This window comes from Kitasatospora sp. NPDC001547 (assembly GCF_042894165.1).
Classification (GTDB): Bacteria; Actinomycetota; Actinomycetes; order Streptomycetales; family Streptomycetaceae; genus Kitasatospora.
Window position 1 is genome coordinate 1 of the sequence record NZ_JBIAVL010000011.1, and the last position, 227,928, is coordinate 227,928.

A 227,928-nucleotide genomic window follows, 5' to 3' on the forward strand; every position below is an offset into this window, starting at 1 on the left:
CCACCCCGAAGGGCTTCACCGTTCGACTTGCATGTGTTAAGCACGCCGCCAGCGTTCGTCCTGAGCCAGGATCAAACTCTCCGTGAATGTTTACCCGTAATCGGGTCGACACCCGCGTTGAGCGGCACGGCAACCACCGGAATAGGGCGGCCCCGCGCACTGCGTCCTCGCTAGTGTTTGTTTCAAAAGGAATCTCCAACCCCAGGAATCCTGAGGCCGGGGATGTCAACATATCTGGCGTTGACTTTTGGCACGCTGTTGAGTTCTCAAGGAACGGACGCTTCCTTCGAGCCGCCTTCCAGCAGGCCCTCCGGGCTTCGTTCTTTCGTGTTTCCAGCTTATCAGACGTTTTCCGCCCCGTTTTCCGGAGTTTCATTCATCGGATTCGCTTTCCGCTTTGCCGCCCCGGTCTCCCGCGGCGACTCCGGAACTGTACGGGGACGGGCCCGCCACATGCAAATCGTCCCGCCCTGCTGTCGCAGGGCGGGACGATCCGTTGTTCGAGCACCGTCAGGCGCGGCCCATCTCCTCGGCGATGGCCGCCGCGAAGGCGTCGATGTCGGCCTCCGTGGTGTCGAAGGCGCACATCCAGCGGACCTCGCCGGTGTGCTCGTTCCAGAAGTAGAAGCGGTAGCGCTTCTGCAGCCGCTCGCTCACCTCGCGCGGGAGGATCGCGAACACCGCGTTCGCCTGGACCGGGCGGACCACCTCGACGCCGTCGATCTTCCGGACCGCGGCCTCCAGGCGGCTGGCCATCGCGTTGGCGTGGCCGGCGTTGCGCAGGTACAGGTCACCGGAGAGCAGGGCCTCGAACTGCACCGAGACGAAGCGCATCTTCGAGGCGAGCTGCATCGAGGTCTTGCGCAGGTACTTGATGTTGCGCACCCGCTCGGGGTTGAGCACCACCACGACCTCGCCGAGCAGCAGGCCGTTCTTCGTCCCGCCGAAGGAGAGCACGTCCACGCCCACGTCGGTGGTGAAGGCGCGCAGCGGCTGGCCGAGCGAGGCGGCCGCGTTGGCCAGGCGGGAGCCGTCCACGTGGACGAGCATGCCCAGCTGGTGGGCGTGCTCGGTGATCGCGCGGATCTCGTCGACGGTGTAGAGGGTGCCGAGCTCGGTGCTCTGGGTGATGGAGACCGCGAGCGGCTGCGCGCGGTGCTCGTCGCCGAAGCCCCAGGCCTGCTGGTCGAGCAGCTCGGGGGTGAGCTTGCCGTCCGGGGTGGGGACGGTGAGCAGCTTGATGCCGCCCATCTTCTCCGGGGCGCCGCCCTCGTCCACGTGGATGTGGGCGGACTCGGCGCAGACCACCGCGCCCCAGCGCGGGAGCAGCGACTGGAGGGCGACCACGTTGGCGCCGGTGCCGTTGAAGACGGGGTAGGCCTCCGCCTTCTCGCCGAAGTGGCGGCGGAAGACGTCCTGGAGGTGGGCCGTGTAGTCGTCCTCGCCGTAGGCGATCTGGTGACCGCCGTTGGCGAGGGCTATCGCGGCGAGCACCTCCGGGTGCACACCGGCGTAGTTGTCGCTGGCGAAGCCGCGGACGGCGGGGTCGTGCCGCCGTACCGCGTCCGTACGGTTGGAGTCGGTCATCGGGCTGTCAGCCACAGGTGCTGTCCGTTCAGTTCCGCTGCGGGGCGGTCCCAGAGGGCCGCCAGGTGTCCGGCGAGGTCGGCCGTGTCGGTGAAGCCGGCGAACTTCGCCTCCGGCTTCTCGGCCCGCATTTCGGGGCTGACCAGCGCCTTGATGACCAGGATCGCAGCCGCCGCGGTGGGCTCGCCCTCGGGGTCGGTGGTCTCCTTCTTGAAGGAGTCGGCCATGGCGAGGGTCCAGGCCTCGGTGGCGGCCTTGGCGGCCGCGTACGCGGCGCCGCCGGCGGTGGGCTTGTGCGCGGCCGAGGCGGAGATCATCGCGTAGCGGCCGGCGGTGCTGCGGACCAGCGCGGGCTGGAAGGCCAGCGAGGTGTGCTGGAGGGTGCGCACGACGGTGTCGTGCAGGAAGTCCCAGTCGTCCAGCCGGGTGTCGAAGAAGGTCTTGCTGCCGCGCCAGCCGCCCACCAGGTGGAACAGGCCGTCGACGTGGCCGTGCTCGGACTCCAGGTGGTCGGCCCAGTCGTGGACCTCCTGCGGGTCGAGCAGGTCGATCACCTGGCCGCTGACCTTGGCGCCGCGGACGGCCACCCGGGTGGCGTCCAGGGCGGACTCCAGCCGCTGGGCGTCGATGTCGGCGCCGATCACGGTGGCGCCGTCGGCGGTGAGGCGGCGCAGGACGGCGCGGCCGGCCGGCCCGCTGGCTCCGGCGACGGCGATGACCTTGCCGGCCAGCGGGGCGTTGGTGGAGGTGGTCACGCTGCGGCTCCCTGGGCGGTGGTACCGGTGATGCCGGTGGTGGAGGCGATGACGCCGCTCAGCTTCTTGTTGAGGGCCTCGTAGAACATGCTCAGCGGGAACTCGTCCGGGAGCACGGCGTCGCACAGGGCCTTGTTGAGGGCCTTGCCGTCGGTGATGCCGAGCGGGAGGGCCTCGGGGCCCTTCGCCCAGGTCGAGGCGGGGTGCGGGGTGAGGTACCGGGAGACCAGCTCGTAGGCGGCGATCCAGTGGGCCGGCTTGGGCCGGTCGATGCCGTCGCGGTACAGCTTCTCGATCTCGCCGCAGAGCGCGTTGGTGACCTGCGGGGCGCGCTCCCAGTCGATGCTGAGGCGGTTGTCGCGCCAGCGCAGGGCGTCGTGCTTGTGCAGGTAGGCGAAGAGCAGCTGGCCGCCGAGGCCGTCGTAGTTGCGCACCCGGTCGCCGGAGACCGGGAAGCGGAACAGGCGGTCGAAGAGGATCGCGTACTGGACGTCGCGGGCGTGCGGGTTGCCCTCGGTCTCCAGCTTCACCGCCTCCTTGAAGGTGGTGAGGTCGCAGCGGAGCTCCTCCAGGCCGTACATCCAGAACGGGCTGCGCTGCTTGATCATGAAGGGGTCGAAGGGCAGGTCGCCGTGGCTGTGGGTGCGGTCGTGGACCAGGTCCCACAGGACGAAGGTCTCCTGCGCGCGCTGCTGGTCCTGGAGCAGGCCCTCGGCGTCGGCCGGGATCTCCAGGCCGAGCTGCTGGACGGCGCTGGTGGACACCGCGCGGAAGCGGGCGGCCTCGCGGTCGCAGAAGATGCCGCCCCAGGTGAAGCGCTCCGGCGCCTTGCGCACGGCGACCGTCTCGGGGAAGAGCACGGCGGAGTTGGTGTCGTAGCCGGCGGTGAAGTCCGTGAAGGTGATCGGCACGAACATCGGGTTGTCGAAGCGGGTGCGCTCCAGCTCGGCCAGCCAGTCGGGCCACACGACGCGCAGCAGGACGGCTTCCAGGTTGCGGTCCGGGTTGCCGTTCTGGGTGTACATCGGGAAGACGACGAGGTGCTCCAGGCCGTCCTCGCGCTGGTCGGCGGGCTGGAAGGCGAGCAGCGAGTCCAGGAAGTCGGGCTCGCGGTAGCCGGTGTCGGCCCACTTGGCGAGGTCCGCGTCGACGGCGGCCAGGTAGGCGGCGTCGTGCGGGAAGTTCGGTGCGAGCTCCTCGACGGCGGCGCGGACGGTGGCGACCAGCGGGTCGACCGTGTGCCGCTGGACGGCGGACAGGTCGATCGAGCCGTCCTTGGACTGGAGCGGGCGCAGCGTCTCGACGGCCTCCTTCAGGCGCAGCCAGGCCGGGTGGCCGGCGAGGGTCGAGACCGGGGCGTCGGCCGCCACAGCGAGCCTTGGCGAAAGATTCTGCATCGGGGACTCACTTCGACAGGAGTTATTTCAACGGGAACACCATAAGTACGAAAGGTTCTCCCGTTCAAGAGGGCAAGGACCGGCAAAGCTCCGGCGTACCGCCCCTCCGACGCCTAAACCTTCGGCGGGAGACGGGTTGTCCGACATGTGGACACTGATCTGGATGTTCTGGACAGATGCGCCGTCCTGATGCGAACCTCCCCGCATGCTCCCGGCGGTGATCACGGTGGCCGTACGCCACGACAGCCCGTTCCGGGTGCCCTCCCGTCGGCAGGTGCGCCGTCGCTGTCGCGCGCGCGGCCTCCGCTGCCGCTGTCGCCGCTGTTGTTGACCGGTCCGCCGCCGATCCGACTCGGGGGGCACCGCGGACGCGGCCCCGTACGCCGACCATGCCGCGTGTGTTCCGGCGCCGCCACCGGGGGGAAGTGACCCGCCGGGACGCGGGCCGCCCCTCGCGGCCTCCCGTACCCCTCCTTCTCGTTCCACCGTCCCGCCGGTCCTTCCCTGGAGCCCCGTCATGACCCTCCGCAAGCCGTCCGCCGTACTGCCCGTCGCCGCGCTGGTCGCCGCCGCGGCCGTGCTCACCGCCTGCGCGCCGCAGGACTCGACGTCCGACGCCGCCTCCGGCGCCCCGGGCGCGGCCGGGTCGGCGGCGGGCTGCGCGCCGGGGGCCCTGGCCACGCGCACCGCCGGCACGCTGACCGTCGGCACGGACAAGCCGGCGTACGACCCGTGGTTCTCCGAGGACAAGCCGGAGAACGGCAAGGGCTTCGAGTCCGCCGTGGCCTACGCCGTCGCCGAGAAGCTCGGCTACCCCAAGGAGAAGGTCGGCTGGGTGGTCGCGCCGTTCAACAAGGCGACCGCGCCGGGCGCCAAGGACTTCGACTTCGACATCAACCAGGTGTCCGTCAGCGACGAGCGCAAGCAGGCGGTGGACTTCTCCTCCGGCTACTACGACGTGCGCCAGACCGTCATCGCGCTGAAGAACTCCAAGGCGGCCGGCGCCAGGAGCATCGCCGACCTCAAGGGCACCAAGCTCGGTGCGCAGGTCGGCACCACGAGCCTGGACACCATCACCGGCACCATCAAGCCGACCACCCAGCCGGCCGTCTTCGACTCCAACGACCTGGCCAAGGCCGCGCTGAAGAACGGCCAGATCGAGGCCCTGGTGGTGGACCTGCCGACCGCCTTCTACATCACCGGCGCCGAGGTGCCGGAGGCCCAGGTGGTCGGCCAGTTCGAGGCGACGGCGAAGGCCGAGCAGTTCGGACTGGTGCTGGACAAGGGCTCCAAGCTGACCGGCTGCGTCTCGCAGGCGGTGGACGCGCTGCGCGCCGACGGCACGCTGGCGAAGCTGGAGAAGCAGTGGCTCTCCGACGCCGTCTCGGCACCGGTGCTGAAGTGAGCGCCGACCTGGGCCCCGAACTGAGCGGGGAGACGTCGCAGGGTGCGGGTCCGGTGGAGCTCGCCAAGGCTCCGGGTGACCGGAGCGGGACGCCGGGCGCGCGGACCGGGGGTCCTGGCACGGGTGCCGGGACGCCGGCACCGCGGTCCGGGGCGGCGGCTTCGCCGACCGGTGCGCCGGCGGCGGAGGACGACTACCGCCCGTCCGAGCGGCGGCTGGCGCACGAGGCCTACCGGCGGGCCCGGGCCCGGCGCTCGGCGCTGATCGCCACCGGGTCCACCCTGGCGACGGCCGCCGTGCTCCACCTGCTGGTCGTCAACTCCCCGGGCTGGGAGGTGACCCGACGGACCTTCTTCAACCTCGACTACGCCCGGCAGGCGCTGCCCGAGGTGCTGAAGGGGCTGCGGCTGAACCTGGAGCTGATGCTCGGCTGCGGGGCGCTGATCCTGGTGTTCGGACTGCTGCTGGCGGTGCTCCGGACGTTGCGCGGACCGGTCTTCCTGCCGGTGCGGCTGCTGGCCACCGCGTACGTGGACTTCTTCCTCGGGCTGCCGATGATCATCTGCCTGCTGGTGATGATCACCGGGGTGCCCGCGCTGCGGCTGACCGGGGTGACCACCGATCCGCTGCTGCTGGGCGGGGCGGCCCTGGTGCTGACGTACTCGGCGTACGTGTCGGAGGTGTTCCGCTCCGGCATCGAGTCGGTGCACCCGAGCCAGCGGGCCGCGGCCCGGTCGCTGGGCCTGACCAACGCGCAGGCGATGCGCTACGTGGTGCTGCCGCAGGCCGTCCGCCGGGTGGTGCCGCCGCTGCTCAACAACCTGGTGAGCCTCCAGAAGGACACCGGGCTGGTCTCGATCGGCGGCGCGATCGACGCGGTGTACGCGGCGAAGATCATCGCGGCCCGGTCCTTCAACTTCACGCCGTACCTGGTGGCGGGACTGGTGTTCATCGTGCTGACCATTCCACTGACCCGGTTCGCCGACTGGCTGACCACCCGGATGAACCGCCGCCAGCTCCAGGGAGGTGCGGTGTGACCTCGAACGAGGTGCTCCGGCTGGAGTCGGTGCGCAAGACCTTCAGCGGCCACGTGGTGCTGCGTGACGTGGACCTCGCCGTGGCCGAGCACTCGGTGACGGCGCTGATCGGGGCCTCCGGCTCCGGCAAGTCCACGCTGATGCGCTGCGTCAACCTGCTGGAGGGGATCGACGACGGGGCGATCTTCCTGGACGGCAAGGAGATCACCGATCCGCGCGCGGACGAGGACGCCGTGCGGCGCCGGATCGGCGTGGTGTTCCAGTCGTACAACCTGTTCCCGCATCTGACGGTGCTGGAGAACATCACGCTCGCGCCGCGCCGGGTGCACCGGGTCGCGCGGGGCGAGGCGGAGGCCCGGGCGCTGGAGCTGCTCGACCGGCTCGGGCTGGCGGCCAAGGCTAAGGAGTACCCGGACCGGCTCTCCGGCGGACAGCAGCAGCGGGTCGCCATCGTGCGCGCGCTGGCCACCGGGCCGCGGCTGCTGCTCCTGGACGAGATCACCGCGGCCCTCGACCCGGTGCTGGTCGGCGAGGTGCTGTCGGTGGTGCGGGACCTCAAGGAGCAGGGGATGACGATGGTCCTCTCCACGCACGAGATGGGGTTCGCCCGCGAGGTCGCCGACCAGGTCTGCTTCCTGGACGGCGGGGTGGTGCTCGAACAGGGGCCGCCGGAGCAGGTGTTCGGCGATCCGCAGGAGGAGCGGACCCGGCGGTTCCTCAGCCGGGTGGTCGCCTCCGGGCGGCTCCAGGGCTGAGCCCGGCCCTCCGCCGACGGCGGGCGGTGAGGCGCCCTCGGCCGGGCGTTCGGCCGGAGGGGTGCGGCCGGGTCCATGCGGCCGGGGCGGGCGGCCGGGTACATCCGGCCGAGGCGTGCGGACGGGGCTTTCGCGACGCCCGGCACCACTGTGCGCCCCTGTACGCGCCTGGCCGCGCCCGGCGGGGTGCGGTGATCGTGGAGCGGACGTCCGTCGCCGCGCGCGGGGGCGGCGAACAGACGACAACCGACGGATAACAGATGACAGCCGACAGATTTCATCATCTGTCAGCTGTCCGCTGTTCGTCGCCATCTGTCCGTCGTCGCCTGTTCGCCTCCCCGGCGCCCACCGCCCCGGGAGGCCGCCGTTGCAGCACGGACCCGTCCTGGTCAACTGGCTCCTCGCCCTCCTCGCCGCCGGCGCCGGCACCTCCTGCCTGGTCCGGCTGCGCCACTCCCCCTGCGCCCCGGGCGGCACGCACGGACCGCTCACCCGCGAGTCCGACGCCGCCGAGGCGCTGATGGGGCTGGGGATGGCCGCGATGGCCGTCACCGGAGCCGCCGTTCCGCCCACCGTCTGGGCCGCCCTGTTCGGCCTCCCCGCCGCCGGCTTCCTGCTCGCCGCCGCCCACGCCCCGGCCGGGCGGACCCACCGGCTGCACCACGCCGTCGGCGCGCTCGCCATGACGTACATGGCGGTCGCGATGGCGACCGCCTCCGGCCACCAGCACCACCGGGCCGCCGCCCTGGGCCTTCCGGCGCTGACCGGGGCGCTCCTCCTCTACTTCGGCGGGTACACCCTCTGGACCGGCAGCCGGCTGCTGCGCACCCCGGCGGGCCCCCTCGCGATCGGCACCGCCGGGCTGCCGCAGGCCTGCCGGCTCACCATGGGCATCGGCATGTTCGCCATGCTCCTGACCATGTGACGACCAGGGCCCCCCGCTCGGCACCCGCAAGGCGTTCGTCGGCACCCCAAGGCGCCTGCCCGGGCGTGGCGTTGGTCACTGGCCGGCCGAAAGCCGTTCCACCGCGCCTCGCCAGCACATAGGTTGGCAGGGAGCGCGTTGTCGCGTTCCGTGCGTACTCGGGGAGCCCATCGATGCCTGCCCTGATCGTCCTGCTGCTGCTCGGACTGCTGCTCTCGACCGTCGCGCCCCGGCTGCTGGCCCGGGCCCGCTGGGCGGAGCGCGAACCGGTGCTGGCGCTGCTGGTGTGGCAGTGCCTGGTGGTGGCCGTGCTGCTCTGCTGCGCGCTGGGGCTCCTCCTGGCGGCCTCCGCCGCCCTGCCGGAGCTGCGCGCGATGGTGTTCGCCGGCGCACCGCACGGCGTGGAGGCGGCGTACGGCCTCCAGGGCGCCGAGGGCTGGGGCCGGCTGTGCGCCGCGGTGCTGGCCGCGGGCGGGGTGCAGACGGTGCTGGCACTCACCCGGGAGGTCCGTACGGCCAAGGCACTGCGCAGTCGGCGCCACTCCCAACTGGCCAGCCGCGCCCCGGAGTTGCCGGGCACGATCGAGACGGCCCGGGCCCGCCGGGAGCGCCTGGTGGTGCTGGAGAACGTCCGCCCGGAGGCGTGGTCGCTGCCCGGACCGGACTCCCGGCTGGTGGTCACCACCGGCGCCCTCCAGCAGCTGACCGACCGGGAGCTGGCCGCCGTGCTGAGCCATGAGCGCGGCCACGTCCGGGCCCGGCACCACTGGCTCCAGCAGTTCGCCCAGGCGCTCGCCTCCGGCTTCCCCGGGGTCGGCGTGTTCAGCGCCTTCCGGGACCAGGTGGCGGAGCTGGTCGAACTGGCCGCCGACGACCGGGCCGCCCGTCGACACGGCCGGCACACCACCGCCCTCGCACTGGCCGAACTCAACCTGGACCGCGGGGTGTTCGGCTCCTGCCCGCCCGGCCTGGCGCAGTCGCCGAAGCGGGTGGACCGGCTGCTCGCGGGCCGTCCGCGGCTCTCCGTCCCGCACCGGCTGCGGCTCACCGTCGCGGCACTCGCCACGCCCGCCGTGGTCGTCCTGCTGGCCGCCGCACCGGGGCTGCGGACACTGTTCTGAGGCAGCCCCGCACCGCTGCGCTGAGGCAACCCAGCACCACCGCCGACCTGCTGACGGACCGTCAGCCCGAGGAGGATGGCCCGGCGACCGGGCCGAGACCGTCGCCGAGGGTCAGGTCCAGCACCTCGCGGTGGAGCGGCCTGGCCTGCTCGTAGCGCTCCCGGCCGGCCTCGGTGAGGGTGAGCAGGACGCCCCGCCGATCGCTCTCACACATCGCCCGGGTGACCAGTCCGGCCTTCTCCAGGCGGGCGATCAGCCGGGAGAGCGCGCTCTGGCTCAGGTGCACGGTGTGGGCCAGCTCGCTCACCCGCACCGCGTGCCCGCCGCCGCCGCACTCCTCGACGAGGCGCTCCAGCACCTCGAACTCGCTCATTCCCAGCCCGTACCGCTCGCCCAGCTCGCGGTCGAGCAGGCAGGCCGTGGCGGCATGCCGCGCCAGCAGCTCGCGCCACTGCGCGACGAGACCTGCCTCCGCCGGGGAGTCGAGTTCAGCCACGCCGCCACCCTAGCACGTGCATCAGCAATTATTGCGTTCACATCTAATTCACTTGCATTGGATGCACGTGCATGTACTGTCCTCCCCATGACCACCGCGACCGTCACGTCACCCGACGCCCCGTCAACCAGCGGGCCGCACTGGACTCCCCGCCTCTGGGGCACCCTGATCGTGCTCTGCGCCGCCATGTTCCTGGACGCCCTGGACGTCTCCATGGTGGGCGTCGCCCTTCCGTCCATCGGCTCCGACCTGCACCTGTCCACCTCCACCCTGCAGTGGGTGGTGTCCGGCTACGTGCTCGGCTACGGCGGCCTGCTGCTGCTCGGCGGACGCGCCGCCGACCTGCTCGGCCGCCGCCGGGTGTTCCTGGTGGCCCTGGGCGTCTTCGCCGCCGCCTCGCTGGTCGGCGGCCTGGTCGACGACGGCGGCCTGCTGATCGCGGCCCGCTTCCTCAAGGGCGTCAGCGCCGCCTTCACCGCCCCGGCCGGCCTGTCGATCATCACCACGACCTTCGCGGAGGGCCCGGCCCGCAACCGCGCGCTGTCCATCTACACCACCTGCGGCGCCAGCGGCTTCTCGCTCGGCCTGGTGCTCAGCGGCCTGCTCACCTCGGTCGGCTGGCGCTGGACCTTCCTGATGCCCGTCCCGGTCGCGCTGCTCGCCCTGGCCTTCGCCGTCCGGCTGCTCCCCCGCCCGGTCGAGGAGCCCGCCAAGGGCGGCTACGACGTGCTGGGCGCGATCACCGGCACCGCGACCGTGCTGCTGCTGGTCTTCACCGTCACCGAGGCCCAGGGCGCCGGCTGGCTGAGCCCGCGCACCCTCGGCTCGCTGCTCGTCGTCGCCGTGCTGGCCGCCGCCTTCGTACGGGTGGAGAGCCGTACCGCGCACCCGCTGGTCCGGCTCGGCATCTTCCGCAACGGCTCCGTCGCCCGGGCCAACGTGGTCGCCTTCGCGATGACCGGCGCGTACGGCGGGTTCCAGTTCGTGGTCACCCTCTACCTCCAGCACCTGCTCGGCTGGTCGGCCCTGGAGATGGCCCTCGGACTGCTCCCGGCCGCGGCCCTCATCGCCCTCTCGGCACCCTTCATGGGCCCGATCGTCGACCGCTTCGGCACCGGACGGCTGCTGCCGATCGGCCTGCTCTCACTGGTCGCCGCCTTCGCGCTGTTCCTGCGGCTGGACGAGCACAGCTCGTACCCGGGCCTGGTGCTGCCCTCGATGCTCCTGCTCGGCGTGGGCTTCGCGTTCGCCTTCCCGTCGGTGAACATCGCCGCCACCGACGGCGTGGCCGACGAGGAGCAGGGCCTGGCCTCGGGCCTGGTGAACACCGCCATCCAGGTCGGCACCGCGGTGGTGCTGGCCGGAGCGACCGCGATGATCACGGCCGGCAGCGCGGGCGGCGACAGCCCGCAGGCCCAGCTGGACGGCTACCGGCCGGCACTGCTGTTCGTCACGGTGGTCGCCCTGGTCGGCCTGGCGGTCGCGGCGGCGGGCGCCCTGGTGGACCGGCGCCGCAAGGCGACTCCCGCACCCGTACCGGACTACGACTACACGTCGGTCGGATCGGCCGCGGCCAGGACGGAGGTCCTGACCAAGCAGTGACCGCCGGGCCCGTCGGACGGCCGACCGCGCAGAGCGGGCCGCCGAAGGGCCGACCCCGGGCCGTCGGACCATGGCGCCGGCTCCACCAAACCCCCGTGTCGGTGGAGCCGGCCGTCTTCGTGGCGGCCGCCCGGGCCGCGCCCGTCGTCGGGGCGCGGTTCTCCGGTGCGGCTGTCGGCTCCACAAGTATATTGGCTCGGAGCCAACGAACGTTCGGAGCAGACACGATGGCACCCCGCGGGGATTCGGTCAATGAGGAGATGCGGCAACGCTCCCGTCGGCGCATCATGCGGGCCACCGTCGAACTGGTCGACCAGCGCGGTTACGCGGGAACCACGCTGACCGACATCGCCGAGCGGGCCGGGCTCGCCCGCGGGCTGCTCTCGTACTACTTCGACGGCAAACGGCTGCTGATGCAGTCCGCGACGCACCGGATGATGCACCAGGCGCTGGCCGGCGCGCTGGCGGAACTGGCACCCGGCTCCTCCCCCGACGCCCGGCTGGCCCGGGCGATCGACACCGTGCTCGGCCTTGCGCTGGACCACCCCCGGGTGATGCGCTCCCACCTGGCGCTGATCCTCGACCCGGACACCGGCGCCTTCGTCCAGGACCCGGAGCAGCAGCAGCTCGGCGCCATCCTCCAGGGACTGCTGCGGGACTGGGGCGCGCCCGACCCGGTCGCCGAGCACGCGGTGCTGCGCAGTGCGCTGATGGGCGGCTGCATCGGAGTGCTGCTGCCGGGTGCCGAGATCCCGCTGGCACCGATCCGGGCCGACCTCTTCCGCCGCTACGAACTGGCCTGGGAGCTGGGCCGCCCGCCGCACCCGACCCCGCCGGAACGCGAACGGCCGCCGGCCCGCGGCTGACGGCGGGTGGGCGGCCTGGCGGGCTGCTACCGGGGGCCTCGCGAGTGAGGGGGCTCACAGGCCCCGGGCGGCAGCGGCTCAGCGTTCCTTCAGGATCGAGGCGAGCAGGTCTATCGTGCGCTCCGGCGTGAGGCTGTCCACGCAGAGCCGCTCCATGACCTGGATGTAGGCGTCGACGTCGTCGCGCTTGTCCAGGTAGAGCGCGCTGGTGAGCTGCTCCAGGTAGACCACGTCCGCGAGGTCCTGCTCCGGGAAGCGCAGGATCGTGAACGCCCCGGACTCGCCCGCGTGGGCGCCGAACCGGAACGGCATCACCTGGATCACCACGTTGGCCTGCTCGGCGACGTCGATCAGGTACTGCACCTGACCGCGCATCACCTTGGGCCCGCCGACCGGCCGGCGCAGCGCCGCCTCGTCGATGACCGCCCACAGGCGCGGGCTGGCGCCCTCGGTCAGCAGCTTCTGGCGCCGCAGCCGGAGGCTGACCCGCCGCTCGACCTCCTCCTCGCTGATGACCGGCCGGCTTTGGCCGAAAACCGCCCGTGCGTACTCCTCGGACTGCAGCAGTCCGGGGATGAACTGCACCTCGTAGGTGCGGATCAGCTGGGCGGCCTCCTCCAGGCCGACGTAGGTCTGGAACCAGCCCGGCAGCACGTCGTTGAAGCTGTGCCACCAGCCGGACTTGTTGGCCTCGCGGACGAGTCCGAGCAGGGCTTCCCGCTCGATGCCGTCATCCACGCCGTACAGACTGAGCAGGTCGGCGACGTCGCGCTCCTTGAAGCTGACGCGGCCGAGCTCCATGCGGCTGATCTTGGACTCGGAGGCCCGGATCGCGTAGCCCGCGTCCTCGCGGGTGATGCCGCGCGCCTCGCGCAGGCGGCGAAGCTGCGAGCCGAGGAGGATCCGGCGGACCATCGAGCCGCCGCCCGGCTGAACTGTGGTCATGCGGTCGAAACCTCCACCTAGGGCAAACAGCGCACAGTCTGCCATCAGTTGAGCGCTCACGGTGCCGATACTGACGGATGTTCCTATCAGTTCCGCACTCCGTGCACCAGGATGCACGTGCATTCGGCGCTTGCATATGCCAATAGTGCGACTGCACGTGAATCGACTCTTGCATCTGCAGTGAGCGCACACCACCATGGTGCACGTGCACCTGCACATCCCTGGCAATCCCGCGGGCTCCGCGTCGACCCCACGCGCGACTCCGTGCACCGACCCGACGGCGTCCCCCGCGTCATCGGGCGTCCGAGTGCGCGGGCGCCTGGTCGAGGGGGCGGCCGAGCGGCCGAGCGAGTCGGAGGTGACCGGCATGACCCCGGCGGGTCCAGCCGTGTCCGCCCCCTTATGGGAGGAGCTCTTCATGAGCACCGGTACGGCTTTGGCGGTTGACCCCCATGTGGTCACCTGTACGCTCGCTCCTCGCTTCGAAGCCGTCAGAACCGCGCGCGACTTCGCTCGGAGCACGCTCCAGCGCTGGAACCTGACGGAGCTGTTCGACGACGTCGCACTGGTGGCCTCGGAACTCGTGACCAACGCCCTCCGGCACGCGGTCGGCGCACGGCCCGATCAACCGGGCGGCATCCAGGGCGAGTACGACTTTCCCGCACAGCCGACCGCGGGCGGCCGGCTTCCGATCCGAATAAGCCTGGTGCACCGCGCACCCCAGGTGGTCTGCGCGGTGAGCGATCCGAGCAGCACCGGACCGATCGCCCGGGAGGCCGACTTCGTCGCCGAGTCGGGTCGCGGACTGCACCTGGTGGAGTCGTTCAGCTGCTCCTGGGGCTGGCACCCGCTGGGCAGCGGCAAGGTGGTCTGGGCGATGTTCGAGGCGGAGAAGGTCGGCGGCTCCCCGCTGGACGGACACCCCGAACTCGGCGGCCGCTCACCGCTGGACGGCCCCGTCGACGTCGGCGGACGGCATCGGCGCTCGGCCTAGGAGGGGCTCCGCGTCCAGGACGGACGCCGCGCCCAGGACGAACCCCGCCCCCAGGACGGACCCCGCGCCGGACGGACCCTGCGCCGGACGGCGTGTGGCCGGTCGAGGAAGTCCCGGGAGGACCACATTCCGGGCCCTTCCGCCAGGCCCCGCCGCGGATCTCCGGCGCCACGGAGCCGCCGGCGGCTTCCGGGACGTGCTCGCCCGGTGGAGCGACATCCGGGACAGCGAAATCCGGGGCAGCGGTTTCGGGAACGACGATTCCCGGAGCGACGATTCCCGGAGCAGTGGCATCCGGAACAGGGAAAGACAAAGGCCGTCGTGGTGTCGGCACCCACGACGGCCCCCCGATGATGGAGCACGGCGGTCGGTCAGACCGCCAGGTGGTCGAACTCCCCGTCCTTCGCCCCCAGCAGCAGGGCCGCGATCTCGGCCCGGGTGTAGATGAGGGCCGGACCGTCCGGGAACCGCGAGTTGCGCATCGCCACGTCGCCGCCCGGCAGGGCCGCGAACTCGACGCAGTTGCCCTGGGAGTTGCTGTGCCGGCTCTTCTGCCAGACCACCCCCTGGAGATCGGCCGCGGCCATCCCGTTGTAGGTGTCGTACGAGCCGTGCGTGTCCTGCGAGTCGTGCATAGAAATCTCCCGAAGAGCTCCGGAGTTGTCGTCCAGCGCGGCGCCCCCGGCACCGTCGAAACGAACGGGCCGGCCCCGTACCGGTCCGGCACAACGCCTCACTTGACGCGATGATAGCTGCAGTGCACGTGCATCAGCACGGGACGTTGCAGGTGCACCAGGCCTTTTACCCGCATCCGCCAACTCTTCACGGGCCTTCTTCTGACGGTACGTAAACGGACATAGCCGATGATTCACCGGGCTCGTGATAACCGGCCGTGAGCACCCCCCCGCTGAATGTTGATCTTCGAACGCCGGGAGTCGCACCCTCGTGACCCTCCGTCAAACCATCCCCATGCTGTGAGACATCTCACGTGCCCCAGGTGCAACGGCCGCCCCCGCGGATCGCGTCGTGGCAACCACCCGCGGCCGCGCGGGGGTTGAGTGAAGAATGTCCGGATTGTAGGCAAAGCGCCCGGACCGGCGCCGGAGACGCACCCGGTCCGCGCGGGGTCCGCACCGCGACCGCGCGAATCCTGTCCGGCAGCCGACTGCAAGCCCGACGGGCGGATGTCCTACGATCTCCGGCATGAGCACCGCAGCCATTCCGGGCGCGCCACTGCCCGTCCGCACTCCAGGCTCCCGTGCGCGGGGGCGCCACCGTCGTCCCGAGCGCCCCGAGATCCCGGCCGGCGCCCCGGCCCTGGTGCTCGCCGTGCCCGCGACCGCCGGGCCCGAGTCCCGCTCGGTCGTCGAGGAACTGCTCTCGATCGTCCGCACCGAGCAGAACGGCGTGCAGACCGCGGTCGGCTACCTCCCCGGGAACGGCGCCGAGGTCGCGGGCAGCGAGGACCGCACGGTGGCCGAGCTGCTGGCCCTGGCCGCCGAGGCCGGGCTGCCGATGCCCGTCCTGGTGCCGCTGGTGCCCGGCCCGCACACCTTCCTGAGCGAGCTTCACGCGCTCGCCGCCGAGTACGGCGCCCCCGTCACCGACCCGCTGGGCCCGCACCCGCTGCTGGCCGAGGCCGTACACGTCCGGCTGTCCGAGGCCGGACTGGCCCGGGCCGACCGCGCCCGGCTGTTCGCCATCGCGACCGCCGCCGACGGCGTGGTGCTGACCACCGTCGGCGGCGAGGACGCGGCCGCCGCGGCCGGCATCACCGGTGTGCTGCTCGCCGCCCGACTGGCCGTGCCGGTCGTCGCCGCGGCGCTCGACGTGCCCGGCTCGGTGGCCGCGGCCGTCAACCACCTCAGGGACACCGGCTCGCAGCGCCCGGCGCTGGCCCCGCTGGTGATCGGCCCGGAGGCGGACTCCGAGCTGCTCGCCACCGCCGCCGAGGAGACCGGCTGCCCGTCGGCCGCGCCGCTGGGCGCCTACCCGTCGGTCGGCCAGCTGATCGCCTCCACCTACCTGGCCGCACTGCCCATGCCGTCCGCGGAGGACCTGGCGCGGGCCGAGGCGGAGGCCGCGGCCGCCGCCGAGGCCGAGGGGGCCCTGGAGGGCGTTCGCGGCGCCCACGCGGCCGCCGAGGGATCCCTCGGGCAGTAGTCGACACCGCGCGCCGGTTCGCGCGCGCAGAAGGGCCCGGAACGGTTCGCGTTCCGGGCCCTTCGCATCGGCCCCACTGCATTGCCCGCCGGCATCGACCCCCGCCCTGTCGGGCCCATGGGGATTGGCGCCTTCCATGGCTGGCCACGGCCGACCCGTCCCGTACGGGGAGTCGGACGGCAATGAAGTGGAATGTCCGTTCTGGCGTCATTTGAAGGGAAATAGGGAGCGCGGCCCCGGGCACGTGAATCGAGGCCGCTCCCCCACTCTCCGGAGCACACTGTTCCGCAATTCGACGCCCCGTCACGTCACTTCTGAGGCGAAGCCAGTTGTCGCTTTCCGCAACAGCATTGCTTGAAAACGATCATTTACGATCATGCTCGGCCGCAATTTTGGCAGTTCCCACTAAACCGTGATGTGCATCACAGGCATTTGCGGTTTGAACTTAAGTCTGATTAACGTGCTCCCCGTTCGTGACCACACGAACCCGGTTCATCCGCAACGCCGAGTCCTGCCGTCGGATGTCCTGGCAGCGCGAAAACGCACCACGGCAGGAGCGGGGGAACCACAGGTAAGTCGCCCCGGACCACTCTTCGGAACGGTCCAGGGCTAGGGGTGAAGCCGCGCTCACCGCGCGGCCGGGCAACTCCAGCCCGAATCCGACAGCTCACCTCGCAGGCGTGGGAGAGGACCGCGTCTTCATGCTGCCCACCAACGGCACCAGCCTGTCCAGCCGCACCCGCCGCGTGATCGCCGCCCTCGGCGTCGCGGGCGTCGGCCTCACCGTCCCCTGCCTCACCTCGGGCACCGCCTCCGCCGCCACCGTCGCCACCTGGGACAAGGTCGCCCAGTGCGAGAGCGGCGGCAACTGGAGCATCAACACCGGCAACGGCTTCTACGGCGGCCTCCAGTTCACCTCCAGCACCTGGTCCGCCTTCGGCGGCACCGCCTTCGCGGCGCGCGCCGACCTGGCCACCAAGGACCAGCAGATCGCCGTCGCCGAGAAGGTCCTGGCCTCGCAGGGCCCCGGCGCCTGGCCGGTCTGCTCCGTCAAGGCCGGCCTGACCAAGGGCGGCACCCCGGCCGCCGTCGACACCTCGGCGGGCTCCACCCCCGGCTCGACCACCGCCGCGCCGGCCCAGAGCGCCACTCCGGCCGCTCCGGCCGCGAAGCCCGCCGCCAAGCCCGCGCAGGCCCCGGCAGCCAAGCCCGCCGCGCCCGCTCAGGACGCTCAGACGGCCGGCGACTCCGCCGCCTCCGGCAGCCGCGGCGACTGGGCCCAGAAGCGCCAGCAGCAGGCCCAGGGCGGCGACTACACCGTGGTCGAGGGCGACTGGCTGTCCTCGATCGCCGACCGGCACAACGTGCAGGGCGGCTGGGAGCGGCTGTACGAGCTCAACCGCGGCACCCTGACCGACGGCCCGGACACCATCTACCCGGGCCAGCACCTGTCCTTCGACGGCTCGTCCGCCGACAAGTCCGGCGCGGACTTCACCTGGTTCGACCGCTCGCAGAAGTCCGGCCAGTCCGCGAACGGCGGCGCCGTGAACGCCCAGCCGACCGCGCAGTCCCAGGCCCCGGCCGCCAAGCCGGCCGCCAAGCCCGCTCCGCAGCCCCAGGCCCAGACGCCGGCTCCGGCTCCGGCCGCCACCGGCAGCATGGCCGCCGCGGTCTCCTTCGCCGAGTCGAAGGTCGGTCAGGCGTACGTCTACGGCGGCACCGGCAACGGCGGCTGGGACTGCTCCGGCCTGACCCAGGCCGCGCTGCGCGCCGCGGGCATCTCCGTCCCGCGCGTCGCCGCCGACCAGGCCGCCGCCAGCACCCACGTCTCGCTGGACAGCCTCCAGCCGGGCGACCTGCTGTTCTGGTCCAACAACGGCAAGGACTCCGGCGTCTACCACGTCGCGATCTACGTCGGCAACGGCAAGTACGTCGAGGCCGCCAACCCCAGCTCGGGCGTCCGCGAGCAGACCATCGCCAACTGGGCCCCGGACTTCGCCGGCCGGGTCTGAGGACGGCGAACGGCCGACAGCCGACGGACGACGGCTGACAGATTTCAGCTGACAGATAACAGATAACAGATAACAGATTTCATCATCTGTCAGCTGTCAGTCGAACGCTGACCACCCGCCACCCCCGGGGAGAGTCTGGTCGCTCTCCCCGGGGGTTCCGGCGTTCCCGGACGGGCCGGCCGCCCTGCTCCCGTTCCGCAGATCCGCCGTATTCCGTGGTGGACACCTCCTCGCAGCGGGCATGCTGCTGCTCTGCACCCGAGGAGGAGTCACATGGCCCAGGTCACCGTCACCCTCGACGCGAACCTCGCGATCGACGCGATGATGCTCTCCGGCACCAAGAACCCACAGGACGCCGTCGAGCTGATCCTGCGCGACTACCTGGCCCGCGGCCGCCGTACCGAGACCCGCACCGGCGAGGCCGCCGACGGACACCGGCTCACCGCCGACCGTCCGACCGGCCAAGAGGGCTGACCACCCGACGGCCGCCGGCAACCGGACCGCCCGCCCCCCGCCGGCCGACCGCCCCCGACCCCAGGGTGGCCGACCGCGCGCACGCCGAGGGGCCCCGGAGAGCAACCGCCCTCCGGGGCCCCTGCGTCGGCCGTGACGGCCGGGGCTCAGCGCGCGCAGGCCCCGGTGGACCCGCGCATCACCAGCTCCGGCTGGAACATGAACTCGCCGCGCTGGACGGCGTTCCCGCCGACCTCCTCCAGCAGCGCGTCCACCGCCGCCGTGGCCATCGCCTCGACCGGCTGCCGGATCGTGGTCAACGGCGGCTCGGTGAAGGCGATCAGCGGCGAGTCGTCGAAGCCGACCACCGACACGTCCTGCGGCACCGACAGCCCGCGCTGCCGCACCGCCCGGATCGCCCCGAGCGCCATCATGTCGCTCCCGCAGACGATCGCCGTGCAGCCCTTGTCGAGCAGCGCGCCGGCCGCCGCGTGCCCGCCCTCCACGCTGAACAGCGTGTGGTGGACGAGGTTCTCGGCCTCCTCCCGGGTGCGTCCGAGCACCTCGCACATCGCGGCCGTGAAGCCCTCGATCTTGCGCAGCACCGGCACGTACCGGCGCTGACCGACGGCCAGCCCGATCCGCTCGTGCCCGAGTTCCGCCAGGTGCTGGACCGCCATCCACATCGCGGAGCGGTCGTCCGGCGAGATGAACGGCGCGTCGATCTTCTCGCTGTAGCCGTTGATCAGCACGAACGGCACCCCGCGCCCGGCCAGCCGGGCGTAGCGGTCGTGGTCCGCGGTGGTGTCGGCGTGCAGCCCGGAGACGAAGACGATGCCCGCCACGCCCCGGTCGACCAGCATCTCCACCAGTTCGTCCTCGGTGGACCCGCCCGGGGTCTGGGTGCACAGCACCGGCGTGAAGCCGTGCCGGCTGAGCACCTGCTCGATCACCTGGGCCAGCGCCGGGAAGATCGGGTTGCTCAGCTCCGGCGTGATCAGACCGATCAGCCCGGCGCTGCGCTGGCGAAGGCGGGTCGGCCGCTCGTATCCGAGCACGTCGAGCGCCGCCAGCACGGTCTGCCGGGTGGCGGCGGAAACGTTCGCCTTGCCGTTGAGCACGCGGGAGACGGTGGCTTCGCTGACCCCCGCCTGCGCCGCGATGTCTGAGAGTCGCGCCGTAGTCACGGTCCCAGAGCCTATTCCAACCACGTCAGACCGCCCACCAGCCGGTGGTGTCCGGAGCGAGCACCGTCTCGCCGCCGTCCACCACGAGGTCGGTCGAGGCCAGCAGCAGCGTGCCCGGGGCGGCGATTCGCACCGGCTCGCCGGTGGTGTTCACGGTGCAGACGAAGGCGCCGCGGCGGAACGCCAGGGTGCCCTCGGGGCTGTCCAGCCACTCGACCCCGGTGCCGGCGCCGAGGTCGGGCTGCGCCCGGCGGACGGCCAGCGCGCTGCGGTAGAGCTCCAGGGTGGACGTCGGGTCGCCGGTCTGCGCCTCGACGCTGAGCCCGGCCCACTCGGCCGGCTGCGGCAGCCAGGACGGCCCGCCGGCCACCGGGCCGAAGCCGTACGGGGCCTCGGTGCCGGACCACGGGATCGGGACGCGGCAGCCGTCGCGGTAGCCGTCCTGGCCGGCCTGGCGGAAGAAGGACGGGTCCTGGCGGACCTCGTCCGGCAGGTCGGTGACGTCCGGCAGGCCGAGCTCCTCGCCCTGGTAGACGTACGCGGAGCCGGGCAGCGCGAGCATCAGCAGGGTGGCGGCGCGGGCGCGGCGCAGGCCGAGTTCGCGGTCGCCGGGGGTGCGGATCTGGGTGCCGAGGCCGGGCTCGTTGGCGAACCGGGTGGCGTGCCGGGTGACGTCGTGGTTGGACAGCACCCAGGTGGTGGGGGCGTCGACCGGGCGCATCGAGTCGAGCGAGAGGTCGATCACCTCGCGCAGCGCGGCGGCGTCCCAATCGGTGCCCAGGTACTGGAAGTTGAAGGCCTGGTGCAGCTCGTCGGGGCGGACGTAGTTGGCGGTGCGCTGGACGGTCGGGGTCCAGGCCTCGGCGACGCCGATCCGCTGCCCCGGGTACTCGTCGAGGATCTTGCGCCAGCTGCGGTAGATCTCGTGCACGCCGTCCTGGTCGAAGAACGGCATGACGTCGTTGCCGAGCAGCTTGAGCTGGTCGGCGCCGCCGAGGTCGGGCAGGCCGGGAGCCTTGACCAGGCCGTGGGCGACGTCGATGCGGAAGCCGTCCACGCCCATGTCGAGCCAGAACCGCAGGATCGAGCGGAACTCGTCGGCGACGGCCGGGCTCTCCCAGTTGAAGTCGGGCTGCTCCGGGGCGAACAGGTGCAGGTACCAGTCGCCGGGGGTGCCGTCCGGGTTCTCGGTGCGGGTCCAGGCCGGGCCGCCGAAGATGGACTCCCAGTCGTTGGGCGGCAGTTCGCCCTGCTCGCCCTTGCCGGGGCGGAAGTGGTAGCGCTCGCGCAGCGGGGAGCCGGGGCCCTCGCGCAGCGCGCGCTGGAACCACTCGTGCTGGTCCGAGGAGTGGTTGGGCACGAGGTCGACGATGATCCGCAGGCCCAGGTCGTGGGCGTCCCGGATGAGCGCGTCCGCGTCCAGCAGGGTGCCGAACATCGGGTCCACCGCGCGGTAGTCGGCGACGTCGTAGCCGGCGTCCGCCTGCGGCGAGGCGTAGAACGGCGAGAGCCAGACCGCGTCCACGCCGAGGTCGCGCAGGTAGGGCAGGCGGCTGCGGATGCCGGGCAGGTCGCCCATGCCGTCGCCGTTGGAGTCGGCGAAGCTGCGCGGGTACACCTGGTAGATGACCGCGTCCCGCCACCAGCCTCTGGACGCGCTGACGTTCGCCTCGTGAGCGGTGTCGGCGGCAGGCCGGGAGGTGTCGGCCAGGTTCTGGGTCATGGACGGTATCCCTTGGGGACTAGAGGAGAGCGGACGGCGCCGGGACGTGGAGGCGCGGGACGACGTGGTGGCGCGCTGCGGCGCGGCGGCGCGCTACGACTTGGAGGCACCGGCGGTCAGGCCGGTCACCAGGTGGCGCTGCACCAGGTAGAAGAAGGCCGCGGACGGGATCGCGATCAGCACGGCGGTCGCGGCCATCAGGTTCCACTGGGCGTCGTGCTCGCTGACGAAGGTCTGGAGTCCTACCGCCAGCGTGTACTTGTCGGAGCTGAGCATGAAGGTGGAGGCGAACGGCACCTCGGCCCAGTAGGTGAGGAAGGAGTAGAAGGCGGCCACCGCCAGGCCCGGGCGGGCGAGCGGCAGCACCAGCCGCCAGAAGGTGCCGAACGGGGAGAGCCCGTCGACCCGGCCGGCCTCGTCGATCTCCACCGGGATGGTGTCGAAGTAGCCCTTCAGCAGCCAGGCGCAGTACGGCACCGTGGTGGTCGAGTAGACCAGGATCAGGCCCACGTAGCTGTCCAGCAGGCCGAGTTCGGAGAGCATCGTGTACATCGGCACGATCAGCACCGCGATCGGGAACATCTGGGTGACCAGCAGCGACCACATCAGCGGCTTGTGCCCGGGGAACTTCATCCGGGAGACGGCGTAGCCGGTGGTGGCGGCGACCAGCACGCCGAACACGGTGGTGACGCCGGAGACCAGCAGGGCGTTGCCGAACCAGGTGAAGAAGTCGGTGTCGGACAGCACGTGCTGGTAGTTCGACAGCGTGAGCTTGTCGAGGATCTGCCCGGGGTGGAGGTAGTCGGTCTTGTCCGGGCCGAGCGAGACGAACAGGATCCACGCGACCGGGAACAGCGCGATCAGGCCGGCCAGGATCAGGGTGCCGTGGGACAGCGCCCGGGCCAGCGGGCTGCGCTCGCCGCGGCGGCGGACCCCGGCGGGCCGGGCGGCCGGGGCCGGCGCCGTCGCGCGGGCCGGGAGTTCGGTGGTGGTGCTCATCGGGGTTACCTGCCTTCGTGGGTCAACTGGGTCCGGGGCCTCAGCCGTTGGCCTGCTCGTTGCGGGCGAGCCAGCGCCGGTAGAAGGCGGTGAAGACGATCAGGATGGACAGCAGGATCACGCCGTAGGCGGCGGACTGCGCGTAGTCCCGGGGGATCTGGCCGAAGCCGAGCCGGTACGCCCAGGTGACCAGCAGCTGGGCGTCGGGGGCGCCGGAGCCGAACAGCAGGAAGATCACGTTGAACTGGTTGAACGTCCAGATCACGCCGAGCAGCACGACGGTGGAGGAGACGGAGCGCAGCCCGGGCAGGGTGACGTACCGGAAGCGCTGCCAGGCGGAGGCGCCGTCCATCTCGGCGGCCTCGTACAGCTCGGCCGGGATCGACTGGAGGCCGCCGAGCAGCGAGATCATCATGAACGGCACGCCGGCCCAGGTGTTCACCATGACCGCGGCCGCCTTCTGCGCCCACGGGTCGGTGAGCCAGCCCGGTTCGGGCAGGTGCAGGAGGGAGAGAGCGCTGTTGACGACGCCGCCGTCGGCGAGCATCAGGCGCCAGGAGAACACCGTGACGAAGGTCGGTACGGCCCAGGGCAGGATGAGCAGCATCCGGTAGGCGGCGCGGCCGCGGAGCTTCTGGTTGAGCAGCAGGGCGAGGCCGAGGCCGAGGGTGTAGTGCAGGAAGACGCAGACGGCCGTCCAGGCGATGGTCCAGACGAAGTGCGACCAGAAGCGGTCGTACGAGCCGGGGCCCCACAGGATGTCGGCGTAGTTGTGGAAGCCGACGAACTCGTAGCTCGCCGGGATCTCGTTGACGCCGATCTTGCGGGCCACGTTGAGGCTGTTGGCGTCGGTGAGGGTGAGCCAGAGGCCCTCGACGAGCGGGTAGATCACCAGCGCGCCGAGCACCAGCACGACCGGGGCGATCATCGCGTAGGCGTACCAGTGCTTGGTGTAGGAGCGCTTGACGCGTTCCAGCAGGCCCGGACGCTGCTCGCGCTCCCGGCTGCCCTTGCCGGTGGCGCCCTGCACGGCGACTGACATCGTTCACACCTTCTCGGGGGGAATTCTCGGGGGGAGCCGACGGCCCGGCCCACCGGGGCGACGGGTGACAGGCGGCGACGGGCAGCGCTGCGGCTGCTCGTCCGCCGTCATCCGTCGGTCGGCGGGCCGGGCACAGGGACTACTTGGCGAAGCCCGGCAGGAGCTTGGCGTAGTCGGTGGAGACGGTGTTCAGCGCGTCCTGGGTGCTCGCGCCCTGGACGGCCTTGCCCAGGTTGGTGCCGAGCGAGGCGAACAGCGAGCTGTACTCGGGCAGTTCGGGACGCGGCTTGGCGCTGCTCAGCACGGCCTGGAAGCCGGCGATGCCCGGGTCGGCCTTGACGTCGGCGGTGAAGGCGTCGGAGCGGGTGGGCAGGGTGGAGTTCTTCTGCGCGATGAACGCCTGGCTCTCGGCCGAGGTCATGAAGGCCGCGAACTTCTCGGCGGCGGCCTTGTGGGCCTTGTCCGCGCCGGCGTAGACCGAGATGTTGTGGCCGCCGGTGGGGGCGCCGCCCTTGCCGGCGGAGCCGCTCGGGACGGCCGCGATGCCGAGGTTGTTCTTGTCGGCGAAGGCGGAGCCCTTGTAGATGTTGGTGATCTCCCAGGGGCCCTGGATGATCGCCGCGACCTTGCCGCTGTTGAAGGCGTCCATCATGTGCGCGTAGGCGTCGGTGGTGACGTCGGCCTTGACGGTGCCGGGCGCGGTGAACATCGACTTGTAGGTCTCGACGGCCTTGACGGCCTCCGGCGAGGCGATGGTGATCTTCTTGCCGGCGGCGTCGACGGTGTCGGTGCCCTCGCCGAACAGGAACGGCATCGCGTAGTAGCCGTCCGCGGCCTTCAGCCAGAAGCCGTCCGCGCCGGCCTTCTCCTTGACGGCGGCGGCGTCGGCCTTCAGCTCGTCCCAGGTCTTCGGCGCCTCGGTGATGCCGGCCTTGGTGAACAGCTCCTTGTTGTAGAGCAGGCCGAGGGTGTCGGTCACCAGCGGCACGCCGTACAGCTTGCCCTCGTACTTGGCCTGCTGGATCAGGCTCGGCTGGAAGGCGGAGGTGTCGGCGACGGCCGGGGTGCCGTCCAGCGGCTCCAGGTAGCCGGCCTTGGCGAAGGCGGCGGTCCAGCCGACCTCGGAGCGGAACACGTCCGGAGCGCCCTTGGCCCCCATGGCGGTCTGGAGCTTGTTCTGCGCCTGGTCGAACGGCACGTTGACGAAGTCGACCTTGACGTTCGGGTTGGCGGCCTCGAACTTCTTGACGAGCTCCTGGTAGTTCGGCGCCTCGTTGGTGGCGTTCGAGGTGTCCCAGTACGTGAGGGTGACCGGCCCGTCGGCCTTGCCGTCGGAGCTGGAGCCGCTGCTGCTACAGGCAGCCATCGAGACCGCGAGGGCCACAACGAGGGCAGAGGCCGCGATGCCACGCCGCATGAGAACTCCTTGGGAGGGTGGGGGTGCCCGAGATGTTCGGAGGCAGGCGCATAATGGCTGCCTCGTGCCGACCGCACCGTTGCTGCCGTCGGGCTCGGGAAGGAAGTTAACAGCGGCGCAAGACGGACGGAAAGTCCTTGCAGAAAGTTTCTGCAAGAAACGGCGATCGTTACGCCCACGTGTCCTGGACGTTGCTGCACGGTAGTTGACAGCCATACCGATTGCCCCGGTTCGCCCGATTCACCACTCCACGAGCCGGCAGACGGAACCACCGTGCGTGGCCGAAAGCGGTCTGCAGCAGACTGGACGCATGCGAATCAGAGCCGTCACCAGGGACGAACTTCCACTGCTCGCCGAGCTGGAACGGGCCGCCGGCGCGCCCTTCGCCGAGATCGGCATGCCGGAGATCGCCGAGGACGAGCCCCCGGCCCCGGAGGAGCTGGCGCACTACCTGGAGCGGGGCGTCGCCCTGCTCGCCGAGGCCCCCGACGGGAGCGTCGCCGCCTACCTGCTGGCCGAGCCGGTGGACGGCGCGCTGCACATCGAGCAGGTCTCCGTGCACCCCGACCACGCCCGCCGGGGCATCGGCCGGGCGCTGATCGAGCACCTCGCCGACACCACCGACGCCCCCGCGCTCACCCTCACCACCTTCGCCGACGTCCCCTGGAACGCCCCCTACTACGCCCGCTGCGGCTTCCGCCCGCTGGCCGGGGACGAGCTCACCCCCGGCCTGCGCGAGATCCGCCGCAAGGAGGCCGAGCACGGTCTGGACCGCTGGCCCCGGCTCTGCATGCGCCGGGACCTGGTCAAGTTCTAGTTGCTCCCCAGCCGGAGCACCGTCGTCGAGCGGAACTCCTCCCCCGGACGCAGCTCCGTGCTGGGGAACGCCGGGTGGTGCGGGGAGTCCGGGAAGTGCTGGGTCTCCAGCGCGATCCCGGCGAACGGCCCGTACGGGACGCCGCTCGCGCCGGTGACCGCGCCCTGGAACTTGTTCGCCGTGTAGACCTGGATGCCCGGCTCGGTGGTCAGCACCTCCAGGGTGCGGCCGCTGACCGGGTCCTCCAGCAGCGCGGCCCGCGCCGGGCCGCCGTCCGCCGGCCGGGCCCGCAGCACCCAGTTGTGGTCGTAGCCGCCGGGCCCGGCCAGCTGGGGGTGCTCGTCGTGCACCGACTTGCCGATCGGGGTGGGCACCGTGAAGTCGAACGGCGTCCCGGCCACCGGCTCGGTCCGCCCGTACGGGATCTGCCGCTCGTCGGCCGGGGTGTACGCGTCGGCGTCCAGGGTGAGCAGGTGGCCGAGGACGTCGCCGCTGCCCTCACCCGCGAGGTTGAAGTACGCGTGGTTGGTCAGGTTGACGACGGTCGGCCTGCTGGTGACGGCGCGGTAGGTGATCACCAGCTCGCCGGAGGCGTCCAGGGTGTAGGTGACGGTGACGTCCAGCGCGCCCGGGAAGCCCTGGTCCCCGTCCGGGCTGTGCAGCGCCAGCCGTACCCCGCCGTCGACCGGCTCGGCCGTCCACATCCGGTGCGCGAAGCCGTCCGGGCCGCCGTGGATGGTCATGCCGCCGCCGGTCGGGGCGAGCTGGTGCTCCACGCCGTCGAGGGTGACCGACGAGCGGTCGATCCGGTTGGCGTACCGGCCCACCACCGTGCCGTAGTGCCGGGCCGGACCGAGGATCTCGGACAACCGGTCGGTGGCGAGCAGCAGTTGGGCGGAGCGGCCGGAGCGGTCCGGCGCGCTCAGGGTGTGCAGGGTCGCGCCGAGGGTGAGAACGCTCGCCTCGTACGGACCGGCCGTGAGCGTCCAGCGCTCGATCGCGGCACCGGCGCCCGAGGGCTCCAGGGGTTCGTGCCGCACGCTGGTGGCCTCGCTCGCCATTGGCCTGCTCCTCACTGGCGGCCGCGTCGCACCGCGGGCGCCCGGTTCCGGGTCCGTCGAGGGGGCGCCGCGGCGGCCCCGTGTTCGTCAGCCTAGCGACGGCAGTGGCAGCGGGGGCGCTTCTGCGAACCTGCGCGCCGCCCTCCGCCCCCGGTCGCCCTCCCCGACCGCCGACCGCCGACCGCCGGGCGGTCGTGGAGGGCGACCGGCGCACCGTCCTGCGCCCGGCACCTGACACCGCGCCCGGCGGCGACCGGCCCTTCAGTCCTCCGGGTCCTCCAGCGGGCCCGCGTCCCGCTGCTGCTGCGGCAGCCCGAGCGCCGAGGCCAGGCCGTCCGGCCCGCTGCCCGCCTTGCGGTAGACCGCCGCCAGTCGGCGGTTGACCAGGCCGATCGGCACCCCGAGCTCGTCGGCGATCCGCTGCGGCGGCACGCCCTGCACGGCCCGCTTGGCGACGTCCCACTCCGCGCTGCTGAGCGTGTCGATGGTCTCCCCGAAGTCGCGCAGTCCCAGCCGGTTGGGCCGCAGGCCGTAGTTGGCCAGCTCCCGCCGGGCCCGGTCGACCAGCCCCTCCGCGGAACAGTGCTGGGCCAGCTCGATGCCCTGGTACAGGTACTCCTGGGCGTCGTCCAGACGTCCGACCCGGCGCAGCGCGGCGCCGAGGTCGACCAGCGCGACGGCGTGCTCGTAGCCGGCCGGGGACTGCCCGAGGTACGCCACGGCGTCCTCCAGCAGTTCGACCGCCGCCTGGCCGTCCTCGATCCGGGCCTGCAGGCGCAGCGCGCTGCCGATCGCCGAGGCGGTGCCGAAGGCGCGGGCGTCCCGGACCGCCCGCTGGGCGTATTCGCGGGCGCGCTCGGGCTCGTCGCTCGCGATCGCGATGCCGAGGTGGCCGGCCCAGGGCGCCCAGACGGTGTTGTGCCAGCCCCGGGCCTCCAGCTGGGCGCCGGCCTCGGTGAGCGCGGCGGCCGCGCCCGCGTACTTCTCCTTGGCGACCAGCAGCTTGCCGTACAGCGAGGCCGCGTCCGGCAGCACCATGGCCGTCGAGTGGTACGGCGGGTGGAAGCCGAACTCGTTGGCCAGGTTCCAGGCCTCGTCGACCCGGCCGCGGGCGATCAGGGTGTCGACCAGGACGCCGATCGCGTCCCAGGCCAGCGGCAGCTTCTCCCCGATCCGCTCGGAGATGCGGTACGCCCGGCGCAGGAAGTCCTCGGCCTCGGCGAGCAGGCCGCGGCGGAACCGGGCCAGGCCCATCAGGAAGTAGGCGAAGCCCCGGTGGGCACCGCTCCAACCGGCGATCTCGAACTGGATGATGGCGTCCGCGGCCAGCCGTTCGGCCTGGGCGATGCGGTCGTTGTAGATGTACGTCAGGCCGAGCATCGAGGGCAGTTCGAAGCCCCAGGTGGTGTCGGTCCAGCCGAGGCCCTTGGGCAGTCGGCCGCCGTCCAGGACCTCGTCGGCGAGCGCGAGCGCGTCGGCGGAGGGCGCGCCGCGCAGGGTCAGGTCCCAGGCGCGCATGGCGAGCACGGCCCGGTCGGCGGCCTCCCGTCCGCGCAGGCTCCGGCACATCTCGCCGAGCCGGGCGGAGCGGCCGGGGCCGTCCTCCTCGGACTTGCGGAAGGCATGCCACATGAACGAGGCGGCCTGGAGCCGCTGGCGCCCGGCCGGGTCGGCGGTCTGCCGGGCCTCCTCCTCGCAGACCACGGCCGCCTGGCCCAGCTCGCCGCTGTGGGCGAGGACCTCGGAGAGCCGGAAGGTGGCGTCCACGCGCAGTTCGGGGCGCAGCGGCACCTCGTCGGGGTCGAGGGCCAGCTTGAGCTGGTTGACGGTGGCGACCGGGTCGGTGAGCAGTGCGGAGCAGCCGAGTTCGTACAGCACCTCGGCCTTGACCTCGTCGGCGGGCGGCTCGTTGAGCGCGCGGTGCAGACAGCGCTGGGCGGCTTCGGGGGCGCCGATCAGCTGGTGTTCGACGGCGGCGCGGCGCAGCTTCTTGACGATCCGGTCGTCGCCCTCGCCGGAGTGGGTCTCGACCAGGTGGCGGGAGGCGGCAAGCAGGCCGAGTCCGGCGTTCTCGATCTCGGCCGCCGCGATGCCGTGCATGCCGAGTCGGGTGGCGTCCGGCATGGTGTTGTAGATGGAGCTGGCGATCAGCGGGTGGACGAACTCCAGGTTCCCGTTGGGGGTCTGGGTCAGCACGCGCTGCTTGCGCAGCTGCTTGATGGAGTCGCGGGCGCCCTCGGTGCTCTGGGTGGAGATCCGGGTGGCGAGGTCGACCCGGATGTCGGTGCCCAGCATCGCGCAGGCCCAGGCGAACCGCAGGGTGCTGGCGCCGAGCCGGTCCAGCCAGCTCTTGAGGGTCATCCCGGTGGCGTCGACGGCGAGTTCGCGCAGTTGCCGGGAGTTCTCCTCGACCGGTTCGAGCTCCTGGTCGCGGACCTGGTCGAGCAGGGCGTTGGCCTCGAACGGGTTGCCGTTGACGACGTTCCAGAACTCGTAGCAGAAGGCGTCCTCGGCCTTGTCGCCGAGTTCGGCGCGGATCATGTCGGTGACGGAGCTGAGGGTGAGCCGGTTGAGTTCGTGCTTGCGGCCCTTGAGGTCCAGGACGTCCCGGCGGAACTCCTGGGTCTCGGTGGGCCAGTCGTTCTCGTCCTCGCGGAAGGCGAAGACGAGCAGGACGGGAAGTTCACTCGATCGGATGGCGAACTTGGTCAGCCAGGAGAGTGACTCCCCGTCCGCCCAGTGCAGGTCGTCGACGATCATCACCATCGGCGCGCGGCGGGGTGCGAGCTGGGTGATGACGTAGTCGAGGCCGTCGCGCACGCCCTGCGGATCGAGGCGGCGGGCGCCGGCCTTGGGCTGCTTGAGGCCCATGGCCGGTCCGACGACCTCCTCCCAGGTGCCCATGACCTGGCTGAACACCGCGGGCTGGAGGTCGCTCAGTACGGGCTGGAGCAGTTGGCGCAGGACGTGGTACGGCTCCTTGAACTGCCGTTCACCGCCTCGGGCGAAGAGCACGGTGGCGCCGTCGCGGAGCTTGGCGAGCCGCCGGACCTCGTGCAGCAGGCTGGTCTTGCCGATGCCGGGGCGGCCGGAGAAGGTGAGCAGGTCGCCGATCTCGGTGCCGCCGGCGGCGAAACCGCGGCAGAGCCGGTCCACGGCGGCCTCCACCGAGCGCAGTTCGGCGTCGCGGTCGCGCAGCCGGACCCGGGGCGCGGCGCCGTCGCCGTCGCGGACGGAACCAGAACCCGCCCGAATTGCGTTCTCCTGCTCGGTCACCGTCGCGCCTCCGCCTCGCCCACTCGCGTCACAGCTCCATCACTGCGTGGAGCCGAGGGTAGCGCCGCTCGGGCCTCCCCGTGGGGCATTCGTGCAGGCTGGGGCGGACGGTGAGGGTTTGGAGGGCCTGCCACGGGCAATTGCCCTATATCCCTAACGTCCGATCATTACATCAGATACCCTACGGCCTTCGAGGCGCAGATGATCTTGCGAAAACCACCGCCCCCGTTCGCGTCTCGCCGCGCCAACTCCCCCCACCGAAAGTGCTCGAACAAAAAGCGCCCCCACCCTCCGCTGCACCGGGAGTCCGATGTCTGACGACACCTCACTTCAGATTCCGTTCCCGCACCGCCGCAGTCCGCACGGACCGCGCGCCACCGCACTGCACAGGGACTGGCTGATCCGCCACCCGCTGCTGCCCGACGCCGACCACCCCGGCTACGCGCACTGGGAGGTGGTGGACCTCGCCGCGCTCGGCTACCCGGACGCCGGCCCGGACGAACTCGCCCTGGCCGCCGACCTGATGGGGTTCTACTTCCTCTTCGACGACCAGTTCGACGGCCCGCTCGGCCGCTGCCCCACCGAGGTCGCCCCGATCTGCGAACGCCTGATCGCCGTCCTGCACGGCGCCCGCCCCGACCAGGGATCCGCGGTCGAGACCGCGTTCGCCGACCTGTGGAACCGCAGCGTGCAGGGCATGCCGGCCCGCTGGCAGGCCCGCGCCGCCTACAACTGGGAGTACTACTTCGCCAGTCACCCGGCCGAGGCGGCCGGGCGGATCTCCACCCGGCCACCGGACCGGGACGGCTACCTGGAACTCCGCCGGGGCACCGCGGCGATGGAGACCATCTTCGACATGGTCGAACGCCTGGGCCAGTTCGAGGTCCCGGCCGCCGTGCTGCACCATCCGGTGCTGCGCCAACTCCGCCAGCTGGCCGCCGACATACCGTCACTCAGCAACGACGTGCGCTCCTACCCGCTGGAGGCACCGCGCGGGGACGTGAACAACCTGGTCATGATCGTCCAGCGGGAGCGGCGCTGCTCGGCCGAGGAGGCCTGCGCGGCGGTCATCGCCGAAGCCCAGCTGATGGTCGACCGCTGCGCCGAACTGCGCGACCGACTCCCGGACGTGCACCGCGAGTTGGGCCTCTCCCGGATCGAACGGACGATCGCCGAGCGGTACGCGGACGGGCTGCTCACCTGGCTGGCCGGCTACCTCAGCTGGGAAGCCCGCACCGGCCGGTACCACGCGGTCTGACCGGAGCGCGTCCGGAGCCGCGCGCCCGGGCGCGCGGTGGCGCGCCCCGAGAGTGTCGCCCCGGCCACGCGGCGGCGTGCGGCGGCACGCCGCGGGGACGCGGCCGGACCGCGCCCCGCAGTGATCCGGCCCGGCGCGCTCGCAGTGATCCGGCAGGCGCACCCGCGATGGCCGAACCGGGGCACCCGCGGCGGCCCCTCCGGTCGTCCGGTGGCGCGCCCCGGGAACGGCGGGAAAGGCACCCTCCGTACGGGGACGGCGTACGGACCGTAGCCGCATCCGGCGCCCGAGGGCTATCGTGCTCGGCGGCGGGCGCCCCCACGGGCGCCGGTCCGATTGCGTGTCCGACCCCTCCCGCCGGACCGCCCCCTGGCCGGGCGGTCCGGCGCGCCGCCCGTGGCCCCGGCCGTACCGGGTGGCGCCCGACGCAGCGAGGAGACACCGAGCATGACGGTCTACCAACCGCCCGGCACCCCCGGCAGCATCGTCGCCTACCGCTCCCGGTACGAGCACTGGATCGGCGGCGGATGGACGCCCCCGGTGCGCGGCGAGTACTTCGGCAACCCGACCCCGGTCACCGGCGAGGTGTTCACCGAGGTCGCCCGCGGCACCGCCGAGGACATCGAGGCCGCCCTGGACGCGGCCCACGCCGCCGCCCCCGCCTGGGGTCGCACCCCGGCCGCCGAGCGGGCGCAGGTCCTGCTGCGGATCGCCGACCGGATCGAGGCCAACCTGGAGCAACTGGCCGTCGCGGAGAGCTGGGAGAACGGCAAGCCGGTGCGCGAGACGCTCGCCGCCGACCTCCCGCTCGCCGTCGACCACCTGCGCTACTTCGCCGGTGCGCTGCGCGCCCAGGAGGGCGGCATCTCCCAGCTGGACGAGGACACCGTGGCGTACCACTTCCACGAGCCGCTGGGCGTGGTCGGCCAGATCATCCCGTGGAACTTCCCGATCCTGATGGCGGTCTGGAAGCTCGCCCCGGCGCTCGCGGCCGGCAACGCGGTGGTGCTCAAGCCCGCCGAACAGACCCCGGCCTCGGTGCTGCTGCTCGCCGAGCTGACCGCCGACCTGCTGCCGCCCGGCGTGGTCAACATCGTCACCGGCTTCGGCGAGGAGGCCGGCGCCCCGCTCGCCGCCAGCACCCGGGTCCGCAAGGTCTCCTTCACCGGCGAGACCACCACCGGCCGACTGATCGCCCGCGCGGCGGCGGACAACCTGATCCCGGTCACGCTGGAGCTCGGCGGCAAGAGCCCCAACCTCTTCTTCGCGGACGTCGCCGCCGCCTCGGACGCCTTCTACGACAAGGCCGTCGAGGGCTTCGCGATGTTCGCCCTCAACCAGGGCGAGGTCTGCACCTGCCCCAGCCGCGCGCTGATCGACTCCGCGGTCTACGAGCGGCTGCTCGCCGACGGCCTGGAGCGGGTGCGGGCGATGCGCCAGGGCGACCCGCTGGACACCGAGACCCAGGTCGGCGCCCAGGCCAGTGTCGAGCAGCTGAAGAAGATCCTCTCCTACTTCGAGATCGGCCGGGACGAGGGCGCCAAGGTCCTGGTGGGCGGCGAGCGGGCCGACCTCGGCGGTGCGCTGGCCGGCGGGTACTACGTGACGCCGACGGTCTTCGAGGGCGACAACTCGATGCGGGTCTTCCAGGAGGAGATCTTCGGCCCGGTCGTCTCGGTCACCCGCTTCGACGGCTTCGACCAGGCCGTCGCCCTCGCCAACGACACCCAGTACGGGCTCGGCGCGGGCGTCTGGACCCGCGACCTGAACACCGCCCACCGGGCCGGACGCGCCATCCAGGCGGGCCGGGTCTGGACCAACTGCTACCACGCCTACCCGGCCCACGCGGCCTTCGGCGGCTACAAGAACTCCGGCATCGGACGGGAGAACCACAAGTCGCTGCTGGAGCACTACCAGCAGACCAAGAACCTGCTGGTCAGCTACTCCCCCGACGCGGTCGGCTTCTTCTAGGCCCGGCTCCGGGCCGGACTCCCGGGGCAACTGCTCCGAGCCCGGTACCAGTCCCCGGCTCCGTGCGCTGGAAGCGGAGCGGGAGGCCCACCAGGACCTCCCGCTCCTCGCCACTCCCCGTGGCGGGCTCCGGGGCGATTCGCCTGTTCCGGGGATCAAAGCACATCAATGCGGCCAATTCCCCGACGCGCCGCCGACATGCCCGGACGGCCCGCGCGAAAGCCGTAGACAGGACTCCCCGACCCTCTCCTCAACCGGGAGCCCCGCGTGACCATCGCCCCCGCGAAACTCAGCGACCCGACCGTCCGCGCCTTCGTCACCGCGATCAACGCGGGCGACCGCGAGGCCTTCTTCGCGCTGCTCACCCCGGACGCGACCATGTCCGACGACGGGTCCGAGCGCGACCTGGCGGACTGGGTCGACCGGGAGATCTTCGGCCCGAACGGCCGGATCGCCGTCCAGACCGAGTCGAACGGCGGCCACGGGCTGGTCGCCGAGTTCACCAACGACACCTGGGGCACGATGCGCACCGCCTGGCGCTTCACCGTCGACGGCGGGAGGATCCGCCGCTTCGAGACCGGCCAGGCCTGAGCCGTTCGAGGCCGGCCAGGCCTCAGCCGTTCGAGACCGGCCGGGCCTCAGCCGTTCGGAACCGGCCGGGCCCGGGCTACCGGTCCAGCCCCAGGCACCCCCGCACCGCCCGAATCAGGTTCCGCGAACGGATGTCCCCGGTGACGCCCGGCTGCATGCCGTTGGTGACGTAGCCGAAGCCCAGCCCGAGGTCGGGGTCGGCGAAGCCCAGCGAACCGCCCCGGCCCGGGTGGCCGAAGCTCGCCGGGGAGGCCATCGGCGCGGTCGGGCCGTGCCGCCAGAAGCCCAGGCCGAAGGTGGAGTTGACGACCAGCACCCGGTCCGGCCCGCTCACCACCGGCCCGACCGCGCGCGCCAGCACCTCGGGGCCGAGGAGCGGCGACAGCAGCGCGCCGGAGCCGTCCGGGCGGTCGGCCGCACCGATCAGCGCCGCGTAGAACCGGGCCAGCGACCGGGCGGTGCCGATGCCGCCGGCGCCGGGGATCTCGGCGGCCTGCACCGCCGGGTCGTTGAGGTCCACGCCGGGGCGCACCGAGGCGAAGGACCGGGCGGTCAGCGAGGACGGGTCCTGGTAGGCGTCCCGGACGGCCTGCTTGGGCCGCAGCCGCAGTCCGCTCGGGCCGGTCCTGGCGGCCTCCGGGGCCGGCAGGTCGACCAGCTTGCCGACCCGGGGCGCGGCGCCGGCCGGCAGCCCGATCCACAGGTCCAGCCCGAGCGGCCGGGCGATCTCCTCGGCGAAGTACTGGCCTATCGTCCGGTCGCTCACCCGCCGCACCACCTCGCCGACCAACCAGCCGAAGGTGTACGGGTGGTAGCCGTGCGCGGTACCGGGTTCCCAGGCTGGAGCCTGGGCCGCGACGGCGGCCGCCGCACGCTCCCAGGTGAGCACGTCCTCCAGCCGCAGCGGCACGTCCAGCGCGGGCACCCCGGCCTGGTGCGAGAGCAGCCAGCTCACCGGCACCCGGCCCTTGCCGGCCGCCGCGAACTCCGGCCAGTAGGCCGCCGCCGGGGCGTCCAGGTCGAGCAGGCCGCGTTCGGCCAGCAGCAGCGCGGTGGCCGCGGTCAGGCCCTTGGTGACCGAGCGCAGCACCTGCGCGGTGTCCGCCGTCCACGGCACGGCGGGCGCCGGCCGGCCGCCGACCTCCGGCCGGGCGTCGCCGCCCCAGAGGTCGACCACCTTGCGGCCGCGCACGTACAGGGCGAAGGCCGCGCCGAGCTCGCCGTAGTCGGTGAAGTTCCGCGCGAAGGCCGCCCGCACGGGCTCGAACCCTTCGGCCGTCTCGCCCCAGATCTCCACCACTGCGCGCCGTCCTCGACCAGTTCCGCTACGTCTCGTGCCACTCGTGTTCGCCGTTGATCTTCTTCGATCGAATCCGTTCGAATCAAGCCCCGAAACCCTAACCTGTCCCCCATGACCAACCCTGCCGAGGAACTGCTGGACATCGTCGACGAGCACGACCGCGTGATCGGGACCGCCCTGCGCGGCGAGGTGTACCGGCGCGGACTCACCCACCGCTGCGTCTTCGTCCTGGTCCGCGACCCGTCCGGGCGGATCTTCGTCCACCGCCGCACCGACACCAAGCTGTTCGCGCCCGGCGCGTACGACATGTTCGTCGGCGGCGTGGTCGGCTCCGGCGAGACCTACCCCGACGCCGCCGTCCGCGAGGCCGAGGAGGAGCTCGGCGTCCACGGCATCGCCCCGCGTCCCCTGTTCAAGTTCCTCTTCGAGCAGGACCGGCTCTCCTGGTGGTGCGACCTGTACGAGGCCGAGTGGGACGGCCCGGTCTCCCCCCAGGAGTCCGAGGTCGCCTGGCACGCCTGGCTCACCCCCGCCGAACTCGCCGACCGGCTCACCCGCGACGCCTTCGTCCCCGACGGCGTCGAGGCCTACCGCCGCTACCTGGACTTCCGGTCCGCGTAGGGCCCGTCCCGCGGACCGCTCCCCGGGTCCGCGACCTCGGGCTTCGCGGCCCGCCGCGGCCCGGGCCACGGCGGGCCCCTGGCTCCACCGGAGGGCCCTCGACGAACTAGGGTGGCGCGCATGGCCTCCCGTACGCCGCCTTCGACGGCCGACCGCGCAGCACGGACCTCCGCATCCGCCCGGGCGGCGGGCGAGAAGCCGCGGCGGCGGCTGAGCGTGGACGAGCGGCGGGAGCAACTGATCGCCGTGGCGCTGGAGCTGTTCAGCCGGCGGCCGCCGGAGGAGGTGTCGATCGACGACATCGCCGCCGCCGCGGGAGCCTCCCGGCCGCTGGTGTACCACTACTTCCCCGGCAAGCAGGCGCTGTACGAGGAGTCGCTGCGGCGGGCCGGGCAGGAGCTGTCGGCCCGGTTCGAGGAGCCCCTGGTGGGGCCGCTCTCGGAGCGGCTGCACCGGGTGATGGGCCGCTACCTGGACTTCGTGCAGAGCCACGGGCCGGGCTTCGCCGCACTGCTGCGCGGCGGCTCGGTGGCGGCCAGCGCGGACACCACGGCGGTGATCGACGAGGTGCGCCGGGCCGCCCAGGAGCAGATCCTGACCCACCTGGCGATCCCCGCGCCGAGCATCGGGCTGCGGCTGACCGTCCGGGCCTGGATCGCCAACGCCGAGATCACCTCGCTGGAGTGGCTGGCGGACCGCTCGGTACCGCTGGAGGAGCTCCAGCTGCACCTCGTGCAGGAGTTCGTCGCGGCGCTCACCCTCACCGCCGCCCGTGAGCCGGCCCTCGCCGGCGAACTGGCCTCCTTCCTGGCCGACGAGCACCCGGACGGCCCGACCGGACGCCTGGTGCGGGACCTCGCGGGGCTGTTCGCCGTACCGGGGATCGTCGAGGCGGTCACCGTGCTCGCCGCCGGCGGCCCTGACGACGGGGCCACGCAGGCCGCCGGGGCCGCGCAGGCCGCCGGGGCCGCGCAGGCCGCCGAGGCTGCCGGGGCCGCCGCCGAGTGACCGGCGCGGTCGACGGGACGGTCGACGGGCGGTCGTCCGAGCGCCGCCGAAGTCACCGCCGCGGCAGGCGTCCGAGTGATCATCGGGTGATCCTGCGGTTCGGTGAGGACGGTGGCCTCTGATAGGAATGAGCCGGGATCTGACGGCACGCCGCCGCGGCCGGGCCGGTCCCACCCGAACCACCGACGGCAGACGGAGCAGAGCGGGGGGCTCACCAGGTGACCCAGGACGTCCAGTTCAGCGTGGAGGTCAATCCCTTCGCGGCAGCGGAGCAGGTCTGCGCGACCCTCGGCACCCTCACCGACGCCCTCTTCGACGAGCACACCTCACGTCACCCGGCGGCCTCGCTGAGCGCCCTGCGGACGGTCGGACACCCCTCCGCCGAGGCGCTGTTCAGCCTGCCGCTGGCCCCCAACGGGCCGGTTCACACCGCACTCGACCGGCTCGGCACGGTGACCACCGCGGGCACCGCCCGACCGGGCACCGGCGCGCGGCTCACCGACCGGGTGGTCACCGCGCTCCAGACCCGGTACGGCGGCGGCGCGGTGCGCGGTGCCATCGCCGACCGCGGCACCACCTCGGCCGCGCTGTTCCAGCTCCCGGTCACCGGCGAGTTCGCCGACGCCAAGCTGCGCCCGCCGTTCGCCCCCGCGCTGGCCGCGCTGGCTGCCGGGCAGCAGACCCGGCAGCCGGTCGAACTGCCCACCGGCGCGGGCGCCGAGGTCCGACTGGTCGTACCGCCGGGCTTCCACTCGCTGACCTCCCCCGGCGGTCCGCCCGGCGTCTCCGCCCGTGCGGTGCCCCCGCTGCCCGAGGGCGCGGAGCGGGGCGACGGCGCCGCCCCGGCCACCGTGGCGGCCGCCGAGGAGCTGGCCCGGCACCTGGCCGAGGTCGCCGAGGAACTGTTCAGCGCCACCGGTCCGGAGCCGCGGCGCGACTTCGCGGTGATCTCCGCCACCCTGTCCGACCTGATCCGCGACGCGGGCGTCGTGTACGCCGGGGTCTGCGCCCTGGAACTGGACGACCGCGCCTCGGACGCCGCCCTCGTCGTCTCGCTCGCCCGGCACCCGCTGCCGATCACCGCGCTCGCCACCGAACTGGCCACCGTCCGGCGGCACGCCGAGGTGTGGACCGTCCTGCTGCCGGCCGGGCCGGCCGCCGTGCTGGTCGAGGGCCGGACCGTTCCGGTTCCCGGACCGCTGGCCGCCGACGGGCAGCGGCGCTGGGTGGTCACCTCGGCCGTCCAGGCCTTCGTACCGTTGCCGGACGGCGGGACGGTGCTGTGCGTCCAGCTCTCCACGGCGCGACCGGAGGACTGGGAGCTGTACACGGAGGCGTTCGCGGAACTGCTGAAGAGCATCCAGTTCGGCTGGGACGGCGTGCCGGCTCCGGGCGCTGTCGCAGCCGCCGTTCCGGTCGCCCCGCCGAGCACCGTCCCGAACCAGGCGCCCGCTCCGGCCCCGACTGGGCCTCCCGCGCCGACGCAGGCTCCGGCCGCCGTCGAGGAGGATCCGGAGGAGGTGCCGGTGCACCTGCGCGGCACTCCGGTACGGATACCGCCCGCGGACTTCAACCCCTTCGCGCCGGTCGCCGAGGTCCCGGCCGCCGGTGGGGACGACGCGGCGCCGGATGCCGCGGACGGCCCCAAGGGCACCCCCGTGATGGTCCCGCCGCCGGACTTCAACCCCTTCTCCATGGAGGGCATCCCGGACGTGTCGGGCGACGCGCCGGCGCCTCAGCCCGCCTCGGCCGCTCCGGTCGCCGACCCGTTCGGCACCACGGTCACGGCCGAGCAGAAGGCCGACCCGTTCGGCACCACCCTGCCCACCCAGGGCCCGGCCGTCCCGCCGCCACCTTCGATCCCGCCCGCCATCCCGGCCCAGGCCCCGCCCGTCGCGGCGGAAGCTGCGGCGCAGGGTCCGGAGCAGCAGGGGGGCGCGGAGGAGCCGACCCCGAGCAAGGGCACCCCGGTGATGGTCCCGCCGCCGGACTTCAACCCCTTCTCCATGGAAGGCATGCCGGACCTGCCGGCGGACGAGCCGGAGTCGGCGGACGAGGCGGAGGCCGAGCCGACGAGCCGCCCGTTCGGCTGAGCCGGAGGCGCGGAGCTGCTGCGCGCCGGGGCCGCGGCGAGCAGGTGACAGCCGACAGCTGACAGATTTCAGATTTCAGCGAACGAAATCTGAAATCTGTTACCTGTCAGCTGTCAGCCGTCCCCTGTCACTTGTTCGCCGAGCCCCGCGCCAGCCCGCCGCCCTCACCGCCCCGCTGCTCGATCAGCAAGCCGATCCCGTCCAGCATCCGCGCCATCCCGAACTCGAACAGCGCCTCCAGGCCCAGGTCGATCTCCGGCCCCCGGTTCATCGCGTCGAACATCGGGAACCGCTCCGGATCCGCCGTCAGCCGCTCGTGGTCCTCGCCCTCCACCCGGTCCATCCACTCCTCCGCGGACAACCCGCTGTCCTGCTCGGCCTGCGCCTCCCGCTCGAAGTGGACGGCCAGCCCGCACACGAACGCCGCCAGGGCGACGGACGCCTGGGCCATCTCCTCCCAGCTCAGCCCGCGCCCCGCCAGAACGGCGATCGACCGCTCGGTGTGCAACGCGGCATCCGGCGCCAGCACCGGCCGGGTGAAGGACATCGTGGAAGCCAGCCACGGGTGCCGCCGGTAGATCCGCCACTGCACGCGCGCGACCGTCTCCAGCCCCTCCCGCCAGTCCGACGCCGGCGGCTCGGGCAGTGGCTGCTCGCCGAACGCCACGTCCATCATGAGGCGCAACAGGTCGTCCTTGCCCGGCACATGGCGGTAGAGCGACATCGTCGCGACGCCGAGATCGGTCGCGACCCGGCGCATCGACAGCGCCGTCAGCCCCTCCTGGTCGGCCACCCGGAGAGCCGTCGCCACGATCCGCTCCCGGGTGAGGTCGCGCTCGCCGCCCGCCCGGACCCGCCTCGCGCCGGTCGACTCCGCCTCCGGCCGCGCCTCCCGCCGCGACGCAGGCTCCGGAGCCTGCTCCGGCATCCGCTCGGCCATCCGCTGCGACGCCCGCGGCGACACCCGCTGGGGCTCCCGGGACCGTCCGGCCGCCGGAGCCGGCTTCCCGGCCACCACCGTGCCCACCCCGGGCACGGCCCGTACCAGCCCCTCGTCCCGGAGCCGGTTCAGCACCTTGGTCGCGGTGGCCATCGCGACGCCCCACTCCCGGGTGATCCGCCGGGTGGACGGCACCCGCGCCCCCAGGGCCAACTCCCCCGCCACGATGCGCCGTCGGAGCTCGGCCGCGATCCGCTCCGAGGGAGTCCCGCTCCCGGCCACCAACCCCACCGCCCACCTACCGTTCAACTGCCCAAGTTCCGAGGGACGTTGATACGCCTCGCAGCAATCACCAGCCGCCGCAGCCGGGTTCGACCGCGATCCGGTCGAACCCGGCCCGATCAGCCCGATCCGGGCGCGCCCTCAGCCCGCCCGCCGGGCCAGGTGCACCACGTCCGGCACCCCCCGGGCCACCGGCACCTCGTGGGTCACCACGTCCGAGAACCCCACCGCCCGCAGCGCCTCCTCGAAGGCCGGCGACGGCTGCGCACTCCACACCGCCAGCACTCCGCCCGGCCGCAACCGGCGCCACAGCACCGCGAGCCCGTCCGCGCCGTACAGCCCGTCGTTGGACTCGGTGACGGTCCAGTCCGGTCCGTTGTCGATGTCCAGGCAGAGCGCGTCGTAGCGCTCGCCGTCCGCCGCCGCGAGGTACTCCAGCAGGTCGGTGCGGAGCACCTCGACCCGCTCGTCGTCCAGCGCACCGCCGGAGAAGGCGCCGAGCGGGCCGGTCCGGTGCCAGTCGATGATCGCGGTCTCCCGCTCGACGACGGCGATCCGTCCCCAGCGCGGCTCGGCCGCCGCGTACGCCAGCGAGAAGCCGACTCCCAGGCCCCCGATCAGCACCGACGGCCGCTCGACCCGGCCGTCCCGCGCGGCCCCGCCGCCCGTACGGTCCAGTTCGTCCAGCGCCGCCTGGATCAGCAGCCGCTCCGAGCGCCCGTCGGCGGTGTCCATCAGGAAGCAGCCGTTGGCGATGATCTCGAAGTCCCGACCGCGTTGCCGGAGCACCACCTCGCCGTACGGGCCCTCCCGTCGGTCGAGCGTGACGGCGGCCTCCTGGCCGTCGCGTTCGGGCAGTGCGGTGATCATCCGTCCCCCTTGGCGGACTCGGGTGAACCCGGGCGAACCGGGCGAACTCGACTGTGGGGCCGCCCCCGTACGGGCGGGCGGGCACCCGCCCGACAATAGCCGAGTCCGCCTTCCGGTCCGTCAGGTCGTGACCAGCACCCCCGCGTACGAGACGCCCGCGACGACCACCCAGGATCCGAGCCCGAGCAGGGCGATCCGCCCGCCGGTACGGGCCATGGTCGGCAGGTGCACCGCACTGCCGAGGCCGAACAGCGCCGCGGCCAGCAGCAGTCCCTGGGCCTCTGCGGCCAGCGAGAGCACCCGCTCGGGCAGCACCCCGGTGGTCCGCAGGACGATCATCGCGAGGAACCCCGCCACGAACAGCGGCACGATCGGTGGACGGCTGCCGGCCGTCACCGTCTTCCCGCTCGACGCCGAACCCGCCCCGCCCGACGCCGAACCCGCGTCCGCGGCCCCCGTCGGATCCTCCACCGGACCCGCCGCCGAAGCCGCCGTCCGCGCCGCCCGCAGGTTCCGCCGCACCGCCACGGCCACCCCCGCGACCAGCGGCGCCAGCAGCACCACGCGCATCAGCTTGACCAGCACCGCCTCCCGCAGCGCCCCGGCCCCGCCGGTCTGCGCGGTGGCGACCACCTGCCCGACGTCGTGCACGCTCGCCCCGACCCAGCGCCCGAACTCCAGCTCCCCGAGCCCCAGCGGCTGCTGGAGCAGCGGCAGCACGGCGATCGCCAGCGTCCCGCACAGGGTGACCAGTGCCACCGAGGCCGCGACGTCCTCCTCCTCGCTGCCCGCCGCCTGGCTGACCGCGCCGATCGCCGAGGCCCCGCAGATCGAGTAGCCGGTGGCGACCAGCAGCGGCTGGTCCCCCGGCAGGCCGAGCCGCCGGCCCAGCCAGAGCGTGCCCCCGAAGGTGGCCGCGACCACCGCGAGCACCATGGCGACGGTGGCCCAGCCGAGGCCGAGCACGTCGTCCAGGCTGAGCTTGAGCCCGAGCAGCACGATCCCGAGCCGCATCAGCCGCTTCCCGGCGGTGGACAGTCCCGGCCGGGCGACCCCGCGGACCACCGGGCGCAGCCCTGGCAGGTGGGCCGCGACCATGCCGAGCACGACGGCGGCGGTGAGTTCGGGCACGGCCGGCACCAGCTCGTGGATGCCGAGTGCGGCGGCCACCCCGAGGGCCGCGAGCAGCAGCCCGGGGGCGTCCCCGCGCATCGGGGGCAGGGAGCGGGTACGGGCGGCGCGGTGCCGGAGGGTCAGTGCCACGCCGCGCTCACTGCTGCTGGTCGGCGGGCAGCCGGTAGACCCGCCGGATGCTGGTGCCGAGCCGCGAGACGTCCGCGCCGTAGACGTGGATGGAGATCGCCGTGCTGCTACAGGAGTTGCGCACCAGGTGGATGTCGCCGGGCGGGGCGAAGGCGGCCACGGTGCCGGCCGGGCCGACCACGTGCTCGGTCTCGACCAGCCGGGCGGTGGAGCCGTCGGAGACCAGCCGGTAGCGGGTCTCGCTCTCCTGCCCCTGGTGGACGCCGGCCACGCACCACGAGACGTGGTCGTGGATCGGGGTCTGCTGCCCGGGCAGCCAGACCAGGGCGACGACGGAGAAGCTGCCGTCCTCCTCGGCGTGCAGGACGTGCTGGCGGTAGCGCTGCGGGTCACCCTCGCGATGGGCGGGCGCGAGCAGCGCGTCGGGCCCGTCCTGGTCGGCGTGCAGGTAGGGGGCGAGGCGCTCGCCGACCAGGTAGGCGGTGAGCTCCGGGGGGAGCCCGCGGTCCACGACGGCGCGGATCTCACTGATCAGCGCGGTCATCCGCTCGGTGAGCCGGTCGCTGCCGACCGTGGCTGAGGGTGTCATGCCATCAGGTTCGAACCTACCGACCTATCAGGTCCAAGGAGGGTTCCTAAGCAAGCTCCCCACTAACGCTTATACATCAGCACCGGCGATCAGCCCTCAGCGGTCGACGGTCAGTGCCCGCGACCGACGGTCAGCACCCGACCCGGCTCGCCGCCGCCTGCCGCAGGTGGTCCAGCACCAGCCCGGTGGCCGGGATCCGACGGTGCTCGCGCAGCACGTACGCGCTCACCTGCCGCCGCAGGTGCGGTTCGGCGGCCCGCCCGGTGACCTTGCGGTGGCACATGAAGGAGAGCACCAGCGCCGGCATCAGCGCGATCCCGACCCCGGCTGCGACCAGCGACTGCACCGCGAGGTTGTCATCCGTGGAGAACACGATGTCCGGCGCGAAACCCTCCTCCGCGCAGACGTGCAGCAGGTTGGCCCGGCAGCGCGGACAGCCCGCGATCCAGCGTTCGCCGCCGAGGTCGGCCAGCCGGACGGCGTGCCGGCGGCCGAGCGGGTGCCCGACCGGCAGCAGCACCGTGAGCAGGTCCTCCATCAGCGGGATCTCGTCGAGGCCCTCCGGCACCTCGGTGGCCCCGCCCGGGTACCGGAAGGCCAGCGCGATGTCGCACTCCCCGCGCAGCAGCCGCTGGACGGAGTCCGGCGGCTCGGCCTCCAGCAGCTCGACCCGCACACCGGGGTGCTCGGCCAGCAGCCGGGCCATCGCCTGGGGGATCAGGGTGGCGTTGGCGCTGGGGAAGGCGCAGACCCGCACCCGTCCGGCGCGCAGCCGGGCGAGCGCGGCGAGCTGCTGCTGGGCGGCGGACATGCTGCCGAGGATCAGCTCGGCGTGCCGGGAGAGCGCCTCCCCCGCCTCGGTGAGCCGCAGTCCGCGCCCCGCCCGGGTGAAGAGCGGGACGCCGACGGTGCGTTCGAGCGCCTTCATCTGCTGGGTGATGGCGGGCTGGGTGTAGCCGAGCTCGCGGGCGGCGGCCGAGTAGGAGCCGGCCCGGACCACCTCGTGGAACGTCCTGATGTGCCGCGAATCGAACACCGGTTCCATGATCCCTCCCGTCGGTGCACCCTCGACAGCCCTGCGTCGGCCTCGCCGGGCGTCCGAGAATCATAAGAGGAATTTGGAGGTACCGACCCCGACCCCACCCGCACCTATGGTTCAGCCTCGAACCATCCTTCTCATCCCTGCACCGACGGCGGAAGTCCCATCGACACCCCCGCCTCGGCCACCGGCGCCCCGCCGCGCACGCTCGGGCTGCGCCGGCTGCGCTTCTCCACGAAGCGGGCGAGCCAGGAGAGCAGCAGACACATGCCGATGTAGATCGGCGCGATCACGATCACCACCGGGATGAACGGGAGGTCGTAGTCCAGGTTGGTGGCGATCAGCTTGCCCGCGTGCAGGAACTCCTCGTAGGTGATCAGGAAGCCCAGCGAGGTGTCCTTGAGCGCGACCACCAGCTGGCTGATGATCGCCGGCAGCATCGACCGGACGGCCTGCGGCACCAGGACGTAGGTCATCACCTGGGTCTTGCGCATGCCCAGCGCGTACGCCGCCTCCCGCTGCCCCTTGGGCACCGCGAGCACGCCGGCCCGGAACACCTCGGCCAGCACCGAGCCGTTGTAGAACACCAGCCCGGCCACCAGCGCCCAGAGCGGCTGCACCTTGAGCGCGACGAAGATGAAGAAGATCATCACCAGCAGCGGCATGGCCCGGAAGAACTCCACCACCAGCGTGGCGAGCCAGCGCACCACCCGGTGTTCGGAGAGCCGTCCGGCCGCGAACAGCGCGCCGAAGGGCAGCGCGAACAGCACCGCCCAGCCGAAGGCCTTCAGGGTGTTGCCGAGCCCGCGCAGCAGCAGGTCCTGCACGCCCCGGTACTCGAAGGGCTGCCACTTGGCGTACGTGAACTGGTGGGTGTGGAACAGCATGTAGACCACCCAGCCGATCAGCGCCGCGATCAGCAGCAGCGCGATCCCGCCGTACAGCCGGTGCCGGGAGAGCGCCTTCGGGCCGGGGATGTCGTACAGCGCCGAGGATTCAACGGTCATCGGGATACCGCCACTCGTCGTTCCAGCAGGTTGAAGACGGCGCTGATGGCCAGGGTGATGATCAGGTAGCCGACGGCGATCCAGACGAAGGTCCAGACGATGCTGTAGCCCAGTTCGTTGATGGTCCGGTAGGTGCCCAGCAGCTCGGTGACGCTGAACGACCCGGCGATCGCCGTGTTCTTCGCCAGCGCGATCATCACGCTGCCGAGCGGCGCCACCACCGAGCGGTACGCCTGCGGCAGCACCACCAGGCCCATCGTCTGCCCGAAGCTCATCCCGAGGCTGCGGGCCGCCTCGCCCTGCCCGGTCGGCACCGTGTTGATGCCCGAGCGCATCGACTCGCAGACGAAGGCCGAGGTGTAGCAGCCGAGCGCGAGCACCGCGAAGGTGTAGAAGGGCAGGGTGATGTCGAACCGGGGCAGGCCCAGCACCACGATGAAGAACAGCAGGGTCAGCGGCGTGTTGCGCAGCACCGTCACCCAGAGCGTGCCGAACACCCGCAGCGGCTTCACCGGCGACACCCGGAAGCCCGCGATCAGCACGCCCAGCACCAGCGAGAGCACGGCGCTCACCGCGAACAGCGAGAGCGTGCCGAGGAAGCCGTCCCAGTAGGTCGACCAGTTGTCGGTCAGCGTTTTCACGGCGCGGCCCTCTCAGTACCGGACGATCTGCGGCGGGGTCGGCGCCGGCTCCCCGGAGAGGCCGAGGGTCGCCTCGAAGGCCCTCTGCCAGTCGCCGTTCCGGATGTGGTGCTCCAGCGCGTCGTCGATCGCACCGCGCAGCACGGTGTCGTTCTTCGGCACCCCGATCCCGTACGGCTCGGTCGAGAACAGCGGGCCGACCACCTTGAGCTCGTCCGGTGCCTTGGCCGCGAAGCCGAGCAGGATCGCGTTGTCCGTGGTCACCGCGTCGACCTGGTCGGTGATCAGGTTGTCCACGCAGGCCGAGTAGGTGTCGTACCCGATCAGCTTGGCCTTCGGGTACTTCGACTGGATGCGCTGGTACGGGGTCGAGCCGGCCGCCGAGCAGACCTTCCTGCCATTCAGGTCCTCCGGGCCGTGGATGGTGGTGTTGTTCTTGCGCACCAGCAGTGACTGCCCGGCGACGAAGTACGGGCCGGCGAAGCCGACCAGCTTCTTCCGGTTGTCGTTGATGGTGTAGGTGCCGACGTAGTAGTCCACCTGGCCGTTCTGCAGGGCGGTCTCGCGGTTGGCCGAGGCGATGGTCCGGAACTGGATCCGGTCCGGCGGGAAGCCCAGCGAGGCGCCCACCATCCTGGCGATCTCGATGTCGAAGCCGGAGTACTCGCCGGTGGCCGGGTTCTTCTGGCCCAGGTACGGCTGGTCCTCCTTGGCTCCGACCACCAGGTGGCCCCGGCCCCGGGCGGCGTCCAGGGTCGGCGAGCCGGTGATCGCGGCGGCGTCCTGCACCTGGTAGGTGGGCAGGGCGCTGGGCTGCGGGCCCTTGGGCGGCGGGGTACCGGGCTTGCCGCAGCCCGTCGCCAGCGCGGTGAGCAGCAGGACGGCGGCGACCAGTCGCTGCCCCGCCCGCACGACGGGCCGCGCCCCCGTCGTCGTGGCGGTGGTCCCGGGCGCCGGCGCGGCAGTCGCGGGCACCGGCACGGTGGTCACGCGCCTCGCCGGGGACGTCGTCTCGTGGTTCACGGCGCCGCCTCAGTGCTTCAGGATCTTGGACAGGAAGTCCTTGGCGCGATCGCTCTCCGGGGCGCCGAAGAAGTCCTCCGGGGCGCGGTCCTCGACGATCCGGCCGTCGGCCATGAACACCACCCGGTTCGCGGAGGCCCGGGCGAACCCCATCTCGTGGGTGACCACGACCATCGTCATGCCCTCGCTCGCGAGCTGGCGCATGACGTCCAGCACCTCGTTGATCATCTCGGGGTCGAGCGCCGAGGTGGGCTCGTCGAACAGCAGCGCCTTGGGTTCCATCGCCAGCGCTCGGGCGATCGCGACCCGCTGCTGCTGCCCGCCGGAGAGCTGCGCCGGGTACTTGGCGGCCTGGTCGGCCAGGCCCACCCGTTCCAGCAGCGCGCGGGACTTGGCGTCCGCCTCCGCCTTGGGCCGGCCGCGCACCTTGATCTGCGCCAGCGAGACGTTCTGCAGCACGGTCTTGTGCGCGAACAGGTTGAAGGACTGGAACACCATGCCGACCTCGGCGCGCAGCCTGGCCAGGCCCTTGCCCTCCGCGGGCAGCGGCTCGCCGTCGATCAGGATGCTGCCGTTCTCGATCGGTTCCAGCCGGTTGATCGCCCGGCACAGGGTGGACTTGCCGGAGCCGGACGGGCCGATGACCACGACGACCTCCCCGCGCCCCACCGTCAGCTCGATGTCCCGCAGCACGTGCAGGTCCCCGAAGTGCTTGTTGACCCCGCGCATCTCGATCAGCGGGGTGAAGGGCGAGGCGCCGGTCGGGGCCGGCCCGGGGGCGGTGGTCACCGGGCGCGCCGTCCCTTCAGCAGCCAGCCCAGCACGGCGCCCGCGATCAGCGTGGCCAGCAGCGCGATCCAGAGCGGCGCGGTGACGGTGAAGACCCAGAACTGGATCTTCACCTTGTCGAGGTTGGCGAACAGGAACCACACGGCGAGGACGACGATGGCGCCGATCCCGATGTAGCGCGTGGGAATCCCGCCGATCTCACCGCGCGAGGAACGGGACGAACCGTCTGAAATCTTGGTCACCGGAGCAGTCTGCGGGCCGAAAGGTCGATTTGCCCGGCTACGCGCCCTTCCGGGCCAGGGAGTAACCCGTACGGGGCAATCGGACCCCGTACGGGTTTGAGACCTCCGCTGCCCGGACGGCCCGCTACCGCTCGTCCCGCCAGGACCTCCAGAGCGCCGCGTACGGCCCGCCCGCCGCGACCAGATCCGGGTGGCTGCCGTACTCGCTGATCCGCCCGCCCTCGACCACCGCGATCACGTCCGCGTCGTGCGCGGTGTGCAGCCGGTGGGCGATGGCGATGACCGTCCGGCCCTCCAGCACCCGGGAGAGCGAGCGCTCCAGGTGGCGGGCGGCCCGCGGGTCCAGCAGCGAGGTGGCCTCGTCCAGCACCAGGGTGTGCGGGTCGGCCAGCACCAGCCGGGCCAGTGCCAGCTGCTGGGCCTGCGGCGGCGTCAGCGAGGTGCCGCCGGAGCCGACCTCGGTGTCCAGGCCCTCCGGCAGGGCGTCCACCCAGGCCCCGGCGTCCACCGCGTCCAGCGCGGCCCGCAGCTCGGTGTCGTCCGCGTCGGGCGCGGCCAGCAGCAGGTTGTCCCGCAGGGTGCCGACGAAGACGTGGTGCTCCTGGTTCACCAGGGCGACCTCCGCGCGCACCCGCTCGGCCGGCATCCGCGCCAGCGCCGCGCCGCCGAGGGTCACGCTGCCGCGGCCGGGGGTGTAGATCCCGGCCAGCAGCCGGCCGAGGGTGGACTTGCCCGCGCCGGACGGCCCGACCAGCGCGACCCGGCTGCCCGGGGCGACGTCCAGGCTGATCCCGTGCAGCACGTCGGCGCCCTCGCGGTAGCCGAACCGGACGTCCTTCGCCTCGACCCGACGGCCGTCCGGCCGGGCGGACTCGTCGCCCTCGTGCTCGGGCACCTCGCGCACGCCGACCAGCCGGGCCAGCGAGGCCTGGCCGATCTGCAGCTCGTCGTACCAGCGCAGGATCAGGTCCACCGGGCCGGTCAGCATCTGGGCGTAGAGCACGCCGGTGGTCAACTGGCCCACGCTGATCCAGCCCTGGACGGTGAACAGCCCGCCGAGCACCATGGTGGCGAGCACCGCCGCGGTGTAGACCGCGTCGATGGTCGGGAACCAGACCGAGCGCAGCCACAGCGTGTACCGCTCCCAGGCCAGCCACTCGCGCAGCTTGCGGTCGGTCAGCCGGACCCGCTGGTCGCCCAGCCGCAGCGCCTCGACCGTCCGCCCGGCGTCCACCGTCTCGGCCAGCACGTTGCTCACCGCCGCGTACCCGGCCGACTCGCTGCGGTAGGACTGCGGCGCGCGCCGGAAGTACCAGCGGGAGCTGACCAGCAGCAGCGGCAGCCCGACCAGCGAGGTCAGCGCGAGCAGCGGCGAGGTGACCAGCAGCGCGCCGAGCACCAACAGCAACGAGACCACGGCGACGGCGAGTTCGGGGACCGCCTCGCGCACCGACTTGTCCAGCCGGTCGACGTCGGTGGTGCCCCGGGAGACCAGGTCCCCGGTGCCGGCCCGCTCCAGCACGCCGGTCGGCAGGGCCACCGAGCGCACCAGGAAGTCCTCGCGCAGGTCGGCCAGCACCCGCTCGCCGAGCACCGCCCCGCGCATCCGCGACCAACCGGTGAACGCCGCCTGCACCACCAGCGCCAGCAGGTACCAGGCGACCGCCACCGCGATGGTGGACCCGGCGGTACCGGTGGCCAGCGACTCGACCAGGCGGCCCAGCACCCAGGGGCCGACCAGCCCGGCCACCGTGGCCGTCGAGTGCAGCGACACCACCGCGGAGAACCCGGCGCGGTGCCGCCGCGCCAGCAGCAGCAGGTACTCGCGCACGGCGGCCGGGGAGCCGACCGGCAGGGTGGCGGCCGGTTCCCGTTCCTCCTGGACCGGAGGCTTCATGACGTTCTCCTCGCTTGCGTGGCAGGGAAGTTGACGGCGGAGCTCATACGGCCCCACCCACCGGACGGGCCGCTTCCTCGTCGCGGGTCACCACGGCCCGGTAGGCCGGCTCGGTCCGCATCAGTTCGCGGTGCCGCCCGGCGGCGGCCACCCGGCCGTCCCGCAGCAGCACCACCCGGTCCGCCCGGTCGAGCAGCAACGGGCTGGTCGCGAACACCACGGTGGTGCGGCCCGCCCGGGTGTCCCGCAGCCCGGCGGCGATCCTCGACTCGGTGTGGGCGTCCACCGCGCTGGTGGGCTCGTCCAGGACCAGCACCGGCGGGTCCGCCAGCAGGGCCCGGGCCAGCGCGAGCCGCTGGCGCTGCCCGCCCGAGAGCGAGCGTCCGCGCTCGGTGATCCGGGCGCGCATCGGGTCTCCCCCGCACTCCGGCGAGCCGTCCACCAGGGCCTCCAGCACGTCCTCGGAGCGGGCCGCCGCCAGCGCCTCGGCGGCCGGGACCCGCCCCGAGGAGGGGATGTCGAACAGCTCGGCCAGCGTGCCGGAGAGCAGCACCGGCTCCTTGTCGTGGACCAGCACCGCCGCCCTGGCCTCGGCCAACGGCACCGCGTCCAGCTCCGTGCCGCCGAGCCGCACCGAGGCCTGCGCCCGTTCGCCCTCGGCCAGCGGGACGTGGCCGCCGAGCCGTTCGGCCAGCGCTCCGGCGAAGTCCGGGTCCCCGCAGACCACCGCGGTCAGCTCGCCGGCCCGCGCCGTCAGCCCGCTCGCCGGGTCGTGCAGGTCCGCCTTGTCCGGCCTGGTCAGCGAGGCCTCGGCCGGGCCCGCGGTCCGGGTGAGCGAGAGCACCCGCACGGCCCGCCCGGCGGAGACCCGGGCCACGCTCCAGGCGTGCGCCGCCTCGCCCAGGATGCGCAGCGGAGCGGCCAGGAAGGCCGTCGCGCCGTACACCGCGATCAGGGTGCCGACGGCGAGCTCGCCGGAGGCCACCAGCCGGGCGCCGTACCAGGTGACCCCGACCACGAACAGGCCGGGCAGCAGCACCTGCTGCGCCTGCATCAACGACCAGATCCGGGCCGAACGGACGGCCGCCGCCCGGACCTTCTGGGAGGCCGCGCGGTACCGCTCCAGGAACAGTTCCTCGCCGCCGATGCCACGCAGCACCCGCAGCCCCGCGACCGTGTCGGCCGCCAGCTCGGTGGCCTTGCCACCGAGGGTGCGCTGCTGCTCGTAGCGCCGCTCGAACGGCCCGATCAGCGGCCAGACCGAGGCCGCCAGCACCGGGACGCCGAGCAGCACCCCGGTCCCGAGCACCGGATCGACCAGCAGCACCGCCGTGCTGACGGCCAGCCAGACCGTCGCCGCGGACCGGACCCGGGCGACCAGTTCGACGTACCAGCCGATCCGTTCGACGTCCCCGCTGCCGACCGCGACGACCTCGCCGGTGGCGATCCGGCGGGACAGCCCGGCCCCGAGGTGCGAGGCCTGCCGGGCCACCAACTGCCGTACGTGGGTGGCCGCGTGGATCCAGTTCCAGACTGCCTGCCGGTGCGCCAGCACGGTACCGAGCGCGGCCCCCGCGCCCAGCAGGACCAGGAGTCCGCCGGCCCGCCAGATCCCGCCGGCGTCGCCGTCCACGGCGGCCTGCACACCGAAGCCGAGCGGTACCGGAAGAGCGGCCTGGCACCCCATCTCGATCAGCGTCCAGACGGTGGCGAGCAGCTGCCCGCGCCGCTGGCTGCGCTGCAGCCAGCGCAGGAAGGCGAGGGGTGAGGAGAGATCGGGACGGCCGGGATCGGTTAGCGGCAGGGGGGTGAGCAGCATGACACTCCGATACGGGCGGTGCGCGGGCGCGGTAGCGCGGGCGCACAGGGGTACGGGGGAGCTACGGGAGGACGGGGAGCAGGGCGCGCGGAACGCCTCGACGAGGTGCGCACAGCACGGGCGGAAGCCGAACGAGCAGGACGGCGGGACGCCTCGAGCCGACGGGCGGAAGCCGCGGCGCGTCAGCACGGCGGCGGCGCGGCTTCGGTGACGCGTCCGGGGAGATACCGGACGGGGATGGGATGGGCACGAAGGGCCCGGGAGTCAGGAGGTCATGGCCGCGAGCCTGCCAACCTCCACGTGATCCACGCAACAGGTTTTTCGCTGCGGCCCGCCGCCCGACCGGCCCGCCGGCTCCGCGCGCCCCCGTACGCCCTCCGCACGCCGGCTCCGCACGCCCCCTGCGCACCGGCCCCCCACGCTGCCCGCACATCCCGCCGCACGTCCCTCACCAGGGCGGTCTCCGTCCCGCTCCCCGGCCGGCCGGCCACCCCGGGCAAACCCCCGCAAAGCTTCACCCGGGATTCGCCCGTTCGGCGGGAACAATCACACCGGGACACCAGTTGCCCCCACTGGAACCACAGGACAATCAGGAGGGCACCCCTTCCCGTGAGCACCATCCCCACCGTCACGCTCAACGACGGCGCGCAGATCCCGCAGCTCGGCTTCGGCGTGTGGCAGGTCCCGGACGCCGAGGCCACCCCGGCCGTCCGCGCCGCGATCGAGGCGGGCTACCGCTCCATCGACACCGCGGCCATCTACGAGAACGAGACCGGCACCGGTGCGGCGATCGCCGAGGCGCTGGCCGGCGGCGTGGCCCGCGCGGACCTCTACGTCACCACCAAGCTGTGGAACTCGGGCACCCGCGACTGGTCCGGCGAGAAGGGCCGCGACGCGGTGCGGCGCGAGTTCGACGCCTCGCTGGCCAAGCTCGGCCTCGACTACCTCGACCTGTACCTGATCCACTGGCCGCGCCCGATGCACGGCGACAGCTACCTGAACATCTGGAAGGCCTTCGAGCAGCTGAAGGAGGAGGGCCGGGTCAAGTCGATCGGCGTCTCCAACTTCGGCACCGAGCAGCTGACCCGCCTGCTGGACGGGGCCTCCGTCGCCCCGGTCCTGAACCAGGTCGAGCTGCACCCGTACTTCCCGCAGACGGAGCTGCGCGCCTTCCACGCCGAGCACGGCATCGCCACCGAGGCGTGGAGCCCGCTGGGCCAGGGCAAGGAGCTGCTCGCCGAGCCCGCGCTGCTGGAGATCGCGGAGAAGCACGGCCGCACGGTCGCCCAGGTGGTGCTGCGCTGGCACCTCCAGAGCGGCGTGATCGCGATCCCGAAGTCGGTCACCCCGTCCCGGATCCGCGAGAACCTGGACGTCGTCGGCTTCGAGCTGGACGCCGAGGACCTCACGGCGATCGCCACCGTGGCCACCGGCAAGCGGATCGGCCCGGACCCGCAGGAGTTCGACTGGAACTGAGGCCCGGTTCGGGGGCCCGGCCCCCGAACCCCCGAACCGCCTGACGGCAGGACACACGAAGACCGCCCGCACCCCAGGGGAGCGGGCGGCCTTCGGCATGCCGATCCGCCAAAGCCCATGGCCATGGGCCCTCAGCGTTTTGGCGAATCGTTTTGGCTACTGCGGCGAAGATTTGACCTAGAGTCTGGCCGCCTTCGCGATGAGGGCGAGTCCGGCCTCGTGCTCGCTCTCCTCCAGCGGAGCCAGCAGCAGCCGCTGGACCTCGGCCACCCCGGCGGCCGAGCGGTGCAGCAGGTCCTGTCCCGCCGGTGAGAGCGAGAGCAGGTTGCGCCGTCCGTCCGAGGGGTCGCGCCGGCGCTGCACCAGACCGCGGCGCACCAGTCGGCTGACCATCTCGGCCATCGTGGCCTTGTCCAGCGAGGCCAGCTCGCCGACCGTGCGCTGGTCGGCGCCCGGTTCCAGCTCCAGCGCGTCCAGCACCGCGTACTGCGGAGCCGTCAGCTCGGCGCCCACGTGCTCCGACCAGAGCTTGGTGTGCACCTGCTGGCTCACCCTGATCAGGTAGCCGATCGCCCGCTGGGCGTCCAGTATCGGCCGCGCGTCGGCGATGACGGCGACCGCCGCGGGCTCCAGCCTGGCTATCTTGGCCATCACCCGGACGATCTCGACCTGTTCCTCCGCCGAGAGCGGCTCGAACAGGACGCGCTGCACGCGGACCACGCCGCCGGTGGCCTCGCGCACCGCCTGGGCACCGCTCTGCGAGAGCGCCAGCAGCTTGCGCCGGCCGTCGGCCGGGTCGCGCCTGCGCAGCACCAGGCCGCGGCGGACCAGCCGCGCGACCATCTCCGCCATCGTGGCCTTGTCGAGCGAGGCCCGCTCGCCGACCGTCCGCTGGTCCGCACCCGGTTCAAGGGCCAGGACCAGCAGCACGGCGAACTGCGGAGCCGTGAGATCGGCTCCGACGTGTTCGGACCACAAGCGGGTGTGGACCTGCTGTGCCACGCGAATGAGGTGTCCGGGCGACTGCTGCAGTCGCGCAGACACGCGGGTTGTCGGGATCTCCCCCAGCACCATGTATCCGTCCCGATGTCACACCCGGTGTGTGTGGGACACCCGGGTGGGGCAGTAACGGCGAGTGGGCGTCCAGCTATGAGGGAGGGCGCTCCAGCCGTGCAGCCGGTGGCTGCTGGCGGACACTATACAAACGGCGGGCCCTTGCTGGCAGGCAGGGGCGGATAGTAGACGCAGGTTCGGCAACATTGGCATATTTACGCGCTGCGAAGCCCTTGCAGTAACGCGTTCTCAGCAGAAAGCCGACCGGCCGGTCCTTACCCACCGTCACCTGGTGTCTCACCACTCTGGCCGCCCCCCTTACCCGCCGGTAGGGTGTGGCCACCCTCGCCGGGGGCTCTCCCCGGGAGGCAACCCAGAGAGAGACGAGAGCGCGCATGACCGAGCAGAGCACCGCCCCCCGGGTCGCCGTCGTCACCGGTGCCGCCCGCGGCCTGGGCGCCGCCACCGCCGTCCGGCTGGCCGCCGACGGCTACGCGGTCGCCGTCCTGGACCTGGACGAGGCCGCCGGCAAGGAGACGGTCGACCGAATCACCGCCGCCGGCGGCACGGCACTGGCCGTCGGCGCCGACGTCTCGGACGCCGAGCAGGTCCAGGCCGCCGTCGACCGGGTGGCCGCCGAGCTCGGCGCGCCGGTCGTCCTGGTGAACAACGCGGGCGTGCTCCGCGACAACCTGCTCTTCAAGATGTCCGAGTCCGACTGGGACACGGTCATGAACGTTCACCTCCGCGGCGCCTTCCTGATGACCCGCGCGGTGCAGAAGCACATGGTCGACGCCGGTTTCGGCCGCATCGTCAACCTGTCCTCGTCCTCGGCCCAGGGCAACCGCGGCCAGGCCAACTACTCGACCGCCAAGGCCGGGCTCCAGGGCTTCACCAAGACTTTGGCCATCGAGCTGGGCAAGTTCGGCATCACGGCCAACGCGGTCGCCCCCGGCTTCATCGCCACGGACATGACAGCGGCCACCGCCGCCCGGGTCGGCATGGACTTCGAAGACTTCAAGCGGGCCGCGGCCTCTCAGATCCCGGTCCAGCGGGTCGGCGTGCCTGAGGACGTCGCCCACACCATCTCCTTCCTCGCGAGCGAGGGCGCCGGCTTCGTCTCCGGCCAGGTGATCTACGTCGCGGGCGGCCCCCTCGACTGAGCACGGAACCTACACAGGGTTACCACGGAGTGGGAAGCCGGGAGCACCGGTCTCCCACTCCGTTTGCCTTGACCGGGCAATTTGCAGAATCATTCGACGACCACACTGGCTTTCGATCCTGGAATCGCCGAAATCACCCCACGGACCGCCCCTCATCGACCCAATTGTCGATTTCACGGGAAAATGACAATTACCACCGGAATAGCCCTGTCCGGCTGGGTAAGGTCACCCCGTGCAATCCAGAAGTACCCCCGCTCCCTTTCCGCGCCAGGGGCCGGAGCGCCGCACCCCCGACACCGGCCGCCGGGAACGCGCCGCCGCCACCGGGCACACCCCCGCCCCGATCGTCGGCGCCGCCCGCGAGCCGGGCTGGCCGCCGAGGGGCCGACGACAGGCCGCCCTGCTCGCCGTCACCCTCGCCGGCTACCTGCTCGTACTGGCCGGAGTCCTGCTCAACACCGCGCTGGTCGACCTCGACTGGTCCGTCCGGCTGCTGCGTCCCTACGAGCGGTGGCCCCGACTGGAGCCGCTGCTCGACACCTGGGTGGTCGCCGGCCAGCGCGGCCCCTCCGCGATCGCCGCCTTCCTCTGGCTCGGCTGGCGGGCCCACCGCCTCGGCCGGGTGCGTCCGCTGCTGGTCATGGGCATCGCGCTGCTGTTGCTCAACGTCACCGTCGGCGCGGTCAAGATCGTCACCGGCCGGCTCGGTCCGCACTACGCCCAGTACGTCGGCTCACCCGAGCTCTTCTCCGGCGGCACCATCTTCCCCTCCGGCCACACCGCCAACGCGGTGGTCACCTGGGGCGTGCTCGCCTACCTCGCGGTCCGCTGGCGCCGCACCGGTGCGCTGATCGCCGCCGCGACCGCCTGCTCGATCGGCCTGACCACGGTCTACCTGGGCACCCACTGGGTCACCGACGTCCTGGCCGGCTGGGCCGCCGGACTGCTCGTCCTGCTCTCCCTGCCGCTACTGGAACCCCTGGTCGCCACCGCCGAACAGCGACTCCACCGGCGCTTCGCCCGCCGGCACCTGCCCTACTGACCCCCCGCCGCAACGAGCCCGAACCCCACCGGCCCATGTCCGCCGGCCCGACCCCGACGAGCCCCGCCCCATCACCCCCGAGCCGCACCGGGGCGCCGGACCTACCCCTCCCAGCTGCGCTCGACCACCCCGTCGCGCACCGCGAGGTTGAGCCGCCCCTGCCGGTACTCCATGGTCATCAGGTCCCCCGGCTCCAGCACCCGGACCGTCGCCCAGCCGTGCCGCCGGGCCAGCTCCCGGGCCCGCTCGATCCGCAGCCCCGCGTACCCCTCGCCGTCCTGGCCCGCCGCACCCGAACCCGCCCCCGCCTCGTCCGATCCCGACATCGTGCCCTCCCCGGCTCGCATCCTCGGACGTACCCTGGAATCGTAGCCCGACCCGCGCGGTCCGGAGGTGAACGGCATGCCCACCACCACGCCGCGGCGGTGGCGCAGCGGCACCGAGCCGGCCACCGCCCGCAGCGCCCTCAAGCTCCGCTACCTGCTGTCGCTCACCTTCACACCGCTGTTCGCGCTGGCGACGGCGGGCTTCGCCGTCTGGGCGGCCGTCTCCCCCGTCCACGGCGCACCCGGCCGGGGCGCCCTCACCGGCTTCGCCGTGGCCTGCGGCCTGCTCACCCTGTTCGCCGCCGTCGATCTCGTGGTGGTCGTCCGGCGCCGCCGGACCGAGCTCTGACGCGGTGTCTCCCACGGAGTGGGAAGTCGGCCCGGCCGACTTCCCACTCCGCGCCGTCCCCGGCCCCGGCCTCAGCGGCCGCCGACCGCCTGCTTGACCAGCGTCCGCCCGAAGTCCCACATCAGTCCGCTCCCCCGGTGGGCCTCGTCCATGATGTCGGTGAAGGCGTCCACGAACCGGTCCACATCGCGCTCGGTGATGATCAGCGGCGGGATCAGCTTGATCACTTCCAGGTGGTCCCCGGACACCTGCGTCAGGATGCGGTGCCGCTGCAGCAGCGGCACGACCACCATCTGCGCGAACAATCCCTTGCGCGCCGCCTGGAGCGCGGTCCAGCCCGTACGCAGCTTGAGCGACCTGGGCCGGCCGAACTCGATCCCGATCATCAGCCCGCGCCCGCGCACCTCGGCGAGCAGCTCGTACCTGTCGACCAGGGCGGCCAGCCGTTCGCGGAAGTGGTCGCCCACCTTGCGGGCGTTCTCCACCACCTGCTCGTCGCGCATCACCTCCAGGGTCGCCAGCCCGGCCGCCATGGCCTGGGCGTTGGACCCGAAGCTGGCCGAGTGCACCAGCACCCGGTCCATCGAGGAGTACACCTTCTCGAAGATCCAGCTCTTGCCGAGCGTCGCCCCGACCGGCACGTAGCCGCCGGACAGCGCCTTGGCCGCGCAGACCAGGTCGGGCAGCACGCCGTCCTCGTGCTGGTAGGCGAAGAACTCGCCGGTGCGGCCGACGCCGGTCTGCACCTCGTCGCAGATCAGCAGCGCCCGGTGCTCGTGCAGCAGTGCCTGGGCGGCCCGCAGCCAGCCGGGCGGCGGCGCCTGGACGCCCTTGCCCTGGATCGGCTCGACGATCAGCCCCGCGACGTCGCCGCGCTTCAACTCCTTGGCCAGAGCTCCGAGGTCGCCGAGCGGGATGGCGGTGTCCGGCAGCAGCGGGTCGAAGCCCTTGCGGAACCCGCTCTCGCCGTTGACTGAGAGCGAGCCGGTGGTCAGCCCGTGGAAGGCGTGGTCGGCGTAGAGGATCCTTCGGCGTCCGGTGGCGTACCGGGCGAACTTCAGCGCGGTCTCCACCGCCTCGGTGCCGCTGTTGCCGAAGAACACCCGGTCCAGTCCCGGCGCGTGGGACAGCAGCCGCTCGGCCAGCAGCCCGGGCAACGGCGAGCAGTCGAAGCGGACCAGGTCCGGCAGGTCGAGGTCCATCACCTGCTGGATCGCCGAGCGCACCACCGGGTGGTGGCGGCCGAGCGCGAAGATGCCGAAGCCGGCCAGCATGTCGAGGTACTCGTTGCCCTCGGCGTCGTAGAAGTACTGGCCCCGGGCTCGCTCGTAGTACTTGTCGAAGCCGATGGTGTGCAGCATCCTCGGCAGCTGCGGGTTGAGGTAGCGGCCGTGCAACTCGTAGCGCTCAGCGCCGCGTTCGGCGATCAGTGCGGCGAGGTCGAAGGCGGGGCGGTCTGGTTCAGCCGGCATGGCGCGGGTTCGCTCCTCGGGTCGGTAGCAGGTTCTTGGCGAAGACGGCGCTCTGGGCGGCCACGCCGGTCCCGGTCAGCCCGGCCTCCTCCAGGATCTCCCCGCGCGAGGCGTGGCCGAGGAACTCCTGGGGCAGGCCGAGCACCCGCACCGGCACCTCCACGTCGGCGTCGCGCAACGCCTGGGCGACGGCCGAACCGACGCCTCCGGTACGGCCGTTGTCCTCGACGGTGACCACCAGCCGGTGGGCGGCGGCCAGTTCGGGCAGCGCCGGGTCGACCGGCTTGACCCAGCGCGGGTCGACCACGGTCGCGGTGAAGCCCTCGGCGAGCAGCAGCCGGGCCGCGTCCAGGCAGGCGGGGGCGGTGGTGCCGACCGCGACCAGCAGGATCTCCGGCGCCGGCCCGGTGCGCAGCAGCACGTCCACCCCGCCGATCCGGTCGACGGCCGGCACCGCGGGTCCGACGTTGCCCTTCGGGAAGCGCACCACGGTCGGGGCGTCCCCGACCTCGACGGCCTCGCGCAGCTGGGCGCGCAGCTGTTCGGCGTCACGCGGTGCGGCGAGCCGCAGCCCGGGGACGACCTGGAGGATCGACAGGTCCCACATGCCGTTGTGCGAGGCGCCGTCCGGCCCGGTCACCCCGGCGCGGTCGAGCACGAAGGTGACGCCCAGCCGGTGCAGGGCCACGTCCATCAGCACCTGGTCGAAGGCCCGGTTGAGGAAGGTCGCGTACACCGCGACCACCGGGTGCAGCCCGCCGGTGGCCAGCCCCGCGGCGCTGGTGACGGCGTGCTGCTCGGCGATCCCGACGTCGAAGGTCCGTTCCGGGTAGGCCTTGGCGAACGGGGCCAGGCCCACCGGTTGGAGCATGGCCGCGGTGATCGCCACCAGGTCCGGCCGTTCGGCCCCGAGAGCGACCAGCTCGTCCCCGAACACCGAGGTCCAGGAGACGCCGCCGCTGGGCGAGACCGGCAGGCAGGTGTACGGGTCGATCGGGTTGACGGCGTGGAAGCGGTCGGCCTCGTCCTGCTCGGCCGGCCGGTAGCCGCGCCCCTTGACGGTCAGGCAGTGCACGATGACCGGACCGCCGAAGTTGCGGGCCTGGCGCAGCGCCTGTTCGACCGCGCCCGGATCGTGGCCGTCGATCGGCCCGAGGTACTTGAGGCCGAGGTCCTCGAACATGCCCTGCGGGGCGAAGGCGTCCTTGAACCCCTTCTTGGCGCCGTGCAGCGCGTCGAAGATCGGCTGGCCGACCAGCGGGGTGCGCTGGAGGGCCTCCTTGCCGAGGGCGAGGAAGCGCTCGTAGCCCTGGGTGGTGCGCAGGGTGGCCAGGTGGTTGGCGAGGCCGCCGATGGTCCTGGCGTAGGAGCGCTCGTTGTCGTTGACGACGATGACCAGCGGCCGGTCGCGGGCCTCGGCGATGTTGTTGAGCGCCTCCCAGGCGAGTCCGCCGGTGAGCGCGCCGTCGCCGATCACCGCGACGGTGTGCCGGTCGTGCTGGCCGAGCAGTTGGGCCGCCTTGGCCAGGCCGTCGGCGTAGGAGAGCGCGGTGGAGGCGTGCGAGTTCTCGACGAGGTCGTGCTCGGACTCGCCCCGCGAGGGGTACCCGGAGAGCCCGCCGCGCATCCGCAGCCGGCTGAAGTCCTGGCGGCCGGTGAGCAGTTTGTGGACGTAGCTCTGGTGGCCGGTGTCGAAGACGATCCGGTCGTACGGCGAGTCGAAGACCCGGTGCAGCGCGATGGTCAGCTCCACCACGCCGAGGTTGGGCCCGAGGTGGCCGCCGGTGCGGGTGACGGCGTCGATCAGGAAGTCGCGGATCTCGTCGGCGAGCAACGGGAGTTCGGCGGCGGGGAGCTTGCGCAGCTCGGCCGGGGACGTGACGCGGGAGAGCAGTGACATGGGTACACCTCACGACTCGGAGCGGTGCGGTGGTGCCTCCGCCCGGACGGGACAGGGCGCCGGCCCGGTTCGGGGCGGGAGCCCGGCCCGGGTTCTGCGGCAGTGCCCGGCCCGGCACTGGGGCGGAGCCGGCCCGGGCGCGGGGCCCGGGCCGGAGTCAAGTCCCGTTTCAGCGGCCCTTGTTGCCGTTGACGGTCTCGGTGATGGCGCGCAGCGACTGCTGGAGCGAGCCCATCGTCGCGAGGACGGCGGTCGGCTCGTAGCCGCAGTGGGCCATGCAGTTCTCGCAGCGTGGGTCCCGGCCGCGGCCGTACTTGCTCCAGTCGGTCTTCTCGACCAGTTCGCGGTAGGTGGGCACGTAGCCGTCGGCCATCAGATAGCAGGGCCGCTGCCAGCCGAACAGCGAGTAGTTGGGGATGCCCCAGGGGGTGCACTCGAAGTCGGCCTTGCCCTCCAGGAAGTCCAGGAAGAGCGGGCTGTGGTTGAGCCGCCAGCGCCTGCGGTTGCCGCCGGCGAAGGCCTTGCGGAAGAGCTCCCTGGTCTGCTCGACGCCGAGGAAGTGCTCCTGGTCGGGGGCCTTCTCGTAGGCGTAGGCGGGCGAGATCATCATCTCGTCCACCTTGAGCTCGTCGTTGAGGTAGTCCAGCACCTCGATGACGGTCTGCGGGGTGTCGGTGTTGAAGAAGGTGCTGTTGGTGGTGACCCGGAAGCCGCGCCGCTTGGCCTCCTTGATCGCGGCCACCGCCTCGTCGAAGGTGCCCTCCTTGGCCACCGACTCGTCGTGCCGCTCCCGCATGCCGTCGATGTGCACGGCGAAGGTGAAGTACGGCGAGGGCCTGAACTTGTCCATCTTCTTGCGCAACAGCAGCGCGTTGGTGCAGAGGAAGACGTACTTGCGGCGCTCGACCAGCTGCCGGACGATCTCGTCGATCTGCGGGTGCATCAGCGGCTCGCCGCCGGCGATCGAGACCATCGGGGCACCCGACTCCAGGACCGCGCCGACCGCCTGGGCGACGGGCATCCGCTGCTTCAGGACGCCCGCCGGGTGCTGGATCTTGCCGCAGCCCTCGCAGGCGAGGTTGCAGGCGAAGAGCGGTTCCAGCTCCACGATCAGTGGGAACTTGTCCCGGCGCTTGAGCAGCTTCTGCTGCATGAGGTAGGTGCCGACCCGCACGGTCTGGCGCAACGGCATGGCCATGGCTAGCTCGCCTCCTGGGGGAGCGTCGAGGATGTGGGGTGGTTCAGGTCTGCGGAGCCGGGCGCGCGCTCCTGCCGGTACCAGTCGACGAGGGCGGGTACCGTCGCCCGCAGGGTCCGCCAGGCGCGCACCCCGGCCGGGAGGGTGCCGAACCGCAGCAGCTCGTGCTCGGGCGTGTCCACCACCACCCGCAGGACGGCGGCCGGCAGCGCGGGCCGCGTCTCGCGCAGCGCGGCCAGGACGGCGGCGGCCTCCATGTCGACGGCGAGCGCGCCCTGGACGTGCAGCGCCCGCCGTTCGATGCCGCGCACCACGTGGTCGGCGGTGTGGTGCACCCCGGTGTGCACGGTCAGGCCGCGCTCCTTCAGCACCCGGGTGAGCTCCGCCCCGGAGTCGAGCGGGTACAGGTGGCCCTCGGCGTCGCGCACGCCGTCGGCGGCGACCACGTCGCCGGGCAGCACGCCCGGGCCGAGCGCGGCGCCGAAGCCGGCCACCACCACGGCGCCGTACCCGGCGGGGGCGGAGCCGAGCAGCCGCCGGACGGCCAGCCCGGCGCGCCGCCGGCCGACCCCGGTGCGCACCAGCACCGGGGGCCCGCCGGCCGCGCCGCGCCAGTCACCGCCGCGCAGGGCCCAGACCTCGGGGCCCAGGGCGCAGAGCACCAGCAGGGGTGCGGTGGTCACCGCGACGCCCCGATCGCCGGGGCGCCGTCGGCCCGGCTCGTGCCCGGGGCGCCGTTGAGGTAGCGGCCCAGCGCGGTGACCGGGAAGACCAGCCGGTAGAGGTGGTAGTTGATGGAGAAGTCCCAGGGGAAGCCGGTGCCGGTGAACTGCGGCTCGTCCCAGGTGCCCTCGGGCAGCTGGGTGCGCACCAGCCAGTCCGCGCCGCGCTCGACGGCCGGGTTGGCCCGGCCCTGCGGCCCTTCCCCGGCCGCGAGCAGCGCCATCAGCGCCCACGCGGTCTGCGAGGCGGTGGAGTCGCCGCGCCCGGCCCAGCGCGCCGGGTCGTCGTAGGAGCGCATGTCCTCGCCCCAGCCGCCGTCGGCGTTCTGCCGGTCCTCCAGCCAGCGCACCGCCCGGCGGATCGCCGGGTGCTCGTCCGGGACTCCGGCCGCCACCAGGGCGGGCAGCACCGAGCCGGTGCCGTAGATGTAGTTGGTGCCCCAGCGGCCGAACCAGGAGCCGTCCGCCTCCTGGTTGCGCAGCAGCCACTCGATGCCGCGCCTGGTCCTGGGGTCGCGGGCGCGGCCGGTCTCGGCGAGCATCTCCACCACGTGCGCGGTGACGTCGGCGGACGGCGGGTCGACCACCTCGCCGAAGTCGCAGAACGGCAGCTTGTTGGGCAGCGTGCTGGTGTTGTCGACGTCGAAGGCGGCCCAGGCGCCGTTCTTGGACTGCATGCCGAGGTTCCACAGCACGCCCCGCTCCACCGCCGCGTCGACCCTGGCCGGGTCGGGGTGGGCGACCCGGCGCAGCGCGAGCACCACCTCGGCGGTGTCGTCGATGTCCGGGTAGGTGTCGTTCTCGAACTCGAAGGCCCAGCCGCCGGGGGCGAGCCCGGGCCGCTGGACGGCCCAGTCGCCGGGCTTGCGGATCTCCTCGCCGAGCATCCAGTCGACGGCGGAGACCAGCGCCGGGTGGTCGGCCGGGACCCCGGCGTCGACGAGGGCGATGGTGGCCAGGCAGGTGTCCCAGACCGGGGACTGGCAGGCCTCCAGCCAGCGCTTGCCGTCCTCGGTGTGCACGGTGAACCGGTCGAAGGAGGAGAGCCCGGCCTTCATCACCGGGTGCTCCAGCTCGTAGCCCTCCAGGTGCAGGGCGATCAGCGAGTAGACGGCCGGCGGCTGGATGCCGCCCCAGCAGCCGTCGGCCTCCTGCCGTTCGACGATCCAGCGGCAGGCCTGCGAGACGGCCAGCCGGCGCAGCGGGCGGAAGGCCCGGCGGTGGTAGGCGTGCAGCGCCTTGTCCAGGCGTTCGAAGAGGCCGTCCCAGGTGGTGGCGGGGGCCGGCGGGCGTTGGGGGTACGGGTCGTTCGGGTCGGTGTGCAGCTCGGTGAGCGCGAAGGGGGCCGGGCGGACCGGGCGGTGCGAGGAGACGACGGTCAGCGGGACGATGGTCTGGCGGGCCCAGCAGCCGAAGGCGTAGATGTTCAGCGGCAGCCACTTGGGCAGGAAGATGATCTCGGGCGGCATCTCCGGCAGCCGCTCCCACGGCCACCAACCGAACAGGGCGAGCCAGATCCGGGTGAACACCCGGGCGGCCGCGATGCCCCCGGCGGAGCGGACGTAGCGCGCGGCCGCCAGCATGTGCGGGGCGTCCGGGTCGTCACCGGCCAGTTTGAGCGCGACGTACGCCTCGACGGTGGTGGAGAGTTCGGGCGGCCCGCCGTGGAAGGTGGACCAGGTGCCGTCCTCGCGCTGCTGGGAGCGGATCCACTCGGCGGTGGCGCGGGTCTGCTCCTCGGTGCGGATCCCGAGGAACTGGCGGAGCAGTAGGTCCTCGGCGTCCATGGTGACGTTGGTCTCCAGGTCGCCCTTCCACCAGCCCTCGGACGACTGCAGGGAGAGCAGGTGCGTGGTGGCGCGGGCCAGGGCCTCCCGTGCGTCGGCCGGTCGGAGGTCCGTCTCACCGGCCGGCCGGAGCCGGTCGGCGTCCTCGGGCTGCCACCGCCCCGTCCCCAGCAGGGCCGGGGGGCGGTCGCCCACCGCGACCGGCTCGGGATCGTACTCAGGGTCGAGCCGGCCGTCCGCGGTTGCTGTCAACGTAACGTCACCTCTCTCGTACCACCACGAATTCGGCGAGTGCGACGAAGTGCTCGCGCACCTCGTCGGTCATGGGCACCTCGTCCAGGGCGGCGAGGGCAGTCGTGTGCTGGCGGCGGGCCTCCTCCTGGGTCCAGGCGCGGCCGCCGGCCTCCTCGATCAGCGCGGCGCGGGCGGCGAGCTCGGGCTCGCTCTCCTCCCCGCGTCCCTTCGGGTCGGCCAGCTGCCCGGCGAGCCGGCGCGAGGCCGCTCCGCCCTCGGCCAGTGCGGCGGCCACCGGCAGGGACTTCTTGCGCTGGCGCAGGTCACCCCAGTGCGGCTTGCCGGTGACCTCGGTGGCACCCCAGATGCCGAGCAGGTCGTCCACCGCCTGGAAGGCCAGGCCCAGGTGGTAGCCGTAGCGCTCGAGCGCGCCGGAGACCTTGTCGTCGGCGCCGGCCAGGACGGCGCCGATCGCCGAGGCGGCGGCCAGCAGGGCCGCCGTCTTGCCGCCCTCCATCTCCAGGCACTCCGCGACCGTGACGCTGTCGCGCTGTTCGAAGGCGACGTCCATGGCCTGGCCGTCGATCAGCCGGCGGGTCGCCGTGGTGAGCAGCCGGACGGCACGCGCCGCGTCGGTGGCGCTCGCGCCGCCGGTCACCGCGGCGTCGAGCAGAACCTCCGTGCCGAGCGTCGCCAGGGCGTCGCCGACCAGGATCGCCTGGGCCGGCCCGAAGACCGTCCAGGCGGTGGCCCGGTGCCGTCGGGTCTCGTCACCGTCCATCAGATCATCATGGAGGAGGGAGAAGTTGTGCACCAGTTCAACCGCGACCCCGCCGGGCACCCCCGCCTCGGCCGCCGCGCCGGTGGCCCGGGCGGACAGCAGCGCCAGCGCCGGGCGCACGGCCTTGCCGCCGTCCCCCACCACCGGGGTGCCGTCCCGGTCGATCCAGCCGAAGTGGTAGGCGGCGACGGTGTCCATGGGTGCGGCCAAACGGGCGACGGCGGCCCGTAGTGGCGGGGTGCAGAGCGTACGGCTGCGGGCGAGCAGCTCCGGCACCGAGACCGGTTCGGCGTGCGCCGTGCCTCCGACGGCGATGCCGGTGCGTGACTCCACGTGCGTTCCCTCTCCCTCGGGGTGCCGGACCGCACGGGGCGGCCGGGTGCTGTCGGTGCGGCTGGTGTCGAACCCAGTGCCAATGGTGCCGGTGCCAGTGGTGCCGGTGCGGCCGACCGGGCCGCTCGTGGTGGTTGCGCCGATGCGCTCGACGGTACGCCCGTCGGCTCTGGCGGGCTCTCCGGCGGCGGGGCCCGCCGTCACCTGGGCCACCTCCCGTCGCCGCGGTCCACCGGCACCCGGGTGCCGGCCGCGGCGAGCGCGGCGTCGGCCGCGGCGTGGCCGCTGCGCACGGCCCCCTCCATGGTCGCGGGCCAGCCGGTGGCGGTCCACGAGCCGGCCAGCAGCAGGCCGGGGACGTCGGTGCGGGCCGACGGGCGCAGTGCCGCGTTGCCCGGGGCCGGGTCGAACGTCGCGGTGCGCTCCCGGGTGACGAAGAAGTCCAGCACCTCGGCCCGGGCCGCGGCCGGCAGCAGCCGGCCCAGCTCGGGCAGGTAGCGGCCGCGCAGCTCGGCGACCGGCAGGTCGATCTCGTCCTGCGCGGCGGACTGCGACAGCGCCAGGTACTGGGCGCCCGGGTGCGCCAGGCCCAGCGGGGTGGCGGCCAGGCCGGAGTGCGCGGTGCGGTCGAAGACCCACTGGACCGGGGAGCCGAGCGCGGCGAAGAACGGCCGGCGCAGCACCTGGCGGTCGTAGACCACGTGGACGTTGAGGATCGGCGCGGTGCCGAAGCCGGCCAGCCGCTCCTGCCCGGGGACGGCGTTCGGCGGCAGCAGCGCGGCCGCGCTGTCCTGGGCGCCGGCCAGCACGACGGTGTCGGCGGTGAGCAGTTCGCCGCTCTCCAGCCGGACGGCGTGCTGCGGCGCGGCGGGCTTCAGCTCGGCCGCCCGGGCCCGCAGCAGCACCCGGACGCCGGCCCGCTCCAGCTCGGCCAGCGCCCGGTCGTGGTGGATCGTGCCGAGCGGGACGGCGGAGATGCCGATGTCCGAGGCACCCGGGTCGGAGAGCAGGCCGGTCTTGAACACCATCCCGGCGAGCGCCATCGACACCTGGTCGGCCCGGCCGTTCAGGGTGGCGACGCCGACGAGGTCCCACAGGGCGGCCCTGGTGGCGGCGTTCTGCCCGTTGCGGCGCAGCCACTCGCCGAAGGAAATCCGGTCCAGCGCCGGGTCGGCGAGGTCCAGGCCCTGCAGGGCGAGCGCGCCGCGGACCACCCGGGCGCGGTCGGCCGCGGACAGGTGCGGGTAGCGGGCCAGGCTGCCGGCCAGGTGCAGCGGGACGGGCAGACCGGTCCGGCGCAGTCGGCCGAGGGTGCGCACCGGGGCGGCCCCGGGCCCGGTGACGGAGAGCACCGGGATGTCGAGGCGGTCCTGGAGGTGGACCAGCCGGGTGGCGCCGAGGCGCTCCAGCAGGCCGCGGTAGGCGGTGCAGCAGCGCAGGTACACGTGCTGGCCGTTGTCGACGGTCAGCTCGCCGCGCTGGAAGGAGAAGGCCAGGCCGCCGAGCCGGGGCCGGCCCTCGGCGAGGGTGACCTTGTGGCCCGCCTCGGCGAGGCGCAGTGCGGCGGTGATCCCGGCCAGGCCGCCGCCGACCACGACGGCGGCCGGGCGCGCGGCATCGGCTCGCCCGGTCATCGGCCCTTCCCCTCGCAGTCGGTGGACCGCCCGCAGGCGGTCACGGAAGCCGGTACTCGTTCGGTGGACACGGAACCACCCGCCCGTGATTCCGCGCTGACACAGCGTGACAGAACTGTCGCGAGAATCAAGAACGCCCCCCGGCGAGCCCGGAAAGCGCCACGTACGCCTTCTCCCAGCCCGGCAGCGAGACCCGGCCGCGCAGCACCGACTCCGGGTCGGCGGCGATCCGGCCGAGCAGCCGGTGGTAGATCCCGGCCATCGCGGCGGTACAGGCGCGGCTGCGGCGGTCGAGCATCGGCAGCAGCCGCAGGCCCTCCTCGAAGGCGGCCTGGGCGCGGGCGGCCTCGAAGGCCACCAGGCCGGTGAAGTCCGCGCCGACCGGCGGCGCGGGAAGGGCGAAGCCCTGCTCGCAGCCGAACCGGACCAGGTCCTCGGCGGGCAGGTAGGTGCGGCCGTTCAGGGCGTCCTCGCGCAGGTCGCGCAGGATGTTGGTGAGCTGCAGCGCCAGGCCCAGGGTGTCCGCGTAGCGCGCCCCGAGCTCCGGGTCGTCGCAGCCGTAGACGCCCAGCGAGAGCCGGCCGATCGCGCCGGCCACGCAGCGGCAGTAGACCTTCAATTCCTCGTAGGTCTGGTACTCGGCGCCCTTGAGGTCCATCTCGACGCCGTCGATCAGCTCGTCGAAGCCGCCGAGCGGGATCGGGAAGCGGCGGGCCGCGTCGGCCAGGGCGACCTTGATCGGGTCGGTGTCGTCCTCGGCGACCACCCCGGAGCGGACCTCGTCCACCAGTTCCCGGGTGCGCAGCAGCGCCTCGGCCTTGCGGTCCTCCGGGAGGTCGCCGTCGCCGATGTCGTCCACCCGGCGGGCCAGGGCGTACAGGGCCGACATGGCCAGCCGCTTGGGTTCGGGCAGCAGGCGGATGCCGTAGCTGAAGTTGCGCGCCTGCAGTCCGGTGACTGCCTCGCAGTACCGGTACGCCGCCATGACCTGGGCCGACGCCAGTGGTGATGCCGCCACTCGGGCGTTCACCTTCCCTTCGCGAAGATGGCCGCCGCCTTCGCTGCGAGGCGGCGCTTGTCCGGCTTCGCCTGCCGGGCGAGCACGTCGTACCCGGCGTCCTCGACGGCCGCCAGGGCCGCGTAGCCGCCTGCGGTGAATCCCGCCAGGAGCAGTCGAAGCCTCCCCCGAACCGTACCTACCAATGGTGCGCCGCGATCGAGCAGGGTGCGGGCCCGCTCGACCTCGAAGGCGATCAGCTCGCGGACGGCGCCGTCGGCGGAGGGCGCGGCCAGGTCGGCCTCGGTGACGCCGAAGCGGGCCATGTCCTCGGCGGGCAGGTAGATCCGGCCGTGGGCCAGGTCCTCGGCCACGTCCTGGAGGTGTTCGACCACCTGGAGGCCGGTGCAGACGGCGTCCGAGAGCTCGATCCGCTCGGGGGTGGAGACGCCCGCGATGGCCAGCACCAGCCGGCCGACCGGGTCGGCGGAAAGGGTGCAGTAGCCGACCAGGTCGTCGAAGGTGGCGTAGCGGGCGGTGGTCTGGTCCACCCGGTTGGCCTCGATCAGACGGCGGAACGGCTCGGGGGTGAGCCCGCGGCGGTCGACCAGCGGGACGAGCGCGCTCATCAGCGGGTGGCGGGGGCGGTCGGCGTCGGCTCCGGAACCGCCGGAGGCGCGCAGGGCGCTCTCGAAGGCCCGGTCGAGGTCCCGCTCCAGGCCGTCGAGCAGGGCGAGCCGGAAGGCGGTCTCCTGCGCGGTCGGCGGGCCGGGCTGGTCCGAAGGGGTGGCGGGGGGCGCCTGCTCGACCCCGAGCAGCCGGCCGGTGGCGGCCGGGTCGGCCAGGTCGCCGTCGCCGGTGTCGTCGACCAGGCGGGCGAAGCCGTACACCGCCATCAGGTCGTCGCGCCAGGCCGCGGGCAGGAAGAACGGGGCGACGGGGAAGTTCTCCGCGCCCGCCTTGTCCAGGGTCTGTCCTGCGGAACCGTTCACCGGCGTATCTCTGGGCTGGGCCGAAGCCGACACTGCTGTCACTCCCCCGTTCTACACCGCTTGGCACGACCGGCCCGACTCGGACACGCGTCCGAGCGCGGGCGTCACGCACGGCACACCGCCCCCGAGACCACCAGGCTGACACGCCCGGGCCCGCCGGAGAAGAGCGCCCCGCCCGGGACACCCGGCGCTCACCCCCGCGGCGGCGGCCGGACGGTGCCCCGGACCGCGATCCCGGGCGGCGCGAAGGACCAGGGGCCGGCCCCGGAAGTTCCGGGACCGGCCCCTGCGGGTGTGCGGGGACTACGGCCGCTCGCCGCGCTCGTAGCGGCTCACGACCTCCTCGGTCGGTCCGTCCATGACCAGCTCGCCGGCCTCGATCCATATGGTCCGCTCGCAGACCTCGCGGATCGAGTTGTTGTCGTGGCTGACCAGGAAGACCGTGCCGGCGGACTTGCGCAGCTCGTCGATCCGGCGCTTGCTGCGCTGCTGGAAGGCCTGGTCGCCGGTGGCGAGGGCCTCGTCGATCAGCAGCACGTCGTGGGTCTTCGCGGCCGCGATCGAGAAGCGCAGCCGGGCGCCCATGCCGGAGGAGTAGGTGCGCATCGGCAGGGAGATGAAGTCGCCCTTGTCGTTGATGCCCGAGAAGTCGACGATGTCCTGGTAGCGCGCCTTCACCTGGGCCGGGGTCATGCCCATCGCCAGGCAGCCGAGGATGACGTTGCGCTCACCGGTGAGCTCGTTCATCAGCGCGGCGTTGACGCCCAGCAGCGAGGGCTGGCCGTTGGTGTAGATGCCGCCCTTCTCGGTCGGCAGCAGGCCGGCGATGGCGGCCAGCATGGTCGACTTGCCGGAGCCGTTGGAGCCGATCAGGCCGATCGCCTCACCCTTGTACGCGGTGAAGCTGACGCCCTTGACCGCGTGCACCTCGCGCACGCCGGCGGCGCGCTTGCGGCTGATGATGCGGCTCAGCGCCGAGGTGGCGCTGCCCTTGCCGGAGCCGGCGCCGTGCACCTTGTAGACGATGTGCACGTCGTCGACGACGACGGTGGGCTCGCGGGCCACGTCCGCGTCCTGGACGAGGTCGTTCTTGCTCAGTTCGAGGTCAGCCACGGCCGTACTCCTCCTCGGCCTTCCAGAAGAAGACGTATCCGACGACGAACATGCCCACGCCCCAGGCGATGCCGTACTCCCACAGGTGCGACGGCAGGGTCTGGTGGACCGGCTGGTGCGGGTTGTAGATGACCGGCGCGAAGGCGTGCCGCAGCAGGTCCATGTAGACCGACGCCGGGTTGGCGGCCATCAGGGTCTGGATGAACTGCGGCCAGTGCGAGATCTTGTCCTGGATGCTGAACATCACGCCGGACAGGAACATCCAGGCGCGCATCACGAACGGGATCAGCTGGGAGATGTCGCTGGTCCGGGAACCGATCCGGGCCATCACCAGCGAGATGCCGGTGTTGAAGAGCGTCTGCAGCAGCAGCGCCGGGATGATCAGCAGCCAGGTCCGGCCCGGGGTGATGCCGGCCGCGAGCACCGTGATGACCAGGACCACCATCGAGATCAGCAGCTGCTGGAGCTGGATCACGGTGAAGGCGATCGGGAGGCTGGCCCGGGGGAAGTGCAGCGCCCGGATCAGCCCGAGGTTGTCGGAGATCGCCCGGGTGCCGGCCTGCACCGCGTTCTGGGTGAACTGGAAGACGAAGACGCCGATGCACAGCCAGGCGATGTACGTCTGGTCCGGGAAGCCCTGCTTGCTCGCCAGGATCACACCGAAGACCAGGTAGAACACCGCGCAGTTGAGCAGCGGGGTCACCACCTGCCACAGCTGGCCGAGCTTGGCGTTGGTGTACTGCGCCACCAGTCGGGCGGTGGCGAAGGCCCAAATGAAGTGGCGCCGGGCCCAGAGCTGCTTGGAGTAGGCGAACAGGCCGGGACGGGCGCCGCTCACCGCCAGACCGTACTTGTCCGCAAGCTGCTTGGGGGTCAGGCCCGCGTCCGCCCCCCTGGGGGCCGAGAGGCTGACGGGTTCACTCACTGTCGACACATTCGTCCTTCACGCGGGATCGGTCGGGGCGGCCGGTCGGCGGGGTCCGCCGGTCGTGCACCGATGGGGATCCACTGGGATCTCGGGGGAGCCGGCCGGTGTGTGGGCACCGGCCGCAGCGATCGGTCATTCGATGCGATGCCATCGGATGCGATCAGATGATCGGAGGTCGGCCCAGCCTGGTCAGTCGCCAGACGGTACGCCACCGCATGGGCCGCCGCGGACCGCAGGGTTCGCGCCAACCCGCCCGGAATCCGCCCCACCAGGCCTTCAGCGCCTCCGGGGAGGGGCGGCGGGCCAGGGTCAGCAGGAACCAGGTTCCCAGATAGAGAGGCACCAACAGGGCCGGAAGGTTCCGCCTCGCGAGCCAGACCCGGTTGCGGGCCACGTTGTGGAAGTAGCTCGCGTGGCGGGCCGGCGAGGTCGTGGGGTGGTGCAGCACCACGTCCGCCCGGTAGTCGATGGCCCAGCCGGCGTCCAGCGCGCGCCACGCGAGGTCGGTCTCCTCGTGGGCGTAGAAGAACTCGGCGGGCAGCTGCCCGGCCTGCTCGAACACCTTGCAGCGCACCGCGCTCGCGCCGCCCAGGAAGGTGGTCACCCGGGACGAGCGCAGCGGGTCGCTGGCGCGCAGCCGGGGGACGTGCCGGCGCTGGGTGACACCGGTGTCCGGGTCGGCGATCCGGAAGGAGACGATGCCCAGCTCCGGGTCGGCGGTGAAGGCCTCGCGCAGCAGACGGGCCGAGTCGGTCCGCGGCAGGTTGCCGTCGTCGTCCAGGAAGAGGATGGCGTCGACGTCCGCCCCGTCCCGGCCGAACAGCTCGATGCCGACGTTGCGGCCGCCCGGGATGCCGAGGTTCTCCGGCAGCTCGACGCTGCGCACGCCCTCCGGCAGCGGGGGCAGCTTCACGCCCTGGCCGACCACGGCCAGCTCGACCGCCCGGCCCTCCTGGGCGCGGACGGCCTCGATCAGGGCGTTGAGCTCGGCGGGCCGGTTGCCCATGGTGATGATCACGGCGCCGAGGCGGAAGTCCTCCGCGTCCGTCGCCGCACTCATCGCAGCCTGCTGGAGAGGACGATGCTCAGCAGGTGGAGCACGGTCTGGAGCATCGCGATCGCCGCCAGGACGACCACCGCGAGCCGGGTGAAGAGCAGTCCGCCGTGCACGGCGTCGGCGACGCCGGCGGCCAGGATCAGCAGCGAGGCCTCGACCGCGCCGACCAGCCGGTGGAACTTCAGGAAGGCGGCCGCCCGGCGGGCCTTGGCCACGGACGCCGAGCGCGGCACCGAGGCGCTGTCCTCGACGGCCGTCAGGCCGCTGCGTGCCCGGGCGACGTCCACCAGGTCGGTCTCGGACTTGATCAGGATCGCGCCGAGCGCGGCCAGGGTGCCGAGAAAGGCCCACTCCCAGTGCGAGCCGGAGCCCTCGCGGTGCAGCAGGTCGGTGGCGCGCAGGCCGAGACCGGTCAGCAGCGCCGCCTCGGACATGTAGTGGCCGACCCGGTCCAGGTAGACACCGGTGAGCGAGGTCTGCCGGCGCCAGCGGGCCACCTCGCCGTCCACGCAGTCCAGCAGCAGGTAGACCTGGATCAGCAGGGCGCCCAGGACGGCGCCCGCGATGCCCGGCACGACCAGCCCGGCACCGGCCAGGATGCCGGTGAACATCATCAGGTACGTCAGGCCGTTGGGCGTGATCGCCGTCACGGTGGAGAGCACGCGGGTGATCCGCAGCGAGATCTTCCGCATGTACAGGCGTCCGGCCCAGTGCTCGGCGCTGCGGCGCTGGAGCATGCCCTCCGGGTGGATCACCGCGCGCAGTTCCTCGATCGAGGGCCGGCGGGTCAGGTCCACCGGGGGCCGCTGGGTGCCCGCGGTGGAGGGGTCAGCTGTTGACGGCTTGGACATAGTCGGCGTACGCGTCCCTGATTGCGGAAGGGGAGAGGTCGAGGTGTTCGAGGATGGTGAAGCGCCCCGGTCGGGTGTTCGGAGCGTAGTGCACCGCTTCGGTGAACTCCGCCTCGGTGAAGCCGATCTGAGCCGCGGTCACCGGTAGTCCGTGGCTCGCCAGGCGCTCCACGATCAGACCGGTCAGCTCGCGCTCGCCCCGCAGGAAGCTGGCGAAGGCGGCGCCGAGGCCGACCTGCTCGCCGTGCTGGGCGGACCGCTTGGGATACAGCACGTCCAGGGCATGCGAGATCTCGTGGCAGGCGCCCGACGAGGGCCGGGTGCTGCCCGCGATGTTCATCGCGATGCCGGACAGTACCAGGGCCTCGGCCAGCGCCGTCAGGAGGTCCTGGTCCTGGGTGCTTCCCGGGTGCCGCAGCAGGTTCTCGCCCGCCGAGCGGGCCATCGCCACGGCCAGCCCGTCCACCGGCTCGCCGGTCACCGCGTGCGAAAGCTCCCAGTCCGCGCACGCGGAGATGTTGGAGACGACGTCGCCCACGCCGGCCGCCACGAAGCGCTGCGGGGCCTGCCGGATCACGTCCAGGTCGACCACGATGCCGATCGGGCTGGGCACCCCGTAGGAGCCGCGGCCGGCGTCGTTGTCCAGGGTGGAGACCGGCGAGCAGATGCCGTCGTGGGCCAGGTTGGTGGCGACCGCGACCAGCGGCAGGCCGACCCGGGCCGCGGCGTACTTGGCGGCGTCGATGATCTTGCCGCCGCCGAGGCCGACCATCGCGTCGTAGTGCCCGCCGCGCATCGCTTCGGCCAGCCGCACGGCGCTGTCCAGGCTGCCGTCGTCCACGTTGTACCAGTCGGCGCCGGGCAGGGCCGGCTCCAGGCGGCGGCGCATGGCCGAGCCGGAGCCGTTGCTGATCGCGACGGCGATCCGGCCCGAGGCCGACAGCCGCTGGTCCGCCAGGATGCCGCCGAGCGCGTCCAGCGCGCCCGGGCGGATCTCGACGAACAGCGGCGACGGGACCAGGCGGGTCAGTACCGGCACGCGATCTCCCGGGCCTTCGCCAGGTCGTCGTGGTTGTCGACCTCGACCCAGGAGACCTCGCCGATCGGCTGCACGTCGATCCGCAGGCCGCGGTTGACCATCTCCTGGTAGCCGTCCTCGTAGTACAGCTGCGGGTCGCGCTCGTAGGTGGCGCGCAGCGCGTCGGTGAGGTCGGCCGCGGCGGACGGGTTGATCACGGTGACGCCGATGTACTCGCCGGTCGCCTCGGCCGGCTCCATCAGCTTGGTGATGCGGCGCATGCCGGTGGCCGGGTCGACGACGACCTTCATCTCCTCGTCGGCGAGCTTCTTCACCGTGTCGAGGGCGAGCAGGATGCCGGGGGCGGTGCCGGCCTCGGTCAGCCGCTGGTTGCCCTCCAGCATGGTGCGCTGGACGGAGGCCGGGTGGACGGTGTCGCCGTTGGCGAGCAGCAGGCCCTCGGCGAACAGGTCGCGGGCGCACCAGAGCGAGTAGGCGTTGTTCCACTCCTCGGCCTTGTCGTTCTCGACCAGGTGGAGCTTGACGCCGTACTTGCTCTCCAGGGCGTCCTTGCGGTCGTACACCGCCTCCTTGCGGTAGCCGACGACTATCGCGGCCTCGCGCAGTCCGACCTCGGCGAAGTTGCCGAGGGTGAGGTCCAGGACGGTCCGTTCCCCGTCGACCGGCACCAGCGCCTTGGGCAGGGTGTCGGTGTACGGGCGCAGCCGGCGGCCGGCGCCGGCTGCCAGAACGAGGCCGATCATGCGGGTCTCCTGATCCGTCGTGCTGTGCGCGGGGCCGCGCCGGGGGTTCGGCGGCGCCACTGGTTCGCCCGGACCGGGGTTCGACCGGGCCGGGCGGCGGCGCGCCGGTGCCGGCACAGATCCGGGCACCGTGTCGTATGTGATGGTAGGCGACCAGGGCGACCGACCAGAACGCGCCCGCAGGCCCGGGGGCGGGAGACGGGCTGGTGGGCGGGGTTCGCGGCCGGGGTGGCGGCGGGCCGTGGGCGGGGGCGCGGTGGAGCCGGTGGGCGGGGTGCCGGCGGGGCTGACGGTGGGGGTGGCAGCGGGGCGGCCCGGGGTTCACCGAGAGGGGTGCGGAACGGTCGAACGGGCCCCGAACGTCCGCCGAACGGTTCTGCGAATTCCGTGACTCTTTCGAGGGTTTCCCGGACCCTTCTCCCGGCGGTTTCCGACTCCTCCGAGTCATGATCCGCCCGGTTGTGCGTGGGACCCCTGCCGAGTGCCACCCATACGGCAGACTGGAGCCCGACGCCGGTGCCGGTGCCCCCGCTGTGTCCGCCGCACTCCAGCCGGTGCGTCGGAGGCACCCGATGCTCCCGTTGCTCCCGTTCCCGAAAGAGGCCCCATGCCCCAGAGTCTGCCGACCGACCCGACGCACTTCGCCGCCGAGATCGACACCGGTCTCGACGTGGAGACCGATGTGACGGTCGACCCCCGGGCCACCGGGTCCGCCCCCGCCGGAGCCGAGATCCTGCTGGAACTGGTCGACGACGAGGGCGTCACGATCGGCACCGGCGAGAAGCTCTGGGCCCACCAGCAGCCGGGCCGGCTGCACCGGGCCTTCTCGGTCTTCCTGTTCGACCGCCAGGGCCGGCTGCTGCTCCAGCGCCGGGCCCTCGGCAAGTACCACTCCCCCGGCGTCTGGTCGAACACCTGCTGCGGCCACCCGTACCCGGACGAGCCGCCGTTCGTCGCCGCCGCCCGGCGCACCGCCGAGGAGCTGGGCGTCGCACCGGCGCTGCTCTGCGAGGCGGGCACCGTCCGCTACGACCTGCCGGACGAGGCGTCCGGGCTGATCGAGCGGGAGTGGAACCACCTGTTCGTGGGACTGGTGACCGCCCCGGTCGAGCCGGACCCGGAGGAGGTGGACGACTTCGCCTTCGTGACCGCGCAGGAGCTGCGGGAGCTGCGGGCGGAGCGGCCGTTCTCGGTCTGGTTCGAGACGGTCTTCGAGGCCGCGCTGCCGGGCATCCGGGAGATCGCCGGGCGGGACTGGTAGTCCGGAGCCGTCGGTTCCCGGGCGGGCCGCTTCGCTGCGCGGCCGTGCGCCGTCGGTTCACCGTCCGGCAGCGTCGGTCCACCGTCCGGCCGCTCCGGCGCCGGGCCCGGCCGGTCAGTGGCCGGGCTCCGGGGGGACGGGCAGCGAGGCCCAGATGACCTTGCCGCCCTCCCCCGTGTGTTCGACGTCGCACACCCCGCCGGCCTGGAGGGTGACGCTCTTCACCAGCAGCAGCCCGCGCCCGCCGGTGCGTCCGGTGTCGTTCTCCAGCGCCTTCGGCCGGTACGGGTCGCCGTCCTCGACCGACACCCGCACCCAGGACCGGCGCACCGACAGCTCGGTGACCACCTCGGGCGACAGCTCGGCGGCGTGCGTCACCGCGTTGCTCACCAGCTCCGAGACGATCAGCAGCAGGTCGTCCACCAGCTCCTGGTAGCGCACCCCGGTCATCCCCTGGGCGAGCAGGCGGTCGCGCACCGCGTGCCTGGTGAGCGGCACCGAGGCCTCGGCGGCCGGCACCGGGAAGCGCCACACGCCCTCCGCCGGGCCTCCGGAGGCCGGGGCCCCGGCCAGGCCCTCCGGCCCCGCGCCGCGTCTCGGTTCGGCCTTCGCCGCTCCGCTGATCTGCTCCACGTCCAGCCGCCCTTCGTCCGCGACCCGGGAATCAGGCGATCCGCTCATGGCGCCCTCGGTCCACAGAGGCTAGGAGAGCCGTCGTGGCGGCCGTGGCACCGTCGACAAGTTGCCCGTGTCGGACCGGTTCCGCCCGCAACCGACCGCGGGAGGCGCGAAAGTCGACCGGTTCCTTCGCGGACGCCACCGGTTCGGTCCGGATTCGAGCGCGTTCACAGGCCGTACCAACCTGTGGGGACCGGGTGCGGACGAGGTGCGGGCTCGTGGGGGCGCGGGTGGGGCCTGGGCGCGGGTGGCGTACGGGCCCGCCGCCGCGGCCCACTGGCCCCCGGACTCCCCGACCAGGGCGTCCCGGGGCGCGGCTCCGAGGAAGCGCAGGTGAGAAGCACTCCAGAACCCTGGTAATGTTCTCTCTGTCGCCGAGGGGGCGAGGAAAAGCCCCCGAAGCACACACCCCGTCCGGGTGGCGGAATGGCAGACGCGCTAGCTTGAGGTGCTAGTGCCCTTTATCGGGCGTGGGGGTTCAAGTCCCCCCTCGGACACAGCCGAATTCCCCGTGGGAGCCGAAAGGCCCCCACGGGGAATTTCGTTTTTCGGGCCGCCCTTTTCCCGGGCCGACCCCGGTCGCCATCCCCGGTCGCCATCCCCGGCCACCGTCCGCTGCAGGCGCTGTGGCGCCGGTCTCCTCCCCGGTCCGTACCGGCGGAAGCCGGACACGAGATGGCAACAATCGGACGGTTTGAGCTTCCTCTGAGGTATTCGCCCCTTTTCGGAACATAGGCTGCTCTCCGTTTGCCCGAAATACCGGCTCAAAATCGCAAAAACACCGACACCACCCGATGAACCACGAGCGAGAGGACCGATACGTTGAGTGAGCCCGACTCGTCGACGCCATCACACCAGAACTACCGCCGATCGCTCGGCACGATCAGCCTGACCGCCGTCGGGCTGGGATCGATCATCGGCTCCGGGTGGCTGTTCGGTGCCGAGCGCGCCGCCAAGCTCGCCGGCCCCGCCTCGATCCTCGCCTGGGTGATCGGTGCCGCGGTGGCGCTGACCATCGCGCTCACCTACAGCGAGCTGGGCTCGATGTTCCCCAAGGCCGGCGGCATGGTCCGGTACGGCCAGTACTCGCACGGCTCGCTGGCCGGCTACCTGGCCGCCTGGGCGAACTGGATCGCCATCGTCTCGGTCATCCCGGGTGAGGCCACCGCCTCCGTGCAGTACATGAGCTCCTGGCACTTCGGCTGGGCGAAGGGGTTGTACGACGGCCAGGAGCTGACCCTCAGCGGCGTGGCGCTCGCCAGCGTGCTGCTGGTGATCTACTTCGTCCTCAACTGGTTCGCGATCACGCTGTTCGCCAAGACCAACACCGCGATCACCGTCTTCAAGGTCATCGTCCCGACGGTGACCGCCGGTGCGCTGCTCTTCGCGCACTTCGACTCGGCGCACTTCACCGACCACGGCGGCTTCGCGCCGAACGGCTGGAGCGCGGTGTTCACCGCCGTAGCGGTCTCCGGCATCGTCTGGGCCTTCAACGGCTTCCAGTCGCCGCTCAACCTGGCCGGCGAGGCCCGCAACCCCGGCAAGTCGCTGCCGAAGGCCGTCATCGGCTCGATCCTGATCGCCCTGGTGATCTACGTCGCGCTGCAGATCGCCTTCCTCGGCGCCATCCCGAGCGGCGACCTGGCGAACGGCTGGAGCAACCTCTCCTACACCTCGCCGCTGGCCGACCTGGCCATCGCCTGGGGTCTCAACTGGCTGGCGATCCTGCTCTACGCGGACGCGTTCATCTCGCCGTCCGGCACCGGCATGATCTACGCCGCCACCACCTCGCGCATGATCCACGGCGTGCAGGAGAACGGCCACCTGCCGAAGGTCTTCGGCAAGGTCGACGCCAAGACCGGCATCCCGCGCCCGGCGCTGCTGCTCAACCTGGTGGTCGCCTTCCTGTTCCTCGCCGTCTTCCGCGGCTGGGGCTCGCTGGCCGAGATCGTCTCGGTGGCCACCGTGATCTCGTACATCACCGGCCCGGTCGCCGTGATGGCGCTGCGCCGCCTGGCCCCGGACCTGCCCCGGCCGGTCCGACTGCGCGCCATGCCGGTGATCGCCCCGGTCGCGATGGTCTTCGGCTCGCTGGTGCTCTACTGGGCCCGCTGGCCGCTCACCGGCAAGGTCATCCTGCTGATGGCCGCCGGTCTGCCGATCTGGGCCTGGTACGAGCTGCGCAAGCCGCTCGCCGAGCTGAAGCCGCACCTCAAGGCCGGCGCCTGGATGGTCGCGTACCTGTTCGTGATGGCCGGCGTCTCCTGGGCGGGCAGCGCCGACTTCGGCGGGAACGGCTACCTGCCGGAGGGCTGGGACCTGCTGATCGTCGCCGCGATCGGGCTGGCGTTCTACCGCTGGGGCGTCGCCAGCGCCTGGGCCAACCCCTCGCTGGCCGAGGTCCGCAGGGAGATGGCGGCGGAGGCCGAGAGTGCCGCGCCGCTCGACGCCGCGGAGGCCTCGCGGGTCTGAGGTCCGGGACGTGGCGAGCTGAGCCGCATGAACCCGTGAGCTCGTGAGTTCTTGAGCTCGTAAATTCTTGAGCCGCATGAACTCATGAGTTCATGCGGCTCACGGTGAAGGCCGGTCGGAGGAATCCGACCGGCCTTCGGCGTCCGTGGGGGCGGGCGCGGTGCGCTCCGTTCCCGGTGTGCATCCATTCTGCCGCGGACGGCACCCCCGGGTCACCGTCCTCGGGGATGATCTTCGTCGCGGATTCCGCTCCTAGCGTGGTACCGGGCGGTCCTCGGTAGGAGGGCCCGGACGCGGAGGAGCGGATCGGCATGGCGGACGTGCAGGGGCGGGAACTGGTCGGGGAACTGGCCGAGGAACTGGTCGGGATGATGGCCGAGGACGGCGCGGCAGCCCGGCTGGCGCACAGCCCCGATCTCGCCGAGCAGGCGGTCTGGCGGCGGCTCACCGCCCGGCACGGGGACCGGCTCGCGGAGATCATGGCGACGCACGGCTGGCCGACCGAGCGCACCGTCGGCCCCGAGGCGGCCCGGGCGGCATGGTTGGTGGCGCAGCACGCGGACCGGCAGCTCGACGTCCAGCGGCGGGCGGCGGAGCTGATGGGCGAGGCGGTCGCCCGGGGCGAGGCGAGCGCCCGCGACCTGGCCTTCCTCCAGGACCGGCTCGCCGTCAACGAGGGCCGGGAGCAGCGCTACGGCACCCAGATCGGCGCGGTGGCGGACGGCCGACCGGTGCCGTGGCCCTGCGAGGAGCCGGAGCGGCTGGACGAGCGGCGCGCGGCGGTGGGCATCGAGCCGTTCGACGAGTACACCGCGCGGTTCGCTCCGAAGTAACCGTCACGTCCGCCGATCGGGATTGACTCTTGCGCGCGGCCGCCCGTGCCGCGTTGACTGACCCTCGACTAGCGCTGCTAGTTAATCGGTCGAGTGGATGAGGGGACGATCGGGTGCGGCAGTACGCGGAACACAGCGACCAGTACATCGACGGCGAGTGGCGGCCCTCCGGGGACGCCGGGTCGATCACCGTACTGAACCCGGCGACCGAGCAGGTGCTGGCCACCGTGCCGGCCGGCGGCGTGACCGACGTCGACGCGGCGGCGACGGCGGCCCGCCGGGCGGCCCGCGGCTGGGGCGCGACCACCCGCGAGGAGCGGCTGGCGCTGCTGACCCGGCTGCGGGACGGGATCGCCACCGCGCAGAACGAGATCACCGAGACGGTCGTCGCCGAGCTCGGCTCGCCGGTCGGCTTCGCCGGGGCCGTGCACGCCGGGCTGCCGCTCGCCGTGGCGACCTCCTACCTGAGCCTGCTCGCCGAGCACCCCTTCGAGGAGCGGATCGGCAACTCGGTGGTGCACGCCGAGCCGGCCGGGGTGGTCGCGGCGATCACGCCGTGGAACTACCCGCTGCACCAGATCGTGGCCAAGGCCGTCCCGGCGCTGGCGGCCGGCTGCCCGGTGGTCCTCAAGCCGGCCGAGGACACCCCGCTGGTGGCCCGGCTGTTCGCCCGCCTGGTGCACGAGGCCGGGTTCCCGGCGGGCGCCTTCAACCTGGTCACCGGCACCGGCGCGGTGGCGGGCGCGGCGCTCGTCGGGCACCGGGAGGTGGACCTGGTCTCCTTCACCGGCTCCACCGCGGTCGGCCGGCAGGTCGCCGAGACGGCCGGCCGGGGGCTGAAGCGGGTCTCCCTGGAGCTGGGCGGAAAGTCGGCCAACGTGGTGCTGCCGGGCGCCGACCTGGCCCGCGCGGTCAAGGCGAACGTGGCCAACGTGTTCGCCAACTCGGGCCAGACCTGCAGCGCGCTGACCCGGCTTCTGGTGCACGAGGACCAGTACGACGAGGCGGTCGCCCGGGCCGAGGAGGTCGCCGCCCAGTACCGCCCGGGCGACCCGACCGACCCGCAGACCCGGATCGGCCCGGTGGTCAACGCCAGGCAGCTCGACCGGGTGCGCGGCTACATCGACGGCGCGCTGGCCGAGGGCGCCCGGCTGGTGGTCGGCGGCTCGGAGCCGATCGCCGAACTGCCCACCGGGTACTACGTCCGCCCGACCGTGCTCGCGGACGTCACCCCGGAGATGACGGTGGCCCAGGAGGAGGTGTTCGGCCCGGTCCTGGCGATCCTCCGCTACCGGGACGAGGACCACGCCGCCGAACTCGCCAACGGCACCCCGTACGGCCTGTCCGGCGGTGTCTGGGCCCGCGACACCGACACCGCCGCCGCCTTCGCCCGCCGCCTCGACACCGGCCAGGTCGACCTCAACGGCGGCCGCTTCAACCCGCTCGCACCCTTCGGCGGCTACAAGAGCTCGGGCCTCGGCCGGGAGCTGGGCCGCCACGGGCTGGAGGAGTTCCTCCAGTACAAGTCCCTGCAGTACTAGCGCGACGAGCGGCGGGCGGCTGACGGCTGACGGCCGACGGCCGACGGCCGACGGCTGACGGCTGACGGCTGACGGCTGACAGAGTTCAGCGAACAGATGACAGATTTCATCATCTGTCATCTGTTCGCTGTCGGTTGTTCGCTGTTCGTTGTTCGTCGCCAGCCGCCAGCCCCGCGGTGCCACCGCCCCGGCGGGGGCCGGAGGGGCCGTCAGGCCAGGTCCACGCCCGGGTAGAGGGGGTACGGGGCGAGCAGGTCGGCGGCGCGCTTGGCGGTGGCGTCGCGGAGGGCGGCGTCCAGGGTGTAGGCGGCCTTGGACGGGGCGCCCTTCGCGGTGGTGGAGGGGTTGGTGGCGCCCAGGACGGTGTGGATCAGGTCGGCGATCTCGTCCATCTCGGCGGTGCCCAGGCCGCGGGTGGTGAGGGCCGGGGTGCCCAGGCGGATGCCCGAGGTGTACCAGGCGCCGTTCGGGTCCTGCGGGACGGAGTTGCGGTTGGTGACGATGCCCGAGTCGAGCAGCGCCGCCTCGGCCTGGCGGCCGGTCAGGCCGTAGCCGGAGACGTCGGCGAGGACCAGGTGGTTGTCGGTGCCGCCGGTGACCAGCTTGCCGCCGCGGCGCAGCAGGCCCTCGGCGAGCGCCTGGGCGTTGGCGACGACGGCGCGGGCGTACGCCTGGAACTCGGGGCGGCGGGCCTCCGCGAGGGCGACCGCCTTGGCGGCCATGACGTGCGAGAGCGGGCCGCCGAGCACCAGCGGGCAGCCGCGGTCGACGTGCTCGGCCAGTTCGGACTGGCACAGCACCATGCCGCCGCGCGGGCCGCGCAGGGACTTGTGGGTGGTGGTGGTGACGATGTGGGCGTGCGGGACCGGGTCGTGGTCGCCGGTCAGCACCTTGCCCGCGACCAGGCCGGCGAAGTGCGCCATGTCGACCATGAGGGTCGCGCCGACCTCGTCGGCGATCTCGCGCATCCTGCGGAAGTCCACCAGGCGCGGGTAGGCGGAGTAGCCGGCCACGATGATCAGCGGGCGGAACTCGCGGGCGGTCTCGCGCAGCGCGTCGTAGTCGATCAGGCCGGTGGCCGGGTCGGTGCCGTAGCTGCGCTGCTCGAACATCTTGCCCGAGATGTTGGGCCGGAAGCCGTGGGTGAGGTGGCCGCCGGTGTCCAGGGACATGCCGAGCATCCGCTGGTTGCCGAGTTCCTGGCGCAGCCGCGCCCAGTCCTCCTCGGTGAGGTCGTTGACGTTGCGCACCGCGGCGCGCTCCAGCGCCGGGCTCTCGACCCGCTGGGAGAGGACGGCCCAGAAGGCGGTCAGGTTGGCGTCGATGCCGGAGTGCGGCTGGACGTAGGCGTGGTCGGCGCCGAACAGTTCGCGGGCGTGCTCGGCGGCGATGCTCTCGACCGTGTCGACGTTGCGGCAGCCCGCGTAGAAGCGGCGGCCGACGGTGCCCTCGGCGTACTTGTCGCTGAGCCAGTTGCCCATGGTGAGCAGGACGGCCGGGGAGGCGTAGTTCTCGCTGGCGATCAGCTTGAGCGAGGCGCGCTGGTCCGCCAGCTCCTGGCCGATGGCGGCGGCGATCCGCGGTTCGACGCCGGCGACGACGTCGAGGGCGGTGCGGAAGGCGGTGTCGGCCGCGGGGGAGGCGGCGGTGTGGGGCTGCTGGGCCATGGCGGTCTCCTGGTGGGGATGCGGGGGCCCAGGCGCTCGGCAGACATGCACGTGAGGATCCACGGGGCCGCTTCCCGATGGTTGATTCCATCCCTACGCGCCAGTCGCGGCCCACCGGGATCGTACCAACACGGGAGGGACTGTGGCGGAGGTCTCAGAATGCGGAACGGGCCGCCCGTTCCGTCCGCTTATGTCCGTTCTTCTGCAACGCGGGTGTTTCGGTGAAATGAAGCCGCCACATTTCCCGAAACAGTTCGGCAGGAATTACCCGAACAGCCGTCGAAGGTGATTTGCGAACCTCGGACGCATCCGATCAAATGACGCTCGAACGGCCGCCGGGAAACCCCCGGAGGCCGCACCGGAAATGCACACCAGCGCACCCTCACCATGGGGCGGCGGAGAATTCGGGGGTTACGCCTCATGGCAGTGGTCGACACCGTCCCGGTCACCGTGGCCGGGCCCGCGCCCGCCGCGAACCCCGGACTGCTGCGCCGGATCCTGCGGGACCGGGTCGGCGCCACCGCCCTGGCGGTGGTGGTGCTGTTCCTGCTACTCGCGCTCGGCGCCCCGCTGATCGCCGCGCTGTACGGGAGGAACCCGGTCGACCACTACGGCCAGAACCTCCCCGGCCTGCTCAGCGACGGCGGTCTGCCGATGCTGCCGAACGGCGGGATCTCCGGGGACTTCTGGTTCGGCCTGGAGCCCGGCCTCGGCCGGGACGTGTTCACCCAGCTGCTGTACGGCATCCGCACCTCGCTGCTGATCGCCTTCGCGGCGGCCGCGGTGACCACCACCCTCGGCGTGCTGGCCGGCGTCGCGGTCGGCTATCTGGGCGGGCTCACGGACCGGTTGTTCGGATTCCTCGCGAACGTGCTGCTGGCCTTTCCCACCCTGCTCCTGCTGCTCGCGCTCAGTCCGGTGATCCAGTCCCGGCTGGTCGACCCGGGCACCGCGGAACCGGAATGGATGCAGTTCCTGGTGCTGATCCTGGTGTTCTCGGCGTTCGGCTGGATTCCGCTCGCGCTTTCCCTGCGGGCCACCGTCCGCTCGCTCCGGGAAAGGGATTTCGTGCAGTCCGCGCGGGCCCAGGGCGCGAGCCGGTTCCATGTCGTCGTCCACGAACTCCTGCCGAACGTGCGCTCGCAGCTGCTGGTGCACGCCACCATGGCGGTGCCGACCTTCGTCGCCTCCGAGGCCGCGCTGTCCTTCCTCGGCGTCGGCGTCACCGAGCCGGTCCCGGACTGGGGGCGGATGATCGCGCGCGGCTCCGAGGTCTTCCAGGCCGACCCCACCTACATGGTGTTCCCCGGCGTGGCGCTACTGCTGTTCGTCATCGCCTTCAACCTGCTCGGCGACGCCGTCCGGGACGCGCTGGACCCGCGCGCCGGCACTGCCCGCTGAAACCTTTCACCTCCTCCCGTCCACCAACCCGAGCCCGTCCCGGCACGACCCGCCGGGACAAGGAGAGATTCGCCATGCGCTGGACCAGACCGTCCCTCGCCGTCGTCGCCACCGCCCTGCTGGCGACCTCCTGCTCGGCCGGCGCGGGCACCACCACCGGCTCCGGCGGCGCCGCCGGGGCCTCCGCCAAGGAGACCTCCCCGCTGACCGCCGTCCTCGGCAGCGAGCAGGAGAGCGCCGGCCCCGCCCCGGCCGTCCCGGGCGCCCGGGCGGGCGGCACGGTGAACGTGTACAACAGCGTCGAGTTCCGCCACCTCGACCCGCAGAAGGTCTACGCCGGCGCCGCCTACAACGCCTCGCTGCTCTGGGGCCGCCAGCTGACCCAGTACCAGGTCGTGGACGGCAAGGCCAAGCTGGTCGGCGACCTGGCCACCGACACCGGCACCCCGGCCGACGGCGGACGCACCTGGACGTACCGGCTCAAGCAGGGCGTCGCCTGGGAGGACGGCCGGCCGATCACCGCCCAGGACGTCAAGTACGGCATCGAGCGCACCTTCGGCAAGGGCTACGAGGTCGGCCCGCCGTACTGGCCGCAGTGGCTCACCGGCGAGGCCAGCTACGAGGCGGCGCGCGCCAAGTACGCGGGCCCGCAGGCCGGCGACCTGGACGCGATCGAGACGCCGGACGAGCGCACCATCGTCTTCCACTTCCCGCAGCCGCAGGCCGACGTCCCGTACATGGCCGCCCAGTCCTCCTCCTCGCCGGTGCGCCGCGACAAGGACACCGGGACGGAGTACGACCGGCTGCCGTTCGCGACCGGCCCGTACCGGATCGTCGAGCACGTCCAGAACACCCGGATGGTGCTGGAGCGCAACCCGGCCTGGAAGCCCGAGACCGACCCGATCCGCAGCCAGTACCCGGAGAAGTTCGTCTTCACGTACGGCAAGGAATCGCTCAACATCAACCAGGAGATCCTCTCCGGCCGGGACGGCGGCGCCAACGCCACCACCGCCGCCGACACCCTCTCCGCCGAGCTGTACCAGACCACCGACACCGACCCGAAGGCCAAGGAACTGGTCGTCTCCGGCCGGCAGGGCGCCTTCGTCACCCAGCTGGTGATCAACAACGAGCGGGTGCCGGACGTCGAGGTCCGCACGGCGCTGCACCTGGCCTACCCGCGCCAGCAGGCCCGCCAGGTCCAGGGCGGCGCCCGGACCGGCGAGCTGGCCACCACGATCAGCTCGCCCGCGCTGATCGACTGGCAGAAGTACGACCTCCACCCGGTCCGGCCCGAGGGCGACCCGGAGGCCGCCAAGGCCGCGCTCGCCAAGGCCAAGCAGGCGCCCGGGAGCCTGACCTACGCGTACCGGAACACCCCGACCGGGCAGCGGGTGGCGCAGGTGCTGGTCGAGGGCTTCGGCAAGGCCGGGATCACCGTCGTGCCCAAGCCGGTCGACCCCAAGGCCTTCCTGGACGAGGTGCACCGCGCCGACTCCCCGTACGACCTGTTCGAGGAGACCAGCTCGGTCGACTGGCCGACCCCGTCCACCCTCGTCCCGTTCTCCTTCGACGGCCGGGCCGGCAGCGACCTCAACTCCGCGCGCTACCGCAACCCGGAGGTCGACAAGGAGATCGACCGGATCAACCAGGTCGGCGAGCCGCGCGCCAAGGCCAAGGAGCTGTACGCGCTGGAGCAGACCGTGATGAAGGACGTGCCGGTGCTGCCGTTCGCCTACCCGACGGTCAACCAACTGCGCGGCGGCAACGTCGGCGGGGCGTTCATCCACCCGATCTACGGGACCGTCTCGCTGGCCTGGCTGTACCTGAAGTCCTGAGTGCCGGGCCGCCCCTCGCCCCCGTCGGGACGAGGGGCGGCCCCCTCCTGCCGCGCTCCTCCGCCTCCCCCCGTCACGTCGACCCCGGATCGGCCATGCTCTCCTTCGTCCTGCGGCGGACCGCCCAGGCCCTCGCGGTCCTGGTCGCGGTCTCCGCCGCCGCCTTCGCCCTCTTCTACGCCGCGCCCGCCGACCCGGCCCGCGCCGCCTGCGGCCCGCGCTGCGACAGCGGGCAGGTCGCGGCGGTGCGCCAGAGCATGGGCCTGGACCAGCCGCTGCTCACCCAGTACACCGACTACCTGGCCGGGGTCGTCGCCGGGCGGGACATCGGCGACGTCGACGGCTCGACCATCCACTGCGACGCGCCCTGCCTCGGCTACTCCTACCGGCTGCACCAGCCGGTCAGCGAGGCGCTCGCCGACCACCTGCCCGTCACCCTCTCGCTGACCGCCGGGGCCCTCGCCGTCCTGCTGGTGTTCGGGCTCGGCGCCGGGTTCGTCTCCGCGCTGCGGCACGGCCGGCGGACCGACCGGCTGTTGTCCGGCTTCACCCTGGTCGGCGCCAGCGTGCAGATCTACTTCCTCGGGTACGTCGCGCAGTGGCTGCTGGTGTACTCCACCGGCGTGCTGCCGCTCCCCTCCTACACCTCGCCGACCGACGACCCGGCCGCCTGGGCGGGCGGGCTGCTGCTCCCCTGGATCGTCCTCGGCTTCGTCAACTCGGCGGTTTTCGCCCGGCTTTCACGCTCGCAGCTGCTGGAGACGATGAACGAGGAGTACGTCCGCACCGCCCGTGGCAAGGGCCTGGGACGGCTGCGCGCCCACCTCAAGTACACCTCCCGCGGCGCCGCCGGGCCGCTGGTGCAGCTGATCGGGCTGGAGGCCGGGGTGCTGCTCGGCGGAGCCGTGATCACCGAGACGGTGTTCGGGCTGAACGGGGTCGGGCGGTTCGCCACGGAGGCCGTCGCCGGGCAGGACCTGCCCGCCGTGGTCGGCGCGGTGCTGCTGGCCGCCTGCTTCATGGTGCTGTTCGTCGCGCTGGCCGACCTCGCGGTCGCCTGGCTCGACCCGCGTGTGCGGCTGAGCTGATGGGGAGTCCTTCGATGAAGTCCAGTGTGCCGGGAGCGGGCGTGCGGGCCACGGTAGCCGGTACCGCCGTTGCGCGAGGCGTGGCGGCGAAGGCCACCGTTGCGCGAGGCGTGGCGGCGAAGGCCGCCGAGCCGGTGCTGAGCGTCCGCGACCTGACCGTCACCTTCGCCGACCCTCGCGGCGGCGCGCCGGTGACCGCCGTCCGGGGCCTCTCCTTCGACCTCGCACCGGGTGAAGTCCTGGGTCTGGTCGGCGAGTCGGGCTCCGGCAAGTCGACCGTCGGGCTCGCCGTCCTCGGCCTGCACGATCCGCGCACCACCACCGTCACCGGCTCGATCCGGCTGGACGGGCAGGAGGTGGTCGACGCCGAGGAGTCCGCGCTGCGCGGGGTGCGCGGCGGACGGGCGGCACTGGTCTTCCAGGACGCGCTCACCTCGCTCAGCCCCTTCCACGGCGTGGGCGCCCAGCTCGCGGAGATGTACCGGCTGCACCACCCGGGCGCGGGCCGGGCCGAGGCCGGCCGACGGGCGGCCGAGATGCTCGACCGGGTCGGCATCCCCGCGGCCCGGACCCGCGACTTCCCGCACCAGTTCTCCGGCGGCATGCGCCAGCGCGTCATGATCGCGATGGCGCTGATGAACGACCCGCGGCTGCTCATCGCGGACGAGCCGACCACTGCCCTGGACGCCCGCGTCCAGCGGCAGGTCCTCGACCTGCTCGGCGAGTTGCAGCGCGAGCACGGGACGGCGGTGCTGCTGGTCAGCCACGACCTGGGCGTGGTCGCCGGGACGACGGACCGCACGCTGGTGCTGCGCGGCGGGGTCGGGATCGAGTCCGCGCCGACCGCCGAGCTGCTGTCCGCGCCGCGCGAGCCGTACACCCGGGCGCTGGTGGGCGCGGCGCTCCGGCTGGACTCGGTGCCGGGGGCCGCCCTGCCGACGGTCGACGAGCCGGCGCCGTCGCGGACGTTCCGGCCGCGGACGGTCGGGCGTCCCGAGCGGTGGCTGGTCGAGGTGGACGAGCTGTCCGTGCACTTCCCCGGGCGCCGGCGCCTGCCCGGCCTACGGGCCGAACCGGTCCGGGCGGTCGAGGGCCTCGGCCTGCGGATCGCACCCGGCGAGACGCTCGGGCTGGTCGGCGAGTCCGGTTCCGGCAAGTCCACCACCGCACGGATCCTGGCCGGGCTCCAACGACCCACCGGCGGAACGGTGTTGTACGACGGCCAGGACGTCACCCGACCGGACCGGGAGCTGCGGAAGCGGCTCAGCCGGGAGATCCAGCTGGTCTTCCAGGACCCGTACGCCTCGCTCAACCCGCGCCGGACCATCGCCCGCACCCTGGACACCCCCCTGCGCCTGCACACCGCGCTCGGCCCGGCCGAACGGCGGGAGCGCGCCGCCGAACTGCTGGAACAGGTCGGGTTGGAGGCCGGGCACCTGGACCGCTACCCGCACGAGTTCTCCGGCGGGCAGCGCCAGCGGATCGGCATCGCCCGGGCGCTGGCCCCGCAGCCGCGCCTGATCATCGCCGACGAGCCGGTCTCCGCGCTCGACGTGTCGGTGCAGGCCCAGGTGCTCAACCTGCTGATGGAACTGCGCGAACGGCTCGGCGTCGCCTTCCTGTTCGTCTCCCACGACCTCGCGGTGGTCCGGCACTTCTGCGACCGGGTGGCGGTGATGCACCGGGGCCGGCTGGTCGAGTCCACCGACCGGGACCGGCTGTTCGAGGCGCCGCACACCGAGTACACGAGGGAGCTGCTGGCGGCGGTGCACTGAGGCGACCGAGGCCCGGCGGGCACGATCGGGCCGTCGGACGCGATGGAGAGGTGCGGCGGCGGTCCACCGGCAACGGCCGCGGCGGACCCCGTAGGAGTGAAGCAGCAGGTCGTTCGCCGTTCGTTCGGCTGCGCCGGTCAGGTTCGAGGCGCTAGCGTGCAGGCGATGTGACCTGGGAGACCCGGACAAGGAATCACCGACCGAGGGGGAGCATGTGTCGGACGACCTGCTCATCGCAAAGATCAACCACGGCTTCGATCACCTCGACGCCGACGGCGACGGCCTGCTCACCGAGCGGGACCACGTCCTGATGGGCCTCTCGGTGGCCCGATCGCTCGGCCACCAGGAGGGCTCCGACGCGGAGGCCCTGATCGTCCGCGCCTACCTGACGACCTGGCACGACCTGCACCTCGCCCGGCTGCCCGCCGGCACCCAGGCGATCACCCGTGAGCAGTTCGTCGACTCGACCGGTTCGCTCGCCGACGACCCGAAGGCCGCGCACGAGATCCTCGGCGCGCTCGCCGGGGCCTTCCTCGCCGTCGCCGACGCCGACCGCAGCGGGACGGTGGACGCCGGCGAGTTCTTCGTCTTCCAGCGCGGCCACTTCGCCGGCCTCTCCCGCGACGACGCCGACGAGGCCTTCCGCCACCTGGACACCGACGGCGACGGCGTGCTCTCCGCGGCCGAGTTCACCAGCGCCATCATCGAGTTCTGGACCAGCCGCGACCCGGACGCGCCCGGCAACTGGTGGACGGGCAAGCCGCCGCACAGCTTCTGAGCCGTACGTCCGGCGGCCCGCCCCCACGCGCCGGAAGCGCGGGGACGGGCCGCTCGGCGACGGTTCGGCGGGTACGGCGCCGGTCCGGTACGGCGCCGGCGTCGCCTGCTGCCGGGTCGCGGTGCACTGCGGAGCTGGGGTGCGCCGCCGGGCCGCCGCGTACGGCCGGGCCGCGGCGTGCTCACCTCCGGGCGGCCGGCCCCTTCGCCGGGCCGGCCGTGCCCCCGGCGCGCGACGAGCGGCCCGGCCGTCGGCTGACACTCACCACCAGGCAGACGCCCGCCACCACGATCGCGCCGCCCGCGAGGGTCGGACCGGTCAGCGGCTCGGCCAGGATCAGCCAGCCCAGCAGCACCGCGACCACCGGGTTCACGTACGCGTAGGTGGCCACCAGGGTCAGCGGGGCGGCGCGCAGCAGCCAGGCGTACGCGGTGAAGGCGAGCAGCGAGCCGAACAGCACCAGGTAGGCGAGGGCCAGCCAGGACCGGCCGGAGACCGCCCCGAGGTCCAGACCGTGCTGCTCGCCGCGGCCCAGCCCGACCAGCAGGTTGCCGAGGCCGCCGGCCAGCATCTGGTAGGCGCTCGCGGCGAGCACGTTGCCGGGCATCGGGATCTTCTTGCTCACGAAGGAGCCGGTCGCCCAGAGCAGGGTGGCGCCGATGATCAGGATCACGCCGCCCGGCTCGATCGACCCGCCGATCGCGGGGGCCGACAGGACACCGAGCCCGACCAGTCCGAGCAGCACCCCGGCCAGTTCGGCCGGCTTCGGGCGGTCGCCGCCGAACGCCGTCAGCACCACCATCCACAGCGGGACGGCGGCCACCAGCAGGGCGGCCAGGCCGGAGGGGACGGAGGTCTCGCCCAGGACCACCATGCCGTTGCCGCCGGTCAGCAGCAGCAGGCCGACCAGGGCGGAGGAGGCCAGCTGCCGCCGGGTCACCTTCAGGCCGGCCGGCCCCTGGCGCACCAGGAGGAAGCCGACCAGCAGCAGGCCGGCGGTGATGAAGCGGGCGCTCGCGGAGAGGAACGAGGGCATCGTCTCCACGGTGATCCGGATCGCCAGGTAGGTCGAGCCCCAGACGACGTAGACGACGAGGAGGGCCAGCCAGACCGCGCCGCCGAGACGGGAGGCGGGAAGGGCGTCGGCGAGCGGGGCCGGGGTGGGGGCCGCTTGGGCCCCGCGCTTGCCCGCAGGGGCAGGGGTCGGGGTGGGAGTGTCGGGGGCTGAGCCGGGGATCTCGGCCGGTTGGGAGGGTGAAGCGGGCGATGTCATGTGTGTCCCCCTTGGACGGTGCTGGCCGAACAACCGACATGACAGCGCATGGACGGCCCGGCGCGCCAGTCGGTATCAGGAATCGGACCGCAGGACGTACGGTGGGCGCTCCCCAGCGAGGAGGTCGAGTCCTTGTCCGCACCCGAGCAGGCCCTGCCGTTCTTCGTGTACGGCACTCTGCGCAGCGGTGGCCGCAACCACGCCGTCCACCTGGCCGGGCGCTGCGCCGACGTCCGGCCCGCGGTGCTGGAGGGTGCGGCGCTGCACGAGGGACCCGGCTTCCCGTACGCGGTGCCGGACCCGGCGCCAGGGCGCCGGATCCTGGGCGAGCTCGTCACCGTACGCCCGGGCGCGTACGCCGGAGCCCTGGAGGCGCTGGACCGGCTGGAGGACTGCCGAGCGGACGGGACCGGGCTGTACGTGCGGCGGCGGGCGGCGGTGCGGACGGCGGCGGACGGGCTGCGGGAGGCCTGGGTCTACTTCGCCGGGCCCAGGGCCGAGGCGCGGCTGCGGGAGCGGCCGGCGCTGATCGAGTCGGGGGACTGGGCGGATGAGACCGCCAGGTAGGCTGCCCCGCTAGTTGGATTTTCCTACCCATTGGTCCATTCGAACGACGAGGAGCCACCCGGTGCCCGAGCTGCCACCCCCGATCACCGTCGTCGGGATCGGGGCCGACGGCTGGCCCGGCCTCGCCGCCGGTTCCCGGGCCGCGCTGCGGGAGGCCGAGGTCGTCGTCGGCGGCCCCCGCCAGCTGGACCTGCTCCCCCGCGAGGAGGTCACCGCCGAGCGGGTCCCCTGGCCGTCCCCACTGCGCCCGGCCGTCCCCGGACTGCTCGCCGCCCACGCCGGCCGCCGCACCGCCGTCCTGGCCAGCGGCGACCCGATGTTCTACGGCATCGGCCGCACCCTCGCCGAGACCGTCGGCGCCGAGCGCCTGCGCGTCCTGCCGCACCCCTCCTCCGTCTCCTACGCCTGCGCCCGGCTCGGCTGGCCGCTGGAGGCCACCGAGGTGGTCAGCCTGGTCGGCCGGCCACTGGACACCCTCTCCCTCGCCCTCCACCCCGGCCGCCGCCTGCTGCTGCTCAGCGCCGACGCGGCCACCCCGGCCGCCGTCGCCGGGCTGCTCACCGCCCGCGGCTACGGCACCGCCCGCCTACGGGTGCTCGAACAGCTCGGCGCCCCCGCCGAACGCACCCTGGACGGCCCCGCCGACGGCTGGCCGCACCCCTCCGGCGACCCGCTGAACGTCATCGCCGTCGACCTCGGCGACGGCCCGCGCACCTCCCTCGTCCCCGGCCTGCCCGACACCGCGTACGAGAGCGACGGGCAGCTCACCAAGCGCCACGTCCGCGCCGCGACCCTCGCCACGCTGGCCCCCTCCCCCGGCGAACTGCTCTGGGACGTCGGCGGCGGCTCCGGTTCGATCGCCATCGAGTGGCTGCGCGCCCACCGGGACTGCCGGGCCGTCAGCGTCGAGCGCGACCCGGTGCGGGCCGAGCGGATCGCCCGCAACGCCGCCGCCCTCGGCGTGCCCCGGCTCCGCGTGGTGACCGGCCCCGCCCCCGCCGCGCTCACGGAACTCCCCTCCCCCGACGCCGTGTTCATCGGCGGCGGCCTCACCGCGCCCGGCCTGTTGGACGGTTGCTGGGCCGCGCTGCGCCCCGGCGGCCGGATCGTCGCCAACACTGTGACGCTGGAGTCCGAGGCGCTGCTCACCGAGTGGTACCGGCGCCACGGCGGGGAGCTCGTCAAACTCGCCGTCGCCCACGCCGTCCCGGTGGGCGGCTTCACCGGGTGGCGCCAGGCCATGCCCGTCACCCAGTGGTCCGCCGTGAAGCCCGACGCTGTCACGTCCGACGGCGTCACGTCCGACGACAGCAAGCCCGACGCCGTCAAGCCCGAGACCCCTCAGGAGAACGCCTCGTGACCGTCCACTTCATCGGAGCCGGCCCGGGCGCCGCCGACCTGATCACCCTGCGCGGCCAGCGCATCCTGGCCCGCGCCGAGGTCTGCCTGTACGCGGGCAGCCTGGTGCCGCGCGAGCTGCTGGACGAGTGCCCGCCCGGCGCCCGGCTGATCGACACCGCGCAGCTCAACCTGGACCAGATCACCGCCGAGCTGGTCGCCGCGCACGAGGCCGGTCAGGACGTGGCGCGGCTGCACTCCGGCGACCCGTCCGTCTTCTCCGCCGTCGCCGAGCAGATGCGCCGCCTGGACGCGGCCGGCGTGCCGTACGAGGTGGTGCCCGGCGTGCCCGCCTTCGCCGCCGCCGCGGCCGCGCTGAAGCGGGAGCTGACCGTCCCGACCGTCGGCCAGACCGTCATCCTCACCCGGATCGCCAAGCGCGCCACCCCGATGCCCGAGGGCGAGGACCTCGCCACCCTCGGCCGCAGCGGCGCCCTGCTGGTGCTGCACCTGGCCGCCGGGTACGTGGACGACGTGGTCGAGCAGCTGCTCCCGCACTACGGCGCCGACTGCCCGGCCGCCGTGGTCGCGATGGCCAGCCGCCCCGACGAGCTGGTGCTGCGCGGCACCGTCGGCGACATCGCCGAGCAGGTGAAGGCGGCGGGCGTGGTCCGCACCGCCGTCATCCTCGTCGGCCGGACGCTGGCCGCCGAGCAGTTCCGCGACAGCCACCTCTACTCGGCGGACCGCGAGCGCCCGCACGAGCCCTGCGGGGCGTGATGCGGCACGTCCTGGTCCTCGGCGGGACCACCGAGGGGCGGGCGCTGGCCGCCGAACTCGTCCCGGCCGGCCACCGGGTCACCAGCTCGCTGGCCGGCCGGGTCGCCCGACCCCGGCTGCCCGCCGGGGAGGTGCGGATCGGCGGCTTCGGCGGGCCGGCGGGGCTGGCCGACTGGCTGCGCGCGGAAGACGTGGACGCGGTGGTGGACGCCACCCACCCGTTCGCCGCCGGCATCTCGCGGAACGCCGCCCTCGCGGCCGCCGACACCGACGTCCCCCTGCTGGTGCTGCGCCGCCCCGGCTTCACCCGGGTGGAAGGGGACCGCTGGCTCCCCGTCCCCTCGCTCGCCGCGGCTGCCGACCTGGTGCCCCGGCACGGGGAGCGGGTCTTCCTCACCACCGGCCGGCAGAGCGTCGCCGCCTTCGCCCACCTGGACGGGCTCCACTTCGTCGCCCGCTCGGTGGACCCGCCCGAGCCTCCGCTCCCGCCTTCCTTCGAAGTCCTCCTGGACCGCGGCCCGTTCACGGTCGAGGGCGAGGAGGCGCTGCTGCGCAGGCACCGGATCGACGTCGTGGTCACCAAGGACAGCGGCGGCGCCGCGACCGCCGCCAAGCTGACCGCGGCCCGCGAACTCCGCCTGCCCGTCATCATCGTGGAGCGCCCGCCGGTCCCGGAGGGCGTACCGGTCGTACCCGATGTCCCGGGCGCGCTGCGCTGGCTGGAACAACTGCGGTAGAACGCCCGAACCGGGCGCCGTCCGTCGAGGCCGGGGAGCGGCGAGACCCCGGGCCCGGGGGAAATAGCGGGCAGACCTGCCGGCGGGCGGGCAGGATGGCCCGATGACCGATGACCAGCGCACCCAGGCCCCCCGTACCGCCGACGAACGCGCCACGCTGGCGGGCTTCCTGGACCACCAGCGCGACACCCTCGCGATGAAGTGCGCGGGGCTCACCACGGAGCAGCTCCGCACCCGGGTGCTGGAACCGTCCGGGCTCTCCCTGCTCGGGCTGGTCCGCCACCTCGCCGAGGTGGAGCGAGGCTGGTTCCGCAACGTCCTCAACGGCGAGGACGTGCGCGGTTTCTGGGGACGCCGCCCGGACGGCGCCTTCGCCGAGTTCGACGTCGAGTCCGCCGACCCGGACGAGGCCTTCGCGATCTGGCGCCGCGAGTGCAACCACGCCAGGGAACTCGTGGCCGCCGCGGAGTCGTTGGACGTCCTGGGCCACCACGGCGAGGAGGTCTTCTCGCTCCGCTGGATCCTCACCCACATGATCGAGGAGTACGCCCGCCACAACGGCCACGCCGACCTGCTCCGCGAACACCTCGACGGCACCACCGGCGAGTAGCACCGACGCGTCCGGGAGCGGCGAGTAGCACCGGACGGCGCCGGGCCGGGCCGGAACGACGCCGGAACGCCACCGGCAGCGAGGGAGCGAGCAGGACGTGCGGACCCGCCAGAAGGAACGCGAGACCCCCGGGCCGTCCGAGCCCTGGAACGAGATCGTCCCCGGGCTCTGGATGGGCGGGCACTACTTCACCCCGCCCGGCGGCAAGCTGGAACCCGCGATCGTCCGCACCGGGTTCGATCTGGTGGTCAGCCTGTTCACACTCCCCGGGCACGGCCCGGCACCGGGAGTGGAGCACGTCGTCCGGGAGGTTCCCGACGCCCCGCTCTCCCCCGGTCAGCTGCTCGCCGTCCAGGAGGCGGCGGAGCTCACCGCGGCCGCCGTCCGGCGGGGGCGGCGGACGCTGGTGCGCTGCCACTCCGGGTACAACCGCTCGGGCCTGGTGGTGGCGCAGGCGCTGGTGGGGCTCGGGTACGACGGCGGTGAGGCGGTCCGGCTGGTCCGGGAGCGGCGTTCGCCCTGGGCGCTGAACAACGCGGTGTTCGTGGACTACCTGGACACCGGGCTGGAGGTCGCCGTGCTGCTGACCGGCCTCAACGGGTGAGGCCGGTCAGCGGCATGGCGGCTCATCAGATGTCGCGGAAGGTCTCGATCTGGGCGCCGATGGAGTTGAGGCGCTCGGCCAGGTCCTCGTAGCCGCGGTTGATGACGTAGACGTTGCGCAGGACGGAGGTGCCCTGGGCGGCGAGCATGGCGAGCAGGATGACCACGGCGGGGCGCAGGGCCGGCGGGCACATCATCTCGGCGGCGCGCCAGCGGGTGGGACCCTGGACCAGCACGCGGTGCGGGTCGAGGAGCTTGACGTCGGCGCCGAGGCGGGTCAGCTCGGTCAGGTAGATCGCGCGGTTGTCGTACACCCAGTCGTGGATCATCGTGGTGCCGTGCGCGGCCGCGGCGATGGCGGCGAAGAACGGCACGTTGTCGATGTTGATGCCGGGGAACGGCATCGGGTGGATGGTGTCGATCGGCGCGGTCAGCTTGGAGGGGCGCACGGTGAGGTCGACCAGCCGGGTGTGGCCGTTGTGGGCCGGGTACTCGGGGGTGCGGTCGTAGTCGAGGCCCATGCCCTCCAGCACCGCGAGCTCGATCTCCAGGAACTCGATCGGCACCCGGCGGATGGTCAGCTCGGAGGAGGTGACGACGGCGGCGGCCAGCAGGCTCATCGCCTCCACCGGGTCCTCGGCCGGGGTGTAGTCGACGTCGCAGGTGATCTCCGGGACGCCGTGCACGGTGAGGGTGGTGGTGCCGATGCCCTCGATCCTCACGCCCAGCTCCTCCAGGAAGAAGCAGAGGTCCTGGACCATGTAGTTGGGCGAGGCGTTGCGGATGACGCTGACGCCGTCGTGCCGGGCGGCGGCCAGCAGGGCGTTCTCGGTGACGGTGTCCCCGCGCTCGGTCAGCACGATCGGCCGGTCCAGCGGGGCGCCCGGCTCGACCGAGGCGTGGTAGGCGCCACCGGTGGTGGCGACCTCCAGGCCGAAGCGGCGCAGCGCGGTCAGGTGCGGCTGCACGGTGCGGGTGCCGAGGTCGCAGCCGCCCGCGTACGGGATGGCGAAGCGCTGGGCGCGGTGCATCAGCGGGCCGAGGAACATCAGCACGCTGCGGGTGCGGCGGGCCGCCTCGACGTCCATCGCCGCGAGGTCCAGTTCGAGCGGCGGGGTGAGTTCGAGGTCGCGGCCCTCGTTGATCCAGCGGCTCTTGACGCCGATGCTGGTGAGCACCTCGAGGATGCGGTAGACCTCCTCGATCCGGGCGACGCTGCGGATCGTGGTGCGCCCGGTGGTCAGCAGCGAGGCGCAGAGGATCGCCACGCAGGCGTTCTTGCTGCTGCGGACGTCGATCGCGCCGGAGAGCCGGGTGCCGCCGGCGACGCGCAGGTGCATCGGGCCGGAGTACCCGAGGGAGACGATCTCGCTGTCGAGGGCTTCGCCGATGCGGGCGATCATCTCAAGGCTGACGTTCTGCTTGCCCTGTTCGATGCGGTTGACCGCGCTCTGGCTGGTTCCGAGGGCCTCTCCGAGCTGCGCCTGGGACCAGCCGCGGTGCTGGCGCGCGGTACGGATGAGGGTGCCGATACGGGTGAGGTAGTCGCCTGTCACTCGCCAGACGATATCTCATGGTTGAGATGACGACAGGACGAGGGCCCGGCATGGTGCGCTATTTGTCCGTTTCTCACCCCGTATGGACGTCAGTTCTCCACATCACCAGGTGATGTTGTCACGCCGCCGTGACACTCGTGACATTGTCACGGCCCCAGCGGCTCCGCCCGGCCGACGACCGTGCCCGCCCGGTCGATGCAGATGACGTCCACCGCGACCGGCGAGCCCAGCAGCACGCCGAGCGCCGTCGCCCGGGCCGCCTCGGCGACGAGGTCTCCGAGCGGCACCCCGGCCGCCCGGCACAACTGCACCGCCTCCAGTGCGGTGTTGGCGCCCGCGACCGCGTCGACCAGTGCCTCGTCCGCCCCGCCCTGCCGGGCCAGTCCGGCCAGGTACCCCTTGTCCACCTGGGAGCGCGCCGAGTGGAGGTCGAGGTGGCCGGCCGCGAGCTTGGACAGCTTGGCGAAGCCGCCGGCGATGGTCAGCCGGGGCACCGGGTGGCGCTTGAGGTACTTGAGGACGGCGCCGGCGAAGTCGCCCATGTCCAGCAGGGCGTCCTCGGGCAGCCCGTGCTCCGCGACCGCGACCTTCTCCGAGGTCGAGCCGGTGCAACCGGCCACGTGGGTGCGCCCCGCGGCCCGGGCCACGTCCACCCCGCGGCGGATCGAGTCGATCCAGGCCGAGCAGGAGTAGGGGACGACCACCCCGGTCGTGCCGAGGACGGACAGACCGCCGAGGATGCCGAGCCGGGGGTTCCAGGTGGAACGGGCGATCTCCTCGCCGTGGTCGATCGAGATCTCGACCACCACGTCCCCGCTGCCGCCGTGCGCGGCGGCCACCTCGGCGACGGCGTCCCGGATCATCTGCCGGGGCACCGGGTTGATCGCGGGCTCGCCGACGGGCAGCGGCAGGCCGGCCTTGGTGACCGTCCCCACCCCGGGGCCGGCCCGGAACACCACCCCGGTGCCGGGCTCGCCGGACCGCACGGTCGAACGGATCAGCGCGCCGTGGGTGACGTCGGGGTCGTCGCCCGCGTCCTTGACCACCCCGGCCATGGCGGCAGCCGGCCGGGCGTCCGTGCCGGTCGGGACCATCGTGCCGGTCGGGTCCGTCGCACCGGTCGGGTCCGTCGTACCGGTCGGGACCACCGCATGCGCCGGCTCCCCGGCCCCGGTCAGCTCCTCGGCGGCGAGGGCGAAGGCGGGCTGCTGGCCCTTGGGCAGGGTGATGACCACCGGGTCCGGGAACTCGCCGGTGAGCAGCGCCGTGTACGCGGCCTTGGTGGCGGCGGTGGCGCAGGCGCCCGTCGTCCAGCCGGGCCGCAGTCCGCTGCTCTTCAGCTGGCCGGCCCGGCCTCCCGCTCCCGCCTCGGCTCCCGCTGCGGCCACCTGCGCCCCGTTTCCGACGGCGCCCGCGCCGTCCTGCTCCGCTCCGGCGACCGCACCGGCCGCCAGTCGCCGATTTTCCCCCACCCGGCCCGGCGGGACCCGACCGGGGTCGCGGGACCCGACCGGAGTCGCGGGACCCGATCGAGTGGCGGGACCCGACCGGGGTGGCGGCGGCCGCGTCGGGCGCGGGTCGGCGATTCCGGTGGCGCGAGGTGTGAAGGCGCGCCGCCCCGCGTTCCCGAAGAGTTCTCCGCATGGGCCTCGCCCACCGTGCCTACCAGTGAGTAATCTGGCGGTCCGCCAGAAAGCGGGTTCATGACACACGTGGGCCCGGCCGGGGACGACCGCCCCGCCGGGCCATCAGTATGTGGGGGTTATTTGTGGCAGGGATGAGTCGGCGTACGTTCCTCACGGGTACGTCGGTGGCCGCGGCCTGGTCGGCCTTGTCGCTGGGCGGCGCGCAGTTCGCCTCGGCCGCGGCGCGCGACCAGGCGCTGGCGACGACGGCCGCGCGGGCGGTCAGGATCACCGGGACCACGCTGGAGCAGGTGGCCACGCCGGTCGGCACCGGCGGCTACAAGCGGCTGACGGCCGGACCGGGCTGGCCGCTGGTGGTGCGCGGCGACCTGGCGTCGGCGACCGCCGGCCGGGACGACCGCCGGACCGGCCTCGCCAGCTTCGTCCAGTTCAGCGACCTGCACCTGGTGGACACCGAGTCCCCGGTGCGCTTCGAGTACCTGGCCAAGCTCAACGGCAGCGCCTACCGGCCGCAGGAGGCCCTGAACGCCCGCGGCGTCTCGGCCCTGGTCGAGCGGGTCAACTCGCTCGCCGGCGGCCCGCACACCGGGATGCCGTTCAGCATGGTGATGGCCACCGGCGACAACACCGACAACCACGAGCTCGCCGAACTCGACTGGTACCTCAAGGTCATGGGCGGCGGCCGGCTGGCCCAGAACACCGGTGACCCCAACCGCTACGAGGGCGTGCAGAACTCCGGCAACGCCGCCTACTGGAACCCCGAACTCGCCTACAGCGACGGCTACAAGGCGAAGGGCTTCCCGCAGATACCCGGTTTCCTGTCCGCCGCCGGACGCCCCTTCGACGCGCCGGGCCTGCGCACGCCCTGGTACACCACGGTCGGCAACCACGACGACAGCATCGAGGGCTCGCTGCCGGACTTCGGACTGCTGAACGACCTGTACACCGGCCAGTACAAGCTGGAGGGCTGCGACGACGCCACGGCCGCCCAGCTGACGGACTCGCTGCGCCGCGACCCGGCGGGCGCCGTGCTGCTGCTGGCGAAGCTGCTCGCCGACGGCGACCTGGTGCGCAAGGTCACCCCCGACGAGCGCCGCCGGCCGTTCACGCTCAAGGAGTTCGCCAAGGCCCACCTGGACCCGGCGGTCACCGGCGCCGGCCCGTACGGGCACGGATTCACCTCGGACATGGTGAACAGCGGGAAGCTCTACTACACCTTCCGCATCTCGGAGAAGGTGGTCGGCATCAGCCTGGACACCACCAACCAGGCCGGGTTCGCCGACGGTTCGCTGGGCACCGCGCAACTGCGCTGGCTGGAGCAGCAGTTGAAGGCCCACAGCGGGCACTGGTACGACGCCGACGGGCGCCGGGTGACGGGCGGGAGCACGGACGAGCTGATCCTCGTCTTCAGCCACCACACCAGCGGCACCATGGGCAACCTGCTGCCGGACCCGCGCAACATCTTCGAGGGGCGGCACGACGGCAACGAGCTGGTGGCGCTGCTCCAGCGCTACCCGAACGTCGTCGCGTGGGTGAACGGGCACACCCACATGAACAAGATCACGCCGCACGGGCACACGGTGCCGGAGCGGGCGTTCTGGGAGATCAACACCGCCTCGCACATCGACTACCCGCAGCACGGGCGGATCATCGAGATCGCGGACAACGGGGACGGCACGCTCTCGCTGTTCACCACGCTGATCGAGTCCTCGGCGCCGTACGGGACGGACTTCGGCGGCACTTCGGACGCCAACCTCGCGGCGCTCTACCGCGAGCTGTCGTACAACGACCCGAACGGCCGCCCGACGGCGCTGCTGGGCTCGGGCGGGGACCACAACACCGAGCTGCTGATCACCAAGCCGACCCGGTAGCGGGTGGCGGGAGCGCGCTACGGGCCGACGGCTGACGGCTGACGGCTGACGGCTGACAGAGAACAGCTGACGGCGAACGGATAACAGATGACAGCGAACAGATGATGAAATCTGTTCGCTGTCATCTGTTCGCCCGTCAGTCCCCCGTCACTCCTCCGGGTACCGCCGCGGCGTCCAGACGACCTCCACGCCGCCGCCCCGCTCGACCGCCCGGGTCTGCGAGGAGCCGATCAGCAGGATGGTCCGCATGTCGACCAGCGCCGGGTCCAGCTCGCCCAGCCGGACGATCCGCACCCGCTCGGTCGGGCCGCCGACGTCGCGGGCCATCACCACCGGGGTCTCCGGGGCCCGGTACTCCAGCAGCAGGTCCCGGGCGAGCCCGACCTGGGTGGTCCGGGACTTCGAGCCCGGGTTGTACAGCGCGAGCACCAGGTCCGCCTCGGCCGCGGCGCGCAGCCGCTTCGCCACCACGTCCCAGGGCTTGAGCCGGTCCGAGAGCGACACCGTCGCGTAGTCGTGGCCGAGCGGGGCGCCGGCCCGGGAGGCGGCCGCGTGCGCGGCGGTCATCCCCGGGAGCACCCGTACCGGGACGTCCCGGTACGCCTCCTCGCAGGCGACCTCCAGCACCGCGGTGGCCATCGCGAACACCCCCGGGTCACCGGAGGAGACCACCGCGACGCGGTGTCCGCGCCGGGCGAGGTCCAGGGCGAACTCGGCGCGCTCCGACTCCACCTTGTTGTCCGAGCCGTGCCGCTGCTGCCCCGGCCGCTCCGGCACCCGGTCCAGGTAGGTGGTGTAGCCGACCAGGTCGGTGGCCTCGGCCAGCGCACCGCGCGCCTCGGCGGTCAGCCAGAGCGGTCCGGCCGGCCCGGTGCCGACCACGGTCACGCTGCCGACGCCGTCCGACAGCCGGACCTCCGGCTCCAGCGGCGCGACCTTGCTCGGCAGCACCGCGACCGAGAAGTACGGCACCGTCTCGCCGTCGACCTCGGCGAGCGGCGCGACCCGCTCGCCCGCCATGAAGGCCCGCTCCACGTACTGCGCGTCCGCCAGCCGCCCCGCCCGCTCCAGGGCCCGGCGGACGGTCGGGAAGGTGCGACCCAGCTTCATGATCACGGCCGAGTCGGCGGCCGCGATCCGCGCCGTCAGCTCCTCCTCGGGCAGTGTCCCGGGGATGACGGTGAGCGTCTCCTCGGCCTCGGTCAGCGGCTGCCCGAGCCGGGCGGCGGCCGCGCTGAGCGAGGTCACGCCCGGCACCACCTCGGTCGGGTAGCGGTGCGCGAGCCGCTTGTGCATGTGCTGGTAGGAGCCGTAGAAGAGCGGGTCGCCCTCGGCGAGGACCACCACGTCGCGCCCGGCGTCCAGGTGGGCGGCCAGCCGGGCGGCGGCCTCCGCGTAGAAGTCGTCCAGCGCGCCCCGGTAGCCGCCGGGGTGGTCGGTGGTCTCGACGGTGAGCGGGTAGACCAGCTTCTCCTCGATCTGACCATCCGTCAGGTACCGTTCGGCGATCGAGCGCGCGATGGACCGGCCGTGCCGGGCGCTGTGGTAGGCCACCACGTCCGCCTTGCCGATGAGTTCGGCGGCGCGGACGGTCACCAGCGACGGGTCGCCCGGGCCGAGTCCGACCCCGTACAGCCGACCCATGGTGTTCTGACGGTCCGTCACTCTTCCTCGCTCGCAATCGCGTTGATGGCGGCGGCGGCGATCGCGCTGCCGCCGCGCCGGCCGCGCACCACCAGGTGCTCCAGGCCGGACGGGTGCTCGGCCAGGGCCTGCTTGGACTCGGCGGCGCCGATGAAGCCGACCGGGACGCCGATCACCGCGGCCGGTCGCGGCGCGCCCGCCTCGATCATCTCCAGCAGCCGGAACAGCGAGGTCGGCGCGTTGCCGACGGCGACCACCGCGCCTTCCAGCCGGGGCAGCCACAGCTCCATGGCCGCGGCGCTGCGGGTGTTGCCCATCGCCCGGGCGAGTTCGGGCACTGACGGGTCGGTGAGGGTGCAGATCACCTCGTTGTCGGCGGGTAGCCGCTTGCGGGTGACGCCGCTCGCGACCATGTTGACGTCGCAGAGGATCGGCGCACCGGCGCGCAGCGCGGCGCGCGCGGAGGCGACCACACCGGGCGAGTACACCAGGTCCTCGACCAGGTCGACCATCCCGCAGGCGTGGATCATCCGCACCGCGACCTGCGAGACGTCCGCCGGGAGGGCGGCCAGATCGGCCTCCGCGCGGATGGTGGCAAAGGACTGGCGGTAGATGGACGCGCCGTCCTTCTCGTACTCGATCACTTCGTGGTCCTCCTGGCCTCGGCGACCGCCTCGGCCATCTCCTCGTTCGTCACGTCGACGCTCGCCGCATTGACGACCGTCGCATCGGCGGCGGTCGCGGTGGCCGTCGCTCCGGCCCCCGCCCCGCCGACCGGCTCGTTCACCGACCCGTTGACCGCCTCGTTCACCGACCCGTTCACCGTCACCCGGTAGCCGCGCCCGGTGGCGAGCACGTCCACCCACCGCCCGGCCGGGTGGCCGCAGCGCCGTTCACAGCCCGACCAGTGGACGGGCAGCACACCGGCGAGAGCGGTACCGACGGGAGCGGCACCGGCACCGGGCGCACCGGCGAGGCCGGACCCCGCGGCGACACCGGCCGCGCCGGCGTCCAGCGCCCGGGCCGCGTCCGCGCGGACGTCGGCCAGCGACTTGGCGCAGCCCGGCAGCCCGGTGCAGGCGGTGGCCCGCTCCCAGGCGGAGCCCGGCTCGGTGCGGAAGCCGGCCGCGGCGAGCGCGGGTAGCCGGTCGGCCGGAGCGCCTGGCAGCACCGCCCCGCGCCAGGGGGTCAGCCGCAGTTCACCGGCCGAGGCGGCGACCAGCGTCCGCCACTGCCCGGCGCTCGCCCGGCCGAAGCGCAGTCCCACCGAGAGCCCGCCGGGCAGCGCGCCGACCGCGGGCGCGGTGCCGGCGAAGGCGGGCAGCGGCACCGAGCCGGCCGGCAGCAGTTCGGGGACCTCGCGCAGGTGCCAGGCCTTGCGCCCGTTCGTCCGCAGCGCCGCCAGGAAGGAGCGGGCCGCGTCCAGTACGGCCGTGACCTCCCGTCCGGTCTCGACCGGGTGCCCGCGGCCGTCCCGTCCGAGGCGCAGCAGCCGGGTGCCGTCCGGGCTTGCGATCAATGTCACATCGGCGTCGAGCGCGGCGACGTCGCCCCGGCCGTCGTCCAGCGCGAACAGGAACTTGCCGGAGAGCCCGGCCGCCCAGTCGCTCGCACAGAGCCGCGCGTCCAACTCCCGCACCCAGGACTGCACATCGGCGCCACCGGGGGCGTCGGCCGGGTCCAGTCCCGCGGTCGGCGAGGCGACGATGTTGCGGACCCGCTCGTGGGTGTCCGAGGGCAGCAGCCCGACGGCGCGCAGCCGGTCGGCGAGCTCGGCGGCGCAGTGCGGGGCCAGGCCGCGCAGCTGGACGTTGCCGCGCGAGGTGGTCTCCAGCTCACCGTCGCCGAGGGCCTCGGCCGCCTCGGCCAGCGCGAGCGCCTGACGGACCGTCAGCAGCCCGCCGGGCAGGCGGATTCGGGCCAGGGCGCCGTCGTCGGCCGTATGCAGACGAAGCGCTCCGGGACAGGCGTCCGCACGCCCCCGGTCGGGCACCTCCCGGTCGGGTCCTGCGGCGCCCGGCGCGGTGGCGTCGGGTGTCGGTGGCATGGCGGCGAGCATACAGATGATCCGATCGCTTGCCTCCGTCCGCTGCATCACACTCCCGGTCCCGCTCCCGGCCCGCACCCCGGCCCGGTGCCGCCGCAGGTACCGCCACGGGAGCCCTCCCGGGTGTCGGACGTCGCCCCGGGTGCCCGGCCGTCCGAAAGCTCACCCTCCCCCAGCTCAGCCGTACCCCGTACGATGCTGGCGGACGGTCCCCCGCGGACCGTCCGCACGCCAGCGACGGCGCAGGGGAGGAAACCGGTGCGAACCCGGTGCGGTCCCGCCACTGTGACCGCGGTTCACCGGTAGACCGGTCGGCCGCGGGAGCCAGGAACTCCTGCCGTCCTCCACCGGCCCGGGGCGCGGACCCCGAGGAAGGCAGAAATGTTCCAGCGCTGTCGCATGCCCGCGCCCGCGTCCCCGGCCGCCACCACGGCCGTCCGGGCCGCCGTCACGACCACCCCGGTCGACGCCACGGCCGCCCCGGCCACCACGGCGGCCGTCCCGGCCCAGATCCCGGCCACCCTGGCCACCGACGAGGCCGGGAGGGCCTTCACATGATCCTGCTGCTGTCGACGTCCGACACCGACCTGCTCAGCGCCCGGGCCTCCGAGGGCCCGGTGCGCTACCGGCTCGGCAACCCGGCCCGGCTCACCCCCGAGGACCTGCCCGCGCTGCTGGAGGGCACCGAACTCGTCGTGGTCCGCCTGCTCGGCGGCCGCCGCGCCTGGCAGGAGGGCCTGGACGCGCTGCTGGCCGGCCCCCGCCCGGTGGTGGTGCTGACGGGTGAGCAGGCCCCCGACGCCCAGCTGATGGAGCTGTCCACCGTCCCGGCCGGCATCGCCGCCGAGGCGCACGCCTACCTGGCCCACGGCGGCGCGGCCAACCTGGCCGAGCTGGGCTCCTTCCTCTCCGACACGGTGCTGCTGACCGGCCACGGCTTCGCCCCGCCCGCCTCCGCCCCCGCCTGGGGCCCGCTGGAGCGCGAAGCCCGTACGAACGAGGGCCCGACCGTCGCGGTGCTCTACTACCGCGCCCACCACATGAGCGGCAACACCGCCTTCGTGGAGACGCTCTGCCGGGCCGTCGAGGACCAGGGCGCCCGGGCCAGGGCCTACTACTGCGCCTCGCTGCGCGGCGCCGAGCCCGAACTGCTGGCCGCGCTCGGCGAGGCCGACGCGATCGTCACCACCGTGCTCGCCGCCGGCGGCACCCGCCCGGCCGACGCCCAGGCCGGCGGGGACGAGGAGGCCTGGGACGCGGGCGCGCTGGCCGCACTCGACCGCCCGATCCTCCAGGCGCTCTGCCTCACCTGGTCGCGCGCCCAGTGGGAGGCCAGCGACGACGGCCTGTCCCCGCTGGACACCGCCACCCAGATCGCGGTGCCGGAGTTCGACGGCCGCCTGATCACCGTCCCGTTCTCCTTCAAGGAGCTGGACGAGGACGGCCTCACCGTCTACGCCGCCGACCCGGAGCGCGCCGCCCGCGTCGCCGGCACCGCCGTCAAGCACGCCCGGCTGCGGCACGTCCCGGCCGCCGAGCGCCGCCTCGCCCTGGTGCTGTCCGCCTACCCGACCAAGCACGCCCGGGTCGGCAACGCCGTCGGCCTGGACACCCCGGCCAGCGCGGTGCGGCTGCTGGAGCGGCTGCGTGCGGAGGGCATGGACCTGGGGGAGGACCTCCCCTCCTTCCACGACGAGGACGGCGGCCACGAGGGCGACGCGCTGATCCACGCCCTGATCGCGGCCGGCGGCTACGACCAGGACTGGCTCACCGAGGACCAGTTGGCCCGCAACCCGGTGCGCATCCCCGCCGCCGACTACCGCCGCTGGTACGCCACCCTCCCGCAGGGCCTGCGCGAGCAGGTCGAGGAGCACTGGGGCCCGGCGCCCGGCGAGCTGTACGTCGACCGTTCGCAGAACCCGGACGGCGACATCGTGCTGGCCGCGATCCGCTCCGGGAACCTGCTGGTGCTGATCCAGCCGCCGCGCGGCTTCGGCGAGAACCCGGTCGCCATCTACCACGACCCCGACCTGCCGCCGAGCCACCACTACCTGGCCGCCTACCGCTGGATCGAGGCCGCCCAGGAGGACGGCGGCTTCGGCGCCCACGCGGTGATCCACCTCGGCAAGCACGGCAACCTGGAGTGGCTGCCCGGCAAGACCGCGGCGCTGTCCGCCGAGTGCGGTCCGGACGCCGTCCTCGGCGACCTGCCGCTGGTCTACCCCTTCCTGGTCAACGACCCGGGCGAGGGCACCCAGGCCAAGCGCCGCGCCCACGCCACCCTCGTCGACCACCTCGTCCCGCCGATGGCCCGCGCCGACTCCTACGGCGACATCGCGCGCCTGGAGCAGCTGCTGGACGAGCACTCCAACATCGCCGCGATGGACCCGGCCAAGCTGCCGGCGATCCGCGCCCAGATCTGGACCCTGATCCAGGCCGCCAAGCTCGACCACGACCTCGGCCTGGAGGAGCGCCCCGAGGACGACGGCTTCGACGACTTCCTGCTGCACGTCGACGGCTGGCTCTGCGAGGTCAAGGACGCCCAGATCCGCGACGGCCTGCACGTCCTCGGCCAGGCGCCGGCCGGCACCGACCGGGTCAACATCGTGCTGGCCATCCTGCGCGCCCGGCAGATCTGGGGCGGCGTCAGCGCCCTGCCCGGCCTGCGCGAGGCGCTCGGCCTGGACGAGGCGGCGCTGACCCTCGGCGCCACCGACGCGGCCGAGGCCGAGGCCCGCGCCCTGGTCGAGGCGATGGAGGCGGAGGACTGGGCGCCCGAGGCGGTCGAGAAGGTCACCGCCGGTCTGCCGGAGGCCGTCCGGGAGCCGGTCCGCGAGGTGCTGGCCTTCGCCGCCACCCAGGTGGTGCCGCGACTGGCCGCCACCACCGACGAGCTGGACGCCGTGCTGCACGCGCTCCAGGGCGGCTTCGTCCCGGCCGGCCCGTCCGGCTCGCCGCTGCGCGGCCTGGTCAACGTGCTGCCGACCGGCCGCAACTTCTACTCCGTCGACCCGAAGGCCGTCCCCAGCAAGCTCGCCTGGGAGACCGGCCAGGCGCTCGCCTCCTCGCTGGTCGAGCGCTACCGCGCGGACAACGACGGCGCCTTCCCGCCCTCGGTCGGGCTCTCGCTCTGGGGCACCAGCGCGATGCGCACCGCCGGCGACGACATCGCCGAGGCCTTCGCGCTGCTCGGCGTCCGGCCGGTCTGGGACGACGCCTCCCGCCGGGTCACCGGCCTGGAGCCGATCCCGCTGGACGAGCTGGGCCGCCCGCGCATCGACGTCACGCTGCGCATCTCCGGCTTCTTCCGGGACGCCTTCCCGCACGTCGTCGCCCTGCTGGACGACGCGGTGCGCCTGGCCGCCGCCCAGGAGGAGTCCGCCGAGTCGAACTACGTGCGCGCCCACGTCCAGGCCGACCTCGCGGTGCACGGCGACGAGCGCAAGGCCACCGTCCGCGTCTTCGGTTCCCGCCCGGGCACCTACGGCGCGGGCCTGCTCCAGCTGATCGACAGCCGGGACTGGCGCACCGACGCCGACCTGGCCGAGGTGTACACGGTCTGGGGCGGCTACGCGTACGGCCGCGGGCTGGACGGGCGCCCGGCGCGCGAGGAGATGGAGACCGCGTACAAGCGGATCACCGTCGCCGCGAAGAACACCGACACCCGCGAGCACGACATCGCCGACTCGGACGACTACTTCCAGTACCACGGCGGCATGGTGGCCACCGTGCGCGCCCTCACCGGCAAGGCGCCGACCGCCTACATCGGCGACTCGACCCGCCCGGAGACGGTCCGCACCCGCACCCTGACCGAGGAGGCCGCCAGGGTCTTCCGCGCCCGGGTGGTCAACCCGCGCTGGATCGAGGCGATGCGCCGCCACGGCTACAAGGGCGCCTTCGAGATGGCCGCGACGGTGGACTACCTGTTCGGCTACGACGCCACCACTGGCGTGGTCGCGGACTGGATGTACGAGAAGCTGACCCAGGAGTACGTCCTCGACCCGGTCAACCGGGAGTTCCTCGCGGGCGCCAACCCGTGGGCGCTGCACGGCATCAGCGAGCGGCTGCTGGAGGCGGCGAGCCGCGGGCTGTGGGAGCAGCCGGACCCGGAGCTGATCGAGCAGCTGCAGGCCGCGTTCCTGGAGACCGAGGGGGACCTGGAGGGCGACGAGGGCTGAGGCCCCGACCCCGCGCGGGGCGGGCCGGCTTCGCTTCCGGCCTGCCCCGGCTCGGCTCCCGGCCTGCCCTTGCTCGGCCTCCGGCCTCCCCCGTATCACCCGCGGCTTGCTCCGGGATCGCTGCCGGGTCGCCAGTTCGACCGGGGCCACTGGTTCCGGAGATGGTGTCCCCGTCACCCGTTCGGCCGAGCAGCGCACTGGTGGTGTACGCCCTTCCAGCGGACAATACGGGTCATGTCGCGTCGCTCCGCTCCCACCAGCCCGGTCCTGAGCACGCCCGTCGGCGAGGAACGGGAGCCGCGTCCGCCGCACCGGTACCGCGCGCGGACCGGTGCGCTGGCGGCCGGGGCGGTTCCGGTGCTCGCGTTCCCCGCGCCCGGGCAGGCCTGGCTGGCCTGGATCGCGCTCGTCCCCGGACTGCTGCTGTTGCAGCGGGCGCCGTCGGGCCGCGAGGCGGCGGTGCGCGGCTGGTGGTTCGGCGCGGGGTTCATCCTGACCGCGATGTACTGGCTGGTCCCGTCCGTCGGGCCGGGGCTGCCGGTGCTCGCGGTGCTGTTCGGGGCGCTCCAGGCCGGCGTCGGGTACACCGTGCACCGGCTGCTGCGCCCCCAGCTGACCGCCCGTCGGGCACTGCTCGCGCTCCTGGTCGTGCCGGCGGTCTGGGTGACCACCGAGTACGCGCGGTCCTGGCCCGCGCTCGGCGGGCCGTGGGCGCTGCTCGGCGCCACCCAGTGGCAGCACCCGGCGATCCTCGGGCTGGCCGCGGCCGGCGGGATCTGGCTGGTCAGCGCGGCGGTGGCGGCGGTGAACACCGGGGTGCTGATCGCGCTGACCGGGGTGCACTGGCGGCCGTGGGCCGTCGCCGCCGGGTCCGTCGTGCTGGTGCTGGCCTGCGGCCCGCTGCTGTTCGCGCTGCGCGAGGCGCCCGCCGGGGACGGCGCGGTGACCGTGGCGCTGGTCCAGCCCGGCATCGTGGAGGACCCGCAGGCCCGGTTCGAGGCGAGCGCGCGGATCACGGCCGCACTGGTCGGGCAGCCCGTGGACCTGGTCGTCTGGGGCGAGAGCAGCAGCACCGCCGACCTGGACCGCGACCCGGCCGCCCTGGACACCCTGCGCCGACTCGCCGCGACCACCGGTGCCGAAGTCGTCGCCGGGGAGGACGCGCGCAAGGCGGACGGGCGGATCTCCAAGGACGCGGTGCTCGTCTCCCCCACCGGCGTGGTGGACCGCTACCGCAAGATCCGGCTGGTGCCGTTCGGCGAGTACATCCCGCTGCGGCCGGTGCTCGGCTGGATCGCCGGGGTCAGCCGCGCCGCGGGCGAGAACCGGGCGCCCGGCACGTCCTTCCACGTCCTGCCCGCCACCGACCGGGCGGGCGGGCCGCTGCCCGTCGCGGCGCTGATCTGCTTCGAGTCGGCCTTCCCCGACATGGCCCGCACCGCCGCCCGGGACGGCGCCCGGGTGCTGGTCTACCAGTCCTCGACCTCGACCTTCCAGCGCACCTGGGCCCCCGAGCAGCACGCCTCGCTGGCGGCGATCCGGGCCGCCGAGACCGGCCGGCCGGCCGTCCAGGCCTCGCTGACCGGGGTCTCGGCCGCCTTCGACGGCCAGGGCCGGGAACTCGCCCGGCTCGGCACCGACGGCACCGGAGCGGCGACCGTCCGGCTGCCGCTCACCGCGCCCGGGACGCTGACCTGGTACGACCGGATCGGCGACGTGGTGCCGCTGGGGGCGCTGGTGGTCACGGCGGGCGCGGCGGGCACCGCCGCGGCCGGGTGGCGCCGCTCGCGCGTGGTCCGGCGTTCCGGTCAGCCCTCGGTACCGGCGGTGTAGACGCCGAACGCGGCGCCCTGCGGGTCGCGCAGCACGGCGATCCGCCGGCCGCCCGGCAGACCGGTCGCGGGCATCAGCACGTCCCCGCCGAGTGCCGCCGCCCGGCTGACGGTGTTGTCGACGTCGGCGGCCGCGAAGTACGGCAGCCAGTGCGGCGGCACCTGGGGCGGGAAGCGGTCGTCCATCGTCAGCATGCCGCCGAAGTCCCTTCCGTCCAAACCCCATTGGGGGTAGTGCTCGGACGGCGCGACGGACCAGCCGAAGACCTCCGGGTAGAAGTCGAGCGCGCCGGAGGGGTCGCGGGTGAGCAGTTCCACCCAGCCGAGCGCGCCGGGCTCGTTGAACACCCCGGCACCCCGGAAGGCGCGGGCCTGCCAAAGGATGAACACCGCGCCGGAGCGGTCGGCGGCCACCGAGAAGCGGCCGAGGTCAGAGACGTCGGTGGGGTCCTTCAGGATCCGGCCGCCCGCCTCCTTGATCCTCCCGGCGGTGGCGTCGGCGTCGGCGACCGCGATGCAGACCGTCCAGGCGATCGGCTGCTGCGGGGCGTAGCGCGGGGTGATGGCGGAGGCCGGGGCGCCGTGGACCAGCATCTGGGTGTAGTCGCCGTCCCCGGGGCGGGCCGTGTCGTCCACCTGCCAGCCGAGGAGCTCGGTGTAGAACACCCGGGCCGCGGCCGGATCGGAGGTGCCCAGCTCGGTCCAGCAGGGGGCGTTGGTGGTCACGGAGGTCTGCTTCATGACGTCTGTCCTCGCAGCTTGCTCGGGAACTCCCGGTTGTTCGGCGCCTCGGCCCCCGCACCTCGTGCCCCAGCATGCGGGGCGGGGCGGAGCTTGGCGGGCGGGGGTGGGCCGAACGGGGTGCGGCCGCGAACAGATGACAGCTGACAGATTTCGAAATCTGTCAGCTGTCATCTGTCATCTGTTAGCTGTTACCTGTTCGCCGTCAGCTGTCGGCTGTCAACTGTTAGCTGTTACCTATTCGCCGTCAGCTGTCAGCTGCCGGCCCTCGGCGACCGCCGTCCGTCAGCCGCGGACCGCCCGTGACACCGGGATCCACAGCTCCGCCTCGGCATCGGCCGTTCCCGGGACGAACCGGGTCTGGAGGATCTCCGGGCCCGGCCGGGCCTCGTACGGGTTGGACGGGAACCACTGGCCGGCCACGTCCGCCCACATCTCCTGCAGGGCCTGCGGGAACGGCCCGGTGTTGGTGAACACCGCCCAGGTGCCGGCCGGGACGTCGAGCACGTCCAGGTCCGGCGGGACGGCGACGCCCTCGCGCGCCACCACCGCGTGCCAGTAGTCGAGTTCGGACCCCTCCTCGCGGTTCGGCGAGAGGTCGTCGCTCACCGCCACGATCCCGGCCGGGTCGTCCCCGGACAGCGCCGCGATCCGCTCGATCCGCTCCTTGCCGAGCCCCTTGACGAACTCGGCGATCCCCGGGTTGATCCCCAGGTAGACCAGGGTGACCCGGGCCTTCTTGCCGACGATCCGGAAGTCCGGCTTCTCGACGATACGGTATTCCATACTGCTGCTTCCCTCCACGACGAGTCGGAAGGACATCCGGGGCTGGGAGACGAGCACCGCACCGTCGCGCCGGGCGTCCCCCGGCCCGACCCCGTGCATGGCCCGGAACGCCCGGGCGAACGCTTCCCCCGAGGAGTACCCGTACCGGACCGCGATGTCGAGCAACGTCCGCTCGCCGTCCAGGACTTCGGCACCGGCGACGGTGAGCCGCCGGCGCCGGACGTACTCCGACAGCGGCATCCCGGCGAGCATCGAGAACAACCGCCGGAAGTGGTACTCCGACGTCATCGCGATCCGCGCCAGCTCGGCCACGTCGACCTCGCGGTCCAGCCCGTTCTCGATCCGGTCCATCGCCCGGTTCAGGTGCTCCAGCACGCCAACCCCGTCCTTCCCTTACTGACTTCACCGTAGAAAGGACCCACCCTGCCGCACCCGACAATCGGTGCCCGCTCCGGTCGGGTCCCGATGGCCGGGACTCCGATGGCCGGGTCCCGATGGCCGGGTCCCGGTGGCCAGGGCCCCGGTGGCCGTCAGCGGCTCAGATCAGGCCCTGGGCGAGCATCGCGTCCGCGACCAGCTCGAAGCCGGCGATGTTCGCGCCGACCACGTAGTTGCCCGGGTGGCCGTAGCGCTCGGCGGTGGTGAAGCAGGACTTGTGGATGTGCTTCATGATCCCGGCCAGCCGCTCCTCGGTGTGCTCGAAGGTCCAGGAGTCGCGCGAGGCGTTCTGCTGCATCTCCAGCGCACTGGTCGCGACACCGCCCGCGTTCGCCGCCTTGCCCGGGCCGAAGGCCACCCCGGCCTCCTGGAACACCCGCACCGCCTCCGGGGTGGTGGGCATGTTCGCGCCCTCGGCGACGGCCAGCACCCCGTTGCGCACCAGGGCCAGCGCGTCCGCCCCGGTCAGCTCGTTCTGGGTGGCACAGGGCAGCGCGACGTCGCAGGGCACGCTCCACACGCCCGGGCCCTCGACGAACCGGACGTGGCTCCCGCGCAGTCGGGCGTAGTCGGAGACCCGGCCGCGCCGGACTTCCTTGACCTCCTTGAGCAGGTCGAGGTCGATGCCCTTCTCGTCCACCACGTACCCGGAGGAGTCGGAGCAGGTGAGCACGGTCGCACCCAGCTGCTGCGCCTTCTCGATCGCGTAGACGGCGACGTTGCCGGATCCGGAGACGACCACCCGGCGCCCGTCCAGGCCCTCGCCGCGGCTCTTCAGCATCTCGGAGGTGAACATCACGCAGCCGTAGCCGGTGGCCTCGGTACGGACCCGCGCGCCGCCCCAGCCGAGACCCTTTCCGGTGAGCACGCCGCTCTCGTACCGGTTGGTGATCCGCTTGTACTGGCCGAAGAGGTAGCCGATCTCCCGGCCGCCGACGCCGATGTCCCCGGCCGGCACGTCGGTGTACTCGCCGAGGTGGCGGTACAGCTCGGTCATGAAGGACTGGCAGAACCGCATGACCTCGGCGGCCGAACGGCCCTTCGGGTCGAAGTCGGAGCCGCCCTTGCCGCCGCCGATGGGCAGACCGGTGAGCGCGTTCTTGAAGATCTGCTCGAAACCGAGGAACTTGACGATCCCGAGGTTCACCGAGGGGTGGAAGCGCAGCCCGCCCTTGTACGGGCCGAGGGCGCTGCTGAACTCCACCCGGAAGCCGCGGTTGACGTGGATGTCGCCGGAGTCGTCCGTCCACGGCACCCGGAACATCAGCTGCCGCTCGGGCTCGCAGATCCGCTCGATGATCCGGGCGTCGAGGAGTTCGGGGCGGTGCGCGAGCACCGGTGCCAGGGTCTCCAGCACCTCGTGGACGGCCTGGTGGAACTCCTCCTCGCCCCGGTTGCGGCGGACCACGTCCGCGTAGAGCGCCTCGATCGCGCGCCGTTCGGCTTCGAAGGAGGAGCCGGCGTCGAATGAGGAGAAGGAGGAGGAGAAGGGGCGGGGGCTGGCGGGGGTCGTCGGCATCTGGTGGGCCCTTCCGTGGTCGTCGATGGGCGTGCGCGATGTCCCGGCGGGCCTGAGGGACGTGCCCAGGGAAACGGGGCAAGTCTCGCAATGTCCACACCGCGGATCCCGCACCATCCACATGTTGGAAGAGCCGAGGGGAACAGGCGGGGCTGACGGGGTGTTGTGCGCCTCCGTGATCGAGTCCGGTCCCACCCGGCTCCAGTTGTTCAAATTGGAACTACCTAGTACGGTCGACCTCCGATCCACGCCCGATCCGCAACGATCCACCCCCGAACCACGGAGGCCCACCCATGCCGCAGCCCGGCTCCGCCACGGTGCGCTCGCGTGTGCGCATCCCGCTGACCTTCCCCGACGGCTACCGGGCCGAGGCGGAGGCCTTCACCTTCCACGGCCTCGCCGACGGCGCCGAGCACCTGGCGCTCGCGCTCGGCACCGTCCCCGAGGGCGGGACACCGCTGGTGCGGCTGCACTCCGAATGCCTGACCGGCGACGTCTTCGGCTCGGACCGCTGCGACTGCGGTCCGCAGCTGCGCGAGGCGGTGGAGCGGATCAGCGAGGCCGGCGGGTACCTGCTCTACCTGCGGCAGGAGGGCCGCGGCATCGGGCTCTACAACAAGCTGGACGCCTACGCCCTCCAGGACTCCGGCCTGGACACGTACGACGCCAACACCGCGCTCGGACTGCCCGAGGACGGCCGGGACTACACCGCCGCCGCCCAGATGCTCGCCGCACTCGGCGCGACCGGCATCGACCTGCTGAGCAACAACCCGGACAAGGCGGCGCAGCTGGCCGAACTGGGGATCGTCGTACGGCACCGGGTGCCGACGGGGGTGCACCTGTCGGCGAGCAACGTCCGCTACCTGCGGGCGAAGGTGGAGCGGACGGGGCACTCGATCGAGCTCTCCCGACTGGTCGGCTGACGGGCGCGCCCGCCCGTCAGCCCGTCCATCACCTACCGCGCCCCGCCCGCCTCCCGACCGTCCGCAGCCCTGCGTACGCCGCCAGCGGCAGCGCCACCAGCAGCGCGGCCCAGAAGGCCCCGTGCCCCCACAGCCCGGCGATCGCCCGGAACGGCCCCTCCAGCACCGGAATCCGCAGCGCTTCGACCGGCCCCAGCGGCCCCGGCCAGGCCCCCAGGAACAGGGTGGCCGGGGTCCAGAGCGCGAACAGCCCCCGGGCGGTGGCGGGCGTCCCGAGGGTGCTCACCAGCGACACCACCGCCAGCAGCAGGACGAATCCGGCCTGGTAGGCCGCACCGGTCTGCCCCGTCCCCCAGGAGGCGGGCGTCCGGTGCACCCCGGTGGCCGCCAGCCGGACCTCGACCGCCGCCCACAGCAGCAGCACCAGCACCGCCGTCGTCCCGAGCGCGAACCGGAGCCGGTCGCGGGTGCCCGCGCCGCCCGTCCGCCACCGCCCGGACGGCGCGCCCGCCGACCGCCCGGCTGCGGTGGCCGACCGTCCGGCGGCGGTGGCCGTCCCGGACGACCGTGCCGCGCTCCGCGCGTCCAGCCGCCGCCAGGCCTCCCGGACCTGCCTGCGTGCCTCCTGGGCCGGCTTCAGCAGCCGGTTCGAGGCCCGCTCGACCAGGACGAGCGAGACCACGATCGCGACCACGGCCGCGATGCCCGCCCAACTCCCCATCCCCCCTTCGAACACGACCACCCGCTCAGCCACCGACGGCGGCGTCTCCAGCGCCGTCATCGGCGGCCCGAGCCGCAGGTAGCCGATGGCGACGGCCCCGGCCCCGGTCAGCAGCGCCGTGCCGACGCCCACCCGGGCGGGGAAGAAGGCGATCACGGCGGCCGCGACGAGCCCCGCGCTGAGCTGGCCCACCACCTGCCGGGCCGCGTGGTCGCCCGCCTTCCGCAGCGGGCCGCCGAACACGCCGGTGGGCGAGATGTCGAGCTTCTCCCCCGCCTCGACCGGGTAGCGCAGCACCGCCCCCGCCCACAGCAGCAGCCCGAAGGCGAGGAGCAGCAGCACGACCGCCCCGGCCCGGCGCGGCAGCGCGGTACGGGCGTGCGGCCACCAGGCCGCCAGCCGCCCCCGCCAGTCCACCGGCGGCCGTCGGCGCCGGTTGCGCCACAGCCGGGCCACCCGCCCCTCCTGTCGCACCCCGCCTCCGGCCCCGGCCTGCGGCTCGGGCCGCTCGGGCCGTCCCCGGCCGCGCCGCCGCAGCGCCTCCGCCGCGACCAGGGCCGCCCGCCCGCCGGGCTGCGCCGGATCCGCGCCCACCGCCCGGCGCCGCAGCGCGGACCAGCGGCGCCGCACCACGTCCCGGGGCGTGGCCGCCGCTGGGTCGGGCGCCGGTCTGCGGGCCACCGTCCGTACGGCGGTGCGGGCGCCCGCGCCCGCCGCCAGCGCGCCGTCCACGACCGTGGCGGCCACCACGGCGGCGAGTTCCGCGACCCGCTCGGGCAGCGGCAGCCGGTGCAGTGCGGCGGGCAGCGGCGAGAGCCGGCCGAGCAGCCGCGCGCGCTCCTCCGGCCGGATGCTCAGCCAGACCGCCTGCCGGTGCGCCTCCTCGCGCTCCTCCGGGCTGAGCCCGTCGCCGCCGCGCCGGCCGCCGCCGACGGTGCGGGCCAGCCGGTCCACCTCGGCCAGCACCTCCGGCAGTCCGGCCAGCGCGAGCAGCCGCGAACAGTGCTCGCCCGCGCACTCGGGATGGAAGCAGTCGTAGCGGGCGACCACGGCCGGCGCCCCGCCCCGGACCAGTTCGTCGATGAACTCGGCGCCGTCCGGTTCGGTGACGACGCGTTCCAGCCCGGGGGTGTCGATCGGACGGTCGCGGTAGTGCGGGACGGCGCCCGGAACGAAGGCGGCGCCCATCGCGAGCACCGCGACCGCCGCCACGGGCTCGCGCCGGGAGCCGGGCGCCCGGGCCACCTCGGAAAGGTAGTGCAGGTCGAAGACGGTGTCCTCGACCTCGTCCCGCAGCCAGTCCCGCACCCGTTCCGCTCCCCCGGTGGAGAGCCAACGGGCCGCCGCACCGGAGTTCTTGAGCAGCGCCTCGGTGAGCCGGACCGGGTCGGTGAACGGGTTGCCGAGGAAGGTGACCGGCCGGTGCGCCCGGGTGTGCGCCTGCGGCCGTCGGCGGATCACCTCGGGGGTGCCGCCGGCCAGCCAGCTGCGGACCTGCGGAGCGGTCCAGCGGTCTTCCGGCTTCTTGGTGAACAGGCCCTGGAGCAGCAGCAGTTGGCGCGGGTCCCGGACGGCGCTGAGGTCCACCTCCTCGCCCATGACCAGTTCCAGCTCCAGCTCCTGGTCGGCCGGGCGCTCACCGTCCGCGCCGACGAACCGGGGGCGGCCGACGAACAGTTCGTACAGCACGTTGCCGAGCCCCCACCAGGGCCCGGCCTGGTGGTTCTTGCCGGCCAGCTGCTCGGGGGCCATGTAGGCGACGGTGACCATCATCGCGGAGCTGAACCGGCGGCTGTCGGTGAGCCGGTCGACGCCGCCGAAGTCGGCGATCACGAACTCGCCGGCCCCGCTGCCGGGGCGCACCAGGATGTTGGCGGGCTTGAAGTCCAGCGGGTTGCGCTTGATCCGCCGCTGCCAGAAGTCGAGCAGGGCGACGAGCTCGTAGACGATCTGCTCGGTGGTCCGCCGGTCGCCGTGCCCGCCCGCCCGCCACAGCCCGGCGACGTGCGCGGCGAGGGTGACCGGCAGGTACTCCATGGCCACCCAGTCGACGTGGGCGCCGTGGTGGCGGACCCGGCCGAAGTCGATCAGGTGCGGGACGTGCCGGCGGAAGCCGTCGTTGCGCAGGTGGACGAGCAGGTCGTGGTCCATCGGCTGGCCGGCGACGGCCACCTTGACGGCCGCGTCGCCGCCGCCGTCGGTGCGCCGGACGTACCAGACGGTGCCCTCGGAGCCGGCCCCGGCCCGGCCCAGCGGGATGAAGCGGCTGCGCAGGGCGTCCGGGAAGACGCCCTCGAACGGGCCGTCGGCGCCCGGCACGTCGCCGTACCCGCCCTCGGTGCCGCCCGGTCCGCCGGCTACCGCTCCGTCCCGCGCTCCGCCGGACCCGCCGACCGGAGCGGGGCCGCCGGGGCCGATGCCGTCCAGCCAGGAGCGCGGGCCGGCCGCTGCCCCGGAGCGGGGCCGGACGACCTCGGTCACCGCCTCCGGGTCGATGGGGTCCGAACCCCCCAGCCGTCCGGGGTCTCCCGGCTCGGAAAGCCCACCCGGTCGGCCCGGTCGGAGTTCCGTGGGCGCGTGGGGATCGAACCGCGGCTCGGCGCCGGATGTCCGGCGCGTCGCGGCCTCCGGGTCGAAGCGCGGCGGGGCGGCGGGCGCCCGGCGAGTCGCGGCCCGCGGGTCCACCCGGGTCGGCGGGTCCACCGGGGGCGGGCCCGATCCGAGCCGGGACGGCCGGGCCGGGCCGGAGTCGGAGCCGTGCCAGCGCCCCCGCGACCACCGTTCCACCCTGCTCCGCGGCGGATTCCCCGGCTCGGCCCCGGCGGCCGACCGGGGCCCCGGCCCGTGCCGATCGCCCTCGGCCGGGACCGCGTCCTCCGTCGTGCCCATGCGACGTTCCCCTCCCCCGCGACCCGGACCGGCGCGGGCCGTGACCGTGGGCGCACCGATGCCGGGGTGGATTGTGACGCGTCATCATCCCGCACGTGGGACGCGGGTGTCGGCCGCTTTTCCGGATCAGGACCGCCCTATCGCAGGACCGATACGCAAGCGTGTCCGCGGCGGGGAACCGGGCGCCGTCGAGGCCGCCGCGGGGCCGTCGGCGCCCCGGCCGGGCCGTCCACGCGACGCGGCCACCGGAGCGGTCCGTGCGGGAGCGGCCCGGCCCCGGGACCGGCCCGGCCCGGGGGCCGACCAGGCCTCGGACCGAAACCCGGGCCGAAACCCGGGCCGAGGCCGGGCCGGACCGCGGTCGGGACCGCGGTTGACCGGCTCCGGGCCGTCCTCAGCGCTCCTCGACCGGGCGCCCCAGCGGCTCCTCCAGGATCCGCCGGGCGATCTCGCCGGGGCGCACCGGGCGCCCGAAGTGCCAGCCCTGCGCCCAGTCGCAGCCCATGGTCCGCAGCCGCTCGGCGTCCCGGTGGGTCTCCACGCCCTCGGCGGTGACGGTCAGGCCGAGCGCGTGCGCCATCGAGACCAGCCCGCTGACGATCCGCCACCCGGTGGACTCGTCCTTCCCCGGTTCGTGCAGGTCGCCGACGAAGGAGCCGGCGATCTTCAGCCCGGAGACCGGCAGGTCCCGCAGGTAGGCGAGGTTGGACCAGCCGGTGCCGAAGTCGTCCACGGCCAGCGACACCCCGAGGTCGACCAACCCGTGCAGGGTGCGCAGCGCCTCGTCCTCGGGCCCGACCACGGTCGACTCGGTGATCTCCAGCTGCAGGCGGGCCGGGTCCAGTCCGGTGCTGTCGAGGATCCGGCCGAGGTCGGTGACCAGGGCGGCGCTGCGGGCCTGGCGGACCGCCAGGTTGACGTTGAGCTGCGGAGCGGCGTCGCCGTACCGCTTGATCCAGTCCACGGCCTGGCCGCAGGCCTGCTCCAGCACCCAGCGGCCGAGCGGCATGATCAGCCCGGTCTCCTCGGCGGTGGTGACGAACTCGTCCGGGCCGAGCACGCCGAGCTGCGGGTGGCGCCAGCGCACCAGCGCCTCCACGGCGGCCAGCCGGCCGTCCGCGAGGCGGTAGAGCGGCTGGTAGTCGATGAAGAACTCGCCGCGGTCGAGGGCCGCGGGCATCCGCACCGACACCGCGTAGCGGCTGACCGCCCGGGCGTTCTCCTTGGGGTCGAACAGCGTCCAGCGGCCGCGGCCGGCCTCCTTGGCGCGGTAGAGGGTGAGGTCGGCGGCCCGGACGGCGGCGCCCGGGGTGGTGGTGGACACCCGCCGCTCCAGCACGCCGACGCTGGCGCCGACGGCGAGCTTGTGGTCGCCGATCAGCACCGGCCCGGCCAGCGCCTTGAGCACGGTCTTCGCGGCGGCCACCGCCTCCTGCTCGCCCCGGCACTTCTCCAGCAGGACGACGAACTCGTCGCCACCGAGGCGGGCCACCAGGTGGCCGAGCGGGCTGAGGGCGGCCTTCAGCCGGGCCCCGACGGCGGACAGCAGCTGGTCGCCCATGTCGTGGCCGAGGCTGTCGTTGACCACCTTGAAGCCGTCGAGGTCGACGTAGCAGAGGCCGAAGCGGGCGCCCGGCTCGGGATCCTCGAACAGCTTCTCCAGCCGCTCGAAGAAGGCCGCGCGGTTGGGCAGGCCGGTCAGCGGGTCGTGGGTGGCCTGGTGGCGCAGCCGCTCATGGAGCCGGTAGCGGTCGGTGACGTCCTCCAGCATCGCGACCTGGTACTGCGGGGAGCCGTCGTCGTCGCGGATCAGCGAGACGGTCAGGTGGGTCCAGACCACCTCGCCGTCCTGGCGGTAGTACGGCTTGTCGAACTGGAAGTAGTCCCGCTTGCCGCTGATCAGCTCCTCGTACGCCTCCCACACGCCCGGGGTGTCCTCGGGGTGCACGAGGTCGCCGACCCGGCGGCCGATCATGTCGTCCGGGCCCGCGCCGAAGAGCTCCTGGAGGGCCTTGTTGACCGCCATGATGTTGCCGTCGGTGTCACCGATGCCGATGCCGATCGCGGCGCTCTCGAACAGCGCCCGGAAGCGGGCCTCGGAGGCGCGCAGCGCCCGTTCGGCCTCCTTGCGGGCCGCGTCGGCGGCGGTGCGGATCGCCTCCTGCTCGGACAGCGTGCGCTCGCGCAGGGCCGCCGCCCAGCCGGCCGCGAAGGCGCCGGTCAGGGCCGGGCCGCGGTCGTCGTGGACGGGCTGCGCCTGCAGCAGTTCGACCGCCCGGGACAGCAGCACCGGGTCGGTGAAGTGCGCGTCGACCAGTTCGGCGCCGGCCTGCGCGGCCAGCCGCGGCTCGAACGGGTCGTCCTCCTGGGCGCGGTGCAGCAGCGCGGCGGTGCGCGCGACCAGTCGGCCGAGCAGTCCGGGGGGGACGGCGATGCCGTGGTCGGCGGAGAGCAGCTGGGCCCACGCCTCGTGGAACCGCTCCGCGTTGCCGCGCACCGGGGTGGTACTCATCTGCTGAACCTGGTTCCTCTGGTCTGCGCGCCGGTTCCGGCGGTCGCGGCGGGCTCTGCGTGCCCGGCGGCAGCCCGTCGGCCGGTACCGCCGGCGCGCGTGCCGCTGCCGCCCGTGCCCGGCGCCGCGACGCCGGCGGCCGCCGCGCGGGGCGTACGGCCGTCGGCGCCTCGTCCGTCGCGTCCGCTCAAGGGCGGAACCCCACGCCCGCCACCCCGGTCATCCGCTCGGGGTGCTCACCGACCGTTCCGGGCTGGTCCGGGCGCCACTGCGGCAGGTAGACCACGCCGGGCTCGACCAGCTCGAAGCCGGAGAACATCGCGGTGATCTGCTCGTGGGTGCGCATGGTCAGCGGGGTCGGCGTCCGCTTGTAGAGCTTCTGGTGGTCCTCCGCCTGGTCCGGGCGGCCCTCCAGGGAGGCGTGCGAGAGCACCAGCGCGCTGCCGGGCGGGAGGACGTCGCGGATCACGCCGATCAGCTTCCACGGGTCCTCGTCGTCGCTGACGAAGTGCGCGACGGCGACCAGCAGCACGGCCACCGGCTCGCCGGCCGCCAGCAGCTCGACGACCTCGGGGCGGGCCAGCAGGTCGGCGACGTCGCGCAGGTCGGCCTGGACGACGGCGCAGTCCTGGTCGTCCTCCAGCAGCAGGCGGCTGTGCGCGACGGCGACCGGGTCGCGGTCCACGTAGACGACCTTCGCCTCGGGGCGGATCGCGCGGGCGATCTCGTGCACCGCTCCGAAGGTCGGGATGCCGGAGCCGATGTCCAGGAAGCGGGTGACGCCCTGTTCGGCGAGGAAGGTGACGGCGCGCCGCAGGAAGGCCCGGTTGGAGCGCATGATCTGCGGCAGCTCCGGCCACAGGGCGATCGCCTTGCGGGCCATCTCCCGGTCGACCTCGAAGTTGTGCGAGCCCCCCAGGTAGTAGTCGTAGACCCGCGCGGCGTTCGGTTTGTCCAGGTCCGTACCCTCCGGTACCCAGCTCGGTCGCCGCATGCCCGTGACTCCTTCACTCCGGTTCTGGGGGTGCAGCGCCCAGGGGATGCTGCCGTGACTGATGAGACTACAAGCACAGAAGATCCTCCTCCGCACCCCGAACGGGTGCAAGCGGAGTGGGCCCTTCCTGGCCGGGAGGTGTTCGCGGAACGTTCACCTCCACACCGGGCCCGCGCCGCGGACCAACTCGGCAACGGTCCAACCGCGTTCACCCCCGGGTCCGACCGGGGCCGGACTAGGCTGGGGCCGTGGACCCCAACCACTACCGATTCCGGGACGTCTGGCGGCTCGCGGCTCCGGCACCCATCGTGTACGCAGCACTGGAGGACGTGCAGAGCTACCCGCTGTGGTGGCCGGAGGTGCGGGAGGCACGGCCGACCGGCGAGGACTCCGGGGACGTGGTGCTGCGCGCGCTGCTGCCGTACCGGCTGGTGGTCGGCCTGGTGCCGAGCCGGCGCGATCCGGCCGCCGGAGTGCTGGAGGTGACCATGCGGGGTGACCTGAACGGCTGGACGCGGTGCACGGTGACGCCGGACGGGCCGCGCGGTGCGGGCAGCCGGGTGCTGTTCGAGGAGGACGCCCGGCCCGGCCGACCCCTGCTGCGCCGATTCGCCCTGCCGCTGCACCCGCTGTTCCGGGCCAACCACGCGGTGATGATGCGCCGGGGGCAGCGGGGGCTCGCGGCGTACCTGGCGGGGCGGGGTGATGGATCCGGCGGGGGCTCGAACGACAGGCGACGGATGACGGCGGACAGATGACAGACGACGACTTTCAGCGAACAGCTGACAGATTTCAACATCTGTCAGCTGTTCGCCGCTCCCCCGACCCCGCGCCCGACACCGAGGCCGGCCCCACGCCCGCGCCCACCGACCCCCCTGACTTCGGCTTCGACGCCCCCTTCGACCGCACCGGCACCGGCAGCAGCAAGTGGGCCCGCGCGGACGCGCCCGGGGTGGTCCCGATGGGCCTCGCCGACATGGACCTGCCCGGCCCGCCCGCCGTCGCCGAGGCGCTGGAGCGGCGCACCCGCCACCGCGCGTACGGCTACACGGGGTGCGACCCGGCCGGCCGCACGCTGGTGGCCGACTGGTACCGCGTCCGGCACGGCGCCGCGTTGGACCCGGACTGGGTCCTGCTGCTGCCCTGCGGCCCGCGCACCGCGCTGCGCGTCCTGCTGGAGACCGTACGGCCGCAGGCCCCCGTCCTCTTCCCCACCCCCGAGTGGGGCGGCTTCGCCCAGCTCTGCCGCGCCGCCGGCCTCCCGTACCGCGAACTGCCGCTGCCCCTGGGCCCGGACGGCTACCGGCTCCCGCGCGGCCCGCTCCCCCGTCCCGCCGGCGCCGTCCTGCTGAGCAACCCGCACAACCCCTCCGGCACGGTGTGGCCGGCCGGTGCGGTGCGCGGGCTCGCCGCCCGGGCGGCCGAGAGCGGCGCGCTGCTGGTCTCCGACGAGGTGCACGGCGACCTCACCCACCCCGGCCGCGCCCACCCCGTCGCCGTCACCACCGCCGACCCCGCGCACCGGCACCTCGTCGTCACCCTCAACTCCGTCGGCAAGACCTTCAACTGCTCGGGCATTCCCAGCAGTTTCGCCCTCGTCCCGGACCCCGGACTGCGCGCCCGGTTCGCCGAGGCACTGGCCGGCTACGGCCTCTGGGAAGGCGGCCTGCTGGAGCAGACCGTGCAGCAGGCCGCGCTGCGCGAGGGCGGCCCGTGGCTGGACGCGCTGCTCGCCCACCTGTCCGCCGCCCGCACCCGGCTGACCGACCGGCTCGGGACCGCCGTCCGCTGCACCCCGCAGGCCTCCTACCTGCTCTGGCTGGACGCCGCCGCGCTCGGCCTGCCGCCCGCCGACGCCCGCCGGGCGCTGCTGGAGCGCTGCGGCCTGGAGGCCTCCGCCGGCGCCGACTTCGGCCCCGGCGGCGAGGGTTCGCTGCGCCTGAACTACGCCCTGCCGGGGCCGGCGCTGGCGACCGTCCTGGAGCGCCTCGAGCGCCTGTGACCCCGGCACATGCCCCGGCCGGACCCGGCCCGCACCCCGCGCGTCGGAGGCCCGGCAAGCCCTGGCTTCACCCGTTCGCCACACCGCTGACCTGCGAAGACGGACGTTCACGGGATTTTTGCGGAGCGCCCCCGCATGCTCCGTAGCAAACTGGGCAAGGTAGACCGGGCCGCAATCGTGATCCCGAGGATGGTGAGTCCGGTGATACCGGTATCCCGCACCACTCCGCCCGACCGGCAGAGCACGCAACCGCCCCCACCGGGGGTGACCCCGTTGACCGAATCGGGGGCGCGCAGCCACGTGTCGGGCGTCTGCTTCAAGATCGGACCGCCCCGTCTGGTGGGGGTGGAAGTCGAGTGGTTCGTCCATGACGATCGATGTCCCTCCCGGCCCGTACGGCCGGAACTGCTCCACGCCGCACTGGAGTCGCTGCCGCTCGGCGGCTCGGACGGCACTTCGCTCCCCTCCGGTTCGCGACTCACGCTCGAACCCGGCGGACAGGTCGAGCTCAGCTCCCCGCCCGCCACCGGCCTCCTGAACTGCGTCGAGGACACCCGACGCGATCTGACCGCCCTGCGGGCCGCCTTCGCGGCGCAGGGCCTGCGCCTCACCGGCACCGGGACGGACCCGCTGGCCCGCCCCCGGCGGATGGTGCTGGACCACCCCCGCTACCGCGCGATGGAGCGCTTCTTCGACTCCGCCGGGCCCTGGGGCCGGATCATGATGACCGGTACCGCGTCGGTGCAGGTGTGCCTGGACGCCGGCGAAGCGGACGGCCCGCAGGCGGCGCAGCGCCGCTGGCGACTGGCCCACCGGCTGGGCCCGGTACTGATCGCCGCCTTCGCCAACTCGCCGATCCTGGACGGGAATCCGACCGGCCACAGGTCCACCCGGCAGACCGTCTGGTCCCGGATGGACCCGACCCGCACGCTCGCCCCGGAGCCCGACCACGGCGACCCGCGCGAGGCCTGGGCACAGTACGTGCTCGACGCCCAAGTGCTGTGCGTACGAAGGCCCGAGGGCCTCCCGTGGACGGCCCCCGCCGGGCTGACCTTCCGCGACTGGATCCGCGGGGCGGGTGAACGCCCGCCCACGCTGGACGACTTGGACTACCACAGCACCACGCTCTTCCCCCCGGTGCGCCCGCGCGGCCACCTGGAGCTGCGGATGATCGACGCGCAGCCCGGGGACGGCTGGGTGGTGGTCGCCGCACTGGTCACCGCGCTGCTGGACGACCCGGTGGCCGCCGACGCCGCGCTCGCCGCACTGGAGCCGCTCGAGTCCCTCGACCGGCCGCAGGGCGCGAACGCCCCGCGCCCGCCGCGCAGCGAGGCCTGGCGCCGCGCCGCCACCCTGGCGACGGCCGACCCCGAGCTGCGCCGGGCCGCCCTGGGCTGCTTCGCCGCCGCCGACGCCGCCCTGGGCCGCCTGCCCGGGGCCGGACGGCTGCGCGACACCGTCGCCGAGTTCGCCGAGCGCTACCCCGCGCGCGGCCGCTGCCCGGCCGACGACCAGCTGGACGCCCTGCGCTCCGGCACCCGACGCACTCCCCCGGAGGAGGCCGCACCATGACCGACGTCCGACCCCGCGGGGGCACCGACTCCACCGCCGCCACCGGCACGGGTGCCGACGCCACGGCCGACACCACCGCCGCCACAGCTGCCGGCACGATCTCCGCTGTCGGCACCGTCGGCGACCTCGGCGCCGTCGGCACCGAGGCGCTGCGCGAGAGCATCGCCACCGAGCTGCTGGCCGCCCGCGCCCGGACCGCCGCGCTGACCGACTGCGTCGAGGACGGCGACCTCACCGCCCAGCACTCCCCGCTGATGTCCCCGCTGGTCTGGGACCTCGCGCACATCGGCAACCAGGAGGAGCTCTGGCTGCTGCGCAACGTCGGCGGCCGCGACCCGATGCATCCCGAGATCGACCCGCTGTACGACGCCTTCGAGCACCCCCGTGCCGAGCGCCCCAGCCTGCCGCTGCTGCCGCCCGCCGAGGCCCGGGCCTACGCCCACGAGGTACGCGGCCGGGTGCTGGACCTGCTGGCCGCCAGCCCGCTGGAGGGCGCGCCGCTGCTGGAGGCCGGGTTCGCCTTCGGGATGATCGCCCAGCACGAGCAGCAGCACGACGAGACGATGCTGATCACCCACCAGCTCCGCCGGGGCGAGCCCGCCCTGGCCGCTCCCCCGCCGCCGCCCGTACCCGCCGACGCGGCCGCCCTGCCCGCCGAAGTCCTGATACCCGCGGGCCCGTTCACCATGGGTACGGACACCGAGCCGTGGGCGCTGGACAACGAGCGCCCGGCGCACACCGTCGACCTGCCGGCCTTCCTGCTGGACACCACCCCGGTCACCAACGCCTCCTACCAGCGCTTCATCGCGGACGGCGGCTACGACGACCCGCACTGGTGGACACCGGAGGGCTGGGAGCACCGGCTGCGCGCCGACCTGACCGCCCCGCTGTTCTGGCGCCACCAGGACGGCCAGTGGCTCCGCCGACGCTTCGGATCGGTGGCACCGGTCGAGCCGAACGAGCCGGTTCTGCACGTCAGTTGGTACGAGGCCGACGCGTACGCCCGGTGGGCCGGTCGGCGGCTGCCGACCGAGGCCGAGTGGGAGAAGGCGGCCCGGTACGACCCGGCCACCGGCCGCTCCCGCCGCTACCCCTGGGGCGACGGGCCGCCCGGCCCCGAGCACGCCAACCTCGGCCAGCGCCATCTGCGTCCGGCCGGCGCGGGCAGCTACCCGAAGGGCCAGTCCCCGTACGGCGTCCGGCAGTTGATCGGCGACGTGTGGGAGTGGACGGCCAGCGACTTCCGCCCCTACCCGGGCTTCCGGGCCTGGCCGTACCGGGAGTACTCGGAGGTGTTCTTCGGCCCCGAGTACAAGGTGCTGCGCGGCGGCTGCTTCGCGGTGGCGCCGGTCGCCTGCCGGGGCACCTTCCGCAACTGGGACTACCCCGTCCGGCGGCAGATCTTCGCCGGCTTCCGCACCGCGCGCGACCTGGAGGCGGACTGATGTGCCGTCACATCGCCTACCTGGGCGAGCAACTGGCACCCCGCGAGCTGCTGGTGCACCCGCCGTACGGGTTGTACCGGCAGTCCTGGGCGCCCCGGGTCCAGCAGTACGGCACGGTCAACGTGGACGGCTTCGGCCTCGGCTGGTACGCGGACGGGGACGAGGCGCCCGCCCGCTACCGCCGGACCGGCCCGATCTGGGCGGACGAGACCTTAGCCGACCTCGCCCGGGTGGTCCGCACCCGGGCGCTGCTGGCGGCCGTCCGCTCCGCCACCGAGGGCTGCGCGCCGGGTGAGGGCGCGGCCGCGCCGTTCGCCGCCGAACGCTGGCTGTTCAGCCACAACGGCGCGGTGGCCGGCTGGCCCGGCAAGCTGGCCGCACTGGCCGCCCTGCTGCCCCCGGCCGAACTGCTGGACCTGGAGGCGCGCACCGACTCGGCACTGCTGTGGGCGCTCGCCCTGCACCGGCTGCGGGCCGGCGCAGGGTTGGGCGAGGCACTGGCGGGCACCGTCACGGACGTCGCCGCGCACACCACCGGCCGGCTCAACCTGCTGCTCACCGACGGCACCGCGATAGCCGCGACCACCTGGGGCGACACCCTGTACCACCGCGCGCTGCCGGGCCTCGGCACCGTGGTGGCCTCCGAGCCGTACGACGACGCGCCGGGCTGGACGACCGTCCCGGACGGCTCACTGCTGCTGGTGGACTCGCGCGGCGTGACCGTGAGCCGCCTCCCCGGCCGCAACTGACTCCCCACTCTCCCTTCATCTTCTGAACAGAGGAACCACCCTGTCATGGACACATTCGATCTCACCCGACTGCTGCCCGCCGACCACTTCAGCACCGCGCTGCGCCACGACGTGCAGCACGGCCTGACCTCGCAGCCCAAGTGGCTGCCGCCGAAGTGGTTCTACGACGCGCGGGGCAGCGAGCTGTTCGAGGAGATCACCCGGCTGCCGGAGTACTACCCGACCCGCGCGGAGCGGGCCATCCTGACCGCCCGGGCCGGCGAGATCGCCGCCGCCACCGGGGCCCGCACGCTGGTCGAACTGGGCTCCGGCTCCTCCGAGAAGACCCGGCTGCTGCTGGACGCCCTGCGCGCGCTCGGCACCCTGGAGACGTACGTCCCGGTGGACGTCAGCGAGAGCGCGCTGACCGCGGCCGGGGCCGCGCTCGCCGCCGAGTACCCCGGGCTCGCGGTGCAGGGCGTGCTCGCCGACTTCACCGCCCGGCTCGGCCTGCCCCCCGAGGGCGGCCCGCGCCTGGTCGCCTTCCTCGGCGGCACCCTCGGCAACCTGCTGCCCCAGGAGCGCGCGGCCTTCCTGCGCCGCCTGCGCGCCGCCCTCGACCCGGGCGACTTCCTGCTGCTCGGCACCGACCTGGTCAAGGACCCGGCGGTGCTGGTCGCCGCCTACGACGACTCCGCCGGGGTGACCGCCGAGTTCAACCGGAACGTCCTGAACGTGCTCAACCGCGAGCTGGGCGCCGACTTCGACCCGGACGCCTTCGAGCACGTCGCGCTCTGGGACGCCGAGCAGGAGTGGATCGAGATGCGGCTGCGCTCGCTGCGCTCGCAGACCGTGAAGATCCCGGCCCTGGACCTGCCGGTGCACTTCGCCCGGGGCGAGGAGCTGCGCACCGAGGTGTCGGCCAAGTTCCGCCGGGAGCGGGTGGCCGGGGAACTGGCGTCCGCCGGGCTGCGACTGAGCCACTGGTGGACGGATCCGGAGGGCCGGTTCGGGCTCTCGCTCGCCTCGCCCGCCTGACCGGTCGGCCCGGGCGGCTTGGACGGCAGGCCCGGGCCCCCCGACCGGCGAGTTCCCGGGCCCCGTGGAGCGGTGGGCCCGGGCGACCTCGCCGACAAGCCCGGGCAGCCTGGCCGACAGACCCGGGGCCCCAATTTGCTTGTTCACCTTACGAATTCTCAGAGCGAAACTTGAGGGTCCAGGTGTACAAGACTTAAACGAATAGGGGTTACGATCTCGGCTACCGAGCTCAGCGTTGAGTACCAGGAGTCAGATCGTGAGCGTCACCCAGAAGCCCTCCGGGGCGGTCGAGGCCCCCGCGCCCGGCCGCCTCGGCTTCGTCGTCTTCATCACCGCGGCAGCGGCCCTCGGCGGCTTCCTGTTCGGCTATGACAGCTCCGTGATCAACGGGGCCGTCTCCGGGATCCAGGAGAAGTTCGGCGTCGGCAGCGGCGTCACCGGCCTGATCGTCTCCTCGGCCCTGCTGGGCTCGGCGATCGGCGCCGCGTTCGCCGGACGGTTCGCCGACCGCTACGGCCGCATCAAGGTCATGAAGGCGGGCGCGCTGCTGTTCGCGGTCAGCGCGGTCGGCTCGATGCTGCCGTTCTCCGCCTGGGACCTCGCCCTGTGGCGCGTCCTCGGCGGCGCGGCCATCGGCATCGCGTCGGTGATCGCCCCGACCTACATCGCCGAGGTCGCACCGACCAAGTACCGGGGCCGGCTGGCCTCCTTCCAGCAGGCCGCGATCGTCCTCGGCATCGCGATATCCCAGCTGGTCAACTGGGTGCTGGCGCAGGCGGCCGGCGGTGAGACCCGCGGCCACCTGCTCGGCCTGGAGGCCTGGCAGTGGATGCTCGGCATCTGCGTCATCCCGGCCGTGGTCTACTTCGTGCTCTCGTCGGTCATCCCCGAGTCCCCGCGCTACCTGATCCAGGCCGAGCGCCTGGACGACGCCCGCAAGGTGCTCGCCGAGGTCGAGGGCGAGGGCGTGGACGCCGACGCCCGGATCGCCGAGATCCAGTCGCTGATCGCCTCCGACCACCGCCCGCGCTTCCGCGACCTGCTCGGCGGCCGGTTCGGCCTGCTCCCGATCGTCTGGGTCGGCATCGGCCTGTCGGTCTTCCAGCAGCTGGTCGGCATCAACGTGATCTTCTACTACTCGTCGATCCTGTGGCAGTCGGTCGGCATCGACCAGAGCAACTCGCTGATGATCAGCTTCGTCGGCTCGGTGATCAACATCCTCGGCACCGTGATCGCGATCGTGCTGGTCGACCGGATCGGCCGCAAGCCGCTCGCCCTGATCGGCTCGGCCGGCATGGCGGTCGCGCTCGGCACGGCGGGCTGGGCCTTCTCCTCGGCCACCGGCAGCGGGGACAACCTCACCCTGCCCGACCTCCAGGGCACCGTCGCGCTGGTCGCCGCCAACGCCTTCGTGCTGTTCTTCGCGCTGTCCTGGGGCGTGGTCGTCTGGGTGATGCTCGGCGAGATGTTCCCGAACCGGATCCGCGCCGCCGCGCTCTCCGTCGCCGCCTCCGCGCAGTGGATCGCGAACTGGGCGATCACCGTCTCGTTCCCGTCCATGTCGCACTGGAACCTGTCGGCGACCTACCTGATCTACGCCGCCTTCGCCGCGCTGTCCATCCTCTTCGTGGCGAAGTTCATGAAGGAGACCAAGGGCGTCCGGCTGGAGGACATGGGCTGATCCGCCCGTCGGACTTCCCGGCCCCCGCACCCCGGCGCGATCAGCGCGCGGGTGCGGGGGCCGAACCGTTTCCGCAGGGCGACGGGCTCGCGGGGCGCAGGGCGTTGCGCCCGGTCGGGGCGGTCCAGGCCGTCGGGTCGGTTCAGGCCGTCGGGGCGGTTCGGTCGGCCAGGGCGGTTCAGGCCGTCGGGGCGGTTCGGATCGGACCTGGCGTTTCGCCCGGTCCGGGCCGCCGGCCGGCGCTTCACGGCCGCTCGGCGAGCCGGGCGTAGCGCAGGGCGAGCCCGTCCAGCAGCGCCTCCAGCCCGGTCTCGAACGCGCCCTCGTCCACCGCCCCCCGGTGACCGGCCAGCCGGTGCGCCTCGCCGAGGTGCGGGTAGTCGGCCGCGTCGTAGACCTCGACGTCCGCCGGGAACCCGGCCGCGAACGAGGCGAGCGCCGAACCGGTGACGAAGTAGCGCATCAGCGCGCCGATCCTGGTCGCCTGGCCGCGCGGCCACCCGGACTCGACCAGGTGGCCGAACACGGCGTCGGCCAGCCGCAGCGCGTTCGGCCGCCGCCCGGGGCCCTGGGCCAGCACCGGGACGATGTTGGGGTGGGCGGCCAGCGCGGCGCGGTAGGAGCGGGCCCAGTCGCGCAGCGCCTGCGGCCAGGCAGGCCCGGCGGTCCCGAACATCGACAGGTCGACTTCGCCGATGACGCTGTCCACCACCGCGTCCAACAGGTCGTCCTTGGTGGCGAAGTGGTTGTAGAGCGAGGGTCCGCTGACCGACAGCTCGGTGGCGAGTCGGCGGGTGGACAGGGCGTCCAGCCCCTCGTCGTCGATCAGTCGCAGCGCGGCGGCGACGATGCGCTCGCGGCTGAGCAGCGGGGTGCGTGGACGGGCCATCGCGGCGGGTGCCTCCGGTTCCTCCGGTCGGGTGTGCCGGCGACCGATTCTGGCAGGTGCCCCTTCCCAGCGCGGGCCGGCGGGGCTACAGTCCCCCCATAAAACTTGCAGCGCTAGTTTAATGGGCCCGGCCCCGACGCCGGGTCCGGACACTGGATTCGGGAGCCGCCGTGAACCTGGAGTTGTCCGAGGAGCAGAGCGCCGTCCGGGACCTCGCCGCCTCCTTCGCCGACCGCGAGATCGTGCCGTACGCCGCCGAGTGGGACCGCGCCGAGTCCGTCGACCGCGCGATCATCGGCAAGCTGGCGAAGGTCGGCTTCCTCGGGCTGACCATCCCGGAGGAGTACGGCGGCAGCGGCGGCGACCACCTCGCCTACTGCCTCGTCCTGGAGGAGCTCGGGCGCGGCGACTCGGCCGTGCGCGGGATCGTCTCGGTCTCGCTCGGCCTGGTCGGCAAGTCGGTCAACGCCTTCGGCACCGAGGAGCAGAAGCGGCACTGGCTGCCCCGGCTCACCTCGGGCGAGGCGCTCGCCTGCTTCGCGCTCACCGAGCCGGGCACCGGCTCCGACGCCGCCAACCTCACCACCCGGGCCGTCCGGGACGGCGACGACTGGCTGATCAGCGGCGCCAAGACGTTCATCACCAACGGCACCTGGGCCGACGTCGCCCTGGTCTTCGCCCGCACCGGCGGCGACGAGCCGGAGCAGCGCGGCCACCGGGGCATCACCGCCTTCCTCGTCCCCACCGACCTGCCCGGCTTCACCCGCACCGAGATCCACGGCAAGCTCGGCCTGCGCGGCCAGGCCACCGCCGGGCTCTCCTTCGAGGGCGTCCGGGTGCCGGACAGCGCCCGGCTCGGCGAGGTCGGCAAGGGGTTCACGGTGGCGATGGCCGCGCTGGCCAAGGGCCGGATGTCGGTGGCGGCCGGCTGCGTCGGCATCGCCCGCGCCTGCCTGGAGGCCGCCGTCCGCTACGCGGGCGAGCGCGAGCAGTTCGGCAGGCCGATCGCCTCGCACCAGCTCGTCCAGGAGCTGCTGGCCGGCATCGCCGTGGACGTGGAGGCGGCCCGGCTGCTCACCTGGAAGGTCGCCGACCACATCGAGCGCGGCCTGCCGTTCGCCACCGAGTCCTCCGTCGCCAAGCTGTACGCCAGCGAGGCCGCCGTCCGGGCCGCCAACAACGCGCTCCAGGTCTTCGGCGGCTACGGGTTCATCGACGAGTACCCGGTCGGCAAGTACCTGCGCGACGCGCGGGTGATGACCCTCTACGAGGGCACCAGCCAGATCCACCAACTGCTCATCGGACGTGCCCTCACCGGCGTCAACGCCTTCTGACCCCGCCACGGGCACTCCCCGCCCCGCCACCCGACAAGGAGCCCGACGACGTGCGTCCCGTCTACTTCGCCGCCGCCCGCCGCACACCCATCGGCCGGCTGCGCGGCGCGCTCGCCACGGTCCGCCCGGACGACCTCTCGGCCACCGTGCTGCGCGCCCTGCTCGCCGACGTACCCGCGCTCGACCCGGCCCGGATCGACGACGTCTACTGGGGCGCCGCCAACCAGGCCGGTGAGGACAACCGCAACGCCGCCCGGATGGCCGCGCTGCTGGCCGGCCTGCCGGAGACCGTCCCCGGAGCCACCGTCAACCGGCTCTGCGCCTCCGGCCTGGAGGCCGTCACCCTCGCCGCCCGGGCCATCGGCTCCGGCGAGGCGGAGGTGGTGCTGGCCGGCGGCTGCGAGTCGATGACCCGCGCCCCCTTCGTCCTGCCCCGCCCCGACGAGGCGCTGCCGCACCGGATGGAGACCTTCGACACCCGGCTCGGCTGGCGGCTCACCAACCCGCGGATGGCCGAACTGCACGGCGTGCTCAGCATGGGCGAGACCGCCGAGGAGGTGGCCGCCCGGTACGGCATCGGCCGGGAGCGCCAGGACGCCTTCGCGCTGCGCAGCCACCAGCGGGCCGGCGCCGCCCGCAAGGACGGGCACTTCGACGCCGAACTCGTCCCGGTCGAGCGGCCGGACGGGGTGACGGTGAGCCTGGACGAGGGCATCCGTGAGGACACCAGCCTGGCGAAGCTCGCCGGCCTCAAGCCGGTGTTCCGGCCCGGGGGCACCGTCACCGCCGGGAACGCCTCGCCGATGAACGACGGCGCGGCCGGGCTGGTCCTGGTCAGCGAGGAGGCGCTGCGCGACCTCGGGCTCCAGCCGCTCGGCCGGTACGTGGCCGGCGCCTCGGCCGGGGTGCACCCGGACGTCATGGGCATCGGCCCGGTGCCGGCCACGGCGAAGGTGCTCGCGCGGGCCGGCTGGTCGCTCTCCGACCTGGACACCGCCGAGCTGAACGAGGCCTTCGCCGCCCAGGCGCTCGCCTCCGCCGACGGGATCGGGTTCAGCCCGGAGCAGGCCGAGGAGGTGGTCAACCCCAGTGGCGGCGCGATCGCGCTCGGCCACCCCCTGGGCGGCTCCGGCGCCCGCATCCTCACCACCCTGCTGCACCGGATGCGCCGTACCGGCGCCCGGCGCGGCCTGGCCACCATGTGTGTCGGTGTGGGGCAGGGTACGGCCGTGCTGGTCGAGAACCTCTGACCAACGGCGGGGCGGGCGACAGCCCGCCGGGCGACGGCGGCGGGCGGCAGCGGACGCGGCGAACAGATGACAGCTGATGAAATCTGTCAGTTGTCAGTTGTCAGCTGTTGGCCGTCATCTGTTCGCTGTCGGTTGTCGGCCGTCGCCCGTCGCCCGTCGTCGCCAGTTCGATCCAACTTCCAAGGAGTTCACATGACACGGTTCGCGGGGAAGGTCGCCGTGGTGACCGGCGCGGCGCAGGGAATCGGGGCGGCCACCGCCCGTCTGCTGGCGGAGGAGGGTGCGGCGGTCGCGGTCGTCGACCTCACCGCCGAGCGGGCGGCCGGGACGGTCGCCGAGATCACCGCCAAGGGCGGCACCGCCCGGGCGTACGGCTGCGACGTGGCCGACTACGACGCCGTGGAGGCGGTGTTCGCGCAGGTCGCGGAGGACCTCGGCGGGGTGCACATCCTGGTCAACAACGCCGGGATCACCCGGGACAACCTGTTCTTCAGGATGCCGAAGTCCGACTGGGACGCGGTGCTGACGGTCAACCTGACCAGCGCGTACAACTGCAGCCACGTGGCGCAGAAGTACATGGTCGCGCAGAAGTACGGGAAGATCGTCTCGCTCAGCTCGCGCTCGGCCCTCGGCAACCGGGGCCAGGCCAACTACGCGGCCGCGAAGGCCGGCATCCAGGGCCTCACCGCGACCCTGGCCATCGAGCTCGGCCCGTTCAACATCAACGTCAACGCCGTCGCCCCCGGGTACATCGCCACCGCGATGACCGCGGCCACCGCCGAGCGGGTCGGCAGCAGCGCCGAGGAGCACCAGGCCGAGGTCGCCGCCCGGACGCCCCTGCGCCGGGTCGGGCAGCCGGAGGAGGTCGCCTCGGTCGTCGTCTTCCTCGCCAGCGAGGAGGCGTCCTACGTCAGCGGGCAGACGCTGTACGTCAACGGCGGGGCACGCTAGACGCTTTGCTGACGCACCGTCACTGGGTCGTCCCAGGTGGGGGGTTACCTTCCCCTGGGGCGACCTTTACCTTTTCGCGTGGCCGAGCCTGACCATGACCATGATCACACGACCCCACCAAATGACTATGGCATGATCATGCGGCTCTCGATGGGATGGCCGGACCGACCCGACCGAACCAGGTCGGGCCCTGCGCCCCAAGGAGCCCCATGGGCAGCCCCGCCACCCTCCGCCGCGCCCTGGCCCTGCTCGCCGTGGGGGCCACCGCCCTCACGGCCGGCACCGTCGCCGCCCCGGCCGCCGGCACCGCGATCGCCGCCCCCGCGCACGACCTCGCGGGCGTCCACGTCCGCCCCGCCTCCTTCGGGCACCACAACGCCCAGGGCCGCGTCGCCCCGCTGAGCACCGCCCAGTGCGTCAGCCAGCTCGGCATCCACTGCTACTCGCCGCTCCAGTACCGGGCCGCCTACAACCTGAACCCGCTGTACCAGGAGGGCATCACCGGCAAGGGCCGCACGATCGTCATCGTCGACTCCTTCGGCTCGCCGACCATCCAGCACGACCTGGAGGTCTTCGACAAGCAGTGGGGCATCCCGGACACCAACGTCGAGGTGGTCAAGTGGGGCAACGTCCCCGACTTCGACCCGAAGAACCCCGACCACACCGGCTGGGCCGGCGAGACCACCCTGGACGTCGAGTACGCCCACGCGGTCGCCCCCGACGCGCACATCATCCTGGTCGAGACCGGTGTCGCCGAGACCGAGGGCACCACCGGCCTGCCCGAGATGATGGACGCCGAGAAGAGCCTCATCAAGCAGGGCCGGGCCGACGTCATCTCGCAGAGCTTCGGCGCCACCGAGAACACCTTCCCGGGCTTCGACAAGGGCGACTTCAAGTCGCTCACCGACCTGCGGTACGCCTTCCAGGCCGCCGCCGACCACAACGTCACCGTGCTCGCCGCCTCCGGCGACAACGGCGCCACCGACGCCAAGGAGAACGGCACCGACCTGTACCCGTACAAGGTCAACTCCTGGCCGTCCTCGGACCCGCTGGTCACCTCCATCGGCGGCACCCAGCTGACCCTGGACGACGCCGGCAACCGCACCGCGCCCGACAAGGTGTGGCACGACAAGTCCGGCGCCGGCGGCGGTGGCGTCTCGGGCGTCTTCGAGCGCCCGTGGTACCAGGCCGGCGTCGCCAACGTCACCGGCAACCACCGCGGCACCCCGGACATCAGCATGAGCGCGGCCGTGGACGGCGCCGCCTGGACCTACGAGTCCTACGACCCGACCTCGGTCGGCTGGCACCTCACCGGCGGCACCAGCGAGGCCACCCCGCTGTTCTCGGGTGTCGTCGCGCTCGCCGACCAGCTCGCCGGCCACCGCCTCGGCCAGCTCAACTGGCGCCTGTACGGGCTGAACCTGCTGCCGGGCAAGTGGAGCGGCATCGTGGACGTGAAGCAGGGCGACAACAGCTGGGAAGGCGTCACCGGCTACAGCGCCACCGAGGGCTACGACCTCGCCAGCGGCCTGGGCACCATCGACGGGGCGAAGTTCGTGCACGCGGTCGCCGGTCGCTGAGCGGGCGAGCCGCCGGGGCGGCGGGTCGCGGGTGACAGGGAACCGCTGACAGCGAACAGCTGACAGATTTTGAAATCTGTCAGCTGTTCGCTGTTTTCTGTCTGCTGCCATCTGTTCACCGCCGACCGTCAGCCGTGGGTGACGGTCGGCGGTCGGCGGTCAGCTGGTGGCGGCCAGCTGGGCGAGGTAGCGCTCGGCGGCGCGGAGCTTGCGGCCGTCAGGCCCCGGGAGGTAGGCGCGCAGCTCGATGATCTCGGGGGCGATCCGGATGGCCTCCGCGCGGTCGCCGATCGCGCGCCAGCAGGCCTCGGCGTTGGTGGCCGCCCGTTGGGTTTCCGGGTGCTCCGGGCCCTGCGAGCGGAGCAGCGTCAGCGCCACCTCGCGGTAGATGTCCGCGGCCTCGGCCGACCGGCCCGCGAGCCGGCAGACGTGCGCCCGGACCTGCCGGACCTGCAGCACCGGCTCGGAGACGGCGCCGTGCTCGGCGATCGCCTCCAGTTCGAGGGCGAAGGCCAGGTCGGTGGCGGCGGCGTGGTCCCCGGCCTCGGCGCTGCGGACGATCCGTCCGATGACCTCGCGGTAGTCCGCCCGAGGCCGGCCGGCCGCAGCGGCCTCGTCGGCCGGGGGCTCGGCCGAGGTGTCGGTAGGAGCATCGGTCGGCGCGGGCGGCTCCTCGGCGGCCACCTCGTCGGCCGGGAGTTCGTCCTGCGGCACGGCGCCGGCCGGTACCCCCTCGGCCGGTACCTCCTTGGCCGGCACCCCGTCAGCAGGCGCCTCGTCGACCGGAACCACGTGGGCGGGCTCCTCGCCAGCGGGCTCCTCGGCGGCCGGTGCCTCGTCGGCCGGCGACTCCTCGGCGGGAGCCACGTCGCCCGGAGCCACCTCGGCGGGCAGCTCGTCCGCCGACACGTCCTCCGCCAGGACCGCGTCCCTGGGCTCCTCGGCCGCCTCGGGCACCTCCACGGCCTCCGGCGCCTCCTCGGCGACCTCCTCGGGCGCGCCCTCGCTCGCCCCCTCGGCCACCACCTCGGCAGCCGCAGCCTCGGCCTCGGCGGCCAATGCCGCCTCCTCCTGCGGCAGTTCGGGCTCGGCGACGACGTCGTCCACCGGCTCCGGCCGGGACTTGTGGAGCGTGACGCCCGCCGGGCGCGCGCTGTCCTCGGGCGCGGCGTCGGCCGGGGCGGGCTTGCGCAGGGTCACGCCCGGCGTCTCGACGGTGCCGCCCGCCTTCACGAGGCTGACCGGGCGGGTCGGGCGCGGCGGAGTGGGCGGCACACCCGGCTTGGCCAGGCTGACCCGACCGCCCGTGGCGACCGGGGACCCGGCGGTCCCGGTGGCCTCGGAGGGCCACACGGGCACCCCGGCCGGGTCCGGCACCGACCGCTCGGGGACGGCGTCCCGCGGCTCCGTCGGACGCGGCAGCAGCGGCATCGGAGGCGGCACCTCGGCCGGCAGTCCCTCGCCGCGACGGGCGGTGTTGCGGAAGACCGGGCGGTCCGGGGCGTGCGTGGCCAGGATGACCACGTCCGGCCGCAGCACCGAGTACACCTGCTGCCGCAGCTGCTCGGGCGCGAGTACCTCGCCCGCGCCGGGCCGGCCGCCGTGCAGCGCCTCGATCAGGGCGCGGGTGAAGGTGCCGATCTGCTCCGGATCCGGGCTGACCACCGCCCACAGCGGGATGCCCTCGCTGAGCGGCGAGACGGTGCCCTGGAGGTACGGCCAGGCGTTCTGGTCGGCGCTCAGGTCGGCGATGACGAGGGTCTGCCACTCGGCCGGACGGTGGCTCAGCTCGGCGGCGATGGCCTGCCAGGGGAGGCCGTCCTGTTTGGCGTCGCGCAGGGTCAGCTGGAGCTGCCCGCCGCGCTTGTCGGCGACGACGTGGCCGCCCAGGTGGATCAGCAGCGGTCCGGGGTGCCGGGAGGCGGCACGCAGGTGGGCGAGGACGGTGTGCGGGTCACCGGCGCCGGGGAGGTGGACGGCGTCCACCGCGTCGGCGGCGAGCAGCACCTGCGGCGAGACGGCGGCGAGCATCGCCGAGAGGACCGGCGCCTGGGTCGGTCCGCCACGGCCCCAGGTACGGCGGCCGGAGTTTCCGTACCCGCCCTCGATCACCAGGATCCGTCCGCGCGGCGCGGCACCGAGCCCGCCCGCTCCGACGGCGGCGACCGGCGCCGCGCTCTGGACCGGGAACGGCGGCGGGGTCGCCGCGGACGCGGCCCCGGCGGCGGGCAGCCCGGTGAGGGTCCATCCGGTGGGCGGAACGGGCGGCGCGACCGGGGGCGCGGGCGGTGACGTGGGCGCCTGCCCGACCGGCGGCATGCCTCCCTGCACTCCCCCTTGCGTGCCCGACCCGGACGCCGGCGCGACACTCGGAGCGGCACCCGGCGCGCCACCCGACCCGGAAGCGCCACCCGACCCGGAAGCGGCGCCCGGCACCGGAGCAGTGACGGGCACGGGGGCGGGAACGACCGGAGGCGCCGGCGGCGGCTCGTACAGCGCGGCGGGCCCGGGCGGGTGCTCCTCGGCCGGAAGGCGCGGGGGCGGCGGTACGGCGTCCCAGGGACCCGAGTCCGCCGCCGGGTCGGGACCTCCGGAAACCGCTGTCGTCTCCGTCATCTCCTGGTCACCGCCCCGCCCCGCCGCTCCCGCGGCGTCTGATGCCCTTGACTGCGTGGTGCCTGCCACCACACTCCGTGCGCGCCACCCTACGAGATCCCGGCTCACCCGTTCCAGGCCGGGTGGCCGATCGACGCACCCTCCGCACCACCCGTCCCGCCCGGCCCCGCTAAGGTGCCGTTGTGACCGACACCGGCCGCCCCTTGCTGTTCCTGGACGTGGACGGCCCGCTGATCCCGTTCGGCGCCCCGCCTCCGGGCGGCTACCCCACCTTCCGCAGCCCGCACCTCCCGCCCGGAGCGACCCCGGGCGGGAATCCCCTGATCGCCCGGGTGGACCCGGAGTTGGGGCCGCGGCTGCTGAGCCTGCCGGGCGATCCGGTGTGGGCCAGCACCTGGCTGGAGGACGCCAACGAGTGCCTCGCGCCCTGGCTCGGCCTGCCCCGACTGCCCGTCGTGGACGGGCCGGTGGACACCCCGGACGCCCCCGACGCCACCGGTGCCACCAGCGCCGGGGCGGAGCCGCACGGTCTGCACTGGAAGACCCGGGCGCTGGTCGCCTGGGCGGGCGGGCGGCCGTTCGCCTGGGTGGACGACGAGATCTCCGACGCCGACCGCCGCTGGGTCGCCGCCCACTCCCCCGCGCGCGCCCTGCTCCACCGGGTGGACCCCCGACGCGGGCTCACCGAGGCGGACTTCACCGTCCTGGACGCCTGGCTGCGCACGCCCTGACCGGCCACCGGCCCCCGCCCGCCCAGCGCCCGGCGACCCGCCGACCCGCCGACCCGCCGACCGCATCCGTACGGAACTCCCACACGGCCGCCACATCCGCCGTCGGCCCGCCGGCCCCGTCAACACGACGGCCCGGCCACCCCCGTGGGAGTGACCGGGCCATCGGGGGACTACGTCAGGAACCCGCGAGCAGGTCCCGCAGCAGGGCGACGGTGTCCGCGTCCAGGTCCCGCCCGGTGCGCCGGCTGAGCGCGTCCAACCGGTTGACGGCGCGCAGGAGTTGGTCCCGGGCGCCGGCCGAGGCGTAGGCGTAGAAGAGGTCCCGGTGCAGCAGTTCGACGTCCGGGGCGACGGCGAGGCCGCGGAAGACGGCGGCCTCGGCGCTGCGGTGGTCGCCGTACTGCAGGCGGCGGGCGGCCAGTTCGTGGGCCGTGTCGACGATCGCCGCGATCATGTCCTGCCGCTCGGCCTCCGCCCAGCCGTACGAGGCCGGCGGGGCCTCGGCGAACGGCGCGCCGCGGACCAGGGCCAGGGCGTGGGCGAGGGCCGCGTCGGCGGTGGCACTGGTGCTGCGCATGCCGCGCCGGTAGAGGCTGCGGAACTCGTCCCAGTCGCAGGTGACCGCCGGGGCGAAGGAGTAGCCCTCCGTGCCCTCGGTGGGCAGGAAGGCGCGGCCCTCCGCCGAGGTGCCGAACCAGGCGGCCAGATCGGCGAGTTTGGCGGGCAGCGGGCTCTCGGCGTCGGCCGAGGTGGGGTGCGGGTCGAGGTGCGCCGCGCCGGGGTGCAGGTCGTGGTCGAGCGCGAGGTGGTCGGAACCCGGCCTCAGCGCCAGGTAGACGGCCAGCTCGGTGAGCCGGGGCAGCGCACCGGGATCGGCGGTGCCGAGGACCCCAGCGACGTCCACCGGACCGAGCAGCCGGATCCGGGGGGCGTTGCGCTGGGCGTGCGCCTCCGGGGAGCGGAGGATGGCGAGCAGGTCGTCGCTGTCGCTGCGCCCGGTCGCGGTCCGGGCGGCCGCGGCGACTGCGGCGGGGCCGGGCTCGCCGACGGGCTCGGGCGCGTCCACAACGACGGCGTCCGCGCTCTCCGTGGAATCCGCGGTCCTCGCGGCTCCCGCGGAACCCCCGGTCCCGACGGTCTCCGCGACCCCGGCCGGCCCGGTCCCGAGGGCGGCGGCGGACGCGGGAGCGGCCTCCGGAACGGGCTCGACCGACGGTTCCGTCTCCTCGACCGTCTTCGACCCCGCCGGCTGCTCCCCCACCGGCTCCGCCACGCCGGGCTGCGGGGCGACGGGCTGCGGCACGACCGGCTGGACGGCGAGCACGACCGTCGCCGTGGACTCCGAGGAGGCGTCCCCCGACTCCTCCGCCCCCTCGCCCTCCGGCAGGCCGGGCCGCCGCAGGTCCCGGGTGGTCTCGTCGGTGGCCGCCTGCCGCCCCTGCCCGTTGACGACGAACCGCGCCGGACCGGCCGGAGCCGGAGCCGGCACAGGAGCCGGTACGGGAACCGGAGCCGAGGCCGAAGGCGCGGGCGGCAGGGCGGCGGGAGTCGGAGCAGGCGTCACCGGATCGGTCCCCGCGAACGGGCTGGCCCCGGTGCCGATGACCCGGGCGAGCAGCCGGGGACCGGCCGCCGATTCCGCACCCTCCTCCGCCCCGCCGGTCAGGGCCCCGGCCACCGGCTTACCACCGGCCGCCGTCCCACCCGCCGACGCGCCACCCACCGACGCGCCGACGGCCGAGGCACCGACGGCGACCGAAGCCCCGACGGCGGCCAGCACCGGTACCGCGGCGGGCAGTTCGGTGGTGTCGGTGTCGTCCTCCGGCCCGTCCAGCGTCCACGCCGGGGCCGGGTGCTGGGTGGTGTCGTCGGCGACCCGCAGCAGCTCGGCGACCTGGTCGTACTGCTGCCCGCTGAGCCGCTGCAGCTCGACCGTGAGGTGCAGGCCCGGGATAGCGGCCTGGCCGGAGGTCGGCAGGGTCCAGCGGGCGACCGGGCCGGTGCCGCGCTCGGGGGCGCGGGTGACGACGGCGACGCAGGTCCGCGGCCGGGCGTCGAGCAGACGTCCGAGCTCGGCCGGGACGTCCCCGCCGGGCTGGTGGGCGCAGAGCACGATCTCGGGCGTCCAGGACTCGTCGGCCTGGCCCCGGCTGCGGGCCTCGCGCGGGCTGGTGGCCTCGGCGGCGACCAGGGTGGCGCGGGCCTTGGCGGTGCGCGGGCCGAGGGCGGCGAGCGCGGCCTCCAGGGTGGGGTGGCGGTGCACGCGTTCGGCGGCCGGGCCGCTGATCGGCACCTCCTCGGCGAGGTCCACCAGGTGCAGGTGGAGGCGGTCGGCGAGCGGGCTGTGGGCCAGTTCGATGGCCAGGGTGCGCAGCACGTCGCGGGCGTCGTCCGGGTGGCCGGACAGGTGGAGCAGCCGGACGGCCTCCAGGTCCGCGAGGACCACCGAGCCGTCCGGCGAGGTGCCGAGGGTGACCAGCGCGGGGTACGGCGCGGCGGTCTTCCGGGCCTGGGCAGGGCTGAGCAGGTCGCCCGAGTCGGCGCTGCACCACCACACGTTGGCGGCGTGCGCGGCGCGGAACGGCGCGATCGGGGTGGCCGGGCCGGACAGGTGCAGCTCGACGGTCTGGCCCTGGGTGATCCGGGCGGCGACGATGGCGGGCAGCCGCTTGCCACCGCGCACGGTGTTGCGGGCCAGGCTGCGCAGGGCGCGGTCCAGCAGGTCCAGTCCGGCCTGGTCCTGGCGGGCCATCAGCTCGTTCTCGAAGGCGGCGGCCTCGGCGCCGGGCATCGCGATGCGGTGCCGGGGGCGGCGGGCGCGCTGCTGGGTGCCGCGCTTGTGGGCGACGGTGCCGACCATGACGGCGGCGAGCAGCACGCCGACGGTGGAGGCGGAGAGGGCGACGGTGTAGTCGTCGCTGGGAGCCTGGTCGGCGTGCGCGGCGGGGGCGGGCGCGTGGGCGGGCGCGGGCGCCGGGGCCGACTGCGGCGCGCCCTGCGTGGGAGCACCCGGCGCAGGCGCCGGTGCCTGGTCGGCGGGAGCCGGCGCGGGCGTCGGAGCAGGCGCGGGCGCAGACTCAGGAGCCGGAGCCTGGTCAGCCGACGCCGGAGCGGCACCCCCCGCCCCCGGCACCGCGAGCACCATCCCCGGCACCACCACGTCCGGATCGGTCAGCCGCTCCCCGTCCGGGGCCTGCACCCCCTTGTTCGCCTCGAACAGCTGCGGCCACTGCTCCCCGTCGCCCAACTCCCGCTGGGCGATGGCCGACAGGCTGTCCCCGGCTTGGACGGTGACGGTCCGCTGCCCACCGGAACCACCCGCATCGCCCGTGCCACCCGTACCGCCGGCGCCACCGGCCTCGGAGCCGGCCTGCGGCGCCCCCTGCGCCGCGTCCTGCCCCGCGCCTCCCGAAGCACCGGGAGCCGGCGCCGGAGTCCTCGCCTCGTCCGGCTTGGCGTCCGCCGGCATCAGCAGCTCCCAGCCCGGCTGGATCGGCCGCTCGGCGTCGAAGCGGACGCCCGAATCACCCATCGTCCGGCCCTCGTTGAGCTTGGCGATCTCCACCCAGCGCTCCCCCGAGCCCAGTTGGCGCTCGGCGATGGACCACAGGCTGTCGGCCGGGCGGGCGTCCCGCACCGTGTACGTGGTCTGCTGCTCGGCGGCCGGGGTCAGGGCCGGCGCGGCCTGCGCGGCGGGCAATGCGGCGCGCTGCACGCCCGGCGTCAACTGCGCCTGGACGGCCGGGCGCTGAGCAGGTTCGGGGACGGCCGCGAAGGCCGAGCCGGCCACCGGCAGCAGTGCGAGCACCGAGCCGACCAGCCCGGCCGCGAGCCGCTGGCTCCAGCCGAACGCCGGGATGCGGCGGGCGATCCGGCCGCGCAGCTGGGCGGGGACCTCCAGCAGGACGGAGAGCGCGAAGCAGGCCCAGGCGATCCAGCCGACCACCACCAGCGCCCACAGGAACAGGCTTCCGTCGTCCGGGCTGGTGAGCGCCTCGCCCACCCCGCCCGAGGCGACCCCGCCCATCCCGGCGACCGCGTCGGTGCCGTACAGCAGCAGCGCGGGGACGCCGAACAGCAGGACGAGCAGGGTGACCAGCGCGCCGAGCGCGGTGATCACGGCCCGGCCGCGTCCCCGGGGTGGTCGGGGCGCCGGGGCGGCGGGCCCTCGGGCGCCGCCGGCGCGATGGGACGTCCCGGCCCGGCCGGTACGGGCCTGGGCGGTACGGGCCTGGTCCTTGGCACGTGGCGCGGCCATCAGTCGGTCTCCGCTTTCTCGACTCCGTGGACGAGGGTCGCACTGCCCTTGCCCGTTACCTTCCGTTCCCCGAGGGCGCCCAGCAGGACCGGGCGGTAGTCGGCCTGCACGGTGACGGTGACGACCCTGCCGTCGCCGGAGAACTCGATGCCGCCGGCCCGCAGGCCGTACAGGCCCAGGTAGGCGTCGGCGGCGTCCCGGACGTACTTCTCCTGGACCTTGAAGCCCTTGCCCTGCAGGACGGCCGCCCGGTCGAGCTGCTGGCCGCCGACCCGCGCGGCCTCCAGGGCGTAGGCGTCGGTCCGCTCGGCGACCCGTAGCCGGCCGCCCGCGTCGATCACCAGGGCGATGACGAGCACGACGTAGGCCGCGCAGATCGCCACGAAGAGGGCCACCGCGCCCCGGTCGGACCGGCGCGCCGGCAGCCGCCGCCGCAGACGGCTCACCACTCCCGTCCCCTCCCCCCACTTCGCACGCTGAACTCCCCACCGGCCCCACCGGGCGCCACTCGGTACCGCTGCGTCATCCCCCGAGCGCTCTCCGCTTGCGTCTCCCCCGCACGGGCCGTCTCCAATCCCCGTCTGCCGGCGACGGCGCCGCGCGCCGTCATGTGCCCCGGTAACGGTCCACCACCGAGGTGAACTCGCCGACGAGGTGCTTCGTCACGGGTACGCCGGACGGTCCGCCCAGCAGGTCGGCCAGTTCGACGTCGCAGACCACCGTCACCGTGACGGTGGTGACCGGTCCGTCCGGCAGGTTCAGCTCCCCCCTGCCGACCCGGACGTCCCCGTTCCGGCAGGACACGCCCTGCTGCCGCAGGATCGCGAGGGCGGAGTCCCTGGCCGGCTGGTCCATCCCGTCCACGCTGCGCTGCAGGGAGGCGGTCCGGGCACCGGCCCGGGCGGCGGCCTCCACGGTGCCGGCCGTGGTCTGCACCCGCCCGGCGGCGATGGCCACCAGGACCAGTCCGACCACCCCCGGCACGACGATCGCCGCCTCGATCGCGATCCCGCCCCGGTCCCGCCGGCGCCGCCGGAACCCGAGCCGGGGCCCGGGCCGCGACCGGTTCCGCGCCCCGGGCCGCGCGCCGCTCACGGCTTCACCGCCGGCGGTACGAAGTGCTCCCGCGGCGCCTCGGCGAACTGGGTGATGGCGGGCGCCCTGAGCCCGGGTATCAGCAGCGGCGGGGACAGCTGCACGGTGACCCGGACGGTCTCCGCCGTGCTGCCGTCGGTCCGCACCGTGTACCCGTGCACGCCCTGCCGGTCGAGGAAGTCGCGTGCCTGCCGCTGGGCCGCCTCGTTCTTCTCGCCGTCCGTCGCGCTGCCCTGCACCCGTCCGGCGTCCACGCCCTCGCGGGCCGCGGTGAGCGCGACCTGGCGGTCGTACCACCACAGCGCGGCCTGGACGACGAGCAGCACGAGCAGCAGGACGACCGGGAAGACGATGGCGAGGCTCACGCTCATCGACCCCCGGTCGCCCCTGCGGCGCAGAGCAGGACGCATCACTTGGTGGCGCCGCCCGCGCCCGCGCCGCCCGGCATGTTCGGGTCCTGCTCGACCTTCTGGACGACCTTGTCCTTCAGCAGGTAGAGCGCGGTCGCCACGGCGCCCGCGACGAAGACCAACGCGATGATGGCGAGGGCGAGTTCGATGCTGATCGCGCCGCGGTCGCCGCGCGCGCGGGCGGCCCGCAGCCGGCCGAGCCGCAGGGTGAACAGCAGGAGCGCGAACTGGACCGGTAGCAGGGCGGGGCGCAGCACCCGGCCTGCCAGCTGGGCGAGTCGTACGGTCATCGGGGTCTCCCGGGGGATCTGGCGGTGTGGTGTGGTGGTGGCGCCGACCGCTCCGGACGGGGCCGACGGGGCTTGCGGGGCCTGCGGATCTTGCGGGTACGGGACCGGGGTGGCGGTAAGCATTCCGGGACCGCGGTCAGTTGAGCATCTGGTGCAGGGCGGGGAAGACGATCAGGACGGTCATCAGCAGGGTCAGTGCGGCCCCGGGTGCGACCATCCGCTCGCTGTCGGCGTTCGCCCGGGCGAGGTCCTCGGCGAGCAGTTCCCCGCGCAGGCCCTTGGCGCGGGCCCGCAGGGTGTCGTACACGGCGGCGCCGTCGGTGCCGGACAGCCGCATGATGTCGGCCACGTCCTGGAGCGGGCTGAGCCCCAACTCCTCCGCCAGCGAGTCCAGTCCGGCCCACGGCGGGAGGCGGTCGGTGGCCGCGCGCTCCAGGGCGTCGCGGATCCGCCGGAACACCGCGCCCTGCCCGACCGCGGCGGCCCGGCGCAGCGCCTCGGCGGGGCCGCAGTCGGCGGCCCGTTCCATCGCGACGAGTTCCAGGTAGGCGGCGATGCCGTGCAGGTACTCGGTGCGCGCCTCCTTGGCCTCGCCGCGCACGACGGCGTCGGGGACGAACCAGAGCAGTCCGGCCAGCAGCGGCCCGGCGACCAGCGGCAGCGCGAACGGCAGGCCGACGTCCATCAGCACGGCCATCGCGCCGAGGTAGGCGGGCAGCACCAGGCCGAGGGCGGCGAACAGCAGCTTGTGCACCATGAACCGCGCCGGGGTGCGGCCGATCAGGGCGAGTTCGCGGCGCGGGACGGAGACCCCGCGCAGGTGGACGGACCGCTCACCGATCCGGTCGTACCAGCGGGGCCGCTCGTCCGGGTCCTGCTCGCGGTCGGCGGGGGTGGCGTGCAGCCGGTCCAGCGCCTGGCGCAGGTCCGGCGGCGCCGGCCGCAGTTCGGCGACCAGCAGGGCGAGGCCGCCGGCCGCGACGGCGCCGGCCAGCACGGACCAGGGGGAGATCACCGGACCTCCCCGAGCTGCTCGGCCGGCTCCGGCTCGGTCACCGCGGCGGCGGTGCGCCGTCCGCTCCTGCTGCGCCGGTCCGGCGTCAACAGCCGCGGCACCGGCGGATGGGAGGCCAGCGCCCGCATCCAGGCGATGATCGCCACGAACAGGGCGGCGACCACGGCGAGCACCACCTGGCCGAGGAAGGTCCCGTACGGCCGGGTGTACTCGGTGTTGAAGGAGCCGACGGTGACGACCAGCACGATGATGCCGACCAGCCAGCGGATGGTGGTCCGGTGCTTGGCCCGGTCGGCCTCGATGGCGCGGCGCTGGCGGACCTCCTCGCGCACCGAGTCGGCCATGTCGGAGAGCGTGCGGGCCAGGCCGGGGCCGCTGTCGCCGGCCCGCAGCACGAGCGCGGCCAGCACCTTGTCGGCGGTGGCGTCGGCGAGGCTGTCGGCGAAGGCGCGAAGCGCCTCCTCGGGCCGCCAGCGGGCCTGCAGCCGGGCGGCCAGCTCGCCGATCTCGTCCTCCAGGGCGGCCGGGGCGGTGCGCCGGCTGGTGACGATGGCCTGGTTGAGGCCGACGCCGAGCAGCAGCACGTCGGCGATCCGCTGGGTCCACTCGGAGAGCGCCTCCAGCCGCTCGATCCGGTGGGTGTCCGGGCGGGTGGTGTCGAACAGCCAGGGCAGGCCGAAGACGGCCAGCGGCACCAGCAGCGCGGTCAGCGGGATGCCGGTGAACAGCCAGGCCAGCGGCGCGCCGGCGAGCGCGATCGGCAGCTGGACGCGGCGCAGCCGCACCATCCGGTGCCCGGCCGTCCCGGGGGCGCCGTACCAGAACACGTGGACCCGGCCGGCCAGCGGGTTGGCCGCCCGCTCCGTCCCGTCCTCGTCGCCGGACTCGCTGCCGCGGGCCCAGGCCACCAGCGCGACCAGGCCGCCCGCGACCGCCAGCCCGCACAGGGCGAAGAGCAGCATCACCGCGCGCCACCGCCGATCCGCAGCTGGAGCGGGGTGGTCCAGCTCCCGTACCGGGAGCCGAGCAGCGAGGCGTCGAAGCCGGCCCGGCGCAGGTCGTCCAGGCACTGCGGCGGGGTGTGCGGGACGGCCCGCGGCTCACCGAGGTCCGGCCGGGGGCCGAAGACGGTGTTCAGCGCGGGCCGGCCGCTCTCCCCGAGGCCGGTGACCTCCAGGACGTGGGAGACGAAGCGGTGCCGGCGGCCGCCGACGGCGGTCTCGTCGACCATGGTGACGTGCACGATGAGGTCCAGGGCGTTGGCGGTGAGCCGGTAGGCGAGCGAGTCGGTCATGTGCGAGCCGTACTCCAGGCAGAGTTCGGCGATGCGGTCGACGACCATGTGCGGGCCGCGGGCGTGCAGGGTGCACATCGAGCCGCCCTCGCCGTTGGTCATCACCCGCAGCATCGGGACGACCTCGCCGGAGCGGACCTCCCCGACGATGATCCGGGAGAGCGTCATGCGCAGCGCGGCCGGGATGAGGTCGCCGATGCTCAACTCCCCGGCCAGGCGCCCCTCGACGCGCTCGCCGTTGCCCTCCCGCGCCTCCATCGGGACGACCTGGCGCAGGTGGCCGAGGGTGTGCAGCCAGAGCTCGAACTCCGACTCCAGGGTGCCGATCCGCTCGTCCGGCGGGATCTCGGCGGCCATTGCGCGCAGCAGGCTGGTCTTGCCGACGCCCTGGGTGCCGGTGATCATCACGTTCTTCCGGGCCCGGATCGCGGCGGCCAGGAAGGCGGCCAGGGTGCCGTCCAGGGTGCCGAGTTCGACCATCTCGGGCAGCGTCGCGGAGGCCACCCGGTGGCGCCGGATCGCCACGTACGGGCGGGGCGTCACCTCGGTGAGCGCCTGGAGGCGCATGCCGCCCTCCAGGCGCAGCGCGAGGGTCGGGCTGGCGGTGGACAGGCTGCGCTCACCGCCGCCGTGCTGGCGGGCCAGGTCCTGGAGCAGTTCGACGAGTTCGCCGTCGCTGTCGGCCACCGGCGGCACCTGGCGCAGGGGTTGGTGCACCTTGGAGACCCAGACGTCGTCGCAGCCGTTGATGAGGATGTTCTCGATCTCCGGGTCGTCCAGGTAGGGCTGGAGCCGGCCGGCCCGGAAGAGCAGGTCGAAGACGGCCTCGGCGAGGGCGCGGTCCTGTTCCCGGGTGGGCGGGATGCCGTGGGTCTGCGCGTACGCGTCGGACCACCGGGCGACGGCCTCCTCGATCAGTGCCCGGCCGCGCTGGCGGCGGGTGGCGCGGTCCGGCTCGGAGCCGGAGGCCGTGGTCAACCGGGTGATCTGCTGGTGCAGTTCGGCCGCGACCTGGCGCTTCAGCTCGCGGGCGACCTGCGGGTCGACGGCGGGCCGGGTGGCGGCGCCGCGCAGGTCCAGCGAGGGCAGCTGGGAGGGTACGGCGGTGGGCCCGGCCGCGCCGGGCGGGCCGGGTTGCGCCGGGCCGGGCTGTGCCGGGCCGGGCTGGGGCGCGACCGGACCGGGCTGGTACCCGTGCGGCGGGGCGACCGGACCGGTCGCCGGCGCGGGCGCGGACACCGGCGCGGCCCAGGGCAGCGCGGCCGGGTCGGTCGCGGGACGCTGGTGCAGGGGGCTACCGCGCACGGAGCACCTCCCCGGGGTTGTGCGGGTACGGCCCGCTCTCGTCGTCCTGGCGGTCCGTCGCAGCCGGCCGTTGGAGCGGGTACTGGTCTTCCGGTTCGCCGTACGGGGCGGACTGGACGTGTGCCGGGAACGGCGCCGGAGCGGCCGGCTGCGGCGCCAGCCCGGCCAGCGGCGCCACCGGGCCGGTGGTGATCACCGGCGGTACGGGTTGCGGCGGGGAGTACGAGGGCGGCTCGCCCTCGGCCGTCCCCCCGTAGCCCGGTCGGCCGTGGGCCGCCGCGCCGGACCCGGCCTGCGGGTACGCGGTCTGCGGGTACGCGGTCTGCCCCTGGCCGCCGGGCCCGTACCCGCCCTGCCCGTACCCCGGCTGGACGTACCCCGGCTGGACGTACTCCTGCTGGACGTACCCCGGTTGCCCGCCCGGCCCGTACGCCGACTGCCCGTACGGCCCCGGCCCCGGCGCGGGCGACGGCATGGGCCCGGCCGCGGGCGCGGGCATCGACGGCTGCGGCGCCATCGGCACGGGCGGGGCCGGTATCGGCGCGGCCGGAACCGGCCCCGTCGGCACCGGAGGCGCCGGGACGGGAGGCACCGGCACCGCCGCCGCGACCGCCCCCGCCGCCGGGCCGCCTGCCGTCAGCTGGGCCGGCGTCGCGTCCTGCACCGCTCCCGGCGCGAGCCGCTGGCGCCGGCGGCGGACCAGCAGCTGCACCTCGTCCGCCGCCGACCGCGCCGTCCGCATCAGCTCCGAGCGGATGAACCGCCGGTCGGTGGTGTCCCCGCCGTCGGAGAGCACCTTCGCCGTCCGGGTGGCGTGCGGCAGCACCCCGAGCACCGGCAGGCCGAGCTCGCGGGAGACCTCCGCCCGGGTGTACGGCCCCTCGGCGACCAGCAGCAGCCCGAGCGCGTCCGCCCCGGTGCCGGCGGCGGCCAGGTCCTCGGCCAGGGCGGCGAGCCGGGGCCGGGCCGAGCTCAGCCCGCGCAGCGTGGTGCGCACGGTCGCCACCACCACGTCGGCGCGGCGGGCGAGCACCGCGCTGTGGCCGGTGGCGCCGGAGCGGCCGAGGTCCACGATGACGTCGTAGCCCTGCTGTTCCACGCCGTGCAGCAGTTCGGCGAGCGGCTCCCAGGTGTAGGCGAGGCCGGGCGCCTGGGTGGGGTCGGTCAGCCCGGGCAGCAGCAGCCGTTCGGCGTCGCCTTCGGGCGAGAGGTCGATCAGCTGCTCCCAGATGGTCTGCGCGAGCAGCCCGCGCCGGTCGGCGACGGCCAGGTTGCGCAGCCCGTACACCGCCTCGACCCGGCCCTCCAGGGCGCCGGCGAGCACCGCGCCGCCGTCCGGGTCGGCCTCGACCAGCAGGATCCGCCGGCCGGGCGGCAGCGGCCAGGACAGCAGCAGTGCCAGGGCGGTGGTGGTCGCGCCCGGTGCGCCCGGGCCGCCGACCACCGCGATCACGGCCATCAGGCGCCGCCCGTCGCGGCCGGGGCCCCGGGCGCGGCGGCACCACCCGGGGTGGCGGCGCCCGGAGTACCGCCCGGCGCGGTCGCCCCGGGGTTGGTGGCGGCGGCCGAGGGCGCCCCGCTCGGCGCCGGGGCGGGGGCGGTACCGCCGCCGGGGCCGCCGGCCGCCGCGCCGCGCGGAGCGAGCAGCACCTGGATCCGTCCGCTCGCCACCCACTGCGCCAGCCGGGGCCCGTCCGCCGTGCCGACCGCCACGTCGATCACCTGGCTGCCGTCGGTGTCCACCCGGCCGACGGTGATCACCGTGGCGGGCAGCGAGTCCGCCCGGCCGTTGTCGGGGGTGAAGACGATGACCAGCTGCACGCCGGGCTGGAGCCGGCTCGCGGGCAGCTGGCTGCGCTTGGCCGACACCCCGACCACGATCTGCCCGGGCTGCACCGACAGGCCCTGCGCGAGGTCGGAACCGGTGAGCATCGCGCCGCGCTTGAGGTCGGTGGCGGCCCGCATGCCGACCGCCTTCGCCCGGTCCTGGGCCGACACCGGGCGCAGCACCGGGTCGCCCGCGATCCGAGCGACCACCAGGTCCTCCTCGGTGATCACCTGCCCCCACGGCACGTCCCGGGCCAGCGCCAGCACCGCGACCCGCTGACCGGTGCTGTTGTAGAGGACGGCACCGCCCAGCCCTCCGGCCGCGATCAGCGCGACCGCCATCGCCAGCACCGCCGGGCGCCGCCGCCTCGCCCGCATGGTCCGCCCGGGCGCGTGCGGCACCGCCCGTCCCCGGCCCCTGCCCCGGCCGCCCTGCTCCGGCTGCTCCGGGAGTGCCGCGGGCACCGCGGCGCCCGCGGAGGTGCCGGATCCCGGCGTCGCGAACGTACGGTTCTCCACCGGGTTCCGCCCTTCCCTCGTTCGTCTCTGGCTCGTCCGGCCGGCTCGTCCGGCTGGTCTGTGCGCGGATGCCCGCGCCGGGTCGTTCAGTCGAGATCGGCCGGCCGGGCGCACCCGGTCGGCCGCGCCCGCTCGGCCGCGCTCAGTTGAGCACCTGCATCTCGGCGACCTTGAGGTCGAAGGGCTTGCTGCTCTGGTTGATGCCCGGGATGGTGAACTTCCGGGGGTTCGGCCCGCCGGTGACCACCACGACGGCCTCCCAGTGCATCGTCACGGTGGCACTGAAGACGCTGTTCTTCTCGTGGGCCGAGCTTGTCCTGAACTCGTAGCCGCAGTCCGGGGACTTCGCGTCGCCGTACTTGGGGTCGTACGGCGTGCCGGGGGTGGTGCAGGAGGTCTGGAGGTGGTCGCCGAAGCTCCAGTCCGCCTTCACCAGCCGGGGCGTGACGGTGACCGAGATGCCCGCGACCGCCGCGCTGCCCGGTGCGGGGAGCGCGGCGTCGTCGGCCCAGAGCCAGACCGGGGCGTTGACCACCGCCGTGTTCCGGGGCGCGGCACGGCCCACCGGCGGCCTGAACCGGACCTGGTCGTAGGCCTGCTGGATGGCCATGGCCTCGGCGTTGACGTTCTGCCCGCCCGGCGCGGTGGCCTCGAAGACGATCTCGGCGCCGCCCTGGCCCCCGTCGGTCTGCGGGCAGACCTTCGTGTAGAGCGAGCCGTCCTTCGGGTCGTGGCCGTCCCACGCCGGGTCGCCGGCCGGCGGCGGGTTGTCCAGCGCGCGGAAGTAGCACCCCTTGTCGCTGTTGAACCAGCCCAGTTGGGGGTCGTGGCAGGCCCACGGGACCCCGTGGTAGCCGCACAGCTGCGGGCCGGTGCCCGATCCGCCGCCACCGCCCGGGTTCGATCCGCCGGGCACGGGGGTCGTCCCACCGGAATTGACGTCTATGCAGATCACGTTCGGGTAGCACTGCTCGGCCCCGCCGCTCGGCGGTTCGTCCGCGACCGCAGCCACCGCCGAGGACAGCAGCAGCCCGGCCGACATCGACGCGGCGATCGCGATTCGCCGGGCCGGTTTCCGCGCGTTCAGCATGTCCGGTCCACCTCCCGTTTGAAGTCGTGGATCAACCAATGCGCTTGGAACCAGCGCAGCGACGCGGTTCCGACGTACCGGTTCAGTCGCGCTCCGGGATCCTTGGCGGCCCCGGTGACGGCGTCGACTCGGTGCCAGTCCGACAGGTCGACGCAGTCCTCGATCACGGCGGTCTGCGGATCGGCATTCAGATCGACGGCCTTGACCACCGCGGAATTGCGCGGGGTCCCGGTCATCACGACCTTGGCGTCGCGCAGTTGCCGGAGGCCGACCAGGCTGTCGGACAGCGCCCGCCCGGAGGAGTACTGCTCCAGTGCGTAACCGTCCGAATCCGACCGCCCGAAGACCTCCGCCTGAGCCCGCCACCAGTCCTGATACGCCTTCAGGGCCAGCCTTGCCATGGCCCCTTCCGGGCCGCTGGTCGGCGCGATCGAGCTGTTTTCCGAACCACTCGAAGGAGTTAGCGGGTTCACTCCCGCGACGGTGGGCGCGGCCGACCCGATCCGATCGACGGAACCACCCGCACCACTGCCCGCACAAGCACCGAGCAGCAACACCAGAACCGCCCCGCCGACCCCAACCGCCCCAGGGCGCAACACATTTCCGCGCTGCCGCATGGCCCCACCTCGTTGCGACCGACCTGATCCGTGATCCACGGCCGCCAGGAGAATTCCGCCGTCCCACCGGTGTTTCCGCTGGGGATCGATTCTTCGCCAACCCACCCCATCACGGCAACACCTCAGGCCCCCTGACCTTACGCGGAAGGCGGTTCCGTCGGGGCACTTTCCCGCCACAGAACGGCCAACAGTTCCTCGGAAAGCGACAATCCGGCCAATGCGCCCCGAACCGCGGCCCGATTGCGCATCAGGAGCCGCCCCGCGTGCGGCGGAACGAGCAGGCGCGCGCCAGGCGCACCCGAACTACCGGCCGGTTCCCCACCGTCCGTCAGCGCGGCCACGGCCGGCTGGAGATCGAGCGGCGCGACGGCCGCCGGGGCACCCGGGACGCCCTGGCGCAGGACGGTGGTCAGGGCCCGGCTGAACGAGCCCTCCCCGCCCGGCCGTACGACGTCCCGGCCGCGTCTGCCGGGGGCGTAGCGGCTGCCCGGGGCGTAGCGGCCTATCCGGCCCCAGAGCGGGACCCTCGAGTAGCTCAGCAGTTCGCCCGCGCCGTCCTCGCCGCGCTCCAGCGCCGCCCAGGTGTCCCGGTCGGCCACCGCGTCGACCAGCAGCAGAGCCTCCTCCTGGTCCCCGTGCACCATCGCGCTGACCACCCAGTCCCAGGCCAGGCCCCGGCGGTAGGCGTTGTCGGCGGTGCTGCCGGCGGTGACCAGGGCCAGCCGGCGCCCGCGCGGGTCGGCCACCAGCTGGCCGACCAGGCAGACCAGCAGCCAGCGGCCCGGGTGCCGGGCGGCGTCCCGGACGGCGGTCAGCATCGCGTTGGCGTCCGCGTCCGGCGCCACCGTGGTGACCCGGCAGCCGGCCGCGCCGGTGTCGAAGCACATCCCGGGCAGCACGTCGGCGAGCAACCGGGCACCCTCCGGTGCGAGCGCCGCGCCGCCGAAGGCCCGGTCGGGCCCGCCGTCCGCCCCGATCACCACCAGATCGACCCCGCCCGCCATCCGACCGTCCCCCCTCCTGCACCGTTTCTCCACCCGCCGGGCAGGCTACCGTCCGGAGGGCCGCCGACGGGGCTCCCGGCCCGTCCGCTCAGGGACCATGGGCCCTATCGACGAGCGCACCGGCCGAGGACGATCGGACGCATGGAGCGTGACGACCGTGTGGAGACCCTGAGCGAGGCCGAGTGCCTGCGGCTGCTCAGCACCGTGCCCGTCGGGCGCGTGGTGTACACCGAGCACGCGCTGCCGGCCGTGCTGCCGGTCTCCTTCGAGGTCCTGGACGGGCGGCTGGTGCTCGCGGTGCGCCGGGGAAGTGCCACCGCGCGCGGGCTCGACGGCACGGTGGTGGCCTTCCAGGCGGATCTGCTGGACCCGGTCACCCGCACCGGGTGGAGCGTGCTGGTGCACGGGCGGGCCGACGTGGTGAGCGATCCCGAGCAGGTGCGGCGGGTGCTGCGCTCCGGCCTGCGGCCCTGGGTGGGCGATCCGGAGCCGCTGTTCGTCGCGCTGGTGCCGGAGCTGGTGAGCGGCCGCCGGCTGTTCCCGACCGGGCCGGGCCTCCTGGGCTTCCCAGGCCGCCAGGCGCGTGGGCCGACGGGCGGCGGACCGACGGGCGGCGGACCGATCGGCGCCGGGCCGGTGAACGCCGGATTTCCGCTCGGCTCCTGACAGGTACCGGTGGGTAGGCATACGCTTCCGGCGTTCTGACACCCCGGGCCCGTCCCCCACCAGGAGCGCACCGTGACGACCTTCGCCTCCCTCGCCGAGCTGACCGCCGCCGTCGGCACCGAGCTGGGCACCAGCCAGTGGCACACCATCGAGCAGCGGCAGATCGACCTGTTCGCCGAGGCGACCGGCGACCACCAGTGGATCCACGTGGACCCGGAGCGGGCCAAGGAGAGCCAGTTCGGCTCGACCATCGCGCACGGCTACCTGACCCAGTCGATGATCCCGGTGCTGGCGAAGGAGTGCTACGCCGTCGAGGGCGTGCGGATGGCGCTGAACTACGGCTCCGACAAGGTGCGCTTCCCGGCACCGGTGCCGGTGGGCACGGCGATCCGGGCCACCGCCGAGCTGCTCTCGGCCACCGAGGTGCCGGGCGGGGTCCAGGCGGTGGTGCGGTTCACCCTGACCAGCGAGCGCAGCGCCAAGCCGCACTGCGTCGCGGAGACGATCACCCGCTTCTACGCCTGAGCGACGCCTCACCGACGACCGGCGGGGCGGCGCCGGCACCGGCCCGCGCGGCCTCCCCGGTACGCCGATTGGACCGCGCCGAGCCCTCCACCAGGTCCGGACGGCCCACGGCGAGTAACCTCCGACGAGATGGTTGTCGTATCGCAGCAGCCCCACCCGTCGCTGCGCCGCGACCCCGGCATGCCCGGTAGCCGTGACCGTCCCTGGAGGAGCCGTGCCCCGCCCCGCCCCGTGGTTCTCCCGCCTCGCCGGTCTGACCTCGCTGTTCCTCCCGCCGTCCACCGACCCCGCCGCCGAGCGCGCCGTCCCCGGTCTGGCCGGAGTGCCCCGGGCCGCCTGGCACCGGGTCCGGACCGACGCCTTCGGAGCCGAACCCCGAGGCGACCGGCTGGCGCGCGTCCGCCGCTCCCCGCAGTTCTCCGACGGGGCCTTCCGCAATCCGGTGCCGACCCGCCGCCTGGTGTACGAGCGCAGCCCGCTGGAGATCACCCGCGCCCAGCTGGCCGGGGACCGGACCCGCCGGATCCCGGCCGCCGCCGTCCCGGTGCACCGGCTGCTCCCGGGCGACCTGGCCGCGCCGCCGGAGACCGGGCTGCGACTGACCTGGCTGGGGCACGCCACGGTGCTGGCCGAGATCGGCGGACGGCGGGTACTGCTCGACCCGGTCTGGGGCGAGCGCTGCTCCCCCTTCTCCTGGACCGGGCCCAAGCGGCTGCACCCGGTGCCGCTGCCACTGTCCGAACTCGGGCCGGTGGACGTGGTCGTGGTGTCCCACGACCACTACGACCACCTCGACATGGGCACCGTCCGGGCCCTGATCGGGACGGGCGCGGTGTTCGCCGTCCCGCTCGGGGTCGGGGCGCACCTGGAGCACTGGGGCGTCCCGGCCGGCCGGATCGTCGAACTGGACTGGTGGGAGTCGGCCGAGGTCGCCGGGCTGACCCTGACCGCCACACCGGCCCGCCACTACTGCAGCCGCGGGCCGCGCACCAGCGCGCTGTTCCTGTGGGCGTCCTGGGTGGTGGCCGGCGGCGGGCGGCGGATCTTCCACAGCGGGGACACCGGCTACTTCCCCGGCTTCGCCGAGATCGGCCGCCGGCTCGGGCCGTTCGACGCGACGATGATGCAGGTCGGCGCGTACAGCGACTTCTGGCCCGAGGTGCACATGACCCCCGAGGAGGGGGTGCGGGCGCACCTGGACCTGGGCGGCGGGCTGCTGCTGCCGATCCACTGGTGCACCTTCAACCTCGCGCTGCACCCCTGGGAGGAGCCCGCCGAGCGGGTGGTCGCCGCCGCCGAGGCGCTCGGCGCCCGGCTCGCGGTGCCCCGGCCCGGCAAGCCGTTCGAGCCGGCCGACCCGCCGACGCTGCGCCCGTGGTGGCGCGCCGTCGCGGCCCCGCACGGCACCTCGCCGCTGGTCGGCGGACCGGCGGAGGAGGAGCCGACGGCGGGGTCGCGCGAGGCACCCGAACAGACGACAACTTTCAGCGAACAGATTTCAAAATCTGTTCGCTGAAAGTTGTCAGCTGACATCTGTTCGCCGTTGGACCACCGAGCCCACCCGAGCCCGGCCCCGGCCGCGACCGACCCGGGCCGCGACCGTCCCCGGTCTTCCGGCCCTGCTCAGCCCGCGAGGACGTCCCGCAGCGCCCGCGCCTCCTTGACCACCCGGCCCGAGCCGCCGCGCTCGGCCGCCGCCGTCACCTCCGCCACCGGCCCCCGGGCCCCGGTGCGCCGGGCGCAGTCGGTGGCCAGCGCGATCAGGTCGCCGAGCCCGCGGGTCGACGGGTCGGTCTCCGAGAGCAGCCCCGGCAGCGCCGGACCGAGCACCGACCAGACCGTCCCCCGGGCACCGGTCTCCGCCGCCATGGCGAGCGCCGCCGCCAGCCGGCCGGCCATCACGGTGCCGCAGGCCACCAGAACGCCCAGCTCGCGACCGAGCAGCGCCCCGTCCAGGTCCCCGCGCGCGGCGAGCACCAGCAGCGCGTCCACCGCCGCCGTCCGGTCCTCGGCGTGCCGGGCGCCCAGGCCGTACGCCAACGCCAGGTGCAGCGCGAGCCCGGCCGGGCCGTCGGCCTCGGCCAGCAGCGGGAGGTACCGGGCGGCGCCGCGCTCGTCCCGGTCGGCGCCCTCGGCGAAGGGGTCGAGCCAGCGCGCCGCCAGCTCCTCCCGGTGCCGGGGGAGCATCGCGAACCAGTGCTCGACGGGCCGCCAGCCCCAGTCGTGCACCTTGCGCGCCCGGGCCACGCTGGGCTCGGTGCCGTCCAGCAGCGCCCGGAACTCGGCCGTGAGCCGCTCGCCGTCCGGCCCCTTCGGCCCGGCGCCGATGCCCGGCTGGGCGACCGCGATCCGCTCGACCTCCTCCCACCAGCGGTCCCCGTACAGGTTGGTGCGCTTCAGCCCCGCGCCGGGCGCGAACACCACCCGCTCGGACGGCTGCCCGGGCAGCCCGCCGGTGCGCAGCCAGTGCGCCAGCCGGCGCCCGGCCGGGGAGCCGAGCGCCTCGGCGGCGCGCAGCACCGTCCCGTCCGCGGTGCCGACCCGCAGCAGGGCCTGGCACAGGTCGGCCTTCCCCGGGGCGACACCCGCCGCCTCGTACCCGGCGATCCGCTCGACCAGCACGGCAGCGTCCAGGGCTCCGGTGGCGTCCGTCGGGGTGGCCAGCAGGTACGGCAGCGTGGCCTGGAAGATCTGCCGGGCCACCTCGTCCAGCCGGGCGGCGAGGACGGCCCCGTGCACGGTGGTGCGCGGGCCGCGCAGCGCGGAGCCGCTCCTGCCGCCGAGGTAGTCCCAGAGCTTCCACGGCGGCGTCTCACCGGCCACCGCGGCCACCACGTAGAGGATCTCCCGGGGCGTGCAGTCCCCCCAGCCGTCGGTGCCGCGCCACGGGTGCGCCCGGCGGACCGGCTCCACCGCCTCGGCGAGCGCCCGCCGGTCCCGGTGGGTCAGCCGGACCAGCCCGTCCAGCACCCGTTCGAAGGCCGCCACACCGGGCTCGCGCGCGGCGAGCAGGGCGGACAGCTCCTCCGCGAGTTCGGCCGCGGAGGCGATCGGCGCGCCCAGCGGACGCGGTTCGGGGGCCGGCGGGAGGAAGTCGTCCCACCCGGTGTCCGGGTCGTCCCCGCCGCCGACCGGCGCGCCGAACAGCTCGCCCGCGCGCCGGTGGTGGGCCGGGTTCAGCGCCTCGGCGGCGGCCCGGAGCTCCGCCACCACCGCCTCCCCCGCCGCCTCCAGGTGACGGGCCACCACGTTCAGCGCCCGCTCCTGGAGGGCCGCGTCCGGGTGGCCGAAGGCCTCGGCCGCGGCCAGCACCACCGGACCGGAGCGCTCGGGGGCGCGCCGGGCGGCCTTCTCCAGCCAGGTCAGCTGGGTGCGGACCAGCTTCTTCTCGCTCCGGAACAGCACCACCGCCGAGGCCTCGGTGAGCACCTCGGGCTCGATCAGCCCGGCCTCGTCCAGCCCGGCGAGCACCTCCTGGGCGTGGCCGGCGAGCACCGACAGGCCGTCCAGCAGCGCCACCACGTCGCGCACCCGGGCCGCGTACTCCTCGGGCGTCGGGTCGAGCGCCCGCAGCACCTCCAGGAAGGCCCGCTGGTCGGCCGGCTTGCCGCCGCGCAGCAGCCGGGCCAGGCAGCGGTCGAGCAGCTCGGTGCGGTCCGCCGTGCCGTCCGCGGCGAGTTCGCCGATCGCCTCCGTCCAGACGTCGCCGGGACGCGGACTGAGCCGGAGGGTCAGCTGGTAGCCGACGTCGGCAAGGTCGAACAGCTCGGGCAGCAGCACCGGGGTGAACGAGTCCTCGGCCAGCCGCACGGCCAGCGTCGGACGCGGGCCGTTCCGTTCGGCGGCGCGCTCCATCCAGCTCCGGACGAAGGACTCGCCGCGCGGCACCTCGCAGCCGGTGTGCCGGACGACGGCCTCCAGCACCGGGTACATCGACCAGCCCCAGGTCCGCACCGGCCGGGCCGCGAGCCGGGTGACCACCTCGACCTGCCACTCCACCGGCTGCGCCGCGATGACCTGGTGCAGCGCGGAGTTCCGGGCCCAGTCGCGGCCGGCGGCCTCGACCCCGCCGATCCAGGTGGCGGCGGCGGCCGGGCCGGAGTGGCAGCCGGCCCCGGCCACCAGCAGCCGGCTCATGGCCGCGGCCCCCTCGCGCGACCAGTGCTCGCGCTGTTCCCTGCGCAGTTCGGTGCGCAGCTCCTTGAGGGCGGGCAGGCAGGCCCGCCGCCGGGCCGGGTCCAGAGCGGCCAGCAGCCCCGGTATCTCTGCCAGCCGGCCCGACCGGACGGCCGTCAGCAGCGCGTCGCCCGGCTCCTGCCGCTCGGCGTCCACCGCCGTGTTCACGCCCCTGCCCCCTTCACGTCCGCGGCCCCGGCAGCCCCGGCAGCCGACTCCCGCACCATCGCCCCCGCCAGCGCGTGCTTGCACGGCCCGCGCCCGCCCCGGTACTTGCCCCACCACAGGCAGGTGCAGCTCAGCCGCCCCGACTCGTCCGCCCGCACCCGCTGGATGTGGTCGTCCACCGTGACGACGGCCGTCGCCCCACCCTCCTCCAGCCGCACCGCGCCCGCCTCGACCAGCGCCCGGGCGGCCCGCAGCCGGGGGTTGGCCGCCTCGGCCCGCCCGGCGTCGTACGGGAGCTGCCGGTGGAAGTACGCGGCCTCGGCGGTGTCGTAGCCGATCTGTCCGGCGGTGCCCAGCCGGATGAGCGCGGCGCGGACCCGCTCGGGGCTCAGCCCGGACTGGGCGGCGAGGTCCCCGACCTCGATCCGGGGCTCCCAGGCGAGCAGCACCGCGATCAGCTCGGCGTCCCGCTCGGCCGTCCCGGTGGCCAGCGAGTCGAGCACCCCGCCCTCGCCGGAGAAGCCCCGGGCGGCGTTCGGCGACAGCGTGAGGGTCAGCCGCATGCCGGGCAGCACCGCCTCCCAGGCGGAGGCGGTCGGTTCGCCGGCCGCCACCGGCCCGTACACCCGCAGGGCGAGCGCGTGCCGCAGCACCCGCTGGAGCGCCACCAGCCGCTCGGGCCCGGGCAGGCAGACCGCGCCCGGCACCGGCCGGGTGGTCGGCCGCAGCGTCCTCCCGGCCGGCAGGACCCAGCCGATGCCGGCCCGCCCGCCGCGCCCGGCGCGCGGCAGCGAGCGCAGGAACCGGACGGCCTCGGCGGCGGGCAGCTCGGCGCGCAGCTCGAAGCCGGCGGCGACCACCTGGGTCTCGGCGAAGCCGCGCAGCCAGCGCTCCGGCAGCGGCACCTTCTTCTCGACCAGCGGTCCGTCGAAGCTGGTGACCTCCAGCGCGTCCGGACCGACCGCGAGGTGCAGCGGGTCGGCCGGGCCGATCCTGGTCAGCGCCTCCCGCAGCGGGTTGTTGACGTCCACGTTGGTGGTGCCGTGGCCGATCTCGTCCCCGTCGAGCCCGGCCTGGAGCACGTCGAGCCGGGCGTAGACACCGCAGCAGCCCGAGAAGGACTCGAAGCGCAGCCGGTCCCCGTTGGCGGTGACCACCGGGTCGAGCGAGGCGCGCAGCTGCGGCTGGTAGTAGCGCGCGGCGGCGACGTCCGCGACCGCGAGCAGCGCCGCGGCGGCCGGCGCCGGATCGGCCAGGAAGCCCGCGAAGAAGCGCGGGTTGGCGGCGGCGCCGAGCGGAGTGGCGCCACCGGAGGTGGCCAGGTCGAGGCTCCGGCCGTCGGCGCCGTCCCGGACGGCCGACGGGCGCAGATAGGCGTACGCCTGTGCGGATTGCGTCATGCCGAGCACGCTAGGTGAGGACACTGACAATCCCTCGGGAGGCCGACGGACTGGAACGTGTTCTACACCATCGACCGGGGGTGGGGGGCGTTACCCAGGTCACACCGCCGGACGGTTGGCTTCTGCCACTATGGCCTCGTGACCGACCTCACCGAAGACCTCCGGGCCGAACGGCACGCCCGGCCGGCCGCCCCGTTCGCCGAGCTGCTGCAGATCGAGCAGCTGGACGAGAACACGTTCCGGGGCCACTGCCACGCCGGTGCCCCGATGCGCGCCTTCGGCGGCCACGTCGCCGCGCAGGCGCTCGTCGCCGCCGGGCGCACCTGCGGGGACCGTCGCCCGGTGCACTCGCTGCACGGCTACTTCCTGCTGCCGGGCTCCCCCTCCCGGCCGATCGACTACCTGGTCGAGCGGGTCCGCGAGGGCATGTCGTACACCACCCGCCGGGTGACGGCGGTGCAGAACGGGAACGAGATCTTCACCCTCTCGGCCTCCTTCAAGCACCCCGAGCCTGCCGCCGACCGCCAGCGCGAGGTCCCGCCGCTGCCCCGCCCGGAGTCGCTGCCGAACGCCGTCGCCCGGCTGCCCGAGGAGGTCCGCCGGTCGATCGCCGCGGCCGGCGGCTTCCGCGACCTCGACGTGCGGTTCGTCCCGGCGGACGCCCCGGGGCTGCCGCCGGCCGTGCCCGGGCTGCTCCAGCACTTCGTCTGGATGCGCACCGCTTCCCCGCTGCCGGACGGCGACCCGCTGCTGCACGCCGCCGCGCTCACCTACCTGTCCGACCTCACCCTGGCCTCCACCGCCGGGCTCGACGTGCAGCCGAACTTCTTCCAGCGCACCGAGCCGCCCCGGCTGCTGATGGCCTCGCTGGACCACGCGATGTGGTTCCACCGCCCGTTCCGGGCCGACGAGTGGCTGCTCTTCGCCCAGCGCAGCCCGTCCTCCTCGGACGGCCGGGGCCTGGCGCTCGGCGAGTTCTACGACCTGGACGGCCGGCTGGTCGCCTCCGCGGTCCAGGAGGCGCTGATCCGCGACCCCTCGTGACCGCCCCCGGGACCCCGGTGGCCTCCGGGCGAACGGAAGGGGGCCGGACGGCGTCATACTCCTGGGCGGCCCCGGCCCGTATCATGTGCGGGTGACCAAGGTTGACCTGTCACCACGGCCGGTGGAGGCGATGTCTCCGCGTCAGCTCGAACGCCGCGAGGGCCTGATCGCGGCCGCGCTCGCCCTGGTGAACGAGATCGGCGTCGAGCGGATGCAGATGAAGCAGGTCTGCGAGCGGTCCGGAGTCGCCCTGGGGACGGCGTACCGCTACTTCTCCTCCAAGGACCACCTCCTGGCGGCCGCGATCGCCGAGTGGCATCGCCTGCTGCTGGCCGACCTGGTGGCCGAGCTGCGCGGGCCGAGGGCCGGACTGGGGGCCACCGACCGGGCGGTCCGGTTCGTCCGGGGCGGGATGCGGGCCTACCAGCGGCAGCCCGAACTCGCCCGGCTGCGGGTGGCCGTGGCGGCCTCCACCGACCCGTTCGCCAGTGAGGCGCTGCAAGGCATGGCCCGGGCCGACAGCACCGCCCTCCAGGCGGTGACGGCCGAGGTGCCGGCCGCCGCGAGCGAGCTGGTGCGGCACATCGTCGCCCACGCCTGGCAGGGGGAGCTGACCGCCTGGGTGACCGGCCGCACCACCCTCGGGGACGCCCGGCGGCGCCTGGAGGACGTGGTGCGGCTGGTGCTGACCCCGTACGAGACGCGCTACCCGGCCCCGTACGAGGTCCAGTCCACCGGCTGAGCCGCCGGGCGGCGGCTCAGACCACCGTCACCGGGTGGGCCACCACCGCGCCGAACAGGTAGCCCTCCCGGTTGAAGACCGACCGCTCGGGCTGGGTGTTGCCCCGGCGGTCCGTCGCGCGGGCGCGCAGCTCGTACGGACCGGGCCGCTCGGGGCGCCAGTCGATGCTCCAGCGCGTCCAGCCGTCGGCCCGCGGCTCGTCGCGCAGCTCGGCGCGCCGCCAGGTCCGGCCGCCGTCGGCGCTCACCTCGACCCGGCGCACCGCCGCGCTTCCGGACCACGAGCGCCCGTGCAGCCGGTGCTCGCGGTCCGCCGCCAGTCGCGCTCCCGCGGCCAGCTCGAAGGCGCTCTTGACCACCTGCGTGGTGAGCGGCTCCCCGCCGCCGACCGGGTAGTCCGGGCCGAACATCCGGTAGAAGTCGGTGTTCCACGGCGAGTGCAGCGGGTGGTCGGCGACCTCCATGCTGCCCACCCACTTGATCGAGGCGATGCCCACCCAGCCGGGCACCACCAGCCGGGCCGGGGCGCCGTGGTCCGGGGTCAGCGGCTCGCCGTTCATCTCGTAGGCGAGCAGCACGTCGTCCAGCGCCTTGGCGATCGGCAGCGGACGGCGCACCGGGCCGTAGTTGGTGCCGCCGGCGACGAAGTCCGGGTCCAGGCCGACCGGCAGCACGTCCACCGCCGCCCGGGTCAGCCCGGCGGCCCGCAGCACCTCGGCCAGCCGCACGCCCCGCCAGCTCGCCGAGCCGACGCCGCCGAGCGTCCAGGGCGTGCCCGGGACGGGCTGGTTCTGCTGGCCGAGGTAGTAGCTGCGGGCGTTGCCGGCGCACTCGATCAGCGCGCTGATCCGGGTGGACGGCAGCTCCCGCAGGTCGTCCAGGCCGAACTCGACGGGGCGCTCGGCCGTCGGCGCGCCGCGCAGACCGCTGCCGAAGAGCTTGAGGCTCCAGGTGTCCGGGTCGATCAGCGGGGTGCTGGTGTGGTTGCGGACGAAGAACCGCTCCACCGGCACGTGGCGGCCGACGGCGGCGCCGCCGTCGGCGTCCCGGAAGGCGTCCCAGCGCATCTCGGCGTTGGTGCCGCGCGGCACGAACCACTCGGCGGGCAGCGGTTTGACGATCCCGGGCACCGGCCTGGGCACCTCCTCGGCGGCCGCCCGGCCCGCGGTGAGCAGCGGGACGGCCGGGATCGGCGCGGCGAGCACCCCGGCGGCGGAGACCATCCGCAGCAGCGTCCGGCGGTCCACGCCGTCGGCGCGGCCGCCCTCCCGGGCCGCCCGCCTCGCGGTGGTGCGCCTCGCGGTGGTGCGCCTCGCGGCGGCTTGCGCGGGGGCGGCCTGCGTCGGGGCGGCCTGCGTCGGGACTGCTTCGTGCGGGGTGCGGACCTCGTCGTCCATGAACGGCGTTCCTTCCGTTTCAGCGTAGGCGGTTCGGCGGTGCGCGCGACCGCGGCCGGGTCCGCGGGCCGCTCCTGGACGGGCTCGCGATCCTCGGCTTGACCTTCTCACCGGTGTGAAGTCCTACCGTTCCCCTTGTCGGCGAAACCCCAGCCCGCAGAGGAGCAACCCATGTCAGCCACCCCGCTCGCCCGGATCGTCCAGGGTTCCGGCCCCGGACTGCTGCTCGCCCACGGCGCCGGCGGCAGCGCCCGGGACAACTGGGGCCCGCTGCTGCCCGACCTCGCCGCCCACCGCACCGTCGTCGCCCCCGACTACCCCGGCTCCGGCGACAGCCCGTACGAGCCCGGTGAGCCGAGCCTGGACGAACTGGCCGACCGGCTGGTCGCCGCCGCGGACGAGGAGGGCCTGGACGACTTCGACCTGGCCGGCTACTCGCTCGGCGCCGCCGTCGCCGTCCGGATCGCCGCCCGCCACCCCGGGCGGGTCCGCTCGCTGCTGCTGCTCGCGGGCGTGACCGGGGGCTCGGCACGGATGCGGACGCTCGCCGAACTGTTCGTCGACCTGGCCGACCGGCCGGACGACCTCGCCCCGCTGATGCTCAGCGTCGCGATCGGCCGGAGCTGGCTGGACGAGCTGCCCGCCGAACAGCTCGGAGGGCTGCGGGAGCACCTCAAGTCCCCGGTGCCGGAGGGCTTCCGGCAGCAGTTCCGGCTGGTCGCCCGCGCCGACGTACGGGCCGAGCTGGCCGCGATCGCCGTGCCCACCCTGGTCGTCAGCACCACCGAGGACATGCTCGTCGCCCCGTCCCAGCACCGGCTGGCGGCCGAGGGCATCCCCGGCGCGCGCCTGGCCGAACTCACCAGCGGGCACCTCCCGGTGGTCGAGGCGCTGCCGGAACTGCGGGACCTGGTGCTGGAGTTCCTCAAGGGCTGAACCGCCGTCGGGAACACCCCGGCGGCCTGCGGCGTTCGCCCGGTCATGCGCATCGGAGAACTCGCCCGCCTGACCGGGGTGTCCACCCGCCTGCTCCGCTACTACGAGGAGCAGGGCCTGCTGCGGCCGGACCGCACGGCGGCCGGCTACCGCGAGTACGGCGAGGAGGACACCGTCCGGGTGTGGCAGGTCCGCCACTTCCTCGCGGCCGGCCTGAGCACCCGGATCATCGCCGAGCTGCTGCCCTGCGCCACCGGTCCCGTCCCCGTCCTGGAGGCCTGCCCGGAGCTGCTCGCCACCCTGCGCGGCGAACTCGCCGACCTGGACTCCCGGATCGAGGACCTCACCCGCAGCCGCCGGGCGCTCTCCCACTACCTCGACACCGCGCACGACTCCGGGCGCGACCACGCGGCCGACCGGGCACCCGGCTACGGGCACGACTACGGCGAGGAGCGGGCTGCCTGACGGGACGTAGGTCCCGACCAGGCGCTTCCCCGGCGCGCCGTCCCGCCGCTCGCGGAGGGGACTGGACATAGTGCGACATACAGCTTGATTCCGAGCGTGCCGAGCGCGCCCAGTATGTCGAGGGGTCCACACGATGAGCAGCCTGCCGCCCCCGTCCGACCAGCCCGTGAAGGAGCCCGACGAACCCGCCGCGACCCTTCCGGCCGACCGGGCGGTGTTCGGGATCGGCGCCGTCCTGGTACTGGCCGTGGTCGCCTGGGGCGTCTTCGCCGAGGACTCGCTCGGCCGCACGTCCAGCACCGCGCTCGGCTGGGTGCTGCACAACTTCGGCTGGCTGTTCGTGGTGGCCGCCGACGTCTTCCTGGTGCTCACCGTGCTGCTCGCGTTCAGCCGCTTCGGCCGGATCCGGCTCGGCCGCGACGACGAGGAGCCCGAGTTCTCCGGCCTCGCCTGGATCGCCATGATGTTCAGCGCCGGCATGGGCATCGGCCTGATGTTCTACGGCGTCGGCGAGCCGCTCCAGCTCTTCGCCACCCCGCAGCCCGGCTCCGGCCTGGAGCCGCAGAGCGCGGCCGCCGCCCAGCAGGCCCTGGAGTTCTCGCTCTTCCACTGGACCCTGCACCCGTGGGCGATCTACGCGGTCGGCGGGCTGGCCCTCGCCTACACCACCTTCCGCAAGGGCCGGGGCAACCGGATCTCCGCCGCCTTCGTCCCGCTGATCGGACAGCGCGGCGCGGACGGCTGGGCCGGGCGGACGATCGACCTGCTGGCCGTGTTCGCCACCGTCTTCGGCTCCGCGACCAGCCTCGGCCTCGGCGCGCTCCAGGTCGCCGACGGGCTCGGCTACATCTCCTCCGTCCGCAACACCCAGAACGCCCAGCTGGTCATCATCGCCTCGCTGTCCGCCGCGTTCGTGGTCTCCGCGTTCTCCGGGGTGCACAAGGGCGTGAAGTGGCTGTCCACCGCGAACGTGGTGCTGGCATCCCTGATCATGGTCTTCGTCTTCGTGTTCGGTCCGACGGTGTTCGCCCTGGACGCGATCCCCTCCTCCGTCGGCGGCTACCTCTCCGACCTCCTCGGGATGTCCACCCAGACCGGTGCCTTCACCGACGAGAGCTGGCTGGGCTCCTGGACGATCTTCTACTGGGCCTGGTGGCTCTCCTGGGCGCCCTTCGTCGGCACCTTCATCGCCCGGATCTCCCGCGGCCGCACCGTCCGGCAGTTCCTGCTCGGCGTGCTGCTGGTGCCCAGCGGGGCGACGGTCGTCTGGTTCTGCGTGATGGGCGGCACCGCGATCCGACTGGCCACCACCGGCGCGGCCGACCTGGTCGCGACCATCCCGCAGGGGCCGGAGGCCTCGCTGTTCGAGATGCTGCGCTCACTGCCGCTCGGCTCGGTGACCAGCGTGGTCGCGGTGCTGCTGGTGATGACCTTCTTCATCACCAGCGCCGACTCCGCCTCGCTGGTGCTCGGCTCGCTGTCCAGCCGGGGCTCGCTGCATCCGCGCACCTGGCTGGTGGTGGTCTGGGGCGTGCTGATGGGCGGGGTCGCGGCGGCCCTGCTGCTGGCCGGCGGGCTCACCGCGCTCCAGAACGCGACGATCCTGGTCGCGCTGCCGTTCGTGGTGGTGATGCTGCTGCTCTGCGTCTCGCTGGTGAAGGAGCTCCGCACGGACCCGGCCGCCGGACCGTCCCGCTTCCACCCGCCGCACGGGCTGCGGGACGCCGTCCGGGAGGTCGTCGGCGAGTCCGGCACACGCCACTGACCAGGGGGTACGCCCCGCCCGTCGGAGGGTGGGGCGTATGCGGCCCAACCGACGCCCAACCCCCGCCCGGACTTCACCCGCGCGTACCGACCGTTCACGCCGCCCTGGAAACCTCCCTGTCATGAACGCCAACCCTCAGGCGCCCTACCAGGAACCGCGCTTCCCCCTGCCCCAGCGGCACCGCCGGCTCCTCGCCGCCACCGCCGTCCTCGCCTCCATCGCCCTCGGCACCCTGGGTGTCGGCGCCACCGTGGAAACCGTCGACCACGGCCCCCTCGCCAGCGCCTCCGCCGGCAAGTAGCACCCGCCCCACCCGGCACCGCGGTCCGTCCCGGACCCGGTGCTTCTTACTGCCCGCTCGCTCCAGGGCGGCGCGACCGGCGCGCCGGGCGCCGCCGGTGCGCCCGCCGTCACGCCTGTCGCAGCGCCCGCCGTCACAGCTGCCGGTGCACCCGCCGCTGCGCCCGCCGTCACGCCCGCTGTTCGGCGCGCGGGCCGGCCGGGGGCGGGATCAGCGGGCCGGGGCGGGAGTGGCGGCCGGTGCCCGGGGTGGGGTGGAGGTCGGGGGCCGGGGCGTAGCGGGCGGCCGGCGGGCGCAGGCGCCAGGCCGGGGGGCGGGTCGGATGGGGCGTGGGGGCGATCAGGGCGAGGCGGTGGAGCAGGTCGAGGGCGTCGCGCCGCAGGGCGGTGCGGTCGGCGAGGTAGCGGGCCGGGAGGCCGTACTCGTCCGCGATGTCGCCGAGGACGCCGTCTATCAGCGCGTCCGGGATCGGGACGTCGCCGCTCACCGTCTCGCCGGGCAGCGGGCGGACGTCCTCGACCAGTCGCTCGACCAGCAGCAGGGCCGCCTGGGAGAGCGTCCCGGCGCCGGGCAGGGCGAGGTCGGTGAGTTCGGCGGCCGGGTCGAGCAGGGCGACGCCCTCGGCCCGCAGTTCCGCCTCCAGGCCGAGGAACTCGGCGACCACCGCCGGGCCGCTGAGCCGGTGCTCCCGCAGCCAGGCGCGGTGGTCCTCGGGGAGGTCGGCGGCCAGGACGGCGGGCGTCTCGGCGAGCAGGCGGCGCACGGCGGTGGCGGGCTCGGCCTCGGCGGCCCGGCGGATCAGGTCGGCGGCGTCGTCGGCGAGGGCGGGCGGCCCGGCCGGGACGGCACGGGCGAGTTCGCGGTCCACGGTCAGCATGAAGGAGTCGTCGGCCGGGTCGGACGGCAGCTCGCCGAGCACCTGCCAGCCGGCCAGCGCGGCCAGCGCCATGGCGAGGTCGGCCGGTTCGGCGGCGAGTTCGGGGGCGGCGGCGGCCATCGCGTCGAGCAGCCGCCGGTAGCCCAGTTCCTCCGGCGCGTCGACCAACAAGGCCAGCGCGAGGGCGAGTTGGGCGTACCCGGCCGGGGTGAACGGCGCACCGGTGACGGGGTGTTCGAGGCGGCGGGCGGCGCCGGGGCCGAGGCCGGCCTTGCAGAGCCGGGCGTGCCAGGGGCCGACCACGAGGCGGTAGCCGAGCAGGGTGTCGAAGCGCTCGGCGAGCCAGTCGCGGTGGCGGCGGATCAGCGGGAAGCCGTCGGCGTGCGGGCCGGAGGCGGTGACCAGCGGGTGGGCGAGCAACAGCCGGGCGGCGATCCGGCGTTCGGCCGCCGGCAGCTCCTCGGCGGAACGGTCGTGCGCTACCAGGGCGAGCGGAGCCACCCGGGTGCGCTCGGGCCTGCGGTGCCGACCGGGCCCGCTCGGCTTGGCACCTGACCGCACGACGGGCAGCGCGGCGTCGTCGCGCCGGGCACGGCGCAGGCCGCCCTCGGTGCGGTCCTCGCGGGGGCGTACCGGCACGGCGCGGTGCGCGGTGGGGCCGTGCCACCAGCTGACGCCGGGGTCGGCCGCGGGCTCGGCGGCGGCGCCGAGGTGGCGGGCCGGGTAGAGGCCGAAGGAGGCGGTGCAGAGGTCGTCGGCGGTGCCGGGGGTGGCGGCGGCGAACCAGTGGGCCAGGCGCAGCAGTCCCGGGTCGGGCGAGAGCGTCACCCCGGCGGCCTGCGGGCCCGGTACCTGCGGGTCGTCAGCACCGCTTCCCGCGGCCGCCCCAGGTGCCCTGTCAGCGGGCCCTGCGGTGGGACGGGACCCGGGGCCGGCTCCGGTACCGGCGGCGGGAGCTGTCCCGGGACGGGGGCCGGGAGCGGTATCAGGACCGGCGTCAGGACCGGCTTCGCGTACGGCGAGGACGGCGTCGGCGGTTGCCCGTCCTGCCCCGCTCATACGCCCGTCCGGCCTGCCGGCGGCCACCCGGGTGGCGCCGACCGCGTAGTCCCGCTGATTCATGTCGAGGTCCAGCCTAGACGGTGCCCGGGCCACCCGTGGGCAGCAACGGCGCTCCTGAGGAACTCTCCGCAGGAGCCCTCGAAGCGGGCCCCCGCGCTCCGCTCACCGGCCACCCGTCATCCGCCGCGCCCCACCGGGGTTACGCACCGGTAACCGGCTCTTCCGCCACCGGTCCGGCTCCTCTAGGGTCGGTCCCAAGCAGCGGATCACCGAGAGGCGCACGCATGACCGTCCGTACCACCGACCGGGCCGGCCTCGCGGCCCGGCTGCGCTCGGCCACCGGCCTGCTGGGCGGCTTCGCGGCCACCTCGGCGGCGCACCTGGGCGCGATCGCCTCCGGCGCCCCGGTGCTCCGGAACGCCACCAAGCCGGCCCTGATGCCGCTGCTGGCCGCGCACAGCGTGGCGGCGGCCAGGCAGGCCGGGCAGGAGGCGCCGAAGCTGCTGGCACCGGCGCTGCTGCTGAGCGCGGGCGGGGACGTGCTGCTCCAGCTGAAGAACGACCCCGCGTTCCTCGCCGGCATGGGCTCGTTCGCGGCGGCGCACGTCTGCTACGTGACGATGTTCGTCGAGCGCGGCGCGCTCAGCGACCGCCGCCGGACCCTGGTGGTCGCGGCCGCGTACGCGACGGCCTGGGTGGCGCTGGTCGGGCAGCTCTGGCCGGACCTCGGGGACCTGCGCGTCCCGGTGGCCGGCTACAGCCTGCTGCTCGCCTCGACGGCCGTCACCTCGGCCGGGCTGGGCTGGCGGACCGGGCTGGGCGGGGCGCTGTTCCTGCTCTCCGACACCCTGATCGCCACCCAGCTGGCGAAGTGGCGGGAGCTGCCGGGCCATCAGTTCTGGATCATGGCCACTTACGTACTGGCCCAGTACCTGCTGGCCGACGGCACGCTCCGGCACCAGGACCGGGCGCACCGCGAGGGCACGGAGCCGCGGCCCGCCTGACACACCACCGCGCCGCCGGCCCCTTCGGGCTCCAGCGGCGCGGCACGGGCGGTGCGCCGGGGCGCACGGCGGCGAGGCCGTCAGGCACCGCGCCTGCGCAGCAGCCAGAAGCCGCCGACCCCGCCCCCGACCAGCACGAGGCCGCCGGCCAGCTCCGCCGGGTTCGCCGCGACCGAGCCGCCGAGGCCGGTCTGCACGGCGCCGTGCGGGGCGACCTGCTGGCTGCCGGCACCGGACTGCCCGAGCGAACCGGCCCACTCCCCCGCCGCCTCGCCCCACTCGCCGAGGCTCTTGTCGGGGCTCTTGTCGGTGCCCTTGTCGGGGGCGGTGGCGGCCACCGTGGTGACCGTGACGCTGGTCGCGAAGGCCCCGCCGTCCGGGCAGGTGCCGTCGACCTTGCTGTCCCCGGCGTGCTGACCGGCCAGTCGGGCGGAGCCGCTGTGCTTGCCGTCGGGCCCGAGGGTGAGGGTCGCCGGACCGCCCTCGAAGGCGGCGGAGCGGGCGGTGATGGTCTTGGCGTCGGGCTTGTCCGACTTCTCGCAGGAGACCGTGACCGTCACGGTCTGGCCCGGTGCGGCCTGGGACGGGCTGACCGAGGCCGAGCCGTCCCTGGCCGACGCGAGGGGGGCCGTCAGGCCGGTCAGCGCCGTCGCGCCGATCAGGGCGGCGGCGGCCGTACGCATGGGGCGCATGCCGGAACCTCCGGGATTCTCGGTCGCAGCCGGGGGACTCCATGTCCACGTGGTCGATCGACTGCATCCGGTCATTCACCGACGGTAGGCACCCGCCCCGCGCCCGGCCAGCGCTCACGGCCGTTCGGGTTACGGCCCGTGACCCGGCGTGACGCCCGCGGCGGGGCTCAGAGGTCGAGGTCCACCACGACCGGTGCGTGGTCCGAGGTGCCCTTGCCCTTGCGGGCCTCGCGGTCCACGTAGCTGTCGGTGACGGCGTCGGCGAAGGGCTTGTTGGCGAAGGTGAGGTCGATCCGCATGCCCCGGTTCTTGGGGAAGGCCAGCTGGCGGTAGTCCCAGTAGGTGTAAGGGCGGTCGTACTTGAGCGGGCGGGGCAGCACGTCCTGGAGGCCGATCTCGCCGAGGGCCGTCAGCGCGGCGCGCTCGGCCGGGGTGACGTGGGTGAGGCCCTCGAAGGCGGCGGCGTCGAAGACGTCCTCGTCGGTCGGGGCGATGTTGAAGTCCCCGAGGACGGCGAACGGGCGGGAGCCGGCCGCGTCCTCGGTGGCCGCCTCGCGCAGCGCCTCCAGCCACTCCAGTTTGTACTGGTAGTGGGCGTGGCCGACCTCGCGGCCGTTGGGCACGTAGACCGACCAGACCCGCACCGGGCCGCAGGTGGCGGCGATGGCGCGCGGCTCGAGTTCGGGCAGCAGGGCGCCGTCGGCGAGGTAGCCGGGCTGGCCGGGCAGGCCGCGCACGACGTCCTCCAGGCCGAGCCGGGAGACGATCGCGACGCCGTTCCAGCGGCCGTTGCCGTGCGCGGCCGTCTCGTAGCCGAGCTCGCGGACCGCCTCGTACGGGAAGGCGTCGGCCGCGCACTTGAGCTCCTGGAGGCAGAGCACGTCGGGCTTCGCGCTCTCCAGCCACTCCAGGAGCTTGGGCAGCCGCGCGGTGACGGAGTTGATGTTCCAGGTGGCGATGCGGACGGTCACGGCGGGCGGCCTTCCCGGTGGTTCGGCGGGCATGCGGACGGGGTGGGCCGCCCTCGCGGGAGGCCCACCCCGAACATACCGCCCGGCACCGACAGGCCGACCCGATCAGCGCGCGGGCCGGACCACCGCGGCCGAGCCGCCGCCGCGCCGCACCGGTTCGGCGGCGGCCACCCAGCGGCCGTCCGGCAGCCGTTCCACGCCGGTGGCGGCGCCGATCTCGGCGACGCCGGTGAAGCTGTGCCCGAGGCCCTCCAGCGCGGCCCGCTCGGGCAGCGCGAGGAAGCCGGGCTCGGCCTGGGTCGCGGCGGTGTTGCGCTGGCTGGCGCGCGGCGCGGCGATGGCCTGCTCCAGGCTCAGGCCCCGGTCGAGCCGCCCGAGCAGCACCTGGAGGGCGGTGGTGATGATGGTCGCCCCGCCGGGGCTGCCGGTGGCGAGCAGCGGCTCGCCGTCGCGCAGCACGATGGTCGGGGAGAGCGAGGAGCGCGGCCGCTTGCCCGGGCCCGGCAGGTTGGGGTCGGGGACGCCGGGGAAGAGCGGGGCGAAGTTGAAGTCGGTCAGCTCGTTGTTGAGCAGGAAGCCCCGGCCGGGGACGGTGATGCCGCTGCCGCCGGTCTGCTCGATGGTGAGCGTGTACGAGACGATGTTGCCCCAGCGGTCGGCGACCGTCAGGTGGGTGGTGTTGGTGCCCTCGTACGGCTCGGCGACGGCCTGGCCGGTGTCGGCGCAGGGGACCGGGTGGCGCGGGTCGCCGGGGGCGAGCGGGCTGGTGAGCGCGTGGTCCGGGCTGATCAGGCAGGCCCGGGAGGCCGCGTAGCGCTCGGAGAGCAGCTGCCTGGTGGGGACGTCGGTGAAGGCCGGGTCGCCGACCCAGCGGTTGCGGTCGGCGAAGGAGATCCGGGAGGCCTCCAGGAAGTGGTGGTAGTACTGGGTGCCGCTGTACGCCGAGACGTCGCCGCCGTCCTCCAGGATGTTGAGCGCCTCGCCGACGGTGGTGCCGCCGGAGCTGGAGGGGGCGATCCCGTAGACGTCGTAGGCGCCGTGGGAGATGTGGGTGGGCGCCTGGTCGCGGACCCGGTAGTCGGCGAGGTCGGTGGCGTCCACCCTGCCGGGGCGGGCGTTGCGGCCGGAGGCCGGGTCGACCGGCGGGTGCTGCACGGTGTTGACGATGTCACCGGCCAACTCGCCCTGGTAGAAGGCCTTGACGCCGTCCTTGGCGAGCAGCCGGTAGGTGGCTGCGAGGTCGGGGTTGCGCAGCACGCTGCCGACCTCGGGGGGCTTGCCGTTCGGCAGGTAGAGCGCGGCGGTGGCCGGGAAGTCCTTGAACCGGGAGTAGTTGTCGGAGGTCTGGGTGCGGAAGGTGGCGTCCACGACGAAGCCGTTGTCGGCGAGCCGCTCGGCCGGTTCCAGGTTCTGGGCGAGCGAGCGGCTACCCCAGTGGCGCAGCGCGGCGTCCCAGGTGGCGGGGGTGCCCGGGACCCCGACGGCCAGGCCGCTGGTGACGGCGTCGGCGAAGGCCAGCGGCTTGCCGCCCTCCACGAACAGGCCGGCGTCGGCGGTGCGGCCGGCGGTCTCCCGGCCGTCGACGGTGTGCACCCGGCCGGTGGCGTGGTCGTAGTAGACGAAGTACCCGCCGCCGCCGATGCCCGAGGAGTACGGCTCGGTGACCCCGAGGGCCGCGGCGGCGGCGACGGCCGCGTCCACCGCGTTGCCGCCCTTGCGCAGCACCTCGATCCCGGCGGCGGTGGCGTCGGCGTCGACGGTGGCCACCGCCCCGCCCCAGCCCACCGCCTCCGGCACCTTCGAGGGCGGCGCCACGGCGCCGGCCGGCCCGACACCGGACCAGACCAGCGCGGTGGCGAGCAGAAGTGGTGGTGCGAGACGGGTCAGAGCCCTCATCCGAGTCCTCCTGAGTCGACGTCAACTCAGTTGTTCCACAGGAGGGATGATCCGACAACCACACCGCGCCGCTACCAGCGAGTAGTTGACGGGGCGACATGGGACGGGCGGGCGGGTGGGCGGAGGGCGAACAGATGACAGATTTCAGCGAACAGATAACGTCTTCTGTTCGCTGAAACCTGTCATCTGTTCGCTGTCGGCTGTCATCTGTCGACTGTCAGCTGTTCCTCCCCGGGTTCCTCTCCCCCGCCCCGCTACAGCGTGCTGCGCTCCACCCGCCGCCGCTTGATCGTCCGGAAGCGGCGCGCCACCTGGCGGGCCAGGTCGGCCGCGCCGACCAGGCCGGCCTCGTTGCCGAGGGCGGCGTGCACGATGGCGGCCTCCGGGCGGAAGCCGCGTCCGGTGAGCGTGCGGCGGAAGGTGTCCCGGGCCGGGCCGAGCAGCAGGTCGCCGGCCTCGGAGACCCCGCCGCCGATCACGAAGCGGCCCGGGTCCAGCGCGGCGGCCAGGTTGGCGATGCCGACGCCGAGCCAGGTGCCGACCTCGTAGAGCAGCTCGGTCGCGGTCGGGTCGCCGTCCTGGGCGGCCTCGGTGACCAGCGGCCCGGTGATGCCCTCGACCGTGCCGCCCGCCCGGGCCAGCAGCGGCTGCACCACCGGCGACTCCTCGGCCACCAGCTCGCGCGCGTCGCGCACCAGGGCGTTGCCGGAGGAGTACTGCTCCCAGCAGCCCCGGTTGCCGCACGGGCAGCGGTGGCCGCCGGGCAGCACCTGCATGTGCCCGAACTCGCCCGCCAGGCCGTACTTGCCGCGGTCCACGTAGCCGTCGCGGACCACCGCGCCGCCGATGCCGGTGCCCAGGGTGAGCATCACCATGTGGTCCTCGCCGCGCCCGGCGCCGAAGCGCCACTCGGCCCAGGCGGCCGCGTTGGCGTCGTTCTCGACGATCACCGGGAACCGCAGCCGCTCGCTGAGCGCCTCCTGGAGCGGCTCGTTGCGCCAGTTGAGGTGCGGGGCGAACAGCACCTTGGACCGGTCGGCGTCGACCCAGCCGGCCGCGCCGATGCCGACGGCGTGGACGTCGTGCCGGTCGGCGAGCTGGAGCACCAGGTCGACGATGACGTCCTCGACCACCTTGGGGCTCTTGCTCTTGTGCGGCGTGTCCGTGCGCAGCTTCTCCAGCACCTTGCCCTCGCCGTCCACCACCCCGGCGACCACCTTGGTGCCGCCGATGTCGACGCCGATGGTGGGCAGCCGCAGTATCCCGGCGGGCAGGGCGCGGCGGCGGCGCTCGGCGCGCGGGCCGAGGCCGAGCAGGGTGGGCAGGACGGGGGGCCGGGTGCTGCCTTGGGAGCTGGTCACGGCTGCGGACGCTCCTCACGGGGATCGGAATCGCGGTCGTCGGAGTCACGGAACCCGGCACCGGGACCGGATTCGCCGGGGCCGGTGACGGACGGTCGGGCCAGCTCGTGCGAGAGCTCGGCGAGGTCGGAGCCGCCGGCCATCTCGGTGGTGAGCCGTTCGAGGCTGATCTCGGCGCGCGGATGGCTGCCCGCCATCCGGCCCCGCTTGAGCAGCGTGAAGTGGTCGCCGACCAGGTAGGCGTGGTGCGGGTTGTGGGTGATCAGCACGACCCCGAGGCCGGCGTCGCGGGCGGCGGTGACGTACTTGAGCACCACCCCGGACTGCTTGACGCCGAGCGCGGCGGTGGGCTCGTCCAGGATCAGAACCTTGGCGCCGAAGTGCACCGCGCGGGCGATCGCCACGCACTGGCGCTGCCCTCCGGAGAGGGTGCCGATCGGCCGGTCGACGTCCTGCAGGTCGATGCCCATCCGCGCGAGCGCGTCGCGGGTGGTGGCCCGCATCCCGTCGGCGTCCAGCCGCAGGCCGCCCCAGCGGCGCATGCCCTGCTCGGAGCCGAGGAAGAAGTTGCGCCAGACCGGCATCAGCGGGACGACCGCGAGGTCCTGGTAGACGGTGGCGATGCCACGGTCCAGGGCCTGGCGTGGGGAGTCGAGGCGGACCTCCTCGCCGTCCACGGTGTAGCGGCCCTCGTCGTGCCGGTGCAGCCCCGAGATGATCTTGATCAGGGTGGACTTGCCGGCCCCGTTGTCGCCGAGCACGCAGCTGATCTCGCCGGCCCGCAGGGTCAGCGAGACGTCCTGGAGCGCCCGGACGGTGCCGTAGCTCTTGCCGACGCCCTGGAGCGACAGCAGTTCGGCGCCCGGCCCGTCCGTCCTCATGGTGTCCGCCTTCGTCGCGTCCGTGCTCATCGCGGCCCCCGCTCGGCCCGGCGCTTGACGTAGGCGTTCAGCAGCGCGGCCAGCAGCAGCATCGCGCCGAGGAAGAACTTGAACCAGTCCGGGTTCCACTGGGCGTAGATGATGCCCTTGCTGGCCATGCCGAAGATCAGCGCGCCGAGCGCGGAGCCGACCACCGAGCCGTAGCCGCCGGTGATCAGGCAGCCGCCGATGACGGCCGCGACGATGTAGATCAGCTCGTTGCCGACGCCCTCGCCGGACTGCACGGTGTCGAAGGAGAACAGCAGGTGCTGGCCGAGCACCCAGGCGCCGAAGCCGACGCCCAGGTAGAGCACGGTCTTCGTCCGGCGGACCGGCACGCCGACCGCGCGGGCCGCGTCCGCGTCGCCGCCGACCGCGAAGATCCAGTTGCCGAAGCGGGTGCGCAGCAGCACCCAGCTGCCGACGACGAGCAGGCCGAGCCACCACCAGACGGTGGCCTTGACCGTCAGCCCGCCGACGGTCACCTCGGAGGCGAACAGCCAGCGGCAGGCGGCGAAGCCCTCCATGTCGGCGATCGACTTGGTGGAGACGGTGCCGGAGATCGCCTTGGTGACGCCCAGGTTGGCGCCGGTCAGCATCAGGAAGGTGCCGAGCGTGACGATGAAGCTGGGCAGCCTGGTGCGGCCGAGCATCCACCCGTTGAACCAGCCGACGGCCAGCGTGGTCGCCAGCGAGACCAGCACGCCGACCCAGGTCACCGCGGTGAACTGGTAGGAGACCATCGAGGAGGTCAGCGCGGCGGTGGTGACCAGCACGCCGGCCGAGAGGTCGAACTCGCCGCCGATCATCAGCAGCGAGACCGGCACCGCCATGATCCCGATGGTGGAGGCCGCGTACAGCACGGTGCCCAGCGAGGAGACCCGCAGGAAGGGCTCGGCGACGGCGGCGAAGACCAGGAAGACCGCGACGGCGGCGATCAGCGAGCCCAGCTCGGGACGGGCGAGGAACCGCCGCAGGGCCGCCGGGCGGCCGTCGACCAGGCCGTCCTGGGCGAGGAGGTCGGGGGTGCTCACCTGGTCCCCCTCGCGACGTACTCGGCGAGCGCGTCGGCGTTGTCCTTGGTCAGGATCTGCGGACCGGTCTCGACGGGCTTGCCGCCACCGAGCATGTTCAGGTTGTACTTGTACAGCCAGACCAGGTCGACGCCCGTGTAGCCCTGGAGGTAGGGCTGCTGGTCGACGGCGAAGCCGACGCTGCCGGACCTGAGCCCGGACACCACCTGCGTGCCCAGGTCGAAGGTGTCCAGCTCGATGCCGCGGTGGGCGTCCTGGACGGCCTGGAGGCCGGTGGCGGCCATCGGGCCGGAGAGCGTGAGCACGGTGTCGATGGCCGGGTCGGCCTGGAGCTTGGCGGAGATCGCGGCGCGGGCGTCGGGCATGTCGACGCCGTTGACGTAGAGCACCTGGAAGGCGCCCCCGGCCTTGGACTGGGCACCGGAGCAGCGCTGCTCCTGGCCGACGTTGCCCTGCTCGTGGATCACGCAGAGCACGCTCTTGCGCCCGCGCGAGGCCAGCTCGGCACCGGCCGCCCGGCCGGCGGTGGCCTCGTCCTGGCCGATGTGGGTGAGCGCGCCGAACTTCTGCGAGTACTCCTGGCCGGAGTTGATGGTGATCACGGGGATGCCGGCGGCCTTGGCCTTGCCGAGGACGTCGGCCATGGCGTCGCCCTTGGCGAGGGTGACCAGCAGGCCGTCGACCTTCTGGTCGATGGCGGCCTGGACGAGCTGGACCTGGTTCTGGGTCTGCGCGTCGTTGGAGTAGAGGAACGTGATGTTGTCCTTGGCGGCGGCCTGCTCGGCGCCCTTGCGCACGGTGTCCCAGAAGGCGTCGCCGGCTCCGGCGTGGGTCACCATGGCGACCTTCCAGCGCGGGGTGGTGACGGCGCTGCCGCCGGTGGCCGCGGCCTTGGCGCGGGCCTCCTCGGCGCGTCTGCCTCCGGTACTGCTGCAACCGGCCGCGGTGACGGCGAGTGCCAGGACTGCGCACACCGGCCAGAAGCGGTGGGCCGGGCGAAAGCGGGTGATGCTCATCCCCATAGTCTCCCTGCCCGGGTCGCGCGGTATCGCACCGCCTCGCCCGGCGGCCCGGGCGCCCTACCAGGTAAGGTGCCCCGGGGGACCTTTCCTGGTAGTTCGCTGAACATCTGGTCCGGACGGCATCCGTCCGGGTGGCAGACTAGGCGCCGATCCGAATGGGGCGCATCACGGGAAAGTGATGTTCCTCTCAGGTTCCGCACAGATTCGGACGGCAACCGATCACCGGTCCATCACCGTCTGATGCCATTGACGTGCGTTCGGGCGAGTGGGGCCCGGGCGGCGTGCGACCCGGATACGAGAACTCGATGGAACTGACAGGTACGCCATTCCTCCTCCTCACCGTCATCCTGGTGCCGGTGTCCATCACAGTGGCGTTGCTGTTCTGGGGCAAGGTCGGCGGTCCGCGGCCGGTGCGCTACCTCACCCGGATCGTCATGATCATGTTCTGCCAGGTCACGGCCGTCCTGATGGTCTTCGTCATGGTCAACAACGCCAACCTGATCTACGGCAACTGGGACGACCTGCTCGGCACCGGCAACCACGTCCGCGCGGTGCCCGTGGTGGCGCCGGTGGACCCGGCGGCCACCCCGGGGGCCCCGAGCGCCGACGCCGCCAAGGAGCCGCCGAAGATCAAGCAGAGCTTCGGCGGCGTGAACGACCCGCTCGTCCCGAACGACGTGCAGCGGACCGAGCTCAAGGGCCAGGTGTCCGGCGTCGACGGCGAGGTGCTGGTCTGGCTGCCGCCGCAGTACAACGACCCGGCGTTCAAGGACAAGAAGTTCCCCGTGGTCGAGCTGATCCCGGGCTACCCCGGCTCCTCCTCCACCTGGTACGGCACCCTCAAGGTCTCCGAGCAGCTCAAGCCGCTGATGCAGCAGGGCAAGGTCGCCCCGTTCATCCTGGTCTCGCCCCGCACCAAGCTGCTGAACAACCAGGACGCGGGCTGCACCGACATCCCCGGCAAGATCAACGCCGACGCCTGGGTCACCCGCGACGTCCCGCAGATGGTGCTGGACAACTTCCGCGCCGACCCGTCCGCGGACCGCTGGGCGATCGCCGGCTACTCGGCCGGCGCGCACTGCGCGGCCAAGCTGTCGCTGGCCCACCCCAACCGGTACCGGGCCGCCATCGCGATGTCCGGCTACAACGACCCGGCGCAGGAGCCGGACTCCCTGGTCGGCAAGGACGCCAAGCTGCGCGAGGCCAACAACCCGGTCAACATCCTGAAGACCGCCGCGCAGCCGCCGAAGGTCGCCCTGCTGGTCAGCGGTTCCAAGGGGGACGGCTACGAGGACGGCGAGGCGATCCGCGCCGCGGCCAAGGCACCGACCACCGTCCAGGTCGAGGAGGGCTCCGGGCCGCACACCACCGAGCAGTGGAAGAGGATGGTCCCGACCGCCTTCCAGTGGCTGACCTCGGTCATCCCGGTGCAGTAGGCGGCGCGCAGGAGCGAGCCGTACCGGAAGGGCCCGCCGCGACCACGATCGCGGCGGGCCCTTCCGGCTGTCCGGGCGCGGCGTCAGGCCAGCTCCAGCGCCAGGTAGAAGTCCACCCGGTCCTCCAGCCGGGAGAGGTCACGCCCGGTCAGCTCCTCGATCCGGCCGATCCGGTACCGCAGGGTGTTCACGTGGACGTGCAGCTGCCCGGCGCAGCGGGTCCAGGAGCCGTCCGAGCGCAGGAAGGCCTCCAGGGTGCGGACCAGGTCCGCCTGGTGCTCCAGGTCGTACGCGATCACCTTGTCCAGCAGCCGGCCGCGGAAGGCGCGGCGCACCTCGTCCGGGACGGCGGCCAGCAGCAGCACGTGCGAGGCGAGCTCCTCGGGGCCCGCGACGCAGACCCGGCCGACCCGCGAGGCGGCGATCCGGCGGGCGTGCCGGGCCTCCTCCAGGGCGCCCCGCAGGCCGCCGGCCCCGGACGCGGGGGCGGAGACGCCGAGGGTGATCCGGCCCTCCGGGCCGAGTCCGGCCTCCAGCGGGGCGAGCAGTTCGCGCAGTGTGTCGGCGGGCACCGGGACCTCCGGGGCGGGCAGCACCACGACGGCGCCGGTGCCCGTCCCGGCGACCAGGGCGCGGTCGGAGGTGCCGCCGAGCGCCTCCTCCAGCACCGCCCGTACGGTGCCCTCCGGCAGGCCGGTGCCCTCGGCGCTGAGCACCAGCCAGGAGCCCTCCTCCGCCCGGGACCCGGGCTCGGAGCCCGCGTAGCGGGCGGCCATCGCCGAGGACGCGTACAGGGTGCGGCCGATCTCGGCCGGGTCGGCGTCGTGGCGCAGCAGGGCGAGCACCTCGTCGGCGAGCCGGCGGCGCAGCCGGCGGCCCTCGTCGCGGCGGTGGCGCTCGGCGGCGACCAGCCGGGCCAGGTTCTCGGCCAGCTGCTGGCGCTTGGTGGTCCACTCGGTGACGTCGCCGGCCACCGCGAGCACCCAGTCGGCCAGCGGGCAGTCGGACTGCGGGGCGTCGGGCTCGGCGGAGGCGGGCTCGGCGGAGGCGGAGGCGGACGCGGAGACCGAGGCGGGGGCCGGCGCCGGGGCGGGCAGCAGCGAGTAGGTGCCGGCCGCCAGCCGGGCCCGGTGCGGGGGGCGGCGGCGCTGGCGCTGGGCGGCGAGGTGGGCGCGGACCAGCTGGTCGCGGTCCTGGGCGGAGAGCCGGTCGGCGGGGCCGGCGATCACCGCACCGGTCGGGGCGAGCACCCAGCAGTCCAGGTCGAGGTCGCCGCCGAGCAGGTCCAGCACCGCGTCCAGCCCCCCGCCGCCGGCCGCCGAGACCAGCAGGCGGTGCCGGTCGACCAGCGCGGCGAGGTCGGCCGCGCGGTCGGCGGAGACCTGGCGGCCGATGAACTCGGTGACGGTGCCGAAGGCGATGTCGTCGGGGACGGCGAGCAGCGGCATCCGGTGCCGGCGGCAGGCCTCGACCAGGTCCTCGGGCACCGGGCCGACCTCGGCCTCGCCGGCCGCCAGGGCCACCGCGCCGCCGGCCGCCAGGGTGCGGACGAAGCGCTCGGAGTCGGCCGGGACGGTGCGCCAGAGCATGCCGGTGAGCACCAGCTCGCCGCCGTGCAGGTAGCGGCCCGGGTCCTGGAGGTCCGTCGTCATCACGCCGCTGACCTGCCGGTCCAGCTCTTCCTCGGCCGCGAGCAGGCGCAGTCGCGGGGCGCCGGGGGCGAGCAGGTCACGGACGCGCATCCGCGGACTCCTTAACGGGGCTTGGGGGGAGGGATGAAGGGGTAAACGATAGGGCCTGGCCGAGCGGGCGGGCGTTCCGAGTCCGTGGCCCGCGCATCCGGGCCGGATTACGGTCGTAGGTGACACCCCGGCGAACACCTGGGCTGCGGGATTCTCCTCCTTAGAGGAACGTACAGGATGCCGGGCGGGCTCACAGCCGGGGCTTCATGCCATCGGTGACTGCCAGTGGGCCGCGTCACAGCGGTTCACTGGGCGACACGCCGCCGGGCACCCGGCGGGCGACGACTTGAGGAGACACCCGCATGGAGTTCCTTCGGCCCGCCACCTGGGACGAGGCGCTCGCGGCGAAGGCCGAGTACCCGACCGCGCTGCCCCTTTCGGGCGGCACGGACGTCATGGTCGAGCTGAACTTCGACGTGCACCGGCCATCCGCGATCCTCGACCTGAACCGCGTCACCGAACTCACCGCGTGGTCCGACGACGGCGGCGTGGTGCGGCTCGGCGCCGCGGTCCCGTACGCCCGGATCATCGCGGAGCTGTCCGGTCCGCTGCCCGGGCTGGCGCTGGCGGCCCGGACCGTCGGATCGCCGCAGATCCGCAACCGCGGCAGCGTCGGCGGCAACCTCGGCGCGGCCTCCCCGGCCGGCGACTCGCACCCGGCGCTGCTGGCGGCCGGGCGGGACGTGTTCGTCGAGGCGGCTTCGGTGCGCGGCACCCGGCTGATCCCGATCGACGACTTCTACACCGGGGTGAAGCGCAACTGCCTGGCGGCCGACGAGCTGATCCGGGCCGTGCGCGTCCCGGTGGCGGACGGCCCGCAGCAGTTCTCGAAGATCGGCACCCGCAACGCCATGGTGATCGCGGTCTGCGCGTTCGGCTTCGCGCTGCACCCGCGGAACGGGACCGTCGGCACCGGCATCGGTTCGGCCGCCCCCACGCCGCGCCGCGCCGTCGAGGCCGAGGAGTACCTCCGGGGCGTGCTCGCCGAACGCGGCCTGTGGGAGACCGGGGAACCGCTGGGCACCGAGGTGGTCCGGCGCTTCGGCGAGCTGGTGAAGGCCGCGGCCTCGCCGATCGACGACGTCCGGGGCACCGCCGACTACCGCCGGCACGCGCTCGCCGTGATGGCCCGCCGCACCCTCACCTGGACCTGGAACGACTACGGCAAGCAGATCAGGAGCGCGGCATGAGGGTCACTTTCACCGCCAACGGCAAGCCGGTCGAGGCCGACGACGTGTGGGAGGGCGAGAGCCTGCTGTACGTGCTGCGCGAGCGGGTCGGCCTGCCGGGCTCGAAGAACGCCTGCGAGCAGGGAGAGTGCGGCTCCTGCACGGTCTACCTGGACGGCGTCCCGGTCTGCTCCTGCCTGGTCGCGGCCGGCCAGGTGCAGGACCGCGAGGTGCGCACGGTCGAGGGCCTGGGCGCGCCGGACGGCGAACTGGGCCTGGTCCAGCAGGCGTTCGTCGACGCGGGCGCCGTCCAGTGCGGCTTCTGCACCCCCGGCCTGCTGGTGCAGACCGACGCGCTGCTGGCCGACGACCCGCAGCCGAGCGACGACGACATCCGTGAGGCGCTGTCCGGCAACCTGTGCCGCTGCACCGGCTACGAGAAGATCATGGACGCGGTGCGGCTGGCCTCGGCCCGCAAGTGCGCGGGGACGGAGGCCGCGGGATGAGCGAGCGAGCGATCCAGGACGCCCGGACCGTCCGGGGGCAGAAGAACCTCCAGAAGATCCACCAGGCCTCCAAGGACGGCATCGGCGGCTCGCCGCTGCGCCCGGACGGCAACCTGAAGGTCCGGGGCGAGTTCGCCTACTCCTCCGACCTGTGGCACGAGGACATGCTCTGGGGCACGGCGCTGCGCTCGCCGCACGCCCGGGCGAACATCCTCTCGGTGGACGTCTCCGAGGCGCTCACGGTGCCCGGGGTGTACGCGGTGCTGACGCACGAGGACATCCCCGGCTCCAAGTACTACGGCCTGGAGATCCAGGACCAGCCGGCCCTGGCCATCGACAGGGTCCGGCACCAGGGCGAGGCGATCGCACTGGTCGCCGCCGACCACCCGGAGACGGCCCGCCGGGCGGTGCGGAAGATCGCGGTGGAGTACGAGGTGCTCACCCCGATCGTCACCGAGGAGCAGTGCCTCGACCCGGAGACGTACGGGTACGTGCACGAGCCGCACGAGTACAAGTCCCACGCGCACGGCAACATCTGCCACGAGCAGCGGCTGGTCTCCGGACGCGGCGTCACCGACGAGGTACGGGCGCTGGCGGACGTGGTGGTCAGCGGCGACTACGAGGTCGGCATGCAAGACCAGGCCTTCCTCGGCCCGGAGTCCGGCCTCGCGGTGCCCGCCGAGGACGGCGGCATCGACCTCTACATCGCCACCCAGTGGCTGCACGTCGACCGGCAGCAGATGGCGCCGGTGCTCGGCCTGCCGGAGGAGAAGGTCCGGCTCACCCTGGCCGGCGTCGGCGGCGCGTTCGGCGGCCGCGAGGACCTCTCGATGCAGATCCACGCCTGCCTGCTGGCCCTGCGCACCGGCAAGCCGGTCAAGATCGTCTACTCCCGGGACGAGTCCTTCTTCGGCCATGTGCACCGCCACCCGGCGCGGATGCACTACGAGCACGGCGCCACCCGGGACGGGAAGCTGGTCTACGCCGATGCCCGGATCGTGCTGGACGGCGGCGCGTACGCCTCCTCCTCCCCCGCCGTGGTCGGCAACGCGGCCTCGCTCGGGCACGGCCCGTACGTGATCCCGAACGTCCGGATGCACGCCCTCGCGCTGTACAGCAACAACCCCTCCTGCGGGGCGATGCGCGGCTTCGGCGCCGTGCAGGCCGCGTTCGGCTACGAGTCCCAGATGGACAAGCTGGCCGCCGAACTGGGCATGGACCCGGTCGAGTTGCGGCAGCTCAACGCCGTCCGGCAGGGCGACCGGATGCCCACCGGGCAGGAGATCGACGCGCCCGCGCCGGTGGCCGAACTGCTCCGGCGGGCCAAGGAGGCGCCGCTGCCGCCGCCGCTGGACACCGAGCGGCCGGACCTGCGCCGACTGCCCGGCGCGCTGTCCAACACCTCGCACGGCGAGGGGATCGTGCGCGGCGTCGGCTACTCGGTCGGCATCAAGAACGTCGGCTTCTCCGAGGGCTTCGACGACTACTCCACCGCCCGAGTGCGGCTGGAGGCGATCGGCGGCGAGCCGGTCGCCATGGTGCACACCGCGGCGGCCGAGGTCGGCCAGGGCGGCGTCACCGTGCACGCCCAGATCGCCCGCACCGAGCTGGGCGTCGAGCAGGTCACCATCCACCCGGCCAACACCGAGGTGGGGTCGGCCGGTTCGACCTCCGCCTCGCGCCAGACGTACATGACCGGCGGCGCTGTGAAGCTGGCCGCCGAGGCGGTGCGCCGGGAGCTGCTCGACAGGGGCCGGCGGCGCTACGGCTGGACCCACGACGACCTGGCGCTGGCCGGCGGCAAGGTGGTCTCGGCCGCGGCCGGCGTGCTGGTCCCCATCGTCGACCTGCTCGGCGACGAGGCGATCGAGCAGACCCGGGAGCACCACCACCGGCCCACCCGGCCCTTCGACAAGGAGACCGGCCAGGGCTTCGGCCACGTCCAGTACACCTTCTGCGCCAACCGCGCGGTGGTGGACGTGGACGTGGAGCTGGGGCTGGTCAAGGTGGTCGAACTGACCGCCGTCCAGGACGTCGGCAAGGCGCTCAACCCGCTCTCCGTGGTCGGCCAGATCCAGGGCGCCTGCACCCAGGCGCTGGGCCTCGCGGTGATGGAGGAGATCATCGTGCGGGACGGCGAGGTGCGCAACGCCTCCTTCACCGACTACCTGATCCCCACCATCCTGGACACCCCGCCGATCCCGGTCGAGCTGCTCGAACTGCCCGACCCCAACGCGCCGTACGGGCTGCGCGGAGTCGGCGAGGCGCCGACCGTCTCGGCGACGCCGTCCATCGTGGCCGCCATCCGCGCCGCCACCGGGCTGGCGCTCAACCGGATCCCGGTCCGGCCGGAGCACCTGACCACCGAACAGCCCGGCTGACAGCCGGAGTTCGGCTCCCCGGGGCGGTGGCCGCCTTCCCGCCGCCGCACCGCCCCGGGGCACCCCCACCCACCCGCTGCCCTGCCCACGCCGGGGTCCGCAGCGGTGCGCACCGCCTCGCTCGCCCGCCGGGCACTCCCGTCGCCCCGTCGCGCGAGTGCCCCGCCCAGTGAGTCGATACGTCCCCCTGCGCCGCTCCGTCGACCGGCGGCCAGGTCGGCTCGCCCACCCCAACCCCCTTTGACACTTGGGAGTGGACATGCCCAGGATCCCCACGGAGCCCGGCCCCACCGAAGACAGACCCGCTGACGACAGCCCCGCCCCCGACCAGCCCGACGGGGACGGCCCCGCCGGGGAGAACCCCGCCGCCGACCGGCCCGACGGGGACAGGCCCGCCGGCGTCCTGGACGCCTACTTCCGGATCTCGGCCCGGGGATCGACCGTCGCCAACGAACTGCGCGGTGGGCTCACCACCTTCATGGCGATGGCGTACATCATCCTGCTCAACCCGCTCATCCTGGGCGGTGCGGACGCCACCGGCGCGAAGCTGGACCACGCCGCGCTGACCACCGCCACCGCGCTGGCCGCCGCCGTCACCACCGTCCTGATGGGCCTGGTCGGCAACGTGCCGCTCGCCCTCGCCGCCGGGCTCTCCGTCTCCGGAGCGGTCTCCGCGCTGGTCGTCCCGCACACCACCTGGGCGCAGGCCATGGGCCTGTGCGTGATCTACGGCCTGCTGATCGTGCTGCTGGTGGTCTCCGGGCTGCGCGAGCGGATCATGAACGGCATCCCGCTGCCGCTCAAGCACGCGATCACCATCGGCATCGGCCTGTTCGTCACGGTGATCGGCCTGCAGAAGTCCGGCTTCCTGCACACCGGCGGCCCCACCCCGCTCTCGCTCGGCCCGGCCGGGGAGCTGACCGGCTGGCCGGTGCTGGTCTTCTGCGTCACCCTGCTGGCGGTCTTCGTGCTGATGGCGCGCGGCGTCCGCGGCGCGATCCTGATCGGCGTCGCCGGCGGCACCGTGCTCGCGATGGTCGTCAACCGGGTCGCCCACGTGCCGGCCGGGGCCTGGCGGAACTCGGTACCGGTCTGGCCCGGCAGCCCGGTCTCCGCCCCCGACTTCAGCCTGTTCGGCCACGTCGACCTGTTCGGCGCCTTCGGCGGCCACGGCATGGGCGCGATCAGCGCCTCGGTGGCGGTGTTCACCCTGGTGCTGGCCGGCTTCTTCGACGCGATGGCCACCATCATCGGCGTCGGCACCGAGGCCGGACTGGCCGACCGCCGGGGCCGGATGCCCGGGCTGTCCAGGGCGCTGTTCGTCGACGGCGCCGGCGGCGCGGTCGGCGGCCTGGCGGGTGCCTCCGGGCAGACCGTCTTCGTGGAGTCCGCCACCGGTGTCGGCGACGGCGCCCGCACCGGGCTCGCCTCCACCGTCACCGGCGCCCTGTTCGCGCTGATGCTGTTCTTCTCGCCGATCGCCGGGATCGTCCCGGTCGAGGTGGCCTCGGCCGCCCTGGTCGTGATCGGCTCGATGATGATGGGCCAGGCGCGGCACGTCGACTGGTCCGACCGCGAGGTGGCCGTCCCCGCCTTCCTCACCTGCGTGCTGATGCCGTTCACCTACAGCATCACCGCGGGCGTGGCGGCCGGCGTCGTCTCGTACACGGTGATCAAGGCCGGGGTGGGGCGCCGGCGCGAGCCCGGGCCGCTGATGTGGATCCTCACCGCGGTGTTCCTGGTGTACTTCGCGATCGGCCCGGTCAGGGCCTGGCTGGGCGTGCACTAGCGCCCCGTAACCGAGCGCCACCGCCGCCGTACGGGATCGTTTCCCGTACGGCGGCGTCTCCCGCTACTGTCGAAACCGGGTAAGGAGCCTCCATGCAGGACATCGCCGAGCAGCTGCGGGCCTGGCACGCGTCCGGGCGCTCCTTCGCCGTGGCCACCGTGGTCGGCGTCTGCGGCAGCGCACCGCGCGACCCCGGGGCGGCGCTGGCCGTGGACGCGGACGGCGAGGCGGTCGGCAGCGTCTCCGGCGGGTGCGTCGAGGGCGCGGTGTACGAGCTGTGCCAGGCGGCGATCGCCGACGGCCGGCCGGTGCTGGAGCGCTTCGGGTACAGCGACGAGGACGCCTTCGCGGTGGGCCTGACCTGCGGCGGAGTCCTGGACGTGTTCGTCCAGCCGGTGGTGCCGGGGGCCGACGCCGGGCTGGACGCCGGGATCGCCCACCTCGCGGCCGGCACGCCGGTGGCGCTGGTACGGGTGATCGCCGGGCCGGACGGGCTGCTCGGGGCCGCGCTGGCGGTCACCGCCGACGGGGTCGACGGCGCGCTCTCCCCGACGCCCTCCACGGTCGGCGGGCTGGAACGGGCGCTCGTCGCGCAGGCCCGGGCGATGCTGGAGGCCGGACGCACCGGCCGGATCGTGCTCGGCCTGGACGGACGCCCCTGCGACCGGCACGGGCGGGGCACCGTCACCTGCTTCGTCGAGTCGTACGTGCCGGCGCCCCGGATGCTGGTGTTCGGGGCGATCGACTTCGCGGCCGCGGTGGTGCGGATCGGCAGGTTCCTCGGCTACCACGTGACCGTCTGCGACGCCCGGCCGGTCTTCGCCACCGCCCGCCGCTTCCCCGAGGCCGACGAGGTGGTGGTCGACTGGCCGCACCGCTACCTGGACTCCCAGCTCGACCGGATCGACGGGCGCACCGTGCTGTGCGTGCTCACCCACGACGCCAAGTTCGACATCCCGCTGCTGGAGCGCGCCCTGCGGCTGCCGGTCGGCTACGTCGGCGCGATGGGCTCGCGCCGCACCCACCGGGACCGCGCGGCCCGGCTGCGCGAGGCGGGGCTGACCGAGGCCGAACTGGCCCGGCTGCGCTCCCCGATCGGCCTGGACCTCGGCTCCCGCACCCCGGAGGAGACGGCGGTGTCGGTCGCCGCCGAGATCGTCGCCCACCGCCGCGGCGGCAGCTGCCTGCCGCTGAGCGCCTCGCACGGGCCGATCCACCACGACGCGTCGCGAACGGCGACGGAGGGTGACGCGACCGGCGGACCGACTCCCAGTACCCACGCGGCCTGAGCCGAAACGGCTCCGGCGCCACTCACGTTGCGTGATCACCATCGCGGCGGGAGGCTGGAGTTGCGGACTCGCCCCGAGCCCGGGGAAGGAGCGGGGATCATGCGCGCCCTGCTGGAAATCGAACTCGACACGCCGACGGGTAACCAGGCCATCAACGACGGGTCGATGGCCGAAGGCATCAAGCAGTCGCTGGCCCAACTCCAACCGGAGGCCGCCTACTTCCTGGCGCGCAACGGGCATCGCACCATGATCGTCGTCGTCGACGTCCAGGACGAGGCCTCGCTGCCGTCCCTCGTCGAGCCGTTCTGGTTGCAGGCGAACGCCAAGGTCGACCTGCACATCTGCATGAACGCCGACGAACTGCTGGAAGGCCTGGGGCGGTTGAGTTCCTGAGCCCCCGGCCGGTCGCCCGGCGCCGGCCTCACGCCGAATCCCGCCACGACCGCGCCGGTCATCCGGTCCATCGGCCGCCGGGCGGTTGTCGTCTCCACGGGCCTCGATGCGCTCACCGCCCCGGGCGGCCCCCTGCGGCCGCCCGGGGCGCGCCCCGTCCGCGGCCCCGGTCAGGTGACGTTGAGGCGGGCGGCGAGGCGCAGCAGGCCGGGGCTGAGGCGGGAGAGGAGTCGGGCGGCCTTGGCCTCGGGGGTGACGGGGACGACGGGCCTGCCGGTGCGGACGGCGGTGAGGATGGCGCTCGCGACCTTCTCCGGCGGGAAGCCGCGGCGGGCGTAGAGCTTCGCGGCGCGGGCCTGCTTGGCGGCCTGCTCGGTGGAGGTGGTGGCGGAGAAGGTGGAGGTGCGGGTGATGTTGGTGTTGACGATGCCGGGGCAGATGGTGGAGACCCCGATGCCGTGGCCGACGAACTCGGCGCGCAGGCAGTCGGAGAGCATGAACACCGCGGCCTTGCTGGTGGCGTAGGCGGTGAGCGCCTTGGACGGCAGGTACGCGGCGGCGGAGGAGACGTTGACGATGTGGCCGCCCTGGCCGCGGTCGGCCATCAGGGCGCCGAAGGCGCGGCAGCCGTGGATCACGCCCCACAGGTTGACGTCCAGGACCCGCTGCCACTCCTTCTCGGTGGTCTGCAGGAACGTCCCGGAGTGGCCGACGCCCGCGTTGTTGACCATCACGTCGGGCACCCCGTGCTCGGCGGCGACGGTCCGCGCGAAGTCGTCCATCGCGGCGCCGTCCGAGACGTCCACCCGGTAGGCGTGGGCCTCCGGGCCGATCAGCGAGGCGAGTTCGGCGGTGCGCTCGGCGGCCGCGAGGTCGAGGTCGCAGACCACCACCCGGGCGCCGTCCTCGGCGAAGGCCAGCGCGGTGGCCCGGCCGATGCCGCTGCCGCCGCCGGTGACCACGACCAGCCGGCCGTCGCCCTCCGCCGGCCGGGCCTGACCCGCGTCGACGCGGGCGGTGAACTCGCGGACCATTCCGGCCACGGTGGCTCCCTTCTCCAGCAGCGCCGACCAGTGGCCGGCGTGCAGCGTCCTGCGGGTCAGGTCGGGCACCCAGCGCTCCAACCCCTCGGAGAGGTAGGTGCCGACGTACCGGTCCCGGGTGAGGGTGATCAGCTGGACCGGCACCGCCGTCGGCCGCTCGCGCGGACTGCCCATGGTGGGACGGAAGTTGGCCCGGTACAGCTCGATGCCGCGGACCGCGTCGCGGCGCAGCGTGGGCTGCGGGTGGTCGGCGCGCGGGCTGACGTGCTCCAGGTCGCGCAGCACCCGCGGCCAGGCCCGGGCGAGGCCGAGGCGCCAGATGCCGGGGGCGAGGTAGGGCAGGTGGAAGGCGGTGATGTACCAGGAGTGCAGGCCCTGGTGCAGCAGCTGCCCGAGGTGGCGCGGGGTGGGGCGGCGCAGCCGGTGGCGCAGCCAGTAGCCCATGTGGTCCAGGCTGGGGCCGGACAGGGTGGTGTACGAGGCGATCCGGCGTTCGGCGCCGGGGGCGGTGACGGCCTCCCAGGACTGGATCGAGCCCCAGTCGTGGGCGACCAGGTGCACCGGGCGGTCCGGGCTGACCGCGTCGGCGACGGCGGACAGGTCCTCGGCGAGGTGCTCCAGGCGGTAGCCGGACCGGTCGGCGGGGGCCGCGGACTCGCCGGCGCCGCGCACGTCGTAGCGGACCACGTGGTGGTCGCGGGCGAGGTCGGCGGCGATGTCGTCCCAGACGACGTGGGAGTCGGGGTAGCCGTGCACGAGGAGGACGGTGGGGGCGGCCGGGTCGCCCTGCTCGAAGACGGCGAGCGGCAGGCCACCGGAGTGGACGGTCCGGCGGCGGACCGGGGGCGCCGCCGGGGGTTCGGGCCGGCTCGTCATCGGGCGTGTCATCGGGTGGCCTCCAGGGTGGTCGGCGCGGCGGCGGTCGGGGCGGCGGCGGTCGGGGCGGCGGCGGCCGGGGCGGCGGCGGTCCGGGCGGTGACAGTCTGCTCGGTGGCGGCGGTCCAGCGGCGGACGTGCGGCAGGTCGTCGTCGAGCCAGTAGGCGTCGTCCTCGGTGACCACCAGCAGCTCCTCGAACTTGATGCCCACGCCCCGGAAGCCGATGTGCGGCTCGACCGCCCACAGGCCCGGGGTGGGCGCGTGCCGGGACGCCCGGCCGTCCGCCCAGAGCGGCGAACGGCCGTGCAGCCGCTCGGAGACGAGCTCGCGGCCGAGCGTCTGGAGGGTGCGCACGCCGAAGCCGAAGACGTTCACCCCGGCCGGGCCGCGCGCGGTGTTCCGGGTGACCTGGTGGCCGATCACCCGGCCCGGGTAGACCTGGTGCCGGTTGTCGTAGCCGTGCGCGGCGATCTGGGCGTCCACCGCCGCGTACACCTCGGCGAGCGGCTTGCGGGCCCGCACCTCGTCGAGGATCAGCTCGCGGTAGACCCGCAGGTCGGCGGCCAGGCGGTCCCAGACGCGGTTCTCGCCGACCTTGCCGCCGTAGCCGATGTCGGCGGTGTAGCCGTCCACCACGGGCGCGCAGTCCAGCACGTACGGCATGCCCTCCTCCAGGCGCCGGTTGCCGGCGAAGAACTGGAGCGGGGTGTGGAAGTGCCGGAACGCCGTCCGGTCGCCGAACCAGGCGAAGGGGACGTGGAAGAAGTCCTGCACCCCGGCGGCGACCAGGCGGCGGCGCAGCTCGGCGGTGGCCTGCCGTTCGGTGACCCCGGGTTCGATCCAGGCGGCGACCTGTTCGGCGCAGTGGTAGGCGAGCTGCTGGGTCTCGCGGAAGCGGGTGAGGTCGCGCTCGGTGTAGCGGAAGGCGGGGGTCGCTTTCGCCATGGCAGGGCTCCTTCTAGAGGTCGAGCACGAGGGTCTCGCCCTCGGCGGCCCGGGAGACGCAGGGCAGCAGGGCGCCGGCGGCACGCTGCTCGGGGGTGAGGCGGCGGTCCCGGTGGTCGGGCGGGCCGGCCAGCACCCGGACCTCGCAGGTGCCGCAGAAGCCCTGGTGGCAGGAGTACGGGAGGTCCGGGCGGGCCTCGCGCAGTACGTCCAGGGCGGAGCGGTCGGCGGGGACGTCCAGGGTCGGACCGTCGGTGCCGAGGCGGACGGCGAACGGCTCGCCGTCGGTCACCGGGGCGGCGCCGAAGCGCTCGAAGTGCAGGGAGGCGGCCGGGGAGTCGTCCAGGGCCCGCTGCACGGCGGTGAGCATCGGGGCCGGACCGCAGCAGTAGACGGCGGCGCCGCGCGGGGCGTGGGCGAGCAGTTCGGCGCCGGTGGGAACGCCGCCGTGCTCGTCGTCGGTGCGCAGCACCACCCGGTGCGGGTCGAGGGCGCGCAGCTCGTCGGTGTACGGCAGGGTGTCGGCACTGCGGCCGACGTGCACCAGGCGCCAGTCCAGGCCGTGCCGCTGGGCCTCGCGGGCCATCGGGAGCAGTGGGGTGATGCCGATGCCGCCGGCCAGCAGGAGGACGGCGGGCTCGGCGCAGAAGGCGAAGCCGTTGCGCGGGCGGCGGGCGGTGAGCCGGGTGCCGGGGTGCAGGGCGTCGTGGACCTCGACGGACCCGCCGCCGCCCTGGGGCAGCCGCCGGACGGCGATGCGGTAGGCGGCGCGGTCGGCCGGGTCGCCGCTGAGGGAGTAGTGGCGGTCGCGGCCGGAGGGCAGGACGAGGCGCAGGTGGGCGCCGGGCTGCCAGCCGGGCAGCGGGCCGCCGGAGGGGTCGGCCAGGCGCAGTTCGACGACGTCGGCGGCCAGTTCGCGGCGCCCGGCGACGACCAGCTGGAGCGGCGGGGTGGGGCGGCTGAGCGGGCGGCGGGGGTTGCGGCGCAGCAGCGGGCCGCCGAGGGCCGGGGAGTAGCGGTCGCCGAAGGCGGTGAGCCGGCGCATGAAGCCGTCGGCGCGGGGGCGGCCGTAGAGGTCGGGGGGCGGGGTGAGCAGGTCCATCCGGCGGCGTCCTTGGGGGTGGGGAGGGAGGAGGACCGGGCTCAGCGCCCGGCGGCCGCGCGGGCGGCCGGGGAGGTGGCGAGGTAGCCCAGCGCCTGGCTGGACGAGCCCTCCTGGGTCGGGTGGTAGCCCGGCCGCAGGTAGCGCAGCCCGGAGCGGACCGACTTGACCGGGTCCGGCAGCAGTCCGCGCCTGGCGATCCGTCCCGCCTCCCGCCAGGTGGGCTTGAGCCGCCCCTCCAGGGTGGGGTCGGCGGCGAGCAGGAAGCGGGCGCCGCGCACCCAGAGGTGGACCAGCAGCGGCCCGGAGACCACCATGCCGCGCACCCGGCGCAGGTAGCCCGGGTCCAGGTGGACCATCAGGTCGTAGGCGACGCTGCGGTGCTCGACCTCCTCCGCGCCGTGCCAGCGCAGCAGGTCCAGCATCGTCGGGTCGGCCTTGGCCCGGTCCAGGCCCGGGGAGTTGAGCGCCCAGTTGCCGAGGAAGGCGGTGAAGTGCTCGATCGCCGCGATGAAGGCGACCCGCTCGATGACGTTCTCCCGCTGCCGGGCCGGCGTCAGCCCCGGCTTGTCGCCGAGCACGCGCTGGAACAGCCAGGCGATCTGCCGGACGTACGGCCGCGGGTCGAGCCCCTGGCCGAGCAGGTGGTCCAGGACCTCCTGGTGCGCCTCGGCGTGGATGGCCTCCTGCCCGATGAACCCGAGGACCTCCTCGCGCAGTTGGTCGTCCCGGATCAGCGGCAGCGCCTCCTTGAACACCTTGACGAACCACCGCTCCCCCTCGGGCAGCAGCAGGTGCAGCACGTTGATGACGTGGGTGGCCATCGGCTCGTCCGGGATCCAGTGCAGCGGCAGCCGGGACCAGTCGAAGCGGACGTCCCGGGGTTCCAGGACGAGGCTGTCGTGCACGCGCGCGGCGGGGGCGGCGAGGGCGGGGACGGGGGTGGAACGGGGCATGGCAGGCCCTCCTGACCTGGGGGCGGCGGCTCGGCTCCAGGGAAACGTACTCGCGGGTAGCCGTGGGGACAAGGGTTTCGGGCGGGTCTTATCGACATCGAGTCTAATAACTGCCGGACGCCGGGCCCCGACCGGGCGGACCACCGCCGCGGCCGGGCGGACACCGCCCCTGAACACGCGTTCGGGCCGCGGGGAAAGCCCGAGGGCCCCGGCGGACGGCACGCGTCCGACGGGGCCCTCCGGCCGGGCGGCGCTCAGACCGCCATCGCCAGCATCAGCGGTGCCGCGCGGGCCGCCAGCAGCTCGGCGGCGGCCTTCAGCCTGTGGATGTTGTCCGCCGGCATCGAGGTGGCCAGGCAGCCGACGGTGTTGCCCGCCGTGATCGGCACCGCCGCGCACACCGTCCCCAGCGCGTACTCCTGGATGTCCAGCACCGGCACCGTGGCGGGCTGCCGCTCCAGCCGGTGCATCAGCTGGTCGGCGTCGGTGACGGTGCGGGAGGTGAGCCGGGCGACCGGGTGCCGGGAGAGGTGGTCGCGCCGGGCGTCCGCGTCCAGCTGGCCGAGCAGGCACTTGCCGATCGCGCTGGCGTGCGCGGTGGCCCGGAAGTCGACCCACTCCTGCACGGCCGGCGCGTACTCGGCGGCCGAGACCGCCTCCACCGACAACTCGCCGTCGTGGTACCGGCCGAAGTACACCGCCGCCCCCAACTCGTCGCGGAGTTCCGCGAGTTTGCGGTTGAGCCGGGCCTTCACCAGCTGCTCCCGGTTGTGCTGGCCGAGCAGCGCGAAGGTGCCGCCCAGCAGCCAACCGCCGTCCTGGCACTGGAGATAGCCCTCGACCTCCAGGATCTCGGCGAGCCGGCGCACGGTGGGCAGCCCGAGCGAGGTCTCCCGGGCGAGGGCCACCAGGGTGGTGCCGTCGGGGTGGCGGTCGACCGCCTCCAGCAGTCTGAGGGCGTGTTGGAGGGAGGTGAACGGGCCCGTCGGACCCTGGTCAAGCGCGGCGTGACGACCCGGGGCTGGTGTCGACATGTCGTCCCCTTCCGATGTCCCCCCACGGAGCGACCGCGGGCACGCCACCAGCCTATCCACCCGGCGGCTCCGGCGGCTGCCGTCCGTACATATCCGTGGACAATCCGTGCTGACCCCCCGGCCGACCTGGGCGGACACCCCGGGCCCCGCCCCGCCGCCCGGAGGCGGGAAGAGGCCCGTCCCACGGCCGCCGGGTGCGGCCCGGGCGGCGGTGGGAGTGGTGGTGCGGACGGGGGGCAGGGGCGGAGTGCGGGCGGGGACGGGGACGGGGTGCGGGCGGCGGGTCGGTCGGGGCGGGCCGGGTCAGCCCTCGTCGCCCTCCCGCAGCTTGGTGACGGCGGCGGCCAGCCTGGCGCCGTACTCCTCGTCCGCCGCGTGGAAGTGGGCGAGGTTCCGCTCCACCACGTCGTCGCGCGAGACCTGGGCCAGGGAGCCCGCGATGTTGCCGATCAGCCGGGTCCGCTCGTCGGCCGACATCAGCCGGTACAGCTCGCCGGCCTGGAAGAAGTCGTCGTCCTTGGAGTGCGCCGGGGTGGGGTGGGTGCCGGTGTGGCCCCCCACCCGGACCGGCGCGGCCAGCGCCTCGCCGGTCTGGGCCGGGCCGTCGTACGAGTTGGGCTCGTAGTTCCTGCCGCGACCGGCGCTGTTGACGGCCATCAGGCCGTCCCGGCCGTAGTTGTCGGCCTCGGTGGCGCGCGGGGCGTTCACCGGCAGCCGGGTGTGGTTGACGCCGAGGCGGTAGCGCTGGGCGTCCGCGTAGGCGAACAGCCGGCCCTGGAGCATCCTGTCCGGGGACGGGCCGATGCCCGGCACGAAGTTGTTCGGCGAGAAAGCGGCCTGCTCGACCTCGGCGAAGACGTTCTCCGGGTTCCGGTTGAGCACCAGGCGGCCTACCCTGACCAGCGGGTAGTCGGCGTGCGGCCACACCTTGGTGACGTCGAAGGGGTTGAAGCGGTAGTCCGCGGCCTCGGCGACCGGCATCAGCTGCACGTGGAGGGTCCAGGACGGGAAGACCCCGCGCTCGATGGCCTGGTGGAGGTCCCGCTGGTGCGAGTCGGCGTCGCCGCCGACCACCTCGGCTGCCTGGCCGGCGTCCAGGCAGCGGATGCCCTGGTTGGTCTTGAAGTGGTACTTCACCCAGTAGGCGTCACCGTCGGCGTTGACCCACTGGTAGGTGTGCGAGCCGTAGCCGTTCATGTGGCGGTACGACGCCGGGATGCCGCGGTCGCCGAACAGCCAGGTGATCTGGTGGGTCGACGCCGGCGAGTGGGCCCAGAAGTCCCAGACGTTGTCCGCCTCCTGCACACCGGTGTACGGGTCGCGCTTCTGCGAGTGGATGAAGTCGGGGAACTTGATCGGGTCCTTGATGAAGAACACCGGCGTGTTGTTGCCGACGAGGTCGTAGTTGCCCTCCTCGGTGTAGAACTTCACCGCGAAGCCGCGCGGGTCGCGCACCGCGTCGTTGGCACCGAGGTTGCCGGCCACGGTGGAGAAGCGCAGGAAGACCTCGGTGCGCTTGCCGACCTCGGAGAGGAAGCCCGCCCGGGTGTACCGCGCGACCTCGTCGGTGACCTCGAAGTAGCCGTACGCGCCGGAGCCGCGGGCGTGCACGACGCGCTCCGGGACGCGCTCGCGGTTGAACCGGGCCAGCTTCTCCAGCAGGTGCTGGTCCTGGATCAGCAGCGGGCCGTGCTCACCGGCCGAGGCCGAGTTCTGGTTGTCGGCGACCGGGGCGCCGGACTCCGTGGTCAGGGTCTTGGGCATGGAAGGTCCTTCGGGTGTCGATAAGGGTCATGGCCCGGCTGGGCCAGCTGACGGATCATCAGTTCTCCGGATAGCGCCGCCCGTCGCCATGGAATTGCCGGTCGGTCAGATCCGGAGCAGGCTCCGGACGAGAGCCGCGGCCGCCACCGGATCGGCCACCGGTCGGGCCGCGGTCAGCGCGGCGGCCTCGTCGGCGGTGCGACCGGCTCCGGTGAGGGCCGCGACGGCCTCGGCGGCCGGAAGGGCGTTGAACCAGCGCAGCGCGAGCGCGGTGCGGCCGGCCTCGGTGAGACGGCCGGTGAGCCGGAGCCGGGCCAGCCCGCCGTCCGGGTGGACGTTGATCCGCACGTGGGTCACCGGACGGCCGCCGGCGAGCCGGAAGCGGTGCCGGGTGTCGGGCTGGAGCCGGGTCCGGGGCAGGAGTTCGAACCACTCGCCGTGGGCCGGGTCGGCCCCGGTCGAGGCGTCGAAGCCGGTCAGGTCGGCCCAGCCGGGGGCATTGGCGACGAAGCAGGAGGTGTCCACCTCGACGGCCAGGACCTCACCGCCCCCGGCCAGGGCGATCCGCACCCAGTCGTTGGCCTTGTCGCGCCGACGCCGGGTCTCCCAACCGTCGCCCATGACGGTGGCGCGGCCGGGAGCGTTCAGGTTGTGCGGGGAGGAGAAGTAGCGGTCGGACGCCGCCTCGGCCACGCCGCCGTACTCCTGGGCGGCCAGGTCGAAGGTGAGGCCGTCCAGGTCGCGCGGGTCGGGCAGCACCTCGCCGTGCACCCGCAGCCGGGCGACGCCGCCGTCCGGGAAGATGCTCAGCCGTACGTGGGTGTAGCGGGTGCCGTCCGCGACGGCGAACTCGTGGGCGGTGTCGCCCTTCAGCCCGGTGCGCGGCACGATCGTGGTCCACTCGGCCGCCTGGAGCTCCTCGGGCGACGGGTGGCCGGGGACGGACGCGGCCTCGACCGAGGCGGACTCCGGGTAGTTGCCGGTGAAGTGGGCGGTGTCCACGACCACGCCGCGGACCACCCCGGCGGCGCCGAGCCGGACGATCGCCCAGTCGTGGTCCTCGTCGGTGGGGTGCGGCCGGTCGGCGGAGACGCCGCGGCGGCGCCTGGACTCCCAGCCGTCCATGATCTGGCCCTTGTGGCCGAAGGTGTGCGGACGGAACTCGGCCGGCGCGGCGACCAGCAGGTTCTCGGCGTCCGCGAAGGTGTCCTCGTTGGTGGCTACGACGCCCGCGCCGAGCAGTCGGGAGGCCAGGTCGACCAGCTCGGTGAAGCGGGCACTCGGGGTGTCGGCAGTGGTCACTGACTCTCCTCTAGGCGCGTTCGGACGGGTTGGTGGTGGGGTGGGAGCGGGGCCGGGCGAGCTGCCGGCCGAAGGGCCGGGCCGCCGGATCCACCTCGCGGCCGCGCAGCCAGGTGGCACGCACCGCGCCGGTGAGGGTCCGGCCCGCGTAGGGGGTCACCGGGTTGCGGTGGTGCAGCCCGCTCGTCCGGACGGCGAACTCGCCGTCCGGGTCGAAGGCGACCAGGTCCGCGTCGTGGCCGGCGGCGATGGCGCCCTTGGTGCCGGTGAGGCCGACCAGTTCGGCCGGTCCGGCGGACATCCAGCGCACCACGTCCGCCAGCGTGTGGCCGCGTCGGCGGGCCTCGGTCCAGACGGCCGGCAGGCCCAGCTGGAGCGAGGCGATACCGCCCCAGGCGGCCGCGAAGTCCCCACTGCCGCCGTACTCGGGCAGCAGCTTGAGGTCGGGGGTGGACGGCGAGTGGTCGGAGACGACGGCGACGAACTCGCCGTCCGCCAGGGCCTGCCAGAGCGCGTCCCGGTTGGCCTCGTCGCGGATCGGCGGGCAGCACTTGAAGGCGGTGTCGCCGTCCGGCACCTGCTCGGCCGCCAGGGTCAGGTAGTGCGGACAGGTCTCGGCGGTCACCCGTACGCCGTCCTCGCGGGCCTGTCGCAGCAGCGGCAGCACGGCGGCGGAGGAGACGTGCAGGATGTGCACCCGGGCGCCGGTCGTCCGGGCCGTGTCGAGCAGCCGGGCGACGGCCGCGGTCTCCGCGTCGGCGGGCCGGGAGGCCAGGAAGTCCCGGTAGTGGACGCCGGGTTGCTGCGGGGCGGCGGCGAGCACGGCCGGATCCTCGGCGTGGATGATCGCCAGCGCGCCGATCCGGGCCTGCTCGGCCAGCGCCGCCGCCAGGTCGGCGGCCTCGACGTGCGGGAACTCGTCCACCCCGGAGGGGGCGAGGAAGCTCTTGAAGCCGAACACGCCCTCCCGGTACAGCGGTTCGAGGTCCGCGACGTTGCCGGGGACGGCGCCGCCCCAGAAGCCGAGGTCGACCCAGGCCTGGCCCTCGGCGGCCTTCCGCTTGAGCTTCAGCCCCTCCACGGTGGTGGTGGGCGGGATCGCGTTGAGCGGCATGTCGACGATCGTGGTGACGCCGCCGGCCGCGGCGGCCCGGGTGGCGGTGGCGAAGCCCTCCCACTCGGTGCGGCCGGGCTCGTTGACGTGCACGTGGGTGTCGACCAGGCCGGGCAGCAGGGCGGTGGCGCCGAGGTCGACGAGGCCGCCCTCGTCGGCCGTGAGCGCACCGTGCGGGGCCGTCCTGGCGATCTTCCCGTCCTGGATCAGCACGTCCGCGGGGCGCTCGCCGTCGGGCAGGACAGCCCGCCGGGAGCGGATCACCGTCGGCTGGCTGAAAGGCATGGGAGACCTCCGGAACCTGGGAGTCGGGATGGTTCGAGGGCGCTTCACGGGTGGTGCGGGTGGTGCCCGGGGAGGTGGTGCGGGTGGTGCGGGAGTGCTTCGCGGGTGACGCCGAAGTGCTTCGCGGGTGACCGGGGGCTTCCAGGGCGCTTCGCGGTGCTTCGAGAGCGGGGGGACGCGGGAGGTGGAACCCGGGCGGTGGCGGGGGATTGCCGGGAGCCTAGGCCCGCCTTCAACAAAACGTCAATGGACGGGTGTACGAGGGTTCAGCGCGGCAGCAGCCGGCCGGCCAGCCGCTCCCCGGCGAGTTCGGCCAGCTCGGCGGCCCTCGCCATGCTCTCCCCCGGCCGCTCGGCCAGGTCGGTGAGGGCGATCGCGGCGGTGAAGCCGGCGGCCCGCCACTCGGGCTCGGAGAGCTCCAGCCGGCCCGCAACCGCGGCCACCCGGACCCCCGCCCGGGCGGCCGCCGCGGCGACTCCGGCGGGGGCCTTGCCGTGCAGCGTCTGCGCGTCCAGGCACCCCTCGCCGGTCACGACGAGGCGGGCCCCGCGCACGGCCCCGTCGAAGCCCAGCAGGTCGAGCAGCAGCTCGATGCCGGGCCGCACGGTGGCGCCGAGCAGGGCCAGGGCGGCGAAGCCCACCCCGCCCGCGGCACCGGCGCCGGGCACCTCCCGGACGTCCCGCCCGGTGGCCTCGGCCACCAGGTCGGCGAACCGGGTCAGCCCCTCCTCCAGGACCACCAGGTCCTCGCCGTCGGCCCCCTTCTGCGGGCCGTAGACGGCGGCGGCGCCGCGCGGCCCGAGCAGCGGGTTGTCCACGTCGCAGGCGACCACGAGCCCGACCCCGCGCAGGGCGTCGGCCAGCGGGCCGAGGTCGATCGCCGCGAGCCGGCGCAACGCCGCCCCACCGGGCGGGAGTTCGGCGCCGTCGGCGTCGCGCAGCCGCACCCCGAGCGCCTGCAGCAGGCCCGCCCCGCCGTCCGTACTGGCGCTGCCGCCGAGGCCCAGGACGATCCGCCCGACGCCGAGCGAGACCGCCTTGGCGATCAGCTCGCCGACCCCGTAGGACCCGGCCGCGAGTGGGGCGGTACGGCCGCCGGGCAGCCGGGCGAGGCCGACGGCCTGCGCCAGCTCGACCACGGCGGTGTCGTCACGGACGGCCAGCGCGGCGTCCACCGGCAGCCCGGTCGGGCCGGTCACCTTGGCCGGGACCCTCGCGAACCCGGCCGCGAGCGCGGCGGCCAGGGTGCCCTCGCCGCCGTCGGCGACGGGCAGTTCGCGCACCTCAGTGCCGGGCGCGGCGCGCCGGATGCCGGCGGCGATCCTGGCCGCCGCCTCGGCGCCCTCCAGGCTGCCCTTGAACTTGTCGGGGGCGACGACCACATGGCCCGGGTGGGGGGTGGGGGGCATGACGCGGTCCTCGCTTCCGTACGGGTCCGGCGGATGGCACTACGACGTGCGTCCAGCATGGGCCCGGACGGCCGGTGGCAGCGAACCGCTCGACCGAGGCCGCTGGCGCGGCTGGGGCCCACTGGGGGGAACGGTGGCGGGGAGGGGCCGGGCGGCGGGTACGGGCACGACCGAAGTGCCCCGGGGGAACGTACGCGTCACCGGTCCGGGTCGACCGGCGGGCGGGCGGATGAGCCCCGGCCCGCACGCCGGTCGGGTCCGACCTCCTGGCGGCGCGGGCACGACCGGATGGGTACACGCCGCCAGGAGGAGTCCGGGGCGGGGGCTCCGGACGGGAGCCCCCGGAGGCGTTATCCGGCCTCGCGTCCGGAGAGCCGCTCGACGCCGCGCAGGAGCGCCGAGTGGTCGAGCGAGCCGTCGCCGTTGGCCCGGGCGGAGGCGACCAGTTGGGCCACCACGGCGCCGACCGGCAGCGCGGCGCCCACGGCGCGGGCGGCGTCGGTGACGATGCCCATGTCCTTGTGGTGCAGGTCGATCCGGAAACCGGGGGCGAACTCGCGGTTCAGCATGTTCGCCTTCTTGCGGTTGAGCACGGTGGAGCCGGCCAGGCCACCGCCGAGCACGTCCAGCGCGGCCGCGAGGTCGACGCCGGCGTTCTCCAGGAACACCACGGCCTCGGCGAGCACCTGGATGTTGGCCGCGACGATCAGCTGGTTGGCGGCCTTGACGGTCTGGCCGGCACCGGTCGGGCCGACGTGGACGACCGTGGTGCCCAGCGCGTCGAACAGCGGCCTGGCCTCGGCGAAGTCCTCGGCGGCACCGCCGACCATGATCGACAGTACGGCCTCGACGGCACCCGCCTCACCGCCGGAGACCGGGGCGTCCAGGGTGCGGACGCCCTTCTCCCGGGCGGCGGCCTCGACCTTGACCGAGGTCTGCGGGGTGATCGAGGACATGTCGATCAGCAGGGTGCCGGGCCCGGCGTGCTCCAGCACCCCGCCCTCGCCCAGGACGACCTGCTCGACCTGGGGGTCGGCCGGGACCATGGTGATCACCACCTCGGCGTCCCTCACCGCGTCCGCGATGCTGGTGGCGCCGTGGCCGCCGGCCGCGACCAGGGCGTCGATCGGCGGCCGGGTGAGGTTGAAACCGGTGACGTGGTGGCCGGCCTTGACCAGGTTGGCGGCCATCGGGCTGCCCATGATGCCGAGGCCGATGAAGGCGAGCTTGCGGCTCATCGCGTCGAGTTCCTTACGTGTGCGGGGGGAGGGAGGTCGAACGGGCGGCGGGTCCGCACGGCGCCGGCGGCGCCGCTACCGGGCGGCGCGCAGTTCGCGCGGCAACCACCCGAAGCTGTCCGCGCTGACGCCGGTGGAGGGCCGGTACTCCAGGCCGATCGGGCCGCTGTAGCCCGCGGCCGTGAGCCGGGCGAACAGGTCCTCGAAGTCCAGGTCGCCGGTGCCGGGCTCGTTGCGGCCAGGGGTGTCGGCGATCTGCACGTGGCCGATGCGGTCGGCGTGGGTTCCGATGACCGCCGCCAGGTCCTCGCCGTTCCTGGCCAGGTGGTACAGGTCGCAGAGGAACCTGGCGTTCCCCAGGCCGGTGGCGGCGTTGACCCGGTCGACCACCTCGACCGCGGCGGCGGCCGACACCAGCGGGTAGTCCGGCGACTCGGCCCTGTTCAGGGCCTCGACCAGCAGGACGGCGCCGATCCCGTGCGCGGCCCGCGCGGCGAGCACCAGGTGCTCCAGCGCGAGCGCGTCCTGCTCGGCCGGGTCGACGCCCTCGATCCGGTTGCCGTACAGCGCGTTGAGCGCGGTGGCGCCGAGCGAGGCGGCGAGTTCGGTGGCGACCGGGACGTTGGCGCGGAAGCGGTCCCGCTCGGACGGCACCGAGACGGTGCCGCGGGCGCCCCTGCCGAGGTCGTCCAGGAGGTTGAGGCCGGTGAGCCGCACCCCGGCGTCGGTGAACGCCTTGCGCAGCGCGTCCAGTTCGGCCTGCGACGGGTCGTGCTCCGCGCCGAAGGGCCACCACAGTTCGGCCGCGGTGAAGCCGGCCGCGGCGGCCGCGGCGGGGCGTTCCAGGAGCGGCAGTTCGCCGAACAGGATCGACAGGTTGACCGTGAAGCCGTGCTGGGCGGCCGCCGTCACGTCGCTCACCTCTCATCTCTCTTCCGCCATCCGCTACTTCCACGATCCGGAAGTTGGATTCTGTGTGGTGGAAGCATCCCCGGGCCGCCGAGCGGGTGTCAAGGGAGCCGCAACATTTTGTTGAAGACACCCGGTGGCACGTCCCGCCCGGGCCCGGGCCGCTCGGCCAGCCGCCCCCTGCCCCACCCGCACCCCCGCTCGCTACAGTGACCTCGTGCGATTGATGGTGGAGTTCACGACAGAACCGTTCGAACTGGACACGTTCCCGGAGCACGCCGCGGCGGCCCGCAAGGCCGTCGACGAGGCCGGCCTGGCCGTGTCGGTCGGCCCCTTCGGCACCGGCGCCGAGGGCGAGGCCGAGAAGGTCCTCGCCGCGGTGACCAAGCTGCTCAAGGAGACCCTGGACGCCGGGGCGACCCGGATCTCGGTCCAGGTCAGCGTGCTGGGCGAGGAGGACGGGACGCCGTGACCGGGAACGTGGAACACCCGCTCGCCGCGGCGGTGAAGCCGCTGCTGGCCGCGGTCGGCGCGACGTCCGTCCCGCTGGACGAGGCGAAGCCCGACGACGTGGTCCTGGAGTGGGAGGGCGCCCCCGCCCTGGCCGTCCGGCTGCCGCACCTGAGCAGCGCGCTGGACCGGCTGCTCGCCGAGATGACCCGCCAGTTCGACGGCCGCCCGCTGGCCGAGCTCGACCGGCTGGAGAAGCAGCGGGTCGTCGCCCTGCTGGAGGAACGCGGCGCCTTCACCGTCCGGCACGGCGTGGAGACCGTGGCATCGGCCCTGGGCGTCAGCCGCTTCACGGTGTACAACTACCTGAACCGTCAGGACGGCACGAAGCCGTCCTGACGCCCGGCCCGACGCGCGCCGAGGCGCACGCGGACCCCGCCCAGGGGGTTTCCGAACGGGTGACCCCGCCGGCGCGGCAGATCCCGATCAGCCTGCAGCGGGGCACACTTGGCGGATCGCACACCGAAGGGGGCCCGGCAGCGCGGACCGGTTCGAAACGTAACCACCAACCATTCAACAAAGTGTTGACGGCCGGGTGGGGTCGATCTAGCTTTTCCGGGTGGCACCACTCTTCAGGAGGTCCACTCGTGACCAACCACCCCCACGCCCTTGCCGCCCTTGACGCTCTGGCCGCCGCCGACGCCGCCGAGCTGGAAGGGATCCTGCTGGAGGTCTGCTCCAGCCCCCGCTGGGCCGCCGCCGTCGCGGCGGCGAAGCCCTGGTCCGACCGTGAGGCCCTGCTCGCCGCCAACGCGGCGGCCATGGCGTCACTGACGGCCGAGGACCTGCGCGACGCGATGGCCGGCCACGCCCGGATCGGCAGGCCGATAGCCGGCGACGCCGCCTCCGAGCGCGAACAGGCCGGAATCCGGGGCGTGGACCGGACGGTCCTCGACCAGCTGCACGAGGCCAACGCCGCCTACGAGGCCAAGTTCGGCCATGTGTTCCTGATCTGCGCGACCGGCCGCACCGCCCTCGACATGCTCGCCGCCCTGCGCGAGCGCCACCCCAACGACGCCGCCACCGAGGCGGAGATCGTCCGCGGGGAGCTACGCAAGATCAACGACATTCGGCTCGACCGGCTGCTCGACACCCTCTGACGTCTCGTCACCTCTCGTCACCGCATTGCGTTTCCGCCTCCCAGCCCGCATCGCGTCGCTCCGCCCGCAGTCGACCGCCGCCCCCGGGCGGCCGACGGCGCGCGACGACCGACGTCTCGTCACCTCCGCCATGAGTAAGGCCACTTCACCCATGACTGGCATCTCCACCCATGTGCTCGACACCAGCCTCGGCCACCCGGCCGCGGGCGTCCCGGTCGAGCTCGCACTGCGCACCGAGGGTGGCTGGCAGGTGCTCGGCGCCTCCGCCACGGACTCCGACGGCCGGGTCAGGGACCTGCCGGCCGTGGAGGCGGGCTCGGTCGTCCGGCTGCTCTTCGACACCGGCGCGTACCACGCGCTCCGGTCCGCCGAGCCGCCGTTCTTCCCCGAGGTCTCGATCGTCTTCACGGTCGCGCCCGAACAGCACCACTACCACGTGCCGTTGCTGCTCAACCCGTTCGGATACTCGGTCTACCGCGGAAGCTAGGACCGACCGACCTTGACAAGCTTAGGAGCCACGTCATGGCCCACCTGCTCGGTCAGAACCAGTACGGCAAGGCGGAGAACCGCATAGTCCGGATCCACCGCGACTCCACCCGGCACGAGATCAAGGACCTGAACGTCTCGGTCGCGCTCCGCGGCGAGTTCGAGGACGTCCACCTCACCGGGTCCAACGCCAACTGCCTCCCCACCGACACCACCAAGAACACCGTCTACGCCTTCGCCAAGAAGTACGGCATCGAGTCCGCCGAGGCGTTCGGCATCCTCCTGGCGCGCCACTTCGTCGACGAGACCGAGCGCGGCGTCGTGCACAGCGCCCGGATCCGGATCGAGGAGTACGCCTGGGAACGGATCAGGACGCCGGACAGCTCGGCCCGCTTCATCGGCTCGGAGGAGGTCGGCCACTCCTTCGTCCGCAGCGGCCAGGAGGTCCGCACCAGCGAGATCGTCTACGACGGGGAGTCCGTCCAGGTCGTCTCCGGCCTGAAGGACCTGGTCGTCCTGAACTCCACCAACTCGGAGTTCTGGGGCTACATCAAGGACGACTACACCACCCTCCAGGAGGCGTACGACCGCATCCTCGCCACCCAGGTCACCGCCCGCTGGAAGTTCGGCTACAGCGGCGCGGACGGCGAGGCCCAGCCCCACTGGAACCGCTCCTACACCCAGGTGAGGCGGCACCTGCTGGAGGCGTTCGCCGAGACCTACTCCTACTCGCTGCAGCAGACCCTGCACGCGATGGGCACCCGGGTCCTGAACAACCGGGCCGAGGTGGACGAGGTCCGCCTCGAACTGCCCAACAAGCACCACTTCCTGGTCGATCTGGAGCCGTTCGGCCTGGAGAACGACAACGAGGTCTACTTCGCCGCGGACCGCATGTACGGCCTGATCGAGGGCACCGTGCACCGCGAGGGCGTCGTCCCGGTCATCCCGGTCGCCTGACTCGCCCCGCCAGGTGGACACCGCCCGGAATCGCCGCACCCCCCGGCCCCCACGGGCCGGCCGAGTCCGGGTCGGCCGCGCCACCCGCCCCATCCCACGCGCCACCCGTACCAGCAGTTGCTCCAACCCCACCCCCACCCACCGGAGTTCGTGTCTGCCTCGCGGCGGCCGGCCCGGGGCACCGGAGAGGCCCGCCGAGGGGCCCTTGCACCGCCGTCCCACCCTCGGTCGCACCAGCACCAGCCGCTCTCCAGCGCCACGGGCGCGCCGGGAGCCACGGGCACAAGAGGGGCTCGACATGGCACCCAGCAACACCAGCAGTACAGACGGCGGTTCCACCCCGGCAAGAACGCCCGGCCCGGACGGCGCACCGGCCCAGCACTCCGGCGCACCGGCCCACCTCCCCGGCGATCCGCCCAGGCTCCCCGGGGAGCCGCCCAAGCTCTCCGGCGAGCCGCCCCGGACCGGGCCCCACCCCGTGGACGAGTTGCTGCCGCCGGCGAAGCTGCTCTCCACCGGACTCCAGCACGTCGCCGCGATGTACGCGGGGGTCGTCGCGCCCCCGCTGATCGTCGGCGCCGGCGTCGGGCTCTCCCCCGCCGAACTCGCCCTGCTCATCTCGGCCAGCCTGTTCACCGCCGGACTGGCCACCCTGCTCCAGACCCTCGGCGTCTGGAGGATCGGCGCGCGGCTGCCGTTCGTGAACGGCGTCTCCTTCGCGGGGGTCGCGCCCATGATCGCCATAGCCAAGGGCACCGTCGAGAGGACGGGCGGCCCGAAGGACGCCCTCCCGGTGATCTTCGGAGCGGTGATCGTCGCGGGGCTGCTGTGCTTCCTCGCGGCACCGTACTTCTGCAAGCTCATCCGGTTCTTCCCCCCGGTCGTCCAGGGCACCGTGATCACCCTCATCGGGGTGTCCCTGCTTCCGGTGGCGGTCAACTGGGCGCGCGGCGGCTCGCCGGGCGCCCCCGGGTACGGCTCCATGCGGGCCGTCGGCCTCGCCGCGACCACCCTCGTCGCGGTGGTGCTCTGCAACCGGCTGCTGCGCGGCTTCTGGCAGCAGCTGTCACTACTCGTCGGCCTGGCGCTCGGCACCCTGATCGCCTTCCCGCTGGGGCTCGCCGACTTCGGCGCGGTCAAGGAGGCGAACGTCTTCTCGCTCCCGTCCCCGTTCCACTTCGGCGCGCCGATGTTCGACGCCGCCGCGATCGTCTCGATGTGCATCGTCATGGTCGTCTCGATGACCGAGTCCACCGCCGACATGCTCGCGCTCGGCAGGATCGTCGACCGCGAGGCCGACGAACCCACCCTCGCCGCCGGCCTGCGGGCCGACGGCCTGGCCACCGCGCTCAGCCCCGTCTTCAACGGCTTCGCCGCCAGCGCCTTCGCCCAGAACATCGGGCTGGTGGCGCTGACGAGGATCCGCAGCCGCTTCGTGGTCGCGGCCGGCGGCGGCATCCTGGTCCTGCTGGGGCTGTTCCCCGTGCTGGGCTCGGTCGTCTCCCTGGTGCCGCAGCCCGTCCTCGGCGGCGCCGGGATCGTGCTCTTCGGCACGGTCGCGGCCAGCGGCATCCGCACCCTCGCGGAGGCCGGCCTGGAGTCCGGTTCGAACACCATCCTGGTGTCGGTCTCGCTCGGCGTGGGCATCGTCCCGATCGCCGTGCCGACGTTCTACGACTCCTTCCCGGAGGCCGCCCGGACCCTGCTGCACTCGGGGATCTCGGCCGGCTGCGTGACGGCCGTCCTGCTCAACCTGCTGTTCCACCACGTCGGGGCCGGCCGCAGGTCCCGGGCCGGCTCGGCCTCCGACACGACGGCGCCGACGGTACCGACGATGCCGACAACACCGACGACACCGACGGCGACACCGTCCTGACCGGTCCCGGGAGGAGCGGGTGCTCCCGCGGTGCCCGCCCCTCCCGTCCCTCCCCCTAGGAGTCACACCATGGCAGTCCAGCCCCCGCCCGCCGACCAGCGGATCGTGATCGAGAACGTCGCGATCGCCACCGTGGACGCGAACGACACCGAGTACGCCCGCGGCCACGTCGTCCTCCTCGGCAACACCATCGAGGCGGTGGGCGCCGGGCCCGCCCCCGCGTGGCTGGACAACGTGGTGCGCCGGATCGACGGCCAGGGCCACCTCGCCACCCCCGGACTGGTCAACACCCACCACCACTTCTACCAGTGGATCACCCGCGGCCTGGCCCAGGACGACATCCTGTTCGACTGGCTGGTCGCCCTCTACCCGACCTGGGCGCGGATCGACGAGAAACTCGTCCACGCCGCGAGCCAGGGCTCCGCCGCCGCACTGCTCAAGTCCGGCTGCACCACCGCCTCCGACCACCACTACGTGTTCCCGAAGGACGGCGGCGACGTCCTCGGCGCCTCCGTCGAGGCCGTCCGGGAACTCGGCCTGCGCTTCACCGCGCTGCGCGGCTCGATGGACCGCTCCAAGAAGGACGGCGGGCTGCCGCCGGACCACGCGGTCGAGGAACTGGACGCCATCCTGACCGCCTCCGAGGCCGCCGTGGACCGGTACCACGACTCCTCGTTCGGCTCGATGCTGCACGTCGCGCTCGCACCCTGCTCGCCCTTCTCGGTCTCCACCGAGCTGCTCCGCCGGTCCGCCGAACTCGCCCGCAGCAAGGGCGTCCGGCTGCACACCCACGGCTCGGAGACCGCCGAGGAGGAGCGGTTCTGCAAGGAACTGTTCGGCATGGGGCCGACCGACTACTTCGAGTCGGTGGGCTGGCTCGGCGAGGACGTCTGGATGGCGCACTGCGTGCACATGGACGACTCCGACATCGCCAAGTTCGCCGAGACCGGCACCGGCGTGGCCCACTGCCCGTCCTCCAACGCCCGGTTGGCGGCCGGCATCGCCCGGGTGCCCGACATGATCCGGGCCGGCGTCCCGGTCGGGCTCGGGGTGGACGGCACCGCGTCCAACGAGTCCGGCGAGCTGGGGACGGAGCTGCGCAACGCCCTGCTGATCAACCGGCTGCACGGCTCCCCCACCGCGCTGACCGGGCGGCAGGCGCTGCGCCTGGGCACCATGGGCGGCGCCCGGGTGCTCGGCCGGCAGGACGAGATCGGCTCGATCGAGGTCGGCAAGCTCGCCGACCTGGCGCTGTGGAAGGTCGACGGGATCATGCACTCGTCCATCGCCGACCCGGTCGCCGCGCTCACCTTCGGGGCGCTGCCGCCGCTGTCGGTGCTGTTCGTCAACGGCAACGCGGTGGTCGAGAAGGGGCGGCTGACCACCGTCGACGAGGACCGGATCGCGCTCGACTGCGCCCGGGCCGCCCGCGAGCTGGCGGCCCGTCCGGTCTGACGCCCACCCCGCGCTCCGGGGGCGCCCAGGGACGGTGCGCCCCCGGCGCCGTACACCCGACGGGTGTGCGGACCGCGGCCCCGGACCCACGGCGAGGGTCCGGGGCCGCGGCGTTCGGCGGACAGGGTTGCCCGCCGCCCGCTGCCCGTCAGGCCGTCCGCCCGATCGACGCCAGGTAGGCGCGCCAGCCGCCGTGGTGGGTGATCTCGCGGTGGACGCCGCGCTCCAGCTCGCCCCGGGAGAGCAGCATCGACAGGCACGCGGACCCGTCCTCCAGCTCGATCACCCCCAGCTCCAGCTCCCGCGGTTCGCCCGGCAGGATGACGTCCCGCAGCCGTTCCAGGGGAATGTCGTACAGCTCGCCCTCGATGGCGGCGTCCGCCTCCGGGTCCGCCAGCAGCCCCGGGCAGACGTCCGTACCACCGCTGTGGTCGATGGAGAAGAAGCGGTAGCCGGGGGCGGTCCGGGCCGGCCCGATCAGCGAGTCGGCGACCTTGGCGTGGAAGGGGCCGCCGACCATCGCCTGGCCGTTGAAGAACATGCGCGCCATGGGTGAACTCCTTACGTGGAAAAGACCGTTCCGCACGGCGAGGAGAGGACGGCCGGACTCGTCGCCGTACGGAACGAAGGGGTGGACCGCCGGGCTCAGCCCAGCAGAGGAAGCGCGGGGAGGGTCAGGAATTCCACGAACTCCTCGGCCAGGGCGACCTGTTCGAAGAGCTGGGCGGCCTCGCGCCAGCGGCCCGCACCGTAGGCCTCCTCGCCCAGCTCCGCGAGGAGTTCGGCCAGCTCCGCCGCGACCAGCGCGCGGACCAGCTCCGCGGTGGCCTTCTCACCGGTGTCCGACAGCACGACCCCGTTGTGGATCCACTGCCAGATCTGCGAGCGGGAGATCTCGGCGGTGGCGGCGTCCTCCATCATGTTGAAGATGCCGACCGCACCCACTCCGCGCAGCCAGGCCTCGATGTAGCGGATGCCGACCTGGACGGCGTTGTGCAGCCCCGCGCGGGTGCAGGTGCCACCGGCTCCGGCGACGTCGAGCAGCTGGGCGGCGGTCACCGGCTCCGCCGGGCCGGGGTCGTCCTTCTGGTGGGGGCGCTCGCCGAGCACCGCGTCGAAGCAGGCCCGGGCGACCGGCACCAGGTCGGGGTGGGCGACCCAGGAGCCGTCGAAGCCGTTGCCGGCCTCGCGGTCCTTGTCCGCCTTTACCTTCTCCAGCGCGGCCGCGTTGACCTCGGGGTCGCGGCGGCTCGGGATGAACGCGGCCATGCCGCCGATCGCGTGGGCACCGCGCCGGTGGCAGGTCCGCACCAGCAGCCGGGTGTAGGCGGCCATGAACGGCGAGGCCATGGTGACGCTGTTGCGGTCCGGCAGGATGTAGTGCCCGCCCGCGTCGCGGAAGTTCTTGACGATCGAGAACAGGTAGTCCCAGCGCCCGGCGTTGAGCCCGGCCGCGTGGTCGCGCAGCTCGTGGAGGATCTCGTCCATCTCGAACGCGGCGGTGATGGTCTCGATCAGCACCGTCGCCCGGATCGTGCCGTACGGGATGCCGAGTTCGGCCTGGGCATGGGTGAACACGTCGTTCCACAGCCGGGCCTCGAGGTGGCTCTCGGTCTTCGGCAGGTAGAAGTACGGACCGGAGTTGGGGTCGTCGGCGCCCCTGGCCAGCAGCCGGGCCACGTTGTGGAAGAAGTAGAGGCCGAAGTCGACGAACGCGCCGGCCACCGGGGTGCCGTCGACCAGCAGGTGGTTCTCGTCCAGGTGCCAGCCGCGCGGGCGGACCACGACGGTGGCGAGTTCGGCGGCGGGCTTGAGGGTGTACGCCTTGCCGGTCTCACTGGTGAAGTCGATCCGGCCTTCGAAGGCGTCGATCAGGTTGACCTGGCCGCCGACCACGTTCTCCCAGGTCGGGGAGGTGGCGTCCTCGAAGTCGGCGAGCCACACCTTCGCCCCGGAGTTGAGCGCGTTGACGACCATCTTGCGGTCGGTCGGGCCGGTGATCTCGACCCGGCGGTCCTGGAGTGCGCGGGGCGCCCCGGCGACCTTCCAGTCCCCGGCCCGGATCGCGGCGGTCTCGGGGAGGAAGTCGAGCGTGCCGGTGGCGGCGATCTCGGCGCGACGGGTCCTGCGCCGGGCCAGCAGTTCCTGCCGCCGCCCCTCGAAGGCGCGGTGGAGCCCGGCGACGAAGGCGACCGCCTCGGGCGTGAGCACCTCCTCCGCCCGGTGGACGCGGGGGCCGTCGACGGTGACGACCGGAGCGGCGGTGGAAGCGGTTGGGGGTACCCCCGGCCGGAGGCTGGGCGAGGGCCCCTGATCTGCAGCCATGAGCAGGACACTCCTAAGACGGTTGGGCCTGGCGAAGGAAGCTCCGGCGGGAACTCCTTCCGGGAACTTCTCAGGGAACTCGCTCGGCGAAGTCGATCGGCGACGCTCGGCGAACTCACTCGGGGACTCGCTGGGGACTTCCTCGCTGGGGACTTCCTCGATCGGGACCGCCGAGTCGGCGAGCTCGATTCTGTAAGGTGGAGACTAGTTTCCGCGATACAGAATTTCAACGATTTGTTGAAGAGATCGCCGGGACTCCACTCCTCCCCGACAGCGAAGGGAACGCCGGTGGTTGCGACCCCCGACCCAGCATCGACGACAGGCGCCGACCGCACCGGCGGCGGCGTGCAGTCCGTCGAGCGCGCCTTCCAACTCCTGGAGGCGCTGGCCGACTCCGGCGGCGTGGCCACGCTCAGCGAGCTCTCCACCACCTCCGGCCTCCCGATGCCGACCATCCACCGACTGGTTCGTACCCTCGTCCAGCAGGGCTATGTCCGCCAGGACACCGCGCGCCGCTACACCCTCGGCCCCCGGCTGATCCGCCTCGGCGAGACGGCCGGCCGACTGCTCGGCAGCTGGGCCCGCCCGTACCTGGCCGAGCTCATGGAAGCCACCGGCGAGACCGCCAACCTGGCGGTGCTGGAGGGCGGCGAGGTGGTGTACGTCGGCCAGGTGCAGTCGCGCCGCTCGATGCGGATGTTCACCGAGGTCGGCCGACGGGTGCAGCCGCACTGCACCGGCGTCGGCAAGGCGCTGCTCGCCCAGTTGCCCGAGGACGAGGCACGCGCCGTCCTCGGCCCCAATCCGCTGCCCGCGCACACCGAGTACACGGTCACCGATCCGCAGGAGCTGATGCGCCAGCTCGCCGAGGCGCGCGAGCGCGGCTACGTGGTCGACGACCAGGAGCAGGAGATCGGCGTCCGCTGCATCGCGCTCGCCGTCCCGGGCGCGCCGACGCCCACCGCCCTCTCGGTCTCCGGACCGGAGGCCCGCATCCGGGCCCTGGAGGAACCGGCCGGGGCCGCCTCGCTGGTACCGGTGATGCAGCAGATCGCGACCCGGCTGGGGCAGGTCCTCGCCCCCTGACCGCTCGTCAGCCCCCGCTGTCGGCCGGCCCGGTCGGGACGGCCCGTCGCGTCATCCGTTCGGGCGGACGACGGGCGGGTTGCCACCGGGCTCGGGCGGCGGCTCCGCCACCCTGGTGCCGACGCGGCCCGCAACGGCGCGGGCGGCCGGGATGCGAGGGCAGGGTGAGCGGGGATGGAGCAGCAGCACCGGGGCGTGCGGGTCGACGCAAGGGACGGCGACGCACCGGGTGACGAGGGGCCGCACCGCGGCGGGCGGCGTACCGCGAGAGGGCGGAGGTCCGGCGGGACCGGGCTGGTCGCGGCCGTGGCGGCGGGGTGCGCGGTGATGGTGCTGGCCGGCGACCCGTCCTGGGCGCTGCGGCGGCCCGAGCCCCGGCCCGCGCTGGAGGTCACGGCGGGCGCACCCCCGGCGACCACCCTGCCCGCACCGTCGACACCCGAGGCCTCCACCCTGCCCGCACCGTCGACACCCGAGGCCTCCACCCTGCCCGCACCGTCGACGCCCCAGGCGTCCACCCTGCCCGCGCCGGTGGAGCCCGGGGCAGGCGCCGGGTCCGGATCCGGGACGTCCGGGGCCTCCACGCTGCCCGCGCCGGCCGCCGCCCGGACCTCCGACTCCGACCTGGAGGTGGTCAGGCTCGACCCGGACCCGGCCACCCCCGGCGGCACCACCACCATCCACGCCTTCGTCGGCAACGGGGGCCCGGACACCACCGCGTCCCCGTTCACGGTCGTGGTCGCCCTGCCGGAGGGCGTCACCACGGAGGGCCCGTACTTCCCGTCCGACTGCCAGGTGACGGCCCACGGCCGCATCGTGCGGTGCGTGTTCGGCCCGGGTCTGCGAGAGGCGCGCAGCGCGACCGCCCTCATCCCGGTCCGGCTCGACCCGCGGCTGCCGGCGGGCAGGTTGGGCGGCGGAGCGGTCACGGTGCGCAGTGCGGACGACCGGAACGAGTCCAACAACCGGCAGCCGTTCGACATCACGGTGGTCGAGAGGATCGCCCGTTCCTGAGCCACTTGGTCCCGCCGGTAGGAGCGGTCCTACCGGCGGGATCCTCCTGTCTGCGGGATCCTCCGGCCGGCGGGGCGGTCCGCCGGGCCCGGACGCCGCGCGGCGCCCGCCCGTGCCGCGCCCGTCCTACCGGTAGACGCGGACGTAGTCGGCGGCGAAGGTGATCGGGGCGGTCCCCTGCGGCGCGGGGTGGTACTGCCCCGCGCACACCGAGAGGTTGAGGATCAGGTACGCCGACCAGCCGGCGCCGACGCCCTTGCCGTCCGAGAAGACCTTGACGCCGTTGACGTACCAGTCCACCGAGTCGGCGCCGTAGTAGGTGCCGATGGTCACCCACTGGTCCTTCGCGATCGCGCTCGCGTCGGTGTAGTACTTCCCGTGGCCCGGGTTGACGTGGTTGGTCAGCTCCAGCAGGTTCGGGTTGTCGGGGTGGTACTCGAAGGAGTCGATCTCCCCGTTGCCGTTCTTCCACGTCCACAGGGCCGGCCAGGCGCCGCTGCCGGCGGGCAGCTTGACCCGGGTCTCGGCGTAGTCGCCGGTCTTGACCTGGAAGCCCTCACTGGAGCCCTCGGTGGTCAGGAAGCCGGTGTTCCAGGACTGCTTGCCGTTCTCCAGCACCGGACCGCCGGACGTGGCGGTGAAGGTGGCGACCCCGTTGGCGACGCCGACGTTGTTCCTGTTCAGCCAGTCGAGCTTGTTGTCGCCCGGGTTGTGGTTGCCGTAGCGGTACGCGGTGCTCTTGTCACCGACCCAGCGCTGGCCCCAGCTGATCGCGCCGTTGAACTCGTCCGACCAGGTCAGCGACTTGCCGACGACCGGGGAGGACGGTGCCGGGGTACTCGGGCTCGGGGTGGTGCTGGGGGTGGTGCTCGGCGTCGGGGTCGGCGTGGCCGTGGGAGTCGTCGAGGCCGTGGGGGTGGCGGTCGGCGTGGCCGTCCGGGTCGGGGTCGGCGTGGCCGTGGGGGTCGTCGAGGCCGTCGGGGTCGGCGTGGCCGTCGGGGTCGGGGTCGGGGTCGGGGTGGACGTCCCGGTGGCGGAGACCACCAGCTGCTGCGAGGGCAGGTTGTGCCAGCCGCCGCCGAGGTCCTGCCAGAAGCCGAACTGGGTGTACGTCCCGGCGGGCAGGGTGCGCGCACCGCTGGTGAAGCCGACCCCGCTCGGGCAGATCTGCACGTTGGAGGCGTTGCCGGGGAAGTCGAGGTTGGTGCCGCGCGCGTCGCGCACACCCACGCCGACGGTCTTCGCGGTGAAGCAGGCCGAGGAGTGCAGGCCCAGCGAGGCGGTGGTGGCCTTGCCCGCGACCATGGTGGCGGGGGCGAGCCGGTCCTGGGTGACGGTCGGCGCGGTGGCGGCCTGGGCACCGTTGACGGACGGCAGGCCGAGCAGGCCGGCGCCGCTGATGGCGAACGCCCCGGTGGCGGCGAGCGCGGCGTTGCGGCCGCGGTGGGACGGACGGGCGTGGCGCGGGCCGCGGCGGCGGGCGGGCGCGAGAGCGAGCGCGGGCCGGTGCGTGGAGCTGGCAGGCTGGGGCATGGGGTGACCTCTGCGACGCCTGCGAGGTGAGCTGTCGGATTCGGGCTGAGGTTGCCCGGCCGCCGGTGGGACGGCTTCACCCCTAGCCGCGGCCGCACGCGGGGGCGTACGGGCCGGGCGCTGACCTTGGTTCCCCCGCTCCCGTCCGCTGTGGTGCTCGGTGACCCGCCGACGGGTGGACGGGACTCGGCGTCCCGGCGGCGGGGTCCGCGAGGGCGGACGACCGTTGCAGGCTAGGCGGGTCGTCCGTGAACGGACAACCCGGCCCGCCCCGTTGTCGCGCAGCTCACAGTGGTGTCGATCAACGACGCCGGTTGGCAGTCCAGTTGATCGTTCTCCGGGAGCAGTGGGCTGCGGCTGGGCCGGGCGGAGGTTCCGGCCGGCGGGGACAGGGCACGATCCAGGCGGTTCAGGCCGGTGAGCGGCCTGCCGGCAGCGCTGGTGGCCTGCCGGCGACCTGGCGGCGGACCGTACCGTGGCGAGTACCTGACCGACTGGGCCCGGTCGGATAAATTGGGAGTCGGACATCATCCGCCGTGCACAAGAGCGGCGAGCCCGACCGGGTGCTCGCCACGACCCGACAGCCACGACCTGACCGAGACGAGGACCCGCCCCACCATGACCGCGCCCCTGCCCGCCTTCGCCGGCCGCACCTACCTCTTCCAGGCCGACAACGGCGCGGCCTTCCGCAACACCTACTCGGCCGACGGCACTCGGCTGCGCTGGGAGGGCCTCGGCGAGTCCGCGGGCCAGTGGGAGGACGTGCGGCTGCACGTCGCCGAGGTCGCGCCGGAGATCTACTTCGTCAGCTGGACCGAGCAGAGCGGGATCACCGTCAGCCATGTGATGGACCTCGGCAAGCTGACGGTGCGGGCCTTCTGGACCTTCGAGGGCGAGGGCGGCCGGGTCGGCGAGCTGCACACCGGGACGCTGGAGCGGCTGGCCTGAGCGGCGGGACCGCCGGGCGGGGGCCATAAGGCTCCTGAACGACCCGACCGGCCCAGAAGCGGACCGCAACGACCGAACCCCCGGGCCGTGGCTCCGGGGGTTCGGTCGTTGCGGTCCGGTCGTCGAGGGTCTGGTCCTTCGGGGCCGCTCGTTCGGGCTCGCGGTCGGTCAGGTTCAGACGGTCTGGTTCGGCACCTTGAGGTGCTGGGACAGCCACTCCAGCGAGGACGGCAGCAGGGCGCTCCAGGTCTCGAAGTTGTGGCCGCCGTTCTCCAGCATGCTGTACGAGACCTTCATCGGGCTCCGCACCGCGTCGACGAAGGCCTCGGTCTCCTGCCGGTAGCCGCCGTCGCCCTTCTTGGTTCCGGCCAGCAGCACGGACACCTTCGGCTGCGGCAGGTTCTTCAGCCGCCACATCAGGTTGGCCTCGTCGCGGCGCTGCTTGCTGCCGCCGAAGAGGTCGCCCGTGGTCGGGTCGTCGGCGGCGTCGTAGTAGGCGGAGAGCGCGACGGCGGTCGGGAAGACGTCCGGGTGGCGCATGGCGAGCTTGAGCGCGCAGTAGCCGCCGGTCGAGTTGCCCATGAAGGCCCAGGCCTGCGGGTCGGTGGAGACCCGGTAGCTGGCCTGGATCGCCGAGGGCACGTCCTTGGTGAAGTAGGTGTCGGACTGCGGGCCGTTCGGGACGTCCTCGCACTCGGTGTCCTGCGGCAGCGCGGGCGAGGGACGCACCAGGACCATGACGGTCGGCTGCATCCGGCCTTCCTGCAGCAGCTTGAGCGCGGCGCCCGGGTAGTTGAAGCGGGTGATCAGGTTCTCCGCGATTCCTGGGAATCCGGTGCTGACGATCACGGCCGGGAACTGCTTCTGGGCGTACTCCGGCTGGAAGTACTGCGGGGGCAGGTAGACGTAGCCCTCGGTGGACAGCCGGCTGGACGCGCCGTCGATCCGGACCTTGCGGATCTCGCCGGACTGGCTCGGCTCGCGGCCCATCGCGCCGCCGCCCTTGACCGAGGCCTGGCCCATCGTCTCCACCATGAGCCGGCCGGAGGCGTCCGCCTTGTTGTGTATGACCACCGGGCCGGTGTCGCCGGTGCCCAGCAGGTCGTCCCAACTGCTGTAGAAGGCGAAGTAGTTGTTCGCGACCAGGCCGAGCGCGGCGAGCACCGCGAGCTGGGTGGCGAGCAGGGCACCGATCCGGCCGAGCACCGCCTGCCAGGTCTTCTTCGCGAGTCTGGGCCACAACCAGACCGTGCCGACCATCATCACGACCGCGACCAGTGCGGTCAGCGCCAGCACCTTGTGGCTCGTCAGACCCATGTCCTACTTGCTCCCACGCCTCGAACTCCAGTCCCCTCCGCTGGGGACATCCGAGGAGGTCACCCCGGTTCCCCCCGCCGGGGCGCGAGGAACAACCCTAACGCCAGCTGGGAGAAAGCTGATCGCGGCTGGGAGGCTACGGGGAGCGGGGCGGACGGATGACAACGTTCAGATAACAGATTTCGAAAGTTGTCATCTGAATTCTGTTATCTGTCAGCTGTCAGCCGTCGGATGCCGGCCGAAGACGGAGCATGAGCCCCCACGGGCTCAGCCCGTCCGCTCCCACAGCCGAAGCCCCGCCGTGAGCTCGCGCATGCAGCGCGCGCCGAGGTCCTGCGGGGAGCCCGGGCCGTCGAGGGGCGCCTCGGAGGACGCCCACTGCTCCAGCGCCACCCGGATCGCCGCGGTCGCGGCGGCGGAGGCCAGCCGGATCTCCAGCGGGTCGGTGCCGTCCGGGCAGCGCTCGGCGAGGGCCGTCCGCAGCCGCTCCTCCGAGTCGGCGTGGACGCGCTGCCAGGTGGCGTTCAGCTTCGGATCGCGCAGCAGTCCACGGGCCCACCGCATCATCTCGGCCCGCGTCTCGTCCACAGGGGTCAGCGACGCGACCGCCGCGCGTTCCAGCGCCTCGCGCATCGGCAGCTCGGCGGGGCTCGCCGCGAACAGCTCCACCCACTCCTGCCCGCCCGCCGCGAGCAGCGGGGCGACGGCGTCCTCCTTGACGGAGAAGTACCGGTAGAAGGTGCGCAGCGAGATGCCCGCCACACGGGCGATCTCCTCGGCGGTGACCGCCTCCGCCCCCCGCTCGGCGAAGAGTGCGGCGGCGGTACGGGCGATCTCCAGGCGGGTGGCCTCACGGCGGCGCTGGGTCAGGGTCGGGCGTCCGGTCACGGAGCCCAGCCTACGCGGGTGATTGCCAGGGTGGCATGTCACGACGGAATGACACGAAGAGACTTTTTGGCACGACATGCCAGTTCGACGTACCGTGTCTCCCGAGGTCGAGAGACCACGAACGAACGGAGTACCACCATGGAGCGCTTCAGCGGACGGAACGTCCTGATCACCGGCGGCGGCTCGGGCATCGGCCAGGCCACCGTGCACCGGATCCTCGCCGAGGGCGGGAAGGTCGTCGCCGTCGACGTCGACGAGGACGGTCTGAAGAAGACCCTGGACCGCGCCACCGCCGAGGGCACCGCGGACCGCCTGACCATCCAGGTGCTGGACATCTCGGACGAGGCGGCCGTCGTCGCGGGCGTCGCCGAGGCGATCGCCGGCCTGGGCGGCCTGGACGTGCTGGTCAACGCGGCCGGCATCCTCCGCTCCTCGCACACCCACGAGACCAGCCTGGAGTTCTGGAACAAGCTCCTCGCGGTGAACCTGACCGGCACCTTCCTGATGACCCGCGAGGCGCTCCCCGCGCTCCTCGCCGGCGGTAGGGGCGTGGTGGTCAACTTCAGCTCCACCTCCGCGAGCTTCGCCCACCCCTACATGGCCGCGTACGCCGCGACCAAGGGCGGCATCCAGTCCTTCACCCACGCCATCGCCTCGGAGTACTCGAAGCAGGGCCTGCGCGCGGTCTGCGTCGCGCCGGGCAGCATCGACAGCGGCATGACCCACAACCCGGGCCTGCCCGCCGACGCCGACTTCAGCCTGCTGGCCAAGCTCTCCCCCGCCCTCGGCCAGGGCTTCGCCGGCCCGGAGACGGTGGCCGGCGTGATCGCCATGCTCGCCTCCGACGACGGTGCCTTCGTCACCGGCACCGAGCTGCGCATCGACGGCGGCACCCACATGTGACCCGCCGGTCGCCCCGCCGGCCCGGTGGAGGCGGGGCCTGTGCCGCCCCCCGTACGGCACAGGCCCCGCCTCCGCGTCCCCCGGATCTCCCCGACGCCGCCCCGGTTCCTTTCGTTCCGGTGCGTCGGCAGCGGTCAGCCCAGGGACTTCTCCAGGAGGAGTTCCCGGGTGACCCCGTCGGCGAGCAGGTCGCCGGGCTGCGCGAGCGGGGTGAAACCGTGGCGGCGGTAGAGGGCGAGCGCCGCCACGTTGCCGGGGAGCACCGCGAGGCGCAGCGCGCTGCCGCCGGTGCCCCGGGCCCAGCGCTCGACCTCTGCGATGAGCCGGTCCGCGACGCCCCGGCCCCGTGCCCGCCGGGCGACCCAGAGCGAGCGCAACTCCGGTACGCCATCCGGCGATCCGGGCATGCCGCCGACCAGGCCGACCGGGTCGTCGCCGAGGAGGGCCGCGACGTGGTGGGCGTCCGCGCGGCGGAGCCGGTCGTGCCAGCGGTCCTCGCCGCCCTGGTGCCAGTCGGCGAGGCCGGCCTTGAAGGCCTCCGGCGCATCGGTCAGGGCGGCGAGGCGGAGGTCCCGCCAGAGCGGCCAGTCGGCGGTCGTGAGGGTTCGGAGCGTCGGCGCCGTCATGGCCGGCACCGTGGACGGCGGGCCGGAGGGCCCTCGGCTGGTTCCCGCACCCCGGGGATCGCCCACTCCCGGCTCCGCTGGTCCGGGGCCCGTTCGACGAGGGCGCACTACGGCACGCGCCAGTCGGCGGCGAAGGCGGCGGCCGGGTTGGTGATGAGGAGCAGCTCGGTCAGTTCGGGGCCGTAGCTGCGGGCCAGGCGCGGGGCGAGCTCGGTGAGCAGGCGGACCGGGCCGCCGGCCGCGCGGGCGGACCGGGTGGTGGTGTCGGCGCCGAGCAGCAGTCGGGAGGCATGACCCGCCTCGACCAGGTCGGCGATCACGTCGAAGGCCTGGTGGTCGGCGGGGTGGCCGGCCCGGGACGGGCTGTCCAGGGCGAGACGGACGCCTTCGGCGGCCAGGGCGCGGTGCATCCGGCGGTCGGGCAGCCGGGTGAGGTGGCCGAGGATGATCCGGTCGGGCCGGACGCCGTGCCGGTCGCACAGCTGGTGCAGCACCCAGTGCGGGGCGCCGTCGGCTTCGAGGTGGACGGCGATCGGGGAGTCCGTGGCGTGGTGGGCCTCGGCGGCCGCGGCCATCGTCCACCGGGTGTGCCGGCTGGCCGGCCCCGCGTCGTCCGCGACCTTGATCAGCCCGGCCCGGACGCCGTCGGGCGCGCCGGGCAGACCGGTGGTGAGTTCGGCGACGAAACGTTCCGCCAGGTCGGCGTACGTGCCCGGGCGCTCGGCCGACTCGACGCCGGGTCGGGGGGACTCGGGGAGCGCGGGGAGCGCGGCGGCCTCGGGGAGCGCGGGGAGCTCGGGGAAGAAGCCCGGAGGGTAGTGGACGGCCTGGTGCGCGCCGGTGGCGGCGACGATCTGGACGCCGGTCGCACGGGAGAGCGCGGCGAGGGAGTCCGCGCCCCGGCCCAGGCCGTGCGGGGTCCACTGGACGAAGGTGCGGCCACCGGCGGCGGCGTAGCCGCGCAGGACGGCCTCGGCGGCGGCCGGATCGTCCAGCTCCTGGCCGGGGAGCAGCGGGCTGCGGATGAAGAGGTGGTCGTGGGAGTCGGTGACGCCGAGGTCGGCGGGGTCCAGGTCGCCGAGAACGGTGCGGACGGTGCGGCTCATGCCTCGGTCTCCGGGGGCGTGCTCTCGGCGGTCCCAGCCGTTTCAGCGGTCCCGGCGGTCCCGGGGGTCTGAGCGGCGGTCCTGGCGGGGTCGCCCGTCTCGGCGAAGGCGGCGGTGGCGACGCGCAGGCCGGCCAGTGCCTTGGGGAGGCCGACGTACGGGGCGAGGTGGACGAGCACCTCGGTGATCTCCGCCTCCGTCAGGCCGATCCGCCAGCTGTACCGGACGTGGTCGGCGAGCTGCGGCTCGACGCCGCCGAGGGCGGTGAGGGCGGCCAGGTTGGCGATCTGACGGTCGCGCAGGGCGAGGCCCGGGCGCTGGTAGGTGCCGCCGAAGAGGCTGGTGACGATCCAGTCGGGGAAGCCGGGTGCGAGGGCGTCCAGGCCGCCGAGGGTGGCGGCGGCGCCCGGACCGGCGAGGTCGGCGAGCAGGGCGTGGCCGGCCGCGCGGTCGAGCGGGGCCCGGGTGAGACCGGTGTCGGCGGGAGCGGTCGCGGAGGACATCGGGGTGACGGGTCCTTTCACCAGTGGCGGCCGGCCGGCAGCCGGTCGAGTTCGGGGCGGGAGAGGTGCAGCACCTGGTACCGGACACCGGGCACATCTTCAGGGGCCGGGCCGTGCCAGAGGGCGAAGCGGAGCAGTTCCCAGCGGCTCAGGTCGACGGCCACCGCCGCGGTGTGCAGGTCCGGGTGCACGGGGAGGTCGGCGAGCGCCCGCTCGACGGCCTCGGCCGGGTCGGCGGCTTCCGGCAGCCGTACGGTCTCGCGGGTGGCGGTGGTCGGCGGCCCGACCTGGTCCCCTGCTCCGCCCGCTGCCGCCTGGGCCGCCGACGCACCGTGGGTCAGGCCCGCGCCGAGCCAGTGCCGGACGGCGGGGCGGCCGAAGTCGGCACTCAGGCCGCGGAAGCCCGCTCCCCAGAGGAAGCTGTTCATGCCCTCGGCGGTGCGCCAGAGGTAGAACGGCGCGTACTGGTTGACGGGCGAACCCTGGTGGCCGCGCTCGCGGACCAGATAGGCCTTGAGGCCGAGGCCCGGGTATGCGTCGAGCAGGTGGCCCTTGTCGGCGACGCGTCGGCGGATGATGCCCATGTCGTAGTCGGCGGGGAGGGTGATCTCGTACTGCATGGCGTGCACGGTGGGGCTCCTCGGGGTCGACTGGCTCTGCGGGCGGGCTCTGCGGGCGCTCTGCGGGTGCTCTGCGGGTGCCTCAGGTTCGGCGGGCTCTGCGGGAAGGCTCTGCGGGCGCCCTCGGGTCGGCGGCGCGGGTAAGGACGACTGGTCAGGCCGTGCGGTGTGCGGCGAGCAGGCCGAGGGCGCCGCGGACGGCCTGGTCGAAGGGCTCGGCGCTGCCGGCGGCGCGGGCCAGGACGTAGCCGCCCTGGACGACGGCGACCACGGCGGCGGCGGTGTCGGCCGGGTCGAGGCCGGGGGCGAACTCGCCGGCCGCCTGGCCTTCGGCGATCAGTCCGGCGATCCGGCCGCGCAACCAGTCGAAGGTCTCCTCGACGGGCGCGCGCAGCTGCGGGTCGGCCACCACGTCCGGGTCCTGGGCCATCCGGCCGATCCGGCAGCCGCGCAGGACGTCGCGGTCGCGGTGCAGGTAGCCGGCGATCCGGTCGTAGGCGGTGCCGGGGGCGGCGAGGTCGGCCTCGGCGACGCCCCGCATCTGGTCGGCACTGCGGCGCAGGGCGGCGGCCGCGAGATCGGGCTTGCCGGTGAAGTGGTGGTACATGCTGCCCTGGCCGACTCCGGAGTGCTGCTGGATGGCCTTGGGGCTGGTGCCGACGTAGCCGCGCTCCCAGAGGAGGGCCTGGGTGCTCTCGATGAGACGGTCCTGGGTGCTCATGCGGATCACTGTACATACCAGTAGGTACAGAATTCCAGTGCCGGACGTCGTCCGGGGAGTCGGAGGCCTCGGATCCCCCAGATCTCTCGGATCCCCCGGATCTCACGGAATCTCACGGATCTGCCGGACATGCCGGACCGCCTTCGCCGGGCGGAGACGGTCGAGGGCCGTGCGCCGCCCCCCGGCGGCCACGGCCCCTCGACCGTTCGTCATCCCCCGCCCCGCCGAACGGCATTCCGGCGCGGATGGTGGCGCGCGTCACGTCACCGACGGTGGTCGGCATCACGCCGCGTAGGGGTGCACGGCGCATTGCGCGGGCGGGCGGCCCGCCCGCGCGACTACGGCAGCGCGCGACGGACCTCCGGGACCACCTCGGTTGCGAACAGCTCCAGTTGTTCCCGCTGCGCCCCTTCGGTGAGCGCGTCCACCCCGATGCCGACCACCTCGTTGCCGAAGGCCTCGTGGTAGCGGTGGATCTTCTCGATCACCTGCTGGGGGCTGCCGACCAGCGCCGATCCGCGCTCCAGCGCGTCCTCCAGTGATGTGAACGGCGAGTTGTTGTGCCGGCCGGCGGCCGAGTCGAGCAGCGCGTTCCAGTACGGGCGGAAGCCCTCGACGGCGTCCTGTGAACGCCTGGCGACGTACAGCCCGCCGAAGCTCGCGCCCACCCGGGCCCGCGCCGGGTCGTGCCCGTAGTGCTCCCAGCGCTCGCGGTAGTGCTCCACCAGCGCCCGGTACTTCTCCAGCGGGTGGAAGGAGTTGGCGGAGAAGAGCGGGTCGCCGTGGCGGGCGGCGAGATCGGTGGACTGCCTGCTGGTCGCGCTGCCGTGCCACACCGGTATCGGGTCCTGGAACGGGCGCGGCCAGACGGTGGCGTCCTTCAGCGGCGGCCGGGTGGAGCCCTCCCAGGTCACCTTCTCCTCGCGCCAGAGCCGGCGCAGCAGGCCGTAGTTCTCCGCGAGCGCCTCCCACTGGCGCTCCTCGGGGAGGCCGAACAGCCCGAAGTGGCGCGGATCGTTGCCCTTGCCGACGATCAACTCGAGTCGGCCTCCCGAGAGTTGGTCGAGCATCGCGTAGTCCTCGGCGACCCGCACCGGGTCGAGGATGCTGAGCACGGTCACCGTGGTGAACAACCGGAGGGTGGAGGTACGGGCGGCGATGGCGCTGAGCAGCAGGGGCGGGGCCGGGGAGAGGAACGGCTCGCCGTGCCGCTCCCCTACGCCATAGCCGTCGTAGCCGAGTTGCTCGGCGAGGACCGCCTGGTCGATGACGTTGCGCAGCTTCCGCTGCGGGGTCCGCCGGACGCCGGTGACCGGGTCGGAGGCGTTGGCGACGAGGGACGAGACGGTGAACCGCACGGCGGTCTCCTTGGGCGCTCTGGTCGGGCTCGGGAGGGGCTCGGGACTCGCCTGGGACGGGAGCGGCGGAGTCCCAGGGCACGGTGAGCCGCGCGGAGCACGGGGCCGGCGCGAGGTCCGGTGCGTGCGCTCACACGGGCGGCACCGGCGGAACGGCTGACAGGGCGGGCGGCAGGGCGCCCGGGTGGGCGGGCCGCTCGGGCGGCGGCCCGTGCGGGCCGCGGGGCGCGGTGGTGTCAGCGGTCGGTGCTGCGGTGGCGGCGACAACAACAGCGGGCCGCGGCGGCGGTCACGGTCCGGACTGCCATCTCGCCTCCCCCTCGCCTCGCACACATACGATCCTCCGCGAGCATAGGCACCGGCCGGAAGTGGGGCAAGGGCTTGATCCGCCACGGCCGGCTGGCAAGATGTCCGCCATGAGCTACCTCGCCGCGGATGACCGCTATGACTCGATGACCTACCGGAAGGCCGGCCGCAGCGGCGTCCAGCTGCCCGCCGTCTCGCTCGGGCTCTGGCACAACTTCGGCGACGCCCAGCCACTGGAGGTGCAGCGGGCGGTGCTGCGCCGGGCCTTCGACCGGGGCGTCACCCACTTCGACCTGGCGAACAACTACGGCCCGCCGTACGGCAGCGCCGAGCGCAACTTCGGCTACCTGTTCGCCCAGGACTTCCGGCCGTACCGGGACGAGCTGTTCATCGCCAGCAAGGCCGGCTGGGACATGTGGCCCGGCCCGTACGGCAACGGCGGCAGCCGCAAGTACCTGCTGGCCAGCCTCGACCAGTCGTTGGACCGGATGGGGTTGGACTACGTCGACGTCTTCTACTCGCACCGGTACGACCCGGAGACCCCGATCGAGGAGACGATGGGGGCGCTGGACAGCGCGGTCCGCTCGGGCCGGGCACTGTACGCGGCGATCTCCAACTACCCGGCGGAGCAGCACCGGGAGGCGGTGGCGATCCTGCGCGAGCTGGGGACGCCGGTGCTGATGAACCAGTCGGCGTACTCGATCCTCAACCGGTACGTGGAGGACGGCGGCGTCCTGGACGCGGTGGGCGACACCCAGACCAGTCTGATCGCCTACTCGCCGCTGGCTCAGGGGCTGCTGACCGACCGCTACCTGTCCGGGGCGGTGCCGGCGGGCTCGCGGATGTCGGTCGGGAAGTTCCTCACCGAGGAGACGCTGACCGGCACGAAGCTGGAGCAGCTGCGGGCGCTGGCCGAGGTCGCCGAGGGGCGCGGGCAGACGCTGGCGCAGCTGGCGCTGTGCTGGGTACTGCGGGACCCGCGGGTGGTCTCGGTGATCATCGGCGCGAGCAGCGTGGCCCAGCTGGACCAGAACCTCGACGCGCTGGCGGGCGGGCCGCTGACGGCGGAGGAGCTGGCGGAGATCGACCGGCTGAGCCGCTGAGGGCCGGGTGGAGGCGGGCGGCGACAGCTGACAAGTGACGACCGACAGCTGACAGATTTCAGAATCTGTCAGCTGTCATCTGTTATCCGTCGTCTGTTCGTTGTCAGCCGTCAGTCCTCAGCCGCTGGCCGCTTGACGCCCAGGGCGGGCAGAACCGTTTCTGCAACCCGGTGCGCCTCTTCCAGCAGCGGGTTGCCCGAGAGGATGAAGGTGTCGACGCCCAGCGCCTCGAACTCCTGCAACCGCTCGATCACCTGGGCGGTCGAGCCGACCACGGCCGTGCCGGGGCCGGGGCGGAACAGGCTCATCCCCGGCCACAGGTTGGGGTAGGCCTCCAGCTCCCGGGCCCGGGCCGGCACCTTGCCGCCGTGCTGCCGGAACTGCCGCTGCCAGCCGACCCCGTCCTCCCCCTTCGCCCCGCCCAGCTGGCGCGCGTAGGTGGCCTCGCTGGTCACGTCCAGCAGCCGGTCGGCGGCCGCCCAGGCCTCGTCCTCGGTGTCGCGGACGATCAGGTGCAGCCGCAGTCCGATCCGCAGGGTCCGGCCGTGGGCGGCGGCACGCTCCCGGACCAGGTCCAGCTTCTCCTTGAGCAGGTGCGGCGGCTCGCCCCAGGTCAGGTACACGTCCACGTGCCGGGCCGCCATCTCGATGCCGGCGGCCGAACTGCCGCCGAACCAGAGCGGGATGCCGCCGGGCTGCACCGGGGCGAGTTCGCGCAGGCTCGCGCCCGCGTTCCTCAACTCGTAGAACTCGCCCTTGTGGTCGAAGACCTCACCCGCCGTGAGGCGCTTGACGATCGACCAGTACTCTCCGCTGAGCCGGTACCGGTCGTCGTGCTCGACGTCCAGGCCGTACTCGCGCAGCTGCGCGGTCGAGCCGTTCACCACGTTGAAGCGCAGCCGGCCGCCGTGCAGGTGGTCGAAACTCAGCGCCATCTTGGCCAGCAGCGTGGGCGAGACCAGCCCGGGGTGGACGGCCAGCAGCGGCTTGAAGGCCGGGGTGGTGGCCGCCGCGAGCGCGCTGCCGAGTGTCCAGACGTCGTACAGGTCGGTCGCGAGCAGGGCGCCGGTGTATCCCAACCGCTCACAGCTGCCCGCGAGTTGCTGGAGGTAGCGGAGGTCCACCGGGCGGCGCCCGGCCGGTTCCCAGGGGTAGTGGCCCTCGCGCGGGATGATGTACCAGAGGACTTCGGAGGCCACGAGTCAGACCGCCTTCGCGAGCGCGGCGGCCACCGGGGCCTCCAGTGCGGGCAGGTGGGCGTCGGCGACGGTCAGCGCCCGGTCGATGAAGCCCACCCCGTGGAAGATGTCCGCGGCCTCCTGCTGCTCGGCGACGAACCCGGCGGTGGCGGGCTCCAGTCGCCACGGCAGTGCGCCCAGCGCGGCCTGCCAGTCGGCGGCCGTGCCGCCCAGCTCCTCGGCGGCGATCGCGGCGGCCTCGGCCGGGTTGGCGGCCGCCCAGGCATCCGCCCGGCGCAGCGCGGTCGCGATCGCGGCGACCACCTCGGGGCGCCCGGTCGCGAAGTCGCGACGGGTGA

Annotated in this window: 191 protein-coding genes, 1 tRNA gene, 1 rRNA gene and 4 riboswitches (1 of these 197 only partly in view); of the genes, 84 read left to right on the forward strand and 109 right to left on the reverse strand. The window is 73.7% G+C overall.

Annotated elements, in window-relative coordinates; genetic code table 11:
• From ACFY0X_RS20710 to ACFY0X_RS20725, 4 genes are all read right to left on the reverse strand, one after another.
• Positions 1-87 (reverse strand): 16S ribosomal RNA (locus ACFY0X_RS20710); the annotation flags it as partial.
• A gap of 423 nt (positions 88-510) precedes the next feature.
• Positions 511-1,587: a threonine aldolase family protein gene (locus ACFY0X_RS20715; protein WP_387756815.1), complete on the reverse strand. Its 1,077-nt coding sequence runs from the start codon at positions 1,585-1,587 to the stop codon at positions 511-513.
• Positions 1,584-2,342, reverse strand: coding sequence for an SDR family NAD(P)-dependent oxidoreductase (locus ACFY0X_RS20720; RefSeq protein WP_387756615.1), 759 nt, complete (start codon positions 2,340-2,342; stop codon positions 1,584-1,586). Before ACFY0X_RS20720 ends, ACFY0X_RS20715 begins: the two co-directional genes overlap by 4 nt.
• Entirely contained in the window at positions 2,339-3,739 is a 1,401-nt protein-coding gene (locus tag ACFY0X_RS20725) for a DUF6421 family protein (protein ID WP_387756616.1), read from the reverse strand. The genes ACFY0X_RS20720 and ACFY0X_RS20725 overlap by 4 nt, the downstream gene beginning before the upstream one ends.
• Positions 3,740-4,256: 517 nt before the next feature.
• On the opposite strand from ACFY0X_RS20725, the gene ACFY0X_RS20730 reads away from it, so the two are divergent.
• The 5 genes from ACFY0X_RS20730 (at position 4,257) to ACFY0X_RS20750 (ending at position 8,982) form a co-directional block, all read left to right on the forward strand.
• Positions 4,257-5,144: an ABC transporter substrate-binding protein gene (locus ACFY0X_RS20730; RefSeq protein ID WP_387756617.1), complete on the forward strand. Its 888-nt coding sequence runs from the start codon at positions 4,257-4,259 to the stop codon at positions 5,142-5,144.
• Between the two features lie 215 nt (positions 5,145-5,359).
• The gene (locus tag ACFY0X_RS20735; protein WP_387756816.1) at positions 5,360-6,181 is read left to right on the forward strand and encodes an amino acid ABC transporter permease; all 822 of its coding nucleotides are present in this window, start codon (positions 5,360-5,362) and stop codon (positions 6,179-6,181) included.
• Positions 6,178-6,936 carry an amino acid ABC transporter ATP-binding protein gene (locus ACFY0X_RS20740; protein WP_387756618.1) on the forward strand — a complete coding sequence of 253 codons (759 nt, stop codon included), beginning with the start codon at positions 6,178-6,180 and terminating at the stop codon, positions 6,934-6,936. The genes ACFY0X_RS20735 and ACFY0X_RS20740 overlap by 4 nt, the downstream gene beginning before the upstream one ends.
• 367 nt (positions 6,937-7,303) lie before the next feature.
• A complete protein-coding gene (locus ACFY0X_RS20745; protein ID WP_387756619.1) occupies positions 7,304-7,861 on the forward strand; it encodes a DUF5134 domain-containing protein in 558 nt (185 codons plus the stop codon).
• A 173-nt stretch (positions 7,862-8,034) separates the two neighbouring features.
• On the forward strand, positions 8,035-8,982 hold the full coding sequence (locus tag ACFY0X_RS20750; RefSeq protein WP_387756620.1) for a M56 family metallopeptidase: 948 nt from the start codon (positions 8,035-8,037) through the stop codon (positions 8,980-8,982).
• Between the two features lie 61 nt (positions 8,983-9,043).
• Here the strand turns inward: ACFY0X_RS20750 and ACFY0X_RS20755 are convergent, their stop codons facing one another.
• Positions 9,044-9,478 (reverse strand): MarR family winged helix-turn-helix transcriptional regulator, encoded by a 435-nt coding sequence (locus tag ACFY0X_RS20755; RefSeq protein WP_387756621.1) that lies wholly within the window; start codon positions 9,476-9,478, stop codon positions 9,044-9,046.
• Positions 9,479-9,565: 87 nt separating this feature from the next.
• Between ACFY0X_RS20755 and ACFY0X_RS20760 the strand changes: the two genes are divergently transcribed.
• Positions 9,566-11,080: an MFS transporter gene (locus ACFY0X_RS20760; protein ID WP_387756622.1), complete on the forward strand. Its 1,515-nt coding sequence runs from the start codon at positions 9,566-9,568 to the stop codon at positions 11,078-11,080.
• Positions 11,081-11,340: 260 nt separating this feature from the next.
• On the forward strand, positions 11,341-11,946 hold the full coding sequence (locus ACFY0X_RS20765) for a TetR/AcrR family transcriptional regulator (protein ID WP_387756623.1): 606 nt from the start codon (positions 11,341-11,343) through the stop codon (positions 11,944-11,946).
• A 78-nt stretch (positions 11,947-12,024) separates the two neighbouring features.
• Here ACFY0X_RS20765 and ACFY0X_RS20770 read toward each other — a convergent pair whose 3' ends face one another.
• Positions 12,025-12,891, reverse strand: a complete 867-nt coding sequence (locus ACFY0X_RS20770) for a helix-turn-helix transcriptional regulator (RefSeq protein ID WP_350524265.1) — start codon at positions 12,889-12,891, stop codon at positions 12,025-12,027.
• Positions 12,892-13,309: 418 nt separating this feature from the next.
• Here ACFY0X_RS20770 and ACFY0X_RS20775 point away from each other — a divergent pair, with 418 nt between their 5' ends.
• A complete protein-coding gene (locus tag ACFY0X_RS20775) occupies positions 13,310-13,885 on the forward strand; it encodes an ATP-binding protein (protein WP_387756624.1) in 576 nt (191 codons plus the stop codon).
• Positions 13,886-14,256: 371 nt separating this feature from the next.
• Here the strand turns inward: ACFY0X_RS20775 and ACFY0X_RS20780 are convergent, their stop codons facing one another.
• On the reverse strand, positions 14,257-14,520 hold the full coding sequence (locus tag ACFY0X_RS20780) for a DUF397 domain-containing protein (RefSeq protein WP_097235176.1): 264 nt from the start codon (positions 14,518-14,520) through the stop codon (positions 14,257-14,259).
• A 568-nt stretch (positions 14,521-15,088) separates the two neighbouring features.
• Between ACFY0X_RS20780 and ACFY0X_RS20785 the strand changes: the two genes are divergently transcribed.
• The 3 genes from ACFY0X_RS20785 (at position 15,089) to ACFY0X_RS20795 (ending at position 18,534) form a co-directional block, all read left to right on the forward strand.
• Positions 15,089-16,048, forward strand: a complete 960-nt coding sequence (locus tag ACFY0X_RS20785; RefSeq protein ID WP_387756625.1) for a hypothetical protein — start codon at positions 15,089-15,091, stop codon at positions 16,046-16,048.
• Between the two features lie 492 nt (positions 16,049-16,540).
• Positions 16,541-16,742: riboswitch (cyclic di-AMP (ydaO/yuaA leader) on the forward strand.
• A complete protein-coding gene (locus ACFY0X_RS20790; protein ID WP_387756626.1) occupies positions 16,729-18,060 on the forward strand; it encodes a transglycosylase family protein in 1,332 nt (443 codons plus the stop codon). (Overlaps the previous riboswitch by 14 nt.)
• Positions 18,061-18,333: 273 nt before the next feature.
• Positions 18,334-18,534, forward strand: a complete 201-nt coding sequence (locus tag ACFY0X_RS20795) for a hypothetical protein (protein WP_387756627.1) — start codon at positions 18,334-18,336, stop codon at positions 18,532-18,534.
• Between the two features lie 146 nt (positions 18,535-18,680).
• Here ACFY0X_RS20795 and ACFY0X_RS20800 read toward each other — a convergent pair whose 3' ends face one another.
• From ACFY0X_RS20800 to ACFY0X_RS20820, 5 genes are all read right to left on the reverse strand, one after another.
• On the reverse strand, positions 18,681-19,700 hold the full coding sequence (locus ACFY0X_RS20800) for a LacI family DNA-binding transcriptional regulator (RefSeq protein WP_387756628.1): 1,020 nt from the start codon (positions 19,698-19,700) through the stop codon (positions 18,681-18,683).
• A 25-nt stretch (positions 19,701-19,725) separates the two neighbouring features.
• Positions 19,726-21,423 carry a glycoside hydrolase family 13 protein gene (locus tag ACFY0X_RS20805; protein WP_387756629.1) on the reverse strand — a complete coding sequence of 566 codons (1,698 nt, stop codon included), beginning with the start codon at positions 21,421-21,423 and terminating at the stop codon, positions 19,726-19,728.
• A 93-nt stretch (positions 21,424-21,516) separates the two neighbouring features.
• Positions 21,517-22,422, reverse strand: coding sequence for a sugar ABC transporter permease (locus ACFY0X_RS20810; protein WP_387756630.1), 906 nt, complete (start codon positions 22,420-22,422; stop codon positions 21,517-21,519).
• Between the two features lie 40 nt (positions 22,423-22,462).
• Positions 22,463-23,464, reverse strand: coding sequence for a carbohydrate ABC transporter permease (locus tag ACFY0X_RS20815; protein ID WP_387756631.1), 1,002 nt, complete (start codon positions 23,462-23,464; stop codon positions 22,463-22,465).
• A gap of 139 nt (positions 23,465-23,603) precedes the next feature.
• Positions 23,604-24,881 carry an extracellular solute-binding protein gene (locus ACFY0X_RS20820; protein ID WP_387756632.1) on the reverse strand — a complete coding sequence of 426 codons (1,278 nt, stop codon included), beginning with the start codon at positions 24,879-24,881 and terminating at the stop codon, positions 23,604-23,606.
• A gap of 310 nt (positions 24,882-25,191) precedes the next feature.
• On the opposite strand from ACFY0X_RS20820, the gene ACFY0X_RS20825 reads away from it, so the two are divergent.
• The gene (locus ACFY0X_RS20825; protein ID WP_387756633.1) at positions 25,192-25,698 is read left to right on the forward strand and encodes a GNAT family N-acetyltransferase; all 507 of its coding nucleotides are present in this window, start codon (positions 25,192-25,194) and stop codon (positions 25,696-25,698) included.
• Here the strand turns inward: ACFY0X_RS20825 and ACFY0X_RS20830 are convergent.
• Both ACFY0X_RS20830 and ACFY0X_RS20835 read right to left on the reverse strand, forming a co-directional pair.
• Positions 25,695-26,759, reverse strand: a complete 1,065-nt coding sequence (locus tag ACFY0X_RS20830; protein ID WP_387756634.1) for an aldose epimerase family protein — start codon at positions 26,757-26,759, stop codon at positions 25,695-25,697. The two genes, ACFY0X_RS20825 and ACFY0X_RS20830, sit on opposite strands and share 4 nt — an antisense overlap.
• A gap of 261 nt (positions 26,760-27,020) precedes the next feature.
• Positions 27,021-30,035, reverse strand: a complete 3,015-nt coding sequence (locus ACFY0X_RS20835) for an ATP-binding protein (protein ID WP_387756635.1) — start codon at positions 30,033-30,035, stop codon at positions 27,021-27,023.
• 310 nt (positions 30,036-30,345) lie between these two features.
• Between ACFY0X_RS20835 and ACFY0X_RS20840 the strand changes: the two genes are divergently transcribed.
• The 3 genes from ACFY0X_RS20840 to ACFY0X_RS20850 all read left to right on the forward strand — a co-directional run bounded on the left by ACFY0X_RS20840 (position 30,346) and on the right by ACFY0X_RS20850 (position 33,855).
• Entirely contained in the window at positions 30,346-31,293 is a 948-nt protein-coding gene (locus ACFY0X_RS20840; RefSeq protein ID WP_387756636.1) for a terpene cyclase, read from the forward strand.
• A gap of 447 nt (positions 31,294-31,740) precedes the next feature.
• Positions 31,741-33,264 carry an aldehyde dehydrogenase family protein gene (locus ACFY0X_RS20845; protein WP_387756637.1) on the forward strand — a complete coding sequence of 508 codons (1,524 nt, stop codon included), beginning with the start codon at positions 31,741-31,743 and terminating at the stop codon, positions 33,262-33,264.
• A gap of 267 nt (positions 33,265-33,531) precedes the next feature.
• On the forward strand, positions 33,532-33,855 hold the full coding sequence (locus ACFY0X_RS20850) for a nuclear transport factor 2 family protein (RefSeq protein WP_387756638.1): 324 nt from the start codon (positions 33,532-33,534) through the stop codon (positions 33,853-33,855).
• Positions 33,856-33,931: 76 nt separating this feature from the next.
• Here the strand turns inward: ACFY0X_RS20850 and ACFY0X_RS20855 are convergent, their stop codons facing one another.
• On the reverse strand, positions 33,932-35,155 hold the full coding sequence (locus ACFY0X_RS20855) for a serine hydrolase domain-containing protein (protein ID WP_387756639.1): 1,224 nt from the start codon (positions 35,153-35,155) through the stop codon (positions 33,932-33,934).
• A 111-nt stretch (positions 35,156-35,266) separates the two neighbouring features.
• Here ACFY0X_RS20855 and ACFY0X_RS20860 point away from each other — a divergent pair, with 111 nt between their 5' ends.
• The 3 genes from ACFY0X_RS20860 (at position 35,267) to ACFY0X_RS20870 (ending at position 38,877) form a co-directional block, all read left to right on the forward strand.
• Positions 35,267-35,776, forward strand: coding sequence for an NUDIX hydrolase (locus ACFY0X_RS20860; RefSeq protein ID WP_387756640.1), 510 nt, complete (start codon positions 35,267-35,269; stop codon positions 35,774-35,776).
• A gap of 120 nt (positions 35,777-35,896) precedes the next feature.
• Complete coding sequence (locus tag ACFY0X_RS20865; protein WP_387756641.1) at positions 35,897-36,784, forward strand: TetR/AcrR family transcriptional regulator; 888 nt, start codon at positions 35,897-35,899, stop codon at positions 36,782-36,784.
• A 218-nt stretch (positions 36,785-37,002) separates the two neighbouring features.
• Positions 37,003-38,877, forward strand: a complete 1,875-nt coding sequence (locus ACFY0X_RS20870) for a hypothetical protein (RefSeq protein WP_387756642.1) — start codon at positions 37,003-37,005, stop codon at positions 38,875-38,877.
• A 127-nt stretch (positions 38,878-39,004) separates the two neighbouring features.
• Here ACFY0X_RS20870 and ACFY0X_RS20875 read toward each other — a convergent pair whose 3' ends face one another.
• The 12 genes from ACFY0X_RS20875 to ACFY0X_RS20930 form a co-directional block, all read right to left on the reverse strand.
• Positions 39,005-40,126: a TetR/AcrR family transcriptional regulator C-terminal domain-containing protein gene (locus tag ACFY0X_RS20875; RefSeq protein ID WP_387756643.1), complete on the reverse strand. Its 1,122-nt coding sequence runs from the start codon at positions 40,124-40,126 to the stop codon at positions 39,005-39,007.
• 114 nt (positions 40,127-40,240) lie between these two features.
• Positions 40,241-40,969, reverse strand: a complete 729-nt coding sequence (locus ACFY0X_RS20880; protein ID WP_387756644.1) for a spermidine synthase — start codon at positions 40,967-40,969, stop codon at positions 40,241-40,243.
• A 120-nt stretch (positions 40,970-41,089) separates the two neighbouring features.
• A complete protein-coding gene (locus ACFY0X_RS20885; RefSeq protein WP_387756817.1) occupies positions 41,090-42,181 on the reverse strand; it encodes a YeiH family protein in 1,092 nt (363 codons plus the stop codon).
• Between the two features lie 58 nt (positions 42,182-42,239).
• Entirely contained in the window at positions 42,240-42,821 is a 582-nt protein-coding gene (locus tag ACFY0X_RS20890; protein ID WP_387756645.1) for a cysteine dioxygenase, read from the reverse strand.
• 130 nt (positions 42,822-42,951) lie between these two features.
• On the reverse strand, positions 42,952-43,857 hold the full coding sequence (locus ACFY0X_RS20895) for a LysR family transcriptional regulator (RefSeq protein ID WP_355254602.1): 906 nt from the start codon (positions 43,855-43,857) through the stop codon (positions 42,952-42,954).
• A 140-nt stretch (positions 43,858-43,997) separates the two neighbouring features.
• Positions 43,998-44,867, reverse strand: a complete 870-nt coding sequence (locus ACFY0X_RS20900; protein ID WP_387756646.1) for an amino acid ABC transporter permease — start codon at positions 44,865-44,867, stop codon at positions 43,998-44,000.
• Entirely contained in the window at positions 44,864-45,508 is a 645-nt protein-coding gene (locus tag ACFY0X_RS20905) for an amino acid ABC transporter permease (protein WP_387756647.1), read from the reverse strand. Before ACFY0X_RS20905 ends, ACFY0X_RS20900 begins: the two co-directional genes overlap by 4 nt.
• Positions 45,509-45,520: 12 nt before the next feature.
• Positions 45,521-46,420, reverse strand: a complete 900-nt coding sequence (locus ACFY0X_RS20910; protein ID WP_387756818.1) for a glutamate ABC transporter substrate-binding protein — start codon at positions 46,418-46,420, stop codon at positions 45,521-45,523.
• A gap of 120 nt (positions 46,421-46,540) precedes the next feature.
• Entirely contained in the window at positions 46,541-47,260 is a 720-nt protein-coding gene (locus tag ACFY0X_RS20915) for an amino acid ABC transporter ATP-binding protein (RefSeq protein ID WP_387756819.1), read from the reverse strand.
• A 56-nt stretch (positions 47,261-47,316) separates the two neighbouring features.
• Positions 47,317-47,562, reverse strand: coding sequence for a LapA family protein (locus tag ACFY0X_RS20920; protein ID WP_387756648.1), 246 nt, complete (start codon positions 47,560-47,562; stop codon positions 47,317-47,319).
• Positions 47,563-47,686: 124 nt separating this feature from the next.
• On the reverse strand, positions 47,687-49,459 hold the full coding sequence (locus tag ACFY0X_RS20925) for an ABC transporter ATP-binding protein (RefSeq protein WP_387756649.1): 1,773 nt from the start codon (positions 49,457-49,459) through the stop codon (positions 47,687-47,689).
• Positions 49,460-49,502: 43 nt separating this feature from the next.
• On the reverse strand, positions 49,503-51,278 hold the full coding sequence (locus ACFY0X_RS20930; protein ID WP_387756650.1) for an ABC transporter transmembrane domain-containing protein: 1,776 nt from the start codon (positions 51,276-51,278) through the stop codon (positions 49,503-49,505).
• Between the two features lie 609 nt (positions 51,279-51,887).
• Here ACFY0X_RS20930 and ACFY0X_RS20935 point away from each other — a divergent pair.
• Positions 51,888-52,754: an aldo/keto reductase gene (locus tag ACFY0X_RS20935; RefSeq protein ID WP_387756651.1), complete on the forward strand. Its 867-nt coding sequence runs from the start codon at positions 51,888-51,890 to the stop codon at positions 52,752-52,754.
• A gap of 177 nt (positions 52,755-52,931) precedes the next feature.
• Here the strand turns inward: ACFY0X_RS20935 and ACFY0X_RS20940 are convergent, their stop codons facing one another.
• Entirely contained in the window at positions 52,932-53,756 is an 825-nt protein-coding gene (locus ACFY0X_RS20940; protein ID WP_387756652.1) for a MarR family winged helix-turn-helix transcriptional regulator, read from the reverse strand.
• 446 nt (positions 53,757-54,202) lie between these two features.
• On the opposite strand from ACFY0X_RS20940, the gene fabG (ACFY0X_RS20945) reads away from it, so the two are divergent.
• Both fabG (ACFY0X_RS20945) and ACFY0X_RS20950 read left to right on the forward strand, forming a co-directional pair.
• Positions 54,203-54,970, forward strand: a complete 768-nt coding sequence (fabG, locus tag ACFY0X_RS20945) for a 3-oxoacyl-ACP reductase FabG (RefSeq protein WP_387756653.1) — start codon at positions 54,203-54,205, stop codon at positions 54,968-54,970.
• Positions 54,971-55,202: 232 nt separating this feature from the next.
• A complete protein-coding gene (locus ACFY0X_RS20950; RefSeq protein WP_387756654.1) occupies positions 55,203-56,012 on the forward strand; it encodes a phosphatase PAP2 family protein in 810 nt (269 codons plus the stop codon).
• A 101-nt stretch (positions 56,013-56,113) separates the two neighbouring features.
• Here the strand turns inward: ACFY0X_RS20950 and ACFY0X_RS20955 are convergent, their stop codons facing one another.
• Complete coding sequence (locus ACFY0X_RS20955) at positions 56,114-56,338, reverse strand: I78 family peptidase inhibitor (protein WP_387756655.1); 225 nt, start codon at positions 56,336-56,338, stop codon at positions 56,114-56,116.
• A gap of 76 nt (positions 56,339-56,414) precedes the next feature.
• Here ACFY0X_RS20955 and ACFY0X_RS20960 point away from each other — a divergent pair, with 76 nt between their 5' ends.
• The gene (locus ACFY0X_RS20960) at positions 56,415-56,687 is read left to right on the forward strand and encodes a DUF6343 family protein (RefSeq protein ID WP_387756656.1); all 273 of its coding nucleotides are present in this window, start codon (positions 56,415-56,417) and stop codon (positions 56,685-56,687) included.
• 71 nt (positions 56,688-56,758) lie between these two features.
• Here the strand turns inward: ACFY0X_RS20960 and ACFY0X_RS20965 are convergent, their stop codons facing one another.
• From ACFY0X_RS20965 to ACFY0X_RS21035, 15 genes are all read right to left on the reverse strand, one after another.
• A complete protein-coding gene (locus tag ACFY0X_RS20965; protein WP_387756657.1) occupies positions 56,759-58,159 on the reverse strand; it encodes an aspartate aminotransferase family protein in 1,401 nt (466 codons plus the stop codon).
• Positions 58,149-60,059: a 1-deoxy-D-xylulose-5-phosphate synthase gene (gene dxs, locus ACFY0X_RS20970; RefSeq protein WP_387756658.1), complete on the reverse strand. Its 1,911-nt coding sequence runs from the start codon at positions 60,057-60,059 to the stop codon at positions 58,149-58,151. The genes ACFY0X_RS20965 and dxs overlap by 11 nt, the downstream gene beginning before the upstream one ends.
• A gap of 169 nt (positions 60,060-60,228) precedes the next feature.
• A complete protein-coding gene (hpnH, locus tag ACFY0X_RS20975) occupies positions 60,229-61,257 on the reverse strand; it encodes an adenosyl-hopene transferase HpnH (protein ID WP_387756659.1) in 1,029 nt (342 codons plus the stop codon).
• 2 nt (positions 61,258-61,259) lie between these two features.
• Positions 61,260-61,940 carry a 1-hydroxy-2-methyl-2-butenyl 4-diphosphate reductase gene (locus tag ACFY0X_RS20980; protein WP_387756660.1) on the reverse strand — a complete coding sequence of 227 codons (681 nt, stop codon included), beginning with the start codon at positions 61,938-61,940 and terminating at the stop codon, positions 61,260-61,262.
• A complete protein-coding gene (gene shc, locus ACFY0X_RS20985) occupies positions 61,937-64,018 on the reverse strand; it encodes a squalene--hopene cyclase (protein WP_387756661.1) in 2,082 nt (693 codons plus the stop codon). Before shc ends, ACFY0X_RS20980 begins: the two co-directional genes overlap by 4 nt.
• 7 nt (positions 64,019-64,025) lie before the next feature.
• Complete coding sequence (locus ACFY0X_RS20990) at positions 64,026-65,114, reverse strand: polyprenyl synthetase family protein (protein ID WP_387756662.1); 1,089 nt, start codon at positions 65,112-65,114, stop codon at positions 64,026-64,028.
• Between the two features lie 200 nt (positions 65,115-65,314).
• Positions 65,315-66,748 carry a hydroxysqualene dehydroxylase HpnE gene (hpnE, locus tag ACFY0X_RS20995; protein ID WP_387756663.1) on the reverse strand — a complete coding sequence of 478 codons (1,434 nt, stop codon included), beginning with the start codon at positions 66,746-66,748 and terminating at the stop codon, positions 65,315-65,317.
• Between the two features lie 127 nt (positions 66,749-66,875).
• Positions 66,876-67,733 carry a presqualene diphosphate synthase HpnD gene (hpnD, locus tag ACFY0X_RS21000; protein WP_387756820.1) on the reverse strand — a complete coding sequence of 286 codons (858 nt, stop codon included), beginning with the start codon at positions 67,731-67,733 and terminating at the stop codon, positions 66,876-66,878.
• Between the two features lie 41 nt (positions 67,734-67,774).
• Positions 67,775-68,737, reverse strand: a complete 963-nt coding sequence (gene hpnC / locus ACFY0X_RS21005) for a squalene synthase HpnC (protein WP_387756664.1) — start codon at positions 68,735-68,737, stop codon at positions 67,775-67,777.
• Between the two features lie 303 nt (positions 68,738-69,040).
• Positions 69,041-69,850: an ABC transporter ATP-binding protein gene (locus ACFY0X_RS21010; RefSeq protein ID WP_387756665.1), complete on the reverse strand. Its 810-nt coding sequence runs from the start codon at positions 69,848-69,850 to the stop codon at positions 69,041-69,043.
• Positions 69,843-70,784 (reverse strand): ABC transporter permease, encoded by a 942-nt coding sequence (locus tag ACFY0X_RS21015; protein WP_387756666.1) that lies wholly within the window; start codon positions 70,782-70,784, stop codon positions 69,843-69,845. Before ACFY0X_RS21015 ends, ACFY0X_RS21010 begins: the two co-directional genes overlap by 8 nt.
• A gap of 154 nt (positions 70,785-70,938) precedes the next feature.
• Entirely contained in the window at positions 70,939-71,838 is a 900-nt protein-coding gene (locus ACFY0X_RS21020) for a glycosyltransferase family 2 protein (RefSeq protein WP_387756667.1), read from the reverse strand.
• Positions 71,835-72,572 carry a CDP-alcohol phosphatidyltransferase family protein gene (locus ACFY0X_RS21025; RefSeq protein WP_387756821.1) on the reverse strand — a complete coding sequence of 246 codons (738 nt, stop codon included), beginning with the start codon at positions 72,570-72,572 and terminating at the stop codon, positions 71,835-71,837. Before ACFY0X_RS21025 ends, ACFY0X_RS21020 begins: the two co-directional genes overlap by 4 nt.
• Positions 72,573-72,663: 91 nt before the next feature.
• Positions 72,664-73,725, reverse strand: a complete 1,062-nt coding sequence (locus ACFY0X_RS21030) for an iron-containing alcohol dehydrogenase family protein (RefSeq protein WP_049649808.1) — start codon at positions 73,723-73,725, stop codon at positions 72,664-72,666.
• Entirely contained in the window at positions 73,713-74,468 is a 756-nt protein-coding gene (locus ACFY0X_RS21035; protein WP_387756668.1) for a sugar phosphate nucleotidyltransferase, read from the reverse strand. The genes ACFY0X_RS21030 and ACFY0X_RS21035 overlap by 13 nt, the downstream gene beginning before the upstream one ends.
• Positions 74,469-75,075: 607 nt before the next feature.
• Between ACFY0X_RS21035 and idi the strand changes: the two genes are divergently transcribed.
• On the forward strand, positions 75,076-75,729 hold the full coding sequence (gene idi / locus ACFY0X_RS21040; RefSeq protein ID WP_359901625.1) for an isopentenyl-diphosphate Delta-isomerase: 654 nt from the start codon (positions 75,076-75,078) through the stop codon (positions 75,727-75,729).
• Positions 75,730-75,843: 114 nt separating this feature from the next.
• Here the strand turns inward: idi and ACFY0X_RS21045 are convergent, their stop codons facing one another.
• Entirely contained in the window at positions 75,844-76,410 is a 567-nt protein-coding gene (locus ACFY0X_RS21045; RefSeq protein ID WP_387756669.1) for an ATP-binding protein, read from the reverse strand.
• A 409-nt stretch (positions 76,411-76,819) separates the two neighbouring features.
• Between ACFY0X_RS21045 and ACFY0X_RS21050 the strand changes: the two genes are divergently transcribed.
• The 4 genes from ACFY0X_RS21050 (at position 76,820) to ACFY0X_RS21065 (ending at position 81,253) form a co-directional block, all read left to right on the forward strand.
• A tRNA-Leu gene (locus tag ACFY0X_RS21050) sits at positions 76,820-76,904 on the forward strand.
• A 325-nt stretch (positions 76,905-77,229) separates the two neighbouring features.
• Positions 77,230-78,879 (forward strand): APC family permease, encoded by a 1,650-nt coding sequence (locus ACFY0X_RS21055; RefSeq protein WP_387756670.1) that lies wholly within the window; start codon positions 77,230-77,232, stop codon positions 78,877-78,879.
• A gap of 311 nt (positions 78,880-79,190) precedes the next feature.
• On the forward strand, positions 79,191-79,712 hold the full coding sequence (locus ACFY0X_RS21060; RefSeq protein WP_387756671.1) for a DUF6624 domain-containing protein: 522 nt from the start codon (positions 79,191-79,193) through the stop codon (positions 79,710-79,712).
• 113 nt (positions 79,713-79,825) lie between these two features.
• Complete coding sequence (locus tag ACFY0X_RS21065) at positions 79,826-81,253, forward strand: aldehyde dehydrogenase family protein (RefSeq protein WP_387756672.1); 1,428 nt, start codon at positions 79,826-79,828, stop codon at positions 81,251-81,253.
• Positions 81,254-81,462: 209 nt separating this feature from the next.
• On the opposite strand, the gene ACFY0X_RS21070 is transcribed toward ACFY0X_RS21065, so the two are convergent.
• Entirely contained in the window at positions 81,463-82,920 is a 1,458-nt protein-coding gene (locus ACFY0X_RS21070; RefSeq protein ID WP_387756673.1) for a glycine hydroxymethyltransferase, read from the reverse strand.
• A 19-nt stretch (positions 82,921-82,939) separates the two neighbouring features.
• Positions 82,940-83,038, reverse strand: a riboswitch (ZMP/ZTP riboswitch).
• A 302-nt stretch (positions 83,039-83,340) separates the two neighbouring features.
• Between ACFY0X_RS21070 and ACFY0X_RS21075 the strand changes: the two genes are divergently transcribed.
• The 5 genes from ACFY0X_RS21075 to ACFY0X_RS21095 all read left to right on the forward strand — a co-directional run bounded on the left by ACFY0X_RS21075 (position 83,341) and on the right by ACFY0X_RS21095 (position 89,797).
• Positions 83,341-84,321 carry an ABC transporter permease gene (locus ACFY0X_RS21075; RefSeq protein WP_387756674.1) on the forward strand — a complete coding sequence of 327 codons (981 nt, stop codon included), beginning with the start codon at positions 83,341-83,343 and terminating at the stop codon, positions 84,319-84,321.
• A 74-nt stretch (positions 84,322-84,395) separates the two neighbouring features.
• Positions 84,396-86,156, forward strand: coding sequence for an ABC transporter substrate-binding protein (locus ACFY0X_RS21080; RefSeq protein WP_387756675.1), 1,761 nt, complete (start codon positions 84,396-84,398; stop codon positions 86,154-86,156).
• Between the two features lie 95 nt (positions 86,157-86,251).
• Complete coding sequence (locus ACFY0X_RS21085; RefSeq protein WP_387756676.1) at positions 86,252-87,244, forward strand: ABC transporter permease; 993 nt, start codon at positions 86,252-86,254, stop codon at positions 87,242-87,244.
• Positions 87,245-87,354: 110 nt separating this feature from the next.
• A complete protein-coding gene (locus tag ACFY0X_RS21090) occupies positions 87,355-89,019 on the forward strand; it encodes a dipeptide ABC transporter ATP-binding protein (RefSeq protein ID WP_387756677.1) in 1,665 nt (554 codons plus the stop codon).
• Between the two features lie 214 nt (positions 89,020-89,233).
• The gene (locus tag ACFY0X_RS21095) at positions 89,234-89,797 is read left to right on the forward strand and encodes an EF-hand domain-containing protein (RefSeq protein ID WP_387756678.1); all 564 of its coding nucleotides are present in this window, start codon (positions 89,234-89,236) and stop codon (positions 89,795-89,797) included.
• Between the two features lie 181 nt (positions 89,798-89,978).
• Here ACFY0X_RS21095 and ACFY0X_RS21100 read toward each other — a convergent pair whose 3' ends face one another.
• On the reverse strand, positions 89,979-91,070 hold the full coding sequence (locus ACFY0X_RS21100) for an EamA family transporter (RefSeq protein WP_387756679.1): 1,092 nt from the start codon (positions 91,068-91,070) through the stop codon (positions 89,979-89,981).
• Between the two features lie 132 nt (positions 91,071-91,202).
• On the opposite strand from ACFY0X_RS21100, the gene ACFY0X_RS21105 reads away from it, so the two are divergent.
• The 6 genes from ACFY0X_RS21105 (at position 91,203) to ACFY0X_RS21130 (ending at position 95,706) form a co-directional block, all read left to right on the forward strand.
• Positions 91,203-91,637 (forward strand): gamma-glutamylcyclotransferase family protein, encoded by a 435-nt coding sequence (locus ACFY0X_RS21105; RefSeq protein ID WP_387756680.1) that lies wholly within the window; start codon positions 91,203-91,205, stop codon positions 91,635-91,637.
• Between the two features lie 61 nt (positions 91,638-91,698).
• Positions 91,699-92,997 (forward strand): precorrin-6y C5,15-methyltransferase (decarboxylating) subunit CbiE, encoded by a 1,299-nt coding sequence (gene cbiE / locus ACFY0X_RS21110; RefSeq protein ID WP_387756681.1) that lies wholly within the window; start codon positions 91,699-91,701, stop codon positions 92,995-92,997.
• Positions 92,994-93,755, forward strand: a complete 762-nt coding sequence (gene cobM / locus ACFY0X_RS21115) for a precorrin-4 C(11)-methyltransferase (RefSeq protein WP_387756682.1) — start codon at positions 92,994-92,996, stop codon at positions 93,753-93,755. The genes cbiE and cobM overlap by 4 nt, the downstream gene beginning before the upstream one ends.
• On the forward strand, positions 93,755-94,492 hold the full coding sequence (locus ACFY0X_RS21120; RefSeq protein WP_387756822.1) for a cobalt-precorrin-6A reductase: 738 nt from the start codon (positions 93,755-93,757) through the stop codon (positions 94,490-94,492). Before cobM ends, ACFY0X_RS21120 begins: the two co-directional genes overlap by 1 nt.
• 103 nt (positions 94,493-94,595) lie before the next feature.
• Positions 94,596-95,102: a DinB family protein gene (locus ACFY0X_RS21125; RefSeq protein WP_387756683.1), complete on the forward strand. Its 507-nt coding sequence runs from the start codon at positions 94,596-94,598 to the stop codon at positions 95,100-95,102.
• A 97-nt stretch (positions 95,103-95,199) separates the two neighbouring features.
• Positions 95,200-95,706 (forward strand): protein phosphatase, encoded by a 507-nt coding sequence (locus ACFY0X_RS21130; protein WP_387756684.1) that lies wholly within the window; start codon positions 95,200-95,202, stop codon positions 95,704-95,706.
• 25 nt (positions 95,707-95,731) lie between these two features.
• On the opposite strand, the gene ACFY0X_RS21135 is transcribed toward ACFY0X_RS21130, so the two are convergent.
• Complete coding sequence (locus ACFY0X_RS21135; RefSeq protein WP_387756685.1) at positions 95,732-97,261, reverse strand: UDP-N-acetylglucosamine 1-carboxyvinyltransferase; 1,530 nt, start codon at positions 97,259-97,261, stop codon at positions 95,732-95,734.
• Between the two features lie 146 nt (positions 97,262-97,407).
• Complete coding sequence (locus ACFY0X_RS21140; protein ID WP_387756686.1) at positions 97,408-98,649, reverse strand: cobalt-precorrin-5B (C(1))-methyltransferase; 1,242 nt, start codon at positions 98,647-98,649, stop codon at positions 97,408-97,410.
• 389 nt (positions 98,650-99,038) lie between these two features.
• On the opposite strand from ACFY0X_RS21140, the gene ACFY0X_RS21145 reads away from it, so the two are divergent.
• Entirely contained in the window at positions 99,039-100,778 is a 1,740-nt protein-coding gene (locus ACFY0X_RS21145) for a TIGR03767 family metallophosphoesterase (protein WP_387756687.1), read from the forward strand.
• Between the two features lie 147 nt (positions 100,779-100,925).
• Here ACFY0X_RS21145 and ACFY0X_RS21150 read toward each other — a convergent pair whose 3' ends face one another.
• The 3 genes from ACFY0X_RS21150 to ACFY0X_RS21160 are packed head-to-tail and all read right to left on the reverse strand — an operon-like array spanning position 100,926 to position 104,481.
• Complete coding sequence (locus ACFY0X_RS21150; RefSeq protein ID WP_387756823.1) at positions 100,926-102,422, reverse strand: precorrin-2 C(20)-methyltransferase; 1,497 nt, start codon at positions 102,420-102,422, stop codon at positions 100,926-100,928.
• Positions 102,423-102,439: 17 nt separating this feature from the next.
• Positions 102,440-103,066 carry a precorrin-8X methylmutase gene (locus ACFY0X_RS21155; protein WP_387756688.1) on the reverse strand — a complete coding sequence of 209 codons (627 nt, stop codon included), beginning with the start codon at positions 103,064-103,066 and terminating at the stop codon, positions 102,440-102,442.
• Positions 103,063-104,481 (reverse strand): cobalamin biosynthesis protein CobG, encoded by a 1,419-nt coding sequence (locus ACFY0X_RS21160; RefSeq protein WP_387756689.1) that lies wholly within the window; start codon positions 104,479-104,481, stop codon positions 103,063-103,065. The genes ACFY0X_RS21155 and ACFY0X_RS21160 overlap by 4 nt, the downstream gene beginning before the upstream one ends.
• Positions 104,482-104,717: 236 nt before the next feature.
• A riboswitch (cobalamin riboswitch) is annotated at positions 104,718-104,803 on the forward strand.
• 47 nt (positions 104,804-104,850) lie between these two features.
• On the opposite strand from ACFY0X_RS21160, the gene ACFY0X_RS21165 reads away from it, so the two are divergent.
• The 3 genes from ACFY0X_RS21165 (at position 104,851) to lnt (ending at position 110,480) form a co-directional block, all read left to right on the forward strand.
• Entirely contained in the window at positions 104,851-105,027 is a 177-nt protein-coding gene (locus tag ACFY0X_RS21165; RefSeq protein ID WP_387756690.1) for a hypothetical protein, read from the forward strand.
• Entirely contained in the window at positions 105,024-108,647 is a 3,624-nt protein-coding gene (gene cobN / locus ACFY0X_RS21170; protein WP_387756691.1) for a cobaltochelatase subunit CobN, read from the forward strand. Before ACFY0X_RS21165 ends, cobN begins: the two co-directional genes overlap by 4 nt.
• A 234-nt stretch (positions 108,648-108,881) precedes the next feature.
• Positions 108,882-110,480: an apolipoprotein N-acyltransferase gene (gene lnt / locus ACFY0X_RS21175; RefSeq protein WP_387756692.1), complete on the forward strand. Its 1,599-nt coding sequence runs from the start codon at positions 108,882-108,884 to the stop codon at positions 110,478-110,480.
• Here the strand turns inward: lnt and ACFY0X_RS21180 are convergent.
• From ACFY0X_RS21180 to gdhA, 3 genes are all read right to left on the reverse strand, one after another.
• Positions 110,456-111,220, reverse strand: a complete 765-nt coding sequence (locus ACFY0X_RS21180; RefSeq protein WP_387756693.1) for a VOC family protein — start codon at positions 111,218-111,220, stop codon at positions 110,456-110,458. The two genes, lnt and ACFY0X_RS21180, sit on opposite strands and share 25 nt — an antisense overlap.
• A 285-nt stretch (positions 111,221-111,505) precedes the next feature.
• Entirely contained in the window at positions 111,506-112,381 is an 876-nt protein-coding gene (locus ACFY0X_RS21185; protein ID WP_387756694.1) for a GyrI-like domain-containing protein, read from the reverse strand.
• A 163-nt stretch (positions 112,382-112,544) separates the two neighbouring features.
• Positions 112,545-113,963 carry an NADP-specific glutamate dehydrogenase gene (gene gdhA / locus ACFY0X_RS21190; protein ID WP_387756695.1) on the reverse strand — a complete coding sequence of 473 codons (1,419 nt, stop codon included), beginning with the start codon at positions 113,961-113,963 and terminating at the stop codon, positions 112,545-112,547.
• Between the two features lie 293 nt (positions 113,964-114,256).
• Between gdhA and ribA the strand changes: the two genes are divergently transcribed.
• A complete protein-coding gene (gene ribA / locus ACFY0X_RS21195; RefSeq protein ID WP_387756696.1) occupies positions 114,257-114,886 on the forward strand; it encodes a GTP cyclohydrolase II in 630 nt (209 codons plus the stop codon).
• A gap of 28 nt (positions 114,887-114,914) precedes the next feature.
• Here the strand turns inward: ribA and ACFY0X_RS21200 are convergent, their stop codons facing one another.
• The 3 genes from ACFY0X_RS21200 to ACFY0X_RS21210 form a co-directional block, all read right to left on the reverse strand.
• Entirely contained in the window at positions 114,915-118,088 is a 3,174-nt protein-coding gene (locus tag ACFY0X_RS21200) for a hypothetical protein (RefSeq protein ID WP_387756697.1), read from the reverse strand.
• An 802-nt stretch (positions 118,089-118,890) separates the two neighbouring features.
• Complete coding sequence (locus ACFY0X_RS21205) at positions 118,891-121,008, reverse strand: putative bifunctional diguanylate cyclase/phosphodiesterase (RefSeq protein WP_387756698.1); 2,118 nt, start codon at positions 121,006-121,008, stop codon at positions 118,891-118,893.
• Between the two features lie 187 nt (positions 121,009-121,195).
• Positions 121,196-122,002, reverse strand: coding sequence for an SAM-dependent methyltransferase (locus ACFY0X_RS21210; protein ID WP_387756699.1), 807 nt, complete (start codon positions 122,000-122,002; stop codon positions 121,196-121,198).
• Between the two features lie 248 nt (positions 122,003-122,250).
• Between ACFY0X_RS21210 and ACFY0X_RS21215 the strand changes: the two genes are divergently transcribed.
• The 7 genes from ACFY0X_RS21215 to ACFY0X_RS21245 all read left to right on the forward strand — a co-directional run bounded on the left by ACFY0X_RS21215 (position 122,251) and on the right by ACFY0X_RS21245 (position 130,468).
• Entirely contained in the window at positions 122,251-122,760 is a 510-nt protein-coding gene (locus tag ACFY0X_RS21215; protein WP_387756700.1) for an SRPBCC family protein, read from the forward strand.
• The gene (locus ACFY0X_RS21220) at positions 122,757-124,004 is read left to right on the forward strand and encodes a MalY/PatB family protein (RefSeq protein WP_387756701.1); all 1,248 of its coding nucleotides are present in this window, start codon (positions 122,757-122,759) and stop codon (positions 124,002-124,004) included. Before ACFY0X_RS21215 ends, ACFY0X_RS21220 begins: the two co-directional genes overlap by 4 nt.
• A gap of 264 nt (positions 124,005-124,268) precedes the next feature.
• The gene (egtA, locus tag ACFY0X_RS21225) at positions 124,269-125,576 is read left to right on the forward strand and encodes an ergothioneine biosynthesis glutamate--cysteine ligase EgtA (protein ID WP_387756702.1); all 1,308 of its coding nucleotides are present in this window, start codon (positions 124,269-124,271) and stop codon (positions 125,574-125,576) included.
• Entirely contained in the window at positions 125,573-127,021 is a 1,449-nt protein-coding gene (gene egtB / locus ACFY0X_RS21230; RefSeq protein ID WP_387756703.1) for an ergothioneine biosynthesis protein EgtB, read from the forward strand. The genes egtA and egtB overlap by 4 nt, the downstream gene beginning before the upstream one ends.
• Positions 127,021-127,770 (forward strand): ergothioneine biosynthesis protein EgtC, encoded by a 750-nt coding sequence (gene egtC / locus ACFY0X_RS21235; protein WP_387756704.1) that lies wholly within the window; start codon positions 127,021-127,023, stop codon positions 127,768-127,770. Before egtB ends, egtC begins: the two co-directional genes overlap by 1 nt.
• Before the next feature lie 45 nt (positions 127,771-127,815).
• Positions 127,816-128,787: an L-histidine N(alpha)-methyltransferase gene (egtD, locus tag ACFY0X_RS21240; RefSeq protein WP_387756705.1), complete on the forward strand. Its 972-nt coding sequence runs from the start codon at positions 127,816-127,818 to the stop codon at positions 128,785-128,787.
• Positions 128,788-129,040: 253 nt separating this feature from the next.
• On the forward strand, positions 129,041-130,468 hold the full coding sequence (locus ACFY0X_RS21245; protein WP_387756824.1) for a sugar porter family MFS transporter: 1,428 nt from the start codon (positions 129,041-129,043) through the stop codon (positions 130,466-130,468).
• Between the two features lie 244 nt (positions 130,469-130,712).
• On the opposite strand, the gene ACFY0X_RS21250 is transcribed toward ACFY0X_RS21245, so the two are convergent.
• Complete coding sequence (locus tag ACFY0X_RS21250) at positions 130,713-131,357, reverse strand: TetR/AcrR family transcriptional regulator C-terminal domain-containing protein (protein ID WP_387756706.1); 645 nt, start codon at positions 131,355-131,357, stop codon at positions 130,713-130,715.
• Between the two features lie 170 nt (positions 131,358-131,527).
• Between ACFY0X_RS21250 and ACFY0X_RS21255 the strand changes: the two genes are divergently transcribed.
• The 4 genes from ACFY0X_RS21255 (at position 131,528) to ACFY0X_RS21270 (ending at position 136,472) form a co-directional block, all read left to right on the forward strand.
• On the forward strand, positions 131,528-132,691 hold the full coding sequence (locus ACFY0X_RS21255) for an acyl-CoA dehydrogenase family protein (RefSeq protein WP_387756707.1): 1,164 nt from the start codon (positions 131,528-131,530) through the stop codon (positions 132,689-132,691).
• 50 nt (positions 132,692-132,741) lie between these two features.
• Positions 132,742-133,941 (forward strand): thiolase family protein, encoded by a 1,200-nt coding sequence (locus ACFY0X_RS21260; protein WP_387756708.1) that lies wholly within the window; start codon positions 132,742-132,744, stop codon positions 133,939-133,941.
• 192 nt (positions 133,942-134,133) lie between these two features.
• Entirely contained in the window at positions 134,134-134,892 is a 759-nt protein-coding gene (gene fabG, locus ACFY0X_RS21265) for a 3-oxoacyl-ACP reductase FabG (protein WP_387756709.1), read from the forward strand.
• Positions 134,893-135,101: 209 nt separating this feature from the next.
• Positions 135,102-136,472: a S8 family serine peptidase gene (locus ACFY0X_RS21270; protein WP_387756710.1), complete on the forward strand. Its 1,371-nt coding sequence runs from the start codon at positions 135,102-135,104 to the stop codon at positions 136,470-136,472.
• 159 nt (positions 136,473-136,631) lie between these two features.
• Here the strand turns inward: ACFY0X_RS21270 and ACFY0X_RS21275 are convergent, their stop codons facing one another.
• Entirely contained in the window at positions 136,632-138,791 is a 2,160-nt protein-coding gene (locus ACFY0X_RS21275) for a hypothetical protein (protein ID WP_387756711.1), read from the reverse strand.
• A gap of 479 nt (positions 138,792-139,270) precedes the next feature.
• Here ACFY0X_RS21275 and ACFY0X_RS21280 point away from each other — a divergent pair, with 479 nt between their 5' ends.
• On the forward strand, positions 139,271-139,819 hold the full coding sequence (locus ACFY0X_RS21280) for an HAD domain-containing protein (RefSeq protein ID WP_387756712.1): 549 nt from the start codon (positions 139,271-139,273) through the stop codon (positions 139,817-139,819).
• A 175-nt stretch (positions 139,820-139,994) separates the two neighbouring features.
• Here ACFY0X_RS21280 and ACFY0X_RS21285 read toward each other — a convergent pair whose 3' ends face one another.
• The 13 genes from ACFY0X_RS21285 to ACFY0X_RS21345 form a co-directional block, all read right to left on the reverse strand.
• A complete protein-coding gene (locus ACFY0X_RS21285) occupies positions 139,995-144,077 on the reverse strand; it encodes a LysM peptidoglycan-binding domain-containing protein (RefSeq protein WP_387756713.1) in 4,083 nt (1,360 codons plus the stop codon).
• Positions 144,077-144,526, reverse strand: a complete 450-nt coding sequence (locus ACFY0X_RS21290; RefSeq protein ID WP_387756714.1) for a hypothetical protein — start codon at positions 144,524-144,526, stop codon at positions 144,077-144,079. Before ACFY0X_RS21290 ends, ACFY0X_RS21285 begins: the two co-directional genes overlap by 1 nt.
• Before the next feature lie 157 nt (positions 144,527-144,683).
• Positions 144,684-145,061, reverse strand: a complete 378-nt coding sequence (locus tag ACFY0X_RS21295) for a pilus assembly protein (protein WP_387756715.1) — start codon at positions 145,059-145,061, stop codon at positions 144,684-144,686.
• 107 nt (positions 145,062-145,168) lie between these two features.
• On the reverse strand, positions 145,169-145,543 hold the full coding sequence (locus ACFY0X_RS21300; protein ID WP_387756716.1) for a TadE/TadG family type IV pilus assembly protein: 375 nt from the start codon (positions 145,541-145,543) through the stop codon (positions 145,169-145,171).
• Between the two features lie 38 nt (positions 145,544-145,581).
• Positions 145,582-145,872, reverse strand: a complete 291-nt coding sequence (locus ACFY0X_RS21305) for a hypothetical protein (protein ID WP_387756717.1) — start codon at positions 145,870-145,872, stop codon at positions 145,582-145,584.
• A 136-nt stretch (positions 145,873-146,008) separates the two neighbouring features.
• Entirely contained in the window at positions 146,009-146,887 is an 879-nt protein-coding gene (locus tag ACFY0X_RS21310) for a hypothetical protein (RefSeq protein WP_387756718.1), read from the reverse strand.
• Entirely contained in the window at positions 146,884-147,849 is a 966-nt protein-coding gene (locus tag ACFY0X_RS21315) for a type II secretion system F family protein (RefSeq protein WP_387756719.1), read from the reverse strand. Before ACFY0X_RS21315 ends, ACFY0X_RS21310 begins: the two co-directional genes overlap by 4 nt.
• A complete protein-coding gene (locus tag ACFY0X_RS21320) occupies positions 147,849-149,486 on the reverse strand; it encodes a CpaF family protein (protein WP_387756720.1) in 1,638 nt (545 codons plus the stop codon). The genes ACFY0X_RS21315 and ACFY0X_RS21320 overlap by 1 nt, the downstream gene beginning before the upstream one ends.
• Positions 149,476-150,945: a hypothetical protein gene (locus ACFY0X_RS21325; RefSeq protein WP_387756721.1), complete on the reverse strand. Its 1,470-nt coding sequence runs from the start codon at positions 150,943-150,945 to the stop codon at positions 149,476-149,478. The genes ACFY0X_RS21320 and ACFY0X_RS21325 overlap by 11 nt, the downstream gene beginning before the upstream one ends.
• Positions 150,945-151,832 carry an SAF domain-containing protein gene (locus ACFY0X_RS21330; protein ID WP_387756722.1) on the reverse strand — a complete coding sequence of 296 codons (888 nt, stop codon included), beginning with the start codon at positions 151,830-151,832 and terminating at the stop codon, positions 150,945-150,947. Before ACFY0X_RS21330 ends, ACFY0X_RS21325 begins: the two co-directional genes overlap by 1 nt.
• Before the next feature lie 142 nt (positions 151,833-151,974).
• Positions 151,975-152,922 (reverse strand): hypothetical protein, encoded by a 948-nt coding sequence (locus tag ACFY0X_RS21335; RefSeq protein WP_387756723.1) that lies wholly within the window; start codon positions 152,920-152,922, stop codon positions 151,975-151,977.
• Positions 152,916-153,539 carry a hypothetical protein gene (locus ACFY0X_RS21340; protein ID WP_387756724.1) on the reverse strand — a complete coding sequence of 208 codons (624 nt, stop codon included), beginning with the start codon at positions 153,537-153,539 and terminating at the stop codon, positions 152,916-152,918. Before ACFY0X_RS21340 ends, ACFY0X_RS21335 begins: the two co-directional genes overlap by 7 nt.
• A 137-nt stretch (positions 153,540-153,676) precedes the next feature.
• The gene (locus ACFY0X_RS21345; protein ID WP_387756725.1) at positions 153,677-154,543 is read right to left on the reverse strand and encodes a hypothetical protein; all 867 of its coding nucleotides are present in this window, start codon (positions 154,541-154,543) and stop codon (positions 153,677-153,679) included.
• 141 nt (positions 154,544-154,684) lie between these two features.
• Between ACFY0X_RS21345 and ACFY0X_RS21350 the strand changes: the two genes are divergently transcribed.
• The 3 genes from ACFY0X_RS21350 to ACFY0X_RS21360 all read left to right on the forward strand — a co-directional run bounded on the left by ACFY0X_RS21350 (position 154,685) and on the right by ACFY0X_RS21360 (position 157,250).
• Positions 154,685-155,209: a pyridoxamine 5'-phosphate oxidase family protein gene (locus ACFY0X_RS21350; protein WP_387756726.1), complete on the forward strand. Its 525-nt coding sequence runs from the start codon at positions 154,685-154,687 to the stop codon at positions 155,207-155,209.
• 72 nt (positions 155,210-155,281) lie between these two features.
• Positions 155,282-155,734 carry a MaoC family dehydratase gene (locus ACFY0X_RS21355; RefSeq protein WP_387756727.1) on the forward strand — a complete coding sequence of 151 codons (453 nt, stop codon included), beginning with the start codon at positions 155,282-155,284 and terminating at the stop codon, positions 155,732-155,734.
• A 313-nt stretch (positions 155,735-156,047) separates the two neighbouring features.
• On the forward strand, positions 156,048-157,250 hold the full coding sequence (locus ACFY0X_RS21360; RefSeq protein WP_387756825.1) for an MBL fold metallo-hydrolase: 1,203 nt from the start codon (positions 156,048-156,050) through the stop codon (positions 157,248-157,250).
• Positions 157,251-157,357: 107 nt separating this feature from the next.
• Here the strand turns inward: ACFY0X_RS21360 and ACFY0X_RS21365 are convergent, their stop codons facing one another.
• Positions 157,358-160,078: a DUF6493 family protein gene (locus ACFY0X_RS21365; protein WP_387756728.1), complete on the reverse strand. Its 2,721-nt coding sequence runs from the start codon at positions 160,076-160,078 to the stop codon at positions 157,358-157,360.
• Positions 160,075-161,478, reverse strand: a complete 1,404-nt coding sequence (locus ACFY0X_RS21370) for an SWIM zinc finger family protein (protein WP_387756729.1) — start codon at positions 161,476-161,478, stop codon at positions 160,075-160,077. The genes ACFY0X_RS21365 and ACFY0X_RS21370 overlap by 4 nt, the downstream gene beginning before the upstream one ends.
• Before the next feature lie 138 nt (positions 161,479-161,616).
• On the opposite strand from ACFY0X_RS21370, the gene ACFY0X_RS21375 reads away from it, so the two are divergent.
• Positions 161,617-162,522, forward strand: a complete 906-nt coding sequence (locus tag ACFY0X_RS21375) for an acyl-CoA thioesterase (protein WP_387756730.1) — start codon at positions 161,617-161,619, stop codon at positions 162,520-162,522.
• A gap of 91 nt (positions 162,523-162,613) precedes the next feature.
• Positions 162,614-163,264, forward strand: a complete 651-nt coding sequence (locus ACFY0X_RS21380) for a TetR/AcrR family transcriptional regulator (protein WP_387756731.1) — start codon at positions 162,614-162,616, stop codon at positions 163,262-163,264.
• A gap of 16 nt (positions 163,265-163,280) precedes the next feature.
• Here ACFY0X_RS21380 and ACFY0X_RS21385 read toward each other — a convergent pair whose 3' ends face one another.
• Complete coding sequence (locus tag ACFY0X_RS21385) at positions 163,281-164,660, reverse strand: sulfite oxidase (protein ID WP_387756732.1); 1,380 nt, start codon at positions 164,658-164,660, stop codon at positions 163,281-163,283.
• A gap of 171 nt (positions 164,661-164,831) precedes the next feature.
• Between ACFY0X_RS21385 and ACFY0X_RS21390 the strand changes: the two genes are divergently transcribed.
• From ACFY0X_RS21390 to ACFY0X_RS21405, 4 genes are all read left to right on the forward strand, one after another.
• Complete coding sequence (locus tag ACFY0X_RS21390) at positions 164,832-165,596, forward strand: alpha/beta fold hydrolase (protein ID WP_387756733.1); 765 nt, start codon at positions 164,832-164,834, stop codon at positions 165,594-165,596.
• A 45-nt stretch (positions 165,597-165,641) separates the two neighbouring features.
• Positions 165,642-166,061, forward strand: coding sequence for a MerR family transcriptional regulator (locus tag ACFY0X_RS21395; RefSeq protein WP_387756734.1), 420 nt, complete (start codon positions 165,642-165,644; stop codon positions 166,059-166,061).
• 133 nt (positions 166,062-166,194) lie between these two features.
• Positions 166,195-167,826, forward strand: a complete 1,632-nt coding sequence (locus ACFY0X_RS21400) for a BCCT family transporter (protein ID WP_387756735.1) — start codon at positions 166,195-166,197, stop codon at positions 167,824-167,826.
• 121 nt (positions 167,827-167,947) lie between these two features.
• Positions 167,948-168,127, forward strand: a complete 180-nt coding sequence (locus tag ACFY0X_RS21405; protein ID WP_387756736.1) for a hypothetical protein — start codon at positions 167,948-167,950, stop codon at positions 168,125-168,127.
• A 169-nt stretch (positions 168,128-168,296) separates the two neighbouring features.
• On the opposite strand, the gene ACFY0X_RS21410 is transcribed toward ACFY0X_RS21405, so the two are convergent.
• Positions 168,297-169,832, reverse strand: coding sequence for a DUF2398 family protein (locus tag ACFY0X_RS21410; protein WP_387756737.1), 1,536 nt, complete (start codon positions 169,830-169,832; stop codon positions 168,297-168,299).
• 518 nt (positions 169,833-170,350) lie between these two features.
• On the opposite strand from ACFY0X_RS21410, the gene ACFY0X_RS21415 reads away from it, so the two are divergent.
• Complete coding sequence (locus tag ACFY0X_RS21415) at positions 170,351-171,070, forward strand: lysoplasmalogenase (protein ID WP_387756738.1); 720 nt, start codon at positions 170,351-170,353, stop codon at positions 171,068-171,070.
• Between the two features lie 80 nt (positions 171,071-171,150).
• Here the strand turns inward: ACFY0X_RS21415 and ACFY0X_RS21420 are convergent, their stop codons facing one another.
• From ACFY0X_RS21420 to ACFY0X_RS21450, 7 genes are all read right to left on the reverse strand, one after another.
• Positions 171,151-171,762: a hypothetical protein gene (locus tag ACFY0X_RS21420; RefSeq protein ID WP_387756739.1), complete on the reverse strand. Its 612-nt coding sequence runs from the start codon at positions 171,760-171,762 to the stop codon at positions 171,151-171,153.
• A 167-nt stretch (positions 171,763-171,929) separates the two neighbouring features.
• A complete protein-coding gene (locus ACFY0X_RS21425) occupies positions 171,930-172,766 on the reverse strand; it encodes an exodeoxyribonuclease III (protein ID WP_387756740.1) in 837 nt (278 codons plus the stop codon).
• 72 nt (positions 172,767-172,838) lie between these two features.
• Complete coding sequence (gene ggt / locus ACFY0X_RS21430) at positions 172,839-174,629, reverse strand: gamma-glutamyltransferase (protein ID WP_387756741.1); 1,791 nt, start codon at positions 174,627-174,629, stop codon at positions 172,839-172,841.
• Positions 174,630-174,883: 254 nt separating this feature from the next.
• Complete coding sequence (locus ACFY0X_RS21435) at positions 174,884-175,990, reverse strand: ROK family glucokinase (protein WP_387756742.1); 1,107 nt, start codon at positions 175,988-175,990, stop codon at positions 174,884-174,886.
• The gene (locus ACFY0X_RS21440) at positions 175,987-176,871 is read right to left on the reverse strand and encodes an ATP-binding cassette domain-containing protein (protein WP_387756826.1); all 885 of its coding nucleotides are present in this window, start codon (positions 176,869-176,871) and stop codon (positions 175,987-175,989) included. The genes ACFY0X_RS21435 and ACFY0X_RS21440 overlap by 4 nt, the downstream gene beginning before the upstream one ends.
• A 26-nt stretch (positions 176,872-176,897) precedes the next feature.
• A complete protein-coding gene (locus ACFY0X_RS21445; RefSeq protein ID WP_387756743.1) occupies positions 176,898-177,944 on the reverse strand; it encodes an ABC transporter permease in 1,047 nt (348 codons plus the stop codon).
• Entirely contained in the window at positions 177,941-178,960 is a 1,020-nt protein-coding gene (locus ACFY0X_RS21450) for a substrate-binding domain-containing protein (RefSeq protein WP_387756744.1), read from the reverse strand. The genes ACFY0X_RS21445 and ACFY0X_RS21450 overlap by 4 nt, the downstream gene beginning before the upstream one ends.
• A 362-nt stretch (positions 178,961-179,322) precedes the next feature.
• On the opposite strand from ACFY0X_RS21450, the gene ACFY0X_RS21455 reads away from it, so the two are divergent.
• Positions 179,323-180,402: an alpha/beta hydrolase gene (locus ACFY0X_RS21455; protein ID WP_387756745.1), complete on the forward strand. Its 1,080-nt coding sequence runs from the start codon at positions 179,323-179,325 to the stop codon at positions 180,400-180,402.
• Between the two features lie 83 nt (positions 180,403-180,485).
• On the opposite strand, the gene ACFY0X_RS21460 is transcribed toward ACFY0X_RS21455, so the two are convergent.
• Positions 180,486-182,144, reverse strand: coding sequence for a PucR family transcriptional regulator (locus tag ACFY0X_RS21460; protein WP_387756746.1), 1,659 nt, complete (start codon positions 182,142-182,144; stop codon positions 180,486-180,488).
• 302 nt (positions 182,145-182,446) lie between these two features.
• On the opposite strand from ACFY0X_RS21460, the gene ACFY0X_RS21465 reads away from it, so the two are divergent.
• From ACFY0X_RS21465 to ACFY0X_RS21490, 6 genes are all read left to right on the forward strand, one after another.
• Positions 182,447-183,334 carry an FAD binding domain-containing protein gene (locus ACFY0X_RS21465; protein WP_387756747.1) on the forward strand — a complete coding sequence of 296 codons (888 nt, stop codon included), beginning with the start codon at positions 182,447-182,449 and terminating at the stop codon, positions 183,332-183,334.
• On the forward strand, positions 183,331-183,819 hold the full coding sequence (locus tag ACFY0X_RS21470) for a (2Fe-2S)-binding protein (protein ID WP_387756748.1): 489 nt from the start codon (positions 183,331-183,333) through the stop codon (positions 183,817-183,819). Before ACFY0X_RS21465 ends, ACFY0X_RS21470 begins: the two co-directional genes overlap by 4 nt.
• Complete coding sequence (pucD, locus tag ACFY0X_RS21475) at positions 183,816-186,200, forward strand: xanthine dehydrogenase subunit D (protein WP_387756749.1); 2,385 nt, start codon at positions 183,816-183,818, stop codon at positions 186,198-186,200. Before ACFY0X_RS21470 ends, pucD begins: the two co-directional genes overlap by 4 nt.
• A 259-nt stretch (positions 186,201-186,459) precedes the next feature.
• Positions 186,460-187,989 carry an NCS2 family permease gene (locus ACFY0X_RS21480; protein WP_387756750.1) on the forward strand — a complete coding sequence of 510 codons (1,530 nt, stop codon included), beginning with the start codon at positions 186,460-186,462 and terminating at the stop codon, positions 187,987-187,989.
• A 92-nt stretch (positions 187,990-188,081) separates the two neighbouring features.
• Entirely contained in the window at positions 188,082-189,278 is a 1,197-nt protein-coding gene (locus ACFY0X_RS21485) for an XdhC family protein (protein WP_387756751.1), read from the forward strand.
• Between the two features lie 99 nt (positions 189,279-189,377).
• Positions 189,378-189,671 carry a hypothetical protein gene (locus tag ACFY0X_RS21490; protein WP_387756752.1) on the forward strand — a complete coding sequence of 98 codons (294 nt, stop codon included), beginning with the start codon at positions 189,378-189,380 and terminating at the stop codon, positions 189,669-189,671.
• Positions 189,672-189,841: 170 nt separating this feature from the next.
• Here ACFY0X_RS21490 and ACFY0X_RS21495 read toward each other — a convergent pair whose 3' ends face one another.
• The 11 genes from ACFY0X_RS21495 to ACFY0X_RS21545 all read right to left on the reverse strand — a co-directional run bounded on the left by ACFY0X_RS21495 (position 189,842) and on the right by ACFY0X_RS21545 (position 203,662).
• Positions 189,842-191,590: an SDR family oxidoreductase gene (locus tag ACFY0X_RS21495; protein WP_387756753.1), complete on the reverse strand. Its 1,749-nt coding sequence runs from the start codon at positions 191,588-191,590 to the stop codon at positions 189,842-189,844.
• Positions 191,591-191,598: 8 nt separating this feature from the next.
• On the reverse strand, positions 191,599-192,537 hold the full coding sequence (locus ACFY0X_RS21500) for a M24 family metallopeptidase (RefSeq protein WP_387756754.1): 939 nt from the start codon (positions 192,535-192,537) through the stop codon (positions 191,599-191,601).
• Positions 192,538-192,550: 13 nt separating this feature from the next.
• Positions 192,551-193,639, reverse strand: a complete 1,089-nt coding sequence (locus ACFY0X_RS21505) for a PDR/VanB family oxidoreductase (protein WP_387756755.1) — start codon at positions 193,637-193,639, stop codon at positions 192,551-192,553.
• A gap of 41 nt (positions 193,640-193,680) precedes the next feature.
• Positions 193,681-194,595: a metal-dependent hydrolase gene (locus tag ACFY0X_RS21510; RefSeq protein WP_387756756.1), complete on the reverse strand. Its 915-nt coding sequence runs from the start codon at positions 194,593-194,595 to the stop codon at positions 193,681-193,683.
• 254 nt (positions 194,596-194,849) lie between these two features.
• Positions 194,850-195,629: an IclR family transcriptional regulator gene (locus ACFY0X_RS21515; protein ID WP_387756757.1), complete on the reverse strand. Its 780-nt coding sequence runs from the start codon at positions 195,627-195,629 to the stop codon at positions 194,850-194,852.
• A 303-nt stretch (positions 195,630-195,932) separates the two neighbouring features.
• A complete protein-coding gene (locus ACFY0X_RS21520; protein WP_387756758.1) occupies positions 195,933-197,393 on the reverse strand; it encodes a catalase in 1,461 nt (486 codons plus the stop codon).
• A 105-nt stretch (positions 197,394-197,498) separates the two neighbouring features.
• The gene (gene alc / locus ACFY0X_RS21525; RefSeq protein ID WP_387756759.1) at positions 197,499-198,695 is read right to left on the reverse strand and encodes an allantoicase; all 1,197 of its coding nucleotides are present in this window, start codon (positions 198,693-198,695) and stop codon (positions 197,499-197,501) included.
• A gap of 10 nt (positions 198,696-198,705) precedes the next feature.
• A complete protein-coding gene (gene allB, locus ACFY0X_RS21530) occupies positions 198,706-200,094 on the reverse strand; it encodes an allantoinase AllB (RefSeq protein ID WP_387756760.1) in 1,389 nt (462 codons plus the stop codon).
• Positions 200,095-200,360: 266 nt separating this feature from the next.
• Positions 200,361-201,503 (reverse strand): glycerate kinase, encoded by a 1,143-nt coding sequence (locus ACFY0X_RS21535; protein WP_387756761.1) that lies wholly within the window; start codon positions 201,501-201,503, stop codon positions 200,361-200,363.
• 350 nt (positions 201,504-201,853) lie between these two features.
• Positions 201,854-202,741: a 2-hydroxy-3-oxopropionate reductase gene (locus ACFY0X_RS21540; RefSeq protein WP_387756762.1), complete on the reverse strand. Its 888-nt coding sequence runs from the start codon at positions 202,739-202,741 to the stop codon at positions 201,854-201,856.
• Between the two features lie 75 nt (positions 202,742-202,816).
• Positions 202,817-203,662, reverse strand: coding sequence for a TIM barrel protein (locus tag ACFY0X_RS21545; protein ID WP_387756763.1), 846 nt, complete (start codon positions 203,660-203,662; stop codon positions 202,817-202,819).
• 214 nt (positions 203,663-203,876) lie between these two features.
• Here ACFY0X_RS21545 and ACFY0X_RS21550 point away from each other — a divergent pair, with 214 nt between their 5' ends.
• The 7 genes from ACFY0X_RS21550 to ACFY0X_RS21580 all read left to right on the forward strand — a co-directional run bounded on the left by ACFY0X_RS21550 (position 203,877) and on the right by ACFY0X_RS21580 (position 210,034).
• Entirely contained in the window at positions 203,877-204,122 is a 246-nt protein-coding gene (locus ACFY0X_RS21550) for a thiamine-binding protein (protein WP_387756827.1), read from the forward strand.
• Positions 204,119-204,499 (forward strand): helix-turn-helix domain-containing protein, encoded by a 381-nt coding sequence (locus ACFY0X_RS21555; RefSeq protein WP_387756764.1) that lies wholly within the window; start codon positions 204,119-204,121, stop codon positions 204,497-204,499. Before ACFY0X_RS21550 ends, ACFY0X_RS21555 begins: the two co-directional genes overlap by 4 nt.
• Before the next feature lie 248 nt (positions 204,500-204,747).
• Entirely contained in the window at positions 204,748-205,260 is a 513-nt protein-coding gene (uraD, locus tag ACFY0X_RS21560) for a 2-oxo-4-hydroxy-4-carboxy-5-ureidoimidazoline decarboxylase (RefSeq protein WP_387756765.1), read from the forward strand.
• A gap of 151 nt (positions 205,261-205,411) precedes the next feature.
• Entirely contained in the window at positions 205,412-205,747 is a 336-nt protein-coding gene (gene uraH, locus ACFY0X_RS21565; protein WP_387756766.1) for a hydroxyisourate hydrolase, read from the forward strand.
• Positions 205,748-205,782: 35 nt separating this feature from the next.
• Positions 205,783-206,703 (forward strand): factor-independent urate hydroxylase, encoded by a 921-nt coding sequence (pucL, locus tag ACFY0X_RS21570; protein ID WP_387756767.1) that lies wholly within the window; start codon positions 205,783-205,785, stop codon positions 206,701-206,703.
• 298 nt (positions 206,704-207,001) lie between these two features.
• Positions 207,002-208,579 (forward strand): nucleobase:cation symporter-2 family protein, encoded by a 1,578-nt coding sequence (locus ACFY0X_RS21575; RefSeq protein WP_387756768.1) that lies wholly within the window; start codon positions 207,002-207,004, stop codon positions 208,577-208,579.
• A gap of 69 nt (positions 208,580-208,648) precedes the next feature.
• Complete coding sequence (locus tag ACFY0X_RS21580; protein WP_387756769.1) at positions 208,649-210,034, forward strand: 8-oxoguanine deaminase; 1,386 nt, start codon at positions 208,649-208,651, stop codon at positions 210,032-210,034.
• A 148-nt stretch (positions 210,035-210,182) separates the two neighbouring features.
• Here ACFY0X_RS21580 and ACFY0X_RS21585 read toward each other — a convergent pair whose 3' ends face one another.
• Positions 210,183-210,584, reverse strand: a complete 402-nt coding sequence (locus ACFY0X_RS21585) for a gamma-glutamylcyclotransferase (RefSeq protein WP_387756770.1) — start codon at positions 210,582-210,584, stop codon at positions 210,183-210,185.
• 95 nt (positions 210,585-210,679) lie between these two features.
• Positions 210,680-212,359: a malate synthase A gene (gene aceB, locus ACFY0X_RS21590; protein WP_387756771.1), complete on the reverse strand. Its 1,680-nt coding sequence runs from the start codon at positions 212,357-212,359 to the stop codon at positions 210,680-210,682.
• Positions 212,360-212,647: 288 nt separating this feature from the next.
• Between aceB and ACFY0X_RS21595 the strand changes: the two genes are divergently transcribed.
• Entirely contained in the window at positions 212,648-213,445 is a 798-nt protein-coding gene (locus tag ACFY0X_RS21595) for an IclR family transcriptional regulator (protein WP_387756772.1), read from the forward strand.
• A gap of 174 nt (positions 213,446-213,619) precedes the next feature.
• Entirely contained in the window at positions 213,620-214,459 is an 840-nt protein-coding gene (locus ACFY0X_RS21600; RefSeq protein WP_387756773.1) for a hypothetical protein, read from the forward strand.
• A gap of 126 nt (positions 214,460-214,585) precedes the next feature.
• Here the strand turns inward: ACFY0X_RS21600 and ACFY0X_RS21605 are convergent, their stop codons facing one another.
• A complete protein-coding gene (locus tag ACFY0X_RS21605) occupies positions 214,586-215,992 on the reverse strand; it encodes a hypothetical protein (RefSeq protein ID WP_387756774.1) in 1,407 nt (468 codons plus the stop codon).
• Position 215,993: 1 nt separating this feature from the next.
• A riboswitch (cyclic di-AMP (ydaO/yuaA leader) is annotated at positions 215,994-216,158 on the reverse strand.
• Between the two features lie 452 nt (positions 216,159-216,610).
• On the opposite strand from ACFY0X_RS21605, the gene ACFY0X_RS21610 reads away from it, so the two are divergent.
• A complete protein-coding gene (locus ACFY0X_RS21610; RefSeq protein ID WP_387756775.1) occupies positions 216,611-216,940 on the forward strand; it encodes a MoaF N-terminal domain-containing protein in 330 nt (109 codons plus the stop codon).
• A 174-nt stretch (positions 216,941-217,114) separates the two neighbouring features.
• Here ACFY0X_RS21610 and ACFY0X_RS21615 read toward each other — a convergent pair whose 3' ends face one another.
• Both ACFY0X_RS21615 and ACFY0X_RS21620 read right to left on the reverse strand, forming a co-directional pair.
• Positions 217,115-218,257, reverse strand: coding sequence for an alpha/beta hydrolase (locus ACFY0X_RS21615; RefSeq protein WP_387756776.1), 1,143 nt, complete (start codon positions 218,255-218,257; stop codon positions 217,115-217,117).
• Between the two features lie 267 nt (positions 218,258-218,524).
• The gene (locus ACFY0X_RS21620; RefSeq protein ID WP_387756777.1) at positions 218,525-219,145 is read right to left on the reverse strand and encodes a TetR family transcriptional regulator; all 621 of its coding nucleotides are present in this window, start codon (positions 219,143-219,145) and stop codon (positions 218,525-218,527) included.
• A 138-nt stretch (positions 219,146-219,283) separates the two neighbouring features.
• Between ACFY0X_RS21620 and ACFY0X_RS21625 the strand changes: the two genes are divergently transcribed.
• Complete coding sequence (locus tag ACFY0X_RS21625; protein WP_387756778.1) at positions 219,284-220,048, forward strand: SDR family NAD(P)-dependent oxidoreductase; 765 nt, start codon at positions 219,284-219,286, stop codon at positions 220,046-220,048.
• Between the two features lie 134 nt (positions 220,049-220,182).
• Here ACFY0X_RS21625 and ACFY0X_RS21630 read toward each other — a convergent pair whose 3' ends face one another.
• The 6 genes from ACFY0X_RS21630 to ACFY0X_RS21655 form a co-directional block, all read right to left on the reverse strand.
• A complete protein-coding gene (locus tag ACFY0X_RS21630) occupies positions 220,183-220,674 on the reverse strand; it encodes a GNAT family N-acetyltransferase (protein WP_387756779.1) in 492 nt (163 codons plus the stop codon).
• Positions 220,675-220,781: 107 nt separating this feature from the next.
• Complete coding sequence (locus tag ACFY0X_RS21635; RefSeq protein ID WP_387756780.1) at positions 220,782-221,780, reverse strand: phosphotriesterase; 999 nt, start codon at positions 221,778-221,780, stop codon at positions 220,782-220,784.
• Positions 221,777-222,283 (reverse strand): carboxymuconolactone decarboxylase family protein, encoded by a 507-nt coding sequence (locus ACFY0X_RS21640; RefSeq protein WP_387756781.1) that lies wholly within the window; start codon positions 222,281-222,283, stop codon positions 221,777-221,779. The genes ACFY0X_RS21635 and ACFY0X_RS21640 overlap by 4 nt, the downstream gene beginning before the upstream one ends.
• Positions 222,284-222,300: 17 nt before the next feature.
• Entirely contained in the window at positions 222,301-222,912 is a 612-nt protein-coding gene (locus ACFY0X_RS21645) for a DUF4865 family protein (protein ID WP_387756782.1), read from the reverse strand.
• Between the two features lie 145 nt (positions 222,913-223,057).
• The gene (locus ACFY0X_RS21650) at positions 223,058-223,624 is read right to left on the reverse strand and encodes a TetR/AcrR family transcriptional regulator (RefSeq protein ID WP_387756783.1); all 567 of its coding nucleotides are present in this window, start codon (positions 223,622-223,624) and stop codon (positions 223,058-223,060) included.
• 338 nt (positions 223,625-223,962) lie between these two features.
• Positions 223,963-224,982, reverse strand: coding sequence for an LLM class flavin-dependent oxidoreductase (locus tag ACFY0X_RS21655; protein WP_387756784.1), 1,020 nt, complete (start codon positions 224,980-224,982; stop codon positions 223,963-223,965).
• A gap of 416 nt (positions 224,983-225,398) precedes the next feature.
• Here ACFY0X_RS21655 and ACFY0X_RS21660 point away from each other — a divergent pair, with 416 nt between their 5' ends.
• A complete protein-coding gene (locus tag ACFY0X_RS21660; RefSeq protein WP_387756785.1) occupies positions 225,399-226,391 on the forward strand; it encodes an aldo/keto reductase in 993 nt (330 codons plus the stop codon).
• Positions 226,392-226,501: 110 nt separating this feature from the next.
• Here ACFY0X_RS21660 and ACFY0X_RS21665 read toward each other — a convergent pair whose 3' ends face one another.
• Together ACFY0X_RS21665 and ACFY0X_RS21670 are read right to left on the reverse strand one after the other, a co-directional pair.
• Positions 226,502-227,590 (reverse strand): LLM class flavin-dependent oxidoreductase, encoded by a 1,089-nt coding sequence (locus ACFY0X_RS21665; protein WP_387756786.1) that lies wholly within the window; start codon positions 227,588-227,590, stop codon positions 226,502-226,504.
• Positions 227,591-227,593: 3 nt separating this feature from the next.
• On the reverse strand, positions 227,594-227,928 hold the 3' portion of the coding sequence (locus tag ACFY0X_RS21670) for an ABC transporter substrate-binding protein (protein ID WP_387756787.1). The gene runs 571 nt beyond the window's last position; the window shows 335 of its 906 coding nt (coding positions 572-906); its start codon lies beyond the right edge, outside the window — the gene reads right to left on this strand; the stop codon is at positions 227,594-227,596.

What these genes read in the sequence shown, in the direction of transcription:
- ACFY0X_RS20715 (WP_387756815.1), bottom strand. Translation starts at nt 1,587, where the DNA reads ATGACCGACTCCAACCGTACGGACGCGGTACGGCGGCACGACCCCGCC.
- ACFY0X_RS20725 (WP_387756616.1), bottom strand. Translation starts at nt 3,739, where the DNA reads ATGCAGAATCTTTCGCCAAGGCTCGCTGTGGCGGCCGACGCCCCGGTC.
- ACFY0X_RS20730 (WP_387756617.1), top strand. Translation starts at nt 4,257, where the DNA reads ATGACCCTCCGCAAGCCGTCCGCCGTACTGCCCGTCGCCGCGCTGGTC.
- ACFY0X_RS20750 (WP_387756620.1), top strand. Translation starts at nt 8,035, where the DNA reads ATGCCTGCCCTGATCGTCCTGCTGCTGCTCGGACTGCTGCTCTCGACC.
- ACFY0X_RS20760 (WP_387756622.1), top strand. Translation starts at nt 9,566, where the DNA reads ATGACCACCGCGACCGTCACGTCACCCGACGCCCCGTCAACCAGCGGG.
- ACFY0X_RS20765 (WP_387756623.1), top strand. Translation starts at nt 11,341, where the DNA reads ATGCGGCAACGCTCCCGTCGGCGCATCATGCGGGCCACCGTCGAACTG.
- ACFY0X_RS20770 (WP_350524265.1), bottom strand. Translation starts at nt 12,891, where the DNA reads ATGACCACAGTTCAGCCGGGCGGCGGCTCGATGGTCCGCCGGATCCTC.
- ACFY0X_RS20775 (WP_387756624.1), top strand. Translation starts at nt 13,310, where the DNA reads ATGAGCACCGGTACGGCTTTGGCGGTTGACCCCCATGTGGTCACCTGT.
- ACFY0X_RS20780 (WP_097235176.1), bottom strand. Translation starts at nt 14,520, where the DNA reads ATGCACGACTCGCAGGACACGCACGGCTCGTACGACACCTACAACGGG.
- ACFY0X_RS20785 (WP_387756625.1), top strand. Translation starts at nt 15,089, where the DNA reads ATGAGCACCGCAGCCATTCCGGGCGCGCCACTGCCCGTCCGCACTCCA.
- ACFY0X_RS20795 (WP_387756627.1), top strand. Translation starts at nt 18,334, where the DNA reads ATGGCCCAGGTCACCGTCACCCTCGACGCGAACCTCGCGATCGACGCG.
- ACFY0X_RS20805 (WP_387756629.1), bottom strand. Translation starts at nt 21,423, where the DNA reads ATGACCCAGAACCTGGCCGACACCTCCCGGCCTGCCGCCGACACCGCT.
- ACFY0X_RS20810 (WP_387756630.1), bottom strand. Translation starts at nt 22,422, where the DNA reads ATGAGCACCACCACCGAACTCCCGGCCCGCGCGACGGCGCCGGCCCCG.
- ACFY0X_RS20815 (WP_387756631.1), bottom strand. Translation starts at nt 23,464, where the DNA reads ATGTCAGTCGCCGTGCAGGGCGCCACCGGCAAGGGCAGCCGGGAGCGC.
- ACFY0X_RS20820 (WP_387756632.1), bottom strand. Translation starts at nt 24,881, where the DNA reads ATGCGGCGTGGCATCGCGGCCTCTGCCCTCGTTGTGGCCCTCGCGGTC.
- ACFY0X_RS20825 (WP_387756633.1), top strand. Translation starts at nt 25,192, where the DNA reads ATGCGAATCAGAGCCGTCACCAGGGACGAACTTCCACTGCTCGCCGAG.
- ACFY0X_RS20830 (WP_387756634.1), bottom strand. Translation starts at nt 26,759, where the DNA reads ATGGCGAGCGAGGCCACCAGCGTGCGGCACGAACCCCTGGAGCCCTCG.
- ACFY0X_RS20840 (WP_387756636.1), top strand. Translation starts at nt 30,346, where the DNA reads ATGTCTGACGACACCTCACTTCAGATTCCGTTCCCGCACCGCCGCAGT.
- ACFY0X_RS20845 (WP_387756637.1), top strand. Translation starts at nt 31,741, where the DNA reads ATGACGGTCTACCAACCGCCCGGCACCCCCGGCAGCATCGTCGCCTAC.
- ACFY0X_RS20860 (WP_387756640.1), top strand. Translation starts at nt 35,267, where the DNA reads ATGACCAACCCTGCCGAGGAACTGCTGGACATCGTCGACGAGCACGAC.
- ACFY0X_RS20865 (WP_387756641.1), top strand. Translation starts at nt 35,897, where the DNA reads ATGGCCTCCCGTACGCCGCCTTCGACGGCCGACCGCGCAGCACGGACC.
- ACFY0X_RS20880 (WP_387756644.1), bottom strand. Translation starts at nt 40,969, where the DNA reads ATGATCACCGCACTGCCCGAACGCGACGGCCAGGAGGCCGCCGTCACG.
- ACFY0X_RS20885 (WP_387756817.1), bottom strand. Translation starts at nt 42,181, where the DNA reads ATGCGCGGGGACGCCCCCGGGCTGCTGCTCGCGGCCCTCGGGGTGGCC.
- ACFY0X_RS20890 (WP_387756645.1), bottom strand. Translation starts at nt 42,821, where the DNA reads ATGACACCCTCAGCCACGGTCGGCAGCGACCGGCTCACCGAGCGGATG.
- ACFY0X_RS20900 (WP_387756646.1), bottom strand. Translation starts at nt 44,867, where the DNA reads ATGACCGTTGAATCCTCGGCGCTGTACGACATCCCCGGCCCGAAGGCG.
- ACFY0X_RS20915 (WP_387756819.1), bottom strand. Translation starts at nt 47,260, where the DNA reads ATGCGCGGGGTCAACAAGCACTTCGGGGACCTGCACGTGCTGCGGGAC.
- ACFY0X_RS20925 (WP_387756649.1), bottom strand. Translation starts at nt 49,459, where the DNA reads ATGAAGCCTCCGGTCCAGGAGGAACGGGAACCGGCCGCCACCCTGCCG.
- ACFY0X_RS20930 (WP_387756650.1), bottom strand. Translation starts at nt 51,278, where the DNA reads ATGCTGCTCACCCCCCTGCCGCTAACCGATCCCGGCCGTCCCGATCTC.
- fabG (WP_387756653.1), top strand. Translation starts at nt 54,203, where the DNA reads ATGACCGAGCAGAGCACCGCCCCCCGGGTCGCCGTCGTCACCGGTGCC.
- ACFY0X_RS20955 (WP_387756655.1), bottom strand. Translation starts at nt 56,338, where the DNA reads ATGTCGGGATCGGACGAGGCGGGGGCGGGTTCGGGTGCGGCGGGCCAG.
- ACFY0X_RS20960 (WP_387756656.1), top strand. Translation starts at nt 56,415, where the DNA reads ATGCCCACCACCACGCCGCGGCGGTGGCGCAGCGGCACCGAGCCGGCC.
- ACFY0X_RS20965 (WP_387756657.1), bottom strand. Translation starts at nt 58,159, where the DNA reads ATGCCGGCTGAACCAGACCGCCCCGCCTTCGACCTCGCCGCACTGATC.
- dxs (WP_387756658.1), bottom strand. Translation starts at nt 60,059, where the DNA reads ATGTCACTGCTCTCCCGCGTCACGTCCCCGGCCGAGCTGCGCAAGCTC.
- hpnH (WP_387756659.1), bottom strand. Translation starts at nt 61,257, where the DNA reads ATGGCCATGCCGTTGCGCCAGACCGTGCGGGTCGGCACCTACCTCATG.
- hpnE (WP_387756663.1), bottom strand. Translation starts at nt 66,748, where the DNA reads ATGACCGGGCGAGCCGATGCCGCGCGCCCGGCCGCCGTCGTGGTCGGC.
- hpnD (WP_387756820.1), bottom strand. Translation starts at nt 67,733, where the DNA reads ATGGCGGCGTACCGGTACTGCGAGGCAGTCACCGGACTGCAGGCGCGC.
- ACFY0X_RS21020 (WP_387756667.1), bottom strand. Translation starts at nt 71,838, where the DNA reads ATGAGTGCGGCGACGGACGCGGAGGACTTCCGCCTCGGCGCCGTGATC.
- ACFY0X_RS21025 (WP_387756821.1), bottom strand. Translation starts at nt 72,572, where the DNA reads ATGCTCCAGCGCCGCAGCGCCGAGCACTGGGCCGGACGCCTGTACATG.
- ACFY0X_RS21035 (WP_387756668.1), bottom strand. Translation starts at nt 74,468, where the DNA reads ATGATCGGCCTCGTTCTGGCAGCCGGCGCCGGCCGCCGGCTGCGCCCG.
- idi (WP_359901625.1), top strand. Translation starts at nt 75,076, where the DNA reads ATGCCCCAGAGTCTGCCGACCGACCCGACGCACTTCGCCGCCGAGATC.
- ACFY0X_RS21045 (WP_387756669.1), bottom strand. Translation starts at nt 76,410, where the DNA reads ATGAGCGGATCGCCTGATTCCCGGGTCGCGGACGAAGGGCGGCTGGAC.
- ACFY0X_RS21060 (WP_387756671.1), top strand. Translation starts at nt 79,191, where the DNA reads ATGGCGGACGTGCAGGGGCGGGAACTGGTCGGGGAACTGGCCGAGGAA.
- ACFY0X_RS21070 (WP_387756673.1), bottom strand. Translation starts at nt 82,920, where the DNA reads ATGGCCCAGCAGCCCCACACCGCCGCCTCCCCCGCGGCCGACACCGCC.
- ACFY0X_RS21075 (WP_387756674.1), top strand. Translation starts at nt 83,341, where the DNA reads ATGGCAGTGGTCGACACCGTCCCGGTCACCGTGGCCGGGCCCGCGCCC.
- ACFY0X_RS21080 (WP_387756675.1), top strand. Translation starts at nt 84,396, where the DNA reads ATGCGCTGGACCAGACCGTCCCTCGCCGTCGTCGCCACCGCCCTGCTG.
- ACFY0X_RS21085 (WP_387756676.1), top strand. Translation starts at nt 86,252, where the DNA reads ATGCTCTCCTTCGTCCTGCGGCGGACCGCCCAGGCCCTCGCGGTCCTG.
- ACFY0X_RS21100 (WP_387756679.1), bottom strand. Translation starts at nt 91,070, where the DNA reads ATGACATCGCCCGCTTCACCCTCCCAACCGGCCGAGATCCCCGGCTCA.
- ACFY0X_RS21120 (WP_387756822.1), top strand. Translation starts at nt 93,755, where the DNA reads ATGCGGCACGTCCTGGTCCTCGGCGGGACCACCGAGGGGCGGGCGCTG.
- ACFY0X_RS21125 (WP_387756683.1), top strand. Translation starts at nt 94,596, where the DNA reads ATGACCGATGACCAGCGCACCCAGGCCCCCCGTACCGCCGACGAACGC.
- ACFY0X_RS21145 (WP_387756687.1), top strand. Translation starts at nt 99,039, where the DNA reads ATGAGTCGGCGTACGTTCCTCACGGGTACGTCGGTGGCCGCGGCCTGG.
- ACFY0X_RS21150 (WP_387756823.1), bottom strand. Translation starts at nt 102,422, where the DNA reads ATGGGTCGGCTGTACGGGGTCGGACTCGGCCCGGGCGACCCGTCGCTG.
- ACFY0X_RS21160 (WP_387756689.1), bottom strand. Translation starts at nt 104,481, where the DNA reads ATGCTCGCCGCCATGCCACCGACACCCGACGCCACCGCGCCGGGCGCC.
- ACFY0X_RS21165 (WP_387756690.1), top strand. Translation starts at nt 104,851, where the DNA reads ATGTTCCAGCGCTGTCGCATGCCCGCGCCCGCGTCCCCGGCCGCCACC.
- cobN (WP_387756691.1), top strand. Translation starts at nt 105,024, where the DNA reads ATGATCCTGCTGCTGTCGACGTCCGACACCGACCTGCTCAGCGCCCGG.
- lnt (WP_387756692.1), top strand. Translation starts at nt 108,882, where the DNA reads ATGTCGCGTCGCTCCGCTCCCACCAGCCCGGTCCTGAGCACGCCCGTC.
- ACFY0X_RS21180 (WP_387756693.1), bottom strand. Translation starts at nt 111,220, where the DNA reads ATGAAGCAGACCTCCGTGACCACCAACGCCCCCTGCTGGACCGAGCTG.
- gdhA (WP_387756695.1), bottom strand. Translation starts at nt 113,963, where the DNA reads ATGCCGACGACCCCCGCCAGCCCCCGCCCCTTCTCCTCCTCCTTCTCC.
- ribA (WP_387756696.1), top strand. Translation starts at nt 114,257, where the DNA reads ATGCCGCAGCCCGGCTCCGCCACGGTGCGCTCGCGTGTGCGCATCCCG.
- ACFY0X_RS21205 (WP_387756698.1), bottom strand. Translation starts at nt 121,008, where the DNA reads ATGAGTACCACCCCGGTGCGCGGCAACGCGGAGCGGTTCCACGAGGCG.
- ACFY0X_RS21210 (WP_387756699.1), bottom strand. Translation starts at nt 122,002, where the DNA reads ATGCGGCGACCGAGCTGGGTACCGGAGGGTACGGACCTGGACAAACCG.
- ACFY0X_RS21220 (WP_387756701.1), top strand. Translation starts at nt 122,757, where the DNA reads ATGACAGACGACGACTTTCAGCGAACAGCTGACAGATTTCAACATCTG.
- egtB (WP_387756703.1), top strand. Translation starts at nt 125,573, where the DNA reads ATGACCGACGTCCGACCCCGCGGGGGCACCGACTCCACCGCCGCCACC.
- egtC (WP_387756704.1), top strand. Translation starts at nt 127,021, where the DNA reads ATGTGCCGTCACATCGCCTACCTGGGCGAGCAACTGGCACCCCGCGAG.
- egtD (WP_387756705.1), top strand. Translation starts at nt 127,816, where the DNA reads ATGGACACATTCGATCTCACCCGACTGCTGCCCGCCGACCACTTCAGC.
- ACFY0X_RS21250 (WP_387756706.1), bottom strand. Translation starts at nt 131,357, where the DNA reads ATGGCCCGTCCACGCACCCCGCTGCTCAGCCGCGAGCGCATCGTCGCC.
- fabG (WP_387756709.1), top strand. Translation starts at nt 134,134, where the DNA reads ATGACACGGTTCGCGGGGAAGGTCGCCGTGGTGACCGGCGCGGCGCAG.
- ACFY0X_RS21270 (WP_387756710.1), top strand. Translation starts at nt 135,102, where the DNA reads ATGGGCAGCCCCGCCACCCTCCGCCGCGCCCTGGCCCTGCTCGCCGTG.
- ACFY0X_RS21275 (WP_387756711.1), bottom strand. Translation starts at nt 138,791, where the DNA reads ATGCCGCCGGTCGGGCAGGCGCCCACGTCACCGCCCGCGCCCCCGGTC.
- ACFY0X_RS21285 (WP_387756713.1), bottom strand. Translation starts at nt 144,077, where the DNA reads ATGGCCGCGCCACGTGCCAAGGACCAGGCCCGTACCGCCCAGGCCCGT.
- ACFY0X_RS21300 (WP_387756716.1), bottom strand. Translation starts at nt 145,543, where the DNA reads ATGAGCGTGAGCCTCGCCATCGTCTTCCCGGTCGTCCTGCTGCTCGTG.
- ACFY0X_RS21305 (WP_387756717.1), bottom strand. Translation starts at nt 145,872, where the DNA reads ATGACCGTACGACTCGCCCAGCTGGCAGGCCGGGTGCTGCGCCCCGCC.
- ACFY0X_RS21315 (WP_387756719.1), bottom strand. Translation starts at nt 147,849, where the DNA reads ATGCTGCTCTTCGCCCTGTGCGGGCTGGCGGTCGCGGGCGGCCTGGTC.
- ACFY0X_RS21325 (WP_387756721.1), bottom strand. Translation starts at nt 150,945, where the DNA reads ATGGCCGTGATCGCGGTGGTCGGCGGCCCGGGCGCACCGGGCGCGACC.
- ACFY0X_RS21335 (WP_387756723.1), bottom strand. Translation starts at nt 152,922, where the DNA reads ATGCTGAACGCGCGGAAACCGGCCCGGCGAATCGCGATCGCCGCGTCG.
- ACFY0X_RS21340 (WP_387756724.1), bottom strand. Translation starts at nt 153,539, where the DNA reads ATGCGGCAGCGCGGAAATGTGTTGCGCCCTGGGGCGGTTGGGGTCGGC.
- ACFY0X_RS21345 (WP_387756725.1), bottom strand. Translation starts at nt 154,543, where the DNA reads ATGGCGGGCGGGGTCGATCTGGTGGTGATCGGGGCGGACGGCGGGCCC.
- ACFY0X_RS21350 (WP_387756726.1), top strand. Translation starts at nt 154,685, where the DNA reads ATGGAGCGTGACGACCGTGTGGAGACCCTGAGCGAGGCCGAGTGCCTG.
- ACFY0X_RS21370 (WP_387756729.1), bottom strand. Translation starts at nt 161,478, where the DNA reads ATGACGCAATCCGCACAGGCGTACGCCTATCTGCGCCCGTCGGCCGTC.
- ACFY0X_RS21385 (WP_387756732.1), bottom strand. Translation starts at nt 164,660, where the DNA reads ATGGACGACGAGGTCCGCACCCCGCACGAAGCAGTCCCGACGCAGGCC.
- ACFY0X_RS21390 (WP_387756733.1), top strand. Translation starts at nt 164,832, where the DNA reads ATGTCAGCCACCCCGCTCGCCCGGATCGTCCAGGGTTCCGGCCCCGGA.
- ACFY0X_RS21395 (WP_387756734.1), top strand. Translation starts at nt 165,642, where the DNA reads ATGCGCATCGGAGAACTCGCCCGCCTGACCGGGGTGTCCACCCGCCTG.
- ACFY0X_RS21400 (WP_387756735.1), top strand. Translation starts at nt 166,195, where the DNA reads ATGAGCAGCCTGCCGCCCCCGTCCGACCAGCCCGTGAAGGAGCCCGAC.
- ACFY0X_RS21405 (WP_387756736.1), top strand. Translation starts at nt 167,948, where the DNA reads ATGAACGCCAACCCTCAGGCGCCCTACCAGGAACCGCGCTTCCCCCTG.
- ACFY0X_RS21415 (WP_387756738.1), top strand. Translation starts at nt 170,351, where the DNA reads ATGACCGTCCGTACCACCGACCGGGCCGGCCTCGCGGCCCGGCTGCGC.
- ACFY0X_RS21420 (WP_387756739.1), bottom strand. Translation starts at nt 171,762, where the DNA reads ATGCGCCCCATGCGTACGGCCGCCGCCGCCCTGATCGGCGCGACGGCG.
- ACFY0X_RS21425 (WP_387756740.1), bottom strand. Translation starts at nt 172,766, where the DNA reads ATGCCCGCCGAACCACCGGGAAGGCCGCCCGCCGTGACCGTCCGCATC.
- ggt (WP_387756741.1), bottom strand. Translation starts at nt 174,629, where the DNA reads ATGAGGGCTCTGACCCGTCTCGCACCACCACTTCTGCTCGCCACCGCG.
- ACFY0X_RS21440 (WP_387756826.1), bottom strand. Translation starts at nt 176,871, where the DNA reads ATGAGGACGGACGGGCCGGGCGCCGAACTGCTGTCGCTCCAGGGCGTC.
- ACFY0X_RS21450 (WP_387756744.1), bottom strand. Translation starts at nt 178,960, where the DNA reads ATGAGCATCACCCGCTTTCGCCCGGCCCACCGCTTCTGGCCGGTGTGC.
- ACFY0X_RS21460 (WP_387756746.1), bottom strand. Translation starts at nt 182,144, where the DNA reads ATGCGCGTCCGTGACCTGCTCGCCCCCGGCGCCCCGCGACTGCGCCTG.
- ACFY0X_RS21465 (WP_387756747.1), top strand. Translation starts at nt 182,447, where the DNA reads ATGGAGTTCCTTCGGCCCGCCACCTGGGACGAGGCGCTCGCGGCGAAG.
- ACFY0X_RS21470 (WP_387756748.1), top strand. Translation starts at nt 183,331, where the DNA reads ATGAGGGTCACTTTCACCGCCAACGGCAAGCCGGTCGAGGCCGACGAC.
- pucD (WP_387756749.1), top strand. Translation starts at nt 183,816, where the DNA reads ATGAGCGAGCGAGCGATCCAGGACGCCCGGACCGTCCGGGGGCAGAAG.
- ACFY0X_RS21480 (WP_387756750.1), top strand. Translation starts at nt 186,460, where the DNA reads ATGCCCAGGATCCCCACGGAGCCCGGCCCCACCGAAGACAGACCCGCT.
- ACFY0X_RS21485 (WP_387756751.1), top strand. Translation starts at nt 188,082, where the DNA reads ATGCAGGACATCGCCGAGCAGCTGCGGGCCTGGCACGCGTCCGGGCGC.
- ACFY0X_RS21490 (WP_387756752.1), top strand. Translation starts at nt 189,378, where the DNA reads ATGCGCGCCCTGCTGGAAATCGAACTCGACACGCCGACGGGTAACCAG.
- ACFY0X_RS21495 (WP_387756753.1), bottom strand. Translation starts at nt 191,590, where the DNA reads ATGACGAGCCGGCCCGAACCCCCGGCGGCGCCCCCGGTCCGCCGCCGG.
- ACFY0X_RS21500 (WP_387756754.1), bottom strand. Translation starts at nt 192,537, where the DNA reads ATGGCGAAAGCGACCCCCGCCTTCCGCTACACCGAGCGCGACCTCACC.
- ACFY0X_RS21505 (WP_387756755.1), bottom strand. Translation starts at nt 193,639, where the DNA reads ATGGACCTGCTCACCCCGCCCCCCGACCTCTACGGCCGCCCCCGCGCC.
- ACFY0X_RS21510 (WP_387756756.1), bottom strand. Translation starts at nt 194,595, where the DNA reads ATGCCCCGTTCCACCCCCGTCCCCGCCCTCGCCGCCCCCGCCGCGCGC.
- ACFY0X_RS21515 (WP_387756757.1), bottom strand. Translation starts at nt 195,629, where the DNA reads ATGTCGACACCAGCCCCGGGTCGTCACGCCGCGCTTGACCAGGGTCCG.
- ACFY0X_RS21520 (WP_387756758.1), bottom strand. Translation starts at nt 197,393, where the DNA reads ATGCCCAAGACCCTGACCACGGAGTCCGGCGCCCCGGTCGCCGACAAC.
- allB (WP_387756760.1), bottom strand. Translation starts at nt 200,094, where the DNA reads ATGCCTTTCAGCCAGCCGACGGTGATCCGCTCCCGGCGGGCTGTCCTG.
- ACFY0X_RS21535 (WP_387756761.1), bottom strand. Translation starts at nt 201,503, where the DNA reads ATGCCCCCCACCCCCCACCCGGGCCATGTGGTCGTCGCCCCCGACAAG.
- ACFY0X_RS21540 (WP_387756762.1), bottom strand. Translation starts at nt 202,741, where the DNA reads ATGAGCCGCAAGCTCGCCTTCATCGGCCTCGGCATCATGGGCAGCCCG.
- ACFY0X_RS21550 (WP_387756827.1), top strand. Translation starts at nt 203,877, where the DNA reads ATGGTGGAGTTCACGACAGAACCGTTCGAACTGGACACGTTCCCGGAG.
- uraH (WP_387756766.1), top strand. Translation starts at nt 205,412, where the DNA reads ATGACTGGCATCTCCACCCATGTGCTCGACACCAGCCTCGGCCACCCG.
- pucL (WP_387756767.1), top strand. Translation starts at nt 205,783, where the DNA reads ATGGCCCACCTGCTCGGTCAGAACCAGTACGGCAAGGCGGAGAACCGC.
- ACFY0X_RS21575 (WP_387756768.1), top strand. Translation starts at nt 207,002, where the DNA reads ATGGCACCCAGCAACACCAGCAGTACAGACGGCGGTTCCACCCCGGCA.
- ACFY0X_RS21580 (WP_387756769.1), top strand. Translation starts at nt 208,649, where the DNA reads ATGGCAGTCCAGCCCCCGCCCGCCGACCAGCGGATCGTGATCGAGAAC.
- ACFY0X_RS21585 (WP_387756770.1), bottom strand. Translation starts at nt 210,584, where the DNA reads ATGGCGCGCATGTTCTTCAACGGCCAGGCGATGGTCGGCGGCCCCTTC.
- aceB (WP_387756771.1), bottom strand. Translation starts at nt 212,359, where the DNA reads ATGGCTGCAGATCAGGGGCCCTCGCCCAGCCTCCGGCCGGGGGTACCC.
- ACFY0X_RS21600 (WP_387756773.1), top strand. Translation starts at nt 213,620, where the DNA reads ATGGAGCAGCAGCACCGGGGCGTGCGGGTCGACGCAAGGGACGGCGAC.
- ACFY0X_RS21605 (WP_387756774.1), bottom strand. Translation starts at nt 215,992, where the DNA reads ATGCCCCAGCCTGCCAGCTCCACGCACCGGCCCGCGCTCGCTCTCGCG.
- ACFY0X_RS21610 (WP_387756775.1), top strand. Translation starts at nt 216,611, where the DNA reads ATGACCGCGCCCCTGCCCGCCTTCGCCGGCCGCACCTACCTCTTCCAG.
- ACFY0X_RS21615 (WP_387756776.1), bottom strand. Translation starts at nt 218,257, where the DNA reads ATGGGTCTGACGAGCCACAAGGTGCTGGCGCTGACCGCACTGGTCGCG.
- ACFY0X_RS21625 (WP_387756778.1), top strand. Translation starts at nt 219,284, where the DNA reads ATGGAGCGCTTCAGCGGACGGAACGTCCTGATCACCGGCGGCGGCTCG.
- ACFY0X_RS21630 (WP_387756779.1), bottom strand. Translation starts at nt 220,674, where the DNA reads ATGACGGCGCCGACGCTCCGAACCCTCACGACCGCCGACTGGCCGCTC.
- ACFY0X_RS21635 (WP_387756780.1), bottom strand. Translation starts at nt 221,780, where the DNA reads ATGAGCCGCACCGTCCGCACCGTTCTCGGCGACCTGGACCCCGCCGAC.
- ACFY0X_RS21640 (WP_387756781.1), bottom strand. Translation starts at nt 222,283, where the DNA reads ATGTCCTCCGCGACCGCTCCCGCCGACACCGGTCTCACCCGGGCCCCG.
- ACFY0X_RS21650 (WP_387756783.1), bottom strand. Translation starts at nt 223,624, where the DNA reads ATGAGCACCCAGGACCGTCTCATCGAGAGCACCCAGGCCCTCCTCTGG.
- ACFY0X_RS21660 (WP_387756785.1), top strand. Translation starts at nt 225,399, where the DNA reads ATGAGCTACCTCGCCGCGGATGACCGCTATGACTCGATGACCTACCGG.